This window comes from Dyella lutea (assembly GCF_024158035.1).
Classification (GTDB): domain Bacteria; phylum Pseudomonadota; class Gammaproteobacteria; order Xanthomonadales; family Rhodanobacteraceae; genus Dyella_A; species Dyella_A lutea.
The window spans coordinates 1,254,360-1,483,035 of record NZ_JAMZEK010000001.1; the positions used below are offsets into that span (position 1 = coordinate 1,254,360).

201 protein-coding genes (2 of these 201 only partly in view) are annotated in these 228,676 nt (G+C 69.0%); 106 read left to right on the top strand and 95 right to left on the bottom strand.

The features are described from left to right. The 4 genes in view from purL to NC595_RS05515 are tightly spaced (at most 47 nt apart) and all read left to right on the top strand, a layout consistent with a single transcriptional unit that may run on beyond the window. Positions 1–1,934, top strand: partial view of a phosphoribosylformylglycinamidine synthase gene (gene purL / locus NC595_RS05500; RefSeq protein WP_253565704.1) — the 3' portion only. 1,933 nt of this gene lie to the left of the window's left edge; only the last 1,934 of its 3,867 coding nucleotides appear in the window; the start codon falls outside the window, past its left edge; its stop codon occupies positions 1,932–1,934. Positions 1,935–1,981: 47 nt separating this feature from the next. Next, entirely contained in the window at positions 1,982–2,731 is a 750-nt protein-coding gene (locus NC595_RS05505; protein ID WP_253565275.1) for a hypothetical protein, read from the top strand. Positions 2,732–2,771: 40 nt separating this feature from the next. Next, positions 2,772–3,677, top strand: coding sequence for a glycosyltransferase family 2 protein (locus NC595_RS05510; protein ID WP_253565276.1), 906 nt, complete (start codon positions 2,772–2,774; stop codon positions 3,675–3,677). After that, complete coding sequence (locus NC595_RS05515; RefSeq protein WP_253565277.1) at positions 3,674–4,588, top strand: DMT family transporter; 915 nt, start codon at positions 3,674–3,676, stop codon at positions 4,586–4,588. Before NC595_RS05510 ends, NC595_RS05515 begins: the two co-directional genes overlap by 4 nt. A 262-nt stretch (positions 4,589–4,850) precedes the next feature. Here NC595_RS05515 and aroB read toward each other — a convergent pair whose 3' ends face one another. Beyond that, positions 4,851–5,942, bottom strand: a complete 1,092-nt coding sequence (aroB, locus tag NC595_RS05520) for a 3-dehydroquinate synthase (protein WP_253565278.1) — start codon at positions 5,940–5,942, stop codon at positions 4,851–4,853. Then, positions 5,939–6,478, bottom strand: a complete 540-nt coding sequence (locus NC595_RS05525) for a shikimate kinase (protein WP_253565279.1) — start codon at positions 6,476–6,478, stop codon at positions 5,939–5,941. Before NC595_RS05525 ends, aroB begins: the two co-directional genes overlap by 4 nt. 50 nt (positions 6,479–6,528) lie before the next feature. Between NC595_RS05525 and NC595_RS05530 the strand changes: the two genes are divergently transcribed. Both NC595_RS05530 and NC595_RS05535 read left to right on the top strand, forming a co-directional pair. After that, a complete protein-coding gene (locus NC595_RS05530) occupies positions 6,529–7,377 on the top strand; it encodes an NAD-dependent epimerase/dehydratase family protein (protein ID WP_253565280.1) in 849 nt (282 codons plus the stop codon). Positions 7,378–7,419: 42 nt separating this feature from the next. Beyond that, complete coding sequence (locus tag NC595_RS05535) at positions 7,420–7,764, top strand: YbjQ family protein (RefSeq protein WP_017464048.1); 345 nt, start codon at positions 7,420–7,422, stop codon at positions 7,762–7,764. Between the two features lie 17 nt (positions 7,765–7,781). On the opposite strand, the gene NC595_RS05540 is transcribed toward NC595_RS05535, so the two are convergent. Continuing rightward, positions 7,782–8,612 (bottom strand): kinase, encoded by an 831-nt coding sequence (locus NC595_RS05540; protein WP_253565281.1) that lies wholly within the window; start codon positions 8,610–8,612, stop codon positions 7,782–7,784. A 40-nt stretch (positions 8,613–8,652) separates the two neighbouring features. On the opposite strand from NC595_RS05540, the gene pdxH reads away from it, so the two are divergent. The 31 genes from pdxH to NC595_RS05695 all read left to right on the top strand — a co-directional run bounded on the left by pdxH (position 8,653) and on the right by NC595_RS05695 (position 43,472). Next, the gene (gene pdxH / locus NC595_RS05545; RefSeq protein WP_253565282.1) at positions 8,653–9,240 is read left to right on the top strand and encodes a pyridoxamine 5'-phosphate oxidase; all 588 of its coding nucleotides are present in this window, start codon (positions 8,653–8,655) and stop codon (positions 9,238–9,240) included. A gap of 13 nt (positions 9,241–9,253) precedes the next feature. Beyond that, positions 9,254–9,694: a secondary thiamine-phosphate synthase enzyme YjbQ gene (locus NC595_RS05550; RefSeq protein ID WP_253565283.1), complete on the top strand. Its 441-nt coding sequence runs from the start codon at positions 9,254–9,256 to the stop codon at positions 9,692–9,694. Between the two features lie 44 nt (positions 9,695–9,738). Continuing rightward, positions 9,739–10,536: an ABC transporter substrate-binding protein gene (locus tag NC595_RS05555; protein WP_253565284.1), complete on the top strand. Its 798-nt coding sequence runs from the start codon at positions 9,739–9,741 to the stop codon at positions 10,534–10,536. An 81-nt stretch (positions 10,537–10,617) separates the two neighbouring features. After that, positions 10,618–10,821 carry a hemin uptake protein HemP gene (hemP, locus tag NC595_RS05560; RefSeq protein ID WP_425493070.1) on the top strand — a complete coding sequence of 68 codons (204 nt, stop codon included), beginning with the start codon at positions 10,618–10,620 and terminating at the stop codon, positions 10,819–10,821. 103 nt (positions 10,822–10,924) lie between these two features. Next, positions 10,925–11,470, top strand: a complete 546-nt coding sequence (locus NC595_RS05565; protein ID WP_253565285.1) for a hypothetical protein — start codon at positions 10,925–10,927, stop codon at positions 11,468–11,470. 182 nt (positions 11,471–11,652) lie between these two features. Next, on the top strand, positions 11,653–12,924 hold the full coding sequence (locus tag NC595_RS05570; protein ID WP_253565286.1) for an efflux RND transporter periplasmic adaptor subunit: 1,272 nt from the start codon (positions 11,653–11,655) through the stop codon (positions 12,922–12,924). Between the two features lie 182 nt (positions 12,925–13,106). Next, entirely contained in the window at positions 13,107–13,832 is a 726-nt protein-coding gene (locus NC595_RS05575; RefSeq protein WP_253565287.1) for an ABC transporter ATP-binding protein, read from the top strand. A gap of 100 nt (positions 13,833–13,932) precedes the next feature. Then, positions 13,933–15,249, top strand: coding sequence for an ABC transporter permease (locus NC595_RS05580; protein ID WP_253565288.1), 1,317 nt, complete (start codon positions 13,933–13,935; stop codon positions 15,247–15,249). Between the two features lie 10 nt (positions 15,250–15,259). Beyond that, positions 15,260–16,513, top strand: a complete 1,254-nt coding sequence (locus NC595_RS05585; RefSeq protein ID WP_253565289.1) for an ABC transporter permease — start codon at positions 15,260–15,262, stop codon at positions 16,511–16,513. Between the two features lie 50 nt (positions 16,514–16,563). Continuing rightward, positions 16,564–17,877: an ABC transporter permease gene (locus NC595_RS05590; protein ID WP_253565290.1), complete on the top strand. Its 1,314-nt coding sequence runs from the start codon at positions 16,564–16,566 to the stop codon at positions 17,875–17,877. A gap of 10 nt (positions 17,878–17,887) precedes the next feature. Then, complete coding sequence (locus NC595_RS05595; protein WP_253565291.1) at positions 17,888–19,129, top strand: ABC transporter permease; 1,242 nt, start codon at positions 17,888–17,890, stop codon at positions 19,127–19,129. A 44-nt stretch (positions 19,130–19,173) separates the two neighbouring features. Then, complete coding sequence (locus NC595_RS05600; RefSeq protein ID WP_253565292.1) at positions 19,174–20,478, top strand: ABC transporter permease; 1,305 nt, start codon at positions 19,174–19,176, stop codon at positions 20,476–20,478. Between the two features lie 8 nt (positions 20,479–20,486). Beyond that, positions 20,487–21,716 carry an ABC transporter permease gene (locus tag NC595_RS05605; RefSeq protein ID WP_253565293.1) on the top strand — a complete coding sequence of 410 codons (1,230 nt, stop codon included), beginning with the start codon at positions 20,487–20,489 and terminating at the stop codon, positions 21,714–21,716. A gap of 135 nt (positions 21,717–21,851) precedes the next feature. Beyond that, positions 21,852–23,159 carry an ABC transporter permease gene (locus NC595_RS05610; RefSeq protein ID WP_253565294.1) on the top strand — a complete coding sequence of 436 codons (1,308 nt, stop codon included), beginning with the start codon at positions 21,852–21,854 and terminating at the stop codon, positions 23,157–23,159. 7 nt (positions 23,160–23,166) lie between these two features. Next, positions 23,167–24,399, top strand: coding sequence for an ABC transporter permease (locus tag NC595_RS05615; RefSeq protein WP_253565295.1), 1,233 nt, complete (start codon positions 23,167–23,169; stop codon positions 24,397–24,399). Positions 24,400–24,454: 55 nt separating this feature from the next. Beyond that, positions 24,455–25,747 (top strand): ABC transporter permease, encoded by a 1,293-nt coding sequence (locus tag NC595_RS05620; protein WP_253565706.1) that lies wholly within the window; start codon positions 24,455–24,457, stop codon positions 25,745–25,747. 10 nt (positions 25,748–25,757) lie between these two features. Beyond that, positions 25,758–26,981, top strand: a complete 1,224-nt coding sequence (locus NC595_RS05625) for an ABC transporter permease (RefSeq protein WP_253565296.1) — start codon at positions 25,758–25,760, stop codon at positions 26,979–26,981. Between the two features lie 21 nt (positions 26,982–27,002). Continuing rightward, positions 27,003–28,322, top strand: coding sequence for an ABC transporter permease (locus NC595_RS05630; protein WP_253565297.1), 1,320 nt, complete (start codon positions 27,003–27,005; stop codon positions 28,320–28,322). Positions 28,323–28,332: 10 nt separating this feature from the next. Then, the gene (locus NC595_RS05635) at positions 28,333–29,547 is read left to right on the top strand and encodes an ABC transporter permease (protein ID WP_253565298.1); all 1,215 of its coding nucleotides are present in this window, start codon (positions 28,333–28,335) and stop codon (positions 29,545–29,547) included. 47 nt (positions 29,548–29,594) lie between these two features. Next, entirely contained in the window at positions 29,595–30,905 is a 1,311-nt protein-coding gene (locus NC595_RS05640) for an ABC transporter permease (protein WP_253565299.1), read from the top strand. 3 nt (positions 30,906–30,908) lie between these two features. Further along, positions 30,909–32,141 (top strand): ABC transporter permease, encoded by a 1,233-nt coding sequence (locus NC595_RS05645; RefSeq protein ID WP_253565300.1) that lies wholly within the window; start codon positions 30,909–30,911, stop codon positions 32,139–32,141. 60 nt (positions 32,142–32,201) lie between these two features. Then, entirely contained in the window at positions 32,202–33,527 is a 1,326-nt protein-coding gene (locus tag NC595_RS05650) for an ABC transporter permease (RefSeq protein ID WP_253565301.1), read from the top strand. 22 nt (positions 33,528–33,549) lie between these two features. Beyond that, positions 33,550–34,758, top strand: a complete 1,209-nt coding sequence (locus NC595_RS05655) for an ABC transporter permease (protein ID WP_253565302.1) — start codon at positions 33,550–33,552, stop codon at positions 34,756–34,758. Positions 34,759–34,795: 37 nt separating this feature from the next. After that, positions 34,796–35,464, top strand: a complete 669-nt coding sequence (locus NC595_RS05660) for a hypothetical protein (protein ID WP_253565303.1) — start codon at positions 34,796–34,798, stop codon at positions 35,462–35,464. A gap of 114 nt (positions 35,465–35,578) precedes the next feature. Continuing rightward, positions 35,579–37,372, top strand: coding sequence for a DUF885 domain-containing protein (locus NC595_RS05665; protein ID WP_253565707.1), 1,794 nt, complete (start codon positions 35,579–35,581; stop codon positions 37,370–37,372). 156 nt (positions 37,373–37,528) lie between these two features. Continuing rightward, entirely contained in the window at positions 37,529–38,869 is a 1,341-nt protein-coding gene (locus NC595_RS05670) for a sigma-54-dependent transcriptional regulator (RefSeq protein WP_253565304.1), read from the top strand. 85 nt (positions 38,870–38,954) lie between these two features. Then, positions 38,955–39,278, top strand: a complete 324-nt coding sequence (locus tag NC595_RS05675; protein ID WP_253565305.1) for a hypothetical protein — start codon at positions 38,955–38,957, stop codon at positions 39,276–39,278. A gap of 22 nt (positions 39,279–39,300) precedes the next feature. Beyond that, entirely contained in the window at positions 39,301–40,692 is a 1,392-nt protein-coding gene (locus NC595_RS05680) for a sensor histidine kinase (protein ID WP_253565306.1), read from the top strand. Positions 40,693–40,744: 52 nt separating this feature from the next. Next, positions 40,745–41,686 (top strand): SPFH domain-containing protein, encoded by a 942-nt coding sequence (locus NC595_RS05685; RefSeq protein WP_253565307.1) that lies wholly within the window; start codon positions 40,745–40,747, stop codon positions 41,684–41,686. Between the two features lie 18 nt (positions 41,687–41,704). Beyond that, a complete protein-coding gene (locus NC595_RS05690; RefSeq protein ID WP_253565308.1) occupies positions 41,705–42,151 on the top strand; it encodes an NfeD family protein in 447 nt (148 codons plus the stop codon). A 37-nt stretch (positions 42,152–42,188) separates the two neighbouring features. After that, positions 42,189–43,472 carry a threonine/serine exporter family protein gene (locus tag NC595_RS05695; protein ID WP_253565309.1) on the top strand — a complete coding sequence of 428 codons (1,284 nt, stop codon included), beginning with the start codon at positions 42,189–42,191 and terminating at the stop codon, positions 43,470–43,472. A gap of 74 nt (positions 43,473–43,546) precedes the next feature. Here NC595_RS05695 and NC595_RS05700 read toward each other — a convergent pair whose 3' ends face one another. From NC595_RS05700 to NC595_RS05710, 3 genes are all read right to left on the bottom strand, one after another. After that, on the bottom strand, positions 43,547–43,873 hold the full coding sequence (locus tag NC595_RS05700; RefSeq protein WP_253565310.1) for an H-NS histone family protein: 327 nt from the start codon (positions 43,871–43,873) through the stop codon (positions 43,547–43,549). Positions 43,874–44,165: 292 nt separating this feature from the next. Then, entirely contained in the window at positions 44,166–45,863 is a 1,698-nt protein-coding gene (locus NC595_RS05705; RefSeq protein WP_253565311.1) for a proline--tRNA ligase, read from the bottom strand. Positions 45,864–45,939: 76 nt separating this feature from the next. Next, positions 45,940–46,374 (bottom strand): DUF4124 domain-containing protein, encoded by a 435-nt coding sequence (locus NC595_RS05710; RefSeq protein WP_253565312.1) that lies wholly within the window; start codon positions 46,372–46,374, stop codon positions 45,940–45,942. Between the two features lie 106 nt (positions 46,375–46,480). Here NC595_RS05710 and pssA point away from each other — a divergent pair, with 106 nt between their 5' ends. From pssA to rimI, 3 genes are read left to right on the top strand one after another with little or no spacing between them, the layout of a single operon-like run. Next, positions 46,481–47,257, top strand: a complete 777-nt coding sequence (pssA, locus tag NC595_RS05715) for a CDP-diacylglycerol--serine O-phosphatidyltransferase (protein ID WP_253565313.1) — start codon at positions 46,481–46,483, stop codon at positions 47,255–47,257. Positions 47,258–47,269: 12 nt separating this feature from the next. Further along, positions 47,270–47,743, top strand: a complete 474-nt coding sequence (locus NC595_RS05720; RefSeq protein ID WP_253565314.1) for a hypothetical protein — start codon at positions 47,270–47,272, stop codon at positions 47,741–47,743. A gap of 1 nt (position 47,744) precedes the next feature. Next, the gene (rimI, locus tag NC595_RS05725) at positions 47,745–48,224 is read left to right on the top strand and encodes a ribosomal protein S18-alanine N-acetyltransferase (protein WP_253565315.1); all 480 of its coding nucleotides are present in this window, start codon (positions 47,745–47,747) and stop codon (positions 48,222–48,224) included. A gap of 25 nt (positions 48,225–48,249) precedes the next feature. On the opposite strand, the gene NC595_RS05730 is transcribed toward rimI, so the two are convergent. Beyond that, entirely contained in the window at positions 48,250–51,078 is a 2,829-nt protein-coding gene (locus NC595_RS05730; protein ID WP_253565316.1) for a valine--tRNA ligase, read from the bottom strand. 159 nt (positions 51,079–51,237) lie between these two features. On the opposite strand from NC595_RS05730, the gene NC595_RS05735 reads away from it, so the two are divergent. Further along, positions 51,238–52,221 carry a glycoside hydrolase family 16 protein gene (locus tag NC595_RS05735; RefSeq protein WP_253565317.1) on the top strand — a complete coding sequence of 328 codons (984 nt, stop codon included), beginning with the start codon at positions 51,238–51,240 and terminating at the stop codon, positions 52,219–52,221. On the opposite strand, the gene NC595_RS05740 is transcribed toward NC595_RS05735, so the two are convergent. The 9 genes from NC595_RS05740 to NC595_RS05780 all read right to left on the bottom strand — a co-directional run bounded on the left by NC595_RS05740 (position 52,185) and on the right by NC595_RS05780 (position 61,474). Continuing rightward, positions 52,185–53,729, bottom strand: coding sequence for a chemotaxis protein CheW (locus NC595_RS05740; protein WP_253565318.1), 1,545 nt, complete (start codon positions 53,727–53,729; stop codon positions 52,185–52,187). The two genes, NC595_RS05735 and NC595_RS05740, sit on opposite strands and share 37 nt — an antisense overlap. Positions 53,730–53,741: 12 nt before the next feature. Further along, complete coding sequence (locus tag NC595_RS05745) at positions 53,742–54,215, bottom strand: chemotaxis protein CheD (protein ID WP_253565319.1); 474 nt, start codon at positions 54,213–54,215, stop codon at positions 53,742–53,744. Further along, positions 54,212–55,048, bottom strand: coding sequence for a CheR family methyltransferase (locus NC595_RS05750; protein ID WP_253565320.1), 837 nt, complete (start codon positions 55,046–55,048; stop codon positions 54,212–54,214). The genes NC595_RS05745 and NC595_RS05750 overlap by 4 nt, the downstream gene beginning before the upstream one ends. Positions 55,049–55,060: 12 nt before the next feature. Beyond that, entirely contained in the window at positions 55,061–56,758 is a 1,698-nt protein-coding gene (locus NC595_RS05755; RefSeq protein ID WP_253565321.1) for a methyl-accepting chemotaxis protein, read from the bottom strand. A gap of 265 nt (positions 56,759–57,023) precedes the next feature. Then, on the bottom strand, positions 57,024–58,094 hold the full coding sequence (hemE, locus tag NC595_RS05760; protein ID WP_253565322.1) for a uroporphyrinogen decarboxylase: 1,071 nt from the start codon (positions 58,092–58,094) through the stop codon (positions 57,024–57,026). Positions 58,095–58,099: 5 nt separating this feature from the next. Next, a complete protein-coding gene (locus NC595_RS05765; protein WP_063674154.1) occupies positions 58,100–58,360 on the bottom strand; it encodes a WGR domain-containing protein in 261 nt (86 codons plus the stop codon). Between the two features lie 80 nt (positions 58,361–58,440). Continuing rightward, positions 58,441–59,154: a TVP38/TMEM64 family protein gene (locus NC595_RS05770; protein WP_253565323.1), complete on the bottom strand. Its 714-nt coding sequence runs from the start codon at positions 59,152–59,154 to the stop codon at positions 58,441–58,443. Further along, complete coding sequence (locus NC595_RS05775) at positions 59,151–59,708, bottom strand: nucleoside deaminase (RefSeq protein WP_253565708.1); 558 nt, start codon at positions 59,706–59,708, stop codon at positions 59,151–59,153. The genes NC595_RS05770 and NC595_RS05775 overlap by 4 nt, the downstream gene beginning before the upstream one ends. Positions 59,709–59,719: 11 nt before the next feature. Continuing rightward, positions 59,720–61,474: a glutamine--tRNA ligase/YqeY domain fusion protein gene (locus NC595_RS05780; RefSeq protein WP_253565324.1), complete on the bottom strand. Its 1,755-nt coding sequence runs from the start codon at positions 61,472–61,474 to the stop codon at positions 59,720–59,722. Between the two features lie 141 nt (positions 61,475–61,615). On the opposite strand from NC595_RS05780, the gene NC595_RS05785 reads away from it, so the two are divergent. The 4 genes from NC595_RS05785 (at position 61,616) to NC595_RS05800 (ending at position 63,684) form a co-directional block, all read left to right on the top strand. Next, entirely contained in the window at positions 61,616–61,894 is a 279-nt protein-coding gene (locus NC595_RS05785) for a putative signal transducing protein (RefSeq protein ID WP_253565325.1), read from the top strand. 8 nt (positions 61,895–61,902) lie between these two features. Further along, entirely contained in the window at positions 61,903–62,847 is a 945-nt protein-coding gene (locus tag NC595_RS05790; RefSeq protein WP_253565326.1) for a DMT family transporter, read from the top strand. A 5-nt stretch (positions 62,848–62,852) separates the two neighbouring features. Continuing rightward, a complete protein-coding gene (locus NC595_RS05795) occupies positions 62,853–63,371 on the top strand; it encodes an adenine phosphoribosyltransferase (RefSeq protein ID WP_253565327.1) in 519 nt (172 codons plus the stop codon). 157 nt (positions 63,372–63,528) lie between these two features. Further along, on the top strand, positions 63,529–63,684 hold the full coding sequence (locus NC595_RS05800) for a DUF3309 family protein (protein WP_253565328.1): 156 nt from the start codon (positions 63,529–63,531) through the stop codon (positions 63,682–63,684). A gap of 16 nt (positions 63,685–63,700) precedes the next feature. Here the strand turns inward: NC595_RS05800 and NC595_RS05805 are convergent, their stop codons facing one another. Both NC595_RS05805 and oxyR read right to left on the bottom strand, forming a co-directional pair. Then, positions 63,701–64,306 (bottom strand): hypothetical protein, encoded by a 606-nt coding sequence (locus tag NC595_RS05805; protein WP_253565329.1) that lies wholly within the window; start codon positions 64,304–64,306, stop codon positions 63,701–63,703. A 28-nt stretch (positions 64,307–64,334) separates the two neighbouring features. Continuing rightward, positions 64,335–65,303, bottom strand: a complete 969-nt coding sequence (oxyR, locus tag NC595_RS05810) for a DNA-binding transcriptional regulator OxyR (protein WP_253565330.1) — start codon at positions 65,301–65,303, stop codon at positions 64,335–64,337. 334 nt (positions 65,304–65,637) lie between these two features. On the opposite strand from oxyR, the gene NC595_RS05815 reads away from it, so the two are divergent. Further along, positions 65,638–68,316, top strand: a complete 2,679-nt coding sequence (locus NC595_RS05815) for a M1 family metallopeptidase (protein ID WP_253565331.1) — start codon at positions 65,638–65,640, stop codon at positions 68,314–68,316. 62 nt (positions 68,317–68,378) lie between these two features. On the opposite strand, the gene NC595_RS05820 is transcribed toward NC595_RS05815, so the two are convergent. Continuing rightward, entirely contained in the window at positions 68,379–69,338 is a 960-nt protein-coding gene (locus NC595_RS05820; protein ID WP_253565332.1) for an alpha/beta hydrolase, read from the bottom strand. Positions 69,339–69,502: 164 nt separating this feature from the next. Here NC595_RS05820 and NC595_RS05825 point away from each other — a divergent pair, with 164 nt between their 5' ends. Continuing rightward, positions 69,503–73,615 carry a hypothetical protein gene (locus NC595_RS05825; RefSeq protein WP_253565333.1) on the top strand — a complete coding sequence of 1,371 codons (4,113 nt, stop codon included), beginning with the start codon at positions 69,503–69,505 and terminating at the stop codon, positions 73,613–73,615. Further along, positions 73,608–74,429 carry a peptide chain release factor N(5)-glutamine methyltransferase gene (gene prmC / locus NC595_RS05830; RefSeq protein ID WP_253565334.1) on the top strand — a complete coding sequence of 274 codons (822 nt, stop codon included), beginning with the start codon at positions 73,608–73,610 and terminating at the stop codon, positions 74,427–74,429. The genes NC595_RS05825 and prmC overlap by 8 nt, the downstream gene beginning before the upstream one ends. A gap of 15 nt (positions 74,430–74,444) precedes the next feature. Here the strand turns inward: prmC and dxs are convergent, their stop codons facing one another. Beyond that, entirely contained in the window at positions 74,445–76,334 is a 1,890-nt protein-coding gene (gene dxs, locus NC595_RS05835) for a 1-deoxy-D-xylulose-5-phosphate synthase (protein WP_253565335.1), read from the bottom strand. Positions 76,335–76,476: 142 nt separating this feature from the next. Here dxs and NC595_RS05840 point away from each other — a divergent pair, with 142 nt between their 5' ends. Beyond that, positions 76,477–76,890, top strand: a complete 414-nt coding sequence (locus NC595_RS05840) for a low affinity iron permease family protein (RefSeq protein ID WP_253565336.1) — start codon at positions 76,477–76,479, stop codon at positions 76,888–76,890. On the opposite strand, the gene NC595_RS05845 is transcribed toward NC595_RS05840, so the two are convergent. After that, positions 76,891–77,490, bottom strand: coding sequence for an HNH endonuclease (locus NC595_RS05845; RefSeq protein ID WP_017463987.1), 600 nt, complete (start codon positions 77,488–77,490; stop codon positions 76,891–76,893). A gap of 247 nt (positions 77,491–77,737) precedes the next feature. Between NC595_RS05845 and NC595_RS05850 the strand changes: the two genes are divergently transcribed. Further along, positions 77,738–78,505, top strand: coding sequence for a SapC family protein (locus tag NC595_RS05850; RefSeq protein WP_253565337.1), 768 nt, complete (start codon positions 77,738–77,740; stop codon positions 78,503–78,505). Between the two features lie 61 nt (positions 78,506–78,566). Here the strand turns inward: NC595_RS05850 and NC595_RS05855 are convergent, their stop codons facing one another. From NC595_RS05855 to NC595_RS05885, 7 genes are all read right to left on the bottom strand, one after another. Continuing rightward, positions 78,567–79,040, bottom strand: a complete 474-nt coding sequence (locus NC595_RS05855) for a GNAT family N-acetyltransferase (protein ID WP_253565338.1) — start codon at positions 79,038–79,040, stop codon at positions 78,567–78,569. An 80-nt stretch (positions 79,041–79,120) separates the two neighbouring features. Beyond that, the gene (locus NC595_RS05860) at positions 79,121–80,083 is read right to left on the bottom strand and encodes a hypothetical protein (protein ID WP_253565339.1); all 963 of its coding nucleotides are present in this window, start codon (positions 80,081–80,083) and stop codon (positions 79,121–79,123) included. Between the two features lie 64 nt (positions 80,084–80,147). Further along, entirely contained in the window at positions 80,148–82,280 is a 2,133-nt protein-coding gene (locus NC595_RS05865) for a TonB-dependent copper receptor (protein ID WP_253565340.1), read from the bottom strand. Between the two features lie 127 nt (positions 82,281–82,407). Continuing rightward, positions 82,408–82,776, bottom strand: coding sequence for a DUF2946 family protein (locus NC595_RS05870; RefSeq protein ID WP_253565341.1), 369 nt, complete (start codon positions 82,774–82,776; stop codon positions 82,408–82,410). 86 nt (positions 82,777–82,862) lie between these two features. Beyond that, positions 82,863–83,405 carry a TlpA family protein disulfide reductase gene (locus NC595_RS05875; RefSeq protein WP_253565342.1) on the bottom strand — a complete coding sequence of 181 codons (543 nt, stop codon included), beginning with the start codon at positions 83,403–83,405 and terminating at the stop codon, positions 82,863–82,865. 131 nt (positions 83,406–83,536) lie between these two features. Next, positions 83,537–85,327 carry an acyl-CoA dehydrogenase C-terminal domain-containing protein gene (locus tag NC595_RS05880; RefSeq protein WP_253565343.1) on the bottom strand — a complete coding sequence of 597 codons (1,791 nt, stop codon included), beginning with the start codon at positions 85,325–85,327 and terminating at the stop codon, positions 83,537–83,539. A gap of 40 nt (positions 85,328–85,367) precedes the next feature. Next, entirely contained in the window at positions 85,368–85,847 is a 480-nt protein-coding gene (locus NC595_RS05885) for a hypothetical protein (RefSeq protein ID WP_253565344.1), read from the bottom strand. Between the two features lie 178 nt (positions 85,848–86,025). Here NC595_RS05885 and NC595_RS05890 point away from each other — a divergent pair, with 178 nt between their 5' ends. Beyond that, entirely contained in the window at positions 86,026–86,493 is a 468-nt protein-coding gene (locus NC595_RS05890) for an SET domain-containing protein (protein ID WP_253565345.1), read from the top strand. Positions 86,494–86,514: 21 nt separating this feature from the next. Here the strand turns inward: NC595_RS05890 and NC595_RS05895 are convergent, their stop codons facing one another. The 5 genes from NC595_RS05895 to NC595_RS05915 form a co-directional block, all read right to left on the bottom strand. Next, positions 86,515–87,804: a carbohydrate porin gene (locus NC595_RS05895; protein ID WP_253565346.1), complete on the bottom strand. Its 1,290-nt coding sequence runs from the start codon at positions 87,802–87,804 to the stop codon at positions 86,515–86,517. Positions 87,805–87,947: 143 nt separating this feature from the next. Further along, positions 87,948–89,444 (bottom strand): glycerol kinase GlpK, encoded by a 1,497-nt coding sequence (gene glpK / locus NC595_RS05900; RefSeq protein ID WP_253565347.1) that lies wholly within the window; start codon positions 89,442–89,444, stop codon positions 87,948–87,950. A 116-nt stretch (positions 89,445–89,560) separates the two neighbouring features. Continuing rightward, entirely contained in the window at positions 89,561–90,415 is an 855-nt protein-coding gene (locus tag NC595_RS05905; RefSeq protein WP_253565348.1) for an MIP/aquaporin family protein, read from the bottom strand. 195 nt (positions 90,416–90,610) lie between these two features. Beyond that, positions 90,611–92,137 carry a glycerol-3-phosphate dehydrogenase gene (gene glpD / locus NC595_RS05910; protein ID WP_253565349.1) on the bottom strand — a complete coding sequence of 509 codons (1,527 nt, stop codon included), beginning with the start codon at positions 92,135–92,137 and terminating at the stop codon, positions 90,611–90,613. A gap of 232 nt (positions 92,138–92,369) precedes the next feature. Next, entirely contained in the window at positions 92,370–93,146 is a 777-nt protein-coding gene (locus NC595_RS05915; RefSeq protein ID WP_253565350.1) for a DeoR/GlpR family DNA-binding transcription regulator, read from the bottom strand. A gap of 147 nt (positions 93,147–93,293) precedes the next feature. Between NC595_RS05915 and NC595_RS05920 the strand changes: the two genes are divergently transcribed. Beyond that, positions 93,294–93,839, top strand: a complete 546-nt coding sequence (locus NC595_RS05920) for a type 1 glutamine amidotransferase domain-containing protein (protein WP_253565351.1) — start codon at positions 93,294–93,296, stop codon at positions 93,837–93,839. A 34-nt stretch (positions 93,840–93,873) separates the two neighbouring features. On the opposite strand, the gene fusA is transcribed toward NC595_RS05920, so the two are convergent. Further along, positions 93,874–95,925, bottom strand: a complete 2,052-nt coding sequence (gene fusA, locus NC595_RS05925) for an elongation factor G (protein WP_253565352.1) — start codon at positions 95,923–95,925, stop codon at positions 93,874–93,876. A 438-nt stretch (positions 95,926–96,363) separates the two neighbouring features. On the opposite strand from fusA, the gene NC595_RS05930 reads away from it, so the two are divergent. Continuing rightward, complete coding sequence (locus NC595_RS05930) at positions 96,364–97,407, top strand: hypothetical protein (protein ID WP_253565353.1); 1,044 nt, start codon at positions 96,364–96,366, stop codon at positions 97,405–97,407. Between the two features lie 32 nt (positions 97,408–97,439). Next, on the top strand, positions 97,440–99,440 hold the full coding sequence (locus tag NC595_RS05935; RefSeq protein WP_253565354.1) for a hypothetical protein: 2,001 nt from the start codon (positions 97,440–97,442) through the stop codon (positions 99,438–99,440). Positions 99,441–99,444: 4 nt separating this feature from the next. Here the strand turns inward: NC595_RS05935 and NC595_RS05940 are convergent, their stop codons facing one another. The 8 genes from NC595_RS05940 to NC595_RS05975 form a co-directional block, all read right to left on the bottom strand. Further along, positions 99,445–100,011, bottom strand: coding sequence for a gamma-glutamylcyclotransferase (locus tag NC595_RS05940; protein ID WP_253565355.1), 567 nt, complete (start codon positions 100,009–100,011; stop codon positions 99,445–99,447). Positions 100,012–100,030: 19 nt separating this feature from the next. Then, positions 100,031–100,480, bottom strand: a complete 450-nt coding sequence (locus NC595_RS05945; RefSeq protein ID WP_253565356.1) for a MarR family winged helix-turn-helix transcriptional regulator — start codon at positions 100,478–100,480, stop codon at positions 100,031–100,033. Positions 100,481–100,570: 90 nt separating this feature from the next. After that, a complete protein-coding gene (locus tag NC595_RS05950; protein ID WP_253565357.1) occupies positions 100,571–101,665 on the bottom strand; it encodes an alkene reductase in 1,095 nt (364 codons plus the stop codon). A 124-nt stretch (positions 101,666–101,789) separates the two neighbouring features. Next, positions 101,790–102,959 (bottom strand): FAD-binding domain-containing protein, encoded by a 1,170-nt coding sequence (locus NC595_RS05955; RefSeq protein WP_253565358.1) that lies wholly within the window; start codon positions 102,957–102,959, stop codon positions 101,790–101,792. Next, positions 102,956–104,485, bottom strand: a complete 1,530-nt coding sequence (locus NC595_RS05960) for a cryptochrome/deoxyribodipyrimidine photo-lyase family protein (protein ID WP_253565359.1) — start codon at positions 104,483–104,485, stop codon at positions 102,956–102,958. Before NC595_RS05960 ends, NC595_RS05955 begins: the two co-directional genes overlap by 4 nt. Before the next feature lie 51 nt (positions 104,486–104,536). Next, positions 104,537–106,783 carry a xanthine dehydrogenase family protein molybdopterin-binding subunit gene (locus NC595_RS05965; protein ID WP_253565360.1) on the bottom strand — a complete coding sequence of 749 codons (2,247 nt, stop codon included), beginning with the start codon at positions 106,781–106,783 and terminating at the stop codon, positions 104,537–104,539. Then, entirely contained in the window at positions 106,780–107,310 is a 531-nt protein-coding gene (locus NC595_RS05970) for a (2Fe-2S)-binding protein (protein WP_253565361.1), read from the bottom strand. The genes NC595_RS05965 and NC595_RS05970 overlap by 4 nt, the downstream gene beginning before the upstream one ends. A 49-nt stretch (positions 107,311–107,359) precedes the next feature. After that, a complete protein-coding gene (locus tag NC595_RS05975) occupies positions 107,360–108,685 on the bottom strand; it encodes an APC family permease (RefSeq protein WP_253565362.1) in 1,326 nt (441 codons plus the stop codon). Between the two features lie 194 nt (positions 108,686–108,879). On the opposite strand from NC595_RS05975, the gene NC595_RS05980 reads away from it, so the two are divergent. Then, positions 108,880–109,464, top strand: a complete 585-nt coding sequence (locus NC595_RS05980; protein WP_253565363.1) for an outer membrane beta-barrel protein — start codon at positions 108,880–108,882, stop codon at positions 109,462–109,464. Between the two features lie 71 nt (positions 109,465–109,535). Here the strand turns inward: NC595_RS05980 and NC595_RS05985 are convergent, their stop codons facing one another. Both NC595_RS05985 and NC595_RS05990 read right to left on the bottom strand, forming a co-directional pair. Beyond that, on the bottom strand, positions 109,536–111,464 hold the full coding sequence (locus NC595_RS05985) for a S53 family peptidase (RefSeq protein ID WP_253565364.1): 1,929 nt from the start codon (positions 111,462–111,464) through the stop codon (positions 109,536–109,538). Positions 111,465–111,680: 216 nt separating this feature from the next. Next, positions 111,681–112,565 carry a PhzF family phenazine biosynthesis protein gene (locus NC595_RS05990; RefSeq protein WP_253565365.1) on the bottom strand — a complete coding sequence of 295 codons (885 nt, stop codon included), beginning with the start codon at positions 112,563–112,565 and terminating at the stop codon, positions 111,681–111,683. 192 nt (positions 112,566–112,757) lie between these two features. On the opposite strand from NC595_RS05990, the gene NC595_RS05995 reads away from it, so the two are divergent. The 7 genes from NC595_RS05995 (at position 112,758) to NC595_RS06025 (ending at position 122,484) form a co-directional block, all read left to right on the top strand. After that, positions 112,758–113,366 (top strand): outer membrane protein, encoded by a 609-nt coding sequence (locus tag NC595_RS05995; RefSeq protein WP_253565366.1) that lies wholly within the window; start codon positions 112,758–112,760, stop codon positions 113,364–113,366. A 188-nt stretch (positions 113,367–113,554) separates the two neighbouring features. Next, positions 113,555–114,163 (top strand): outer membrane protein, encoded by a 609-nt coding sequence (locus tag NC595_RS06000; RefSeq protein ID WP_253565367.1) that lies wholly within the window; start codon positions 113,555–113,557, stop codon positions 114,161–114,163. Between the two features lie 120 nt (positions 114,164–114,283). After that, on the top strand, positions 114,284–115,801 hold the full coding sequence (locus NC595_RS06005) for a fumarate hydratase (protein ID WP_253565368.1): 1,518 nt from the start codon (positions 114,284–114,286) through the stop codon (positions 115,799–115,801). Positions 115,802–116,206: 405 nt separating this feature from the next. After that, entirely contained in the window at positions 116,207–118,834 is a 2,628-nt protein-coding gene (locus NC595_RS06010) for a bifunctional aspartate kinase/diaminopimelate decarboxylase (RefSeq protein WP_343214890.1), read from the top strand. A gap of 103 nt (positions 118,835–118,937) precedes the next feature. Continuing rightward, a complete protein-coding gene (gene murL, locus NC595_RS06015; RefSeq protein ID WP_253565370.1) occupies positions 118,938–120,293 on the top strand; it encodes a UDP-N-acetyl-alpha-D-muramoyl-L-alanyl-L-glutamate epimerase in 1,356 nt (451 codons plus the stop codon). An 87-nt stretch (positions 120,294–120,380) separates the two neighbouring features. Continuing rightward, positions 120,381–121,736 carry a UDP-N-acetylmuramoyl-L-alanine--D-glutamate ligase gene (murD, locus tag NC595_RS06020; RefSeq protein WP_253565371.1) on the top strand — a complete coding sequence of 452 codons (1,356 nt, stop codon included), beginning with the start codon at positions 120,381–120,383 and terminating at the stop codon, positions 121,734–121,736. Continuing rightward, the gene (locus tag NC595_RS06025) at positions 121,717–122,484 is read left to right on the top strand and encodes a class I SAM-dependent methyltransferase (RefSeq protein ID WP_253565372.1); all 768 of its coding nucleotides are present in this window, start codon (positions 121,717–121,719) and stop codon (positions 122,482–122,484) included. Before murD ends, NC595_RS06025 begins: the two co-directional genes overlap by 20 nt. Before the next feature lie 284 nt (positions 122,485–122,768). On the opposite strand, the gene NC595_RS06030 is transcribed toward NC595_RS06025, so the two are convergent. From NC595_RS06030 to NC595_RS06045, 4 genes are all read right to left on the bottom strand, one after another. Then, a complete protein-coding gene (locus tag NC595_RS06030) occupies positions 122,769–124,880 on the bottom strand; it encodes a M13 family metallopeptidase (protein ID WP_253565373.1) in 2,112 nt (703 codons plus the stop codon). A gap of 87 nt (positions 124,881–124,967) precedes the next feature. Continuing rightward, on the bottom strand, positions 124,968–128,744 hold the full coding sequence (locus NC595_RS06035; RefSeq protein ID WP_253565374.1) for a translocation/assembly module TamB domain-containing protein: 3,777 nt from the start codon (positions 128,742–128,744) through the stop codon (positions 124,968–124,970). A 10-nt stretch (positions 128,745–128,754) separates the two neighbouring features. Continuing rightward, on the bottom strand, positions 128,755–130,509 hold the full coding sequence (locus NC595_RS06040; RefSeq protein ID WP_425493079.1) for an autotransporter assembly complex protein TamA: 1,755 nt from the start codon (positions 130,507–130,509) through the stop codon (positions 128,755–128,757). A 208-nt stretch (positions 130,510–130,717) separates the two neighbouring features. Beyond that, on the bottom strand, positions 130,718–133,336 hold the full coding sequence (locus NC595_RS06045; protein ID WP_253565376.1) for a glycosyltransferase: 2,619 nt from the start codon (positions 133,334–133,336) through the stop codon (positions 130,718–130,720). A 203-nt stretch (positions 133,337–133,539) separates the two neighbouring features. On the opposite strand from NC595_RS06045, the gene NC595_RS06050 reads away from it, so the two are divergent. From NC595_RS06050 to NC595_RS06060, 3 genes are all read left to right on the top strand, one after another. Further along, on the top strand, positions 133,540–138,285 hold the full coding sequence (locus NC595_RS06050; RefSeq protein WP_253565377.1) for an EAL domain-containing protein: 4,746 nt from the start codon (positions 133,540–133,542) through the stop codon (positions 138,283–138,285). Between the two features lie 223 nt (positions 138,286–138,508). Next, the gene (locus tag NC595_RS06055) at positions 138,509–141,178 is read left to right on the top strand and encodes a M16 family metallopeptidase (RefSeq protein ID WP_253565378.1); all 2,670 of its coding nucleotides are present in this window, start codon (positions 138,509–138,511) and stop codon (positions 141,176–141,178) included. 52 nt (positions 141,179–141,230) lie between these two features. Beyond that, positions 141,231–141,653, top strand: coding sequence for a hypothetical protein (locus NC595_RS06060; RefSeq protein WP_253565379.1), 423 nt, complete (start codon positions 141,231–141,233; stop codon positions 141,651–141,653). Between the two features lie 66 nt (positions 141,654–141,719). Here NC595_RS06060 and NC595_RS06065 read toward each other — a convergent pair whose 3' ends face one another. Then, the gene (locus NC595_RS06065) at positions 141,720–142,187 is read right to left on the bottom strand and encodes a Dps family protein (protein ID WP_253565380.1); all 468 of its coding nucleotides are present in this window, start codon (positions 142,185–142,187) and stop codon (positions 141,720–141,722) included. A 491-nt stretch (positions 142,188–142,678) separates the two neighbouring features. On the opposite strand from NC595_RS06065, the gene NC595_RS06070 reads away from it, so the two are divergent. The 3 genes from NC595_RS06070 (at position 142,679) to hrpA (ending at position 148,859) form a co-directional block, all read left to right on the top strand. After that, complete coding sequence (locus NC595_RS06070) at positions 142,679–144,235, top strand: asparagine synthase-related protein (protein WP_253565381.1); 1,557 nt, start codon at positions 142,679–142,681, stop codon at positions 144,233–144,235. 115 nt (positions 144,236–144,350) lie between these two features. Further along, on the top strand, positions 144,351–144,518 hold the full coding sequence (locus NC595_RS06075; protein ID WP_017463129.1) for a hypothetical protein: 168 nt from the start codon (positions 144,351–144,353) through the stop codon (positions 144,516–144,518). 114 nt (positions 144,519–144,632) lie between these two features. Next, complete coding sequence (gene hrpA, locus NC595_RS06080; protein ID WP_253565382.1) at positions 144,633–148,859, top strand: ATP-dependent RNA helicase HrpA; 4,227 nt, start codon at positions 144,633–144,635, stop codon at positions 148,857–148,859. 7 nt (positions 148,860–148,866) lie between these two features. Here hrpA and NC595_RS06085 read toward each other — a convergent pair whose 3' ends face one another. Continuing rightward, on the bottom strand, positions 148,867–149,337 hold the full coding sequence (locus tag NC595_RS06085) for a hypothetical protein (RefSeq protein ID WP_253565383.1): 471 nt from the start codon (positions 149,335–149,337) through the stop codon (positions 148,867–148,869). 83 nt (positions 149,338–149,420) lie between these two features. Here NC595_RS06085 and NC595_RS06090 point away from each other — a divergent pair, with 83 nt between their 5' ends. From NC595_RS06090 to NC595_RS20435, 11 genes are all read left to right on the top strand, one after another. Continuing rightward, the gene (locus NC595_RS06090) at positions 149,421–151,559 is read left to right on the top strand and encodes a RelA/SpoT family protein (RefSeq protein WP_253565384.1); all 2,139 of its coding nucleotides are present in this window, start codon (positions 149,421–149,423) and stop codon (positions 151,557–151,559) included. A 91-nt stretch (positions 151,560–151,650) separates the two neighbouring features. Further along, on the top strand, positions 151,651–153,456 hold the full coding sequence (locus tag NC595_RS06095; RefSeq protein WP_253565385.1) for a tetratricopeptide repeat protein: 1,806 nt from the start codon (positions 151,651–151,653) through the stop codon (positions 153,454–153,456). Between the two features lie 4 nt (positions 153,457–153,460). Beyond that, a complete protein-coding gene (locus NC595_RS06100) occupies positions 153,461–154,303 on the top strand; it encodes an SDR family oxidoreductase (RefSeq protein ID WP_253565386.1) in 843 nt (280 codons plus the stop codon). Positions 154,304–154,423: 120 nt separating this feature from the next. Continuing rightward, a complete protein-coding gene (gene mrcB, locus NC595_RS06105) occupies positions 154,424–156,754 on the top strand; it encodes a penicillin-binding protein 1B (RefSeq protein ID WP_253565387.1) in 2,331 nt (776 codons plus the stop codon). A gap of 9 nt (positions 156,755–156,763) precedes the next feature. Beyond that, positions 156,764–157,288 carry a tetratricopeptide repeat protein gene (locus NC595_RS06110; protein WP_253565388.1) on the top strand — a complete coding sequence of 175 codons (525 nt, stop codon included), beginning with the start codon at positions 156,764–156,766 and terminating at the stop codon, positions 157,286–157,288. Between the two features lie 301 nt (positions 157,289–157,589). Further along, complete coding sequence (gene yoaA / locus NC595_RS06115) at positions 157,590–159,548, top strand: DNA repair helicase YoaA (RefSeq protein WP_253565389.1); 1,959 nt, start codon at positions 157,590–157,592, stop codon at positions 159,546–159,548. A gap of 287 nt (positions 159,549–159,835) precedes the next feature. After that, entirely contained in the window at positions 159,836–160,207 is a 372-nt protein-coding gene (locus tag NC595_RS06120) for a VOC family protein (RefSeq protein ID WP_253565390.1), read from the top strand. A gap of 141 nt (positions 160,208–160,348) precedes the next feature. Further along, the gene (locus NC595_RS06125; RefSeq protein ID WP_253565391.1) at positions 160,349–161,770 is read left to right on the top strand and encodes a sugar porter family MFS transporter; all 1,422 of its coding nucleotides are present in this window, start codon (positions 160,349–160,351) and stop codon (positions 161,768–161,770) included. 159 nt (positions 161,771–161,929) lie between these two features. Next, positions 161,930–163,258, top strand: a complete 1,329-nt coding sequence (gene creD / locus NC595_RS06130) for a cell envelope integrity protein CreD (protein ID WP_253565392.1) — start codon at positions 161,930–161,932, stop codon at positions 163,256–163,258. After that, complete coding sequence (gene tsaB / locus NC595_RS06135) at positions 163,255–163,953, top strand: tRNA (adenosine(37)-N6)-threonylcarbamoyltransferase complex dimerization subunit type 1 TsaB (protein ID WP_253565393.1); 699 nt, start codon at positions 163,255–163,257, stop codon at positions 163,951–163,953. Before creD ends, tsaB begins: the two co-directional genes overlap by 4 nt. Positions 163,954–163,987: 34 nt before the next feature. Continuing rightward, the gene (locus tag NC595_RS20435; RefSeq protein WP_253565394.1) at positions 163,988–164,854 is read left to right on the top strand and encodes a hypothetical protein; all 867 of its coding nucleotides are present in this window, start codon (positions 163,988–163,990) and stop codon (positions 164,852–164,854) included. A gap of 7 nt (positions 164,855–164,861) precedes the next feature. Here the strand turns inward: NC595_RS20435 and NC595_RS06145 are convergent, their stop codons facing one another. Beyond that, entirely contained in the window at positions 164,862–165,905 is a 1,044-nt protein-coding gene (locus NC595_RS06145) for a YeiH family protein (protein WP_253565395.1), read from the bottom strand. A gap of 90 nt (positions 165,906–165,995) precedes the next feature. Here NC595_RS06145 and NC595_RS06150 point away from each other — a divergent pair, with 90 nt between their 5' ends. After that, the gene (locus tag NC595_RS06150) at positions 165,996–166,868 is read left to right on the top strand and encodes a LysR family transcriptional regulator (protein ID WP_253565396.1); all 873 of its coding nucleotides are present in this window, start codon (positions 165,996–165,998) and stop codon (positions 166,866–166,868) included. A 12-nt stretch (positions 166,869–166,880) separates the two neighbouring features. Here the strand turns inward: NC595_RS06150 and ptsP are convergent, their stop codons facing one another. The 12 genes from ptsP to NC595_RS06210 all read right to left on the bottom strand — a co-directional run bounded on the left by ptsP (position 166,881) and on the right by NC595_RS06210 (position 177,005). After that, on the bottom strand, positions 166,881–168,632 hold the full coding sequence (ptsP, locus tag NC595_RS06155; RefSeq protein WP_253565397.1) for a phosphoenolpyruvate--protein phosphotransferase: 1,752 nt from the start codon (positions 168,630–168,632) through the stop codon (positions 166,881–166,883). A 123-nt stretch (positions 168,633–168,755) separates the two neighbouring features. Further along, complete coding sequence (locus NC595_RS06160; protein WP_063674216.1) at positions 168,756–169,025, bottom strand: HPr family phosphocarrier protein; 270 nt, start codon at positions 169,023–169,025, stop codon at positions 168,756–168,758. After that, positions 169,018–169,410, bottom strand: a complete 393-nt coding sequence (locus NC595_RS06165; protein WP_253565398.1) for a PTS sugar transporter subunit IIA — start codon at positions 169,408–169,410, stop codon at positions 169,018–169,020. Before NC595_RS06165 ends, NC595_RS06160 begins: the two co-directional genes overlap by 8 nt. 5 nt (positions 169,411–169,415) lie before the next feature. Continuing rightward, complete coding sequence (gene rapZ / locus NC595_RS06170; RefSeq protein WP_256488891.1) at positions 169,416–170,321, bottom strand: RNase adapter RapZ; 906 nt, start codon at positions 170,319–170,321, stop codon at positions 169,416–169,418. 3 nt (positions 170,322–170,324) lie between these two features. Then, the gene (gene hprK, locus NC595_RS06175) at positions 170,325–171,275 is read right to left on the bottom strand and encodes an HPr(Ser) kinase/phosphatase (RefSeq protein WP_343214891.1); all 951 of its coding nucleotides are present in this window, start codon (positions 171,273–171,275) and stop codon (positions 170,325–170,327) included. Positions 171,276–171,433: 158 nt separating this feature from the next. Continuing rightward, on the bottom strand, positions 171,434–171,763 hold the full coding sequence (gene hpf / locus NC595_RS06180) for a ribosome hibernation-promoting factor, HPF/YfiA family (protein ID WP_253565400.1): 330 nt from the start codon (positions 171,761–171,763) through the stop codon (positions 171,434–171,436). A gap of 147 nt (positions 171,764–171,910) precedes the next feature. Next, positions 171,911–173,386: an RNA polymerase factor sigma-54 gene (locus NC595_RS06185; RefSeq protein ID WP_253565403.1), complete on the bottom strand. Its 1,476-nt coding sequence runs from the start codon at positions 173,384–173,386 to the stop codon at positions 171,911–171,913. 123 nt (positions 173,387–173,509) lie between these two features. After that, complete coding sequence (gene lptB / locus NC595_RS06190; RefSeq protein ID WP_017462147.1) at positions 173,510–174,229, bottom strand: LPS export ABC transporter ATP-binding protein; 720 nt, start codon at positions 174,227–174,229, stop codon at positions 173,510–173,512. 3 nt (positions 174,230–174,232) lie between these two features. Further along, a complete protein-coding gene (gene lptA / locus NC595_RS06195) occupies positions 174,233–174,790 on the bottom strand; it encodes a lipopolysaccharide transport periplasmic protein LptA (RefSeq protein ID WP_253565405.1) in 558 nt (185 codons plus the stop codon). A 37-nt stretch (positions 174,791–174,827) separates the two neighbouring features. Beyond that, positions 174,828–175,427 carry an LPS export ABC transporter periplasmic protein LptC gene (gene lptC, locus NC595_RS06200; protein ID WP_253565407.1) on the bottom strand — a complete coding sequence of 200 codons (600 nt, stop codon included), beginning with the start codon at positions 175,425–175,427 and terminating at the stop codon, positions 174,828–174,830. Further along, on the bottom strand, positions 175,424–175,969 hold the full coding sequence (locus tag NC595_RS06205) for a KdsC family phosphatase (RefSeq protein ID WP_253565409.1): 546 nt from the start codon (positions 175,967–175,969) through the stop codon (positions 175,424–175,426). The genes lptC and NC595_RS06205 overlap by 4 nt, the downstream gene beginning before the upstream one ends. Before the next feature lie 25 nt (positions 175,970–175,994). Next, positions 175,995–177,005 carry a KpsF/GutQ family sugar-phosphate isomerase gene (locus NC595_RS06210; RefSeq protein WP_253565410.1) on the bottom strand — a complete coding sequence of 337 codons (1,011 nt, stop codon included), beginning with the start codon at positions 177,003–177,005 and terminating at the stop codon, positions 175,995–175,997. A gap of 214 nt (positions 177,006–177,219) precedes the next feature. Here NC595_RS06210 and NC595_RS06215 point away from each other — a divergent pair, with 214 nt between their 5' ends. After that, complete coding sequence (locus tag NC595_RS06215) at positions 177,220–177,459, top strand: BolA family protein (protein ID WP_017462142.1); 240 nt, start codon at positions 177,220–177,222, stop codon at positions 177,457–177,459. A 46-nt stretch (positions 177,460–177,505) separates the two neighbouring features. After that, positions 177,506–178,765 carry a UDP-N-acetylglucosamine 1-carboxyvinyltransferase gene (gene murA / locus NC595_RS06220; RefSeq protein ID WP_253565412.1) on the top strand — a complete coding sequence of 420 codons (1,260 nt, stop codon included), beginning with the start codon at positions 177,506–177,508 and terminating at the stop codon, positions 178,763–178,765. Between the two features lie 64 nt (positions 178,766–178,829). Here the strand turns inward: murA and NC595_RS06225 are convergent, their stop codons facing one another. The 3 genes from NC595_RS06225 to purM form a co-directional block, all read right to left on the bottom strand. After that, positions 178,830–179,555, bottom strand: a complete 726-nt coding sequence (locus NC595_RS06225; protein WP_253565414.1) for a DUF3108 domain-containing protein — start codon at positions 179,553–179,555, stop codon at positions 178,830–178,832. Between the two features lie 65 nt (positions 179,556–179,620). After that, positions 179,621–180,283, bottom strand: a complete 663-nt coding sequence (gene purN / locus NC595_RS06230) for a phosphoribosylglycinamide formyltransferase (protein WP_253565415.1) — start codon at positions 180,281–180,283, stop codon at positions 179,621–179,623. A gap of 46 nt (positions 180,284–180,329) precedes the next feature. Then, on the bottom strand, positions 180,330–181,358 hold the full coding sequence (gene purM / locus NC595_RS06235; protein WP_253565416.1) for a phosphoribosylformylglycinamidine cyclo-ligase: 1,029 nt from the start codon (positions 181,356–181,358) through the stop codon (positions 180,330–180,332). Between the two features lie 96 nt (positions 181,359–181,454). Between purM and NC595_RS06240 the strand changes: the two genes are divergently transcribed. From NC595_RS06240 to NC595_RS06255, 4 genes are all read left to right on the top strand, one after another. Continuing rightward, positions 181,455–182,444 carry a DUF2066 domain-containing protein gene (locus tag NC595_RS06240; protein WP_253565418.1) on the top strand — a complete coding sequence of 330 codons (990 nt, stop codon included), beginning with the start codon at positions 181,455–181,457 and terminating at the stop codon, positions 182,442–182,444. Positions 182,445–182,487: 43 nt separating this feature from the next. Further along, positions 182,488–183,654: an AI-2E family transporter gene (locus tag NC595_RS06245; RefSeq protein WP_253565420.1), complete on the top strand. Its 1,167-nt coding sequence runs from the start codon at positions 182,488–182,490 to the stop codon at positions 183,652–183,654. Continuing rightward, the gene (hda, locus tag NC595_RS06250) at positions 183,651–184,355 is read left to right on the top strand and encodes a DnaA regulatory inactivator Hda (RefSeq protein WP_253565422.1); all 705 of its coding nucleotides are present in this window, start codon (positions 183,651–183,653) and stop codon (positions 184,353–184,355) included. The genes NC595_RS06245 and hda overlap by 4 nt, the downstream gene beginning before the upstream one ends. 76 nt (positions 184,356–184,431) lie before the next feature. After that, on the top strand, positions 184,432–184,956 hold the full coding sequence (locus NC595_RS06255) for a hypothetical protein (protein ID WP_253565423.1): 525 nt from the start codon (positions 184,432–184,434) through the stop codon (positions 184,954–184,956). Here the strand turns inward: NC595_RS06255 and NC595_RS06260 are convergent. Then, positions 184,946–185,749, bottom strand: a complete 804-nt coding sequence (locus tag NC595_RS06260; RefSeq protein ID WP_253565424.1) for an inositol monophosphatase family protein — start codon at positions 185,747–185,749, stop codon at positions 184,946–184,948. The genes NC595_RS06255 and NC595_RS06260 overlap by 11 nt on opposite strands. 125 nt (positions 185,750–185,874) lie before the next feature. Between NC595_RS06260 and NC595_RS06265 the strand changes: the two genes are divergently transcribed. Continuing rightward, positions 185,875–186,639 carry an RNA methyltransferase gene (locus tag NC595_RS06265; protein ID WP_253565425.1) on the top strand — a complete coding sequence of 255 codons (765 nt, stop codon included), beginning with the start codon at positions 185,875–185,877 and terminating at the stop codon, positions 186,637–186,639. A 1-nt stretch (position 186,640) separates the two neighbouring features. Here NC595_RS06265 and NC595_RS06270 read toward each other — a convergent pair whose 3' ends face one another. Beyond that, entirely contained in the window at positions 186,641–187,258 is a 618-nt protein-coding gene (locus NC595_RS06270) for an exopolysaccharide biosynthesis protein (protein WP_253565426.1), read from the bottom strand. 17 nt (positions 187,259–187,275) lie between these two features. Further along, complete coding sequence (locus NC595_RS06275; RefSeq protein WP_253565427.1) at positions 187,276–188,613, bottom strand: hemolysin family protein; 1,338 nt, start codon at positions 188,611–188,613, stop codon at positions 187,276–187,278. A gap of 138 nt (positions 188,614–188,751) precedes the next feature. Here NC595_RS06275 and NC595_RS06280 point away from each other — a divergent pair, with 138 nt between their 5' ends. Beyond that, a complete protein-coding gene (locus NC595_RS06280) occupies positions 188,752–189,381 on the top strand; it encodes a DUF47 domain-containing protein (protein ID WP_063669862.1) in 630 nt (209 codons plus the stop codon). Positions 189,382–189,429: 48 nt separating this feature from the next. Continuing rightward, positions 189,430–190,554: an inorganic phosphate transporter gene (locus NC595_RS06285; RefSeq protein WP_253565429.1), complete on the top strand. Its 1,125-nt coding sequence runs from the start codon at positions 189,430–189,432 to the stop codon at positions 190,552–190,554. A gap of 73 nt (positions 190,555–190,627) precedes the next feature. On the opposite strand, the gene NC595_RS06290 is transcribed toward NC595_RS06285, so the two are convergent. Further along, complete coding sequence (locus tag NC595_RS06290; protein WP_063669863.1) at positions 190,628–191,032, bottom strand: hypothetical protein; 405 nt, start codon at positions 191,030–191,032, stop codon at positions 190,628–190,630. Between the two features lie 52 nt (positions 191,033–191,084). Here NC595_RS06290 and NC595_RS06295 point away from each other — a divergent pair, with 52 nt between their 5' ends. Both NC595_RS06295 and recQ read left to right on the top strand, forming a co-directional pair. Continuing rightward, entirely contained in the window at positions 191,085–191,447 is a 363-nt protein-coding gene (locus NC595_RS06295) for an MGMT family protein (protein ID WP_425493072.1), read from the top strand. 74 nt (positions 191,448–191,521) lie between these two features. After that, positions 191,522–193,336, top strand: a complete 1,815-nt coding sequence (recQ, locus tag NC595_RS06300; RefSeq protein ID WP_253565431.1) for a DNA helicase RecQ — start codon at positions 191,522–191,524, stop codon at positions 193,334–193,336. Positions 193,337–193,342: 6 nt separating this feature from the next. Here recQ and NC595_RS06305 read toward each other — a convergent pair whose 3' ends face one another. After that, positions 193,343–193,603: a hypothetical protein gene (locus NC595_RS06305; protein WP_017462123.1), complete on the bottom strand. Its 261-nt coding sequence runs from the start codon at positions 193,601–193,603 to the stop codon at positions 193,343–193,345. A gap of 225 nt (positions 193,604–193,828) precedes the next feature. Between NC595_RS06305 and NC595_RS06310 the strand changes: the two genes are divergently transcribed. Beyond that, positions 193,829–194,866 (top strand): LacI family DNA-binding transcriptional regulator, encoded by a 1,038-nt coding sequence (locus NC595_RS06310; protein WP_253565432.1) that lies wholly within the window; start codon positions 193,829–193,831, stop codon positions 194,864–194,866. A gap of 12 nt (positions 194,867–194,878) precedes the next feature. On the opposite strand, the gene NC595_RS06315 is transcribed toward NC595_RS06310, so the two are convergent. The 3 genes from NC595_RS06315 to NC595_RS06325 form a co-directional block, all read right to left on the bottom strand. Further along, a complete protein-coding gene (locus NC595_RS06315; protein ID WP_253565434.1) occupies positions 194,879–196,405 on the bottom strand; it encodes a cryptochrome/photolyase family protein in 1,527 nt (508 codons plus the stop codon). Beyond that, entirely contained in the window at positions 196,402–196,566 is a 165-nt protein-coding gene (locus NC595_RS06320) for a DUF2256 domain-containing protein (RefSeq protein WP_253565436.1), read from the bottom strand. Before NC595_RS06320 ends, NC595_RS06315 begins: the two co-directional genes overlap by 4 nt. A 235-nt stretch (positions 196,567–196,801) precedes the next feature. After that, entirely contained in the window at positions 196,802–197,146 is a 345-nt protein-coding gene (locus NC595_RS06325; protein ID WP_253565438.1) for a hypothetical protein, read from the bottom strand. Between the two features lie 229 nt (positions 197,147–197,375). Between NC595_RS06325 and NC595_RS06330 the strand changes: the two genes are divergently transcribed. Further along, complete coding sequence (locus NC595_RS06330) at positions 197,376–198,212, top strand: transporter (RefSeq protein ID WP_253565439.1); 837 nt, start codon at positions 197,376–197,378, stop codon at positions 198,210–198,212. A 128-nt stretch (positions 198,213–198,340) separates the two neighbouring features. Here NC595_RS06330 and NC595_RS06335 read toward each other — a convergent pair whose 3' ends face one another. After that, on the bottom strand, positions 198,341–198,796 hold the full coding sequence (locus tag NC595_RS06335) for a ferritin-like domain-containing protein (RefSeq protein ID WP_253565441.1): 456 nt from the start codon (positions 198,794–198,796) through the stop codon (positions 198,341–198,343). A 218-nt stretch (positions 198,797–199,014) separates the two neighbouring features. Here NC595_RS06335 and NC595_RS06340 point away from each other — a divergent pair, with 218 nt between their 5' ends. Further along, positions 199,015–199,386: a hypothetical protein gene (locus NC595_RS06340; protein WP_253565442.1), complete on the top strand. Its 372-nt coding sequence runs from the start codon at positions 199,015–199,017 to the stop codon at positions 199,384–199,386. A gap of 49 nt (positions 199,387–199,435) precedes the next feature. Here NC595_RS06340 and NC595_RS06345 read toward each other — a convergent pair whose 3' ends face one another. The 5 genes from NC595_RS06345 to NC595_RS06365 form a co-directional block, all read right to left on the bottom strand. Next, entirely contained in the window at positions 199,436–200,377 is a 942-nt protein-coding gene (locus NC595_RS06345) for an alpha/beta hydrolase (protein ID WP_253565443.1), read from the bottom strand. A 50-nt stretch (positions 200,378–200,427) separates the two neighbouring features. Beyond that, positions 200,428–201,402, bottom strand: coding sequence for an alpha/beta hydrolase (locus NC595_RS06350; protein WP_253565444.1), 975 nt, complete (start codon positions 201,400–201,402; stop codon positions 200,428–200,430). Positions 201,403–201,461: 59 nt separating this feature from the next. Further along, entirely contained in the window at positions 201,462–202,175 is a 714-nt protein-coding gene (locus NC595_RS06355; protein WP_253565445.1) for a DUF4386 domain-containing protein, read from the bottom strand. Between the two features lie 36 nt (positions 202,176–202,211). After that, positions 202,212–202,646, bottom strand: a complete 435-nt coding sequence (locus tag NC595_RS06360) for a DUF6326 family protein (RefSeq protein ID WP_253565446.1) — start codon at positions 202,644–202,646, stop codon at positions 202,212–202,214. A gap of 126 nt (positions 202,647–202,772) precedes the next feature. Next, entirely contained in the window at positions 202,773–203,618 is an 846-nt protein-coding gene (locus NC595_RS06365; RefSeq protein WP_253565447.1) for an oxidoreductase, read from the bottom strand. 113 nt (positions 203,619–203,731) lie between these two features. Between NC595_RS06365 and NC595_RS06370 the strand changes: the two genes are divergently transcribed. Next, the gene (locus NC595_RS06370) at positions 203,732–204,628 is read left to right on the top strand and encodes a LysR substrate-binding domain-containing protein (protein WP_253565449.1); all 897 of its coding nucleotides are present in this window, start codon (positions 203,732–203,734) and stop codon (positions 204,626–204,628) included. A gap of 51 nt (positions 204,629–204,679) precedes the next feature. On the opposite strand, the gene NC595_RS06375 is transcribed toward NC595_RS06370, so the two are convergent. Further along, the gene (locus tag NC595_RS06375; RefSeq protein ID WP_253565450.1) at positions 204,680–206,245 is read right to left on the bottom strand and encodes an ankyrin repeat domain-containing protein; all 1,566 of its coding nucleotides are present in this window, start codon (positions 206,243–206,245) and stop codon (positions 204,680–204,682) included. A gap of 267 nt (positions 206,246–206,512) precedes the next feature. Here NC595_RS06375 and NC595_RS06380 point away from each other — a divergent pair, with 267 nt between their 5' ends. Continuing rightward, the gene (locus NC595_RS06380) at positions 206,513–207,307 is read left to right on the top strand and encodes an SDR family NAD(P)-dependent oxidoreductase (RefSeq protein ID WP_253565451.1); all 795 of its coding nucleotides are present in this window, start codon (positions 206,513–206,515) and stop codon (positions 207,305–207,307) included. Positions 207,308–207,662: 355 nt separating this feature from the next. Here the strand turns inward: NC595_RS06380 and NC595_RS06385 are convergent, their stop codons facing one another. Then, the gene (locus tag NC595_RS06385) at positions 207,663–208,577 is read right to left on the bottom strand and encodes a LysR family transcriptional regulator (RefSeq protein WP_253565452.1); all 915 of its coding nucleotides are present in this window, start codon (positions 208,575–208,577) and stop codon (positions 207,663–207,665) included. A gap of 118 nt (positions 208,578–208,695) precedes the next feature. Here NC595_RS06385 and NC595_RS06390 point away from each other — a divergent pair, with 118 nt between their 5' ends. After that, positions 208,696–209,445: an SDR family oxidoreductase gene (locus NC595_RS06390; protein WP_253565453.1), complete on the top strand. Its 750-nt coding sequence runs from the start codon at positions 208,696–208,698 to the stop codon at positions 209,443–209,445. 69 nt (positions 209,446–209,514) lie between these two features. Here the strand turns inward: NC595_RS06390 and NC595_RS06395 are convergent, their stop codons facing one another. Next, positions 209,515–210,051: a carboxymuconolactone decarboxylase family protein gene (locus tag NC595_RS06395; protein WP_253565455.1), complete on the bottom strand. Its 537-nt coding sequence runs from the start codon at positions 210,049–210,051 to the stop codon at positions 209,515–209,517. Between the two features lie 130 nt (positions 210,052–210,181). Here NC595_RS06395 and NC595_RS06400 point away from each other — a divergent pair, with 130 nt between their 5' ends. From NC595_RS06400 to NC595_RS06415, 4 genes are all read left to right on the top strand, one after another. Continuing rightward, a complete protein-coding gene (locus NC595_RS06400; protein ID WP_253565456.1) occupies positions 210,182–211,102 on the top strand; it encodes an AraC family transcriptional regulator in 921 nt (306 codons plus the stop codon). A gap of 69 nt (positions 211,103–211,171) precedes the next feature. Next, complete coding sequence (locus tag NC595_RS06405) at positions 211,172–211,636, top strand: nuclear transport factor 2 family protein (protein WP_253565458.1); 465 nt, start codon at positions 211,172–211,174, stop codon at positions 211,634–211,636. Between the two features lie 11 nt (positions 211,637–211,647). Next, complete coding sequence (locus NC595_RS06410; RefSeq protein WP_253565459.1) at positions 211,648–211,983, top strand: hypothetical protein; 336 nt, start codon at positions 211,648–211,650, stop codon at positions 211,981–211,983. After that, positions 211,980–212,693 carry a phytanoyl-CoA dioxygenase family protein gene (locus NC595_RS06415; protein WP_343214892.1) on the top strand — a complete coding sequence of 238 codons (714 nt, stop codon included), beginning with the start codon at positions 211,980–211,982 and terminating at the stop codon, positions 212,691–212,693. Before NC595_RS06410 ends, NC595_RS06415 begins: the two co-directional genes overlap by 4 nt. Positions 212,694–212,734: 41 nt before the next feature. Here the strand turns inward: NC595_RS06415 and NC595_RS06420 are convergent, their stop codons facing one another. The 5 genes from NC595_RS06420 to NC595_RS06440 form a co-directional block, all read right to left on the bottom strand. Continuing rightward, complete coding sequence (locus tag NC595_RS06420; RefSeq protein WP_253565462.1) at positions 212,735–213,259, bottom strand: SRPBCC family protein; 525 nt, start codon at positions 213,257–213,259, stop codon at positions 212,735–212,737. 200 nt (positions 213,260–213,459) lie between these two features. Next, the gene (locus NC595_RS06425) at positions 213,460–213,972 is read right to left on the bottom strand and encodes an OsmC family protein (protein ID WP_253565466.1); all 513 of its coding nucleotides are present in this window, start codon (positions 213,970–213,972) and stop codon (positions 213,460–213,462) included. A gap of 143 nt (positions 213,973–214,115) precedes the next feature. After that, positions 214,116–214,412: a hypothetical protein gene (locus NC595_RS06430; protein ID WP_253565467.1), complete on the bottom strand. Its 297-nt coding sequence runs from the start codon at positions 214,410–214,412 to the stop codon at positions 214,116–214,118. A 47-nt stretch (positions 214,413–214,459) separates the two neighbouring features. Then, complete coding sequence (locus NC595_RS06435; protein WP_253565468.1) at positions 214,460–215,059, bottom strand: cytochrome b; 600 nt, start codon at positions 215,057–215,059, stop codon at positions 214,460–214,462. After that, a complete protein-coding gene (locus tag NC595_RS06440; RefSeq protein ID WP_253565469.1) occupies positions 215,056–216,141 on the bottom strand; it encodes a catalase family peroxidase in 1,086 nt (361 codons plus the stop codon). Before NC595_RS06440 ends, NC595_RS06435 begins: the two co-directional genes overlap by 4 nt. 133 nt (positions 216,142–216,274) lie before the next feature. On the opposite strand from NC595_RS06440, the gene NC595_RS06445 reads away from it, so the two are divergent. Continuing rightward, positions 216,275–216,790: an RNA polymerase sigma factor gene (locus NC595_RS06445; RefSeq protein WP_253565470.1), complete on the top strand. Its 516-nt coding sequence runs from the start codon at positions 216,275–216,277 to the stop codon at positions 216,788–216,790. Further along, entirely contained in the window at positions 216,787–217,542 is a 756-nt protein-coding gene (locus tag NC595_RS06450; protein ID WP_253565471.1) for an anti-sigma factor family protein, read from the top strand. Before NC595_RS06445 ends, NC595_RS06450 begins: the two co-directional genes overlap by 4 nt. Here the strand turns inward: NC595_RS06450 and NC595_RS06455 are convergent. Continuing rightward, positions 217,539–218,432 (bottom strand): LysR family transcriptional regulator, encoded by an 894-nt coding sequence (locus NC595_RS06455; RefSeq protein ID WP_253565473.1) that lies wholly within the window; start codon positions 218,430–218,432, stop codon positions 217,539–217,541. The genes NC595_RS06450 and NC595_RS06455 overlap by 4 nt on opposite strands. Positions 218,433–218,521: 89 nt before the next feature. On the opposite strand from NC595_RS06455, the gene NC595_RS06460 reads away from it, so the two are divergent. The 3 genes from NC595_RS06460 (at position 218,522) to NC595_RS06470 (ending at position 221,671) form a co-directional block, all read left to right on the top strand. Next, positions 218,522–219,529 (top strand): zinc-dependent alcohol dehydrogenase family protein, encoded by a 1,008-nt coding sequence (locus tag NC595_RS06460; protein WP_253565474.1) that lies wholly within the window; start codon positions 218,522–218,524, stop codon positions 219,527–219,529. Between the two features lie 194 nt (positions 219,530–219,723). Next, positions 219,724–220,383, top strand: coding sequence for an alpha/beta hydrolase (locus tag NC595_RS06465; protein ID WP_253565475.1), 660 nt, complete (start codon positions 219,724–219,726; stop codon positions 220,381–220,383). Between the two features lie 133 nt (positions 220,384–220,516). Beyond that, the gene (locus NC595_RS06470; protein WP_253565476.1) at positions 220,517–221,671 is read left to right on the top strand and encodes a GGDEF domain-containing protein; all 1,155 of its coding nucleotides are present in this window, start codon (positions 220,517–220,519) and stop codon (positions 221,669–221,671) included. A 21-nt stretch (positions 221,672–221,692) separates the two neighbouring features. On the opposite strand, the gene NC595_RS06475 is transcribed toward NC595_RS06470, so the two are convergent. The 6 genes from NC595_RS06475 to NC595_RS06500 all read right to left on the bottom strand — a co-directional run. Further along, on the bottom strand, positions 221,693–222,055 hold the full coding sequence (locus NC595_RS06475) for a hypothetical protein (protein ID WP_253565478.1): 363 nt from the start codon (positions 222,053–222,055) through the stop codon (positions 221,693–221,695). Positions 222,056–222,242: 187 nt separating this feature from the next. Further along, positions 222,243–222,581, bottom strand: coding sequence for a zinc ribbon domain-containing protein YjdM (locus NC595_RS06480; protein WP_253565482.1), 339 nt, complete (start codon positions 222,579–222,581; stop codon positions 222,243–222,245). 351 nt (positions 222,582–222,932) lie between these two features. Beyond that, positions 222,933–223,496 carry a tetratricopeptide repeat protein gene (locus NC595_RS06485; RefSeq protein WP_253565484.1) on the bottom strand — a complete coding sequence of 188 codons (564 nt, stop codon included), beginning with the start codon at positions 223,494–223,496 and terminating at the stop codon, positions 222,933–222,935. A 154-nt stretch (positions 223,497–223,650) separates the two neighbouring features. Continuing rightward, positions 223,651–225,342 carry an alpha-amylase family glycosyl hydrolase gene (locus NC595_RS06490; protein WP_253565485.1) on the bottom strand — a complete coding sequence of 564 codons (1,692 nt, stop codon included), beginning with the start codon at positions 225,340–225,342 and terminating at the stop codon, positions 223,651–223,653. A gap of 133 nt (positions 225,343–225,475) precedes the next feature. After that, the gene (locus tag NC595_RS06495) at positions 225,476–226,945 is read right to left on the bottom strand and encodes an MFS transporter (protein WP_253565488.1); all 1,470 of its coding nucleotides are present in this window, start codon (positions 226,943–226,945) and stop codon (positions 225,476–225,478) included. Continuing rightward, positions 226,942–228,676: the 3' portion of an alpha-L-rhamnosidase-related protein gene (locus tag NC595_RS06500; protein ID WP_253565490.1), read on the bottom strand. Its footprint extends 473 nt past the window's final position; the window shows 1,735 of its 2,208 coding nt (coding positions 474–2,208); its start codon lies beyond the right edge, outside the window — the gene reads right to left on this strand; the stop codon is at positions 226,942–226,944. Before NC595_RS06500 ends, NC595_RS06495 begins: the two co-directional genes overlap by 4 nt.

The following is a 228,676-nucleotide window of genomic DNA, read 5'->3' on the forward strand; positions in this document are numbered from 1 at the left end:
TCCTCATCACCATTGGCGACCGCACCGTCGGTGGCCTCAACCATCGCGATCCGATGGTCGGTCCGTGGCAGGTGCCGGTGGCCGACTGTGCGGTGACCATCGCCGACTTCGACGGCTATGCCGGCGAGGCGATGGCGATGGCCGAGCGCGCCCCGGTGGCGCTGCTCAACAGCGCAGACGCCGCGCGGCTGGCGGTGGGCGAGGCGATCACCAACCTGGCCGCCGCGGCGATCGATTCGCTGGGCGAAGTGCGCCTGTCGGCGAACTGGATGGCCGCGGTGAACACGCCGGGCGAGGACGCTGCGCTGTTCGACGCGGTCAAGGCGGTGGGCATGGAGCTGTGCCCGACGCTGGACATCTCGATCCCGGTCGGCAAGGACTCGCTGTCGATGCAGACGGTGTGGATGGACGGCGAGCAGCGCCAGTCCACCGTGTCGCCGGTGTCGCTGGTGATCACCGGCTTCGCCCGCGTCAGCGACGTGCGCCGCACGCTCACCCCGCAGCTCAAGCTCGACCGCGGTCCATCCGACCTGTGGCTGGTCGACCTCGGTGGCGGCCGCGACCGCCTCGGCGGTTCGGCGCTGACCCAGGTGTTCAACCGCGCCGGTGGCGTGCCGCCGGACCTGGAAGACCCCAAGCGCCTGAAGGGCCTGTTCGAGCTGGTGCAGGAAGCGAACCGCGCCGGCCTGCTGCTGGCCTATCATGACCGTTCCGACGGCGGCGTCATCACCACGCTGCTGGAGATGGCCTTCGCCGGTCACTGCGGCCTGGAGATCCACCTGGACGGCTGGGCCGAGGCCACGCTGCGCGCGCTCTTCAACGAGGAACTCGGCGCCGTGCTGCAGGTGGCCGAGGCCAACCGCGAGGCGTTCGAGGCGCTGCTGGTCAAGCACGGGCTGGCCGGGCTGAGCCATCGCATCGGCCGGCCCAAGGAAAAGCTCGGCATCAAGCTCTACCTCGGCAACGAGGCCACCTTCAAATGGCACTGGAGCACGCTGTTCAAGGCGTGGAACGAGACCAGCCACGCCATGCAGCGGTTGCGCGACAACCCGCTCAGCGCCGACGCCGAGCTGGAGTGGCGGCTGGACGACGCCGACCCGGGCATCACGCCGAAGCTCACCTTCGACATCACCAAGGACGTCGCCTCGCCGTACCTCGCCAGCGGCGCACCACGCCCGCGCGTGGCGATCCTGCGCGAGCAGGGCGTCAATGGCCAGGTGGAGATGGCCGCCGCGTTCACCCGCGCCGGCTTCGACGCGGTGGACGTGCACATGTCCGACCTGGCCTCGGGCCGGGTGAAGCTGGCCGACTTCCGCGGCTTTGCCGCCTGCGGCGGCTTCTCCTACGGCGACGTGCTCGGCGCGGGCCGCGGCTGGGCCACGTCGATCCTCTACAACGAAGACCTGCGCGCGCAGTTCGAGGCGTTCTTTGGCGATCCGTCGAAGTTCGCCCTCGGCGTGTGCAACGGCTGCCAGATGCTCAGCCAGCTCAAGGACATCATCCCCGGCGCGCAGCACTGGCCGAAGTTCCTGCGCAACGCCTCCGAGCAGTACGAGGCGCGCGTGGCGACGCTGGAGATCCTCGACTCGCCCAGCCTGTTCTTCAAGGGCATGACCGGATCGCGGATCCCGGTGGCGGTGGCGCACGGCGAAGGCCGCGTGCACTTCCCCAGCGTGTGCAGCCCGTCCAAGGCGCAGGCGGCGGTGCGTTTCGTCGACAACCGCGGCAAGCCGACCGAGAACTATCCGCTGAATCCGAATGGCTCGCCCGGCGGCCTGGCCGGCTTCACCGCCGCCGACGGCCGCGTGACCATCCTGATGCCGCATCCCGAGCGGGTGTTCCGCAGCGCCCAGCTGAGCTGGTGCCCGGACAGCTGGGGCGAGGATTCGCCGTGGATGCGCATGTTCCGCAACGCGCGGGCATGGTGCGGCTGAGCGGCAGCGGATCTCCCCGCGCCGCCGCGATCCGCGGCGGCTGAGTCATGCGCGGCCTCGCCCTGCGCCGCAGCTGGCCATACGCGCTCTGGCTGATCGCGCTGGCGCTGGTGCCGTGGTGGCTGGGTCTGCCGCTGTTGCTCGGTACCGCCGCGGCACTCCTGGTGCCGGTCGAACGCCTGCATGCCTGGCAAGGACGTCTGCGGCTGTCGCTGCGCTGGGGCTTGCCCGGCGTATCGCTCGCGCTCGGTCACCGCTTCGCCGAGGCGGCGCTCGGCTGGACCGTGGCGGCGGTGGCCGCACTGGCAGGATTCACCCTGCTGGCCGGACTCGAGGCCTGGCTGGACCGCCATCGTCGTGCGGATCGGGAGCTCGCCGTGACACCATCCGCAGGCGAAGAATGGCCGGAGCGTGTGTTGGCGCCGCCGCCGGTGGGCCACGGCATCATCGAGTTGGCGCCGCCCGACTGGCATGTCTGCGCGGCAGGATCGCCTGCGGGCCCGCCCGGCGGGCAAGTGCGTTACGTGCAGGAGGCGGGCTTTGCCGGCTTCCGTTTCGATGACGGCAGCCGCGTCGAGGCACCGCCCGGACGTTGCGCGATCGATCCCGGCGGCGGCTGGCTGGCGGTGGAGATTCGGCCGGGCGTCCTGCTCTGGGATCGCCGGAGCGGACGCGTGCACCGGCTGCGTCGGCGCGGCCTGTGCGGCTGGTATGCGGGCCATCCCTGGCTGCAGTCGAGCCCGGGCGAGATGCCGGTGCCGCTGGACGAGGCGCTGCGTCGCGAGCCGGCCGACTGAGTCGTTTTCCAATCGCCGCCGCGCGCGCATACTTGTGCCGGTGAGCACCCCTTCTTCCCCTCCTGCGCTTGCCGCGGGCGTGCCCGACGTCAGTGTCATCGTGGTCTCGGCCGACAGTGGCCCGGGGCTGCACGAATGCGTGCGGCGCGCGCTGGCCTGCCCCGGCGTGCGCGAGGTGCTGCTGATCGACAACGGCTCGCGCGACGGGATGCCCGAGGCCATTGCCCGTGCGCACGAGCAGGACCTGCGGCTCACCCTCATCTACAACCACGCCAACCTCGGCTTCGGGCCGGCGGTGAACCGCGCGGCGAAACGTTCGAGTGGACAGCGGCTGCTGATACTCAACCCGGATTGCCTGCTCGATCCGGACACGGTGCCGCGGCTGGTCGCCGCCTTCGACGCACAGTCGCGCACCGGCCTGGTCGGTGCGGTGGTCTGCGACGCGCAGGGCCATCCCGACCCGGCCTCGTACCGCCGCGACCCGCTGCTCGCGCGCTCGCTCAACACGTTGCTGGATCGTCCCGGCGAGGGCGTGAACATCGAAGGGCCGATCCCCGACCACGCGGTCGAGGCGGAGGCCGTGTCCGGTGCGCTGATGCTGGTTTCGCGCCGCGTGTTCGAGTATCTCGGCGGTTTCGACGAAGGCTACTTCCTGCACTGCGAAGACCTCGACCTGTGCCGCCGGGTGCGCGATGCGGGCTACCGCGTGATGCTCGCCGGCGACGTGCGCGTGCTGCACGGCAAGGGCGGCTCCAGCCGCCACCGACCGGTTTTCGTCAGCCGGCACAAGCATCGTGGCATGTGGCGCTGGTTCCGCAAGTTCGATCCGGCGGCGCGCAAGCCGCACGTGGCCGCGCTGGTCTGGCTGGGCATCTGGGCGCATTTCGCGCTGCAGGTGCCCGGGCAGCTGCTGCGGCGGCGCACCTCCCTCACGGACCCCGCATGAGTACTTCCCCCGCGCGCACCGGCGCGCTCGCCACCTTCGCGCTGGTCGTGGTGACCGCGGTGTGGGGGTCCACCTTTTTTCTCATCAAGGACGTCGTGCAGCGCGTGGCGGTGGCCGACTTCCTGGCCGTGCGCTTCGTGATCGCTGCGCTGGCGATGGCGCTGATGTTCGCCCGTCCGCTGATGCGCCTGCCGCGCCGGCAGTGGCTGCAGGGCCTGGCGCTGGGTGCGCTGTACGGCATCGCCCAGCTGCTGCAGACCACCGGGCAGATCTACGCCTCGGCCAGCGTCAGCGGCTTCGTCACCGGCATGTATGTGGTGTTCACCCCGCTGCTCGGCACGGTGCTGCTGCGCCAGCGCATGCCACCGGTCACCTGGATCGCGGTGCTGCTGGCCACCGGCGGGCTGGCGCTGCTGTCGCTGCAGGGCTTCAGCGTGAACAAGGGTGTGGTGCTGGTGCTGATTTCCGCGGCGTTGTACGGACTGCACATCGTCGGGCTCGGCCAGTGGTCGCGGCCAGGCGACGCGTTCGCGCTGTCCACCGTACAGATGCTGGCGATCGCCGTCGTCTGCCTGCTGGCCACGTTGCCGCACGGGCCGAAGCTGCCGCCGGACCGCGGCGTGTGGATCGCGCTGATCTACATGGCGCTGGCTGCCGGCGCCGGCGCCATGCTGGTGCAGACTTGGGCGCAGGCGCACATGCCGGCGACCCGCGCGGCGATCGTGATGACGCTGGAGCCGGTGTTCGCCGCCGGCTTCGCGGTGGCCTTCGGCGGCGAATCGCTGACCTGGCGCATGCTCGGCGGCGGCGCGCTGGTGCTGGCGGCGATGTACCTGGTGGAACTGGCGCCGCGGCGCAGCACACGCAAGGCCGAGGCGATGCCGGCCGAGGCGATCCACCACGAGGTGTGACGGACAACCGGCGTAGGAGCCCGCATGAGGCATGGTGAGCAAGTCTCCACGCCGCCGCTGGCGGCCGATGTTCGCGGTGGCCTCTCGGTGAGGCCGTGAGCATGCTCGCCGGCGGCGGTGCATCTGACGGAACTTGCAACGCGCGTCCTGCGTTCGACGCGATCCATCAGCAACCGTGACCGGAACCTGAGAGCCCGCTCGCGGGCGATGCTCCTCGCCCTGAATCGGGATCGAAGCGAAAGGCATCGCCCGCGAGCGGTATCTACACGGCCGCTTGCAGCACGGCGAGCACGTCGGCCTCGTTCACTCCTGCGACGATCTCCGCCCGGCCGATGCCGCGCCACAGGATCAACCGCAACGTGCCGGCGGTGTTCTTCTTGTCCAGCCGCATCAGGGCGAGCAACTGCTGCGGGTCCATGCCCTCGGGAATGTCGGTGGGCAGGCCGAGGGTGTCGAGCAGGCGTTGCAGGCGCAGGGTGTCGTCCAGCGCGGCCATGCCGAGCTGCTGCGAGAGCTGTGCCGCCAGCACCATGCCGACCGCCACCGCCTCGCCGTGCAGCAGGCTGGTGTAGCGGCCGGCGGTCTCCAGCGCGTGGCCGAAAGTGTGGCCGAGGTTGAGCAGGGCGCGCTCGCCCTGTTCGGTCTCGTCGCGGGCGACCACGCCGGCCTTGTAGGCGACCTTGCGCGCGATCGCCTCGGTGACCACCGCCGGCTCGCGCGCCGCCAGTGCATCGGCGTGCGCCTCCAGCCAGGCGAAGAAGTCCGCATCGCCGATCGCCGCGCCCTTCACCACCTCGGCCAGGCCGGCGCGAAACTCGCGTTCGGGCAGGGTGGCCAGGGTGCCGATGTCGGCGAACACGCCGCGCGGCTGGTGGAACGCACCGACCAGGTTCTTGCCGGCCGGCAGGTTCACGCCGGTCTTGCCGCCGACCGAGGAGTCGACCATCGCCAGCAGCGTGGTCGGCAGCTGGATGAAGTCGATGCCGCGCATCCAGCAGGCCGCGGTGAAACCGGCCAGATCGCCGACGACGCCGCCGCCCAGCGCGATGATGCAGGCGTCACGGGTGGCGCCGAGCTTCGCCAGCGCGGCCAGCGCGCGGCCGACGTTGTCGAAGGTCTTGTGGGCCTCGCCGTCGTCGATCAGGAAACTCGCCCAGTGGAGGCCCTCCAGCCCCTTCGCCACCGTGTCCAGATACAGCGGCGCCACCGTGGTGTTGCTGATCACCAGCACGTGGCGACCGCGGATCGCGGCGCGCCAGGCGGTGCTGTCGGAGAGCAGGCCCGGGCCGATGCGCACCGCGTAGCTGCGGAGGCCGAGGGCGACGTCGATGGAGCGTGGGGCAGGGGCGTTCATGCGGCTCGGGTGCGGTTCCAGTGGGTGTCGATCAGGGCGATGGCGCGCTGGGTGGCGGCGTGCACGCTCTCGTGCTCGTCCGGCAGCACCAGGTCGGCCAGTTCGCGGTACAGCGGTTCGCGCGCCTCGCGCATCGCAGCGAGCTTCGCGCGCCGATCCTCGCCGGCCAGCAGCGGCCGCTTGGTGTCGCGGGCGAGCCGCTCGAGCTGCTGCTCGATGCCGGCCTGCAGCCACAGCACGTAGCCGCGCGCGGCCAGCCGCTGGCGATTGACCGGATCGAGCACCGCACCGGCGCCGGTGGCCAGCACGATGCCTTGCGGCTGCGTGCAGAGGTCGAGCATGTCGCTCTCGCGCCGGCGGAAGCCGGCCTCGCCTTCCAGCTCGAACACCGTACCCACCGGCACGCCGCAGTGAAGCTCGATCTCGTAGTCGAGGTCGACGAAGGCGAGCTGGTAATGTTCGGCGAGGCGCCGGCCGATCGAGGTCTTGCCGGCTCCGGTCGGTCCGACGATGAACAGGTTGCACGACGGATTCATGCGCGCATGCTAGCAGGGCCGATCCGGCGTCAGAGGGGAATTCCAGGGCCATGAGCGAGCGTGTGCTGCTGTCCGGATGCGGCGATCTGGGCATGCGTGTGGCCCGATGCCTGCAGGCCCGCGGCGACTCGGTTTTCGCGCTGCGCCGGCATCCGCCGGAAGGCGAGGCGGAGGGCATCGCCTGGATGGCCGGCGACCTGACGCGCGACGACGGGCTGCCGCCGCTGCCGCCCGGTATCACGCAGCTGGTGCATCTGCCGACGCCCGGCGCGCGCGAAGAGGCGGCGTACCGCGCCGTGTTCGTCGACGGCCTGCGCCGGGTGCTGGCGGCACTGGACCGGGCGAGCCTGCGTCGCGTGCTGTTCGTCTCCTCCAGCGCCGTCCATGGCGACCACGACGGCGGTTGGGTCGATGAGCACACGCCGCCGGATCCGCCGGGTTTCAATGGCGCCGTGCTGCTCGAGGCCGAGCGCTGGCTGGCTGAGCATCCGGTGACGTCGATCGCATTGCGCCTGGCCGGACTCTACGGGCCGGGGCGCCTGCAGCTGCTCGATCGCCTGCGCGCCGGGGCGGCCCGCGTACCGCGCGGACACCCGCACTGGGCCAACCGCATCCATGTCGACGACGCAGCCGGGGCGATCGCGCACCTGCTCGCCGTGAACGATCCGCAACCGGTGTACCTCGGCGCCGACGACACGCCGCTGCCGCTGGACGTGCTGTACGACCATCTCGCCACGCTGGTCGGCGCGCCGCCGCCGGCAGACGGCCCGGCACCGGCCGGCGTCGGCAGCAAGCGCCTGTCCAATGCGCGCCTGCGTGCCAGCGGCTGGGTGCCGCGCTGGCCGGATGCCCGCACCGGCTACGCAGCGTTGTGGGACGATGCCGAACCGCGGTCTTGAACCGGTTGCCGTCGCGCAGCCACTTACCTCCAGGAGCCCGTCATGCCCACCCCGGTTTCCCGCCACATGGTCAGCACCACCAACGACGTTCCCGGTTATCGCGTGGTGCGCCCGCTCGGCATCGTGCGCGGCATCACGGTGCGCTCGCGCAGCATCGTCGGCAACGTCGGCGCGGCGCTGCAGACCCTGGTCGGCGGCAACATCACGCTCTACACCGAACTGTGCGAAAAGGCGCGTGTCGAGGCGTTCGAACTGATGCTCGACCACGCCGCGGCGCTCGGTGCGAACGCCGTGATCGGCATGCGCTACGACGCCAACGAAGTGGCGCAGGGAGTTACCGAGGTGCTCGCCTATGGCACCGCCGTGCAGGTCGAACCGGGCGGCTGAGCTCGGGTGATCGGACGTCAGTTGTGGTTGAGTCCGGTCACGTGGCGCTCGGTGTCGTACTCGACCCAGCTGTCGGCGAGGTTCGGCAGGGTGGCCAGGGCGTGGCGGCTGAGCCGCTCGAAGTGCGCCAGGAAACGTTCCATGGCTTCACCGTCCATCGCCAGTGGGGCATGGCGGGCGATCAGCAATTGCTCCTGTTCGCTGCGCCAGCGGCGCACCACGTCCCAGTGCGGGGCCTGCAGCACGATCAGGGCGTCGAGCTTGCGCCACAGCGGCTGGTAGCCGCGCAGCTGCTTGTTGACCCAGCGACGCCAGGCGCCGTCGGGATCTTCCTTGCGCTCCAGTTCGTTCACCGGCGCGTTCAACGCGGCGGCCGACTGCGGGCGGATGCCCAGCGCCCAGCCCTCCAGGATGATCAGCTTCGGCGGCCGGGTGACCTTGGGCCAGCGCGACGGCGGCAGCCGCGTATCGCGACCCTTGTCGAAGCGCGGGTAGGGCACCGGCAATTTGTCCGACGCCCTGGGCAGGCCGGCAAGCACCGACATCAGCAGCTCGATCTCGTGCGTGCCGGGCACGCCGCGGGTGCGCAGCAGCGGGTGGATCTCGCGCGCCATCAGCTCGCGGTCCGAACGCGAATAGTAGAAGTCGTCCAGCGACAGCACTTCGGTGGGGATGCCTCGTGATTGGGCCTGCGTCCGGATGACGCGGGCGAGCGTGCTCTTGCCGCTGCCCTGCAGGCCGGACAGGCCCATCAGGTAGGTGCGCCGTGCCCGTGCGATGCGACCGGCGTAATGGTCGAGCAGGAGCACGGCCAGCGCCTGATTCTGCGTGCTAGGATCATTGTTCATCCGCGCCATGATGACGCGCCCCGGCCACGATTCAAGACCTATGCTCAATCGCGAGATTCTGGACACCTTCACGCAGCTGCTGGAGGAGGCCAAGGCCAGCGGCGACCGCGAACCCACGGCCATGAACCTGGCCACCGTGGACGCAGCCGGGCGGGTGAGCTCCCGCGTGGTGCTGCTGAAGGATGTGGAGGAGCGCGGTTTCCGCTTCTTCACCAACTACCAGAGCGATAAGGGCAGCCAGATCGAGGCGCATCCGCAGGTGGCGCTCAATTTCCACTGGAAAGGGGTGCGCGAGGGCGTGCAGGTGCGCATCGAGGGCGTGGCGCGCAAGCTGATGCCGGAGGAATCCGACGCCTATTTCGCCACCCGGCCGCGCGGCAGCCAGGTCGGTGCCTGGGCCTCGCTGCAGTCGCAGACGCTGCCGGACCGCGAGACCTTCGAGCAGCGCGTGGCGCGCTACGAGCAGGAGTTCGAAGGGCGCGACGTGCCGCGCCCGCCGCACTGGGGCGGCTACGTGGTCGAGCCGGACATGGTGGAGTTCTGGTACGGCGCGCAGTTCCGGCTGCACGAGCGTGTGCGCTGGAGCCGCCACGGCCAGACCTGGACCCGTCGCCTGCTGTATCCCTGAGGAGAGCGCCGAGGTGCGTCGCCAGGCCGTCGACCATGTTGCCCAGGGCGGGTTCACCGTGCACACGCGCGGTCGCGGCTTCAGCGAGATCACCGACGAGGTGGCCAACGCCATCGCAGCCAGCGGCGTGCAGACCGGGCTGGCGCACGTGTTCACCGCACACACCAGCTGCTCGCTGCTGATCGGCGAGAACGCCGATCCGACCGTGCGCGAGGATCTGGAGCGATGGTTCGCCCGTGCGGTTCCCGATGGCGACCCGTTGTTCCGCCACAACGATGAAGGACCGGACGACATGCCGGCCCACGTGCGCTCCACCCTCACCGGTGTCAGCCTCACCGTGCCGGTGCACGGCGGTCGCCTGGCGCTCGGCACGTGGCAAGGGCTGTACCTGTGGGAGCACCGTACCGATGCGCACCAGCGCAAGGTGCAGGTGACGGTGATCGGCGCCGGCTGAGCGCGCCGCTACCATGGGCGATTCCGTTCCAGTGATCGCCCACCGTGACCGACGCCTTCCCCCAGCGCATCGTCTGCCTCACCGAAGAACCGACCGAAGTGCTCTACGCGCTGGGCGAGGAGCACCGCATCGTCGGCATCTCCGGATTCACCGTGCGCCCGTCTCGCGCGCGCAGGGAAAAACCCAAGGTGTCGGCCTTCACCAGCGCGAAGATCGGCGAGATCCTCGCGCTCAAGCCCGATCTGGCGATCGGCTTCTCCGACATCCAGGCGGACATCGCGCGCGAGCTGATCAAGGCGGGCGTGGAGGTGTGGATCTCCAACCATCGCAGCGTCGAGGGCATCGTCGCCTACATCCGCCGGCTCGGTGCAATGGTCGGCGCGCACGATGAGGCCGAGGCCTACGCGCAACGCGCCGAGGCGCACATCGCCGCCGTGCGTGAGGCCGCCGCCGCGCTGCCGCGCCGGCCCAGGGTGTATTTCGAGGAATGGGACGAACCGCTGATCACCGGCATCCGCTGGGTCGCCGAGCTGATCAACATTGCCGGCGGCGACGATATTTTTCCCGAACTGGCGCGCGAGCCGCTGGCGAAACAGCGCATTCTCACCGACGGTGCGCCGGTGATCGCGCGGGCACCGGACATCATCCTGGGCTCCTGGTGCGGCAAGCGCTTCCGGCCGGAGAAGGTCGCGGCGCGGCCGGGATGGGCGTCGATTCCCGCGGTCCGTGACGGCGAGCTGCACGAGGTGAAGTCGCCGATCATCCTGCAGCCGGGACCGGCCGCGCTGTTCGATGGCCTCGACGCGCTGCACCGGGTCATCGCCGCCTGGGCCGCACGGTGACTTGGGGGAGAGGCAGGGGCGTTGACTTGGAAATGAGAATGCTTATCATCTGAGTCGTAACCCTTTGTGGAGAAAGCCGTGATGAATCGACCCCTGCACATGACTTCGGCCGAGGCGACGGCCCGACCCGTCGGCAGCCTGAGCCTGCCGCTGGCTGCGCGAGAGGTCCCCAGCGTGAGCAGCGACGCCCTGTTGCGGGGCGCCCGCGAGCTGGTGATCCGCCATCAGGGAGGCGAGTACCGCCTGCGCCTGACGCGCAACGACAAGCTGATCCTCACCAAGTGATTCCCGGGGCGCTGCTGCCGTCGCCGCGCTCTTCCCCCCACCGGCCCACCGCCAGCACCGTCCCGCACGGTCAGTCAGGCCCCACCGCAATGGAGGCATGGTCATGCCGTTGCCGAGTGCGCGTTTTCTGGTCGCCGCAAACCCTGTCGAAACACCGCCCCGCTGGCTCTCCCCCGATCCGCGATGCTTCGCCCGCGACCTGGCTGCCCTGGGGCCGGTGTTCTGTGCCTGGACGGGACCGGCCGCCGGCCTGTCCGAAGGAGCGTCGGACATCGCCCCGGGTAGCCCGGACGGGCTGGTGCTGGCGCATCCCGGGCCGCTCGCTCATGCCTGCGCCGTCACGATCGACGGACCACGCGAATGGATCACCGTGCACGATGGCGCAGGCGTGCCCCGCTGTCGCCTTTACCTGCTGCCGGATACCGACTATCTCGCCTGGGACGCCTTGCTGGCCCACGCCGCTGCGACAGCGGCACCCGCGGCGCGGCCGAACTGGCGGGCCCGCCGCGGGCGTCGTCTGCGCTTCGAGGTGGCGTCGATCGGGCCATGGTCGCTGGTGTGCACCAGCTCGGCGCTGCCGGACTGCGTGCTGAGCTGGCGGACGGTGCGCGAGCTGGTACGCACCGAGGGCGTGGCGCTGGTCGCCTGACCGCCGTGTCCGGGGTCTTGTCCGGCTGTCCGTCCGGGTGTCCGCGGACACCGTCCGGCAACAGACAGGGTTTCTGTACATCATTGTTATAAATGCATTTTTGAGCGATATCCGGCATTGGCACGGCCATTGCTGAAAGGTCTACGTGGCTGCACCTGTCCGCAGCCGTTGGGGACCGATCGATGATCCGTGACACCTCCGCCCAAGACCGACTGGTCGAGGTCAAATCCAACCGCAAGCGCCGGGTGCTGCTGATCGGCGCGGGCGTTGCCGTGGTCGCCGTGCTGGCGCTGGCGATGCCCGGGGTGATGCGGATGTTCTCCGCCGACGCCTCGGTCAGCGCCTCGCGTCTGGCCTTCGCCACGGTGACCCGCGGTCCGTTCGTGCGCGACATCGCCGCCGAGGGCAAGGTGGTGGCGGCGAACAGCCCCACGCTCTACGCCACGTCCGGCGGCGCGGTCACGCTGAAGGTGCATGCCGGCGACACGGTGAAGCAGGGCCAGGTGCTGGCGACCATCGTGAGCCCGGAGCTGACCAACAAGCTGGCGCAGGAGCAGTCCAACGCCGATGCGATGGAGGTCGACTACAAACGCGCCCAGATCGACGCCAAGAAACAGCGCGCGGCGCTGCAACAGGCCTACGACAATGCGCAGATCGACGCCCAGGCGGCCAAGCGCACGGTCGAACGCAACGAGGCCGCCTACGCCAAGGGCGCCGTGTCCAAGACCGATGTCGATACCGCCCACGATACCCTGGAGAAGGCGCAGATCGCCGAGCGCCATGCCAAGGCCAACCTCGGCCTGGACAACGACAGCCTGAACTTCAACATCGAATCGAAGAAGCTCGCCTATGAGCGGCAGAGCCTGCTGGTGCAGGACCTGCAGCGCCAGGTGGACGACCTCAACGTGAAGTCGCCGGTAGACGGCCAGGTCGGCCAGTTGTTCATCGCCGAACGCGCCACCGTGGCCAAGGACGCCCAACTGCTCAGCGTGATCGACCTGACCGCGCTGCAGGTGGAGATGCAGGTGCCGGAGAGCTTCGCCCGCGACTTGGGCATCGGCATGCCCGGCGAAATCACCGGCAACGGCCAGACCTGGCATGGCAAGGTCAGCGCGATCTCGCCGGAAGTGGTCAATGGCGAGGTCGCCGCGCGGCTGGCCTTCGACGGCGCCACGCCCAAGCAGTTGCGCCAGAGCCAGCGCCTGTCGGTGCGCGTGCTGCTGGACAAGCGGGACAACGTGTTGACCGTGCAGCGCGGCTCGTTCGTCGACGAGTCCGGCGGCAACTATGCCTACGTGGTGCGCGACGGTATCGCGGTGAAGACGCCGATCCGCGTGGGCGCCAGCAGCATCGACAAGGTGGAGATCCTCGACGGCCTGAAGGAAGGCGACAAGATCGTGATCTCCGGTACCGACAGCTTCAAGGGCGCCCAGCGCGTCGCCATCAGCAGTTGAAGGCGCGCGGGGAACGGGGAATGGAGGGTCGGGAGATCAGAACCGCCGCCGCAGTTTGCCGTGACTGCCGGACGACGGGACCGCAAGGTGCTCTCCCCAGATCAGCGAATGCGGTGCTCCCGACTCTCCATTCCCCGTTCTCCGCCGCCACCCTCCAGACCACCACCGAGTAAGGAAAAACCATGCTCAAGATGACCCACCTGTCCAAGGTCTACCGCACCGAAGTGGTGGAGACCTACGCGCTGCGCGATTTCAACATCGACGTGAAGGAAGGCGAGTTCGTGGCCGTCACCGGCCCGTCCGGCTCGGGCAAGACCACCTTCCTCACCATCGCCGGCCTGCTGGAAACCTTCACCGGCGGCACCTATCACCTGGACAACATCGAGGTGAGCCAGCTCGACGACAACGCCCGCTCGAAGATCCGCAACGAGAAGATCGGCTTCATCTTCCAGGCGTTCAACCTGATTCCCGACCTCAACGTGTTCGACAACGTCGAAGTGCCGCTGCGCTACCGCGGGATGAAGGCGCCCGAGCGCAAGGAGCGGATCATGGGCGCGCTCGAGCGCGTCGGCCTGGCCTCGCGCGCCAAGCACTATCCGGCGGAACTGTCCGGCGGCCAGCAGCAGCGCGTGGCGATCGCCCGCGCGCTGGCCGGCTCGCCGCGCCTGCTGCTGGCGGACGAACCGACCGGCAACCTGGACACCCAGATGGCCCGCGGCGTGATGGAGCTGCTGGAGGAGATCCACCGCGAGGGCGCCACCATCGTGATGGTGACGCACGATCCGGAGCTGGCCGCACGCGCCCAGCGCAACGTGCACATCATCGACGGCCAGGTGGTCGACCTCGCCGAAGACCCGCGTTTCCACGCGCACGTCGTCGAGGCCCGCCAGGGGCAGGGACGCAGCTGAGCGTCTGCGGCGGCCACGGCCGCCGCGTCATGCAGGGGGAAGGTCCGCGGCAGCGATGCCGCGCGCCCCCGGTCGTGCAAGTCACCCCGAGGATCGGCTCATGTTTGCCTACTATTTCGAACTGGCGTTGCGAAGCCTCAAGCGCAGCCGCGGCCTGACCCTGCTGATGGTGCTGGCGATCGGCTTCGGCGTTGCCGCGTCGATGACCACCTATTCCGTATTCCGCGCGGTGTCGGGTGATCCGATCCCGTGGAAGTCGTCCAAGCTGTTCGTGCCGCAGATCGACATGTGGGGCCCGAAGGCGCGCGATCCGAACGGCGACCCACCGGACGCGATGGACTACGCCGACGCCATGGCACTGATGCGCGCGCACCGCGCCAGGTACCAGTCGGCGATGTACCAGATCTCGCCGTCGGTGGTTCCGGCCGATGCCAGCAAGCATCCGATCAACGTCAGCGGGCATGCAGTGTTCAGCGAGTTTTTCCCGATGGTCGACGTGCCGTTCAAGTACGGCGCCGGCTGGACGGCGGACGACGATACCCAGCGCTCCGCCGTGGTGGTGATCAGCAGCAAGCTCAACGACAAGCTGTTCGGTGGGCAAAACAGCGTCGGCCGCACGCTGGACATCGAAGGCAAGGACTACCGCGTGGTCGGCGTGACCGATCACTGGAACCCGCAGCCGCGCTTCTTCGACGTCGTCAATACCGGCGGCTTCACCGACGGCGCCGAGGACGTGCTCCTGCCATTCAACCGCGCCATCGACGTGGGCATGCCGAACAACGGCAACACCAACTGCAATGAAGTGCCGAAGGAGTCCGGCTTCGTCGGCCTGCAGCATTCCAGCTGCGTGTGGATGGCCTACATGGTGCAGCTGGACGATGCCGCGGCGGTGCAGGCCTATCGCGAGTACCTGGACGGCTACGCGCGGGACCAGCAGAAGGCCGGGCGTTTCGGCTGGGCACCCAACAATCGCCTGCGCGACGTGCCGGCCTGGCTCGACGCCGAGCACGTGGTGCCCAGCGACACCAAGGTCTCGCTGCTGGTCGCCCTGGGGCTGCTGGTGGTCTGCCTGGTCAACACCGCCGGCCTGCTGCTGGCCAAGTTCCTGCGTCGCAGCAGCGAGATCGGCGTGCGCCGCGCCCTGGGCGCCCAGCGCAGCGCGATCTACGCGCAGTTCCTCACCGAGGCCGGCATCGTGGGCCTGGCCGGCGGCGTGCTGGGACTGCTGCTGACGGGTGTCGGCGTGGCCAGCGTGGGCTGGGTGATGCCCAAGGACATCGCCTCGCTGGCGCGGCTGGACGTCTCGCTGCTGGCCATCACCCTGCTGGTCGCCGTGGTCGCCACGATGCTGGCCGGCCTCTATCCCACCTTCCGGGCCTCGCGCGTGCAGCCCGCCTGGCAGCTGAAGTCGAACTGAGGATCACGCCATGAAGCTCCATCCCATGATCGCGGCCCTGCGCCGGCACAAGGCAGGCGTGGTGCTGATCGCCCTGCAGATCGCGCTGACCCTGGCCATCGTCTGCAACGCGGTGTTCATCATCGGTCAGCGCATCGAGCGCGTGAACCGGCCCACCGGCCTGGTGGAAGACAACCTGATGCTGGTTTCCCAGGGCTGGGTCGGCGCACCCAGCGGCGATCAGCCCGGAGACGTGGAGAAGCTCGACAGCCTGCTGCAGGCCGACCTCGCCGCGCTGCGCGCGATGCCGGACGTGGAATCGGTGGTGCCGATCAACTCGCTGCCGCTGCTCAACTCGTCGTGGACCGGGTCGGTGGCGCTCAAGCCCGGCAGCGACCTGCGCGCGGGCAACGCGCGCAGCGTCTATTACTTCGGCGACGAGCACCTGCTCAAGACGCTGGGCCTGAAGCTGGTGGCCGGGCGCGGCTTCACCGCGGCCGACGTGCAGAATCGCGGATTCCGCGACAGCGGCACGCCGGCGGTGATCATCGTGACCAAGGCACTGGCCGACAAGCTGTATCCGAAAGGCGACGCGCTGGGCAAGGCGATCTACCTGGACGGCGGCAGCTCGCCCAGCACCATCATCGGCGAGGTGGAGCGCCTGCAGGCTCCGGCCACCGGCAGCTGGGTCAACGGTTTCCTCTGGAACGCGACGATCGAGCCGTTCCGCCTGAACGCCAACTTCTCGCGCTACGCGATCCGCACCAGGCCGGGGCGGCTGCAGGCGGTGATGCACGCGGTGCCCAACGTGCTGTACGGGGTGAGCCGCATGCGCGTGCTCGACGACGACAGCGTCAAGTCGTTCGCGCAGATCCGCCAGGAGGCCTACCGCTCCGACGTCGGCATGGCGGTCCTGATGGGCGTGGTCTGCCTGATCCTGCTGGGCGTGACCGCCGCTGGCATCGTCGGCCTGACCAGCTTCTGGGTCGGCCAGCGCCACCGCCAGATCGGCGTGCGCCGCGCCCTGGGTGCGCGAAAGATCGACATCCTGCACTACTTCCAGATGGAGAACCTGCTGATCTCCGGTGCCGGCGCGGTGATCGGGTTGGGCCTGGCCATCGGTCTGAACATGCTGCTGATGAAGCGTTTCGAGATGGACCGCTTGCCGGTGCTGTACGTGCTGGCCGGCATCGTGGCGGTGATGGCGCTGGGCCAGGGGGCGGTATTCGCACCGGCGCGGCGCGCTTCCAACGTGCCGCCGGTGGTGGCGACGCGCAGCGTGTGATCTCGCCCCCTCGCCTTCCAGGGGCGAGGGGGCAGCTCTGGGAGCTATGAATGTTCGGCTACTACTTTCAGCTCGGCCTGCGGAGCCTGCGCCGCAACCCGGCGCTTACCGCATTGATGGTCATGGCGATCGGCTTCGGCGTGGCCGCTTCGATGACCACCTACGCGGTGTTCCGTGCGGTATCGGGCAACCCCATCCCGGACCGGTCGGCGCGGCTGTTCACGCCGCAGATCGATGCCTGGGGACCGCAGCAGAACCTGAAGGGCGGCGAGCCGGCGGAAGCGCTCGGCTATGTCGACGCCATGGCGCTGATGCGCGCAAACGAGGCGAAGCGCCAGACACTGCTGTATCCCGTGCAACTCTCGGTGATCCCGCAGGGCAATCGCGACCTGCCTCTGAACGCCAACGGTTACGCGGTTACCAGCGATTTCTTCGCCATGTTCGAGGTGCCGTTCCGGTACGGCAGCGGCTGGAGCGGGCAGGACGACGCTGCGCGCACCGCCGATGTCGTGATCAGTGACGAGCTCGACCAGAAGCTGTTCGGCGGAGCCGACAGCGTGGGGCAAACGCTCAACCTCGGCGGCCACGATTACCGCATCGTGGGAGTGGCCAGCCACTGGAACCCGCGTCCGCGCTTCTACGATCTGTTCAGCACCGGCGGCTTTGCCGACGAACCGGACATCTACATGGTGTTCAACCGCGCCCTAGATCTGCAGATGCGCACCGGTGGTCGCAACAGCTGCCGCGGCTCGCTCAGCTTCACCACCTGGCAGGAGTATCTGCAGAGCAACTGCGTGTGGATCACTCCGTGGGTGGAGCTGGACAGTTCCGTCGACGTCGCTGGTTATCGTCGGTTCCTTACCAACTACGCCGCCGAGCAGCAGCATGCCGGCCGCTTCAACTGGGCGCCGAACGTACGGCTGCGTGACGTGATGCAGTGGATGGACCAGGAACAGGTGGTGCCGCCGGAGAGCCGCATTTCGCTGGCGGTGGCGCTGGGCTTTTTCGTGATCTGCCTGGTCAACACCATCGGCCTGCTGTTGGCGAAGTTCATGCGGCGCGCCGGAGAGATCGGCGTGCGCCGCGCCCTGGGGGCGACGCGCGGCGAGATCTATGCGCAATACCTGATCGAGGCCGGCACGGTGGGCCTGACCGGTGGTCTGGTGGGCCTGCTGCTCACCGCAGTGGGCGTCGGGGGCGTGAGCGTGCTGTTCCGGCCGGAGATCGCGAAGCTGGCCCGGCTCGATCCGTCGCTGGTGGCGCTCACGCTTGCCGTCGCCATCGTCGCCACCGTGATGGCCGCGTTCTACCCGGCGTGGCGCGCGGCGCACGTGCAGCCGGCCTGGCAACTGAAATCGAGCTGAGGAGAAAGCCATGGATATCCAGATCAGGCCCATCCTCGTCGCGCTGCGCCGGCACAAGGCGGGCACCTTGCTGATCGCGCTGCAGATCGCGCTGACACTCGCCATCGTCTGCAACGCGTTTTTCATCATCCACCAGCGACTGGCCAATTTGTCGCAGGCCAGCGGCGTGGACGAGGGGGACGTGTTCGTCATCGCCAACTATTGGGCCGACGTGAATCGCTCGACAGAGCAGGTCGATGCGCAAGTGCGCGCCGATCTGATTGCCTTGCGGCAATTGCCCGCCGTGCTCGATACCACGCCTGCCAGCGGTTATCCGCTGCGGGGCGGAGGGTGGGACAATTTCGTCACCATGACGCCCGACCAGGTCAAGCCGACCACGGATGCGGCGGTATACACCGGCGACGAACATTTCATCGACACGCTGGGCCTGAATCTCGTCGCGGGGCGCAACTTCCGCCCCGACGAAGTGACGGCCATGGGCACGCAGCAGGCGATCACTCCGTCGACCGCGATCGTGAGCAAGGCGCTGGCCGAGCGTCTCTTCCCCGGTGGCAACGCCCTCGGCAAGAGCTTCTACGCGATGGGTACTACGCCAAGCACCATCATCGGCATCGTCGATCCGCTGCATCGGCAGGGTGTGGATTCGTGGAGCAACAGCTACGCCGGCCAGGCGCTGATCTGGCCGTTGCGGGCGGATGACTCGAAAGGCATCTACTACATCGTGCGTGCCAGACCCGGACAGCTTGCTGCCGCGATGCGCGACGCACCCAAGGCTCTGTATGCACAAAACCGCATGCGCATCATCGATCCGAAGGACGGCATCCAGAGCTATGCCGAGATCCGCCACCGTGTCTACGACAGCGACCGCGGCATGGTCATCCTGATGAGTGTGATCAGCGTGGTGCTGCTGGCCATCACCGCCGCCGGCATCGTGGGCCTGACCAGTTTCTGGGTGGGGCAGCGGCGCAAGCAGATCGGGGTGCGCCGGGCGCTGGGTGCGCGTCAGCGCGACATCCTGAGCTACTTCCTCACCGAAAACCTGCTGATCACCGGCGGCGGCGTGCTGCTCGGGTTGCTGCTGGCCATCGGCACGAACCTGTGGCTGATGCTGCGCTTCGCTTCCCAGCCGATGCCGATGGTCTATCTGGTCGTCGGTGTCCTGCTGCTGTTGCTGCTGGGGCAGGGCGCGGTTTTCGCGCCGGCGCTGAGGGCGTCGCGCGTGCCGCCAGTCGAGGCCACGCGTTCGGTGTAAGTGCACGGTGGCGAAGCCGGGGCGTTCTTTCAAGGGGCAATCGGATGTTGGTCTACTACCTCGATCTGGCAGTGCGCAGCCTGAAGCGCAACCGGGTGCTCACCATGCTGATGGTGCTGGCGCTGGCGCTGGGCATCGGTGCGTCGATCACCACGCTCACCGTGCTGCGGCTGCTCTCGGGCGACCCACTGCCGCAGAAGAGCGCGCGATTGTTCTATCCGCAGCTCGATCCCAGTCCGAAGAACAGCGCCATCGACTCGAACGGCAGGCTGCCGCGGACGATGGGCTACGTGGATGCGATGAACCTGCTGCACGCCCATCGCGCGACGCGCCAGGCGGTGATGGCGCTGACCCAGGCCAAGATCATGCCGCCGCAGGCCCATGCGCATCCGTTCTTCAGTGACGGCGTGATGACCACCGCCGACTTCTTCGCGATGTTCGATGCCGGTTTCCAGTACGGCAGCGGCTGGAGCGCCACGGACGACGAGGGCGGCGCGCAGGTGGTGGTGATCGCCAGCTTCCTCAACGACAAGCTGTTCGATGGCGCCGACAGCGTGGGGCGGATGGTGCGCCTGAACGACCACGACTTCCGGGTGGTCGGCGTGCTCAAGCCGTGGGCGCCGCAGCCGCGCTTCTACACGCTGGGACTGGGTGGCGACCACTACGGCGACGGCGACGCGGTATTCCTGCCGCTCAAAGCCGCGCGTGCGCTGAAGATGGGTCCGCAGGACACCGAGTGCTACCAGGCCGTCGACGATTTCACCCATCTGGAATCGGCTCCCTGCGAGTGGCTCGGCCTGTGGGTCGAACTGGACGACTCCTCCGCCGTGGCTGGCTACCGCCGCTTCCTCGACGGCTATGTGAAGGAGCAGGTCGCCCTCGGCCGCTTTCAGCGCACCGATAGTTCCCTGCTCGACCTGATGGGCTGGCTGCGCGACCAGCACGTGGTGCCGGACGACGTGCGCCTGCAGGTCTATCTCGCCTTCGGCTTCCTGCTGATCTGCGTGGTGAACACCGTGGGTCTGCTGTTGGCCAAGTGCCTGCGACGCTCGCAGGAAATCGGCGTGCGGCGCGCGCTCGGCGCCACGCGGCGCGAGATCTTCGTGCAGTTCATGGTGGAGGCATCGATCATCGGCCTGGCCGGCGGGGTGCTCGGCTTGGCGTTAGCCGAGCTGGGGCTGTTTGGCATCCGCCACCAGCCGGCGCAGTACGCGCACCTGGCGCACCTGGATCCGGCGATGTTCGCATTCACGTTCGTGGTGGCATTGGTGGCCAGCCTGATCGCCGGTCTGCTGCCGGCCTGGCGCGCCTGCCTGCTGGCGCCCGCTCCCCAGCTCAAGGCGATGTGAGACCGATCATGGATATCCGCCCCATTCTTGCCAGCCTTCGCCGGCATCGCATTCCGGCCCTGCTGATCGTGCTGGAGATCGCGCTCGCCTGCGCGGTGCTGTGCAACGCCGTGTTCATGATCAGTCAGCGCGTGGCCTCGATCCACCTGCCCAACGCCATCGACGAGGCCGGCATTGCCGAGGTCACGCTCAATGGCACCGACCCCGAACTGGCCGGCAGCGACATCCCGCGCAATCTGGCGGCCCTGCGCGGCCTGCCGGGCGTGCAGGCCGCCGCCGTGGTAAGCACGCTGCCGCTCAGCCAGAACAACTGGGGCTGGGGTTTCGGCACCAAGCCGGGCGACACGCTTACTGACCGCGGCAGCCGGAACGTGTCGATGTACTTCCTGGGCAGCGGTGGGGATGCGGCGCTCGGCTTGCAGGTGCTCGAGGGCCGCTCGTTCAACGACGGCGACTACGCCGACAGCCGTTTCGACAAGTCGCCGCTGCCGGAAACCCATGTGGTGCTGGTCACCCGCAGCCTGGCCGCGAAAATGTGGCCGGGGCAGCCGGCCGTGGGCAAGACGCTGTATGCCACGCCTCACTACTACACCGTGATCGGCGTGGTGGCGGACGTGCTGCGCCCGTACATCGGCGACGTGAACTCCCCTGCCAACTACGACGCGGCGTTCTTCCCGATGAGCGCGGCCGGCTCCAAGGGGGCGCTGTCCCACTACGTGGTGCGCAGCGCGCCACGCGACCGCGACCGGCTGGTGCGCGAAGCCGAGCAGAAGCTGGCCGACCTCAATCCCGGCGGCGTGGCGCACGGACGCGGCTACCCGGAGATCCGCCGCGGCTACTTCGCCGACATGAGCTCGATGGCCTGGATGCTGGTGCTGGTGTGCGTGGTGATGCTGGCGGTCACCGCCTTCGGCATCGTCGGCCTGACCAGCTTCTGGGTGAACCAGCGGCGCCGGCAGATCGGCATCCGCCGGGCGGTCGGCGCCACCCGCGGCCACATCCTGCAGTACTTCCAGACCGAGAACTTTGTGCTCAGCACCGGCGGCGTGGCGCTGGGCATGGCGCTCGCCTTCGGCATCAACGTGTACCTGATGCAACGCTACGAGATGGCCCGCATGCCCTGGTTCTATCTGCCCGCCGGCGCCATCGCACTGTGGCTGATCGGCCAGGCCTCGGTGCTCGGCCCGGCGCTTCGCGCCGCCGCGGTACCGCCGGTGGTGGCGACGAGGTCGGCATGACAGTCCCGATGACGAGCCTGCCCGTAAGAGCCCGCTCGCGGGCGATGCCTTTGCCCTGGTTTTGCATCGAACCCAAGCGCATCGCCCGCGAGCGGGCTCCTACCGGAAATTCGACGATGAGCGCGGAGTAACTCCATGTTCCAGTACTACCTCGATCTCGCCGCGCGCAGCCTCAGGCGCAACAAGGCGCTGACCGCGCTGATGGTGCTGGCGATCGCGCTGGGCATCGGCGCCAGCATCACCACGCTGACCGTACTGCATGTGTTGTCAGGTGACCCGTTGCCGGGACGCAGCGGCGTGATCTACTACCCGCAGATCGATCCGCAGGACCTGCGTGGCATGTCGCCAAGCAAGGAGCCGCCCTCCCAGTTGACGCTGATCGATGGGATGAACCTGCTGCACGCAGCCCGGGCCGATCGCCAGGCCCTGATGAAGGGCGGTGAGGTGCCGATCCAGCCGGAGCAATCGGCGCTGGATCCCTTCTACGTGGATGCGCGCTACACCACCGCGGACTTCTTTGCGATGTTCGGCACGCCGTTCCGCTTCGGGCATGCCTGGAGCGCGGCGGACGACGAGGCCAAGGCCCGCCAGGTGGTGATCAGCCGCGATCTCGACGAGAAGCTGTTCGGCGGCGCCAACAGCGTGGGGCGGACCCTGCGCATTTCCGGCACCGCGTTCCAGATTGTCGGCGTGCTCGATCACTGGCAGCCCAATCCGCACTTCTACGATCTCAATACGGGCTCCTATGCCGCCGGCGAACAGGTGTTCCTGCCGCTGCAGACGATGATCGACCTGCACCTGAGCCGCGACGGCTCGAACGACTGCTGGGGCAATGGCGGCGGTGGCACCGATACGCTGCTGCCGGCGGATACCTGTGTCTGGTTGCAGTTCTGGGTGCAGCTCGATTCCCCCGCGAAGGTCGAGGCGTACCGCCAGTTCCTCGTCCACTACTCGCAGGAGCAGAAGGCGCTGGGCCGCTTCCAGCGACCGCCGAACGTGCGCCTGCGCAGCCTGATGCAGTGGCTGGACTACAACGGCGTGGTGCCGGACGACGTGCGCCTGCAGACCTGGCTGGCGTTCGGCTTCCTCGCGGTGTGCCTGGTCAACACGGTGGGCCTGATGCTCGCCAAGTTCATGCGCCGGGCCGGCGAGCTGGGGGTGCGTCGGGCGCTCGGTGCCTCGCGCCGCTCGCTGTTCGCGCAGCTGCTGGTGGAAGCCGGCGTGGTCGGGCTCGTCGGCGGCGTCGGAGGCGCGGTGCTGGCCCTCGGCGGCCTCTGGCTGGTGCGCCAACGATCCTCGGACTACGCGTCGCTGGCGCACCTGGACCCAAGCATGCTGCTCACGACGTTCGTGCTGGCCCTGGGCGCCACGCTGCTGGCCGGCCTGTTGCCGGCCTGGCGCGCCTGCCAGGTCGCACCCGCCCTCCAGCTGAAGAGCCACTGAGGCGACCATGGACATTCTTCCGATTCTCTCCACGCTGCGTCGCCACAAGCTCACGGCCGGCCTGCTGGTCATGCAGATCGCGCTGACCTGCGCGATCGTCTGCAACGCGGTGTTCCTGATCGGCCAGCGGCTGCAGCGCATGGACTTGCCCAGCGGCGTCGCGGAGCACGAGCTGCTGCAGATCCAGGTGGCCGACGTGGTCAAGTCCGGCAATCCCTATGCGCGCGTGCAGGAAGATCTGGCGCTGCTGCGCCAGGTGCCTGGCGTGCAGTCGGTGGCGTTCTCCAACCAGGTGCCGTTCGGTGGGTCGTCCTCCAATGGCAACGTGCTGCTCGACCCGAACCAGCCCCAGCGCACGCTCAACGCGACCACCTATTTTGGCCAGAACCTGGTGCCGACGATGGGCGTGCAAATGGTCGCCGGGCGCGACCTGCAGGACGACGATTTCGTCGACGTGGACACCGCGCTGAAGGGGCTGAAGACCGGCGACACCAAGAGCCTGCCGCATGTCACGCTGATCACCCGCGACATGGCCGAACGCCTCTGGCCCGGACAGAACCCGCTGGGTCGACTGATCTACCTGACGCCGACGGTGGGGCTGCGGGTGGTCGGTGTCATGGCCAGCCTGGTGCGCCCCAATGCCTACGATGCGAACACGGCGCAATACACCATGGTGATCCCGCTGCGCATGGGGGCGGACCGGGGCATGAGCTACGTGATCCGCGCCCGGCCGCAGGATCGGGCCAGTGTGCTGGCGGCGGCGCTGGCCGCCCTGAGGAAGGCCGACCCCCAGCGTATCGTCACGACCCAACGCAGCTTCGACGAGGTGCGTCGTCACTTCTTCCGCGACGATCGAGCCATGGCCGGCATCCTGGTCGGGGTGATCGCGGCGCTGCTGGTGGTGACCGCCCTGGGCATCGTCGGGCTGGCCAGCTTCTGGGTGGCACAGCGTCGACGCACGATCGGCGTGCGCCGTGCGCTGGGGGCGACCCGCAGCGACGTGCTGCATTACTTCCAGACCGAAAACTTCCTGCTCGCCACCATCGGCATCGGTCTCGGCATGGTGCTGGCCTACGGCATCAACCTGTTCCTGATGCAGCACTACGAGCTGCCCCGCCTGCCGGCGATCTACTTCCCGGTCGGTGCGGTCGCGCTGTGGCTGATCGGCCAGGTCGCCGTGCTGGGCCCGGCGCTGCGCGCCGCGGCGGTGCCGCCGGTGGTGGCGACGAGAGCAGGGTGAGGCGGCCCATGGTGATACGGGGGTTCGGCGAGTGCGTGGGACGGGGCAGCCCGTGATGATCGGCTACTACCTCGATCTGGCCATGCGCAGCCTGAAGCGCAACAAGGTGCTCACCGTGCTGATGGTGCTGGCCATCGCGGTGGGTATCGGCACCAGCATGACCACGTTGACCGTCATGCATGTGCTGTCGGGTGATCCGATCCCGCAGAAGAGTGCGGACCTGTTCCGTGTGGGCCTGAATGTGTTTCCGGACGACAATTTCAGGCCCGGCGAGGAAGTGCCGGACAACCTGACCCGTCGGGATGCCGAGGCGCTGCTGCGTGACGCCCGTGCCGATCGCCAGGCGATGATGTCGGCCGGCACCATGGTGGTGACGCCGGCACAGGGTGATCCGTTGAGCCTGGAGTCGCGCTACACCACCGCGGACTTCTTCACGATGTTCGCCGTGCCGTTCCGTTTCGGTCGCGCCTGGGACCGCGGCGACGACGGCAGTCATGCCCGTGTGGCGGTGATCTCGGCTGCGTTGAACGATCAGCTGTTCGGCGGTCGTGACAGCACCGGCTCGATGCTGCAGGTGGGAAGCCAGTCGCTGCGGATCGTCGGCGTGCTCGGCGACTGGAGCATGAATCCCCGCTTCTACGATCTCAGCAACGGCCGCTTCGGCGACAGCGAACAGGTATTCGTCCCGCTCGCCACGGCGCTGGATCTGCATCTGGCGACCAGCGGCACGATGAACTGCTGGGGCAACAACTCCGATGAGCACGCCGCGGATGCGCCCTGCCTGTGGTTGCAGTACTGGGCCGAGCTCGACGCCCCATCGACACGAGTGGCTTACCGGCAATACCTGCACAACTACATGGCCCAGCAGCAACAGGCCGGGCGCTTCACCCATCCCGGACAGATCCGCCTGCTGGATGTGATGCAGTGGCTGGACGCCAAGGGTGTGGTGCCCTCGGACGTGCGGCTGCAGGTGTGGCTGGCCCTCGGCTTCCTCGGCATCTGTCTGCTCAACACCGTGGGTCTTTTGCTGGCCAAGTTCCTGCGTCGCAGCGGCGAGATCAGTGTGCGACGTGCCCTGGGTGCGTCGCGTCGCGCGATCTTCATGCAGTGCCTGGTCGAGGCCGGGGTGGTCGGTCTGGCTGGCGGCGTCTGCGGGCTGGCGCTGGCCGGCCTGGGCCTGGTGCTGGTGCGCCATCAGCCGACCGACTACGCCGGCTTGATCCGCATGGATCCGAGCATGCTGCTGGCGACCTTCGTGCTGGCTCTGCTGAGCAGCCTGCTGGCCGGACTCCTGCCCGCCTGGAGGGCGATGCACGTTGCCCCGGCCGTGGCCCTGAAGTCGAACTAGGACGCCCACGATGCATCTACGCCACATTCTTCGTGCCCTGGGACGCCACCGGATCGCGGTGGGGCTGCTGGTGCTGGAGATTGCCTTCTCCTGTGCGGTGGTCTGCAACGCGCTGTTTCTCATCGGCACCCGGCTGGAGCGCATGCAGCGACCCACCGGCGTCGACGAGATGCACGTGGTCGAGGTGGGCGTGCGCAGCGTCACACCGGGTACGCCGGAGGCGACGATGGCGCAGACCCGCACCGATCTGGCACGCCTGCGCGCGCTGCCCGGCGTGAGCGACGCGGTGGTCGCCAACCCGACCCTGTTCGGTGATTCGGTGAGCTTCAGCAGCGTACGCCTGCGTGACGACGCGAAGGCACCGAGCCTGCCGGTGGCCCAGTATTTCGGCGGTGCTCCGCTGGCGCGCACGCTCGGCCTGAAGCTGGCGAGCGGCCGCTGGTTTCGACCCGACGAATTCGTCGGCTACGACGCGCTGCAGAACGACACGTCCGCCGTACCGGTGATCATCAGTCGCGCGCTGGCTCGGCATCTGTTTCCCGGGCAGGACGCCGCAGGCCAGACTATCTATGCCTTCGGTACCAACCGGGTGGTCGGCGTAGTCGACCGGCTGGTGCAGCCCATGGACTACGGCGCGGCCGGAGGCTACGACTACGCGATGATGTTCCCGGTCGATCTGCCGTATTCGCGCGGCACCTACCTGATGCGGGTCGATGATCCGGCCCGTCGGCAGGCCGTGATCGGCCAGGCGTTGCAGGCACTGAAAGCCAATGGTCCGCTGCGGCTGATCGCGCCCCGGTACGCCACCACCCTGGAGGCGGCGCGCGCGAAGTACTACCGCAACGACCGCGCCATGGCCTGGCTGCTGGTCGGCGTGAGCCTGTTGCTGCTGCTGGTCACCGCGCTGGGCATTGTGGGGCTGAGCAGCTTCTGGGTGGGGCAGCGGCGCCGGCAGATCGGCATTCGCCGTGCCATCGGCGCCTCGCGCGCCGATATCCGGCGCTACTTCCAGGCCGAGAACTTCCTGATCGCCACCGGCGGCATCGCGCTTGGCATGGCGCTCGCCTACGGCATCAACCTGGTACTGATGCGGCATTACGAGCTCGGCCGCCTGCCCGGCTACTACCTGCCGATCGGCTCGGTGGCGCTTTGGGTGCTGGGGCAACTGGCGGTGCTGGGACCGGCGCTGCGCGCAGCGGCGGTGCCGCCGGTGGTGGCGACGCGGGCGGCATGAGGCAGACGAGGAGCTAAGGACATGTTCACCTACTACTTCGACCTGGCCCTGCGCAGCCTCAAGCGCAACAAGGTTCTGACAGCGCTGATGGTGCTGGCCATCGCCGTAGGCATCGGCGCCAGCATGACCACGCTGACGGTGATGCATCTGCTTTCGGGCGATCCGCTGCCCGGGCGCAGCGGTCATATCTACTACCCGCAGGTGGACGCCACGCCGGCCGGTTACACGAAGGGCGGGCCGTTGGACATGCTCGACTACCGATCGGCAGTCGACCTGTGGAGCGCGCGTCGCGCCGACCGCCAGGCGTTGATCGCCGGCAGCGACGTCAAGGTGAGTGCGCCAGGATCCAACCAGCCGCCCGTGATGCGTCCGATGCTGGCGACTACGGCCGATTTCTTCCCGATGTTCGACGTGCCGTTCCGCTACGGAAGCAGCTGGACCACGGCAGACGATGCGGCCCGGGCGCGGGTGGCGGTGATCTCCGCCAGTCTCAACGACCGGCTTTTCGGCGGCCGCAACAGCGTTGGCAGGACGCTGCACCTGAAGGACAGCGACGTGCGCATCGTCGGCGTGCTGGATGCATGGCGGCCCTCCCCGCTGTTCTACGACGTGCGCGGCGGCCGCTTCGCCCAGGGTCAGACGGCCGGCTTCTACGGCAAGCCGGAAGATGTCTTCATGCCATTCTTCGGGGCCCTGGAGGTCAACGCCGGCAACTTCTGGCAGTTCACCTGCTGGGGAAAGGTGACCACGCCGGGTCGTCTGCAGAACCAGCCATGCGTCTGGGTCGGCCTGTGGGTGCAGCTGGAGAGCGCCTCCAGAGCTGCAGATTACCGAGCCTTCATCGCGAGCTATGCGAGGGAGCAGAAGGCGCTCGGCCGCTTTGCCGAAACCCGGGTAAGGATGATGCATCTGATGCAGTGGCTGGACTTCAACCACGTGGTCCCCAGCGACGTGAAGCTGCAGACCTGGCTGGCGTTCGCGTTCCTCGCCATCTGCCTGTTCAACACCATCGGACTGCTGCTGGCGAAGTTCCTGCGTCGCGGCGGCGAGATCGGCGTGCGGCGGGCGCTGGGCGCCAGCCGGCGGGCGGTGTTCGCGCAATGCCTGGTGGAGGCCGGTGTGGTTGGCCTGGTCGGCGGTATCGGTGGTTGGTTGCTGACCCTGGCTGGCCTGTGGCTGGTGCGCCGGCAGCCCGTCGAGTACGCCGACATGGCGCATCTGGACCTGGGCATGTTCGGGGTGACGTTTGCGCTGGCCATCGCCGCCAGCCTGCTCGCCGGCGTATTGCCGGCGCTGCGTGCCAGTCGGGTCACCCCGGCACTGCAACTGAAGACGCTGTGAGGAGCCGGACATGCAGATAGCGCCCATTCTCGCCGCGTTGCGCAAACATCGCCTGGCCACCGTGCTGATCGCGCTGGAGATCGCGCTGGCCTGCGCGGTGCTGTGCAACGCCTGTTTCATTATTGCCAGCCGCCTCTCCGCGATGCATGTGGAGAGCGGCATCGACGAGCCTGCGCTGGCGACGGTGCAGCTGACCGGCTACGACCCCTCCCAATCCGTCGATGTCGACGCGCGCGCGCTGGCGGCGCTGCGTGCGGTACCCGGTGTGCAGTCGGTCACGTTGCTCAACTCCATCCCGTTCGGTGCCCGCCGCGGCACCGCGGGCATCACCACCGATGCGGAGAGGCAGCATTTCGGTGGCGTGATCGAGTTCTACGTCGGTGCGCCGGGTAGCTTGGACGCGCTCGGGTCCCGGATCGTCGCCGGCCGGGGACCGCGGCCGGAGGATTTCCAGCCGTTCACCGGCTTCATGCCCAACGAGGCCAACGTGCAGATCACCCAGGCCCTGGCCGACCACCTCTGGCCGGGTGTCGATCCGCTGGGCAAGGAGTTCTGGATGCTCAAGTCGCACTACCGCGTCGTCGGAGTGCTGAAAACCCTGGTCCGGCCGGATCCGCCCGGCTGGACGCCGCAGGAGCGGCTGTGGTCGGTATTCGTGCCGGCGCAGCCGGGGCCTTACCTTACCGGCAGTTACCTGCTGCGCGCTGATCCGAAGGAGATGCCGCGGGTGATGCGCGACGCGCTGGCGGCCGTCGCCAGGGCCCTGCCCGAGGTGGTGATCGACCGGGACGCCAGCCAGACCCTAACCGACCTGCGGCACGAGACCTTCAGGAACGACCGCATCATGGCCGGACTGATGCTCGGCGTGATCGCCGCCCTGCTGCTGGTGACCGCGCTGGGCATCGTCGGCCTGGCCAGCTTCTGGGTCGCCCAGCGCCGCAAGCAGATCGGCGTACGCCGTGCGCTGGGCGCCACCCGCGGCGACATCCTGCGTTACTTCCAGACCGAGAACTTCCTGATCGTCAGCCTCGGCATCGCGCTGGGCATGCTGCTGGCTTATGCGCTGAACGTGGCGCTGATGCAGGTCTACGAGCTGCCGCGCCTGCCGCTGGCCTACCTGCCGGTCGGTGCGCTGGCGCTGTGGGTGCTGGGCCAGCTCTCGGTGCTGGCGCCGGCGCTGCGTGCCGCGGCGGTGCCGCCGGTGGTGGCGACACGGAGTGTCTAGCTGGCCACGTGTGAGCGATCGCTTCATCTGGGAAAAGGAGATTCGCGATGTTGATGTATTACCTCGGTCTGGCGCGGCGCAGCCTGCGCCGCAGTCCCGTGCTGACCGGCCTGATGGTACTGGCGATCAGTCTCGGCATCGGTGCCAGCATGACCATGATCACGGTGCTGCACGTGATGACCGACGACCCGTTGCCCGGGCGCAGCGCGCAGCTGTACACCCCGCATCTGGACCCCTTGCCGCTGGACTACAAACGGCACGAAGGCAGCCCCGACCCGGCCGACGACCTGACCTGGCCCGATGCGATGGCGTTGCTCAAGGCCCATCGGGCCGTGCGACAGGCGGCGATGTCGGGCGGCTCGCTACTGCTGCGCCCTGCGCGGGCGGATCTGCATCCGATCTACGTGAGCGGTCGTTACGCCACGGCGGAGTTCTTCCCGATGTTCGGCGTGCCATTCGAGCGTGGCGGCGGCTGGAGCGCAGCAGACGACGCGACCGGTTCGCCGGTGCTGGTGCTGGCCGACGCACTGGCGCGCAAGCTGTTCGGCACGAGCGATGCGGTGGGGCAGACGGTGCGCCTGGGCGAACATGATTTCCGGGTGATCGGCGTGACCGCGGACTGGGCGCCCAAGCCGCTTTTCTACGCTGACCAGACCGGTACCCAATACAGCGATGCCGACTTGTTCTTCCTGCCGCTCTCGGTGGCGATGGATCAGAAGTTCCCGGTCAGCGGCAACCAGTCCGCCTGGGGCAAGGGCAGATCGCCATCGCTGACCAGCGCGAACATGAGCTGGCTGCAGTTCTGGGCGCAGCTGGACACGCCGGCACAGGTGGCGGCCTACCGGCAATACCTGGTCGACTACTCGGCGCAGCAGAAGGCGCTCGGCCGCTTCCAGCGTCCGCCGAGGAACGCGAAGTTGTACGGCTTGATGGGCTGGCTGGCACACGAAAACCTGGTGCCCGGGGATGTCGACCTGCAGCTGTGGCTGGCACTGGGCTTCCTGTTCGTATGCATGCTCAACATCGTGGCGTTGCTGCTGGCGAAGTTCCTGCGCCGCGGTGGCGAGATCAGCGTGCGCCGCGCGCTGGGGGCGAGGCGACGCGACATCTTCGTGCAGTTCGGCATCGAGTCGGCGTTGATCGGCGTAGCCGGTGGCGTGCTGGGCCTGGGTATCGCGCAACTCGGCCTGTGGAGCATCCGCCAGCGTCCGGACGACTACGCCAGGCTGGCGCAGATGGACCTGTCGATGCTGCTCGGAACCGTGGTACTCGCGGTGCTCGCCAGCGTGCTGGCCGGCCTGCTTCCGGCATGGCGGGCCTGTCGCGTACAGCCCGCGCTGCAACTCAAGGGAGGGTGACCCATGCAGATCCGGCCGATCCTCTCCACCCTGCGCCACCACAAGCTCACCGCCCTCCTGCTGACCCTGCAGGTGGCCTTCACCTGCGCCATCGTCTGCAACGTGGTGTTCATGGTGGCCCAGCGCGTGCAGCGCATCAGTGTGCCCACCGGCATCGCCGAAGACGAGGTGTCGGCGATCCACAGCACGGGGATAGAAAAAGGCGAAAACGCGCAGGCGCGGCAAACCGCCGACCTGGCCGCCTTGCGCGCGGTCCCCGGGGTGCGCTCCGCCGCGGCGGTCAGCTATTCGCTGCCGCTGGACCGGAGCGAATCGTCCAGTGGCATCTGCCCCAGCAAGCAGGCGCTGGACCGGGCGATGCAGCTCAATACGATCGAAGGCAGCGGATGCGTGGAGCCGGCCGGATACGACGGTACGCCGGGCCTGCTAGCCACCCTGGGCCTGCATCTCGTCGCCGGACGCGATTTCCTGCCGGACGACTACGTGAGCGAGGGCAAGCCGGCGGTGGCGATCGTCACGCGCGCGTTGGCGCAGAAGATGTATCCGGGGCAGCCCGCGTTGGGGCAGAGCATGTACGACGGCGACCACTTCATCCGCATCGTCGGTATCGTGGACACCCTGCTGCGGCCGGCACCGCGCAAGCCGGGGCTCGACGGCGACAGCATCATCTGGCCGCAGCGCCCCGAGGGTCCTGGCGTGCTCTACGTGCTGCGCAGCGCGCCTCGGGATCGCCAGCGGGTGCTGGGGGCTGCCGTGGCCGCGCTGCTCAAGGCCAACCCCAATCGCATCATCAATCCCGGGCAAGTGCAGACCTACACCGAGATCCGCCGCGCCTACTTCCAGCGGGACACCACCATGATCGGCCTGCTCATCGCCTCGGCACTGGGCCTGCTGTTCGTGACCGCACTCGGCATTGCGGGGCTGGCGAACTTCTGGGTGCAGCAGCGCAGGCGGAGCATCGGCATCCGCCGGGCGATCGGGGCCACGCGCAGCGACATCCTGCGCTATTTCCAGGCCGAGAATTTCCTGATCGTCAGCGCCGGCGTGCTGCTGGGCACGCTGTTGGCGGTGGCGCTCAACCTGCTGCTGATGAGCCACTACGAGTTGCTGCGTCTGCCGCTGTGGTACCTCCCGGTCGGTGCGCTGGCGCTGTGGGTGCTGGGCCAGCTCTCGGTGCTGGCGCCGGCGCTGCGTGCCGCGGCGGTGCCGCCGGTGGTGGCGACGCGCAGCGTGTGATGTCGGAGGAAAGGACATTGACGATGAAGGGAGCGGGTTGTGCTTGGTTATGAGCTTTCGTTGGCACTGCGTGGTCTGCGGCGCTTTCCGCGCAGCACGGTGCTGGTGGTGGTCACGGTCGCCCTGGGGATTGCCTCGTGCATGACCAGCCTGCTGCTGTTGCATGTCCTGTCCGGTGACCCGTTGCCGGGTCGCAGCCAGCATCTGTACCTCGCCTGGATGGATACTCTCCATCGGCCGCCGCGGGTGGACACTTCGGGCATGGCGCTCAACGGTGTCTCCGCCAACACGTTCGGCTATCGCCGCCTGAAACGGGAGGATGCCGAGGCGCTCATGCGCGGACGCGCCGGCGTACGGCAGGCCATCGTCGCGGATGTGCTTGCCGACGAGTCCACCGAGGATGGAACACGCCACCTGGCCTCGCAGGCCGTGTTGGCGACCAGTTCGGATTTCGTTGCCCTGTTCGGCGTCCCGCTGCTGCATGGGCGCAGCTGGACGGTCGCAGAGGAGACCGCGCGCGCCCCCGTGGTGCTGATCGACAGCGATACGGCGCAGCGCTTCTACGGCACCGTGGATGCGATCGGGCGGGAGATCCGGCTGGGCAAGCGGAACTACCGGATCATCGGCGTCTTCGCGCCGTATGCGCCGCAGCCGCACTTCTTCGGGCTCGACGTCGGTTCGTTCACCGGCAACGGTGGCGAGAATCTGCTGGTGCCCTACACCAGCGCGTTGGCCAATGGCCTGATGCCGATGACCGGCGACGGCTGCGATGCCGGTGTGGACGTATCGCAGACGGGAGCGTCGGACCCCGCCCATTGCGCCTCGTTGAGCCTGTGGGTGCAGCTCGGGACACCAGGCCAGGTGGCGAGCTACCGGACCTACCTCCGGGCCTATGCGGACGACCACCCCGGCGACCGCGGCAAGACGACTGCGGCACGGTACGGCCTCTACGGCGTGCGGCAGTGGCTCGACATGAACGGCGTGGTGCCGGCCAGTGCGCGCCTGAACGTGCTGATGGCCTCGTCGTTCCTGCTGCTGTGCATGTTCAACGTGATCGGACTGCTTACCGCGCGCTTCCTGCGGCGGAGCACCGAGATCGGCATTCGCCGCGCACTCGGGGCGTCGCGGCTGGCGGTCTTCGCGCAGCACATCGGCGAAGCCACCCTGGTCTGCCTGGCCGGAGGCCTGCTCGCCCTGCCGATGACCGAGCTGGGGGCGTGGATCCTGCGTCGACAGGGGGACGACTTCTCGCCCCTGGTGCGGTCCGATCCGTGGATGTTCGGTGCGCTGTTCGCGATCGCGATCGTGGTGGGCATGGCCGTGGGTATCGTGCCGGCCTGGCGTGCCTCCACAGTCGAGCCGGGCCTGCAGGTCAAGTCGGAGTAGGGACACGATGTCACTCAGAGTCATGCTTTCCACCCTTCGTCGCCAGCGCCTGTTGCCGGCCCTGGTCCTGCTGCAGGTCGCGGTGGCCTGCGCGATTCTCTGCAACGTGCTGTTCCTGCTCTGGCACCAGTTGCAGCCGATGGTGGCGCCCAGCGGGGTCGACGAAAGAGGGTTGATCCTGATCGATCAGCTCTCGGGCGACCGTGTCTGGACCGCTCCAGAGGTGCGCGCGACCGAAGCCATGCTGCGCGCGGTGCCAGGAGTCCGTGCCGCGACGGCGGCCGATGGCTTGCCGATGGTGACGGCGGAGATCTACGTGCTGGGGCTGCAAGGGCCTTCGGGCGCCAAGGCGGGAGTCAACGCCTACGTGGGCGAGGGTCTTGGGCAGCTGCTGGGCGTGAAGCTGGTGGCAGGGCGCCTTTTTTCGCCGGCGGACTATCGCGACGAGGGGGCGAAGTGGGGCGTGCCCGAACCCATCGTCATCACCCGCGCGCTGGCGCGCAGGCTGTTTGGGGCTGCGTCGGCCCTGGGGCAGCTGCTGCACCGGCCGGACGCCCTGCAGGGGCCCGGCTACCAGGTGGTCGGCGTCGTCGATCACCTGTTGCGCAACCAGCTCGGCTGGGCCGTCGACGGCAAGGCGGACAATACGGTGCTGCTGCCCGAACGGGTCGGCGCGACGCCCTCCATGAGTTTCGCCGTGCGGGTCGATCCTGACCACCAGGCGCTGGCGATGCGGGAGATCGGCAAGGCGATCGCCGCGCACTTCGCCGACGCCATGCAGGCCGGCATGACACCGCAGGTAGGTTCCTTCGCCGATCGGCGCGATGCGGCTTTCCGCTCGCGGCGTGCGGCGGCCTGGCTGTTCTTCGCCGTGGCCACGACCGTGCTGGCGGTGACTGTCATCGGCATCATGGGGCTGACCGGGTTCTGGGTGCAGCGCCGCACGCGACAGATCGGCATCCGCCGCGCGCTGGGGGCGAGGCGATCGCAGGTGCTGCGCGAGTTCATGCTGGAGAACGCGCTGATCGTGGGCGCCGGCGCACTGCTGGGCATGGCGCTGGGGTATGCGGGAAACCTCTGGCTGATGCGCTTCTACGAACTGCAGCGATTGCCCTGGGAATGGCTGCCTGTCGGCGCCGTCGCGATGCTGCTGGTCGGGCAGTTGTCGGCGATCGTGCCGGCACGGGAGGCCGCGCGTGTGCCGCCGGTGGTGGCGACGCGCAGTGTGTGACGGCTGGATGGCCATAAGAAAGCCCAAGGAGAACGGATTGAGGCAGATCACCTGGGCGCCGGCATGCCTTGCCGCGCTCGTATGCAGCGGCTGCGTGATGCATCTGGACCGGCCGACCGAGATCGCGGCGGGACACCTGCCGCGACCTGTCTATTCGGTCGATGGCGGCGTGCACCTGGCGGCCAGGGCGGAGGCGGGCAAGATCCGCATCGTGGACGGTGGCGTCACGCTGGGCGAAGGGGCAACGGCGAAGACCATCGACACCGTCGACGGTCCGGTCGTGCTGGAGCGCGGTGCGACCTGCCGGCACGACCTGTCCGCGGTGGACGGCCGGGTCTCGCTGGCCCCGGGGGGCCATGTCGGTGGAAATGTACGGACCCTGGTCGCCGGCCTCGACGGCCATGACGCCGAGATCGCCGGCGCGATCCGCACGGTGTCGGGAAAGATCCTGCTGCATGGCACCACACATGTCGGCAAGGGGATCTGTCTGGACAAGCCGCGCCCTTCCACCGATGCGCAGGACGAGGTGTGGAAGCGCCTGCCGCGGGTGGTGATCGGTCCGGGCGTGGTGGTGGACGGCCCGATTGTTGCGGCGCGCGGCGGCACGCTCTGGGTCAGCCGGCAGGCACGCATCGGTGCCGTCGAGGGCATCCGGACGCAATGGTTCGACGGAGCGACCCCGCCGGGCCCTGCCGGCATGAAGTGACCTGCCGGGAGGGGGACGGTAGTCGCGCGGCCATCCGTGGGGTGTGAGTAACGGCCCATCCCCGACCGCCCGGGTTCGGGCAGAATCGGGCTTCTTTCCAGGGAGATGTCGATGATGAAGCTGTTGCCGTTGGTGGTGGCCGTGGGCCTGGTGGTGGGTGGCGGCATGGTGCCGCAAGAAGTCTCGGCGGCATCCGCCCCGGCGACCGATCTGGCCACTCGCGTGGCCGCGCAGAACAAGCTGCTCGACGAGCAGTGGCAGCACACGCTGGAGAACGCGCCGGAGTTCGCGACCATCCTCGGCGACCTGCGCTACAACGACCGACTGAGCGACCTGTCGCTGGCCCATGCGCAGGCGGAGTACCGCTGGACCGGCGATTTCCTGCGCCGCTTCCAGGCGATCGACACTCGCGGCTTCAGCGAAAACGACACGCTCAACCACGAGCTGATGGTGCGCCAGTTGAAGGACGCGATGCGCGCGCACGAGCTGAAGCTGGACGAGATGCCGCTGGACCAGATGAACGGCATCCACCTGCAGCTGGCCGGCTTCATCAGCTCGATCCCGTTCGACAACACGAAGGAATACGAGGACTACCTGGCACGCCTGAAGGCGGTGCCGGCGGCGTTTGATCAGCTCACGGGCGTGGCGCGACAGGGCCTGCGCGACCGCATGATGCCGCCGAAGTACCTGCTCGAGGCGGTGGTCAAGCAGATCGACGCGATCGGCAAGCCGGCGGGCATGGACAGCGTGTTCGCCGAGCCGCTGAAGCATTTCCCCGCCTCGGTGTCCGCGGCCGACCAGGCCCGGCTGAAGCAGGCGATCCTGGCGGCGATCGACCAGGACGTGCGGCCGGCTTACGCGAAGCTGGGCACGTTCGTGGCCAAGGACTACGCCCCGCACGGCCGCCTGCAGCCGGGCGTGTGGGACCTGCCCAACGGCGATGCCATCTACCGCTTCGACGTGCGCCAGATGACCACCACCGACCAGACTCCCGAGCAGATCCACGAGCTCGGCCTGAAGGAGGTGGCGCGCATCGAGGGCGAGATGACCAGGATCGCCCATGCCCAGGGCTACAAGGACCTGGCCAGCTTCCGGGCGGCGCTGAAGACCAACCCGAAGGTGCATGCCACCTCGCGCGAAGACATCCTCAACCGCTACCGCGGCTACCTGGCGCAGATGCAGCCGGAACTGCCCAAGCTGTTCGGCCTGCTGCCCAAGACCAAGGTGGTGGTGGTGCCGGTCGAGCCGTTCCGCGAGAAGGAGGCGGCGGCGGCCGAATACCATCAGGGCACGCCGGACGGCTCGCGGCCGGGACAGATCTTCGTCAACACCGGCGATTTCGCCCATCGCAGCGTGCTGACCATCGAGTCGACCGCGTATCACGAGGGCATTCCCGGCCATCACATGCAGATCTCGATCGCGCAGACCTTGCCCAAGCTGCCGCCGTTCCGGCAGCAGGGCGGCTACACCGCCTACGTCGAGGGCTGGGCGCTGTACGCCGAGCAGCTGGGCAAGGACATCGGCTTCTACAAGGATCCGCTGTCGGACTACGGCCGCCTGTCCGACGAGCTGCTGCGCGCCGACCGGCTGGTGCTGGACACCGGCGTCCACTACAAGCACTGGACGCGGCAGCAGATGGTGGACTTCTTCCACGCCCATTCCAGCGAGGACGAGCCGGACGTGCAGGCGGAAACCGATCGCTACATCACCTGGCCCGGCCAGGCGCTGGCGTACAAGATGGGCGAGCTGAAGATCCTCGAGTTGCGTGCCCGGGCGAAGCGCGAGCTGGGCAAGCGCTTCGACATCCGCGCCTTCCACGACGAGATTCTCGATGGCGGCGCGCTGCCGCTGGACGTGCTGGAGCAGCGCGTGGACGGATGGATCGCAGCGCAGAAGGCCAAGGCGTGAGGCTCCCGGCTCCCGTTTTCCCTACCGGCGCCAACGGTGGAGAAAGCGCCGGGGCCGATGCTTCGGCCTGGATCCGGTCGGGGGGGCGTTGACGCCCCCCGGCCATGCAACCTTTTCGCATGGAGCGGCATCCATGCCCGCATGTGTAGACGAAAGATGCGCACCGTACTGATCATCGACGACAACCCGTCCGTGGGCGAGGCGCTCTCGCTGGCGTTGTCGCTGCACGAGATCCGCCCGCTGGTGGCGCTCACGCCGGAAGAGGGGCTGGCGGTGCTGGCCCGCGAGAACGTCTGCGTGGTGATCCAGGACATGAACTTCACCGCGGACACCACCTCGGGCGAGGAGGGCGTGGCGCTGTTCCGGGCGATCCGCGAGCAGCACCCGGACCTGCCGGTGATCCTGCTCACCGCGTGGACGCATCTGGAAACGGCGGTGGAGCTGGTCAAGGCGGGTGCCGCCGACTATCTCGCCAAGCCGTGGGACGACGCCAAGCTGCTGGCCACGGTGGAGAACCTGCTGGAACTGTCCGAATCTACCCGCGAGGTGGCGCGTTCGCGCAACGAGCGCCGCCGCCGCCGCGAGAACCTGCGCAGCCGCTACGAGCTGGACGGCCTGGTATTCGCCTCCGAGGCGATGGCGCAGACGCTGGAACTGGCCTGCCAGGTGGCGCGCTCGGAGGTGCCGGTGCTGATCACCGGGCCGAACGGGGCGGGCAAGGAGCGCATCGCGGCGATCATCCACGCCAACTCGGCGGTGAAGCGCGGGCCGTTCGTGGCGGTGAACTGCGGTGCGCTGCCGGGCGAGCTGATCGAGGCCGAGCTGTTCGGCGCGGAGGCCGGCGCCTACACCGGCGCGAACAAGGCGCGCGAGGGCCGCTTCGAGCTGGCCGACGGCGGCACGCTGTTCCTGGACGAGATCGGCAACCTGCCGCTGCCGGGCCAGATGAAGCTGCTGCGCGTGCTGGAGACCGGCCAGTTCGAGCGGCTGGGTTCCGGCCGCACGCGCCATGCGAAGGTGCGCGTGCTCAGCGCCACCAATGCCGATCTCAAGGCGATGATCAAGGCCGGGACGTTCCGCGAGGACCTGTACTACCGGCTCAACGTAATCGACGTGAACCTGCCGCCGCTGTCCGATCGCATCGACGACATCCTGCCGCTGGCCGAGCACTTCCTCGACGGCCGCGCCGAACTGGGCGACGCCGCGCGCGAGGCGCTGCTGGCGTATCCGTGGCCGGGCAACGTGCGCGAACTGAAAAACGCGATCGAGCGTGCGGCACTGCTCTCGGGCGGTCGCCCGATCACGCCAGAGCTGCTCAATCTTCCGACGGTAGCGGCCAGCCCTTCGCGCAACCTGGACGAGCCCAGCCGCGAATCGGTGGAGGCGGCATTGGCCAGGGCCGATGGCGTGGTCAGCCGGGCGGCGCAGGCGCTGGGCCTGTCGCGCCAGGCGCTGTATCGCCGCATCGAGCGTTACGGGCTGGCCGTCAGCGGTTGATGACGTGTCCACAGGTCGGCTGGCAGTGGCCTCCGGCCGCGCGGATGGCGTAAAAGGGGCACTCATGCCGACAAGGAGAGATGCCATGACCCTTCGACTGCTGTTCGCCGGCGCCCTGCTGGCTGCGGGCGCCATCCACGCGCAGACCACCCCCACGGCCGCCAGCGACCACTGGAACCAGCCAGCGCCGGCGTCGACGGTGAAGTACGAGGACGCCAATCCACTGAAGCCGGCGTCGGATTCGGACGGCCATTTCAAGTTCAAGGAGCGGCGCGGCGCCACGCCGATACGCAACGATGCCATGGAGGCTGCCGGCAAGGCGCCGGTGATGGGCGGCAACCAGCTCGGGCGCGACGGCCGTCCCACCGTGAACTGCGCTGCCACGCCGATGGATCCTGCATGTCGTTGACCCGCACCGGCCAGCGCACCGCATGATCCGCCGCCTGCGTTCGCTCGAGGGGCGGCTGAGCCTGCTGCTGATGCTGGCCGGCCTGGCTGGCGTGCTGGTGTACGTCGGCATCACCGCCTGGCCGCTGCCGCAGTTGCTTGCCCTGCTGCATACCGATGCGAAGGGCGTGGCACCCGGCCCGGTGCACCTGGGCTTCGGGGCGGGTCTTGCGGTCAGTCTGGCCGTGCTGGTGCCACTGGCGTTGTGGATGGCCAGCCTGGCGATGTCGCCAGTCAGCCGTCTACTGCGCGCGCTGGAGGGTTCGGTGGCCAGCTATCGCGACGGCGACTTCAGCATTTCGCTGGCAGTCAACCGGCGCGACGAACTGGGCGAGCTGATCGCCATGCACAACGCGCTGGGCCAGACCCTGCGCGACCAGCGCCAGCACCTGGTACAGCGCGAGCTGCTGCTCGACACGGTGGTGCAGAACACGCCGGTGGCGCTGGTACTCACCGATGCCGGCGAGCGCGTCGCTTACGCCAACATTGCCGCGCGGCACCTGTTCAATGACGGCCGCAGCCTGCATGGGCTGGTCTTCGCCGACGTCACCGCCGACGCACCGAAGGCGATGCGCGAGGCAGTGGAGCGGGGCGAGGACGCGCTGCTGACGGTGGAGATGGACAACAGCGAGGAGACCTTCCACATCTCCCAGCGCGCGTTTCGCCTGCAGGGGCGACCGCACCGACTGCTGCTGTTTCGCCGCATGACGCGCGAGCTGTCGCGGCAGGAGGTGGCGAGCTGGAAACGGGTGATCCGGGTGATCAGCCACGAGCTCAACAACTCGTTGGCGCCGATCTCCTCGCTGGCCCATTCCGGCGCCGAACTGGCGCGCCGTGGCGAGGTGGAACGACTGCCGGGCGTGTTCGCCACCATCGGCGAGCGTGCGCGGCACCTGCACGGCTTCATCGCCGGCTATGCCAGCTTCGCCAAGCTGCCGGCGCCGCGCAAGGCAGAGGTGTCCTGGGGGCCGTTCCTGGAGGGATTGGCGCTGCATTGCCGGTTCCGCCTGCTCGGCGGGGCGCCTGCGCAGCCGGGTTGGTTCGATGCCGCCCAGGTCGAGCAGGTGCTGATCAACCTGGTCAAGAACGCCCACGAGGCCGGCGGCCCCGACGACGAGGTCACCCTCGCGCTGCAGGTGCTGGGGCCCGATCTGCGCATCGAAGTGGCCGACCGCGGTCCGGGCATGAGCGAGACCGTGCTGGCGCAGGCGCTGCTGCCGTTCTACTCGACCAAGCGTTCGGGCACCGGCCTGGGCCTGGCGCTGGCCCGCGAGATCGCCGAAGCCCACGGTGGCCGCATTGCACTGACCAACCGCGAGGGCGGTGGCCTCCAGGTGAGCCTGTTGCTGCCGCTGGCCACGCCGCGGGAGGTTTGACCGCCGCGCCGCTCGCCTATACTCCGGACTTCACCGGAGGAAGGGGGTTGTGATGGGACAGATACTCGCGCTGGTCGTCGTCATCGTGGTGGTCATCGTGATCACCAAGCTCGTGCGCATCGTGCCGCAGGGCTTCGAATGGACGGTCGAGACCTTCGGAAAATACACCCGGACGCTGTCGCCCGGCCTGCACCTGCTGGTGCCGGTCTACCAGAGCGTCGGCCGCAAGATCAACATGATGGAACAGGTGCTGGACGTGCCCAGCCAGGACGTCATCACCAAGGACAACGCGGTGGTCCGCGTGGACGGCGTGGTGTTCTACCAGGTGCTGGACGCGGCCAAGGCGGCCTACGAGGTGTCCAACCTCGAGCAGGCCTCGCTGGCGCTGGTGATGACCAACATCCGTACCGTGCTCGGCTCGATGGACCTGGACGAGTCGCTGAGCAAGCGCGACGAGATCAATGCGCGCCTGCTCAGCGTGGTCGACGAGGCCACCCACCCGTGGGGCGTGAAGGTCAACCGCATCGAGATCAAGGACATCGCGCCGCCACGTGACCTGGTCGACTCGATGGCCCGGCAGATGAAGGCCGAGCGCGAGAAGCGCGCCAACATCCTGGAGGCCGAAGGCTTCAAGCAGGCGGCGATCCTCAAGGCCGACGGCGAAAAGCAGAGCGCGATCCTGGCGGCCGAGGGCAAGCGGGAGGCGGCGTTCCGCGAGGCCGAGGCGCGCGAGCGCCTGGCCGCGGCGGAAGCCAAGGCGACCACCCTGGTCTCCGACGCGATCGCCGGCGGCAACGTCAACGCGCTGAACTACTTCGTCGCCAACAAGTACGTCGAGGCGCTGAAGGAAATGGCCAACTCGCCTAACCAGAAGATGCTGCTGCTGCCGATGGAGGCCACCGGCATCCTCGGCTCGCTGGCCGGCATCGCCGAGCTGGCGAAGGAATCGCTGGGCCAGCAGCAGGCCAGGTCCACCATGCCGCCGCCGCGCTGAGCGGGCCGGAGAGCAACCATGTGGAATCTTTCCGCGCATTATTTGTGGTGGATCCTGGCCCTGCTGCTGATCGGCGGCGAAGTGCTGATCCCCGGTTATTTCCTGCTGTGGATCGGCATCGCGGCCGCGGCGATGGGCGTGCTGCTGTGGCTGGTGCCTGGCATGGGCCTGCTGCTGCAGGCGGTGCTGTTCGCGATGCTGGCGCTGGCTGCCTGTGTGTTCTATGCCCGCAAGCTGCGTCCGCGCATCGAACGCAGCGCACCGGGCAGCGAGCGCCTCAACCGCCGTGCCGAGCAGATGATCGGTCAGCGCTACGGGCTCAGCGAAGCGATCGTCAACGGCCGCGGCAAGGCACGCGTGGGTGACGGCCAGTGGCTGGTGGCTGGCCCGGAGTTGCCGGTCGGTGCCACGGTGGAGGTGGTGGCCGTGGACGGCACCACCCTGCAGGTGCGTTCCGCGGCATGAGCGGGTGGAGTCCGGCCAGGACCGGAGCGCGCGCGGCATGAGCGCCGTCGTCCCCGTCGCTGCATCGGCCGATTTCTCCACGGCCGCGCTGAATACCCGCATCAGCTTCCTGGTGGAGCTGGCGCGCCGGCTGCACCAGTACGGCACCACCGCGCCCCGGCTGGAGATGGCGATCGCCCGCTCGGCGCAGCAGTTGGGGCTGGCCGCCGACGTTTGGTCCAGTCCCACGGCGATCATCATTTCGTTCTCCGACCTGGCTCAGGGTGACGAGGGGCTGGCCCAGGTCACCCAGGTGATGCGGCTGTCGCCGGGCGACGTGAACCTGGCGCGGTTGTGCGAGGCGGATGAAATCGCCGATCGCGTGATGTCCGGGGAGATCGAGCTGCGCGAGGGTTTCCGCCTGCTCCGGCTGCTCGGCCTGCCTGACACGCGACGGGCGCAGGCTGGCGTGGTGGCCAGCTACGGACTGTCTGCCGCCTGCGTGGTCGGCCTGCTGCTGCACAGCTCGTGGGCGGACCTGCTGGCCTCGGGGCTGATCGGGCTGGTGATCGGTGCAATCACCATCCTCGCTGCCAGCCGGCCGCGGCTGGCAGCGGCCAGCGATGCGATCTGCGCGCTGGTGGCGACCACCATCGCGATCCTGGTCAGTGCCTACGTGGTACCGCTGGCGGTGAAGTCGGTGGTGCTGGCGGGGCTGATCGTGCTGGTGCCGGGGATGTCGCTGACCACTGCCGTGCGCGAGATCTCCAGCCAGCACCTGGTGTCAGGGGTGGCGCGCATGGGTGGGGCGATCTCCACGTTGCTCAAGCTCACCTTCGGCACCGTGGCAGCGACCCAACTGTGCGGGGCGTTGGGCATCGATCCGGGGACCTATGCATTGCCGCCACTTCCGGGCTGGGTCGATTATCCGTCGCTGCTGCTGGGCGCATTCGGCTTCGCGATCCTGTTTCGCGCCGCGCGCCGCGACTGGCCGGTGGTGATCGGTGCGGTGCTGGTCGGTTATCTGGCCACGCGTTGGGGAGGATTGATTTCCGGCTCCATTCCGGGGGCGCCGTTCGGCGTATTCCTGGGCGGGTTCCTGCTGGGCTCGATCGCCAATCTCTACGCCCGCTGGATGCATCGTCCCGGCGCGGTGATCCGCGAGCCGGGGATTATCCTGTTGGTGCCCGGAAGCGTGGGATTCCGCAGCGTGTCGTATCTGTTCGAGCGGGATACCGTACTGGGACTGGATACCGGCGTACTGCTGCTGACCTTGCTCGTTTCACTGGTGGCGGGGCTGCTTTTCGGCGACCTGCTGGTGTCGTCGCGACGCTCGCTCTAGCGCCTGTCTCCCGCGAGAAACAAAACGCCGGCGCAAAGGCCGGCGTTCCGCGGTTTCAATCGGCCGTGTGTCGATCAGATCGCCAGATCCTTTTCCTTCTTGCCGGCCTTCAGCGCGTCGTTGAACCAGCGCGGGCGCTTGCCGCGGCCGGACCAGGTCTGCTCGGGGTTGGCAGGGTTGCGGTACTTCGGCGCCACCGTGGTCTTGGCGCGGCGCAGCTTGCCGCCACGGGCCGAACCGAAGATGTCGTCGAAGGTGTAGCCCTCGGCCTTGATCAGCGCGTGGACCTTCTCGCGCAGCTTGCCGACCTTTTCCTTGCGCAGTTCTTCCTGGCGGGTCTGCGCTTTGGCGATCAGGTCGTTGAGCTGGTTGTGGTTGAGATTCTTGATATCGACGGCCATGGACAACTCCGCGTTGGAATATTCAAATGACTGGTTTTGGTATCGCCATTAAGGCGATGGCGCCATCCTGATGCGGAAAGCATTCTCCCGTAATGGATGGTGATTTGCAAAATATTCGTGCCAGCGTGATGGAATCGTCTTTGCGGGTGTTACCTGCCGCGTTTGCCAATAAAGTCGATACGGTCGGATTTCCAGGCGCTGGTGGCTGTGCGCGGGGGGATTATCAGGCGGTATCCGGCACGCAATAAAAAAGCCGCCCGAGGGCGGCTTTTCATTTGCAGTGTGGCGGCAATCAGCCAAATAGCCGAAGCAGCTCGTCCACCGTGACCTGGCGGCTCTCGGCCGCGTCGCGCGCGCGGTATTCCAGCGTGCCGGCAGCCACGCCGCGTTCGCTCACCACCACGCGATGCGGAATGCCGATCAGCTCCATGTCCGCGAACATCGCGCCCGGGCGCAGCCCGCGATCGTCCAGCACCACCTCGACACCGCGGGCGGCCAGCTCCGAATAGAGCGATTCGGCGGCCGCGGTGACCTCGGCCTGGCCCTTGGGGTTGATCATGCACACCGCCACGCGCCAGGGCGCCATCGGCTCCGGCCAGAGGATGCCTGCGTCGTCGTGGCGCTGTTCGATCGCGGCGGCCACGATGCGGCTCACGCCGATGCCGTAGCAGCCCATCAGCATCACCTGCGCCTTGCCCTGGTCGTCGAGCACGGTGGCGTCCATCGCCTCGGCGTATTTGGAGCCGAGCTGGAACACGTGGCCGACCTCGATGCCGCGGGCGATCCGCAGCGTGCCCAGGCCATCCGGCGAGGGGTCGCCGGCGACCACCTGGCGGATGTCTTCCACCCGGGTGATGCGTGCGTCGCGCTCCCAGTTGGCACCGGTGTAGTGGGTGTCGTCGGTATTACCGCCGCAGACGAAGTCGGCCAGCACGGCTGCGCTGCGGTCGACGATCAGCGGGATCGACTCCGGCAGGCCGACCGGACCGATCGAGCCGGGCTTCGCGCCGATGGCGGCCACGATCTCCTCCTCGGACGCCATCACGATGTCGTCCGGCAGCTCGGGCAGCTTGTTGGCCTTCACCTCGTTGAACGCGTGGTCGCCGCGCAGGCACAGCGCGACCAGGCCCTCGCGGCCCTTGACGATCAGCGTCTTCACGCACTGCGTCGCCGGCACCTTCAGGAAGGCGGAGACCTCGTCGATGGTCTTCTGCTTCGGCGTGTCGATGCGGGACAGGGAAGCGGACGGTGTCGGGCGCGCGACGGCGGGCGCCAGCGCCTCGGCCTTCTCCACGTTGGCGGCATAGTCCGAGCCGTCGGAGAAGGCGATCACGTCCTCGCCGGATTCGGCGATCACCTGGAACTCGTGGCTGGCGTTGCCGCCGATCGCGCCAGTGTCCGCCTGTACGGCGCGGAAGGTCAGGCCCAGCCGGGTGAAGATACGGCCATAGGCGTCGTACATCGCCTGGTAGGTCTGTGCCAGCGAATCCTGGCCAAGGTGGAAGGAGTAGGCGTCCTTCATCAGGAATTCGCGTGCGCGCATCACGCCGAAGCGCGGGCGGATCTCGTCGCGGAACTTGGTCTGGATCTGGTAGAAGTTGACCGGCAGCTGCTTGTAGCTCTTCAGCTCCTGGCGAGCGAAGTCGGTGATCACTTCTTCGGCGGTGGGCGCGTAGCAGAACTCCTGCGCCTTGCGGTCGGCGATCTTCAGCAGCTGGCCGCCGAACTTCTCCCAGCGGCCGGTTTCCTCCCACAGCTCTCTCGGCTGCACCGTGGGCATCAACATCTCGATCGCGCCGGCGCGGTCCATTTCCTCGCGCACGACCGCCTCGACCTTGCGCAGCACGCGCAGGCCAAGTGGGGTCCAGGTATACAGGCCGGCCGCCAGCTTGCGGATCATGCCGGCGCGCAACATCAGCTTGTGGCTGACCAGTTCGGCTTCGGCGGGGACTTCTTTGACGGTGGCCAGGTGGAATTGGCTGAGGCGCATGCGGGCGATCCGGCGTTCGGGGTAAAGGCCCCGATTATGCCAGCCGGAGGACCATCGGGGCTGTCCCCGACCGGGGCTATTGCTGCTCGAGGCAATACTGCGAGTACTGTGCCTGGGCCGAGTCGATCTGTGTCTTCCGCTGGCCGGCGTCGAGCAGTACCTGCTTTCCGTTCTGCTGCATGACGACGGGGCCGTTGCCGTGCAGGGCGGCGAGGTTGGTTTTCAGGGAAGCGCAGAGCTTGGCCCGGTTGGCAGGGGTGTCCTGCATGGGCAGGTTCGAGGAAACGGCCTCCGGCCCCGTGTCGGCCGGCTGGCTATCGGTCGGAGCGGCGGCCGGCTTGGCCAGGGGTTCGGCATCGCCGGTCAGGGTGATGCGCTTGTATTTCGTCCCCGGAGGAGGGGCGGACTCGGTGTAATGCACCACGCCATGAGTATCGACCCATTTGTAAGCCTGGGCCGATACGCTGCAACTGGCGGCCAGCAGCAGGACGAACAGGGGGCGACGGAACATGGTGCTCTCCAGGGGCGCGGGTTCAGGCGCTCTTCGTATCACCGGCGCGGGCCGGACTCAAGCGCCGGTGTTCTACAATGCGCGCCAGCTTCCACTGGACCGGTCGATGAACCCCGACACGCCCGTACGACGGCCGCGCCACCGCGGCATCTACCTGCTGCCGAACCTGTTCACCACCGCGGCCATGTTCTCGGGGTTCTACGCCATCGTGGCCAGCATCGGTGGCCGTTACACCGAGGCGGCGATCGCGGTGTTCGTGGCGGCGCTGCTGGACGGCCTGGATGGCCGCGTGGCGCGCATGACCCACACGCAGAGCGAGTTCGGCGTGCAGTACGACTCGCTGTCGGACCTGGTCAGTTTCGGTCTGGCGCCGGCGCTGGTGATGTACACCTGGTCGCTCTCGGCCCTGCGCGAGTACGGGCCGATGTGGGGCAAGGTGGGCTGGGCGGCGGCGTTCATCTACGCCGCCTGCGGCGCGCTGCGACTGGCCCGCTTCAACACCCAGGTGGCAGTGGTCGACAAGCGCTATTTCCAGGGGCTGGCCAGCCCGTCGGCCGCGGCCGTGTGCATGTCGTTCGTCTGGACCATGGAAAAGACCGGCATTGCCGGCGGCACGCTCTGCTTCGTCACGCCGGTACTGGCGGTGGTGACGGGCCTGCTGATGGTCAGCCGGTTCCGTTATTTCAGTTTCAAATCGTTGCCGTGGACCGCCGGCGAGGGCGTGTCGTTCGTCTGGATGGTCGTGGCCGTGCTGGTGCTGGTGCTGCTGGCGATCGATCCGCCGCGGCTGCTGCTGGCGGTGTTTTCCGCCTACCTGTTGTCCGGTCCGGTGCTGACCCTGTGGGGGCTCGCCACCCATCGCCGCGTCCGGCGGGGCGCCTGAGGAGGGCTGCCGATGCTCGATGCGCGCCGCCAGCAGGTCCTGCAGGCCATGGGCATCACGCCGTGGGTGCGGCGGGTGCGCGAGTCGGGCGCCCCGGCCGAGGAGCCGATGCTGGATGCGCCGGCGGTCGAACCACCGGTGGCGCGCTGCATCGTGGTGCTGCCGGCGCAGCTGCCGCCGCGGACCATGGACGTGCTGGGGCGGGCGTTGCAGGCGGCCGGTGCCGGGATCGCCCGGGCCGGGCGAGTGTTGGTGGCCGATGGCCAGACGCAGGCGTCCGTGCCGCATGCGCCGGCATATCTCGTGTTCGGGCAGGCCCAGGCGCATGCGCTTGGGCGGGAGCTGCCGGCAGCGGTAATGAGCCAGGCGCACATCGCCCTGGTCGATGCTCCGGAGGCGCTGTTTGCCGGTGCGGAGGGCAAGCGGCGATTGTGGGCGGCGCTCAGACAGTTGCGTCGCGCACTGGCGGTGGCCGGAGCGGGCTAGCGTGGCCGTGGTGAGTCCCCCGACGAGCGAAATCCGCGCCCTGCAGCCGCAGGACCTCGATGCCGTGGCCGCGCTGGAAGCGGAGTCCTACGAATTCCCCTGGAGCCGCGGGATCTTTTCCGACTGCCTGCGCGCGGGTCATCCATGCTGGGTGCTGTGGGTGGGCGGACAGATCGCCGGCTACGGCATCCTGTCGATCGCCGCCGGCGAGGCGCACGTGCTGAATCTTTGCATCGGGCGTCAGTGGCAGGGGCGCGGCCTGGGGCGGCGCCTGCTGATGCGCCTGCTCGACGTGATCCGCTGGAGCCGCGCCGAGCGCGTATTCCTGGAAGTGCGTCCGTCCAATCCGGTGGCGCAGAGCCTCTACCGCTCGGTGGGATTCACCGAGATCGGCCGGCGCCCGCGCTATTACCCGGCGCGCGAAGGGCGCGAGGACGCGATCGTGATGGAACTGGTGCTGCGCGAGTCCACCTCGTCCTGACCTGCCCCGGTAGAGGTTGTGAGGATCAGCCGAGCTTGGCCGCCTGATCGCGCAGCGCCGTCAGCGTCGTGTTCCAGTCGACGATGCGCTGGCGCTCCTGCGCCACCACCTCGGCCGGGGCGTTGGCGACGAAGTTGGCGTTGCCGAGCTTGCCTTCGCATTTTTTGATCTCGCCCTCGATGCGGCCGATCTCCTTGGCCAGGCGCGCCTTCTCGGCGGTGAGGTCGATCAGGCCGGCCAGCGGGATCAGCACGCGCAGGGTGCCGACCACCGCGGCGGCGGCGGCCGGTTCGTCGGCGCCGGTCTCGATCCACTGCGGCGCCTCGACACGGGCGAGGAAGGCGATCTGCGTGGCGAACTTGGCCGCGCGGGCGCGATCGGTGGCGTCGCCGTCGGCGAGCAGCAGTGGGATGGTCTTGCCCGGCGAGATGTTCATCTCCGCGCGGATCCTGCGCACGCCGGAGAGCACCGCCTTGAACCACTCGATCTCCGCCGTGGCGGCCTCGTCAGCGGCGATGGCGTCGGCCTGCGGCCAGGGGCGCAGGATCAGCTCGGCCTCGGTGAGGCCCAGCTTCGGCCCGACCGACTGCCAGATCTCCTCGGTGATGAACGGGATGATCGGGTGCAGCGCACGCAGCACCGTTTCCAGCACCACCAGCAGGGTGTGGCGGGTGGAAGCCGCGGCGGTGGCGTCGTCGCTGTTGAGCGCCGGCTTGGACAGCTCCAGGAACCAGTCGCAGTACTCGTTCCAGACGAACTCGTACAGCGCCTGCGCCAGCAGGTCTAAGCGGTAGGTGGCGAAATGCTGCTCCACCTCGGCCAGGGTCTGCTTCAGGCGGGTGAGGATCCAGCGCTCGGCCTCGGTGGCCGGGCCGCCGGCCGGGGCCTCGATGCGGCCCTCCGGAAGGTTCATCAGCACGAAGCGGGCGGCGTTCCACAGCTTGTTGCAGAACGCCTTGTAGCCCTCGGCGCGCTTGATGTCGAAGTTGATCGTGCGGCTGTAGCTGGCCAGTGCGGCGAAGGTGAAGCGCAGCGCGTCGGTGCCGATCGCGGTGATGCCCTCGGGGTAGTCGCGGCGCACGCGCTTCTCGACCTTCTCGCGCTCCTGCGGCAGCAGCAGGCTCTTGGTCGACTTGGCCACCAGCGGGTCCAGCGCGATGCCGTCGATCAGGTCCAGCGGGTCCAGCGTGTTGCCCTTGGACTTGGACATCTTCTGGCCTTCGGCGTCGCGCACGATGGCGTTGATGTACACCTCGCGGAACGGCACGCGGCCGGTGAAGTACCTGGTCGCCATCACCATGCGGGCGACCCAGAAGAAGATGATGTCGAAGCCGGTGACCAGCACCGCGCTGGGCAGGAACTGCTGGTCCTGCGCCCAGTTCGCGACCACCTCGCCGCGCTCGTTCGCCACCGGGCCGTCCAGCGGCCAGCCCAGGGTGGAGAACGGCCACAGCGCCGAGCTGAACCAGGTGTCGAGCACGTCCTCGTCGCGGCGCAGCGCGCCGACCGGTGCGGTGGCGGCATGCGCGCGTGCATCCGCCTCGTCCTCGCCGACGAAGATGTTGCCGGCCTCGTCGTACCACGCCGGGATCTGGTGGCCCCACCACAGCTGGCGGCTGACGCACCAGTCCTGGATGTTCTCCAGCCACTGCGTGTAGGTGGTGCTCCAGTTCTCCGGCACGAACTTAATGTCGCCACCGCGCACGGCCTCAAGCGCCGGCTCGGTGATCGCCTTGCGACCGCCGGGACGGCCGTCGGGCAGGGTGTCGCGGGTCAGGTCGAGGAACCACTGGTCGGTGAGCAGCGGCTCGATCACCGCGCCCGAGCGCTGGCTCACCGGCACCTTAAGCTTGTGCGGCTTGGTCTCGACCAGCAGGCCTTCGGACTCCAGGTCGGCCAGCACGGCCTTGCGCGCCTCGTAGCGGTCCAGCCCGCGGTACTTGTCCGGGCCGTTCTCGTTGACTCTGGCGTCCAGCGTGAACACGGTGATCGGCGTGAGCTGATGACGCTGGCCGATCGCGTAGTCGTTGAAGTCGTGCGCCGGGGTGATCTTCACGCAGCCGGTGCCGAACTCGCGGTCGACGTAGTCGTCGGCGATCACCGGGATCTGCCGGCCGGTCAGCGGCAAGGTCAGCGTCTGGCCGACCAGGTGCGCGTAGCGCTCATCCTCCGGGTGCACCGCCACGGCGACGTCGCCGAGCATGGTTTCCGGACGGGTGGTGGCCACCACCAGGCTCTCGTCGCTGCCGGTGACGGGATAGCGGATCGACCACAGGTGGCCGTCGCGCTCGACGTTGTCCACTTCCAGGTCCGACACCGCGGTGCCCAGCGCCGGGTCCCAGTTCACCAGCCGGTTGCCGCGGTAGATCAGGCCGGCGCGGTACCAGTCGACGAACACCTTGCGCACGGCGGCGGACAGGCCCTCGTCCATGGTGAAGCGCTCGCGCGACCAGTCGGCGGCGACGCCGAGGCGGCGCATCTGCCGGGTGATGGTGGAGCCGGATTCCTCCTTCCATTCCCACACGCGCTCGATGAAGGCCTCGCGGCCCAGGTCATGGCGGCTCTTGCCCTCGGCGGCGAGCTGGTTCTCGACGATCTTCTGGGTGGCGATGCCGGCGTGGTCGGTGCCGACCTGCCACAGCGTGTTCATCCCGCGCATGCGCTGGTAGCGCACCAGCATGTCCATCACCGTCTGCTGGAACGCATGGCCCATGTGCAGGGTGCCGGTGACGTTCGGCGGCGGCAGCAGGATGCAGTACGGGTCGCCCTGGCCGGACGGCTTGAACACGCCGCTGGCCTCCCAGCGGGCATACCAGGTGGACTCGATCTGGGCGGGTTCGAAGCTCTTTTCCATGGGGACTCGCTTGCGGCGCACGGCGAAGGCCGCGCGCAGGTTGGACGCAAAGGCAGCCATTGTACGGGGCTGGCCGGGGGCTGCCAAAACGGGGCCGTTCGCGCCGAAGCGTGCGCTGGGTGCGCTCCCCGACGGGGGCGGAGTGACAGAATCGACCCCGTGCGGACGGTCCGCCGGGAACAGGGTGTGGTGGTGAAGTCAGTGGAACAGGGGCAGCGCATGCCGCGGTCGCGGGTCTGGCAGGTGGTGTTGCTGGGCTTGCTTATGGCTCTGCCCGTGCTGCGGGCGAGGGCCGCCGTGCCGGCCATGCCCGGCTGGCAGACGGTTTTCAGCGACGACTTCGACGGCGCGGCCGGGCGGCGGCCCGATCCGGCGCGCTGGAAATTCGACCTCGGCCACAACTATCCGGGCGGTCCGGCGCACTGGGGCACCCACGAGGTGCAGCGCTACACCGACGACCCGGCCAACGTCAGCCTGGACGGTCGCGGTCATCTGCGGATCACCCCGCTGCGCGAGCCCGATGGCGAATGGACCTCGGCGCGCATCGAGACCTGGCGCGACGATTTCCGCCCGCCGGAAGGCGGCGTGCTGCGCATGGAGGCCCGTCTGCGTATGCCGCAGGTGAGCGGCGAGGCGGCGCTGGGCTACTGGCCGGCCTTCTGGGCACTGGGGGAAAGTTTCCGTCGCCTCGGCGTCTGGCCGCAGTCCGGCGAGTTCGACATCATGGAGAACGTCAACGGCCTGAACCTGGTGTGGGGCACCCTGCATTGCGGGGTGATTCCGGACGGCCCCTGTGACGAGCCCAACGGCATCGGCCAGCACGCCTCCTGCGAGGGCGGCAGTTGCCAGGACGGCTTCCACACCTACACCTTCGAATGGGACCGCAGCGTCGCGCCGGAGGCGCTGCGCTGGTACCTCGACGGCAAGTTGTACGGCGTGATCACCCGCGACCGGCTGCCGCCGGTCACCTGGCAGGAGATCACCGGCCAGCGCGGCTATTTCCTGCTGCTGGACGTGGCGATGGGCGGTGACTTCGCCTATGCCGTGTCCGGCGGGCGTGATACCCCGACGTCGGCCACCGAGCCCGGTCACCCGATGGTGGTGGACTACGTGGCGGTGTGGACCCGCGCCGGCTCGCCCTGAGCGTCCGCGGTGCCGGCGATCCGCTGCAGCAGCGGTGCGGCGTCCAGCAGCAGCACGGTGCCGTGCTGGGGGGTTTCGGCCACTTCGTGCAGGTCGCGCTGCAGCTCCGGATGCAGGTGGTGCGACATCAGCGCAGGTACCCGCAGCTTCTCGCTGCGATCGATCCCGAGAATGCTCTGCACCGAGTCGGCCACCAAGCCATATCTGGCACCGGCGTGGTCGACGATGAGGATCCTGCACGCCGCCGGATCGGCGGCGACCTCCATGCCGTAGAGCGTACGCAGGTCGATCACCGTGATCAGCTTCTGTCGCAGGTTCAGCACGCCGCGCACGAATGCCGGTGCGCCGGGCGGACGCATCAGTGACGGGTCGTAGTCGATCACTTCGCACAGCTGCTCGATGCGCAGGCCCATCAGGCGGTCGAGCCGGAAGGTCACCCAGGTCTCGCGCACGCGGCGCTGGGCGCTCTGCGCCACCGCTGCCTCGTCCGCCGCCACCAAGTAGAGATCGCGATGTCCGGTGGCCAGGTGGGCCAGGAACGGATCGGCATGCAGCGCCGGTGCGTCGACCAGGGCCAGGTCGTCCTGGTCGCTGTCCTTGCGGCTGATGCAGCCGGCGATCAGTCCGGTCTGCCCCTCGATCGGCGGCATCGGCAGTACCTGGGCATCGAGGTAGCCGACAATGCTGTCGACCTCGTCGACCCGCAGGCCGAGATAGGACTCGCCCTGGCGCAGCACGAGCACTCGCCGCAAGTCCTCGCCATCGTCCGCGGCCGCCCCGGTCGCACTGCTCGCCAGCCCGAGGAAGCGGGCGAAGTCGATCACCGGGACCGGGCGGCCACGTAGGTGGACGCGGCCCAGGCAGCGATCGTCCGCCAGCACCGAATGCTCCAGTGCGGGCAGTCGGATGATTTCGTGGATCGCCGCCATCGGCAGGGCCATGTGGCGCCCGCCGGCGCGGAACGACACCGCCTGGCGGCGACGTCCCTGGGCCAGGCGGCGCTGGCGCGCCTGCTCGGCCAGGTCCGGGTTCAACACCTGTGGCAGGCCGGGGAGCCGGGTCAGCGCATCGGCCGAGAGCACCTGCAGGATACGTTCGCCGAGATGGAACGCGCTCTCGATCAATCCCAGCGACTCGCTGCCGTGCCGGAACGGCACCACCTGGCCGGCCGGCAGTCGCAGCATTTCCCCGGTGCGGTCGAACAGTACGCCCAGCCTCGCCTCGCCGCTGGCCACCACGGCGATACGTGCATCGCTGCGGTCGGCCGTCTCGGCCAGCCCCATGAACCGGCCGAGGTCGGCCAGCGGTATCAGCATGCCGCGCAGGTTGAACAGGCCGAGCAGGTGCGGCGGTGCCAGCGGCACGCGGGTGATCGCGGCGGGAAAGGGCACGACTTCCTGCAGCGCGCCGATCGGCAGCGCCAGTTCGAATTCACCCAGATGGAACGAGCCGAACAGCTGCATCGCGTCCTGCGGGGCGGGGGAGAGCGGAGCGGCCGGACTGTCCATGGGCGGGCTTCCTCAGTCGATGCGTTCGAAGGTACGCACCGAGTACTGCCGGGTGCGGCAGTCGATGCTCAGCTGGCGGCCGTGGGTGCCGCCGGTGTCGGTGTGCACGACGTGGATGCCGGCCTGGGCCAGCAGGCGTTGCGCCATCTGCGTGTTCTGCTCGCCGATCAGGCCGTAAGGCGCCGGCCGGTCGTGCCGGACCATGCAGGCGCCGCCGGCGACGACGGCTTCGAGCTGGCCGTAGTCGGCCGGTTCGGCGCCGATCAGGCGCAACAGGGCGGGCAGGGTATCGGTGACGTACTTGGCCGAGGGCTGCCCCTGGCTGTTGGGCGGTTCGGGCAGCAGGCAGTGCGCCAGCGCGCAGCGGTCGCGCCGGTGCCACAGCAGGCCAATGCCGACGCAGGAGCCCAGCGTGGTGCGCAGGATCTCGTCGCCGTGGCCGGTGCGCATCTCGCACATCTTCACGTGGACATCGCGCCCGTTCATGCCGGTGGTCGATCGTTGCGATAGATCAGCGGCTGCTGGTAGGCGAAGCCGGTGCGCAGGCGGTTGAGCGATTCGGACTCGCCCACCAGCAGCACGGCTCGAGGCGACATCGACTGACGCACGTTCTCCAGCACCGTCTCCTGGCCCGGTTCGTCGAAGTAGATCAGCACATTGCGCAGCAGCACCAGGTCGAAGCGGGTGGGCTCCTCCAGTCGCTGGTACAGGTTGTGCGTGCGGAAATTCACCGCCGCGCGAAGCGTGGGCGAGGCGGTATAGACCTCGTCGACGCCGAGGAAATACTTCTCCAGCATCGCCGGGCGCGCCTTTCGCAGGCCGTCGACGTTGCGGCCCAGGTAATGACCGGCGCGGCCGGTCTCGAGTACACCGCCGGCGATATCGGTGCCCAGGATGCGGTAGCGGAACTCCGGGTGTTTCTCGCGGAATTCCTCGCACAGCATGGCGATGGAGTAGGCCTCCTCGCCGGTGGAGGCGGCCGCCGACCAGACCTGCAGCACATTGTCCGGATGGGCCGCGTACCAGGCCGGCAGGAAGCCGTGCCACAGGTAGTCCCAGATCCGCGGTGTCCGAAAGAACGAGGTCTCGTTGGTGGTGACCAGATCGATGAACCGGCCGACCTCGTCGTTGGAGCTGTCCAGGACGGCGAGGTAATCGCCGTAGCTGGACAGCGACAGTGCCTGCAGGCGCCGGCGCAGGCGGCCCTGCAGCAGGGTCCACTTGCGCTCGGCCATGGCGATGCCGGTGTGCCGGCGCACCCGGGCGAACAGCGCCGCCTGGATGGCCGGATCGACGGTGACCTCGGTCTCGAGCATCATCGGCTTGCTCCGTTACACCGCGAAATGGTTCACGGTGGTGTTGAGTCCGCCGGCTTCCTGCATCAGCTCGCCACAGGCGCGGGCGATGTTGTCGCAGGTGGCTGCGGTTTTCTCGGTCTCCTCGGCGATGTGCTGCACGGCGTTGGCCACTTCACGGGCGGCCACGGCCTGCTCCTCGGCACCGCAGGAGATCTCCGACATCGCCTGGGTGGTGCGGGCCACGCCGAACACGATCTTGTCGAAGGCTTCAGCGGCCTCCTTGGAGATTTCGCTGCCCTGGGCGACGCGTCGGGTCGACTCGGTGATCAGCTTGGAGATCTCCTTGGCGGCCTGCGAGGAACGTTCGGCCAGCTTGCGCACCTCGTCGGCGACCACCGAGAAGCCCAGTCCGTGTTCGCCGGCGCGTGCCGCCTCGATCGCGGCGTTGAAGGCCAGCAGGTTGGTCTGGCTGGCGATCTCCCCGATCACCTTGATGATCTCGCCGATATCCTCGGACGACTTGTTGATCAGTCCCATCGCCTCGATCGACTTGTCGATCGCCTTGGCCCCGCGCTCGGCTTCGAGCTGGGTGTCCTTGGCCAGCGCGTCGGCGTTGCGCGCATTGCCGGCAATCGAATTGATCGACGCGGTGAGTTCCTCGATGGTGGCGTTCATCTCCTCCACCGTGGCGCCCAGCAGCTGTGCGCCGCTGGCCATGGAGTTGGACTCCCCGGCGATCTCGGTCGAGGCCTGCGAGAAATGGCTGGCACCACCGATCACCTTGGCGATCACGTGGCGCAGGTCGCCCATCATCTGGCGGATGCCCGCGGCGAGCTGGTCGATCGGCTCGTCGCCCTCGAGGGTGATCTCGCCGGTGAGATCGCCGGCGGCCGCCTTGCGGACGGTGTCGAGCAACAGGTCGACCTTGCGCTGGTCCTCGGCGGCGCGGCGCTTGACCGATTCCTCCAGTTCCACCTGGGCGGTGATGTCGGTGGCGAACTTGACCACCTTCTGCAGGCGTCCGGCGGAGTCGTGCACCGGGTTGTAGCTGGCCTGCAGCCAGATCGGGCGACCGCCCTTGCCGACGCGGTGATAACGCCCCGAGTCGAACTCGCCGCTGCGCAGCTTTTCCCAGAAGGCGGTGTATTCGGGGCTGGCCGCATGCGCCTCGTCGCAGAACATGCGGTGGTGCTTGCCGGCGATGTCCTCCAGCGCGTAGCCCACGGTGGCGAGGAAGTTGGCGTTGGCGGCCAGCACGTGGCCGGTGGGATCGAACTCGATCACCGCCTGCGACTTGTCCAGCGCAGCCATCTTGCCCTGCACCTCGGCAGCCTGGTTGCGCGAGGCGGTGATGTCGGTGGCGAACTTGATCACCTTGAAGGGCTTGCCTTCGCTGTTCAGCACCGGGTTGTAGGAGGCGTTGATCCATACCTCGCGTCCGTCCGCGGCAATGCGCTTGTATTCGCCCTTGTCGAACTTGCCGCTGGCCAGGCGCTCCCAGAATTTCCGGTACTCGGGACTGGCGGCGTGGTCCGGGTCGCAGAACATGCGATGGTGCTTGCCCTGCACGTCGCCCAGCGTGTACCCCATCAGCGCGAGGAAGTTGTCGTTCGCGTCGAGAATCTTTCCCTTGAGGTCGAACTCGATGACGGCCTGCACGCGGTTCAGCGCGTCGCTGAGCGCGCGCATTTCCTGCAGTTCCAACTGCGGGTCGGGTATTTCCTTGCCCATGGTGGTTTCCTCTCGCTTCTGGTCGGTACACCTGAAGGGAAACGGGCTGGATGCCGGCGACGGCCAGTGGCGAGGTGCCCGGGTCGGCGCACGGGGCACACCGGCCGGTCGCTGATGCAGTCGGTCCCTCACGATTGAACATCGCAGGAGGCGAGCGGGAGCCCTATCGCGCTCGCCCGTCCTTCTGACGAGGGGTTATCGACGTGAGCGGCACCGGACTTGAGGTGGTCCGGAGTGCTGGGTCAACGGCGTTCTGTGACGCAGATCACCTTGTGCGCAGGGTGCGACCGTAGGCGTGCACCTCGTCGACCAGGGCGGCGACGTGGTCCGGATCCACTTCCGGGGTGATGCCGTGGCCGAGGTTGAACACGTGGCCGGGGTGGTTGCCGTAGCTGTCCAGCACGGCGCGCGCCTCGCGGCGGACCACGTCCGGGCCGGCGCGAAGGATCGCCGGATCCAGGTTGCCCTGGAGTGCGACCCGGCCGGCCACCGCGCGGCGGGCATCGGCGAGGTCGACGGTCCAGTCCACGCCGAGCGCGGTGCAGCCGGTGTCGGCCATCGCCGCCAGGTGCTGGCCGGCCCCCTTGGAGAACAGGGTCGTGGGCAGCTCGCGGGCTACCGGGTCGGCCTTCAGTGTCTCGACCACCTGCTGCATGTATCGCAGCGAGAACTCGCGGAACGGTGCCGGACCGAGCAGGCCGCCCCAGGTGTCGAACACCATCAGCGCCTGCGCACCGGCATGCGCCTGGGCAATCAGGTAGGCCGCGACGGCGCGGGCCAGCGTGTCGAGCAGGCGATGGGCAACCGCCGGCTCGCTCCAGCACATCGCCTTGAGCGTGGCGAAGTCGCGCGAACCGGAGCCTTCCACCATGTAGCAGGCCAGCGTCCACGGGCTGCCGGAGAAGCCGATCAGCGGCACGCGGCCGTCCAGTTCCTTGCGGATCAGACGCACCGCATCCATCACGTAGCGCAGCTCGCCGTCCATGTCGGGCACGGCGAGCCGGTCGATCGCGGCGGCGTCGCGCACCGGGTGGGCGAACTGCGGGCCCTCGCCGGCGGCGAAAGACAGGCCCAGCCCCATCGCATCGGGAATGGTCAGGATGTCGGAGAACAGGATCGCCGCGTCCAGGTCGAACCGCGCCAGCGGCTGCAGCGTCACCTCGCAGGCGAACTCCGGGTGCTGCGCCAGCCCCATGAAACTGCCGGCGCGCGCGCGGGTGGCGCGGTACTCGGGCAGGTAGCGGCCGGCCTGGCGCATCACCCAGATCGGCGTGGTGTCGGTGGGTTCGCGCCGCAGCGCACGCAGGAAGCGGTCGTTCTTCAGGGAGGCGGTCATGGCGGTCACCGGCCGTAGGGGCCGTCGAGGCCCTGGCTGAACATCACGCGGTAGCCGCGCTTGAGTTGTGCATCGCGGGCCTTCTCGAACGCGGCGATGGCTGCCTCGCGTTCGAGAAACTGCTCGCGCTTGAGCGTGGCCTTGCCGCCCTGCGTGCCGGTTTCGCGGTACAGCGTCCAGCCGCCGAGCAGATCCTGCTCGAGCACGATCTGGACGTAGCGCGGCGCTTCGGCCGCGGCAGGCGGAGTTTGCAGATAGAGGCGCATGGCGTAAGAGGATGGACGTGGCAGCGAAGGGCTGCAAACCGGTCATTCTAGGGGGCGTGGGCGTCGGTAGCGAGCTTGGGTCACACGCCCGGTGGCGGCACGCGGCGGTGGCGTGTCAGCCGCTCGACCAGCAGCGGCAGCAGCGAGATCAGCGCGATGCCGCCGAGCGGCAGCAGCACGTTGCGGTGGAGCAGCATGCCCAGGCCGATGTGGTCGGCCTGGCTGAGCGCGTCGCCGAGCCCGGCACCGACCAGGGTCTCGAACACCAGCGTGATCGTGCCACCCAGCCAGGTTGCGCCGAGGAACAGCCACAGCCGGCAGCGCAGCCAGGCTAGGCACACGGTCACCGCGCCGAACGGAAGCACCGGCACGAAGCGCAGGAACAGCGTATAGCTCACCGGGTGATGGGCGAAGCCGTGGCGCAACCGCTCGACCAGTGCAGGCGGATGCTTGCGTCCGGCACCGAACGCGTAGCGGCTGGCGAGGAACAGGATCAGCGAGCCGAGAGTGAGTGCGATCGAGGAGTAGATCGTGCCCTCCACCACGCCGAAGGCGAAGCCGCCGGCGAGGATGATCACGATGGTGCCGGGGATACCGGTGGCCATGCCGAGGGTGAGCAGGCCGATGTAGCTCAGCCGGGCCAGCCACGGGTTCGCCGCGATTTCCTCGCGCATGCGCACCTGATGGGCGACCAGGTATTCCGGACTGAGCTGCGACAGCGCACCGGACGCATACAGCACCACGCCGGCCAGGACCAGCAGGATCAATGGCAGCGCGGCGCGCAGCCGGCTCAATAGTGCGGTCCGGTGGCGCCGTAGGCGGCCAGCACCGCCCGGGCGTCGTGGCGCAGGATGTCGCGGCGCACGGCGATGCCGCGGCGGGCCAGTTCGCCGGTCCAGTCGGCCGGCAGCGGGCCCTCGTCGAACTCGGTGAGCTCCTCCACGTCCTCGGCGCGGGCGCCGATCAGCAGCTCGTCGACGCCTGCCCATACGGTGGCGCCGTAGCACTGGCAGCAGGGTTGTGCGCTGGTGGCGAGCACATAGCGCACGCCGTCCTCGTTGATGCGGAAGCGCTGCAGCCGCTGCTGCGCGGCCATGTAGGCCATCATTTCGGCGTGTGCCGCCGAGCAGCTCTGCGGAATCACGCGATTGACCCCGGCCGCGATCAACCGCCCTTCGTCGTCGAACACCGCGGCACCGAACGGACCGCCCCCACCCAGCGCCACGTTCTGGCGGGCCAGCTCGATGGCCAGGCCCACGCGCTCCTCGTCGGTGACGTACAGGCGCGATGCGTCGGCGACGTCGGCGATCCACGGCGGCAGGGTCAGGTGGATCTGCTGCGGAAGCAAGCCCATCGTGCTCAGCCCTTCGCCGCCCAGATGTCGCGCAGCGTCACCACGCGGTTGAACACCGGATGGTGCGCGTGGTGGTCGAGGCGGTCGGCGACGAAGTAGCCCAGGCGCTCGAACTGGAAGTGCTGCTCCGGCTCGGCCAGCGAGGCGGCACGCTCCACCCAGCCGGTGATGACGCGCTTGGCCTCGGGGTTGATGTGCTCGATCCAGCTCTTGCCGTCACTCTCGTCGTCCGGTGCAGGCACGGCGAACAGCCGGTCGTACAGGCGCACCTCGGCGGCCACGCCGTGCACGGCGCTGACCCAGTGGATGGTGCCTTTCACCTTGCGGTCGGCGCCCGGCAGGCCGTGGCGCGATTCCGGATCGAGCGTGCAGCGCACCTCGATCACCTGGCCGTCGGCGTCCTTGACGATCTCCTCGCACTTCACGATGCCGACGCCGCGCAGGCGCACCTCGCCCTCGGGCTTGAGCCGGTGGAAACCCTTCGGCGGCACCTCGGCGAAGTCGTCGCGCTCGATCCACACCCCGCGCGCGAACGGCACGGTGCGGCTGCCGAAGCTCTCGTCCTTGGGGTGGTTGGCGAAGGTGAGGATTTCCTCGTGGTCTTCGGGCAGGTTGGTGATCACCAGCTTCAGCGGATCGAGTACGGCCATGCGGCGCGGCGCGGTGGCGTCGAGATCCTCGCGCACGCAGCCTTCGAACACGGCATAGTCGATCACGCTGTTCTGCTTGCTCACGCCCAGGCGCTCGATCAGCAGGCGGATACTGGCCGCGGTGAAGCCGCGCCGACGCAGGCCGCGCAGGGTGTTCATGCGCGGGTCGTCCCAGCCGTCCACGTGGCCTTCGTTCACCAGCTGGGCGAGCTTGCGCTTGGAGGTGATCGAGTAGCTGAGGTTCAGGCGCGAGAATTCGATCTGGCGCGGCTTGCTGGGCCTGGTCTCCAGCCCGGCATCGACCAGCGGCTGCCACAGCTCGGGGTGGTTGGGCAGGTCGACCGCGTCGACGAACCAGTCGTACAGCGGACGGTGATCCTCGAACTCCAGCGTGCACAGCGAGTGGGTGATCGACTCCAGCGCGTCGGACAGGCAGTGCGCGTAGTCGTACATCGGGTAGATCGGCCAGGCGTCGCCGGTGTTCTGGTGGGCGATCTTGCGCACGCGGTAGATCGCCGGGTCGCGCAGGTTGATGTTCCCGGCGGCCATGTCGATCTTCGCGCGCAGCGTCTTGCTGCCGTCTTCGAACTCGCCGGCGCGCATGCGGCGGAACAGGTCCAGGTTTTCCTCGACCGAACGATCGCGGAACGGCGAGTTGCGGCCCGGTTCGGTCAGCGTGCCGCGGTAGGCGCGCACTTCGTCGGCGTTGAGGTCGTCGACGTAGGCCTTGCCGTCCTCGATCAGCTTGATCGCGGCGCGGTAGAACACCTCGAAGTAGTCCGAGGCGTGGCGCAGCTCGTGCCACTCGTAGCCGAGCCAGCGCACGTCGTCCTTGATGCCCTCGACGAACTCGGGGTCTTCCTTGCCGGGGTTGGTGTCGTCCAGACGCAGGTTGCACCAGCCGCCGGCGAACTCCTGGGCGATGCCGAAGTTCAGGCAGATCGCCTTGGCGTGGCCGATGTGCAGGTAGCCGTTGGGCTCGGGCGGAAAGCGCGTGCGGGTGCTGGCGTGCTTGCCGCTGGCCAGGTCGTCGCGAATGATCTGGCGGATGAAATCGCGCGGGGCATCGGCGGCGGGACTGGACGGAGCGCTGGGGGTTTCGTTGGACATCGGGCGGATGGCTCGCGGCGCGTGATGGGGAAAATCCTTGCAGTTTACCCCGTAGCCGCCGCCCGGCCACCCCGTGCGGCGGCTTGCCCGGGATGGCTGCGGTGCTTGCCGGAGTGCCGGTTCCGCACTAGCGTGCGGGTCATGCACATTGCCTATCGCGCCGAATCGCTGATCGATGCCCATTTGGTGAAAGACGCGCTGGAGCGCGCCGGCATCCCCGCGTTCGTCACCGGGGAATACCTCACCGGCGGCGTCGGCCAGTTGCCGGCGATCGACTACGTGGCGGTGATGGTGCCCGAGGTGGCGCGCGAGGCGGCCGCCCCGGTAGTGGCCGAAGTCGAGCGTGCGCTGGCCGTCTCGCGTGCCGAGGCGGCCGCCTGGGAAATCGGCCCGGACCTGGACGGCCCGCTGCCCGCCTGAACCCCACGATGAGTGCCACTGCCCCTGTCGCGCCGGCGCGTCCGGCCGATCACCCGCTGCCGCATCGTGCCGACGTGCTGACCATGGCGCTGGGCGCCGCGCTGCTTTCGTGCACCAGCATCTTCGTGGTGCTGGCGCAGGTGGCGCCGGGCGTATCGGCGTTCTACCGCATGCTGTTCGGTGGCACTGCGCTGTTCGGCTGGGTGGCGCTCAGCGGTCGTTGGCGGGTGATCCGCGGCCGTGACGTGGTCCTGGCGCTGCTGCCGGCGATCGGTCTGGCGGCCGACCTGATCCTTTGGCACCGCTCGATCCTGTGGGTCGGGCCGGGCGTGGCCACCCTGCTCACCAACTTCCAGGTGTTCCTGCTCGCCGTGGCCGGCGTGCTGGCCTATCGCGAGCGACTCGCACCGGCGTTCTGGCCGGGCATGGCGCTGGCACTAGCCGGGTTGTGGTTGCTGGTGGGCGCGCACTGGTCGCTGTTCGATGCGCAGCATCGGCTCGGCGTGTGGTTCGGCCTGGCCAGCTGCCTGGCCTACACCGTGTACCTGCTGAGTTTCCGCCGCGCGCTGGTCGGGCGCACGGCGCTGCCGCCGGCGCAGTTCCTCGGCCTGATGAGCCTGCTGTGCGCCGGCATGCTGGCCCTGTGGTGCCTGGTCGACGGTGAGGCGATGGCACTGACCACCGTGCGCGGCTGGCTGTCGCTGCTGGCGCTCGGTCTGCTCGGCCAGGTGGTGGCGTGGCTGCTGATCGGGCGCGCGATGCCGCGGCTGCCGGCCTCGCTGGTCGGCCTGCTGCTGTTGCTGCAGCCGGCGCTGGCCTTCGTGGTGGACGTGCTGCTGTTAGGTCGTCCGACCCGTGCGACGGACTGGTGCGGACTGCTGCTGGCACTGGCCGGTATCCTGCTCGGCGCGTTGCGCCGCCGCCCGCCGCTGCCGCCCCCTGTTTCCGGATGATTCCGATGACCGACTTCGCTTCCCTGGTTCACGCCGTACCGGACTTTCCCAAGCCCGGCATCGTGTTCCGCGACATCACCCCCTTGCTCGCCAACGCCGGTGCGTTCGCCCGTTGCATCGACGCGCTGGCCGACCCGTGGCTGGGGCAGGGCGTGCAGGCGGTGTGCGGGATCGAGTCGCGCGGCTTCATCTTCGGCGCGGCGCTGGCGCAGAAGCTCAAGGCCGGCTTCGTGCCGCTGCGCAAGCCGGGCAAGCTGCCGCCGCCGGTCACCGGCGTGGACTACGAACTCGAATACGGCAGCGACCGGCTGGAGGCGCGCGCCGGCGCACTGCGTCCGGGCGAGCGCACGTTGATCGTCGACGACGTGCTGGCCACCGGCGGCACGCTGGCCGCGGCGCGGGCGCTGGTGGTCGAACTCGGCGCCGAGCTGGCCGGTGCCGCGGTGGTGATCGAACTGGATGCGCTGGACGGGCGCGCACGCTGGGATCGCGTCACGCCGCTGCATAGCCTGCTGCATTACTGACACCCGGTGCCCGTCGCTGATGACGGCATGTTCACCACGCTTAACGCCCATGTCCGTGCATGGATGGCCTTCGCCAGCGCTTGACGAACTCCATACCCGGCGACCCGGACCCTGCGGGACGACCGCGGCGACTGGAGTCGCGGAACGGGAGAAGCCCATGCTCATCACCATCCTCGTCGTGCTGCTCATCCTGGCCCTGATCGGCGGCTTGCCGACCTGGGGCTATTCACGGAGCTGGGGTTATGGTCCGTCCGGTGTCGTCGGCGTTATTCTGGCGATTCTGCTGGTGCTCTGGCTGTTGGGGCGGATCTGACCGCGGCGCGCCTGCATCAGCGGTCGATCACCAGCGACTCCACGAACACCAGTTCGCAGGCGCCGTTGCCGGTGTCGTCGCGGGTGAGCGAGGTATCCCAGTGCCAGCCGTCGGGCCGCCGCGCATCGACCAGGAACCCTTCGATGTGCACCACTTCGCCGGGGCGCACCCGCGCGAGCATGCCGCGTACGCCGGCGTCGGCCGGGATGATGTGCATGTTGGCGCTGGAGCGCTCGATCTCGCGCCGCGGGATCGGGAAATCGTCCACGTGCCAGTAGTAGAACCGGTTGCCCTGGGTGATGCGGATGCGTGCGAGCACCGCGCTGTCGGACATGCGGCCCCAGCCCATCGCCAGATCGGTCGGCGCCAGCGAAGCGCCCTCGTCGAAGCGATAGTCGTCGCGCGAGAGGACGCGCGCGGTGAGTTCGAAACGAGCCCGAGTGGTCAGCGTGAGGTCGCCGCGCCGCAGTTGCGAGGGTGTGTTCAGGTCGACCTGTTCGGGCGGATCGGGCGCGAGCACGCCAGGGTCGTCGTGCACCGGACGGTCGTGCCGCCACCAGTGCATGCCGCCCCACACGACGAGCAGGGTGGCGAAGGCGAGCCCAAGCTGGCGTCCGTTCATCGCGCGCCCGTTGTCGGATGTCGTCCGGTCATGCCGCGGATCGTGGTGCCGGTGCCCTCGTCGTCGCGACCGCGGACGGCGTCACGACTGAGCGCGTATCGAGCAGATCCACCGGCAACCGCTTGAACACCTCGGCCAGGCGGGTGAGGAAGCCATCCATCGCCGAACTCTTGCGCCACACCATGGCGAGGCGTCGGCTGGGCGGCGGCGCCTTGAACTCGATCAGCCGCAGGTTCCCCGACTGGGCCACCGGCGGCTTCACCGCGAGCACGGGCAACAGGGTGATGCCGACCTCGGCCGAGACCATCTGGCGCAGCGTCTCCAGGCTGGTGGCGCGGAAGCCATTGCGCTCGCCGGCGCCGGCCAGGTGGCAAACCTCCAGCGCCTGGTCGCGCAGGCAGTGGCCATCTTCCAGCAGCAGCAGGCTCTCATTGGACAGGTCGGCCAGCTTGAGCTGCCCCTGCCGGCGCGCCAGCGCGTGCGACTGCGGCACCGCCAGCACGAACGGTTCCTCGAACAGGAACTCGACGTGCAGGCTGTCCTCGTGCAGCGGCAGGGCGAGGATGCCGACGTCGAGCTTGCCCTCGCGCAGCAGGCGCAGGATCACTTCGGTCTTCTCCTCCACCAGCAGCAGCTCGAGCTTGGGAAAGGCTTCGCGCACCATCGGCACCGCGTGCGGCAGCAGGTAGGGGCCAAGGGTGGGGAAGATGCCCAACCGCACCGTGCCGGACTCGGGATCGCGGGTGCGTCGGGCGACCGCGCGGATCTGATCGACTTCGTTGAGCACTTCACGGGCGCGGGTGGCGATCTCGCTGCCGACCTCGGTCAGCAGCACCTTGCGGGGGGTGCGCTCGACCAGCGATACGCCCAATTCATCCTCGAGCTTTCTGATCTGCGTGGACAGCGTGGGCTGGCTGACGAAACACGCCTCCGCGGCGCGACCAAAGTGGCGATGCTCGGCCAGCGCCACGAGATATTGCAGGTCGCGCAGGTTCATGGCCCATCTCCTGTTGAATAGCTTCAAGCTATGATATCGATGGTAACAATCAATTTGTTCGATGCAATGGGGCGGCGTATCTTGCTCGCCGTGGCCCCGCGGCGGACCTCCCCGGTCCGTATTCCCCCCGCAAACCGCGCGGTCACGCGAGCACTCCCCGCGGCGCCCTTCCCCCTCCCGACCGGCGCCACGGTCGCTCACCGCCGGTGACCGGGTCCGCTCCCGCTCACCGGCATTTTTTTGCGCCGCGCCATGCCGGGGGTGCCTTCTGGCACTGGGTCATAGGTCATGGGCTGCCTAGCGTGCGGGGTTCACTTGCCACCGGACACGCCCCATGCGCCTCCTGCGACCGCTCCTGTTCACCGCCCTCGCGGCCAGTTGTGGCGTCGCGTTCGCTGCCGGCGGCGATGCCGTGCCGCACGGCCTGCTGCCCACCTGGGCGGTGCCGCAGTCGTACCGGCTCGCCTTCAAGGTCGATCCGCACCAGAAGGACTTCTCCGGCCACACCGTGATCAAGGTGAAGCTGACCCAGGCCTCCGACCACGTCTGGCTGCACGGCGCCGACCTCACGGTGACGAAGGTCCGCCTGACCGACGCCGCCGGCAAGACCACGATGGCGAAGTACGTGGCGGCCGTGCCGCACGAGGGTGTGGCCCGCGTCGACTTCGGCCACACCGTGAAGCCGCAGGAGATCACCCTCGCGTTCGACTACACCGCGCCGCTGAACCTGCAGCTGCAGGGCCTGTACAAGGTCAGCCACGAGGGCGAACCGTACGCGATGACGCAGATGGAGCCGATCAGCGCGCGCTACGCCTTCCCCGGTTTCGACCAGCCCGACTACAAGACCCCGTTCGACCTCACCCTGACGATTCCTGACAGCGAGAAGGCGGTGGCCAACACTGGCGAAGTGAGCGAGAAGCCGGCCGGCAAGGGCTGGAAGACGATCACCTTCGCGAAGACCCGCCCGCTGCCGACCTACCTGGTCGCCTTCGGCGTCGGTCCGTGGGACATCGTGGCCGGCCCGGACATCTCCCCCGACGCGTACCGCAGCGAGCCGCTGAAGCTGCGCGGCGTGGCCGCCAAGGGCGAGGGCCACCGCATGCAGCACGTGCTCAGCGAGACGCCGAGCATCATCCACACGCTGGAGAACTACTACGGTTTCGGCTACCCGTTCGGCAAGCTCGACCTGCTCGCCGCGCCGGACTTCGCTGCCGGCGCGATGGAGAACCCGGGCCTGGTCACCTTCCGCGACTGGCTGCTGCTGCTCGATCCCGATTCCCCGGCGCGGTACGTGCGCGGCTCGTTCAACGTCACCGCGCACGAGCTGGCCCATCAGTGGACCGGCGACACCGTCACCACCAAATGGTGGAACGACATCTGGCTCAACGAGGCCTTCGCCACCTGGATGCAGCAGAAGGTCACCATGGCGGTGCATCCGGAATACCGCGCCGACCTGGACCGCATCCGCGGTGCGCAGGGCGCCATGAACAACGACAGCCTGGTCAGCGCGCGCAAGATCCGCCAGCCGATCACCGGCAACGGCGACATCATGACCGCGTTCGACGGCATCACCTACCAGAAGGGGGCGGCGGTGCTCGGCATGTTCGAGCACTACGTGACGCCGGCGGTGTTCCAGAAGGGCATGCGCGCCTACATCCAGGACCACAAGTTCGGCAACGCCACCGCCGACGACCTGGTCGACTCGATCGCGCACGCCGCCGACAAGGGCGAGGCGTTCAAGGAAGCGTTCAAGAGCTTCCTCAACCAGTCCGGCGTGCCGTATGTCCAGACGAAGCTGGAGCAGAAGGACGGCCAGACCATCCTGCAGCTGAGCCAGAGCCGCTATCTGCCGGTTGGTTCCACCGGCGACAGCCAGCGCGTGTGGGGCGTGCCGGTGTGCGTGCGCTACGGCGTGCCGGGCGGCAGCAAGGTGAGCTGCGAGATGCTCGACAAGGCCGAGGGCTCGATGGTGCTGGCTGGCGCCAGCAACCCGACCTGGGTGATGCCCAATGCCGACGCGCAGGGCTACTACCGCTTCGGCATGACCCGCGCGGGCCTCGCCGCGCTCGGCCAGCAGATCGGTTCGCTGGCCGACACCGAGCAACTGGCCTACGCCGACGCGGTGGGCGCCAGCTTCCGTCACGGCGACATCGACGCGGCCGATGCACTGGCCGCGCTCAAGCCGCTGGCAGCCTCCAAGACCGACGACGTGGCCACTGCGCCGCTGAACACCTTCGGCTGGATCTGGCGCAACCTCGCCAGCACCGAGGCCGAGCGCGCCAAGCTGGTGGCCTGGGCGAAGGACGCCTACCTGCCGCGGCTGCAGGCGCTGGGCTACCACCGCAAGCCCGGCGAGGCCGACGGCGACTCGCTGATGCGCAGCACCCTGGCCGACTTCCTCGGCATGGACGTGAAGCTGCCCGCGGTGCGCGCCGAACTGCTCAAGCAGGGTGACGCGGTGATGCGGCGCAAGCCGGATGGCAGCCTCGACTACGCTGCAGCCGATCCGGACCTGCTCGGCGCGGCGCTGGGCGTGGCCGCGCAGGAGCACGGCAAGCCGGTGGTCGACGCGCTGATCGACACCCTTCCCAAGACCAGCGATCCGGCCACTCGCAACGCGATCCTCGCCGGCCTGGCCAGCGTCGAAGATCCGGCCCTGGTCGAGCGGATCCGCGACTTCGCCCTGAGCAAGGCGGTCAAGGTCGGCGAGATGGCGGCGCTGCTGCGCAGCGATCGCGACACCGCGGCGCAGCGTGATGCGATGTGGACCTGGTCGGTCGCCCACTACGACCAGATCCTCGCCCGCACCGGCAGCTTCGCCGGTGGACGCTTGCCCAGCCTGATGGGCGGTGGCGGGTGTTCGCAGGCCGAGGCCGAGCGCCTGCAGGCATTCTTCAAGGATCGTCTCGACCAGGCGCCGGGCGCGGCCCGCGGCCTGGCGCAGACCTCCGAGTCCACGCTGCTGTGCGCTGCGTTGAAGCAGAAGCAGGACGCTTCGGCGATCATGCGCTGACCGGCATTCCCCTCGCAGGGCAGACCGGAGCGCCGGGCGGGCAACCGCCCGGCGTTTTCCTTTCAGCGCACCGCGGCGCAGGCGGTCATCGCCGCGATGGCCGCCGGTACGGCCTGCTCGCGGACGAAGCCGGCCACGTCGTCCAGCACCGGCGCCCTGGCTCGCAGCGGTCGCGACATCGCGAACAGGATCGCGAAGTGGCCGATGTCCGGGTACAGCTTCAGCTCCGCCGTCTCGCCGGCGCGGGCCATTGCCGCGCTCAGCGAGCGCGCGTTGCGCGGCTGCACGATGCGGTCGGCGGCTCCCTGCAGCAGGAGCATCGGCGGCTCGTCGCCGTCGACGTAGTGCACCGGTTGCGAGGTGAGTTGCGCCGCATGGGTGGTGCCGAACATGTCGATGAAATCCGGGTCGGTGAGCGGCAGGAAGTCGTAGGGGCCGGCCAGGCCGATGAAGCCCTGCAACTGCGCCGGCTGCATGCCGACCGCGCGCAGCCAGCGACCGTCGGTGGCCAGCAGGGCGCCGATGTGTGCGCCGGCCGAGTGGCCCATCACGAACAGCGCTGCCGGATCGCCACCGTAGTCGGCCGCGTGCGCCTGCGCCCACGCCGTGGCGTGCGCCGCGTCCTGCATGAACCCGCCCAGCCGCACCCGCGGCCACAGCCGGTAGTCCGGGATCACCACCACCAGGCCGCGACGGGCCAGCGCCTCGCCGACCCAGCGATACCACTGGCGCTTGCCGGATTTCCAGCTGCCGCCGTGGAAGAACACCACCACCGGGGCACCGCGGGCGTCGACCGGGCGGTACACGTCCAGCGCGAGCCGGTGGCGTGCGTCGTAGACGATGTCTCGCGTGGCGACCACGCCGCTACTCCGCGCGGTGGCATTGAGCCCGGCGAACAGCGTGGCCTGGCAACCGGCCAGCAGGCCGGTCGCCAGCACGGCGAGCAGGGTACGGCCGGCCGGGCGCGCGGCTGCGCGCAGCGGCCCGGCTGGGGCGCGGGAAGAAGCGGGGGAACGGGGCATCGGCCATCCTGTCGGGAAGAATCAACCCCGGATGCGGCGCGTGTGCGTTTCACCGGGGAGCTGCTGTCCTGTACGAGGCAGCGGTCGTCTGGGATGCAGGGCCGGGCGACCGCGGGTCGGCGCCTATACACTGCCTGCGCCCACGAACCGGGAAGGGGAACATCATGGACCGTCGTTCACGCGTGGTCGGCCTGCTGCTCGGCCTGCTGCTGGTCGCGCTGCCGCTGTGCGCGCAGGACATCCCGCCGGTGCTGCGGGATTGGCAGGGCTGGGTGTTGCATGGCGTGCAGCAGCAGACCTGTCCGCTGTTCAACAGCCCCGCTGCCGGACAGGGCGCCCGGCAATGCGCATGGTCCGGCGAGCTCGCTTTGGCCGCCGACGCCCACGGCGCACATTTCGTCCTGCCGGTACAGCTCGATGCACCCGCCTGGGTCGCCCTGCCGGGTAGCGCGGCGGCCTGGCCGCAAGAGGTGAAGGTCGACGGCCAGGAGCAACCGGTGCTCGCGCATGGCGGTACGCCGGCGGTCTGGCTCGCCGCAGGGACGCACCACATCGAGGGTGACCTGGCGTGGACCTCGCGGCCACCGTCGCTGGAGGTTCCCGCCTCGATCGCCCTGCTGTCGCTGACCGTCGACGGCAAGCCGGTCAGCCGGATCGAGCGTCACGGCAATCGCCTCACTCTGGGCGAGGCCACGGCCAGCGCGCGCGCCGCCGATGCGCTGTCGATCCGCGTCTACCGCCGCCTGCAGGATGGACTGCCGGCGATGCTGGAGACCCAGCTGCAGCTCAACGTGGCCGGCTCGCCGCGCGAGCTGTTGCTCGGCCCCGCCTTGCCGGCGGGCTTCGTCGCCACCGCGCTGGCCGGCGAACTGCCGGCGCGGCTGGAGGCCGACGGGCGCCTGCGCGTTCAACTGCGCCCGGGCGAGTGGACGCTGACCCTGCAGGCGCGAGATACCGCAGCACTGGATGCCGTGCACTGGACGCCGCCCGCCGCGCCCTGGCCGGCGCAGGAAACCTGGAGCTACGACGATGCCCCGCGTCTGCGCAGCACCCGCGTGCATGGCTTGGCGGTCGACGCCGGTCGCGCCGGGGTGCCGGACGACTGGTCCGACCTGCCGGCCTTCCAGGTCGATGCGAGCCATGGGCTGACGGTGACCGAGGGCACCCGCGGCGACGCGAACGGTCGCGGTGACCAGTTGCGCCTGCGGCGCGAACTGTGGCTGGATTTCGATGGCGGCGGTCTGTCCGTGCTCGACCGGCTGGGCGGCACCCTGCGTCATCCCGGACGTCTCGACGTGGCCGCACCCTGGCAACTGCTGCAGGCCAGCCAGGACGGCGAGCCGCTGCTGGTGACCACCGGCGCGCACGGTCTGCGCGGGGTCGAGCTGCGCGAGCGCCAGGCCGATATCGAAGCCGGCCTGCGCCTGCCGTCGCACGTCGGTAGCCTGCCGGTGAACGGCTGGCAGGTGCCGCTGGATGCGATCGACGCGACGTTGCAGTTGCCGGCGGGCTACCGCCTGCTCGGCGCGCCCGGGGCGGATCGCTCGCCGGATTCCTGGATCGCCCAGTGGAGCCTGCTCGACCTGTTCGTGGTCGCGCTGATCGCGCTGCTGGCCGGTCGCGCGCTGGGCTGGCCGTGGGCGGCGGTGGCCGCCGTGTTCCTGGTGCTGGCCCAGCAGGAGAGCGGCGTGCCGCGTTGGACCCTGGCGGTCGCGCTGGCGCTTGCCCTGCTGCTGCGCGCACTGCCGGAGGGGCGGTTGCGGCTGGTGGCGCGGGCCGGTGCGCTGGCAGCCTTCGTGCTGGCGTTGCTCTGGACCCTGCCGTTCGCTGCCACGCAGCTGCAGTACGCGCTGCACCCTCAACTGGAGCGGAGTTCCCGCGTCGCCGTGGACTACGCGCCCGAGACGGCCGGGCTGGCGGCAAGGGTGGAGAAGAAAGTGCAGACGCCGATGCTCGAGGTTGCCGATGAGCAGCGCCAGCGCGCGCTGCCGGCACCGCCTCTACCACCACCGCCGCGCGAGCCGGCGGCCCCCCCGGCGTTGGCTCTCAGTGCCATCAGCGTCAGCGGTTCATCCCTCGTGCCTCCGCTCGACGCCGCCAACCAGCAACTGGACAGCCGCAGCGTGGTGCAGGCCGGCGACGGTACGCCGTCCTGGCGGATGGGCAACGCCTACCGGCTGGGCTGGTCCGGCCCGGTGGCGGTGGGGCAGACCGCGCGCCTGCTGATCGCGCCGTCCTGGCTGGTGCGGCTGCTGCGCGTGCTGCTGGTGGGGCTGCTGGCCGTGCTGCTGTCGCGGCTGGTGCCGCTGCTGGTCGTTCCCATGCGTGCGCACTGGAAGCAATGGGCGCGTGGCGTGGCCGGCACGGCGCTGCTGCTGCTGGCGGTACTGCCACCGGCGTCGCACGCCCAGGCGGCGGATTCCGCGCTGCCGGACCCGCAGCTGCTGGAGCAGCTGCGCCAGCGACTCACCGAGGCGCCGCGCTGCGCACCGTCGTGCATGGCCGTGGCCGGTGCCCAGGTGCAGGCACAGGGCGACAGCCTGCTGGTGGTATTGCAGGCCGATGCCGGTGCGGTCGGCGGTATCGCGCTGCCGCGCACCGACGCGGCCGGCGGCCTGCTCGACGTGTCGGTCGACGGCCATCCGGCGACGCTGGTGCAGCAGGGCGACGCGGTCGTCGCGCGGATCGATCGCGGCGTGCACCGGATCGCGTTGAGCTACCGGCTGGACGGGCTGGACAGCAGCACGGTGTTCTTCCCGCTGCGCCCGGGTCGCGTGGTGTTCGCCGGCCAGGGCTGGACCGCCAGCGGCCTCGACGGCGACCGCCTGCTCGGCGACAGCCTCGGCCTGAGCCAGGTCCGCGCCGCCTCCGACGGCAGCGTGCAGACCGTGGCCCAGCGCTTCCCGCCGTACGTGACGGTGACCCGGCAGCTGGTGTTCGGCATCGACTGGATGGTGCAGACCACGGTCGAGCGCGTCGCGCCGGAATCGGGTGGCTTCAGCGTCGACATCCCGCTGCTCCCCGGCGAACACCCGCTGGGCGAGAACCTGCCGATCCACGACGGCAAGCTGCAGGTCGGCTTCACCGCCGATGCGCCCCGGATGACCTGGCGCAGCCGGCTCGATCATGCCGGCACGCTGACGCTCGCCGCGCCGCCACTGGCCGACCGCGCCGAGACCTGGCAGGTCGACAGTGCGCCGATGTGGCACGTCGAGGCGAAGGGCGTGCCGACCAGTGCCAGCGACTCGGGCCTCACCTTCGACCCGCTGCCGGGCGAGCAGCTGACCCTGACGTTGTCCGAGCCGGACGCGGTGGCCGGCGACAGCCTGGCCTTCGACCAGGCGCGGGCAGCGATGCAGGTGGGTGAGCGCTCCAGCGAGCTGACCCTGCAGCTGACTGCACGCAGCACCCGCGGCGGCGAACACGCCATCACCCTGCCGACCGGCGCGGAGCTGCTGCAGTCCAGTCGCGACGGCCAGGCGCTGGACCTGGCGATCCGCGACGGCAAGCTGAGCCTGCCGCTGCTGCCCGGCAGTCATGCCTACGCGCTGCAGCTGCGCATCCCCGTCGGGGTCGGTTTCCGCACGCTGATGAGCCGTGTCGACCTGCGCGCGCCGGTCGCCAACCTGTCGCTGGAGCTGGCTCCGCCGCAGGACCGCTGGGTGCTGTGGACCTGGGGGCCGCAGGACGGACCGGCAGTGCTGTACTGGTCGCAGCTGGCCGTGCTGCTGCTGGCCGCCTGGCTGCTGGCGCGGTTCGCGCCGACACCGCTGCGCTTCCACCAGTGGCTGCTGCTGGGGCTGGGTTTCTCGGCGTTCGCCTGGGGTGCCTACGCGCTGGTGGTGGCCTGGCTGATCGCGCTGGGACTGCGGGCGCGCGGCGTTCGCCTGGGCAACACCGCCTTCAACCTGGCGCAGATCGGCTTGGCCGCGCTCACCGCCGTGGCGCTGCTTGCGCTGGTCGGTGCGGTGCCGAACGGCCTGCTCGGCCTGCCCGACATGCATGTGGCCGGCAACGGTTCCAGCGCGTTCGACTTGCGCTGGTTCGCCGACCGCAGCGCCGGGCAACTGCCCGGGGCGGGCGTCGCCAGCGTGCCGCTGTGGGTCTACAAGCTGGCGATGCTGGCCTGGGCGCTGTGGTTGGCCAACGCGCTGATCGGCTGGCTGCGCTGGGCATTCGCGGCATGGAGCGAGGGCGGCTACTGGCGCGCCCGCGAGCGCCGGGCCAGCCCGCCGGACCTGCCGCCGGCCACGGGGGATCAAGCGACACATGACTGAAATCCGCCATGCCCTGGGCGATGCCGCGCGTCGTCTCGGCGATCGCGTCGATGCCGAGGTGCTGTTGCAGCACGTGTTGCGACGTCCGCCGAGCTGGCTGATCGCACATGCCGACGACGTGCTGTCGCTGGGAGACGAGCAGGTGTTCGTCGAACTCGTGCGCCGGCGTCTCGCCGGCGAGCCGGTGGCCTATATCACCGGCCGGCGCGGGTTCTGGTCGCTGGAGCTGGAGGTCACTCCGGCCACGCTGATCCCGCGGCCGGAAACCGAACTGCTGGTCGAGCTGGCGCTGGCGCGACTGCCGGACGATGGTGCCGCCGGCGTTGCCGATCTGGGCACCGGCAGCGGTGCGATCGCCCTGGCGATCGGCACGGAGCGGCCGCATGCGCGCGTCCTCGCGGTGGATGCGAGCGCTGCCGCACTCGAGGTGGCGCAGCGCAACGCGCGAAGGCTGTGCATCCCCAACGTTCGCTTTGTCGAGGGCGACTGGCTGGCACCGCTGGCCGGGCTGCGTTTCGACCTGGTCGTGTCCAACCCGCCGTACATCGAGGCGGATGATCCGCATCTGTCCCGGGGCGACCTGCGCTTCGAGCCGGCCAGCGCCCTGGCCTCGGGTACCGACGGCCTGGACGACATCCGGCGCATCGTGGCCGACGCCCGCGACGTGCTGGAACCCGGCGGCTGGCTGTTGTTCGAGCACGGCTGGAACCAGGGCGAAGCCTGCCGCGCGCTGCTGCAGGCGGCCGGCTACCGCGAGATGTTCACGGCGCAGGACCTGGAGCAGCGCGACCGCGTCAGCGGTGGCCGGCGCTGAGTCGCGTGCCCGTACTCAGCCGGTGCTGACGCTGGTGGCTACCAGATTTGGAAAGCGTGCGCGGATGGCGTTGCGGATCGAGGGCAGATCCAGTCCGGCCATGCTGAGCACCTCCTCGCGGCTGCCGTGCTCCAGATACACGTCGGGCAAGCCCAGATGGAGGATCGGCAGAGTGATGCCATGCGCGGCCAGGCACTCGGCGACCGCCGAGCCGGCACCGCCGGCCACCGCGTTGTCTTCCAGCGTGACGAAGGCGGCGTGGGTCTTCGCCAGCTCCACCAGCATCGCCTCGTCGAGCGGCTTGACGAAGCGCATGTTGACCAGGGTGGCGTCCAGTTCGGCGGCGACCACGGCGGCCGGCGCCAGCATCGCGCCGAACGAGAGCAGGGCGAGACCGCGGCCGCGGCGGCGCAGCTCGGCCTTGCCGATCGGCAGCGTGTCCAGCTCGGCTCGCAGCGTCGCGCCGGGACCGCTGCCGCGCGGGTAACGCACGGCGGCCGGGCCTTCGTAGGCGAAGCCGGTGGAGAGCATCGTGCGGCACTCGTTCTCGTCGGCCGGGGCCATGATCACCATGTTCGGCAGGCAGCGCAGGAACGACAGGTCGAAGCTGCCGGCGTGGGTGGCGCCATCCGGGCCGACCACGCCGGCGCGGTCGATCGCGAAGGTGACGTCCAGGTTCTGCAGCGCCACGTCGTGGATCGCCTGGTCGTAGGCGCGCTGCAGGAAGGTGGAGTAGATCGCCACCACCGGCTTGGCGCCCTCGCAGGCCATGCCGGCGGCGAGCGTCACCGCGTGCTGCTCGGCGATCGCCACGTCGAAGTAGCGCTCCGGGTATTCCTTCGAGAACCGCACCAGCCCCGAGCCTTCGCGCATCGCCGGGGTGATGCCCATCAGGCGGTCGTCGGTCGCGGCCTGGTCGCACAGCCAGTCGCTGAACACGTCGGTGTAGGTGGGCTTGGCCGGGGCGGACCTCTTCACCAGGCCGGCCTGCGGGTCGAACGGGCCCACCGCGTGGTACTCGATCTGCGCCTGTTCGGCCGGGGCGTAGCCCTTGCCCTTGGTGGTGATCACGTGCAGCAGCTGCGGGCCGGGCAGGTCCTTCACCGTGCGCAGCGCGGCGAGCAGCTGCGGCAGGTTGTGGCCGTCGATCGGGCCGGTGTAGTGGAAGCCCAGCTCCTCGAACAGCGTGGAGGGGACGAACATGCCCTTGGCGTGCTCTTCCCAGCGTTTGAAGAAACGCCCCATCAGCGACTGTTTCGGAATTGCCCGCTTGGCCCGCTCGCGCCAGGCGTTGAGGGTGTGGCTGGCCATCGCCCGGGCCATCATCTTGGTCAGCGCGCCGACGTTCTCGCTGATCGACATGCCGTTGTCGTTGAACACCACCAGCATGTTCGGTTCCACGTCGCCGCCGTGGTTGAGCGCCTCGAAGGCCATGCCGGCGGTCATCGCGCCGTCGCCGATCACGGCCACGAACTTGCGGTCGTCGCCGCGGCGCTGCGCGGCGATCGCCATGCCCAGCGCGGCCGAGATCGAGGTGGAGGAATGGCCGACACCGAAGGTGTCGTACTCGCTCTCCTCGCGGCGCGGGAACGGCGCCAGGCCGTCCTTCTTCTTGATCGTGGTGATGCGGTCGCGGCGGCCGGTGAGGATCTTGTGGGGGTAGCACTGGTGGCCGACGTCCCAGACCAGCCGGTCGCGCGGCGTGTCGAACACGTGGTGTAGGGCCACGGTCAGCTCGACCACGCCCAGTCCCGCGCCGAAATGCCCGCCGGAGCTGGCCACGGCTTCGATGAGGTACTGGCGCAGCTCGTCGGCGACGGCCGGCAGTTCCTCCTCGGGAACGCGGCGCAGGTCGGCGGGCGTGGCGATGGGCGCCAGATGGGGATAGCGGGACAGGTCGATCATCCGCATATTGTTGGCCTGCCGGAGGGGCGGGGCAAGGGCGGAAGGCGGCCCGTGACGGGCGCCTTCACATTCACCGTCCCGTCCACGACCGCCCGGCATGCTGTGCAGCTGTCGACACCCAAGTCCCTGCAGGAGTCCGTACATGGCCGATTCCAAGCTGTTCCGCCGGTTCGCCGCGGCCACTTCGCGGGCCGCCGGCAGGCCCGCTGCTTTCATCACGGCCACGCTGATCATCGTGGTCTGGGCCCTGACCGGGCCGCTGTTCGGCTTCGGCGACACCTGGCAGCTGGTGATCAACACCGGCACCACCATCATCACCTTCCTGATGGTGTTCCTGATCCAGAACACCCAGAACCGGGATTCGGCGGCGCTGCAGATCAAGCTGGACGAGCTGATCCGCTCCAGCCGCGCGCACAACGCCCTGCTGGCGCTGGAGGAACTGGACGATGCGACACTCGACCGCATCCGCAAGCATTACAGCCGGCTGGCCGATCGCGGTCGCAGCGAGCTGGACAACGTGGAGGAGGCCCTCGGCGACGAGGACGACGAGATCTGATCAGGCGTGCGCGGCGCGGCGGTCGCGCGGCAGGTGGTTGACCAGGAACTCCATCTGGTCGGCCAGGATGTTGCGGTTGGACAGGATCAGGTGTTCCACCCAGCTCGGCCGGTACGGCACGGCCAGCAGCGGCATGTGCGCCTGCTGCGGCGTGCGGTTGGCCTTGCGCAGGTTGCAGGCCAGGCAGGCGCTGACCACGTTTTCCCACTCGTCGCGGCCGCCCTTGGAGACCGGCTGCACATGGTCGCGTGTCAGCTCGCCGCGGCTGTAGTGGTTGCCGCAATACAGGCAGAGGTGGCGGTCGCGGGCGAACAGCGCGGTGTTGGTCAGCGCCGGGGCCGGGTCGATGGCGTGGTCGCGGCAGTGTCCGGTGCTGGCGATGATCGGGTGCAGGTCCAGCGTGCTCTGCGTGCCCAGCGCACGGTTGATGCCGCCGTGGACGGTCAGGCAGGGTTCGCCGAGGGTCCACGCCACGGCCTCGCGTACATAGAGGCAAGCCGCGTCCTGCCAGCTGATCCAGTCGAGGATCCGGCCGGAGGCGTCCAGCGACAGTACCCGGGTCGAATGCAGATCGGCCCGAAGCGGCACTTCCATCAGCATGCAGTCCTTCCTTCGATCAGGGGAAAACGCGCAGCGATGCAACCGTGAACTCCCGCCGAGCATAGCCCATCTTTGTTGCCGTTCGCATGCAAATCCTTGATGCGTCAGGGACAAGGGGGCGCCGCCCGGGCGTTCGCGGGCGGCGGTGGGCGCTGTTATAGTGGTCGTTCGTCTTGAGACCCGGGCCGGGTTTGGGAGGGGGAGCCGACGGTGGCAACCCCGGCGCGGCTGGGCAGAGGTAAACAACGTGGCAGAAGTCTTTTTCTACGAGCGCCCCGTGCCGCTCAACCGCACCGCCCACAAGGACCTGCGCCTGAAGGGCGTGCCGAGCCTGAAGTTCGCGGCCAACGTGCATTCGGTGCCGCTGACCGGCGTCGAGTTTCCCGCCGCGGCCCGCGACATGCCGATCCTGTTCGCCGGCACCGACGTCAAGGAAGCCGGTCCAATGGCCCTGCTTGGCCTGCGCCAGAACGAGAACCTGTTCGTCGACGCGAACGGACAGTGGATCCCGGGCGCCTACGTGCCTGCCTTCATCCGCCGCTATCCGTTCATCCTGGCGGAGAAGCCGAAAGACCAGGAAGGCGACGACTTCACCGTGTTCCTGGACGAGGCCTATGAAGGCTTCAGCAGCGACGAGGGTGAGCGCCTGTTCAAGGAAGACGGCACCGATGCGGAGATGCTGACCAACGCCGTGAACTTCCTCGGCGAGTTCCAGCAGCATGTCGCCCGCACGCACTGGTTCATGGACCAGCTGCGCAAGCACGACCTGCTCGAGCCGCGCAACATCCGGCTGGAGAAGGACGGCAAGACGATCAACCTCAATGGCCTGTTCGTGGTCAACGAGGAAAAGCTGCGCCAGCTCGACGAAAAGACCGCGCACGAGTTCCTGAAGGACGGCACGATGGGCTGGATCTACGCCCACCTGCTGTCGCTGGCCAACATCGATCGCGTGTCGGCCCGCCTGAACGAACGTGAGCAGGTCGAAGCGGCGACCGGCAGCACCACGGTCAACTGATCGTCACGGTGATCGATCCCGGACCCGCGGCCGCCCAGCGGCCGCGGGTCTTCTTTTGCGCTCAGCGCACCGGCTTGGCCATGCGCAGCAGGTCGGTGCCGTAGCCCGCCGCTTCGTACAGCGCGCGGGCCCGGTCGTTGCCGGGGAACACGGCCAGCGTGACCAGCGCGCAGCGGTGCTCGCGGGCCCAATCCTCGGCATGCTGCAGCAGGGCGCGTCCCACCCCCTTTCGCTCGTGGCCCGGCGCTACCGCCAGGTCGGAGATGTGGCAGTTGGTGCGGCCGGTGAAGAAATCCTGGGCCTTCTGCAGGTGCAGGAAGCCGACCCGCTCGCCGTCGGCGTCCTCGGCGACGAACAGGAAGCTGTTCGGCGGTTGGTCGTCCAGGTGATGTGCGATGTCGCGGCGGATGCCTTCGATGCATTCGTGTCGTCGCCGCCAGGTTGGCAGGTCGAACTGGACGAAGCGCGGGACCAGGCCGAGGATGAAGTCGTCGTCGTCCTCGGCCAGGCGGATCAGGAGGGAGGGCTCGTTCATGCGTTCGGGTCGCAGCCGGATGTGCCTCCGGTTCTACACCGACGCGCGGGTGCGACGGAAGCCCCGGCTGCGGTCCGTGGCTAGAGGCGGAGCTGCACGCCGGCCGACCACAGCCGTCCCGGTTCGATCTGCAGCCCGTTGACGTGCTCGTGCACCGGCACCTGCAGGAACACGAAGGCGTCCACGCGACGGCCCAGCTTCACGCCCAGCCCGGGGCTGAGATAGGCCAGCGTGGCGCCGCTGTTGGTGCGGTCGGCGAAGGCGCCGCTCTCGCGCTGCTCGCCATGCAGGTTGAGCTGTACCTGCGGCACGAACAAGCCGGCGTCGAGATAGCGCAGGCCCAGGTTCACGTTGAGCGAATTGCCCGGACGGAAGCCGTCGCGGGCGTTCATCGCCACCTCGCCCATGGCCTGACCGAAATAGCCGACCGAGTCGCTGAGGTAGCCGAACTTGTAGACGCCGAACAGTGCGTCGGTGGTGCCGGTGCCGCGCTGCAGGCCGCGATCCAGCAGCTCGCCGGCGGCGCTGCCGGCGTCGAAGGTCTGCTTGAACGTGCCGGTGGCCAGCTTCACGCCGAACTGCACGCCCAGGCCCGCATCCGGGCTGAAGCCCTGATAGCGGGCGACCACGCGGATGTCGCCGATGCCCTGTCCGTGGGAGGACGACAGCGTGCTCTCGCCTTCCGGCCAGGTCTGGTGGTCGCGGCTGAACCACGGCAGTTGCACGGATATCCCCCAGGCCCGGTTGAAGCTGTAGTCGGCTCCGAGCAGCGTGTTGCGGTTGATGGTCCTGCGCTGCAGTTCGTTGTCGCTGGGTAGGCGGATGCTGCCGAAGGCGACGCGGTCGGAGCCGGACACGAGGCGCGATTGGTCGAAATAGTCCTGGCGCAGGCTCAGGTGCAGGCCGCGTGAGGTGGCATAACCCTGGCTGGCCCAGTCGGAGTTGAGCGAGCAGCCGCAGGTCGAGCAGGCCGTAGCGATGCCGGGCAGGACGGCGAGCACGAGGGCGGCGGTCGGGACGAGGGAGCGTGACAGGCGATTCATGGCGGATTCCTTGGAATGCGGGGCCAAGGTACGCCTCGTGGCGCACCCCGGAGTCTGATCTGGGTCAGAGGCGGATGGCGAGCTTCATCCAGGCGGTGCGCCCGGGTTCGTTCACGCGTGCGGTATTGACGTAGCCGACCAGCCCCGCCGGGGCGGCGTTTAGGTGTTCGGCGTAGGCCTTGTCCAGCAGGTTGTCGATGCCGGCGCTGAGCGTCAGGTGCCGGTCGAGACGGTAGCTGCCGTTGAGCGAGAGCACGCCGAAGCCGCCGCTGGTTCCCAGGTCCTGGCCGACGATGTTGCCCTCGTCGACCGCGACCCGATGCTGGGCCGTGGCGATACGCCAGAGCGTGCCCAGCGACCACGCGTCGCGTGCGTAGGTGAGTCCGAAGCGGGCTTCCAGTGGCGGCATCTGCGGCAGCGGGCGATGTTCGGTGCGGTTTTCGCCCCAGGCATAGCTGAGCGAGGCGTCCCCGCTCCAGTGCGGATCGAACGCATAGCTCACGCCGGCTTCGCCGCCGGCGATGCGCGCCTGCACGTTGCTGGCCCTCCCCGTGCCCATCGCGGGGGCCGGGTAGTGCATCAGGATGAAGTCCTGCACCACGCCGGCGTAGCCGGAGACCCAGGCCTTCATGCGGGCGTCGCGGTACTGCAGGCCGATGTCCAGCTGGGTGGTGCGTTCCGGCTGCAGGTTGCGGAAGCTGGTGACGGATTTATCCACATGCCCGCCGAACAGCTCCCAGTAGTCGGGGAAGCGTTCGACGTGGCCAATGCCGGCGTAGAACGTGGCCGGTGCGGAGGCGAGGTCCTGCTCGTAGCGCACGAAGCCCGACGGCAGGGTGTCGGAGCGATCCGCCGTGACCGTGGTGGTCATGCTGCTGCCCATGCCGCCGCTCATCCCGCCGCTCATTCCACCCCCCATGCCTCCCGTGCCGGAGGAAGGCAGGGTGAGCTGGTAGCCGCGGGCCTGCGCGCGATCCAGCCGGACGCCGCCGATCACGCGCTGGCGGGGCGCGAGAGTCCAGTGCAGTTCGCCGAACGCGCCGACGTCGCGCATGCGGGCGTCGCGCAGGCGCGGCAGCCGGCGGTAGTCGTTCATGCTGTCCGGCGGGCCGCCATTGCGCACGGTGTGCGCATTGGTCGAGCCGTCCACGCCGGCGACCAGCTCCAGCACCTCGTCCCAGCGCCAGGTGCCGGCGATGCGCCCGCCGCTGGTGCGCCGGGCCACGTTGGAGGCCATCGCCATCGGCATCATGCTGGCCGGATCGGGCTGGCGCAGCGTGTAGTTGTCCATCACGTGGTCGGCGTAATTGGTATACGCCTGCACTTCCAGCGTGTCCCAATGACGCGTGAGGTGCTGCTGTACCAGGGTCAGGCCGACGCTTTCGCGCAGAAACTGCGAGCCATCCATGCCGCTGAAGGCATAGGCGGCCTGGCCGTTGCCCTCGCCGACGGCCAGTTCCAGCCGGGTGTCGTCGCTGGGGGTCCAGCCCACGGTGGTGTCGACGTTCCAGCGGTCGTAGCGCGAGTGCACGCGGTGGCCGGCGCCGTCGGCGTAGTCCTGCGAATGGGTGTGGTTGGCGGCAATCCCCAGGTAGCCGGTCGGGGCGCCGGCGCGCAGGTCGAGGTTCTGGTCGTTGCGGCCCCAGGAGCCGCCGAGCACGCTGGCGTCGACGCGGTAACCCGGTTCGGCGTAGCGGCTGAAGTCGCGGTCGAAGCGCACCACACCGGCCGAGTTGCCGGGCCCGTAGATCACCGTTTCCGGGCCCTTGATCACGGTGACGCGATCGTAGTTTTCCGGCGCGATGTAAGCGGTCGGCGGATCCATCCGCGAGGGGCAGCCGCCGGCGATCTGGCCGCCGTCCATCTGGATGCCCAGACGCGAGCCGCTCATGCCGCGCAGCACCGGATCGCCATTGCTGCCGCCTTTGCGGATCACCGAGAAGCCGGGAATGCTCCTGAGCAGGTCGGCGCCGTCGCTGGCCGGCACCGGCTGGCGCGGGGCCTTCGGATCGGTCACCACGGTGAGCGGACTGTCCTGCATCGGTGCGGTCACCACCACTGGAGCCAGCTCGGTGGCCGGGTTCGCATCGGTGGCGAGCGCAGGGCCGGCAAGTGCCAGCGTGATGGCGCCGCCAAGAGCGCGAGGCAGGAAACGGGCGTGCACAGGCGCACGCCGATGAAGCGTCGGATGAGTCATGGAAATCCCTGGAATCGGCAACGACGCGCGGCATGCGGACCGCGCGCGATCACGGGGCGGATGTGCTGGCCGACCGGCGGTCCGGAGGGGCCGGCGACGGGCGGTCAGCTATCCGCGTGGCGTGGGTTCAGGCGTGCGCGACGACAGGAGGGCCGCGGGGCGCGGCAGCGAGCAGCACGATCGTGCTGCGTTCGGGCGGCCGGACGGCAGTGGGCGACGGACTGGCCAGCACCCGCCCGGGGACCTGTACCGGCGATGCGTCGGGCAGCATCGAGTGCCCGGCCATCATGCCGCAGTAGCCGCACTTCTCCAGCAAGTGGCCGGCCGGCGGGGTCTGCGTGCCGTCCGGATGGTGCACGCCGCAGGCACCGATACTGACCAGCGAATCCAGCGGGTTCGCCAGCGTCTGCGACACCACGGGCGCGACGATCGTCAGCCACAGGGCGACGATGGCGAGCCAGGCGACGAAGCCTTGTTGGCGGCGTGGGATGGGCACGGAAAGACGGTCTGGCGATCTCGGCGATCCTGCATCTTGTCACGGTCGCCGGGGCGACCGTAAGCCGCTGCGGCAGGGTGCCGCTGTCAGTGCGGGGCGACGGCCTGCTGCTTCGTTGCGTCGGCCAGCAGGCCGTTGATCTCGGCGAGGATCCCCTCGAGATCGCTCTCGTCGTAACCCACGTGCAGGTCGGCCAGCGTGCCGTCCGGATGGAAGATCGCCATCACCGGGATGCCGTCGTCGCTGCCGTAGGGGCGTCCGACGCTGCCGTCGCCGTCACGGCTCATCAGCAGGCTCGGCAGGATGCGATGCATGTTGCGCGACACCGCGGCGAACGTCCGCACACTCTCGCGGTGATTCACGGCCACGATCTGCAGCGGCAGGTGCTTCTGGATCGCCACCTGCTGGATGCTGCCCAGGGTGGGCATCTCCTTCATGCAGTAGCCGCACCAAGTGGCCCAGAAACTCACCACTACCACCTTGCCGCGCAGGGACGAAAGCGTGAGATGGGTGCCGTCGCGCGTGACGCCCAGCGTGTCCGGCGGCGTGTCGCCGGGTTTCAGCATCGCCCCGGCGAAGGCGTGGGTGCAGGCAAGCAGGCAGGCGAACAGCATGGCGGTCCGACGCATGGATTTCCCCCGGTGAAGGTCCGCAGCGTAGCAATCGCTTCGGCCCGGCGACAGTGGTCGTGAGATCGGCTGTCGCGCAAGAAAAAAGCGCCCGGCAGGACCGGGCGCTTCGGGGGGGGGCGTCGACAGTGTCAGGCGATCTGGGGCAGCGTCGCCACGCCGGCCTCGATGCCGGCCTGGTGCATCAGGCAGCGCGGCAGGATGCGGGCGAAGTAGAACGCCGCGGTGTCGCGCTTGGCCTGCTTGAACGTCTCCGCCTGGCCGCTCTTGTCCGCCGCGGCGACGCTCTTCGCCCACAGATAGGCGAGGGTGATGTAGCCGGAGTAGTACAGGTAGTCGTTGGCCGCTGCGCCCAGCTCTTCCGGGTTGGCTTGGATGCGGCCGGCCAGCTTCATGGTCAGCTCACCCCACTGCTTGGTGTAGACGGCGAGCGGACCGATCATTGCGCGCAGCGACTCGTCGGCGCTGTGCTGCTGGCAGAACGCGCTGATCTCCTCCAGGAAATGCCGGAAGCCCACGCCCTGGAGCTGGAGGATCTTGCGGCCGAGCAGGTCGGCCGCCTGGATGCCGGTGGTGCCTTCGTACAGCGTGGTGATGCGGGCGTCGCGGGCGAACTGCTCCATGCCGTTTTCGCCGATGTAGCCGTGGCCGCCGTAGATCTGCAGCGCTTCCTTGGTGCACTCGATCGACAGCTCGGTGACCAGTGCCTTGGAGATCGGGATCAGGAAAGCGACCAGCTCGCTCGCCTTCTGACGCGTGGCTTCGTCCTTGGCACGCGCCTCGACGTCTACCTGCAGCGCGTTGTACAGCACCAGCAGGCGCGAGCCTTCGACGAAGGCGCGCTGGGTCAGCAGCATGCGGCGCACGTCCGGCTGCACCAGCAGGTTGTCGGCCGGCTTGTCGGGGAACTTCGCACCCGACAGCGCACGCGACTGCAAGCGCTCGCGGGCGTAGTTGAGGCTGTTCTGCAACGCGCGCTCGGACAGCGCCAGACCTTGCACGCCGACCGACAGGCGGGCGGCATTCATCATGGTGAACATCGCCATCAGGCCTTTGTGCGGCTGGCCGATCAGGTAGCCCTCGGCTTCGTCGAAGTTCATCACGCAGGTGGCCGAGCCCTTGATGCCCATCTTGTGTTCGATGGCGCCGGCGTAGGCGCTGTTGCGCTCGCCCAGCGAACCGTCGGCATTCACCTTGAACTTCGGCACGATGAACATCGAGATGCCGCGGCTGCCGGTCGGGGCGTCGGGCAGGCGGGCCAGCACCAGGTGCACGATGTTTTCGGCCAGGTCGTGCTCGCCGGCGCTGATGAAGATCTTGGTGCCGGTGATCTTGTAGGTGGTGGCGTCGTGGAGGCCCTTGCCGGCGGGCTCGGCGCGGGTCTTCAGCAGACCGAGGTCGGAACCGGCCTGCGGTTCGGTCAGGCACATCGTGCCGGTCCAGTCGCCAGAGACGATGCGGCTCATGAACAGCTGGCGCTGCCACTCCTCGCCGTGCAGTTCCATCGCGTGGCAGGCGCCCTCGGAGAGCAGCGGATAGAGGCTCCACGACAGGTTGCCGGACTGGAACAGCTCGGTGGTGGCGGTGCCCAGCACCGCCGGCAGCGCCTGGCCGCCGTAGGCTTCCGGCATGGTCAGGCCGGCCCAGCCGCCTTCGGCGAACGTCTTGAAGGCTTCCTTGAAACCCTTCGGCGTGGTCACCGTATGGGTGGCCTTGTCGTAGTGGCAGCCTTCCTGGTCGCCCGGCCAGTTGGTCGGTGCGAGCACCTGCTCGGCCAGCTTGCCGGCTTCCTCCAGCACGGCGTCGAGCAGGTCGCGGGTGTGGCCGTCGCCACCTTCCAGCCCGGTCAGCACCGCTTCGGCGCCGAGGACGTCGAAGAGGGCGAAGCGCTGGTCGTCGAGAGGGGCCTTGTAGAGCGTCATGGCGGTGTCCTTCGGTGGAATGCGTGGATCGGAAGACGGATCAGCGGAACGTGCCGGGAATGCCCGGCACCGGCGACAGCCAGTCGTTGCCGCTGAAGTCGAAGTCGCGCGGCTGTTTTTCCTGCTCGGGCTTTGCGCGTGCGGTGCCGTTCACCCGATAGGGCAGCGAGCCGGCGCTGCCCTTGGCCGCGACGGCGGCCAGCGCCGCGGTCATCTGCGGGGTGGGCAGAACGTCGATGTCGACCACGTCGCCGGAAAGGGCGGGGATGTCGCGCTTGAAGCTGCCGTGCAGGCGCACCGGCTCGAGCTGCGCCACCTGCAGCGTGCCCTCCAGCGAGGTGAAGTCCATCTCGCCGTAGCTGTTGTTCTGGATCCGCACGGTGAGGTGCCATCCGCCATCGGGCTGGACCTGCAGCTGCTGGATGCTGACCGCCGGCGGGAACACGCTCTTGCGCGGCGGCCCGCAGGCGACCAGGCCCAGGGCGAGCACGGTGGGGGCGATCCAGCGGGGCAGGCGCATCACGGCTTCTCCAAACGATCGTTTGAATGGCCGATTCTACCCATCTTTGCATGGCGGCCGAAACCGTACCTGCCTCGGAGCCGGAACGGTTGCGGCCAGTTCATCGCCGCGGCGCGCGGTTTCAACGTTCATGCCGAACGGGCATCATCGGGGTTTCGTCTCCCAACGGATTGTCCGCATGCCCGCACGTTTCGTCGCCCGCCGTTCGCCCATCCATGGCAATGGCGTGTTCGCCACCGAGGTGATCCGCAAGGGCGAGGAAGTCGTCCAGTACAAGGGCACGTTGATGACCCACGCCGAGGCGGACGAGCTGTACGGCGATGGCGGCGAGACCGGGCACACCTTCCTGTTCACGCTCAACGACCACTACATCATCGACGCCAACCGCAACGGCAACACGGCGCGCTGGATCAACCACAGCTGCGATCCGAACTGTCGCGCGGTGGTGGAGGAGAGCCCTGGCGGCGATCCGCGCAGGGACAAGGTGGTGATCGAGGCGATCCGCACGATCAAGCCCGGCGAGGAGCTCACCTACAACTACGGCATCGTGCTGGAAGTGCCGCACACGGCACGGCTGAAGAAGCTGTGGAAGTGCCTGTGCGGCTCGCCCAAGTGCACCGGCACGCTGCTGCAGCCCAAGCGCTGAAGCCGCGCGCCGGCGCGCGCATCAGAACGTCGCCGCCAGGCGCAGCCCGAGCACGGTGGCGGTGCCGGCGTCCGGGTTGCCGCCCGGATGTCGCACGCGCTGCACGCTGGGCATCAGCGACAGGCCGGGCACCACTTCGGCGCTGTAGTTGAGCTCCAGTACCGACTCGCTGCCGGGCACCGCCAGCGGTCCCATGCCGTGGGCATTGGCCAGCCGGGCCGCTTCCACCGCGCGGCCACTGACGCGGTTCTGCCCCCAGGCCAGGCCAATGCGGTCATGCGGCCGCGCCGCGAACGGCGCCTGGTACAGCAAGCCCACCGACACCATGCGGTCGACGCGGTCGGTGTCGCTGTCCGCGCGTATCAGGTTGCCGAACGCGGTGAGCCCGCCGCCGGCGACGTTGCGGGTGAGCTGCTGCTTCACCAGCGCATAGCTGCCCTGCGTGCTGCTCCTCTGCAGGGCGTCTGCGCCGGTGAGCACACGGGGCGCGCCGTCGACGTCGAGCAGCAGGTCCGGCGCGCTGGCGCTGTTGCGCCAGGCGCCGATCCGCCAGCTGCCCGGCAACGCGTGGCTGCCGGCATCCAGCGCGGTGTCCCAGCCCGCCTCGCCGACCACCAGGGTGCCGGTGCTGCGGCCCGGCGTGCCCAGCTTCAGCCCTTGCGAGGGATCGGCGTTGCGCGGGTTGACGTCGAACGCGCCGACGCGGATGTACCACGCCGACGCCGGGTTGAGCCGGATCACCCCGCCGAGCTGGCTCACCGGCCACGAGTACCAGCCCGGGGTGATGTAGCCGGGCAGGCTGCCGCAGAAGCTCAGGTTCTCGAAGTCGCACGACAGCGGATAGAAGTCTGCGTTGAGGTCCATGCGGCCGGCCTTGATGTCCAGTCGGCCCTGCCAGAGCTGCTGTTCGAGGTAGAAGCGGGTGAGCCGGGTGACGTTGCCGGCGCCGTAGATCTCGTGGGTTTCTAGCAGGGTGCCGAGGCCGGCGCGCGCATCGAGCTGGTGGCCGTTGCGGTTGGTGATGTCCACATGCAGCGAGCCGCCGCGCCAGCCGAACAGCGTGTCGAAGTCGAACGCGGCGCCGAGGTGGATCTGGTCGGCATAGGCGGTGGCGTCGTGCGTGCCGCCGGTGGTGTTGCGCAGCCACTCGCCCACGTAGTCGGCGGAGAGGTCGATGCCCTGATCGTGCAGGCGCGTGCGCGCGCCGTGCCAGTCGCCGGTGAGGGTGTTCTCGCCGCTGGCGTGGACACAAGCGGTGGCGCCGAGCGCGAGGCAGGCGGCCAGCGCGGCGCTGATGGATGAAGGACGCATGGTGGTGACTCCATGGCAGATGGGCCACGCGCCGGCGACGGACCGCACGGGCCCGCGGGCCGCCGGGCGGCCCGGTATCGACAAGTCGGGGAGACGCGCCCGCGTTGGCGGACGCGCCGGTGCGGATCGCTAGGTGCGGATCGCTAGGTGCGGAAGCCCATCGTGGCCTCGACCGCGCGCTGCCAACCCTCGTACAGCGACGCGCGGCGCTCGTCGGCCATCGCCGGTTCGAAGCGCCGGTCGACCGCCCACTGACGGGCGATCTCCTCGCGGCTGCCCCAGAACCCGGTGGCCAGCCCGGCCAGGTAGGCCGCGCCCAGCGCGGTGGTTTCGGCCACCTCCGGCCGCAGCACCGGCACGCCCAGGATGTCGCTCTGGAACTGGGCGAGGAACTCGTTGGCGATGGCGCCGCCGTCGGCGCGCAGTTCCTTCAGGTCGATGCCGGCGTCCACCTGCATCGCCGCGAGCACGTCGCGGGTCTGGTAGGCCATCGATTCCAGCGCGGCGCGGATGAAGTGCTCCTTGGTGGTGCCGCGCGAAAGGCCAAACACCGCCCCGCGCACGTCGCTGCGCCAGTACGGCGCGCCCAGGCCGACGAACGCCGGCACGATGTACACGCCATCGCTGTCCAGCGCGCGCTCGGCGTAGGCCTGCGAGTCGCTGGCCTTGCCCAGCATGCGCAGGCCGTCGCGCAGCCACTGCACCACCGAGCCGGCGACGAAGATGCTGCCCTCCAGCGCGTACTCCACCTTGCCGTCCACGCCCCAGGCCACGGTGGTGACCAGGCCGTTCTTCGACGCCACCGCCTTCTCGCCGGTGTTCATCAGCAGGAAGCAGCCGGTGCCGTAGGTGTTCTTGGCCATGCCCGGCGCGAAGCAGGCCTGGCCGAACAGCGCGGCCTGCTGGTCGCCGGCGACGCCGGCGATCGGCACCGTGTGGCCGTAGAAATACTGCCCCTCGGTGTGCCCGTAGACCTCGCTGGAGGAGCGCACCTCCGGCAGCATGGCGCGCGGCACGTCGAGCATGGCCAGCAGCTCGTCGTCCCAGTCCAGCGTGTGGATGTTGTACATCAGTGTGCGCGAGGCGTTGGTCACGTCGGTGACGTGCACCTTGCCGCCGGTGAGGTTCCAGATCACCCAGCTGTCGATGGTGCCGAACAGCAGCTCGCCGCGTCTGGCCCGTTCGCGTGCGCCCTCGACGTGGTCGAGGATCCACTTCACCTTGGTGCCGGAGAAATACGCGTCGATCAGCAGGCCGGTCTTGGCGCGCACCATGTCGTCGTGGCCGGCGGCCTTGAGCTCGTCGCAGATGGCGCGGGTCTGGCGCGACTGCCACACGATCGCGTTGTGGATCGGCTGGCCGGTGGCCTTGTCCCACACCACGGTGGTCTCGCGCTGGTTGGTGATGCCGATGCCGGCGATCGCGGTGGCCTTCACCTGCAGGTTGTTCAACAGCTCGGTGATGGTGGTGTAGACGCTGGTCATGATCTCGCGCGGGTTGTGCTCGACCCAGCCCGGCTGCGGGAAGATCTGGCTGAATTCGCGCTGCGCGGTGCCGACGATCTTGCCGGCGCGGTCGAACAGGATGGCGCGCGAGCTGGTGGTGCCCTGGTCGATCGCGAGGATGTACTGCTTGTCCATGGATGGCTCCTGGTCAGGCGGGTGACGGCGCGAAGAGCGGGCCGGCTGCGCCTGCGGGTTGTTCGTCTAAGAATGCCGGTACCAGACGGGGCCGGCAGGGTCGGGTGGGAAGCGGCTCAGGCGATCACGTCGGACGTCGACGCCGGTCGGACGCGCCCGCCCGCCGCTTGCGTCGCCTCGGCCAGCGCGCGCCGCCGCGCCGGCAGGAACGGGTAGATCAGCCAGCGATACGCGCCGCCCCCGATCACGCCGCCGATCAGAGGGCCGACGATGGGGATCCACCAGTAGTTGTCCGGCGACGGCAGCGCCGACTCGCCCCAGCCGGCGAAGAACGCGAACAGCCGCGGGCCGAAGTCGCGCGCCGGGTTGATCGCCCACGCTTCCAGATAGCCCATCGAGGCGCCGATGGTCGCCACCAGCAGGCCGATGATCAGCGCACCGGAGTTCGCGCCCGGCGCCATCTCGTTGTACTGCTCGGTGATCGCGAAGATGCCGAACAGCAGGAACGCGGTGAGCACGATCTGGTCCATCAGCGCGTGCATCGGGGTGATCGCCAGCCCCGGATGGGTGAAGAACACGCCCGCCGCGCCGCCGGTGACGCGGGTCAGCTGGTGGGTGGCGTTGAAGTGGTCGATCACCGGCTGGAACAGCAGGTACACGATCGCCGCGCCGAGGAACGCACCGATCACCTGCGCCACCCAGTACGGCAGCACCTTCTTCCACGGGAAGCCGCGGAAGACCGCCAGCGCCAGCGTCACCGCCGGGTTGGCGTGGGTGCCGGAGACCGAGCCGGTGACGTAGATCGCCAGCGTCACCGCCAGGCCCCAGGCCATGCACACGCCCCAGTAGGCGTTGACGTAGGGGCTGGGGTCGTACAGCACGTACATGCAGGCGACCGAATCGCCCAGCGCAATGATGATGAAGATGGCGACGGCCTCGGAGATCAGCTCGCCCAGCAGTTCGCGGCTCATGCGCTGGCCTCCCGGTGCGGATCGGGACGGTGGCCCGGGCGGCGGGTGGATGGCAGGCGTCGGGTGGCTTCGCGTTTGGACATGGTGATCTCCCTCTGGTGGCGGGTAGATGGCGCCGGTCCCCACCGGACGCCATCTACCCTGGTTCGGGGGCCGGTTGTTCCGGCCCGGTCCGATGACGGCGTGACCGTCCGGTCACGCCGGGTGTCTGTGGTCTCCCGGTGGATCGGTGGCCGCACTGCGGGCGGCCAGGTAGGCGTCCAGGCGCTCCGCGCCGGCGCGGTCGATGCGCAGGCCGAGCTTGCTGCGTCGCCAGAGCACGTCCTCGACGTCGTGCGCCCACTCGTGGTCGCGCAGGTAGTCCACTTCGGCCTGGTACAGGTCTGCGCCGAAGTGCCTGCCGAGGTCGGCGATGGAGCTGGCCTGGCCAAGCAGCGTGGCGCTGCGGGTGCCGTAGTTGTGCACCAGCCGCCATGCCATGGCGTCGGGCAGCCATGGATGGCGCTGCTGCAGTTCGCGCTGCAGCGCCTCGACGTCGCGGCGCTCGCCGCCGGGCAGCGGGCGGTCGGCGCGGCTGGTCCAGGCACCGCGGGTGGGCAGGATCGCGGCGAGCTGGTCGACCGCCTCCTCGCCCAGGCGGCGGTAGGTAGTCAGCTTGCCGCCGAACACGTTGAGCAGCGGAGCGCCGTCGGTGTCCAGCTCGAGCTGGTAGTCGCGGGTGATCTCCGAGGCGTTGTCTTCCTCGTCGTCGAGCAGCGGGCGCACCCCGCTGTAGCTCCACACCACGTCCTCGGGCGTGATCTGGCGGCGGAAGTACCGGTTGGCGGCGTCGCACAGGTAGCGGGTTTCCTGCGGATCGATGCGGGGCGCCGCCGGGTCGCCGGTGTACTCCAGGTCGGTGGTGCCGATCAGCGTGTAGTCGTGCTCGTAGGGAATGGCGAACACGATGCGCCGGTCCGGCTGCTGGAAGATGTAAGCGTGGTCGTGCTCGAATATCTGCGGCACCACGATGTGGCTGCCTTTCACCAGCCGCAGCGCGTGCGAGTGGCCGACGCCGGCTACCTGGTCGAGGAAATCGACCGCCCACGGCCCGGCTGCGTTGACCAGCACCTTCGCCCTGACCGTACGGCGCTGGCCGTCCCGGGCGACCAGCTCCGCCTCCCAGCTGGTCGCGGTGCGGCGGGCGTGGCTGCAGCGGGTGCGCGGCAGGATGGTGGCGCCCAGCGCCTGCGCATCCATCGCGTTGAGCACCACCAGGCGGGCGTCCTGTACCCAGGCGTCGGAGTAGACGAAGCCGGTGTGGAAGCTGTCGCGCAGCGGCGGTCCGGCCGGGTGATCGGCCAGCCGCACCCGCCGCGATCCGGCGAGGCTGCGCTTGCCGCGCCCCAGGTGGTCGTACAGGAACAGGCCAAGCCGGATCATCCAGGCCGGGCGCAGGTGGGATTGGTGTGGCAGCACGAAGCGCAGCGGCCAGATGATGTGCGGCGCGGCGCGCAGCAGCACCTCGCGTTCGGCCAGGGCCTTGCCGACCAGTGCGAATTCGAACTGCTCCAGATAGCGCAGGCCGCCGTGGATCAGCTTGGTGCTGGCGCTGGAGGTATGCGCGGCCAGGTCGTCGCGTTCGCACAGGCAGACCGACAGGCCGCGGCCAGCGGCGTCGCGGGCGATGCCGGCGCCGTTGATGCCACCGCCGACCACCAGAACGTCGAACTGTTCGAGCATGTTCACCCTCGTTCGTTCATGCCGCTATTTTGGGATATTTGCGCGACCTGAACCAAAAGCGGCGCTTCACGTGCGAAATATCCGAGATGAATGTTCGTATTAATTCGAAAACGAACTTAAGCAAACATCTTTGCCGGTTGCACGCTGCACCGCAGCGCGAACGAACGCAGCCGCGCGAAGCGGACCGCACGCATGGCGGCGGAGCGAGGCGTGGGGGCGGTGGGCGGAAGAGTCAGGCGGTGTCGGCTACGTGCAGCTGCACCCCGGCCTCGGCCGCCATGGCGGCGAATTCCTCCGGCGGCGGCCGGTCGGTGAACCAGGCGCCGACCGCGGAGAGGTGGCCGAGCTTGACCAGCGCGTTGCGGCCCAGCTTGCTCTGGTCCGCGGCCAGGTAGACCTGGCGCGAGTGCCGGATGATCGCCTGCGCCACGCGCACTTCCTGCAGGTCGAAGTCCAGCAGGGTGCCGTCCGCTTCGATGCCGGAAATGCCGATCACGCCGAAGTCGACCTTGAACTGGCTCACCAGGTCGATCGCCGGCTGGCCGGTCACGCCGTGGTCGCGGCCGCGCACGACGCCGCCGGCGACGATCACCTCGAAGCTGGGGTTGTCGCTGAGCATGATCGCCACGTTCAGGTTGTTGGTGATCACGCGCAGGCCGCTGTGGCCCATCAGTGCGCGGGCGACTTCCTCGTTGGTGGTGCCGAGGTTGATGAACAGCGAGGCGTCGTCGGGAATGTGCGAGGCCACCAGCGCAGCGATCCGCCGCTTCTCGTCCTGCTGCAGGTTCTGGCGCGTGGCGTAGGCGACGTTCTCGACACTGGAAGGCAGGCTGACGCCACCGTGGTAGCGCCGGAGCAGGCCGGCATCGCACAGCATCCCCAGGTCGCGGCGGATGGTCTGGGGAGTCACCTCGAAGCGGCTGGCCAGCGCTTCGACGGTGGCGAAGCCCTCTTTGCGGACCTGCGCCATCAGCTGCTGCTGCCTCGGGTTGAGTTCCAGTTCGCTCATCTGTTTGACCGTGGGAGCCTGCGCGAAATGGTAGCGCACGCTGCCACGACCCCGTTGGCGCGGATCACGCCGCGACCACGGGAAGCGGACGCGTGCGTCACCCGCAGTCGGGCACGATCAATGATCGAACCCGCGAAGGAGTACGCCATGAATGAGTCTTCCCTGGTGGGCCGTCGCATCGCTGTCCTGGCGACCGACGGCTTCGAGCACAGCGAATTGACCGAACCTAAGCGCTTGCTGGAGGCTGCCGGCGCGCGCGTGGACGTGATCGCACCGGATGGATCGAAGCAGATCCGCGGCTGGAAGGGCGGCGACTGGGCCGGTTCGGTGAAGGTTGATATGCCGCTGGCCAAGGCGCAGGTCGGGGATTTCGACGCGCTGGTTCTGCCCGGCGGAGTGATCAATCCGGACCAGCTGCGGCTGCGCGAGGAGGCGATCGCCTTCATCCGCGACTTCGGCACCTCCGGCAAGCCGGTCGCCGCGATCTGCCATGGGCCGTGGACGCTGATCGACGCCGGGCTGGTGATGGGGCGCAAGGTCACCTCGTGGCCGTCGCTGCGCAACGATCTGGAGAATGCCGGCGCGCAATGGCGGGACGAGGCGGTGGTGGCCGACGGCACGCTGATCACCAGCCGCAAGCCGGACGACATCCCGGCTTTCACCGAGGCGCTGATCGAACGGCTGGCCGCCTGAGGCCGGCGCCAGGACGGGCGCCGGCGGTCCCGGCTCAGTCCTCGTCCGGGTGCGGGCGCCACGTTTCGCGCAGTTGCTTCTGCATCGCCGGCGGCGCCGGTTCGTAATGACTCAGTTCCATGCCGTAGCGGCCGCGCCCGGCGGTGACCGCACGCAGTTCGGTGGCGTAGTCGGCCAGCTCGGCCAGCGGCGCGAGGGCGCGGATCAGCAGTTCGCCGCCGCGCTGCAGGTCGGTGCCGAGGATGCGCGCGCGCTTGCCGGCAAGGCTGCCGGTGATGTCGCCCACGTGCGCCTCCGGAATCGCCACCTCCAGCGACACGATCGGCTCAAGCACCACCGGCTGCGCCTTGCCCACCGCGTCGAGGAAGGCCTTGCGCCCGGCGGTGATGAAGGCGACTTCCTTGGAGTCGACCGAGTGGTGCTTGCCGTCCAGCACGGTCACGCGGACGTCCTGCAGCGGAAAGCCGGCGACCGCACCGTGGTCCATCGCCTGGCGCACGCCTTTCTCGATCGCCGGCAGGAACTGGCCGGGGATCGCGCCGCCCTTCACCGCGTCGACGAAGGCGAAGCCGGTGCCGCGCTCCAGCGGCTCGACCCGCAGCAGCACCTCGCCGAACTGGCCGGCGCCGCCGGTCTGCTTCTTGTGCCGGTGGTGGCCGTCGGCGCTGGTGGTGATGGTTTCGCGATAGGCGATCCGCGGAGGGTGGGTGATCACCTCCACGCCGTAACGTTCGCGCATGCGCTCCAGCGCGATCGACAGGTGCAGCTCGGAGAGTCCGCGCAGCACGGTCTCGTTGAGTTCGCGCCGATGCTCCACGCGCAGGCAGGGATCCTCCTCGGCCAGTCGCGCCAGTGCCAGCGCCAGCTTCTGCTCCTGGCCCTTGTGCCTCGGCTCCAGCGCCAGGCCGGCCATCGGCTGCGGATAGGCCATAGGTACGAGGTGGATGCGGTCCTCGTCGTGCGAATCGTGCAGCACGGCGTCGAAGTGGATCTCCTCGACCTTGGCCACCGCCGCCATGTCGCCGGGCACCGCCTGCTCGATCTCCACGTGCCGGTTGCCCTCGAGCCGCAGCAGGTGGGCGACGCGGAACGGCTTGCGGCCATCGTCGACGAACAGCTGCGTGTCGCGGCGCACCGTGCCCTGCCACACGCGGAACACGCCAAGCTTGCCGACGAACGGGTCGTTGACGATCTTGAACACGTCGGCGATCACGTGCTGCGCCGGGTCGGCGGCGACCGGCACCGGCTTGTCCTGCGCATCGAGGAAGGGTGGCGGGTTGGCTTCGCCCGGGTGCGGCAGCAGCCGCACGGCCAGATCCAGGAATTCGCGCACGCCGGCGCCCGAGCGCGCGCTCACGAAACAGATCGGCACCAGGTGCCGTTCGCGCAGGCACTGCTCGAAGGCATCGTGCAACTGCTGCGGCGTGATCGCGTCCTCGCCGGTGTCCAGGTAGGCCCCCATCACCGTCTCGTTGATCTCCACCACCTGGTCGATCAGCTGCTGGTGCGCCTCGGCCAGCGAGGAGAAGTCGGTGTCGCCCTCGCGCTGGAAGAACGCGTCGCGCACCTCGGTGCCGCCCGCGGCGGGCAGGTTCACCGGCAGGCATTCGCGGCCGAACGCCTCGCGCAGGGCCTCCACCAGCGCGGGCAGCGCGGCGGCGTCGCTGTCGATGCGGTTGACCACCAGCACGCAGGCCAGGCCGCGCTGGCGCGCGTGCTCGATCATGCGTCGCGCGCCGTGCTCGATGCCGTTGGCGGCGTTGACCACCACCGCGACCGTGTCCACCGCGGCCAGCGCGGCGAGGGCCGGGCCGCGGAAATCGGCGTAGCCGGGGGTGTCGATCAGCTGGATGCGGCAGTCGCCGTGCATCAGCGAAGCCAGGCAGGTGTCGATGGAGTGGCCGCGTGCCTTCTCCTGCACGTCGGTATCGGAGAAGGTGTTGCCGCGCTCGATCGTGCCCTGGGCCTGGATCACGCCGGCGGCGTACAGCAGGGCTTCGAACAGGCTGGTCTTGCCGCTGCCGGCGTGGCCGGCCAGGGCGATGTTGCGGATGTTTTCGGTAGGAACCACGGGCGGCGCGTTCATGACGCTCTCCCGTGCCGTTCGATCCCGGTTGGTCGGCGGCCGGTCCACCGCGCTGGACGCGGCGACCGGCGTGCTTGGCTGGCGGGAAGCTTGCTCCTCGATACGGACATGACAGGACCCTCCTGCGCGCGAACGCGGGTCCCGAGCCGGCGTCGACGGCGCCGCACGAGGCCGCATGGCGCGGCGAACGTTGACGGGCCGTCATGGTCGTCCGCGGCGCGCGTGCGTCCGGGCGGTCATGGCGGAGAGAAGCGGCGGAAGCCGCCCGGCGAGGGTTCTCCCATCGGGCGCCGCGGTCAAGGGGCCAGGGCGTCGCAGGGAACCCGGCGCGCTGCCGAGGGTCCGTAAGACCTCGCGGTTCGACCGGGGCGGAGTCCGATCCGCGCGTTGCCGGAAACCGCCTCATCGCCCCCGAGGTCGCCCATCGAACCCACGCCTTTGCCCGACCCGCACCGCTGGACGCCGCCGCCCGGGTTGGCTCCGCTGGACGATGACACGCGTGCCCTGCTGCAGCGCCTGCGCCGTCGTCCCTGGCCGCGCGGGCGTCGGCGGCGGCTGTTCGCCTGGGCCGCGGTGGCGCTGCTGCACGGGTTCTTCGCGCTGGTGCTCTGGCAGGTCATGCAACCGCCGCCGGCGGCGCCGTTCGACGGCGGCGAGGTGGCTACGGATGCATCGGTGCTGCAGGTTCGGTTCATTCCCCGGGCGAGCCAGCCGGCCCCGCCCCCGCCCCCGCCCCCGGCCCTGCAGGCACCGCGGCGAGCCCCGCAGGTGCACGAGGCACCCAGGCACGATGCCATGCAGGTGGAGCCGACCGGGGCCGCACCGGCACCGGCCACGAGCGTGGCGCCGCGCCTGCCCTCGTTGTTCGACCGCGACGGTGTGGCGCGCCTGCCCGCGGCTTCGGCCAGCGCGTCCGCCCCCGTGCCGGAATACATCCAGCGCAAGCCCACCGGCGACATGCAGGTGATGCAGCACACCTCGCCGGTGCCCTACCGTTCGACCCGCTTCGAGCAGTATTTCCCGCCGCCGGGCGAGAATGCCGCGCAGGCGGGGCTGCGCAAACTGGTCGGAGCCCTGCAGGGCAAGGGGCCGAGCAGCAAGACGGTGAATCTCCCGCGCGGCGTGCACCTGAAGTGCAAGACCCTGCTGGGAGTTCCCACGCCGTTCTGCGGCCTGCCGCCGGCCCCGCCGCCGCCCAACGATGGCGACGAGCGCCTGAACATGCCGCCGCCACCGCTGGCGAAGGATCCGCATGCGCCGGCCCCGCCGTCGCTGGCCACTTGCATCGCAGCCTATCGTGCGCAGGGGCCGCTGCCCTACGGCTGTCCGGTCGACACGCCGGCACGTGCGGTGGACGAGGAGGTGCGCGATTGCGTCGCGCGCTATCGCGCCGGCAAGCGGCTGCCGACCTGGTGCCCGACCGATACCGCGCAACGCGCCAAGGGCCCGCCGGGCAGGGGGGGCAACGGCACGCCGCCCTGAGCGCGTCGCCCGTCGCCCGCTACACTTTCGGCATGCCGCCCCCGTCCCCGGATCGCGACGTCCCTCGCGCCATCGTCCTGTTGCAGTCGCCACGCGAAGCGGCCGAACAGGCGCGCGTGTATCGGCGGCGCACCCGGCAGAAACCGCGCGACCGCTGGCTGCGCATCGTTGCGCTGGTGGGCAGTCTGTGCGTGCACTTCGGCTTCCTGCTCGGCGTGATACTCGGGCCGGTCTACGTGCCCGACATACCCCCCGAGCAGCCCGGCGATGCGCTGCAGGTGCGGCTCATCGAGAAGAAGAAGGACGAGCCCCCGCCGCCTCCGCCGCCGCTCGGCGCGCTGCCGAAGAAGGTCGGGCCGGTGCACCGCGGCACCGCCCGTCGCGGCGCGGTGCGCGTCGCCCGTACCGCATCGCCCGCCTTGCCGGCGGTACCCGCGCCGAGCCCGCTGCCCGTGCCGTCGATCGAACCACCGGTGATCGACGCCGTAAAGCACACCGTGGTCCCCCGGCCGGACAAGGCCGTCGCCGCCAAGGCGCCGCCGGTTGCCGTGCCGAGGCCGGCGCCGACGCCGGACCTGCAGCCCGTGCCGCTGGCCGGTGAGCCGCCCACGGTCACCCTCGACACGCCGCCGATGGCCAAGCCGGTGCCGCCGAAGTTCCAGCCCGAGCCGCCGCGCAAGCCGCAGTTGGAGGGCAATCGGCCGATCCCGCCGCCCGCTTCCCTGGCGATGCCGGAGTTGCCACCGCAGTCGCCGCCGAAGCTGGCGCCGCCCATGCTGGCGCTGGATACCCGCGTGCCGGTGAGCCCCGCGCCGGCCAGCCTCGTCGTGGCACGCCCCGAGGTGACCGCCGCGCCGCCGGTACCGGATCTGGCGCCGGTGCCGCTGCCGGCCCAAGCGGCACCGACGGTGAACCTCGCGCCGCAGTTGACTCCGCCAAGTCCGGTGGTGACCGTGCAGCGTCCGTCGATCCGGGCCCCCGCGGTCGCCGTCGCCCCGGCCGAGCAGCCCGAGCTGGCCGCGGTGCCGGTGGCACCGCGGGCGCCGACCCTGAGCGACCAGCCGACGCCACTGGCGTTCACCGCGCCGCAGGTGGCGCCGCCGGCGGCGAAAGTCGCGGTGACCGTGGCCCGACCGGAGCTGTCGCCGGAGCCCGCCGAGGCGACGCCGAAGCCCGCCAGCGTTCCTGCCGCACCGGCGGTAGCTGCGAAGGCGGCAGTTGCGAGCGCACCCGCCGCCGAGGCGTCGTCACCCGCCAGTGCTGCGCACGCGGGCCAGACCGACGTGAGTTCCGCACCCGATGCCACGCCGCAGGGCAGCGATACCGCCACGCCCGGGTCGCCGCAGGGCGTGAAGCAGCCGTCGTCGCTGCTGATCGGCAAGGATGGCAGCATCATGCTGCCGACGCCCGGGCGGGGTGCGGGCAAGGCCCCCGGCGCGGTGGCGCAGGGCACTTCGGCGCAGGGGGCCGACCAGGGCATCGAGGGCAATCCGGCGCTGGGCCAGTACATCCAGCTGAGGCCGCATGGCGACACGCAGATCATGCGGCACCGCGCACCCGACATCGGCTATCGGCCGACCCGCTTCGACCAGGACTGGGCGCCGGAAGGCGAGAGTTCGATCGACAGCGCCTTGCGCCACGCGGTGGAGAAGACCACGGTCAAGCACACCTTCCATTTGCCGAGGGGCGTGCGCATCCAGTGCGTGGCCATGCCCTTGCTGCCGGTGGCGCTGCTGGGTTGTCGCAACCCCGATCCGCCCGCGAAGCCGCTAGAGCAGGCGATCTACAACCGGCTCAACCTGCCCGCCACCCCGCTCGCGCCACCCCCGCCTGCGCCTGCCACCGCGCCCGCGCCGGTGACACCGATCCGGCTGGACAACACGGTGCAGTGCGCCAGCGCCCGGGTCGCCGGAGCGCCGTTGCCGCCGGGCTGCGAGGATCCACTGGCTGCACCCCGAGCCGTGCCATCGCCTGCGCCAGCCAGTTCCTCCAACTGGGTGCCGGCCAGCGACCAGTTCCAGCCCGTGCACTGACGCCTCAGCGCGTGCTCAGTGCAAGCATGGCGCTCTCCAGCGCGAACACGTGGGGATCGTCGGCGCCGAGCGCGCGCAGCGACGCGGCCAGCCCGAGCAGGTAGTCGCGGTTGGGGCCACTGGGGCCTTCGGCGTTGGCGATCTGCCGGGCAATCACCGGCTCGGGTGCCGGTCCCAGCCATGCGCCATTGCCGGGAGGAGCGATGTAGGTAACGGCCCTGACACGGCTGCCGCCGCCCATTTCGAGCTCGACGGTCTCGCGCAGATAGCCGTTCTTCTCCCGCACGTCGAGGGCCGCAAGCGTGGCCGGGCGGATGCGGAAAGCCAGGCCCAGGCAGCGCGCGCCGGCCTCGCGGACAAGGGTGACCACCCGGCCCGGCGCCTCGGGCGTTCCGCGGTGGTCGTGCGAACCCTGCCAGAAGCGGCGCGCCCAGCCATGCAGTGCTGCCGGTCGCCGCTCCAGGCAGTCGAAGCCGGTCTTGTAGAGGATCGAGCCATAGCCGAACAGCCAGACGCTGTCGCGGTCGAGCAGGTCGGCCCGGTGTCGGTTGGCCAGGGTGGTGTCCAGCATGGGCGGCGGGTGCGGAGGATCAGTCGGCGGCGCGCGGGTGCACGGCCTCCACCAGCGCCAGCAACTGGTCGCGAAGCTGATCCATGCGGGCTGGCGGCAACTCGACCTGGCACTGCATGTACGAAGGCAGGCCGGCCGCCCGCTGTTTCAGCGCGCGGCCGCGCGGCGACAGTGTGATGCGCACGCGGCGCTCGTCCTCGGGGTCGCGCCGGCGGGCAAGCAGGCCGTTCGCCTCCATCCGCTTGAGCAGCGGGGTGAGCGTGCCCGAATCCAGCAGCAGCGCCTCGCCGATCTCGCCGACGGTGCGCGTGCGGTGTTCCCACAGCACCAGCATCACCAGGTACTGCGGATAGGTCAGTCCCAGTTCGTCGAGCATGGGACGGGCCAACCGGGTCATCCGGTTGCTCGCTGCGTAGAGTGCGAAGCACAGCTGCTGCTTGAGGCACAGCGAGGGCTGAGGATACGGCATGGGCGGGGCGGGACGGCGTGGCATGGGCGGCAGGGTGGCCCAGACCGGCGGCGCGGACAAGTCGTGGCGACCGGTCCGCGCCGCTGGCGGTCAGGTCAGTGCCGGATAGTCGGTGTAGCCCTTCGAGCCGCCGCCGTAGAGCGTGTCGCCGTCCAGCGGGTTCAGCGGCGCGCCCTCGCGCAACCGGCGCGGCAGGTCCGGATTGGCGATGAAGGCGCGGCCGAACGCCACCAGGTCGGCCTTGCCGCTGGCCACCGCGTCGATCGCCATGGCGCGGTCGTAGCCGTTGTTGACGATCCACGCGCCCGCGAACGGCTTGCGCATCGCGGCGTAGTCGAACGGCTGCGGTGCGCGGTTGCCGCCGGTCTCGCCCTCAATGACGTGGATGAAGGCCAGGTCCAGCGTGGCCAGCCGCTCCACCGCGCGGTTGAACAGCGCCTGCGGGTCGCTGTCGGCGATGTCGCCGAACGGGGTCAGCGGCGACAGGCGCACGCCGGTACGGCCGGCGCCGATCTCCTTCGCCACTGCTTCGCACACCTCGAACAGCAGGCGCGTGCGGTTCTCGATGCTGCCGCCGTAGGCGTCGGTGCGCCGGTTGGTCTTGTCGCGCAGGAACTGGTCGATCAGGTAGCCGTTGGCGCCATGCACCTCGACGCCGTCGAAGCCTGCCTCGATCGCGCGGCGCGCGGCGACGCGGTAGCTGTCGACCAGCGCGGGGATCTCCGCCAGCTCCATCGCGCGCGGTTCGGAGACGTCGCTGAAGCCCTCGGCGGTGAACACCTTGGCGTCGGCGCGGATCGCCGACGGCGCCACCGGCGCGTGGTCGCCGGGCTGCAACGACGTGTGCGAAATGCGCCCCACGTGCCACAGCTGCAGCACGATGCGGCCGCCGGCCGCGTGCACCGCATCGGTCACTTCCTTCCAGCTGGCCACCTGGGCGTCCGAATGGATTCCGGGGGTGGCGATGTAGCCCTGGCCCTCGGGCACCACCTGGGTGGCCTCGGCGATGATCAGGCCGGCGCTGGCGCGCTGGCTGTAGTAGGTCGCCTGCAGCGCGCCCACGGTGTTGCCATCGCCCGCGCGGTTGCGGGTGAGCGGGGCCATCACGATGCGGTTGGGCAGCTTCAGGTCGCCGACGGTGATCGGCTGGAACAACACGGAAACGTCGGCCGGACGGTCGGTCATGGGGACTCCTCGGGATGGGGGGAAAGACGGGCTCGAATGCGCTGCACGGGAGCTGGGGAGCGCCATTCATATTTCAAGCAATTGGATTGTACGCAATGGAAACGTGGTCGGATCGTGAGTACGCTCAGTCGGCGAGCCGGGTGCGTCGCCACCACTGCGAAAAGCTGCCGCAGGTGCCTGCCACTGACGTGAACAGCCGCGGGACGGGGTGCCATTGGATCCTCGTCCCGGCCGCGCCGAGCGCCTGGCGCAGGTGCGGATCGTCGATGGCATGCACGCCTCGTGCGTCGGCCAGCGCTGCGACCAGTGCCGGAGCACGAGCCAGCCAGAGCAGCGGCGCCAGCGCGCGCTGCCGTTCGGCGACGAACGACCAGCGCCGCGCCGACCACGGCCACCGCCGATGCCAGTCGGCGATCGCCACGGCCACGGGGAGGGTGTCGCCGGGCAGGTCCGCCGGCGCCGCACCCAGCGACCATGGGTGCACCAGCCATACGTCGCGTCCGTGCGCCGCGGCGGGATCGGGCGCGACGTAGCCGTGTGCGGCGGGCGGGCCGTCGAGAAGCGGTGGTTCGCTCTCGCCCAGGGCATCGCCGCGGGCTCCCGCGGCCACGGCTACGGGATCGCGGGCGATCCGGTCGAGCGCCTCGTAGCTGCAGTCGATCGGAGTGCCGCTGCTGTGCCAGTTGCGCGGGGCGTATTTCGCCACGTTGGCCGCGTTGAACAGGTACGGCTTGTGGCTGCCGGTGCCGGCCACCCACTGCCAGCTCAGGTGATTGCTGGCCAGGTCGCCATCGAGCAGGTGCCCGTAGAGCCAGTCCGCGCCGGTGCGCCAGTGCACCTTGCGCAGGTGCACTACGTAGCTGGCCAGCCACATGCGGGCGTGGTTGTGCAGGTAGCCGGTGGCATACAGCGTGGCCACCGCGCGGTCGATCGCCGGCACGCCGGTGTGGCCCTGGCGGATGTCCGCGGGAAGGGCATCCGCATAGCTGGAGTCCGGCAACGGGCCGGCGTGCAGCGAGTCGAGGATCGCCTCGCCGCGGCGTTCCCACACGTGATGGAAGTACTCGCGCCAGCCGAATTCGTAGACCAGCTTGTGCTGCGGATCCAGCAGATGGCGGGCGACGATCCCGGCATGGGCTTCCGGCAACGTGAGCACACCGTGGGTGAGGTAGGGCGAAAGCCGGGTGACCGCGCCGTCGAGGGCGTTGCGGCTGCGCGCGTAGTCGGCCGGACGCACCGCGGCGAGCCGGGCGAGGGCGGCTTCGCGGGTGGGCGGGAAGTCGTCCGAGGTCATTCGAACAGGTCGGCCTGCGGCGACGGCGCCGTGGCGCGCCGCCGCCGCCGGGTGCTGGTGGGCAGGCCGCTGCGGCGCGAACCGTGGCGGCCCTGGATCGCGTCGGCCTCGGCGCGGGCGCACGGGTCGCGTCGTACGGCGTAAAGCCGCTCGCGCGCGCGGGCCAGGGCGGCCTTCTCCTCGACCAGCGGGGCTGGATAGTCGCGGCCGATCACGCAACCGGCGGCGCGCTGCTGCGCCGGCTCCATCCGCCACGGCTCGGCCAGCAACGGCAGCGGCACGTGCGCCAGTTCCGGCACCCAGCGGCGGATGAAGTGACCGCCCGGATCGTGGTCGCGCGCCTGCTTGGCCGGGGAGTACATGCGCAACGTGTTGATGCCGGTGGTACCGCTCTGCATCTGCATCTGGCTCCAGTGGATACCGGCCTCGTAATCGAGGAACTGGCGCGCCAGGAACAGCCCCGGTTCGCGCCAGTGCAGCCACAGGTGGTAGGCGGAGAAACTCGCCAGCATCGCCCGCATGCGGAAGTTGAGCCAGCCGGTGGCGCGCAGCGAGCGCATGCAGGCGTCGACCATCGGATAGCCGGTGGCGCCGGCGCACCACGCCTCGAAGCGCTCGTGGTCGAACTCGCCCTCGCGCAGGCCGTCGGTCGCCCGGGCCAGGTTGCGGAACTCCAGCGAGGGCTGGCTCTCCAGCTTCTGCATGAAGTGGCAGTGCCAGCGCAGCCGCCCGGCGAAACCGCGCAGGGCGCGGCGCACATCGGTGTCATCCCGGGTTGCCATGGCCGCCACGGTGGCTTGGTGCACCTGGCGCATCGACAGCATGCCGAAGGCGAGGTAGGGGCTGAGCCGGCTGCCGCCGCGCTCGGCGCGCAGCGGACTGGAGATCGACGCCAAGTAGTCGTGGCCGCGGTGCGCGAGGAAGCTCGCGAGCGTCGCTTCGGCCGTGGCCTCGCCGGCCATCTGCAACTGCTTGCCGTGCGGTTCGAGACCCAGCCGGGCGAGGTCGGGAAGATCCTGCGGCTCGAGACACGCTTCGCCGCGGAAGCCCGTGGGCGTGGGCACCTGCGGGGCGTCCATTCGTGCCTGCCAGCACCGGGCCCAGCCATCGCGCGAGCGCAGGCTGCGCACCGCGCCGGTCTGGGTGAACTCCATCCAGGCCACGCTATGGCGACGGCACCAGGCGGCCACGGCCTGGTCGCGACGGTAGCTCCAGCCGGAGCCGGTTTCCTCGTGGCTGAGCAGCTCATCGAAGGGGAACCGCGTGCGCAGCCGCTCGAACACGCTGCACGCCTCGCCCACCTCGACCAGCAGCGGTAGGCCGCGCGCAGCGAGCGCCCGTCGCAGTTGTGCCAGGCCCTCCAGTGCGAACGCGACGTGGGCGGACGAACCCTCCGGGCTGGCCAGCCAGTCCGGTTCGATCAGGTAGATCGCCGCGGCTGCGTCGGCCTGTGCGGCCTTGGCCAGCGGCGCGTGGTCGCGCAGGCGCAGGTCGCGCTTGAACCAGACAAGGGAGCGATGAGGCATGTGCCTCAATACGCGCGTGACGGTCCTTCCGATGCCTGCGGCCACCTGCGCTCAGAGCAGCCGCAGCAGCTCCTTCATCAGGGGCAGCCGGCGCACGCGCACGGCGGTGGCGCGGAACACGGCGTTGGCGAGCGCGGGTGCGGCGGTCGGCATGGCCAGGAAGCTGGCGCCGGCGGGCGGCCGGTCATTGTCCGCGATCACCACGACTTCCACCGCATTCGGCAATTGCGCCATGCCGGCCAGGCCGTAGGCGCTCCAGTCGCGTTGCTGCACCTGGCCATCCCTGACGGTGATCGCCTGGTTTAGCGCCTGGCCGAGCGCGTCCAGCGTGGCGCCGGCGAGCTGGCCTTCCAGCCCGATGGGGTTGATCGCGCGGCCGATGTCGGCCACGCAGACTGCGCGCTCGATGGTGAGCTGCTCGCCCTGCATCGAGGCTTCCATCGCGTGGGCGACGTAGGCGCCGTCCATGTACCAGGCGGCAATGCCCAGGCCGTTGACGGTATGCAGCCAGGTCGGCCAGTCGATGCGTTCGGCGGCCAGTTTCAGCACGTTGGCCAGTCGGCCGGTGTCCAGCGCACCGCCGCCGGGCAGCGGCAGCTGGCGCGGCTCGCCGATCACCCGCAGGCGGGTGTCCAGCGGGTTTTCGCGCATCACGTGGGCGATCTCGTCGATGAAGCTTTCCACGGCGAAGGCCTGCGCCGTATCGGGCATGCCGCGCATGGGGCCGCGCGGCGTGGTGGCCTTTAGTGCATACCAGTCCAGCCGGAAGTTCGGCACCAGGCCGGCCGGGAGATGGCCCGGGTTGGCTTCGGCGATCCCCAGCCGGTCGTCCGGCACGCCACGGCCGGCCAGTGCCGGTGCGGTGGCGAAGCGATGGTTCCAGGCCAGCAGCTGGCGTCTGCGGCCGATGATCGCCTGCATCGCATGCACGCTGCCGGAGCGGTAGAAGTCGTGCGCAAGATCGTCCTCGCGCGTCCACAGCAGCCGTACCGGCTTGTCCAGCATCTTGCCCAGCATCACCGCCTCGGCCACGTAATCGTGGTCGAGGCGGCGGCCGTAGCCGCCGCCGACACGCGGCACGCGGATGGTGATCTGCGCAGGCGACAGGCCGGTGAGCCGCTGCACCACGGCCAGCGCCTGCTGCGGTGCCTGGGTCGGGACGACCAGCTCGGCGCGATCCTTGTCGATCCGCGCGAAACAGTTCATCGGCTCGGCCGTGGCATGCGCCAGCCACGGCTGAACGTAGGTGGCCTCGATGCGGCGGGCGGCCTTCTTGCTGGCGGCGTCGACGTCGCCGTCGTTGCGCATGCGCAGAGCCGGCACGCCGTCACCGGCGAGCTGGGTCTGCGCCTGCTGCTCGATGGCGGCGGTGGACTCGCCCGCGGATGCGCCGGGCTTCCATTTAAGTTCGAGTGCGGCGCGGCCACGCAGTGCTGCCCAGGTGCTTTCCGCCACCACCGCGACGGCGACGCAGCGCGGCGTGGTCCCAAGGGGCTGATCTTTTTCCGGGGCCAGACGCAGGATCTTCTGCACGCCCTTGATCGCCAGCGCCTTGGCCGTATCGATCCGGTCGAGGCTGCCATCCGGCCAGGGGCAGTGCGCCAGCACGGCCACCAGGGCGTCGTCGCTGACATGGTCGATGCCGAAGCGGGCCTGTCCGGTGACTACCGCACGGGCATCGGCGTCGCCGGCGCCCTTGCCGATCAGGGTGAAGCGGTCCGGCGTCTTCAGCGGCACGGGCGCCTTGGGCGGGTCGATCCTGGCGGCTGCCGCGGCGAGCTGGCCGTAGCCGAGGCGACGGCCGTCGCCGCTGATCACGTGGCCGGCTTCGCAGCGAAGCTGGTCGGCCGGCACGCCGAGCTGGCGCGCTGCCGCCTGCAGCAGCAGCCAGCGGGCCAGCGCACCGGCCGGGCGCAGATCGTTCCATGCCGACGGTACCGAGGTGCCGGTGCCGCCAAGCTGGTGGCCGTAGACGAAGCGGGTCTTGCCGTCGACCTGGGTCGTGTCCGGTCCCAGCGCGATCACCTTCACGCTCGACCAGTCGGCATCCATCTCGTCGGCGATGATGCGGGCCAGCGCGGTCGCCGCACCGGTGCCGGTTTCCGGGTCGCGCGCGCCGATCAGCACGCTGCCGTCGGCGTCCACGCGGACGTAAGCGCCCAGGCCATAAAGCTGGTCGCCGAGCCAGCCGGCGGGTATCGGTGCATCGGCGGCGTCGAGCCGCGGAATGCCGACCACCAGGGCGCCGGTGGCGCCGGCCAGCACCCGCAGGAAGCGGCGTCGCGACAGCCGGATCATGCCTGGCCTCCCTTGGCGGCGCGCTGGATCGCCTTGCGCACCCGGGTCTGGCAGCCGCAGCGGCAGAGGTTGGGCAGGCTGTCGATGTCGGCATCGCTCGGGTGCGGTTTGCGGCGGAGCAGGTCGACGCCGGCGATCAGCCAGCCCGGCGTGCAGTAGCCGCAGCCGATCGCGTCCTCGTCGATGAAGGCCTGCTGCAGCGGGTGCAGCTGGCCGTCGGGGCCGGCCAGTCCCTCCACGGTGACCACGGATTTCCCGGCCAGCCGGGCCATCGGCAGCGTGATTGCCGAAATCGCCTTGCCGTCCACCAGCACCAGATCGGCGCCGCCGGTGCCTTTGGCATCGGCGTACTTGGTGCCGGTCAGGCGCAGCACGTCCCGCAGATACCAGAGCAGCGGAAGTTCGGGGTCGCCGGTGTGGCGGAAGTCCTCGCCGTTGATGCGCAAGCCGATGCCGTCACGGACCTTCTCCGGCGTGACGGAGGCGTCCGGATTCGCCAGCAAACCCTGGTCCTGCAACTGCGCCATCAAACCGCTCCCGAGGATGATCCGGACATTCTCGCATCCCCTGCGATGCTTAGGGATGGGCGGGCCTGAACAGGTGTCGCCAGACGAAATACACCGGTGCCCCGGTCAGCATGATCAGCACACCGATGCCGGCATTGCGCGGATTGCTGCGCATGGTCTCGACCACCACCCAGCCGATCACGCCGACAAACAGCAGCGGCAGCAGCGGATAGCCGGGCACGCGGAAGCTGGTGGCGGCACCGTCGTGGCGGCGGTACCAGAACAGGGTCAGCACGCCGATCGCGCAGGCCAGCCAGTCGGCGAAGGTGGCATAGTCCAGCAGCTGGCCGTAGCTGCCCGAAGCCACCAGCACGATCGACCAGCCGGCGAGCAGCACGATCGCCAGGTTCGGCGTGCGATGCACCGGGTGCAGCCTTGCCACCGAGCGGAAGAACAGCCCGTCCTCACCCATCACCTGCAACACACGGGCGCCTGCCACCACGGTGATGTTGCAGAAGCCCAGGGTGGAGATGGCCACGCCCAGCGAGATCGCCTTGGCGCCGACAGTGCCGAACACCCGCTGCATCACGTCGGCCGCGGGGGCATGGCTGATGGCCAGACCCTCGTGGCCGAGCGCGGCCAGGTAGGCCACGTTGACCAGCGCGTAGGCGACGATCACCCCGAGCATGCCGAGGAACAGCGCGCGGGGCAGGGTGCGCTGAGGCTGATCGACTTCGCCGGCGAGGTTGTTGAGGTAGGTAAAGCCGGAATAGGCGAACAGCACCGGTAGCGCCGCGCCCATGAAGCCGACGCCGCGCCGCGCTTCGTCCACGCCCAGCACCGCATGCGCGCCCTGGCCCACGCCGGCCAGGTACAGACCGCAGCCGACCAGCACGGCGACCGCCGCCAGCTTGAGCACGGAGAAGGTGTTCTGGATCGTCGCGCCGAGGCGGATCCCGAACAGGTTGATGCCGGCGACGAAGGCCAGCGCGGCGACCGCCATTGGCGTCGAGGCCCGTGGCGGCAGGTCGAACAGGGCCGAGGCATAGCTGGCGAAGATGGTGGCCACCGCCGCGGTAGAGCCGGAGTAGATCACCAGCAGCATGGTCCAGCCGAACAGGAAGCCGGCCAGCGGACCGAAGGCTTCGCGCAGGTAGACGTAGATGCCGCCGGCGTTCGGCCGCCGCGCGCCGAGCTCGGCATAGCACAGCGCGCCGACCAGGGTCAGCAGTCCTGCCCCGACCCAGATCGCCAGCAGCGCGATGCCCGATTCGGTACGCGCCGCGGCCACGCCCGGATTGAGGAAGATGCCGCCACCGATGATGCCGCCGATGACGACCATTGCCGCGTCGCCCAGGCGCATGTTGCGCAGGTATCCGTTCGGGGTATTGGGCATGCGCGGGCGATCCATTCGCGGGAGGCGGGAGAGGAGGCCGCATCATGTCGGTCCGCGGCAAGGGCAGCAAGCGCCTACGCCCCCTGTAGGCTCATGCTGACGGGCTCGCTGCCCGTGGCTGTCCATACTCCCGCGACTGTTGCCACGGCCATGGAGCCGGGGTGCAGAGATCGCCAACCACAGGGGAGTCACCGATGAGCAAGCGTTTCACCATCGCCGTTGCGGCGATGGCCCTTTCCTGCATCTCCACCGGCTCGCTGGCCGCGACCACCTCGGGCCAGTTCTTTCTCAATGGCACAGTGGGACAGTCGACCTGGCACGACGACGGCTTCGACACGAGCAAGACGGACACCGCCACGGCCTGGCGCTTCGGCTACGCGTGGAACATCGATCAGGTGAGCTACGGCTTCGAGGCCGGCTATGCCGACCTGGACAAGGGCAAGGGCACCCTTTATTCCGGTTACGGCAGCACGGATCTGTCGGGCGGCGCCACCGGTCCGCTGGCGGGCGTCAATATGACCTACCGCTTCCGCAACCGCATGTTCATCGACGCCCGCCTCGGCTGGATGCACGACAACGTCCGTTTCAACATCGGCGGATCCAGCTCGAGCTATTCCGGTGATGGCGGCTACGCGGGTGTCGGTGTCGGCTACAACGTCAACGAGCACTTCGGTATTGGCGTGGCGTACGACCGCTACAGCGTGCGCGCCCAGATCAACGGCTCCCGGTCGCAGGACGGCGTGGACGTGTTCTCGGGGTTCGCCGAAGTGCGGTTCTGAGCACTCTTCGCAGGCAGTGAACGACAACGGCCGCCCATCGGGCGGCCGTTGCTTTTCCACTTGCCGGTGGCTTACCAGCGGAAGCGCATGAACGCATCCAGGTTGCTCACGTCCAGCGTGCCGATGCCGGCACCCGGGGTGTAGTGCGGTGCACCCTGGTAGAACCAGTTGTCGCCGCCGTTGACGCTGTTGAACGGCGAGTAGCGGCCATAGCCGAACACCGCCTGCAGGAAGTACACCTGCGGATTCCACAGGCCGATGCGATGGCCCGAGCTCTGCCGCAGCAGGGCGGTGATGCCGTTGAGCTGCGGCGCTACGAAGCTGGTGCCACCCTGGCCGGCGGTCGCGCCGCCATCGGTGCTGGAGTACACCAGATAGCCCGTTTCCGGATCGGCATTGAGGGAAATGTCCGGCAGGTTGCGGCCGGCGAAGTGCGAGGGCAGCTTCAGCAGCGTGGTCGGACCGGCCGTCGGGTCGTTGTAGTCCAGCGACTGGTGACCTTCGGTGCGGCGGATGCCGCGGGTGAAGTACTGGTAGAACGGCTTGCGCCAGTAGCTGCTGACGCCGCCGCCACCACCTACCGAGAACAGGTCCACCACGCCCTGGCCGAAGTTGGTGTCGAAGTACGTCTGCAGGTAGTCCCAGCCCCACACGCTCTCCTGCGAGACCGATGCCACCGGGCCGTTGCCGAAGGCGAAGCTGAAGGGCGTGGTGGTGCCGCCGGCCGCGGTGATGTAAGGATCCGAAGCCGGCGAGTCCACCGTCAGCGGCGCGCTGAATTCACCTGGGCCGGTGCCATGGCCAAGCCCGCGTACGGTGTCGTAGGCCCCGGAGTCGCCCGCGGCGGCGAACACCGACTGTCCCTGTGCCGCTGCTTCCATCAGCAGCGTGTGGAACGCACGCAGCGTGCCGACGTCGCGGGTGTCGTTGACGCGTGCGCCGTCCACGTTGAGTGCCGCGAAGTTGTAGATCTCCGGGGCGCCCCAGCTGGTGGAGATGGCGTCGGCGCGGTTGTCCACCACCGCCTGCGCCAGGGCATTGACGAAGCTCGCATTGGTGTTCGGCGCGTCGTAGACGAGGATGTCCGCGTCCGGCGCCAGGCCGCCGGCCTGTTCCACGTCCAGCGCGGTCTCGCCGCTGCCGCCGTTGATCGGGCCACCGCCATCGACGTGGATCTGCTCGATGCGGTGCGGCTTGGTGGTCAGGCCGATGGCGCTCCAGTAGGCCTCGGCGTCGGCGGGGTCGAAATTGGCCAGCGTAACGATGGCGACGGTGGAACCCTTGCCGGTGATGCCACGCTGGTACAGCGGGTTGATGTTGTAGAAGTTGGCCACGTCGCCGACGGTGTACTCGCCGGGCTGCCCCGAGGCGGTCGGGTTGCTGTCGGCGGTTTTCGCGCGATTGGCACCGATCGCGTTGAGACTGGCCAGCTTGGGCGCGGCCTGCGGCAGGTGCGGCGAGCTCAGCCGGTGCGACAGGAAGCTCGATTCGTTGTCCAGGCCGACGATCGCGTCCACCTGTCCGACCAGCCCGGCCGGCATCACCACGTCACCGGTCGGACGGTGGTAGAGGCGGCCATTGGCGCGCAGCCGGTAGCTGTGGATGGGCGTGCCGAACGCGGCGCTGAACTGGGCCAGCGTACCGCTGACCTGCAGCGTGACGCGGTTGGCCATCACGTTGCCGCGCAGTCCCTGTGAGGCCAGGTAATGCTGGACACGGGCGATCTCGGCGTCGGAGGCGCCGTAGCGACGGGCGAATTCCGCGGTGCTGAGGAAGCGCTGGAAGTTCGGATTGCCGGGGGTGACGGTCTGCTGGATGTAGTTGGCCAGTCCGTGCTCATCGCGCAGGTGCAGCATCAGCGTGACGTTGACGGTCTGCGAAGCGTCGGCGGCACTCGTGGTGGTTGCCTGTGGCGCATCCGCGGCGCTGGCAAGCGATGCGCCGGCGAAGAACAGTGCGAGGGTGGCGGCGAGGGTGGTGCGGTGAAGCGTGGATCGCATGAGACTCTCCTTAGAACACGACCGGGATCGGAGACCACGACAGCCCGCGCAAGACGCGACCTGTCGCGCTTCAACCCGATGGGCGAGCGCGTCATCCGCAGCGATGACTTCGTTGTTTCCCTGTACGCCGCTGCGTCCCCCGCAGACCGCGATGGCGTTCTGTGAGCTTGCACCCAAAAACACTTCAAGTGAAGTGCTAGGTGCTCGGTATTTTTCCTAGCAGGTCGATGCCAGGCTCAGTTCGCCTCGTACGGTGAGGGCGCAGGCTCCGCCGATGGTGATCGCTCCGGAGCGCGCATCGCGCGCGACGTCGACGACGCCATCGCGTCCGACCTCACGCCCCTGGCTGGCTCGATAGTGCAAGCCGTATCCGGTGTCGCCGCGCTCGGCCAGCCAGGCCATGATCGCCGCGTTGGCGCTGCCGGTGACCGGATCTTCGGGAATGCCGTCGGCCGGACAGAAGGCCCGCACCGCCATCGCCGCGGTGCCGTCGGTCTCGCGGCCGAAGACGCTGACGCCCACGGCTGCGTTGTGCCCGCACAGCGCAGCCACCGCGGCGAGATCCGGTTGCAGCGTGCGCACGGTGCTCCCTTTGCGCAGATCGCAGAGCAGCCAGTGCGGACCGTTGTCGACCAGCCGGACGTCGTCCGGGCCGAGTTCCGCCGGCAGCGCCTCCATCAATTGCCGACGCAGGTAATCGCCCACGGGTTCGATCCGTGCCGGCGGCGCCTGTATGTGGATACGCCGCGTGCGGCCATGCCCATCCACGCGAACAGGCAGCAGCCCCGCCGCGCATTCCTGCACGAGTGAGCTTTTGCCGGCGTCGACCAGGCCTGCTTCGATCGCCGCATACGCGCTGCCGACGCTGGGGTGGCCGGCGAACGGCAGCTCCTGGCGCGGGGTAAAGATACGCACGCGGTAGTCCGCTTCCGACGTGGTCGGCGGCAGCAGGAAGGTGGTTTCCGAGAGGTTGGTCCAGCGGGCGAAGGCCTGCATCGACGCGTCGTCGATGTCCTGTGCATCGATCACCACGGCGAGCGGGTTTCCGAGCATGGGTCGGTCGGCGAAGACATCCAGTTGCATGAAGCGGCGGTTGCGCATCGGGCGGACTCGGGGTTGGGAAATGAGCCTCCCACGATGCCAGCGCCCCGATGAGGCGGCAACGATCGCGATGGCGTGACGCAGGGCGACGTTTGCGGACAGACGCGACCGGTTCTTTGCTGCTAGGGTGCCCCGCGCCCGGCCGCCAGGTGGCGCGGTCGGTGCCGGTACCCAATCACACAAGGAAGCAGGATGAGCAGGAAGCTACTGGCGGCGAGCATCGTCGTCCTCGGTCTGTCGACGGCGGTTCACGCGCAGGGTCAGCGGTATTTCGTCAGTGGTGTGGTGGGCGTCGCCGGTGGCCGGCTGGATGGACCGTACAGCGAGGTCTACCGTGATGGTGGCCACGACGCCACCGGGGCGGTGCGCGTGGGTGCGATGTGGCAGGACCAGCTCGGCTGGGGCATCGAGGCCGGCTACGTGGACCTCGGCACGGCCTCGGAGCAGTACGTCGTCTATCCGGCCAACGTGAACTCCGATGTGCGCACCCGCGGCCTGCTGGTGGGCGGCAACGTCAGCTACCGCTTCGACGCGCCGTGGTACCTGTCGGCGCGCGGCGGCTGGCTGCATGCCTGGACCCAGCTGCGGACCCGCGTCGATGGCCCCTACGTCGTGGGAAGCCCCTCGATCGACGCCAGCGGCAACGGCTGGTATCTCGGTGTGGGTGGTGGCTACGACATCAACGAGCAGCTCAGCATCGGCCTGCACGATGACCTCTACCGGGTCAGGACCTCGGGCGGTGGCGCGCGGTTCAGTGGATACCGGGAAACGGTGACGCTGCAGGTCGAATACCGCTACTGAGCCTCGCTCCGGGCGACCTGGCGATCCGGGGCTGGGCCGTTCGATTACCCGGAATCTCCTGCGCCGCATCGACTTTTTTCCGGAACCGGGAACTGTCCAACAGACCCGCGGCGCCGCCCCGTCTACCTTGTGCCTGCGTCATGACTGCGTTCATGCGTGGATCGTGATCCAGCTCACAGGGGTGTTCAATGTTCCGGAAACTGGCGGTGGCGTTCCTCGCCGCTACGACCTTCGTGTCCGCGGCACGCGCGACCGAACCTCAGTACTTCGTCGATATCGGCGCGGGCAGTGCGCGTGCGCAGCTCGGCCATCCGACCGGTACCGGTTATCGCCGCAACGGCAGCGACGTGGCCAGCGCGCTCCGCGTGGGCGTGCAGTGGCGCGGTCCGGTGAGATGGGGTGTGGAGACCGGGCTGATCTACCTGGGCAAGTTCTCGGACAGCTACAACCTGCCCGGTGCAACCGTGCAGGACCAGGTGCAGGTGTCGGCCGGCCTGCTCGGCGCGACGGCGACCTGGCGCGCCGATGCACCGTGGTATGTCACCGCCCATGCCGGTCTGCTGCATGGCTGGCTGGATGTCAGTTCGCAGGTCAGGCCGCCGATCTACGTGGCCAGCAGCAACGGGATGACGGCGGGTAACGGCTGGTACGCCGGTGTGGGCGGCGGTTACGACCTCAGCGACCGGTTCAGTGTCGGCCTGCATTACGACTTCCATCACCTGAACGCCTCGCGGAACGGCGTCCGCATGGACGGCCACGTCGGCACGCTGATGCTTCAGCTCGAATACCGCTACTGAGGGCGTGCCGCGGCGCGCCCCCGCGTGGGGCGGTTTGGCCGGGCTCCGGCCACTGGGGCAAAATAGCGGGCTGGCGCCGCCGAGATCCCCCCGGCGGGCCCTGATCCCCGCGAGCTGCCCATGACCGCCATCAAGCAGGACGACCTGATCCAGTCCGTCGCCGACGCACTGCAGTACATCAGCTACTACCACCCGGTCGACTACATCACCAACCTCGCCGCCGCCTACGAGCGCGAGGAGTCGCCCGCGGCCAAGGACGCGATGGCGCAGATCCTGCTCAACTCGCGCATGGCCGCCGAAGGCCACCGGCCGCTGTGCCAGGACACTGGCATCGTCACGGTCTTCCTCAAGGTCGGCATGGACGTGCGCTGGGAGGGCTTCACCGGCTCGCTGGAGGACGCCGTCAACGAGGGTGTGCGCCGCGCCTACAACGATCCGGACAACAAGCTGCGCGCCAGCGTGCTGGCCGACCCGGCCGGCAAGCGCAGTAACACGAAGGACAACACCCCGGCGGTGATCAACGTCTCGATCGTGCCGGGCGACACCCTCGACGTGATCGTCGCGGCCAAGGGCGGCGGTTCGGAGGCGAAGAGCAAATTCGCCATGCTCAACCCGTCCGACTCGATCGTCGACTGGGTGCTGAAGACCGTGCCGACCATGGGCGCCGGCTGGTGCCCGCCAGGCATGCTCGGCATCGGCATCGGCGGCACCGCCGAGAAGGCGATGCTGCTGGCGAAGGAATCGCTGATGGAGCACATCGACATCCAGGAGCTGATCGCGCGCGGGCCGACCAACCGCATCGAGGAGCTGCGCATCGAGCTCTACGAGAAGGTCAACGCGCTGGGCATCGGCGCGCAGGGCCTGGGCGGCCTGACCACCGTGCTCGACGTGAAGATCAAGGATTACCCGACCCACGCCGCCAACCTGCCGGTGGCGCTGATCCCCAATTGCGCGGCGACCCGCCACGCGCACTTCACCCTGGACGGGTCCGGTCCGGTGGCGCTCGATCCGCCCTCGCTGGAGCACTGGCCCAAGCTCACCTACAACCCGACCAACGCGCGCCGGGTGAACCTGGACACGATCACCGCGGATGAGGTGGCCAGCTTCAAGCCGGGCGAGGTGCTGCTGCTCAACGGCAAGCTGCTGACCGGCCGCGACGCCGCGCACAAGCGCATGGTCGACATGCTCAACAAGGGCGAGAAGCTGCCGGTCGACTTCAAGGGCCGCTTCATCTACTACGTCGGCCCGGTCGATCCGGTGCGAGACGAGGTGGTGGGACCTGCCGGCCCCACCACCGCCACCCGCATGGACAAGTTCACCGAGCAGGTGCTGGCGCAGACGGGTTTGCTCGGCATGGTCGGCAAGGCCGAGCGCGGACCGGCGGCGATCGAGGCGATCAAGAAGCACCAGTCGGTGTACCTGATGGCCGTGGGTGGCGCGGCCTACCTGGTGTCCAAGGCGATCAAGGCGTCGAAGGTGGTGGGGTTTGCCGACCTCGGCATGGAGGCGATCTACGAGTTCGAGGTCAAGGACATGCCGGTGACGGTGGCGGTCGACTCGGCGGGGACTTCGGTGCACAAGACGGGGCCGCGGGAGTGGCAGGCGCGGATCGGGAAGATTCCGGTCGTGGTCGAGTAAGCCCCGCACCGGCTTCTGCCTTCTTTCCTCACCTGGGGAGGAGTGCCACGTTTTCCCGCAGCCCTCATCGCCGTCATTCCCGCGTAAGCGGGAATCCATTTTGCTTTTTGCGCTTAAGAGCCAAGAGCGTTTCGTCCTCCTACGGAGGGCGAGTTACTTCTCTTTGGCCACACAAAGAGAAGTGACTCGGGTGCCGAAGGCGCACGAAACGCTTTTGCTCTGCAACCTTCGGGCGATGTCCCGAAATCGCCGCTGATTCGCCCTTTTGTCTCTACGGGCAATCCAGACAAATCCACGAATTCGGTGTATTCGGAAGTTTAGCCGTCCAAACGCACCTCCCAGTTGCAATTGAATTGCCGCAGCGCAACACTGGCAAACCTTCCACGCCACCTGGCCCAACCACCCGTGACCCCGCCCACCCAAGCACCGCTTCCCGCGGATGCCCCCTGGATCGTGATGAAGTTCGGCGGCACCTCCGTCGCCACGCTTCCCCGTTGGCAGAACATCCGTGAGCTGGTTGCCAGCCGCCGCGCTGAAGGCGCCCGCGTGCTGGTGGTCGTCTCCGCGCTGACCGGTATCACGGACGCGCTGAAACAGCTGTGCGGCGAGGGCGATCGGGCGAAACGGGTGGCGGCGGCCGACGCGATCGCGCAGCGCCACTACGACCTGCTGGCGCACATGCAACTGGAGACGCCGCCGACGCTGGCCGAGCGGCTGCGGACTTTGGCTGAGCTTGCGGACAAGGGCTCGGCCGAATTGGGCGAGCTGGCCTGGTCGGCGCAGGTGCAGGCGCACGGCGAGCTGATGTCCAGCGCGCTGGGCGCGGCCTTCCTCAGCCACAGCGGCGTGCCGACCGAGTGGGTCGACGCGCGCGAGTGCCTGAGCGCGATCGCACTGCCCAACCAGAACGAGCGCACCCGGCTGCTGTCGGCGATGGTTGATGCCCGGCCGGACCCGGCGCTCAGCGCGCGCCTGGCCGAGCGTGGCGAGGTGTTCATCACCCAGGGCTTCATCGCCCGCGAGGCCGACGTCGAGGGCAGCCGCCGACGCACGGTACTGCTCGGCCGCGGCGGCTCGGACACCTCGGCCTCGTACTTCGGCGCGCTGCTGAAGGCGGCGCGGGTGGAGATCTGGACCGACGTGGCCGGCATGTTCACGGCCAACCCGCGCCAGGTGCCGGGCGCGCGCCTGCTGCAGAAGCTGGACTACGAGGAGGCGCAGGAAATCGCCTCCACCGGTGCCAAGGTGCTGCACCCGCGCTGCCTGTCCCCGCTGCGCGAACCGCGCGTGCCACTGCTGATCAAGGACACCAACCGGCCCGAGCTGGACGGCACGGTGATCGGCCCGGAGGTGCGCGAACACGCGCCCAGCGTGAAGGCGATCAGCGCGCGCAAGGGCATCACCCTGGTGTCGATGGAGTCGGTCGGCATGTGGCAGCAGGTCGGCTTCCTCGCCGACGTGTTCGCGCAGTTCAAGCAGCATGGCCTGTCGGTGGACCTGATCGGCTCGGCGGAGACCAACGTCACCGTGTCGCTGGACCCGACCGAGAACCTGCTCGATTCCGACGCGGTCGCTGCGCTGGCGGCCGACCTGGCCAAGGTGTGCCGGGTGAAGGTGATCGCGCCGTGCGCGGCGATCACCCTGGTCGGCCGCGGCATGCGTTCGATGCTGCACACGCTGTCCGGCGTGCTGGCCGAGTTCGGCCAGTTGCGCGTGCACCTGATCTCTCAGTCGTCGAACAACCTCAACCTGACCTTCGTGGTCGACGAGAGCGTGGTCGACGAACTGCTGCCGCACCTGCACGAGCTGCTGATCGCCGCCGGCGCGCTGCGCACCGACGACAGCGCGCTGTTCGGGCCGAGCTGGCAGGCACTGTACGGCAGCGGCGAGGCGCCGGTGGCCGCCTCGGCCTGGTGGCGCGAGGCCGAACGCGAGCGCCTGCTGGCGATCGCCGCCGAGGCCACGCCACGCTACGTCTACCACCTGCCCACGGTGCGCGCGCAGGCGCGCGAGCTGAGGACGCTGGCCGCGGTGGACCGCCTGCACTACGCGGTGAAGGCCAACACGCACCCGGCCATCCTCAAGGCCATCGCCGAAGAAGGCTTCGGCTTCGAGTGCGTCTCGCCGGGCGAGCTGAAGGCGGTGATGGCGGCGGTGCCGGAGAGCGCGCCGCTGCTGTTCACGCCGAACTTCGCCCCGCGCGAGGACTATGCCTGGGCACTGACCACGCGGGCCACCGTGTCGCTGGATTCGCTGTATCCGCTGGAGCACTGGGGCGACACCTTCCGCGGCCGCGAGATCGTGCTGCGGCTGGACCTGGGCCGCGGCCTGGGCCATCACGAAAAGGTGCGCACCGGCGGCAGCGGCAGCAAGTTCGGCCTGCCGGTGGAGCAGCTCGATGCCTTCCTGCGCCTGGCCGACCGCCACGGCGTCACGGTGCGCGGCCTGCACGCGCACCTGGGCTCGGGCATCCTAGACGCCGGCCATTGGGGCGAGGTCTACGCCCAGCTGGCCAGCCTGGCCGAGCGCATCGGCAGCGTGGCGTTCCTGGACATCGGCGGCGGCCTCGGCGTGCCCTCGCATCCGGGCGAGGCGCGGCTGGACATCGCCGCGCTGGACAAGGTGCTGCGCGAGGTGAAGGCGGCCTATCCGCACTACCAGCTGTGGATGGAGCCGGGTCGCTACCTGGTGGCCGACGCCGGCGTGCTGCTGGCGAAGGTCACCCAGCAGAAGGGCAAGGGTGCGCTGCGCTACCTCGGTATCGATACCGGCATGAACAGCCTGATCCGCCCCGCGCTGTACGATGCCTGGCACGAGATCGTGAACCTGACTCGCCTCGACGAGCCGGCCACCGCGCTGGTCCAGGTGGTCGGCCCGATCTGCGAAAGCGGCGACGTGCTCGGCACCGACCGCCGCCTGCCCGAGGCCAGCGAGGGCGACGTGGTGCTGATCGCCCAGGCCGGTGCCTACGGCAAGGTGATGTCCTCGCCCTACAACCTGCGCGAGGATGCCGGGGAAGTGATCCTCGACTGACCGCGTTCCGCTTCCGCCCGACCCGCCGACGGACGGGCGGAGCGGGGGCGGCGCCGTTAGAATCTGCGCTTGCGCCGAGCCGCGGCCGGCGAGGGAGACCTACGTGACCCAACCGATCCAACCGCGCCTGACCCAGGTGTTTCGTTTTCTGCACGCCCGCTACGCCGATGGCGTGGCCGAGCTGGCCTACGCCTTCGACGAGGGCGAGCCGCTGGTCGAGCGCATCCGCTTTCCCGCCGCCCCGGCGCTGCCGCCGGCGCGGCAGCCGGCGTTCGACGCCGCGTTGAAGCTGCTGCACCTGATCGCCGGCGTGAGCTACTACAAGGCCGGCGTGCCGCCGACGATCGCCGTCGACGACGGTCCGCTGGACGACGCCACCGCCGACCTGCTCGACGCGCTGTACCTGCACGGACTGGCCGAGTTCGCCTACCGCAACGGACTGGATCTGCGCGGCCGCATCCGTTTTCCGCGTGGCGGCCAGGCCTTGTCGGTGGCGCCGGTGGTGGGCCTGCCGAAGCGCACCCTGGTGCCGATCGGCGGCGGCAAGGATTCGCTGGTTGCAGTCGAGGCGATCAAGTCGATCGGCGGTGACGCCACCGCGGTGTGGGTCGGCAACTCGCCGCTGATCGCTGCCTGCGCCGAGCGCACCGGCCTGCCCACGCTGAACATCCAGCGCGAGCTGGCGCCGGGCCTGTTCGAGCTGAACCGGCTGGGCGCGTGGAACGGCCACATCCCGGTCACCGCGGTGAACTCGGCGATCCTCGCCGTGGCGGCGATCCTCTACGGGCACGATTCCATCGCCTTCGCCAACGAGCGATCGGCCTCGGCGGCGACGCTGGAATACGACGGCCAGCAGGTGAACCACCAGTGGAGCAAGGGCTACGCCTTCGAGACGCTGCTGTCGGACTGGCTGCACAGCCATGTGGCAGCGGATCTCGATTACTGCTCGCTGCTGCGTCCGTATTCGGAGCTGGCGATCACCCGCGCCTTCGCGAAACTCACGCCGTACTTCGACAGCTTCTCCAGCTGCAACCGCAATTTCCGCATCCTTGGCCCCAAGCCGGCCGACCGCTGGTGCGGGCAGTGCCCGAAATGCCATTTCGTGTTCCTCGCGCTGGCGCCGTTCCTGCCCAAGCCGCGGCTGCTCACCATCTTCGGCCGCAACCTGCTGGACGACGAGTCGCAGGCGGCCGGCTTCGACGCGCTGCTCGAGTACCAGGACCACAAACCGTTCGAATGCGTGGGCGAGGGCGCCGAGGCGCGGGCGGCGATGTACGCGCTGAGCCAGCGGCCGGAGTGGGCGGAGGATGCGCTGGTCGCACGCTTCCGCAGCGAGATCCTGCCGCAGCTGGATGCCTCGCAGCTGGCGCTGGAACCGTGGCTGGCACCGTCCGGCGAGCATCGCGTGCCGGCGCGGCTGCAGGCCGCCCTGGCGGCGATCGGCGGACCCAACCCATGATCTGTAGGAGCGCACCCTGTGCGCGACTGCATTTCCCGGGATCCACGTCCGGTCGCGCACAGGGTGCGCTCCTACAGGGGCTGGGCCGTGCGTATCGCTGACCTGGTGGGACAGCGCGTCGCGATCTGGGGCTTTGGCCGCGAGGGGCGGGCGGCGATCACCGCGATCCGCGCGCAGCTGCCGGCGTTGCCGTTGGCGCTGTACTGCAGCGAGGCCGAGGTGGATGCGGCACGGGCCTTCGATCCGGCGCTGACCGTGCACGGCATCGAGCCGGACGCGTTGGCGCTGTCCGCCTGCGACGTGGTGGTGAAGTCGCCCGGCATCTCGATCTACAAGCCGGCAGTGACCACGGCGCAGGCGCAGGGCACGGTATTCACCTCCGGCACCGCGCTGTGGTTCGGCGGGCATCCGGACGCCCGCGTGGTCGCGGTCACCGGCACCAAGGGCAAAAGCACCACCACCGCGTTGCTGGCTCACCTTGCGCGAAGTCTTGATGTTCGCACCGCGCTGGCCGGCAACATCGGCTTGCCGTTGCTGGAGCTGGATGGCCAGTCGGCTGATCTGTGGGCGATCGAGCTTTCCAGCTTCCAGACCGGTGAGGCCGGCCCGCTGGAGCTGGCCGTGGTGACCAGCCTGTACGAGGAGCACCTGGACTGGCACGGCTCGCGCGAGCGCTACGTGGCTGACAAGCTCAGGCTCGGCGACCGGGCACGCACCCTGCTGGTGAACGGCCAGCAGGCCAACCTGCTGGCGCAGACCGCCGGCCATCCGGATCGTCGCGTGTTCGGCGACGCCCAAGGCTGGCACGTCGCCGACGGTTTCATCCGCCGGGGCGCGCGCGACGTGTTCCCGGTGGCGCAGCTCGGCGTGCCCGGCCTGCACAACGCGCTCAACGCCAGCGCCGCGCTGGCGGCGCTGGAGCTGCTCGGTTACGACGCGCTGGCCGCGGCGCCGGCGCTGGCCACGTTCCGTCCGTTGCCGCACCGGCTGCAGCCGCTGGGACGGCGGGATGGGCTGGACTGGATCAACGACTCCATCGCCACCACGCCGCCGGCGGTGGTGGCGGCGCTGGAGAGCCTGCCGGGGCGCGAGATCAGCGTGCTGGTGGGCGGCTACGACCGGGGCGTGGACTGGGCGCCGTTCGTCACGCACGTGCAGGCGCATCCGCCGCGGGCGATCGTCTGCATGGGGGCGAACGGTCCGCGCATCGAAGCGGCGCTCGTCGCCGGCAACGTCGCCTGCCCGGTGTCGCGCGTGGCTGACCTGGCCGCGGCGGTGGAGGCGGGGCGTGCCGCCACGCCCGCGGGCGGCGTGGTGCTGATGTCGCCCGGCGCGCCGAGCTTCGACCAGTTCAAGGACTACGCCGAGCGCGGCCGCCGCTTCGCCACGCTGGCCGGCTTCGAGGCCGACGTCACCGGCATCGATGGCCTCGGCATCCGCTGAGGCGCCGGTCGCCTGCCCGCTGTGCGGGGCGGCGACGGGGGCGCCGTGGCGTGAAACCACCGGCGTCTACCGGTACTGCCCGGTTTGCGATCTGGTCAGCCGCGACCCTACGACCTGGCTCGATGCCGACGCCGAGCGCGCGTACTACGGCACCCACGACAACCGCATGGACGATCCGGGCTACCGGCGCTTTCTTGCCCAGCTTGGCGAGCCGCTCGTGGCGCGCCTGTCGCCGGGCGCGCGTGGACTGGACTACGGCTGCGGCGCCGCGCCGGCGCTGGCGGCGATGCTCACCGAGGCGGGTTTTCCTACCGTCGGCTACGACCCGTTCTTCGCGACGGACGCCTCGCGGCTCGATGCCCGCTACGACTTCGTCACCTGCACCGAAGTGCTCGAGCACATGCACGATCCGCGGCGCGACCTCGCCCGCATCGATGCGCTGCTCGTGCCGGGTGGCTGGCTCGGCCTGATGACCGAACTGCGCCCGCCGATGGCCGACTTCCCGCGTTGGCACTATCACCGCGATCCGACCCACGTGGGCTTCCACTCGGAGGCCTCGCTGCGCTGGATCGCTGCGCGCTTCGCGTGGCGGGTTGAGGGCGTGGGGCGGAGGGTGGTCCTGGTGCAGAAGCCGGGGCGAGGGAATGACGTGTGCAATGCAAATCGGGCACGCCATTCGGAGCGACCGGACCTGCCACCGCAAGATGCCCGGCCTTCCGGCCGGAGCATGTCGGGCCGTCGGGGCTGAAGCCCCTCCCACAGAGGCCCGGACATGCATGTGCTTTTGGTGGGAGCGGCTCCAGTCGCGACTGCCGGTAGGTCCTCACGCGCTTGGTCGGACCGGATGGAAATGACATGTGCGAGGCAGATCGGGCAGGCCATCCGGAGTGACCGGACCTGCCACCGCAAGATGCCCGGCCTTCCGGCCGGAGCATGTCGGGCCGTCGCGGCTGAAGCCCCTCCCACGGAGGCCCGGACATGCATGTGCTTTTGGTGGGAGCGACTTCAGTCGCGACTGCCGGTGGCTGCGGCTTACCAGATCTTCACGCGCTGGGCCGGATCCAGGTACATCGTCTGGCCCGGCTTCACGTCGAACGCCTTGTACCAGTCGTCCATGTTGCGCACGGTCTCGGCGCGGAACTGCGCCGGGGCGTGCACGTCGGTGGCCGCGCGCACGCGGGCCGCGGCGTCGCGGATCTTCGAGCGCCAGGTCTCGCCGAAGGCGATGAAGAAGCGCTGGTCGCCGGTCAGGCCGTCGATCACCGGCGCCGGCTTGCCGCCGAGCGAGGCGTGGTAGGCGGCGAGTGCGGCGGTGAGGCCGGACACGTCGGCGATGTTCTCGCCCAGCGTCTGCTGCCCGTTGACGTGCAGGCCCGGCAGGATCTCGTAGCCGTCGTACTGCTTGACCAGCTTCTGGCCCGCGGCCTCGAAGTGCTTGAGGTCGTCCGGCGTCCACCAGTTGGCCAGCTTGCCCTGCGCGTCGAAGTCGGCGCCGGTGTTGTCGAAGCTGTGGCTGATCTCGTGGCCGATCACCGCGCCGATCGAGCCGTAGTTGGCGGCGGGGTCGGCCTTCGGGTCGAAGAACGGTGCCTCGAGGATCGCCGCCGGGAAGTTCAGCGCGTTCTGCAGCGGCAGGTTCACCGCGTTGACCGTCTGCGGGGTCATCCACCACTCGCCGCGGTCGACCGGCTGGCCGATCTTGGCGCGCTGGTGCTGGTACTCCAGCTCGACGGCGCGCAGGTGGTTGCCCAGTGCGTCGTCCGGCTTGACCGTCAGCGAGCTGTAGTCGCGCCAGGTATCCGGGTAGCCCACGCTGACGCGCAGCGTCTTGATCTTCTCCTTGGCCTTTTCCTTGGTGGCGGGAGTCATCCAGGTCAGCGTGTCGATGCGCTGGTCGAAGGCGTTGACGATGTTCTTCACCATCGTTTCGACTTCGGCCTTGGACGAGGCCGGGAAGTAGTTCTTCACGTAGATCTGGCCTACCGCGTCACCCAGGTCGGTGCTGGTGGCGTCGATCGCATCCTTGGCGCGCGGGCGCTGCTGCGGGATGCCCTGCAGGTCGTGGCCGTAGAAGCCGAAGGCCAGGTCGGCGTAGCCCTTGGGCAGCAGGCTCGCGCTGCTGTTGATGGTGTGGAAGCGCAGCAGGGTCTTCCAGGCGGACAGCGGCTCGCTGCCGACCAGCTTGGCCAGGCCGGTGACGGCATCCGGCTGCCACACGTCAATGGTCTTCACGCCGTCCAGGCCGGCGGCCTTGAAGTAGGCGGACCAGTCCAGCCCCGGCGCCTTCTTGGCGAAGTCGGCTGTCGGCCACAGGTTGTTCGCCTTGTGCACGTCCTGGCTGTCGACCAGGCTGGTCTGCGCCTTGGCGATCTTGGTTTCCAGCGCGAGGATGGTGTTCGCTTCGGCCTCGGCGTTCTTGTCGCCGGCCTGCTTGAGCAGGGCCACGACATACGCGTGGTACTGGTCGCGGGTGGTCTTGGTCGCGGCATCATCGGACAGGTAATAGTCACGGCTGGGCAGGGCCAGGCCGCCCTGCAGCAGGTAAGCAATGTTCTGCGACGGGTCTTCCAGGCCCTGGGTGACGAACAGGCCGAACAGGTGGCTGGTGTGGAAGTTGGTGGCGTTGATCGGGTCGACGTCGGCGCGCAGGCGGCTGCCGAGCACCTTGGCCAGGTCGGCGCGGGACTTGATGCCTTCGATCGCCGACAACTCCGGCTTCAGGGGCGTCAGCCCGGCCTTCTCGATCGCGTCGGTGTTCATGTATGCGGCGTAGTAGTCGGCGATCTTGCGCTCGTTCGAGCCTTCGGCCGGCTTGCTGTCGCCGGCCTTCTGGATCAGTTCGGCGGTGCGCTTCTGGGCCAGCTCGTAGAGCTTGAGGAACGAGCCGGTGCTGGAGCGGTCCGCCGGGATCTGCGTGTCCTTGAACCAAGTGCCGTTGGTGTACTGGAAGAAGCCGTCGCCGGCGGGCCTGGACTTGTCCATGCCGGCCAGGTCGATGCCGACAGGCGTCGGCGCGGGCGCGGCGGCGGTCTTCGGCGCGGTGCTTGCCGGGGCGGGGGCCTTCGACGAAGGGGCTTCGGAATGACCGCACGCGGCGAGCGCGGCGCAGACGGCGGTGGCAAGCATCCAGCGGGTGGGCTTCATCGGAGAACTCCGGGTGGGAAAATCCCCACACCATACGCTCCCTTTCCGAGCCCCGCAGCATGACCGACGACGCATGCGCCGACGCCGTCAGCGTTCCAGCCGGTAGTTGAAGCTGGCGCGGCTGAAGGTCGTGGCATCCTGCGCCTCGAAGCTCCAGCGCTTGCTGAGGCGGTAGCGCAGGGTGACCACCTGGCCCGGTTCGAACAGGCCCACGCCGTAGCTCAGGTACAGCCGCGGGCTGAGGTACTTGCCGACGGTGAAGGCGGAACTGCCGCCCAGCGCCTCGTTGCTGGAGACGCCAATCTCGTCCACGCCCAGCTGCGATCCGATGCGCTTGGCCAGCAGGTCGCCACCGGCCGAGCCCAGCGCCTGCGCGGCCGAGTTCACCATCGAGCCTTCGCCGCCCTTGACCTCCGACAGCGGTTTGCCGGTGATCAGGTAGGACAGTGCGTCGGACTGCTCCATCACCGGTTGCGAGAACACGTTGAGCACCGGCCGCTGCGCCGTGCCGGAGACGTACAGGCCGACTTTCTGGCCCTCGTCGATGGTGGCGTTCGGGTTGAGCCGGCGCACCGCGCGGATGTCCAGCCGCGGGTTGTCGACCGGCGTGGTGGCGAACAGCAACTGGCCGCGCTCGATGGTGAGGTTCTGGCCGTAGGCGCGGTAGGTGCCGGATACGTCCACCTGACCCTGGCCGGTGGTGGCGCGGCCGGGCCGCTCGCGCACCACCAGCTGGCCGCGCAGGTTGCCGTCCAGTCCCATGCCGACCAGGTGGGTGTGTTCGCCCAGGTCTACCGCCACGGTGGCACTGATCGGCATGGCCTTCGCTTTCGCTTCCTGCTGCTGCTCGTCCATCACCACCACGTCGGGCGACGCCTTCGTGGCGCCCGCACCGGGCAGGCGCGAGACGTCGATGTCGGCGCTGTCCAGCGCGACGCGACCGGTGACGTCCATGCCCTGTGCGTCCTGCTTGAGCACCAGCGTGGGCGATACCACCACCCGCGCCGCGGGGATGTCGGCGGCGGTGACCTGCTGGCCCTGGAACACCAGCTCGGTGGATGCGTCGGTGCCGAACCCGACCGTGCCGCGCACGCCCAGCGTGCCCTTGCCCGAACGCAGCGTCCCGTCCAGATGCAGCTGCCGGGCGTCGTCGGCCGCCAGCGTCAGGTGGCCGTCGGCGAGCTTGAGGCCGGCGGCGGGAATCTCCGCGGCGAGACCATCGACGTTCGCGTTGCCGGCCAGCGTGGGCGAGCCGAGTGTGCCGCCGACCTGGAAGCGCCCGGCCAGCGAGCCCTTCACGTTGGCCAGCTCGGTGGTGAGCAGTTCGACGAAGCCGAGCTGGCCGAGCTGCACGTCCACGCTGCCGGCCAGCGTCTGCCCGGGACCGGACATCGCCAGCTGGCCGTCGACATGGCCGCCGCCGTCGAGCAGTGCGTGCACAGTGGCGTGCTGGCTGCCGGGGGCAAGACGGGCATCCAGAGAGAGGTCGCGGTAGGCGAGCAGCGGATGATCGCCGTGGTCGCTGTAGGTGACGGCGCCGCCGGCGGAGCGGATCGTTGCGTGGCCATCGAGCGTGCCGTCGGCCTTGCGCCTGATCGCGCCGTCGCCCTCGAGGGTGCCGTCGGCGCGCATCGGCAGGTCGGCCAGTCCGGCGGCGTTGAGGATCAGCGCCAGCGGCAGCGCGTGCAGGCGGTAGCTGGCGTCGAGCGTGCCGGCCCGGTCCTGGCTGGCCGAGGCGCACAGCAGCGGCTCGCCGGCGGACAGGCACAGTTCGCCTGTCCGCCAGCCGCCATCGCGGTAGGCCAGCGCTGTGGCCTGCTGCAGCTGCCAGCGAGGCAGGCCCTCTGGCGCCAGGTCGAGCGTGTGAAGGGTGCCGTTCCAGACGCCGTTGCGCAGCGAGCCGTCGAGCGCCAGCCGGCCGCTCAGCTGGCGTCCGGTGGCATCGACGGCAAGCCGGTGGGTCGCCTCGCTGCCCTCGGCGAGCAGGTGCAGGCGGTCGAACGCCAGTCCACTTGCGAGCAGGCCCTGGCCCTGCAGGTCGAGCTTGCCGGCGAGCCGGCTCAGGTCGGGCAGGCCGACGACCAGTTGCAGATGGTCCAGGCGATCCTGGCGCCAGCCGAGCCGGTCGCCCTGCAGCGTGCCGTTGACGCTCAGCCGCGGCGTCAGCCCGCGCACGACCAGGTGCCCCTGCAGGCGGCCGCTGGCGTCGGGCAGCCAGTCGGACAGCGAGGCGATCGCCAGCCGCAGCTCGGCGTCGTTCTGCGCCCCCGGTTTGCCCTCCACGTGCAGGCGGCTGTCGCCGGAGGAGAGATCCAGCGTGCCGTCCAGCACCCCGGCTGGTGACAGGTGCAGTTCGCCGTGGCCGCCGAGCGCGCGCTGACGGAGCTTGCCTCCCAGCCGCCCGAGCACCAGCGTGGCCTCCCAGCCGTTCGCCTGGCGATGGCCGCGCGTGTGCAGGTCGGCGTTGATGGCGCCAGGCCAGCCGGCAACCAGTTCGCCGGGATCGAAATTCTGCGCCTGCATGTCCAGCTGCCAACCCAGCGATGGCTGCAGGTCGACGGTGCCGCTGGTGACCAGCTGTCCGTTTTTCTGCTTCAGGGCGAGCGTGTGCAGCGCGATCGAGGCCGGTGTGCCGGTCAGGTCGACGGCCAGGTGGGCCGGTTGCCCGGGCGGTCCGAGCGAGACGTCGCCATGGGCCTGGAAGTGCTCCGTGCTGCCCTTGGCAGTCAGCGAGCCATCCGTGGCCAGCGCCTGGCCGACCAGTTCCTTCGGCAGCGTGACGCCCTTCCACTGCACCTTCAGATCGGCGCTGAGCGGCGTTGCCGACAGTTGCACCAGACCACTGGCCTGCAGCGAGCCCGGGATCTGCGGCGAGGCAAGGGCGAGTTGCTCGAGCTGCAGCGTGTCGAGGCTGTCGCTCAGGCGCGCGCGCAGCGGCTGCAGCTGCAAGGTGGTGTCGTTCAGCTGCACGGTGCCGTCGATGCGGCCGCCGCGATGGTCGCCGCTGGCCTTGAGCGACAGCGCCAGTGCATGCAGCGGTCCCTGGCCGAGGATGGGCGAGGGATCGAAGCGCGGCGCCTGCAGCGTGGCGGTCCATGGATAGTCGCCGTGCTGTTCCAGCGACACCTCGAGGGTGGCCGAGGCCGGGCTGGCCAGCGCCAGTTCGAGCTGCGAGTGGCTGCCATCGCCGTGGGCCTGCAGCTGGCCGCTCCAGGTGGTGTCGCCGAGCTTCCAGCGGAAGCGGCCCTGGCCCTGGCCGCGATAGTCGGCCGAGGCCAGTTCGCCGGACAGGTGCACCTCGCCATCCGGGCCGGCCAGATCGAACTGCCGCAGCGCGATACCGCGCCCGGTCCAGCGGCCGGCGAGGTCGATGCGGTCGGCGGCGAATACGGATTGCCCCTGCCGCGTGATGCGCAACTGGCCGGTATGCAGGCGGTCGACCTGCACATCCAGCGGCGGCTGCAGGTCGAAGCCGCTGCCCGTCGCAGGTTGCGGCGAGGGTGGCGGCAGCGCCACCGCGATGCCGTCCGCGTCCAGCTCCAGCACGTGCAGGCGCTTGCGCAGCAGGGCAGCGAGGGACAGATCCAGGCGTGCCCGCGCAACCTGCATGTCCAGCCCCTGCGTGTCGCGGTAGCGCAGGCGCTGCACCGTCAGCGGTCCGAGCAGGCGACCTTCGGCGCGGCCGACGCTCAGTGCGCCGCCCGTCGCGGCACTGGCGCGGGCGATGGCGAAGCGCAGGCCGCTCCCGGTACCGAGCAGCCAGCCCAGCGCCAGCGCGATCGCCAGCACGACGGCGAGCAGGCCGAACGCCAGCGCGCGCAGCCAGCGGCGGCGGGGACGGGCGGGGCGTGCTGCGTCGGTCATGCGCGCCTCCTCACAGGTCCGGTCCGATCACGATGTGCAGCTCGATGCCGTGCCTCTCGCGACTGTGCACCGGCGTGCCGAAGTCGACGCGGATCATCCCCACCGGCGACAGCCAGCGCACGCCGAGGCCGGCACCGATTTTCGGCCGATAGTCGGTGCCGGTGAAGGCGTTGCCGGCGTCGACGAAGGCGGCAATACCCCACTTTCTCGTGAAGTAGTGCTCGACCTCGGTGCTGGCCACCAGCAGGTTGCGACCGCCGATCACGCGACCATAGCTGTTGGTCGGGCCGATCGACTGGAAGCCGTAGCCGCGCACCGAGCGGTCGCCGCCGGCGAAGAAGCGCAGTTGTGGCGGCAGCGCGTCGAAGTTGCCGGTGGTGGTCATGCCGGCGCTGCCGCGCAGGATCAACCGGTTGCGGCCGAGGAAGGCGCGGATCCACTTCGCATCGACGGTGAACTGGGCGAAGCGGGTGTCCGAAAGCAGCGTGCCGGCGGTGCTGCGCACGGCCAGGTTGATCGACCAGCCCTTGCGCACGAAGGTCGGGTTGTCGCCGCGCTTGCGGCCCAGCGAGGCTTCGGCGAATACCAGCGTGCTGCGGCCGTGGTCGACGCCCGGTGCGTTGTCCGGCTCGCCGCTGCGCTTGCCCACGGTGAAGGTGCCGGACAGCGCGTGCACGCCGAGCGTGCGGGTCCAGCCGTGCCACAGGCGGGTGTCGTTGCCGACCAGCTCCAGCGTGCGCGACTGCGAGGTGTCGGTGTTGGCGTCGCGGTAGTTGGCGCCGAAGTTCAGGCTGTGCTGGTTCTTGCCGGGTCGCGGGATGGTGTACAGGGTGGATAGGGTCTTCAGCCGCTGCGCCACCACCAGTTCGTTCTTCCAGGTGTGGCCAAGGCGGTTGACCCAGCGCTTTTCCACCCCGCCACGCAGCCCGAAGCCAGTGTCGGTGCCGATGAACGGGCCGCCGGTGTAGACCGTGCGCCTGGCGGGTACCAGTTGCACGCGCACGTTTACCGTGTCGTCCCTGGCATCGTCGACGTCCGGCTGCACGTTGACCACCGAGAAATAGTCGGCGCCGTTCAGCGCCTGCTGCAGGTCGAGCAGCTTGTCCTGCGAGAAATAGTCGCCGGGCCTGAACGGCACGTAGCGGTCGAGGAAGCCGTCGCGAAACTGCGAGCCCTCGAACTGCACCGGACCGAAGCGGTAGCGCGGGCCGGCCTCCCAGGCGAGGCGGATCACCGCGCTGCGGTCCGCGCGCGTCACCTCGACGCGATGGGTGAGCAGCTTGGCGGCGAGGAATCCGTGGGCGGTGAGCTGGCCGCTGAGCGTGTCGCGGGCGGCGTCGTAGGTGCCGTCGTTGAGGGTCTGCCCCTTCAGCTGTTCGATCGCCCGTTCCGCGCGCCGGATCGGGGCGATCGCCAGCGCCGCCTGATCGAGGTCGACGTGCACGGCGGTGATCTTCACCGGTTCGCCCGGCTTGATGTGCAGGGTGACGCGCCAGTCGTTGCCCTGCTGTGCGAGGTCGGCATCGACGGTGGCTTCGTAATAGCCGTAAGGGCGCAGCGCCGCCTGCACCTGGTCGGATGCGCGGGCGTACAGCCGGCGCACCTGGGCGGCGCTGACCTCGCGCGTGGCGTACTGCGACAGCTCCACCCCGGAGACCACCGCCGACTTCAGCGGATCATCCACGCCGTCGACCACCAGTTTCACGCCGGCATGCGCCGCCGTGGCGCCGGCAAGAAGCAGGAGCGCGATGGCCAGGCGGCGGATGCGGTGCCACGGGGTCAGGGCGGGGACTCCTGTCGGTCGCGGAGAGGGTCCGCGCAGCTTAGCCAGCGCCGGGTTCCGGCGGGGTGAACGGCCGGTGGCGGCGCCGCCGCGTCTGGACTCCGGCGGGGGCCGTCGGCAGATACCGTCGGCGGGCGCCTTGAAGGCGACGTGCCACTCCATGGCCGATGTCCGTGTGTCCCGGGCGGGCTCAGCCCGCCTTGTCGCCGGCCTTGTGCGCGATCCAGGCACCGATCACCGCGGAGAAATACGGGATCGACTGCGCGCCCAGGATGAACATCCACAGCGTGCCCTCGATGTAGCGCGTGCCGTAGCTCAGCGCCATGCCGACGATACATCCGACCAGCGCGATCGCCATCAGCAGTTCCTCGCGTACCGGGGCGAAAGCGGCGAAGCCCGACTCGCCGAGCCGACGGCTCTTGGCGGTGACCACGAACGAGGTCTTTTCGCGGGTCAGACCATGCAGGATGCCGCGGGCGATGGCGTGGCTCAGGCTCATGCTGGCCAGCGAGGCCATCAACGTGTCGTACCAGCTACAGGGGACGCGGGCACGGTACAGCACGATGCCGAAGATCGCCTTGGCGAAGAAGAAGCCGATCACCGGGATCAGGAACAGCTGCATCGGCAGGCTGAAGTACTGCGGGAAGGCCACCATGCCGGCGGTCCAGAACAGCGCCATCAGGGTGAAGATCAGGTGCAGCGCGTCGGCGAACCAGCTGAACCAGCCGGTGAGGAAGTGGAAGCGCTGGCCGGCCGAGAGCGGGCCCTTCTTCACCATCCAGCTCCAGCGGCCCTTGAGGATCTGCATCGCGCCGAATGCCCAGCGGTAGCGCTGGCTCTTGTACGCCTTGAAGTCGGCGGGGGTGAGGCCCTTGCCCATCAGCTCGTCGACGTAGACCAGCTCGTAGCCGGCGTGCATCAGGCGCAGGCCCAGCTCGGCGTCCTCGCAGATGGTCCACTCCGACCAGCCGCCGGTGCCTTCCAGCGCCGAGCGCCGGACCATGGTCATGGTGCCGTGCTGGATGATCGCGTTTCGCTCGTTGCGGTGGTGCATGCCGATGCGGAAGAAGCCGTCGAACTCCCAGGCGGTCATGCGGCGGAAGCGGTTGTGCTCGAAGTCGCGGTGCGCCTGCGGGCACTGCACCACGGCCACCTTCGGGTCGTGGAAGTAGCCGGTGAGGGTGGACAGCCAGTCGTGGCGCACCTCGTAGTCGGCGTCGATCACCGCCACCACGTCGGCACGAGGGTCGGTCTCCTTCAGGCCGAAGTTCAGCGCGCCGGCCTTGAAGCCGGGCCACGGCTCGAGATGGAAGAAGCGGAAGCGCGGCCCGAGCTGCTCGCAGTAGGCCTGCACCGGCTTCCAGATGTCCGGGTTCTTGGTGTTGTTGTCGATCACCAGCACTTCGAAGTTGTCGTAGTCGAGCGCGGCGAGCGAATCGAGCGTGACCTGCACCATCTCCGGCGGCTCGTTGTAGCAGGCCAGGTGGATCGACACGAACGGCTGCTTTTCCGGCGGATCGGGTCGCAGCATGCCGGCGTGGCGGACCCAGCCCCGGCGCCACAGCACCTCGGTGAACTCGAAGCCGTTGATCAGCAGGATCGCCAGGATCGCGATCTGTGCCGGGAACAGCAGGGTGAGCATGGTCCAGTCGACCCAGCTCAGGTAGAAGTTGAACGGCAGCGTGGCCGACCAGACCACCAGACCGCAGGCCAGCTGGATCAGCGCGGCGAAGAAGAACCGGCCCATCAGCCTGAAGCGGCTGAAGCGGCGGCCGAACCAGATCATCGGCAGCAGCGCCAGCAGGCTGGCGGCCAGCGCCTTGGCCGGCCACGAGGTGTCCTCCACCACCGGTCCGGTGAACGGGAACTTCGGCTGCCGGTCGGCGTTGAAGATGCCCCAGTAGGCGCCGGTGCGTCCCTCGCCGAGGGCCTCCTTCCACGGCTGGTCGAACGCTTCCAGAAGGTAGTAGTCGATGTGGCGCGCCTTGGCCGCGTTGAGCCAGTGGCGGATGAAGATCGCCTCGTTGGACACCGACGGGCGGGCGTATTTCTGGCGGTCACCGTTGGATGGCCAGCCGATCTCTCCCACCACGATGTGCTTGGTCGGGTACATCCGCTGGATGTTGTCGTAGGCGCCCAGCGCGGCATTGAGCGCGTCGTCGCGCTGCGGATCGATGCTGGTGCCGATGCCGTTCCAGAACGGGAACAGGTGGATGGTGATGAAATCCACGTGCTGGGCCAGCTCGGGGTACTTGATCCAGATGTAGTCCGGTTCGGCGATCGACACCGGCTGGCGCACGTGGGCGCGCACGCGGTCGAGGTAGCGGATCATCTGGTCCAGCGTCTGGTCGCCGCGGAACAGCACCTCGTTGCCCACGATCACCTTGTCGATCGTGTCGGGATAGCGGTTGGCCAACGCGATCAGCTGGTCGATCTCGCGCTCGTTGTTGCCGCGGCGCGTGTCGATGTTGGCGCCGGCCATCACCTTCAGGCCGTCCTGGTGCGCCAGCCGGTAGACCTGCGGGTTCTCCTGCGTGGAGTAGGTGCGGATGTGCCCGGTGTACTTGCGCAGCAGCTTCAGGTCGCTGTCGATCTGCTGGTCGGACGGGAAGTCCTGCTTGAGCGGGTTCTGGTAGCGTTGGAAGAACGACACCGAGAAGCCGTTGATCGACCCGCGCCAGTCGTCCGGGCCATGCGGCCGGTTGCCCCACCACCAGAGGCCGAGGTTCATGGCGGCCACGAGAACCGCAAGCAGGAGGGCTACCAGCAGGGGATGGCGACTGTCGTTCGTGGCTTGCGTGGCGCTCAAGAAAGATCCCCGTGAAAGCCTCCACGACGAAGGCCGGAAAGCCCGCGGAGCTTACCGAAACCCGGGCGACGGGCCAATAAAACCGCGGCCGCATGGTCAGCCGCGCCTCAGGCCCGGCGGCCGCTTCCGGGGGGCGGCTACCTGTCGCGGGCGTTGCGTCGCGCGCCCACTGGGCCGATCCTCTGTCCCATCGTCGAAAAGGCATGCAAACGATGCAGGAGCCGCCGCACGAACCGGTGCGCCTGTCCGGGGAACAACTGGTCCGCCTGATGGAGCTGCAGCGCCGGCTGCTCGACCTGGTGGCGCGCGGGGGACCGTTGCCGGAGCGGCTGGACGAAGCTTGCCGCCTGTTCGAGTCCTTCGTGCCCGGCGCCATGGCCACGGTGATGCGGTTGGGGCCTTCCGGGCGGCTGCACTTCGCCAGCGCCCCCAGCGTACCCGCCGCCGTCCAGACGCTGCTGGACGGCGTCGTTCCGGGCCCGGACTCCGGCTCCTGCGCGTGCGCAGCCTGGACCGGCGAACCCGCCTTCGTCAGCGATGCCCGCGAAGACCCGCGCTGGGCCTCCCTGCGCGACGTGGCGGCGGAGCACGGGATCGGCGCCTGCTGGTCGGCCCCGGTGCGACTGCGTTCGCGGGAAATGGCCGGCACGTTTGCGTTGACCTCCTTTGAACGTCGCCTGCCCGACGTGCTCCATCGCCAGCTGATGGAGCTGGGTGCCGGCGTGGTCGGTCTCCTGTTCGACCAGGCGGCGGAGCATGAGCGCCAGGAGGCCGAGGGCGCGGAACTGCGGCGCATGGCGTTGGTGGCCTCCCGGGTGCCGGTCGGGGTGGCGATCACCGATCTCGACGGGCGCATCCAGTGGGTGAATGAGGGCTTCCGCGAGCTGGGTGGCCGTGGCGACGAGGCGTTGCTCGGCCATCTGCGCAGCGAGGTGATGCTGGGCGAGCGCACCGACCGGGCGGCCTTGCAGGCCCTGCATGAAGCGATCGCCGCATGCCGGGCGTTCGCCGGGATGCTGGTGAACTACCGGCAGGACGGTGGTTTCGCCATCGTGCAGGTGGCCAGCACGCCGCGGCGCGACGCCGCGGGCCGCTGCGAGGGGGCGCTGCTGGTGGAGACCGACGTTACCGCCAGTCGGCGCCTGGCCGAATTCAATGCCCTGCTGGCCGAGGTCACCGAGTGCGCCTCCGCCTATGACGATGCCGTGCCGCTGCTGCAGCGTGTCTGCGAGCTCGCAGTAGGGCACGCCGGGCTCTGCCTGGCCTGGGTCGGCCAGCCGGGGCCGGACGGCTGGTTCGAGTTCCTCGCCAGCGCCGGCCCGGCGATCGGCTACATGGAAGATCTGCGGATCAGCGCGGATCCGGCGCTGCCGGAAGGGGGCGGATCCAGTGGGCGCACCTGGCGCGAAGGGGTCGGCTACTACAACCGCTCGTTCGCCCACGCCGGCTTCCTGGCCCCGTGGCGGGAGCGCGCCGCGCGCTTCGCGATCGGCGCCAGCGCCACGCTGCCGATCCGCCGGGGTGGCCGCATGTGGGCGGTGCTCACCGTCTACCATCTGAGCGAGGACATGTTCGATGCCGAGCTGCGGACGGTGCTCGAGGCCATCGCCGGCAGCATCTCGCGGGGCCTCGACCGGCTCGACCTGGTCCACCGCGAGCGCGAGATCCAGGCACTCAACCAGTCCATGCTCGACAGCACCACGGTGGGGGTAGTGCTGCTGCGCGACCGGGTCGTGGCGCGGGCCAACGAGCGCGCCGCCCAACTGCTCGGGGCCGCCAGCGCGCAGGCGCTGCTCGGCATGCGCGCGATCGATCTGTACGCCGACCGCGCGCAGGGCGAGGCCATGCCCGGGCGCATCCAGGAGGCGTTCGCGAAGGACGGGCGCGCGGTGATGGAGGTGGCGGCCCGCCGCCTCGACGGTGACCAGGTCTGGCTGCGCATCGAGGGGGCTCCATTCCCGCGGGCCGGCTTCGACCAGATCTGGACGCTGGTCGACATCAGCGGGCAGCGCGAGGCGCTGGCCTCCCAGACGCTGCTGGCGCGCGCACTCGCCTCGGTCAAGGAGGGTGTGATCATCACCGATGCCGAGCAGCGTACGGTCTACGTGAACCGCGCCTTCGAAACGATCACCGGATACGGCCCGGAAGACATCCTCGGCCGCAACTGCCGCCTGCTGCAGGGCGAGCTGACCGATCCGGCCATGCGTGCCCGGATCACCAGCCGGCTGGCTGCCAGGGACAGTTTCGAGGGCGAGATCCTCAACTACCGCAAGGACGGCCGCAGCTTCTGGAACCTGCTGGCGATCACGCCGTTGCGCGACGAGGCGGGGCAGCTGACCCATTTCGTGGGCGTGCAGCGGAACATCGACGAGATCCGCGCCTTGCGCGACCGGCTCGAGTACCTGGCGTTCCACGACGACCTCACCAGCTTGCCGAACCGGCGCGAGCTGGACCGGCACCTGCCGGGGGCGATCGCTGCCGCCCAGGCCGCGCGACGGGCGCTGGCGGTCGGCAAGATCGACCTGGACGACTTCAAGATGGTCAACGAGACCTTCGGTCCGAGTCGCGGCGACCAGTTGCTGCAACAGCTGTCTCAGCGCATCCGCCAGCGGCTTGCGCCAGGCGAGTTCCTGGCACGCGTGGGCGGCGACGAGTTCGTGGTGGTCCTGTCGGGCCGCGGCTCCGCCTTCGCCGACGACGAGCTGGATGCCTGCGCCCGTCGCTTGGGCGAGGCGTTCGCCGATCCGGTGTCACTCGCGCCGGGCTTGCAGGTGGAGGTCTCCCAGAGCATGGGTGTCGCGCTGTTTCCCGACGATGGCGCCGAAGGCGGCCTGCTGCTGCGCAATGCCGAGGAGGCGCTCTACCAGTGCAAGCAGAGCCGGCGCAGTCGCCGACGCTGGTGGCTTCGCCACGGAACGACACCGGCAGCGGATGCCCACGTCGAGCAGTCCATCGCGGCCTATGGCGAGGAGGCCTCCCGCCTGCTGCGCAAGCTGGTATCGCAGACGGAGGCCGTGCAGCAGACCTTCATCGAGGAGTTCTACCGGCGCCTTGGCGACGAGCCGCATTCGCGCGAGATCCTCGAAGGGCTGGCGCCTGCCGACCTCGCCCTCCTGCGCGAACGCCAGGGTGAACACCTGCGCCGACTGGCCGGTGGTGACCTGTCGTGGGAACGGCTGCAGGAAGAGAGCCGGCGGCTCGGACGCATCCACGCCCTGGTCGGCGTGGACGGTGCCCAGCTGATGTACTGGATGGCGCTGTATCGCGACATGCTCAGTGCCCACTTCAACGCCCAGCCGATGCTCGCCCGCGAGCGCTACCAGGTGGTGCAACTGCTGGACCAGCGCATCCGCGACGACATGCAGATCCAGCTGCAGGCGCAGGCGGAGACGAACGAGCAGTTCGTCGAGATGGTGATGCAGGCGCTGCCTGCCTCCTGGGGTTCGTGGACGGACGCGATGGGCAGCGAGCTCGCCCAGCTTGCCCGGATGCCCGGTATCGCCTGTGCGCTAGTGCTGCGGCAGAGTTCCGAGGGCGTGTTCAGCGTGGAGGCCAGCGACGGGCCGCTGGCGCCGCAGGTGACTTCACTGTTTGCCGCCGAAGGCGGCGAGATCGGGCCGCTGCGCCCGCCTGCCGATTCGCTGTTGATGCGGGCCTGGCAGTCCGGTCGGGTGCATGCGTCCGCCTCGCTCGTGCGATCGACCCGCCTCGACAGCTGGGGCGAGTTGGACGAGCACATGCTGCGCCTGGGGATCCGTGCCGGAGCCCACCTGCCGGTGCTGGACGCACAGGGGCAGCCGGTGGCGCTGCTGGTGGTGCTCGGGCGCTTCCCGCGCCAGTTCGGCGGCACGGTGATGCAGCAGTTCACCCGCAACCTGCAGCAGCGCTGGAGTGAGATCTGGCAGCGCGGCACGCGCCCGCCGCTGCCGGTCTCGCAGGAGCAGGCGGTCGCCTATCGCCGCCGGCTGTTCGAGGGCGGGTTGCAGATGGCGATGCAGCCCATCGTGGATCTGCGCGATGGCAGGCTGGCCAAGGTGGAGGCACTGGCGCGGCTGGTGCTGGAGGACGGGACCATGGTCGGCCCCGACGTGTTCATCCCGTTGCTGCGCCAGGCCGAGCTGGACCGCCTGTTCGTGCGCGGGCTGGACCTCGCGCTCGCCGCGCTGTGCGCCTGGCAGGCCGAAGGCCTGGTGGTGGACGTGTCGATCAACCTGCCGCCGCTGACCCTGGCCGAGCCGGCTTGCGCATCCTGGGTGGCGCAGGCGCTGGCCACCCACCGGGTGGCGCCGCACCGACTGGTGCTGGAGGTGCTGGAGACGCAGCAGTTCGACGAGCTGGTGCGCGACGAGAATGTGCAGCGCCTGCTCGATCTCGGCGTGCAGCTGGCGATGGACGATCTGGGCTCCGGCTACAGCAGCCTGCGCCGGCTGGCGAGCCTGCCGTTCAGTGCGATCAAGGTCGACCAGGATCTGCTCAAACGCCTGCGCAGCGAGCCGGCGCAGACCATCAGCCTGGTCAGCGCGGTGATCCAGATGGGCCGCGACTTCGGCTGCGAGGTGGTGGTGGAGGGGCTGGAGGATGCGGGCATGATCGAGGTCGCCCGCCTGCTTGGCGCCCGTTACGGGCAGGGCTATGGCCTCGCCCGGCCGATGCCGGTCGAGGCGCTGCCGTGCTGGCATCGCCAGACGCGCATGCCCGACCTGTCCGCGCCGCTGTCCACGCGCATCGGCGCGGTCGCGTTCCAGTGGTGGTCGATCAGGCATCGCTCGCTGCACGCCGCCACACTCGAAGCCTGCCCCATGAGTGTCCTGCTGGCGCAGCTCGGCGACTCCGGGCAGGCAGCACGCGTGCTCCACGATCGGCAGCACGCCGAGCCGCACAACAGCGCAGTCGCCCGCGACCTGCTCGATGCACTGGAAGCGCTGGTGCGATCGCGCCCGGCCGACTAGCCCCTTTCGCTGGAGACGGAGGATCTTTTGCCTGCGGATGCGGTCTGCGCCTGCATTGCCGGACGCCACCTGCGCGTAAGTTGTTGCAGGTGTTCCGCGCGGGTGGGGTTGGCGTGGCGCGGCCGCGTTGAATACCAGGGCGAAGCCGTTTCGCCTTGTGCCCTGCACGCGCCGCGTTCCGGCGACGAGTGCGGACGTGTTCCGGAAACAAGGAAAGGAATTGATGAAGAAGAGTTCAATGAGTGCCGTGATCGGCATGCTTCTGGCGGCCGGTGCGATCGGTCATGCGCATGCCGCGACGGCACCCTCCGACGTTACCCGCGTCACGCTGGACAACGGCCTGCGCGTGGTGATCGTGCGCGACACGCTGGCGCCGGTGGTGACCACCGAGCTGAACTACCTGGCCGGATCCGACGAGGTGCCCGCGGCGTTCCCGGGCACGGCGCACGCGATGGAGCACATGATGTTCCGCGGCAGTCCGGGGCTTTCGAAGGATCAGCTCGCCGCGATCGCCGCGAACATGGGCGGTGCGTTCAACGCCGACACCACCCAGGGCGTGACCCAGTACTACTTCGTCACGCCGTCGCAGGACCTGGACGTGGCGCTGCACGTCGAGTCGCTGCGCATGCGCGGCGTGGACGTGACCGACAAGGACTGGGCGAAGGAGCGCGGCGCGATCGAGCAGGAGGTTTCGCGCGACCTGTCCAACCCGTCCTACAAGGCCTACGAGCAACTGCAGGCGCAGCTGTTCGCCGGCACGCCCTACGGCCACACTCCGCTGGGCACGCGTGCCTCGTTCGACAAGACCACCGCGGCGATGCTCAAGCGGTTCCACGACACCTGGTACGCGCCGAACAACGCGATCCTGGTGATCGCCGGCGACGTCGATCCGGTCGCCACGCTGGCCAGGGTGAAGCGGGAGTTCGGCGACATCCCGCGCAGCCAGCTGCCGGCGCGACCGGAATTTGCCTTCAAGCCCGTGCAGGCCAAGGCGGTCGCCCTGCCGACCGACAGTCCCTACGGTTCGGTGTACCTGGCCTATCGCCTGCCCGGCATGAAGGCGAAGGATTACGCCACGGCCGCGGTGCTTGGTCAGGCGTTGGCGTCCAAGCGTGCCGAGCTGTTCGGCATGGGCATGGACGGCACCGCGCTCTACGGCGGCTTCGCCGCGCAGTTCATGCCGCAGGCCGGCTTCGGCATGGCGGTGGGCATCTTCCCGCGTGGTGGCAACCCGCAGCCGGTGCTGGCGCGGATGCGTTCGATCCTGGCGCAGGCGGCCGGCAAGGGGGTGGACCCGGCGCTGGTCGAGGCGGCCAAGCGCCAGGCGATCGCGGCGCTGGAATTCAAGAAGAACTCGGTGGACGGGCTGGCCAATGCCTGGTCGCAGGCGCTGGCATTCGAGGGGCTCGACTCGCCGGATGCGATCAGGCACGCGATCGAGGCGGTGACCCCGGCGCAGGTCGATGCGCTGGCCAGGGCCACCTTCGTTCCGGCCCATGCGGTGACCGCCGTGCTGACCCCGGTGAGCTCGGGCAAGCCGGTGGCCGGCAAGGGCTTCGGTGGTGCCGAAAGCTTTGCCTCCAGCCCGGACAAGCCGGTGCAGTTGCCCGAGTGGGCGGCCAAGGCCTTCGCCAAGCTCAGCGTGCCGAAATCCTCGCTGCATCCGGTCGATTACCACCTCGCCAACGGCATGCGGCTGATCGTGCAGCCGGAGACGATCAGCAACACCGTGGTGGCCTTCGGCCGCGTGCAGACCAACCAGGACCTGCAGGCACCCAAGGGTGAGGAAGGCGTCGCCGACGTGCTGGGCCAGCTGTTCCAGTTCGGCACCACCCATCTCGACCGCCTGCAGTACCAGGCCGCGCTCGACGCGATCAGCGCCCGTGCGTCCGCCGGGAGCAGTTTCTCGCTGGCGGTGCCGTCGGCCCACTTCGCCGAGGGCGTGAAGCTGCTGGCCGACGCCGAGTTGCATCCGGCATTGCCGGCGCAGGCCTTCCCGATCGTGCAGCGGCAGACGGCCGGCTTCGTGGCCGGACAGGTGCAATCGCCGGATTTCCTGACCCAGATCGGCCTGGACCGGGCCCTGCTGCCCGCCAGCGATCCGGAGCTGCGCCACGCCACGCCGCAGAGCGTGATGGGCCTGACCCTGGACAAGGTGAGGCAGTACTACGCACAGGTGTTCCGTCCCGACATGACGACCCTGGTAGTGGTCGGCAAGGTCGATCCGGCGCAGGTGAAGCAGGTGGTCGAGCAGACCTTCGGGGCGTGGAAGGCCAGCGGCCCGAAACCCGTCGTGGACTACGCCGCCGTGCCGCCGAACCATGCCGGCCAGCTGCACGTGCCGGATGCCAGTGCCAGCCAGGACAGCGTCACGATGGCGCAGACCATCGACGTGACCCGCGACGATCCGGATCGCTACGCGCTGAACCTCGGCAACGAGGTGCTGGGCGGCGGCTTCTACGCCTCGAGGCTGTACCACGACCTGCGCGATACCCGCGGCCTGGTCTACAGCGTTGGCACCAGCTTCGACTACGGCAGGAACCGCAGCACCTACTCGGTGGACTACGGCGCCGATCCTGACAAGGTGAAGGCGGCCAGCGCGCTGGTGGTGCAGGACCTGAAGCAGATGCAGACGACGCCGGTATCGCCGGCCGACCTGGATCGTGCCAAGGGCATCCTGCTGCGCCAGATGCCGCTGGGCGAATCCAGCTTCGGCGGCATCGGCGGGCAGCTGCTCGGCCTGGCCATCGAGGGCAAGCCGCTGGACGCGACCACGGTCGCGGCCAAGCACTACCTGGAGATGACCGCGCCGCAGGTGCAGCAGGCGTTCGCCAAGCACGTGCGGCCGGACGCCTTCGTCACGGCGGTGAAGGGGCCGGCGCCGAAGGGCTGATCAGGGACCGGCGGTGGGCAATCGGCCCACCGCCTTGCTGAAGGCAGGCGATATGTCGAAGGAAGGTCGCTACCCCATTGCGATTGCTTCGCTGCGGGAGCAGGCGCGGGATCGCTACCGGCTCTGGTTCTTCAGTGGCTTGGTCCTGTTGTGCATCGCGGTGTCGGCGCTGATTCACCGAATCACGGGGTCCGGGTTGCCCCTTGCGATCGCGCAAGGTGCGGTGATCGGCATGTTGCCCTCGGCTGTCCTCGGTCAGCCCGGATGCATGCCTCTCGGGTCCGGCGATGCGGTGAAGGTCGAGCAATGGTTCGAAGGAAAGCGCTATCTGCGGGGTAGCCGTGGCTGGGTTCCGGCTGTGCCGCGCGCCCTTTACTTCGACAGCCAGATCGTCTCCATCGGCGATGGCTTCGTCATCGGGCCGATCGCTACGCTTCGGGCCTTGCGCCGTTATCTGCAATCCGGCCGGACCTGATCGCAATGAGTCCAAACGAAAAGCCCGCCGTTGGGCGGGCTTTTCCGTGTCACCGATGCATCCGGCTCACTTCAGCAGCGAGCGCAGCATCCATGCGGTCTTCTCGTGCTCCTTCAGGCGGCCGGTGACCATGTCGGCGGTGCCTTCGTCGCCGGCCTTGTCGGCCACCTTGATCGTCTCGCGTGCGGTGTGCGCCACGATCTCGTGGCCTTCCACCAGCTGGGCGACCATGTCCTTCCAGTCCGGCACGCCGGCTTCTTCCTTGATCGCGCTCAGCTTGCCGAACTGGCTGTAGGAGCCCGGGGCGAACACGTCCAGCGTGCGGATGCGCTCGGCCACTTCGTCGGCGGCCAGCCAAAGCTCGTTGTACTGGGTCTCGAACATGGCGTGCAGGCTGTTGAACTGCGGACCGGTCACGTTCCAGTGGAAGCTGTGGGTCTTCAGGTACAGCGAATAGGTGTCAGCCAACAGCTTGGAGAGCTGCTTGGCGATCGCCTCGCGGTCCTTCTTGGCAATACCGATGTTCATGGCCATGTGCTGCTCCTACGTTCTTGTCTCAAATAGAGAGTGGACTGAATTTATCGTCTTATCCCTTGCTCGGGAAATGAATCCTGATGATGTGATTGATAGCTTGCAACTATCGTCGTTTTCCTTTGTTGTGCTCTCGTTCAACGGTACCCTTGCCGGCCTAACGATCGCTGCTTGGTGCGCGTTCGCAGACGCCCGGCAGCTTCCGTGTCCATCAAGGATGAGGCGTTCCGCACATGAGTCGAAGCAGTTCAATCGAGCCAGCGAGAGCCGGCATGGCGCTTGAGGCTTGCACGCCAACTCGGCGCTGTTGACATCTTTTCTTCCGGCATCTTGTCGGGAGCCAAGCTCCTGATGTCGTTCGGAGTGCATGAAGAAGCGGCCAGTCGCGACATCAAGTGCCTCGTCGGCAGATTGCGATGCCCGGTTTGTGGTTGCCCTTTTGGAAGGCTGGCCCGTGCGGCTGGACAGGATTCTCAATAGGAGGAGAAATTTTCATGCTCAAGGCTGACATCGCGTGGGGCGATCTCTCACAGAATCCGGAATGGAAGCATGGCGTCATCGCCCTGGGGCGCAGCCAGATTGCTCCGTTTCGGCATGCCGCGCTCGAAACACTCGTGGTGCAAACGCAGGAACGGTGGTTCGCTGTTGTGCGAGAGCGGGTTGCCGGAGGAGCGGTCAGCGAAAACGCCAGCTTCCAGAACGTCGACAGCGAGCGGTTCGATGAGCTGTATCGGGCATGCCTGCTGTGGCCGCTCGACTATGTAATGGTCGAGGTCGCCAAGCAGGGGCGCAGGGTCAAGCTCCGCGCCGGCATGCTCGGCGCGGCCCCCGTCTACTGCCGTGCGACGGACGAGCAGGTGAGAGTGTCGTGGGACTTTGCCGATTTTCTCTCTGACAGGTTGCCGATCGATTTCGAGGTTGCCAGCTGCAGCCTGGGCCTGGAGCAGGTCTATTCTTCCCGGCAGATATGCATCGGCGTGTACCTGCTTACCGAGCGGGCCACCCTCTATCTGGAACCAGGTCGCGCGCACTACCGCTATCCGTCTCCATTTGAGGTGCCTGCGGCACCCGCAATGGAGTGCGCCGACGCGGTGAGCATGTTTGACCAACTGTTGCGGAGGGTCATCGCGAAGCGGCCCGCAGCTCCCGGCCGCATTGCTGTTGAGTTGAGCGGGGGGATGGATTCAGCGGCAGTCGCTTGCGCCTTGGCCGGCCTTCATGGCCCGGTGGCAAGCAGGGGAATTATTGTCGGGGGCGAATGCCGAGTGCCGCAGGTCGAACGTCGCCGACAGATCGCGGACCGGCTCCGATTGTCCGACGAAACGGTGGACATCGATGCGATCCCGCCCTCACTCGATCTGAGTCCCGATGGGCACAAGGCGTACGTCAACACGGAGTACTACCTTGAAGCCTTCGAGACACTGTGGAGCACGGCACGCGCTCAAGGTCGTGACCTCATGTACACCGGTCTCGGTGGAGACGAGTTGTTCATGGGTACGGGCGTTGTCGCGGAGGACAACGTCGCAGGCGGCAGGTCGATCGGAGATCCGCAGCGCTTTGCCAGGCAACTGCTGACCCCGCGTGCATTGAGCGCACTGCGTTCGTTGCATGCCTTCGACGCTCCGGCCGGTCCGGTGCCATCCGTGATGGCCAGTGTCAGCAAGGCGCACCATCTGATGCAGCACGGCATCTGGCCAATCAATCCGCTGAGCGATCCCGACCTGATGGTTTTCTGCTATCAGCTGCCGCTGGAGCTTCGCCGCAGACGCACCACGATGCAGCTGTATCTTGATGCTCGTCTGGGCGAGGATGTTTTTCCGCGCAACTACGCCAAGGAGACCTTTGCACAGGTCTTTCCGGAGTTGATCGCTCGGCATAGGACCGCCCTCGCGGGGCAATTGCGGGAATGCGCGCTTGCAGACCTCGGGCTGGTCGACCAGCGAGCCGCGCTTGCGTTGCTTGATACGGTGGCGACTACCAAGGCGGTGGCGCCCACGTCGCCATTGATCAATTTCTTATGGACGGAGAGATTCGCAAGGCAACTGGCGTGATCCTTCGGACAGGAACGGGGCGGCGCCTTGCCATGCCGTGTTGCCTGGCAATGGAATTAGTTCGGGTGTTAGATTCGGCAGGCCGCCAGGAAGCGGCATATGAGATGGAGCTGATATGAACCAGTTGCAGATTGTGACGGAAGGTGCCTCGGATGAGGCCAACACCTTCGGCATCCAGCTTGAGCAGCCGATGTCGAGCAACGTAGGCAAGTCGCTTTACCACAAGCCCTACGGCATGGTGATCGATGCGGCCAAGCAGGACGCCAGGGTGCTAGAGGGCTAAACCAGCCCGGCCCGGTATTCGGGCGGTTGATTACGCCGTCCCGCTTGCGGGACGGCGTTTCTATATGCGGTTGGTCGGCAACACCGCGAGGGCGGGGCGCTATCATTCCGCGCCATGTCTTCCTCTTCCCCTCCTGCCAGCTTGGAACCTCGTCTACGTGAAGCGCGCCGGGCGCTCGATAATGTTTCTACCCGGGATTTCGGTCGCCTGCTGGGGCGCTGGCGTGGATTGTTGCGAGAGCCAAGTGCCGCGAAATTCGACGCGCTGATGGTGGATATCGAGGCGTCGGCAGCCAGGCGCCAGGTACGCGCAACAGCCAAGCCCGCGGTGATGCTGGACGAATCGCTGCCGATCACCGCGCGCGCCGACGAAATCGTCGAACTGATCCGCAAGCACCAGGTGGTGGTGATCGCCGGCGAGACCGGTTCGGGCAAGACCACCCAGCTGCCCAAGCTGTGCCTGGCGGCCGGGCGCGGCGAGGCCGGCATGATCGGCTGCACCCAGCCGCGCCGGCTGGCCGCGCGCTCGGTCGCCAACCGTGTGGCCGAGGAACTGGGCACCGGTATCGGCGACCAGGTCGGCTTCCAGGTGCGCTTCAGCGACAAGGTCTCCGAGCGCACGCTGGTGAAGTTCATGACCGACGGCATCCTGCTGGCCGAGACGCAGGGCGATCCGTGGCTGTCGAACTACGACACGCTGATCATCGACGAGGCGCACGAGCGCAGCCTCAACATCGACTTCCTGCTCGGCTACCTCAAGCGGCTGGCGATCAAGCGGCCGGAGCTGAAGATCATCGTCACCTCGGCGACGATCGACACGGCACGTTTCGCCGAGCATTTCGACGGTGCGCCGGTGGTCTCGGTGGAGGGGCGCGCGTATCCAGTGGAGGTGCGCTGGCGCCCGGTCGATGGTGATGCTGTGGGAGTGGTTTCAGCCGCGACAGGTGGCCGTGCTGATGGAAGCGAATCGCGACTGAAGTCGCTCCCACAGCGAAGCGGGCGCGGCGATATCCAGCAGGGCAGCGCCGAGCACATCGCCCACGTCATCGACGAAATCATCGCCGACCGCAGCCTCGGCGGCGGCCCGGGCGACGTGCTGGTGTTCCTGCCGGGCGAGCGCGAGATCCGCGATGCGCATCTGCTGCTGTCGCGCCGGCAATACCGCGAGACCGAGATCCTGCCGCTGTACGCGCGGCTGTCGGCCATCGACCAGGACCGGGTGTTCAAGCCCGGTCCGAAGCGCCGCGTGGTGCTGGCCACCAACGTGGCCGAGACCTCGCTCACCGTGCCGCGCATCCGCTACGTGGTGGACACCGGCACGGCGCGGGTGAAGCGCTACAGTCAGCGCAGCCAGCTCGAGCGGCTGCACGTGGAGCCGATCTCGCAGGCCGCCGCCGACCAGCGCAAGGGCCGTTGCGGACGCATCGGTCCGGGCATCTGCTACCGCCTGTACGACGAGACGGAGTTCGCCGCGCGCGCCGCCTATACCGATCCGGAACTGCTGCGCTCCTCGCTGGCCAACGTGATCCTGCGCATGCTGGCGCTGAAGCTGGGCGAGGTGGACGAGTTCCCGTTCCTTGAGGCGCCCGATCCGCGCGTGATCGCCGACGGCTATCGCCGGCTGGCGGAGATCTCGGCGATCGACGACAAACGCACGCTCACCGCGATCGGCCGTGACCTCGCGCGCCTGCCGATCGACGTGCAACTGGCACGCATGCTGGTGGAGGCGCGCCGGCTCGGCTGCCTGCGCGAGCTGCTGACGGTAGTGTCCTTCCTCAGCATCCAGGATCCGCGCGAGCGCCCGGCCGACGCGCGCGGGCAGGCCGACGCGGCGCACGCGGTGTTCGCCGATCCGAAGTCCGATTTTCTCGGCGTGCTCAACCTGTGGCGCGCCTATCACGCGGCCAGCGAGGAGCTGACCCAGTCCAAGCTGCGCGACTGGTGTTCGCGGCATTTCCTCTCCTTCCTGCGCATGCGCGAGTGCCGCGAGCTGCACCGGCAGTTGCTGCTGGTGGTGGATGAGCTGGGCTGGAAGCTCGATGCCGGCGATCCCGCTCCTGCGACGCCGTCGGTGGCGACAACTGCGGTGAAAGGATCAACCTCACCTAAGACCCGTGTCGAAGCCGGAAAGACTCCCTCTCCCCTGGCGCAGCCGGGGGAGAGGGCCGGGGTGAGGGGGCGCGCTTCGCGCAGCGAAGCGCCGGGTTCCCGACGCGTGAGGAGCGATCGTCCCGAGCCCAAGTCCTCTATTTCACTCATCTCCTCGGCGGGGAGCGAAGGAGAAGGCGAAGGCTTGAATGAAAAAGCCGCTATCCGCCTCTTCGAGTCCATCCACCGCAGCCTGCTGGCCGGCCTGCCGACCCAAGTCGGCCGCAAGGACGAGAAGGGCGTGTTCCGCTCCACGCGCGAGCGCAAGTTCCAGGTCTTCCCCGGCTCGGCGCTGGCCAAGCTGCCGCCGAACTGGGTGTTCGCCGCGCAGATCCTCGATGTCGGCGGCAAGGTGTGGGGCATGATGTGCGCCCGCGTCGAGCCGCAGTGGATCGAGGAGCAGGCCGCGCATCTGGTGAAGTCCAGTTGCCGCGAACCGCACTGGTCGAAAAAGCGTGGCTGCGTGGTGGCCTACGAGCAGGTGAGCCTGTTCGGGCTGAACCTGGTGGAGCGGCGCGCGGTGACGTTCCAGCAGCAGGATCCCGCGCTGGCGCACCAGATCTTCCTGCGCGAAGCACTGGCGCGCGGCGACATCGAGGCGAAGGTGGATTTTCTGCGCGCCAACCAGCGCGTGCTGGAGGACGCGCGCGGCATCGAAGCCAAGCAGCGCCGCGAAGGCCTGATCCGCCACGAGGATGAACTGGTCGCTTTCTTCGAGGGCAAGCTGCCGGAGGACATCGCCAGCAGCCGCGCGCTGGAGGCGTGGTATCGCAAGGCCCGCCCGGCCGAGCAGGCGGCGCTGCGCTGGTCGATCGACGACGTGATGGTCGGCGGTGCGGGACTCGACCCGAAGGCGTTCCCGGCAGCCATGGACATCGGCCCGCAGCGCTACCGGCTGGAATACCGCTTCGTACCCGGCGACGAGGCCGACGGCGTCACCCTGCACCTGCCGCTGGCGATGCTCAACGCGCTGCCCACCGCGCGCTGCGAATGGCTGGTGCCTGGACTTCTCGGCGAGAAGGTGGCCGAGCTGATCCGCGGCCTGCCCAAGGCGCTGCGCCGCAACTTCGTGCCGGCACCGGATTTCGCGCGCGCCTTCGTCGAGGCCGAGGCACCGCGCGACGAGCCGCTGGCCAGGGCGCTGGCCGCCTTCCTCAAGCGTGCGACGGGCGTCGAGGTAACCGCCGCGGAGTTTGCCGCCGTGGAGCTGCCTGCGCACTTCTCCATGCGCTATCGCCTGCATGACGACAGCGGCCGCACGCTGGCCGCCTCGCGCGATCTCGCCGCGCTGCGCGGCCAGTGGGAGGGCCAGGCGCGCGAGGCGTTCTCGCGCAAGACCGACGTCGAGCTGATGCGCGAGGACGTCGCCACGTGGGATTTCGACGAGATCCCGCCCGAGGTGCGCTCGGCAGGCGGCCTGCTGGCCTTCCCGGCGTTGGTAGACCTGGGTGAGACGGTGGCGCTGCGCGTGTTCGAGCGTCGCGACGAGGCCGCCGACGCGCATCGCGACGGCGTGGTGCGGCTGCTGCGCAACGCGCTGGCCAGCGACATGAAGCAGGCGCGCCGGCGCCTGCCGATCGCCAACGCGCTGTCGCTGAAGTACGCGCCGCTGGGCAGCATCGACGGCCTGCGCGAGGATCTGGTCGAGGGCGGCTTCGCCGACCTGCTCGAGCGTCACCCGCTCGACGTGCGCACCGCCGGCACCTTCGAGGCGCTGCGCACGCAGGCGGCGCGCGAGCTGTTCGGTGCGGCGATCGAGCGGCTCAAGCGGGTCGAGCCGGTCATCGAGGCGCAGGCCGACCTGAAGCCGTGGCTGGAGCCGCCGCTGATCGGCTTCGCCCGCGCCAGCTACGACGACCTGCACGAACAACTCGACGCGCTGCTGGCCCCCGGCTTCGCCCGCACGTTCACGGTGGAACGGCTCGGCCACCTGCCGCGGTACCTGAAGGCCATGCGCCTGCGCGCCGAGCGCCTGCGCCAGGACCCGGCCAAGGATCAGCAGCGCATGTTGCAGGTGCTGCCGTACTGGCGCGGCTTCCTAAACCACCGCGCCGAAGGGCGCGATGGGCTGGAGGAACTGCGTTGGCTGATCGAGGAGTGGCGCGTGTCGCTGTTCGCGCAGGAGCTGAAGACCGCCGAGCCGGTGTCGGCCAAGCGGCTGGCGCGGGCGCTGGAAGCGGTGGAGTCCGTCTGAGCGGGGCCTACTTCACCCGCTCGACGTGCACGCTGCCGTTGCACCCGTCCACGTACATCAGCCAGCCGCCAAACAGGCTGGGCTTGACCTTCACCGCCGGAGCCGAGGCGCTGCCGCAGGCCGGCTGGTCCGAGCCGACCTGCTTCCACTGCTGGCCGTTGTCCAGGGTCATCAGGTTGTGGCCGCTCCAGCCGTCGAAGTGGCCGACCAGGTGCGTCTCGATGGCCGCGCGCTTTTCCTTGTCCGTGTAGAACACCGGCTGGCCGTTGCTGGTCACCATCTTGGTGCGCGTCGTCGGGTGGGCCGCAAGCCACGCATCGAGGTGGGCCAGTTCGTCGGCGGAGAGCTTGTCGAGACCCGCTGTGTGGAAGTCGGCCGCGCTCATACGGTCGCGCAGCGGGGTGGTCTGGTCGGGCGACGCGGCCAATGCAGCGACCGGCAGGGCGAGCAGGGCGGAGAACAAGGGGGCAAGGCGCATGACGGGCTCCAGCGGAACAGGGGGGGAAGGCCTTCGGTAAAGGCAAGGATGCATAGAATGGGACAAGTTCCCGAGGCGAGTCGATGATTCCTGCAGCCACTCCCGCTCCCGGCGGGCTGACGCGTTGGCGCGTTGCCCATCCGGATGCCGGCCCCGTCATCGGCGCGGCGATCGATGCCTGCGCCTCCGCGCCGGTCGACCAGGCCGAGTGCGCCGACGTGCTGGACTTGCTGGTGATGCTCGACTGCGACGCCGCCACCCGGGCCGCGGCGCTGTGGTTCGCGCTGGCGCAGGCGGCGCCGGAGGTTTACGAGGCAGACCAGGCTGCACTGCCGGCTGACGTGCGGCGGCTGGTCGACGGCCAGCAGGCCGCAGAGAAAGTGTGGACGTTGCATGCGCAGCCGGGTGGTACCGCCAGTTCGGAAGGGTTGCGCCGGCTGTTGCTGGCGATCATCCGCGACGTGCGCGTGGTGTTCGTGCTGCTGGCGCGCCAGCTCGCCCGCATGCGCGCGGCGATGGCGCTGGATGAAGAGATGCGCGTCCGGCTGGCCCGGCTCACCCGTGACATCCATGCGCCGCTGGCCAATCGCCTGGGTATCTGGCAGCTGAAGTGGGAGCTGGAGGACCTGGCCTTCCGCTACCTCGAGCCCGACACCTACCGTCGCATCGCCACGCTGCTGGACGAGCGGCGTGAGGACCGCGAGCAGTTCATCCGCGAGTCGCTGGCCGAGCTGCGCCGCTCGCTGGAGGCGGCCGGCATCCGCGCCGACCTGGCCGGGCGGCCGAAGCACATCTACTCGATCTGGAAGAAGATGCAGCGCAAGTCGCTGGCCTTCTCCGACCTCTACGACATCCGCGCCGTGCGCATCCTGGTCGGCAGCGTGGCCGACTGCTACGCCGCGCTGGGCGTGGTGCACGCGCTGTGGCCTTATCTGCCCGGCGAGTTCGACGACTACGTGGCGCGGCCCAAGGCCAACGGCTACCGCTCGCTGCACACCGCGGTGATCGGCCCGCATGGCAAGACGCTGGAGGTGCAGATCCGTACCCACGAGATGCATCGTGCCAACGAACTGGGTGTGGCAGCGCACTGGCGCTACAAGGAAGGTGGCGGCGCCGACGCCGAATTCGAGGCGAAGATCGCCTGGATGCGCAAGCTGCTGGAGCCGCGCGCCGATGGCGAGGGCGGCGAGCTGGCTGCCGGGCTGCAGACCGAACTGGTCGAGGACCGCGTCTACCTGCTCACGCCCAAGGGCGAGGTGTTCGACCTGCCGCACGGCGCCACCGTGCTGGATTTCGCCTACCACGTGCACACCGAGGTCGGGCACCGCTGCCGCGGGGCCAAGGTCAACGGGCGCATCGTGCCGCTGACCTACCAGCCGCGCAGCGGCGACCGGGTGGAGATCCTCACCACCAAGGTCGGCGAGCCCAGCCGCGACTGGCTGTCGCCGCACCACGGCTACCTCAATACCGCGCGGGCGCGCGAGAAGGTGCGTGCCTGGTTCCGCCGCATCGCACACGACGCCAACCTCGCCGCCGGTCGCGCCATGCTCGAGCGCGAGCTCAAGCGCCTGGCGCTGCCGAGTGCCGATCTCGCTGCGCTGCCGGCGCAGTTCCACCTCAAGACCCACGACGAACTGCTGATCGCGCTCGCGCTGGGCGAAGTGGCGCCGGGACAGATCGCCCGCCTGCTGCAGGAGGCGGCGCATCCGCCGGAGCCGGTGTCGGCTTCGCCCGCGCCTACGCCACCGAAGGTGCCGACGATCGACCATGGCGCGCTGACCATCGAAGGTATCGGCAACCTGCTCACCGTGCTGGCGCGCTGCTGCCAGCCGCTGCCGGGCGATCCGGTGCGCGGCTTCGTCACCCGCGGTCGCGGGGTGTCGGTGCATCGCGCCGATTGTCCGGCACTGGCGCGGCTGGCCCGGCGCGATCCGGAGCGGGTGATCGAGGTGAGCTGGGGGCGGGTGCCGGCGCAGGCCTATCAGGTCGACATCGAACTGCACGGCTACGACCGCAAGGGCCTGCAGAAGGACGTCACCGCAGTGATCAGCAACGCCAACATCCCGATCATCGCCTCGTCCAGCCGCATGTTCGTGCGCACCGGCGAGGTGGAGATGCGCTTCACCCTGCGGGTGCGCGACTACGAGCAGCTCTCGCACCTGCTGGCGAAGCTGGTGGCGTTGTCCAATGTGGTGGATGCGCGTCGGGTCGGCGCCCGCTGAGCCGGCTGGCAGTTGAATGGCCGTCCGAACCCGGGCGGCCCGGCCGGGGTCGGATGCTAAGCTTCGGCGGTTATCGACCTGGCGACTCACGATGAGCGGACGCAACGACCCGCGCGGCCCGCAAGGGCGCACCGAACCTACCCTGGGCAATCTCGACGATCTGGATCGTCCGGCACCCGCACCGCCGGCTCCGGACGATGGCCTGCCCCGGGTGGACGTGGAAGCGCCGCCGCATCGCGCCGCGTCGGCTTCGTCGCGTGCGCGACGCCAGCCCGAAGCGGAACCGGAGCAATCGCCCGCCCGCAAGCGCGGCTGGCTGGTTCCGCTGGCCCTGCTCGTGGTGGTGGGGCTGGCGACGGTGGCCTGGCTCAACCAGGACACGCTGCGCGGCATGGTGCCGCGCACCAGCTTCAACGACGTGCTCTCGCGCGCCAATGCCGCGCTGCAGGCCGGGCATCTTGACGGTACCGACGGCACCAGCGCACGCGAACTGTTCCAGGCCGCGCGCGCGCTCGAGCCGGACAACGACCGCGCGCTCGATGGCCTGCGTGCCGTCGGCCAGGCCGAGCTGGCCCAGGGCCAGAAGCAGCTCGGTGCCGGCGACCTCGATGCCGCCACGCAGTCCGCTTCGGCCGCGCGCGAACTGCTCGGCGGTGGCACCGATGTCGACCAGCTCGACCGCGCGATCGCCCTGGCGCGCCTCACCCACATGCATGCCTCGGACCTGGTCGAACGGGCGCGCGAGGCCCTGGCGCAGGGCAAATTGGACGGCCCCGACGGCGCCGCCGCGCTGTTCACGCAGGTGCTCGCCGCCGACCCCGGCAACGCGGTGGCCTCGCACGGCCTGGACCAGGTCGGTAGCGCCTACGCCGATCTTGCACGCAAGGCGCTGGATGCCGGCGACGCGGCCACCGCCGGAACGGCGATCGACAAGCTCGCCTCGCTGCTGCCGCGCTACGGCGACCTGCCGTCGCTGCGCGCACAGCAGGCCCAGGTGCAGCGTGCCCACGACGATGCGGTGAACCAGGCGGTGACCCAGGGCATGGAAGCGTTGCGCGCCGGTCGCATCAGCGGCTCCGGCGACGACACCGCGCTGGCGTATTTCCAGAAGGCACTGACGCTCGACCCGAACAACCCTGCTGCCCAGTCGGGACTGGGCAAGGTGGTGCAGGCGCTCACCGTGCAGGCCAACGCGGCGATCGACAGCGGCGACGACGCCCAGGCCAGGGCTCTCCTCGACCAGGCCCAGGTACTGGCGCCGAAGTCCGCCGACCTGGCTGCCGCCCGGGCACGATTGGGTCAGGCAGCCCCGGCCGCGGCCGGATCGTCGGCCCCGGCTACGCAAACCGGTGCTGCGCCGACCGGCGCCGCCGGTGGAACAGCCAGCGCCTCTCCGGCGGCGCCGGCGAAAGACGACGCGTCCGGCGCACTGCTGCAGCCCAGCCTGACCCCGGCACAACAGGCCCAGGTCAGCTCGCTGGTGCAGCAGGCGAAAGAGGCCGCGCAGCGGGGCGACATCATGCTGCCGCCGGGCCAGAGCGCCTACGACCTGTACCGCAGCGCGCTGGCCATCGACGGCAACGACAAGGCCGCGCGCGATGGCCTGCAGAACTTGCCGGCGACGGTGATCCAGCTGTTCAACCAGGCGCTGCAGGGCGGGCGTCTGGCCACGGCCGGCGACATGCTCGGCAATCTCTCCGACCTGTCGCCGGGCGATCCGAACCAGGGCCAGCTGCGCAATCGCCTCGCCGAAGCCTGGCTGGATCGCGCCGAGCAGCAGCTGGACAGCGGCGACCGTCCCGGTGCCTCGCAATCGCTGGATCGCGTGCGCAAGCTGGCGCCACAGCATCCCCGGTTGGCCGAGCTGACCGCGCGCCTGAACAACGCCGGGCAGTGATCGCATGACCCTCCTGGTGCTGGGCGCCAGCAGCCAGATCGGCCGTTTCCTGCTGCCGCGGCTGCGTGAGGCCGGGCATGCCGTGCTTGCGCTGAGCCGTCGGCCACAACCGGCGATGCTCGGCGTGCGCTGGATCGAAGGTGGCTTGCCCGAAGCGATGCCACGCGACCTGCCGCCGCTGTCCGGCATTGTCAGTTACGGGCCGCTGCTGCCGTTCGCGCAGTGGCTGGCACAGGCGCCGCTGCGTGGGTTGCCGCGCATCGTTGCCACCAGTTCGATGAGTGCGCAGACCAAGCGCGACTCCGTCGTGGCCGCCGAACGGGAGATCGCGCGACTGCTGCACGAGGGCGAGCAGACGCTGGCGGATGCATGCGCGGCGCGGGGACTGGCGTGGATGGTGCTGCGCCCGACCATCGTCTACGGCGCCGGGCTCGACCGCAGCCTGACCCCGATCGCCCGGCGCGCTGCGCGGCTGCGTCTGTTTCCGTTGCCGGCGGGGCGGGGACTCCGTCAGCCCGTGCACGCCGACGACATCGCCCTGGCGAGCATCGCTGCGCTGGACCCGTCCGCGGCCGGTGGCGTGGTCGTGCCGATCGGCGGCGGTGAACGGCTGACCGCCGCGCAGATGTTTGCCCGCGTGCGCGACAGCCTGCCAGTCGCCACCGTGCCGTTGCCGGTACCGAGCGTCGCCTTGCACTTGGCCGCGCGTCTGGCACCGAAGCTGCGCGGTCCGTTGGGACGCCTAGACGAGGACCTGGTGGCCGACAACACGGCGCTGCTGCGTCTGCTCGGCGTGCAGCCGCGGCCGTTCCGGCCGGACGCCGGCTGCTGGGGACCAGCGCGCTGATCCGCCCGCGGATCGCCTGCGTCGTGCCCGCATCCTGCCCCGCCCGCGCGGCGGGCATTCATATTTGCGCCGGGGGTGAGGGCCTATCATCGACCCCGTTTTCCCCGGGAATTCCTCGCGTTGGCCTTTGTGACCCGACTGCAATCCTTCGTCCGCACCGCCTGGCCGTGGGTGCGTATTCCGTTCTGGATCGGGGTGGGCCTGTTCTTCGGCTTCCTGCTGCCTTACACGCTGGTGCTCAACAAGCGTGTGCAGGACCGTTTCAACGATCTGGTGTTCGCGGTGCCCACGCGGGTGTTCGCGCGCCCGTTGCAACTCGAGGCCGGCGAGCCGATGACGCCGGCGGCGCTGGAGCTGGAGCTGACCTTCGCCGGCTACAGCGATGACGGCAAGGGCGAGTTGCCCGGACGGTGGGGCAAACACGGCGTGCGCTACACGATCTCCTCGCGCGGCTATGCCGGCCCGGACGGGGGCGAGTTGCCCAAGCGTATCGTGGTCACGATGGGGCGGGGCGTGGTCGCCTCGGTGCTCGACGCGGGTAGCGGCAAGCCGCTGAAGGAAGCTCACCTCGACCCGGCACGCATCGCCACCGTGTACGGCGCACAGCAGGAGGAACGCCGCATCGTGCACCTGGCCGACGTGCCGCCGCTGCTGGTGTCCGGCCTGCAGGCGGTCGAGGACCGCGACTTCAAGCACCACATCGGTATCGACTTCACCGCGATCCTGCGTGCGGCTTTCGCCAACCTGCGCGCCGGCCACACCGTGCAGGGCGGTTCGACGCTGACCCAGCAGCTGGTGCGCAACCTGTTCCTGGACCGCAACCAGAACTTCACCCGCAAGTTCAACGAGGCGATCCTCTCGCTGCTGATCGAGGCGCACTATCCGAAGTCGCGCATCCTCGAGGCCTACATCAACGAGGTGTTCCTCGGCCAGCAGGGCAGCCAGGCCGTGCACGGTTTCGCGGCGGCGGCGGAGTTCTACTTCGGCCGGCGGCTGGAGGAGCTTCGGCCGCAGGAGATCGCCTTGCTGGTCGGCATGGTCAAGGGGCCGAGCTACTACGATCCGCGGCGCTATCCCGAGCATGCGCTGGCACGCCGCAACTTGGTGCTGGAGCAGTTCGCCAAGACCGGCCTGATGACCGCCGCGCAGGCCAAGGCGGCCGAGGCCGCGCCATTGGGCATCGCCGACAACGCGCAGCTGCCGCACAACCGCTTCCCGGCCTTCATGGACCTGGTGCGCCGGCAGATCCGGGCCGACTTCGACGATGACACCCTTCGTGCGGGCAACCTGTCGATTTTCACTACGCTCGATCCGGCCGCGCAGCTGTACGCGGAGAAGGCGGTGACGGACGCGGTGAAGTCGCTGGGCAAGCGCGGCAATGCGGTGCAGGCTGCCGGAGTGGTGACCGATGCGCACACCGGCAGCGTGCTGGCGGTGATCGGCAGCAAGACGCCTGGCGATCCCGGCTTCAATCGGGCGATGGACGCGCAGCGCCCGGTCGGCTCTACCATCAAGCCGTTCGTCTATCTGGTCGCGCTGACCGATCCGGCGCACTGGAACCTCGGCACGCTGCTGGACGACAGCCCGGTCAGCATGCGCCAGCCGGACGGTTCGATGTGGGAGCCGCACAACGATGACAACCAGAGCCACGGCATGTTGCCGATGGTCGACGCGCTGGCGCATTCCTGGAACCTGGCGACGATCCACCTCGGGCTCGAGGTCGGCCTGCCGCGGATCCAGGCGTTCCTGGAGTCGTTCGGCTTCAAGGACATCAACCCCAGTCCCTCGCTGCTGATCGGTGCGCAGGACATGGCGCCGCTGCAACTGGCGCAGCTCTATGAATACCTCGCCTCCGACGGTCACGCGCTGCCGCTGCTGGCGGTGCGCGGCGTGGTCGACGGTAACGGCCGCACCATCAAGCGCTACGAGGTGCAGGAAGGCCCCGGCGAGTACCAGCCGGCGGTGCGCCTGATCACCTGGGCGATGCAGCAGGTGGCGGTGTTCGGCACGGCGCACTCGATCGGCGACTCCGGGCTGGCCTGGCTGAATGCCGCCGGCAAGACCGGCACCAGCAACGATACCCGCGACAGCTGGTTCGCCGGCTTCACCGGCGACCGTCTGGCCGTGTTCTGGATGGGCCGCGACGACAACAAGCCGACCGGGCTGTTCGGCGCCACCGGCGGCCTGCGCATCTGGCGCAACCTGTTCGCGCGGCTGCCGACCCGGCCGCTGTCGGCCGAGCCCGGTCCCGGCCTGGAGATGACCTGGATCAATCCCGCCGACGGCAAGCGCACCGATCCGCAATGCAATGGCGCGCGCCAGCTGCCGGTGGTCGCCGGCAGCCTGCCACCGGATACCGACAGCTGCTTCTGGCAGCGAGTCGGCAATTTCTTCGGCGTCGGCGACAACAACAATTCGCCGGCGCGGCCCGCGCCGACTCCCACCCACTAAGCCCCAGCCATGTCCGCGTATCGCATTCACCGTATCCTCCCCGTCGCCGCCGCCGTGTTGCTGGCCGGCTGCTTCGCCGACAACCCGCCCGCACCGCCGTCGCCGCCACCGCCCTCGCCGCAGGCGATGGTCGATGCGATCCACGCCGCCGGTGAGCGCGAGCAGTCGGTGATCGACGTCAGTCCGCTGCGCGATCCGGGCGTAGCTTCGCTGCAGGACGCCGCACAGGCCGACGAACGTGCCGGCGATTTCAAGAATGCTGCCGGCAAGCTCGACCAGGCCCTGCGGCTCAGCCCCGAGTCGCCGGACCTGCTGCAGGATCGCGCTGAGCTGGCGGTGCGTCTGCAGGATTTCCCGGTGGCCGAAAAGCTGGCGCAGAAATCGTGGTCGCTGGGTCCGAAGCTGGGTCCGCTGTGCGCGCGCAACTGGCAGACCGTGGTGGAGGTCCGCCTGCATGCCCGCGACAACGCCGGTGCTGCCCATGCGCAGCAGCAGGTGCAGGCGTGCCACAAGCCCGGCATCAACCGCTTCTGAACCGGATCAGGCGTGGTGGGGGTTCCACGCGGCCAATGCCGGCCAGCCGAGCATCAGCACGATCACCCCGGCGAAGCTGATCCGGTCGGCACGGCGGGCGCCCGCCGGGAAAGCGTCCCAGCGTGATCGCCAGCAGGGCTGCGCGGCCAAGCTGGAAAAGCACGCTTTCCCACAGCGCGTCGCGGACCAGGAACCACACGACCCCAGCCGTCCATCCCAGATCGGCATCGCTCCTTCGGGCCGATGGAATCGTAGCGTTCGCGTGCTCGCCGTGCCGCAACCCCTCCGCCATACTTGGCGGATGATCGATCCCGATGACGCCGCGCCCGACGACGTCGGTGCGCTGCTCGGCGCCGACGGTCCATTCGCCCGCGAGCTGCCCAACTTTGCTCCCCGTGCTGCGCAGCAGGACATGGCGCGGACCATCGCGCATGCCATCGCCGAGCGCGAGACGCTGATCGCCGAGGCCGGCACCGGCACCGGCAAGACCTACGCCTATCTCGTGCCGGCGCTGCTGTCCGGCGCACGGGTAATCGTCTCCACCGGCACCAAGGCGCTGCAGGACCAGCTGTTCTTCCGCGACCTGCCGCGGGTGCGCTCGGTGCTCGGCAGCCGTCTGAAGACGGCCCTGCTGAAAGGCCGCGCCAACTACCTGTGCCTGTACCGGCTGGACCAGACCGTGCGCGACGGCGGCAGCCTCGCCCCGGCGCAGGCGCACCAGCTGGCGGCGATCCGCACCTGGTCGGCGCGCACCCGTCACGGCGACCGCATGGAGCTGGCCGAAGTGCCGGAAGAGTCGCCGCTGTGGCCGCGCGTCACCTCCACGCCGGAGAACTGCCTGGGCGTGGAGTGCGCGTTCTACGACGACTGCCACGTGGTGAAGGCACGGCGCGAGGCGCAGGAGGCGGACGTGGTGGTGGTCAATCACCATCTGTTGTTCGCCGACCTCGCGCTCAAGCAGGAAGGCTTCGGCGAGATCCTGCCCGGCGCGCAGGCCTTCATCCTCGACGAGGCGCACCAGGTGCCGGAGCTGGCCGGCCAGTTCTTTTCGCAGAGCGTGAGCGCGCGCCAGCTGTCGGAGTTGGCGCAGGACGCGCTGGCCGAATGCAGCGGCATCACCGGTGCCATCGGCCTGCTGCTGGAGCCGGTCGAAGCGCTGCAGGACGCGCTGAAGCAGCTGCGCGCGGCGATGGAATCACTGCCGATGCGCGGCCCGTTCGCCGAGCTGGACAGCCGCGCCGCCGTGCGCGATGGGTTGCATGACGTGGCCGAGCTGGTCGCCGCGCTGTCCGATCAACTCGCCTCGCAGGCCGAGCGATCGCGCGGCTTCGCCAACGTGTACGAGCGCTCGCTGACCTTGAGCGAGCGGCTGGAGCGCATCGTCGAAGGCCAGGCCGGCGAGGCGCGCGGTATCGACGTGCGCTGGTACGAACTGTTCCCGCGTGGCTTCGCCATCCACGCCACACCGCTGGATCTGGCCGCGCCTCTGCGCGCGATGCGCGAGCGCACCCAGGCGGCGTGGATCTACACCTCGGCCACGCTGTCGGTCGGCGGCGAGTTCGGTCACTTCGCGCGCCAGCTCGGGCTGGAGGATCCGCAGACGCTGAGCCTGGAGAGTCCGTTCGACTATGCGCGCCAGGCGCTGTGCTATCTGCCGCCGGGGCTGCCCGATCCGGCCGCGCGCGACTACACCGACAAGGTGATCGAAGCGGTGCTGCCGGTGCTCGAGGCCTCCAACGGCCGCGCCTTCGTGCTGTTCACCTCGCATCGCGCGCTGCGCCGCGCCGCCGAGCTGCTGCGTACGCGCGTGCCCTGGCCGCTGTTCGTGCAGGGCGAGGCGCCACGGCACCGGCTGCTGGAGGAGTTCCGCGCCAGCGGCCACGGCGTGCTGCTGGGCGCGGCGAGTTTCTGGGAAGGCGTGGATGTGGCCGGCGAGGCGCTGAGCGTGGTGGTGATCGACAAGCTGCCGTTCGCCGCGCCCGACGATCCCGTGCTGCAAGCCCGGCTGGAAGCGCTGGAGCAGGCCGGCATCAATCCGTTCATGGCATGGCAGGTGCCCAGCGCGGCGATTGCGCTGAAGCAGGGTGCGGGCCGGCTGATCCGCGACGTGTACGATCGCGGCGTGCTGGTGCTGTGCGATCCGCGATTGATGAGCAAGGGCTACGGCAAGCTGTTCCTGGCCAGCCTGCCGCCGATGCCACGCACGCGCGAGCTGGGCGACGTGCGGGCGTTCTTCGCGGTGCCGGGCGAGGACGGCTAGGCGCCGTCATTGTCGCGAACGCGGAAGGCGCTTATTCACGACGACACCGGTCCTCCGCCATGCCTTTTGCGAAAAGGCCAAATGGATTCCCGCGTTCGCGGGAATGACGGCGAGGAAGTGGCGACTGTCCTGGGTGCCGCGGCAGAGACCGGGCGCGAATGACATCGGCGCCTGAGGCGCCATCGCGACGTGCTGCTGCCAGCGACCGCCCGAGCAACCTTCTCGTGCTCCTGCGCGCTCGCGCGCCGCTTGGCTATCATCCGGGCTTCCAACGGGGAGGGAGGCCTATGGCCAAGGTCACTGGTTTGGGTGGGGTGTTTTTCCGGGCGCGCGACCCTAAGGCGCTAGCGCAGTGGTACGCCACGCATCTCGGGCTGGTGGTGGACCCTTCATACGGCGGGGTGCGCTTCGAGGAGGATGCGGCGCGGCCGGGCTTTACCTTGTGGACGCCGTTCGCGCAGGACACGGGTTATTTCGGCGATCCGGCACAGCCGTTCATGCTGAACTTCCGCGTGGACGATCTCGATGCGCTGCTGGCCCAGCTGCGCGCGGCCGGCGTCTGGGTAGACGAGCAGCGCGAGGGCGGCGAGTACGGCCGCTTCGGCTGGATTCGCGATCCGGAAGGCCATCGCGTCGAGTTGTGGCAGCCGCCGGGGTAAGCTCGGGCGTCGCATGCGGCTGCCTTGCGGGCGGTCGCGTCGGCACTTGGTGCGGTGCAAGGTACATACGTATTCAGGTCGAGCCGGCGCCGGTGGCGTCGCAGAATCGGCGGGACTTCAACATCAGGGGTGGAACACACGATGGCAATCACTGAGACCTCGGCGGACGCCGAACAACACGCCACCTTGCGCGTGGTGGTGATCGCGGCGGCGGCCGCGCTGGGCGGCTTCCTGTTCGGTTTCGACACGGCGGTGATCAACGGCGCGGTGGATGCGATCCGCGGCGCGTTCGGCCTGAACGCGGGGGAGATCGGCATCACCGTCTCGTGCGCGCTGCTCGGTTCGGCCGCCGGTGCCTGGTACGCCGGTTCGCTGGCCGACCGCTTCGGTCGCGTGCGCACGATGCAGGTGGCGGCGCTGCTGCTGGCGATCAGCGCGCTCGGCTCGGGCCTCGCCTTCGGCGTGTGGGACCTGATCCTGTGGCGCGTGGTGGGCGGCCTCGGCGTCGGTGTGGCCTCGGTGATCGCGCCGACCTACATCGCCGAGGTCTCGCCGGCGGCCGTGCGCGGCCGACTCGGCTCGATGCAGCAGCTGGCGATCGTGCTGGGCATCTTCGTGGCATTGCTCAGCGATGCGTGGCTGGCCGGCACGGCCGGCGGCGCGGCCAACACGCTGGCGTTCGGGCTGGCGGCGTGGCGCTGGATGTTCCTGATCGCGGTGATCCCCGCGCTGATCTACGGCGGCCTGGTGCTCGGCGTGCCCGAATCGCCGCGCCACCTGGTGGCCAAGGGCAAGCTGGCCGATGCCAAGAACGTGCTGCGCCAGGTGCTCGGCATGAGCAGCGACAGCGCGCTGGACAAGAAGGTGGGCGACATCGCGCACAGCCTGAAGATGGAATACCGTCCGCGCCTGCGCGACCTGCGTGGTCCGGCCGCCGGGCTGTTGCCGGTGGTGTGGGTGGGCATTCTGCTGTCGGTGTTCCAGCAGTTCGTGGGCATCAACGTGATCTTCTACTACTCGTCCACGCTGTGGCATTCGGTGGGCTTCAGCGAGGCCGACTCGTTCACCATCACCGTGGCCACCTCGGTGGTGAACGTGCTGGTGACCCTGGTGGCTATCGCGCTGGTCGACAAGATCGGCCGCAAGCCGCTGCTGGTGGTCGGCTCGGCCGGCATGGCGCTGACCCTGGGCGTGATGGCCTGGTGCTTCTCGCAGGCCACCGGCACCGGGGCCGACCTGGTGCTGCCGCACTCGGTGGGCCCGGTGGCGCTGGTGGCAGCCAACGCCTATGTGGTGTTCTTCGGCCTGAGTTGGGGCCCGATGGTGTGGGTGCTCCTGGGCGAGATGTTCCCCAACCGCATTCGCGCGATTGCGCTGGCGGTGGCGGCCTCGGCGCAGTGGCTGGCCAACTTCGTGATCAGCTCGACCTTCCCGGCGCTGGCGCAGATCGGCCTGACCTTCGCCTACGGCCTGTACGCGGCGTTCGCGCTGATCTCGCTGTTCTTCGTGCTCTCGGCCGTGCGCGAGACCAAGGGCATGGAGCTGGAAGACATGCGGGGCTGAGCTTCTGCACGGTTTGCTTCGCAAGGGCCGCCTTCGGGCGGCCCTTTGTTTTGGATAGCGCACGCGAGCTGCCCGCAGACAGTCTCCTCCCCGCCACGGACTGCCCCGGTCGCGCCCGGTCGGGCTGCTGCCATGCAGGCTTTCCGGGAGGGACGGATCATGCGTGGATGGACACAGACGGTCACCGCCAGGGTGGCCGGGATCGGCTTGCTGGCGCTGGTGATGCTGATTCCGCTGGCGCAGGTGCGCGGACTGGTCGCCGAGCGCGAGCAGATGCGCGACCAGGCGGCGGCACAGGTGGCGCAGGGTTGGGGCGGACGGCAGGTGCTGGGCGGACTGGTGCTGGCCGTGCCGTTGCGGATCCCGGCGGAACAGGACAGCAGCGGCCAACCGCGCTGGCGCGGCGGCACCGATATCGTGCTGCCCGACGAGGCGCAAATCGTTTCCACCCTGCGGGTCGACGTGCGCCAGTACGGCATCTACCGGGTGCCGGCATTCGCCTCCACGGTGAAGCTGGCCGGGCGCTTCACGGCGGAGGATCTGGCGCAGTTCCGCCGCGAGGCCGGCGGTACCTGGCAGGGGCAGCAGGCCGAGCTGCAGCTGCCGCTCGGCGATCTGCGCGGCCTGCAGGGCGTAGACGACCTGAAGATCAACGGCCTGCCGGCACGCTTCCGTTCCTCCGCCCGGCATCTGGGTGGGCTGGCCAGTGTGGTGATCCCGCTCGATCTCGATGCGCTGGGCGACCAGCCGATCACCTTCTCGATGACCCTGCACCTGGCCGGCACCGGCTCGATGGCCTGGCTGCCGCTGGCGCGCACCACCGACGTGCACATCAAGGCACCTTGGCCGGATCCGAGTTTCACCGGCGCGGCGCTGCCGATGGAGCGTGCGGTCACGGCCGATGGCTTCGACGCGCACTGGCGGGTGCTCGATCTCAACCGCAGCTTCGGCCAGCACTGGCGCGAGGGCGACGCCCGTGTCGATGCCGCCCTGCGCGATGCCGCGTTCGGCGTGCAGCTGTATCAGCCGGTGGACGTCTATCAGCGCAACCTGCGTGCCGGGAAGTACGGCGTGCTGTTCATCGGGGCCACCTTCCTGGCGTTCTTCCTGGTCGAGGTGTTGCGGCGGCTGCGCGTGCACCCGGTGCAGTACCTGATGGTCGGTGCCGCGCTGGCGACGTTCTACGTGGTGCTGCTGGCGCTGTCCGAGCAGATCGCTTTCGCCGCGGCTTATGCGGTGGCTGCGCTCAGCGTGGTGGGCATCGTCGGTGGCTACGCCGCGGCGGTGCTGCGCGCACGGCGGGCGGGCTTGATCCTCGGCGCGGCGCTGGCGCTGGTCTACGCGATCCTCTACGGCCTGATCGCGGCCGAACAGTACGCGCTGCTGATCGGCTCGTTCGTACTGCTGGCGGCGGTGGCGCTGACCATGTACCTGACCCGCCGGATCGACTGGTACGCCGCCACCCCCGCTATCATGGAGCGCTCATGAACCTGCTCGCCCTCGAAACCTCCACCGAATCCTGTTCCGTCGCGCTGGTGCACGGCGACAGCCTGATCGCACGCAGCGAGCTGGCACCGCGTCGGCATGCCGAACTGGTGCTGCCGATGGCCGACGCCCTGCTGGCCGAGGCCGGCCTCGGCCGCCACGCGCTCGATGCCATCGCGGTTGGTCGCGGGCCGGGCGCATTCACCGGCGTGCGGCTGGGCATCTCGCTGGCGCAGGGCATGGCGTTGGCGCTGGACCGGCCGGTGATCACCGTGTCCTCGCTGGCGGCACTCGCGCTGGAAGCCCCGGAAGACGACGGCGATGCGGCGATTCTTGCCGTGATCGATGCGCGCATGGGCGAGGTCTACGCCGCCTGCTACCGCCGCGATGGTCGTGGCGGCCTCGAGCCGCTGGATGAAGAGCGTGTCACCACGGCCGACGCGCTGGTCTTGCCGGATGCCGATGCGTGGCAACTGGTCGGCAGCGGCTGGACCACGTATCACGCGGCGATCGCCGATCGTCTGGCCGGCAAGCGGCTGGTATCCGCGGGAGGTGCGCATTATCCCCAGGCGGTCCACGTGGCGCGGTTGGCCGTGCGGGAGGCCGTGCTCGGTCATCTGCTGCCGCCCGAGCAGGCCCTGCCGGTCTACCTGCGCGACAAGGTCGCGCTGACCCTGGTAGAGCAGGGGCGGGCGTAGGGCCCGCCGCGTGCCGCACATGGCGGATGACGCCGTGCCGCGAGATGACGAGCCGCTCGCCGGCTGGCTGGACCGGATCGAACGGGACGCCCGGCTGACCGAGCCCGCCCGCTGGCGCGAGCGCGACGAGGTGCTCGACCAGCTCGACGGGTGGCGGACCGTGGTCGACGCATCGGGCGATCGCACGCTGCCGCAACGGTTCGATGTGCTGGAGGCACGGCTGCAGGCGGTCGACCATGCGCTGCACGGGGCGCTGCGCGAGTCGATACGGAGCGGTGGCGGACATGACACGCTGCTCGGCCTGGTTCGCGCCGGTGCGGTGTCGGGTGCCGGCCAGGCGCCATCCAGCGACCGCTACGACGCCCTCGACGCGTTCATCGGCGGGGTGCTCGACCTCGCCCCCGGCGAAACGGACCTGCAGCCGCTGGGGACGGACATGGTGTTCTACCAGCCGACGCCCGCACGGCACATCTTCGACGCGCTCGACCAGCTGCGACTCGGCCCCGGCGACGTATTGATGGATCTGGGGGCCGGCCTGGGGCATGTGCCCCTGCTGGCGGCGATCTGCACGTCGGCGCGCTGCATCGGTATCGAATGGCAGGCGGCCTATGTGGTGGCCGCCCGGGCCCGGGCCGCCGATCTCGGGCTGGTCCGTGCCGCCTTCGTGCAGGGCGATCTCTGCGAGGCGGACCTTGGCGAAGGTACCGTGTTCTACCTCTACACCCCGGTCTCGGGTACGTTGCTGCGCCGGGTACTCGATCGCCTGCGCGGGGAAGCGGAGCGTCGCCCGATCCGCCTTTGCACGCTCGGACCCTGCACGGAGGTGGTGGCGGGCGAAGCCTGGCTGCGCGCCGACGGGCCGTGCGATCGGCACCGGCCCGTCGTATTCCGCAGCCGCTAGCCGGGGATCAGAGCTGGCCCATCACCAGCTGCACGGCGAGGCTGCTCACCGCCACGGCCGCCCACACGCCGAGGCCGAGCAGGATCGGGCGCACGCCGGTCGACGCCATGCGGCGCAGGTTGGCCGACAGGCCCACGGCGGTCAGCGCGACCACGATCAGGAACTCGGCGGCCTCGTGCAGCGGGGCCTGCAGCGCTGCCGGTACGAAGCCGGCCGAGCGCACGGCCGAGGCGACCAGGAACCACAGGATGAACCAGGGGAAGATACGCGACAGCTTGAAATCGCTGCCGCCGCGGCGCTTCTCGCGCACCGCCACGGCGATCGCCAGCGCGATGCACACCGGGATGATCAGGGTGGCGCGGGTCAGCTTGACGATGGTGGCGAAGTCGCCAGCCGTGCGGCTGTAGCTGTAGCCGGCGGCGACCACCGACGAGGTGTCGTTGATCGCCGTGCCAGCCCACATGCCGAAGCCGAGGTCGGACAGGTGCAGCAGATGGCCGAGCAACGGGAACAGCAGCACCGCGACCAGGTTGAACAGGAAGATGGTGGAGATCGCGAACGCGGTGTCGTGCTCGTCCGGGCGCAGGATCGGCGTCACCGCGGCGATCGCCGAGCCGCCGCAGATCGCGGTACCCACGCCGATCAGGATCTTCAGGTCGTCGTGCACGCGCAGCCAGCGGCCGAGCGCCCAGGCGGCGACGAACGCCACGCTCATCGTCACCAGGGTCACCGACAGCGACTGCAGTCCGGTCTTGGCCACCTGGTCCAGGCTGAGGCCGAAGCCGAGGGCGATGATCGACCACTGCAGCACCTGCTTGGAGGCGAACAGGATGCCCGGCCGCACCCGCGTCGGCAGACTGATGACATTGGCGACGACGATGCCCAGCACGATGCCGATCACCGGCCCGCCGACGAGGCGGAAATGCTGGCCGAGCAGGTAGGCCGCGATGGCGATCACCAGCGTGAGCACGAGGCCCGGCAGGCGTTCGAGCAGGGAGGGGGAGGCGGCGTTGGCCGGCGCGGTGGCGGCGGGCGAGTGGGAGGTGGTCACGGTGAGGCTCCAATGTCGATGGCGCCATGATCCTCCGGCATCGTATTCAGAAAAACTTCGAATAACTTACTTGGTGTATAAGGTTTCCTGATGATTAACATCAGCCCGCGCCAGTTGCAGGTGTTCGTCCATGTCGCCACGCTCGGCAGCGTGCGTGCGGCGGCCGGATACCTGCACCTGACCCAGCCGGCCGCGAGCATGGCCCTGCGCGACATGGAGCATCAGCTCGGCGCACCGGTGTTCGATCGCGAGCGGGGGCGCCTGCATCTCAACCCTCGTGGCCGGGAGCTGCTGCCGCTGGCGCAGGAACTGCTCGAACGCTACGCCGAGTTCGGGCGCCACGGTGCCGGCGATGCGGTGCTGGGGGGGGAGCTGCGCGTGGGCACCAGCAACACGGTCGGCAACTACCGGGTGGGCGAGTTGCTGGGGCGCTTCGTCGAAGCGCACCCGCAGGTGACGATCCGCCTGCGCGTGGCCAACACCGAAGCGATCGCTGCGGCGATGCTCGATCACGCGCTCGATGTGGGATGCGTGGAAGGGCCGGTGACGCATCCGCAACTGGAGGTGCGCCCCTGGCGCACCGATACCCTGGTGGTCTGCGCCCGTCCGGATCATCCACTGGCAGGGCGCCGGCGGCTGGCCGCTGCGCATTTCGCCGGTGCGCGTTGGGTGCTCCGCGAGCCCGGTTCGGCCACGCGCGCGCTCAGCGAAAGGGCGCTGGGCCAGTTGCCGGGCGGACTGACCGTGCTGGAGCTCGATCAGATCGAGGCGATCAAGCAGGCGGTGGTCGCCGGGCTGGGCATCGCCTGCCTGCCGGCAATGGCAGTGACCGATGCGGTGGCCGCCGGGCGCCTGAAGGTGCTGCACACGCCGTTCCTCGACCTGACCCGGCAGCTGTCGATCCTGCTGCACCGACAGAAATATCGTGGTGCAGCGATGGAGGCGTTCCTGCGGACGCTCTGAACGCCGGGTCGTTCAGGCCGGCACGGTCGCTAGTGATGCGTCGATCGAGGCCAGCAGGGCTTCCACCTGCTCGTGGGTGTGCGCGCGGATCAGCTTCGGCGCCATGCGCCGCAGCGTGCCGTGGTCCAGTTCGCCGAGGCGGTCGCGGACCAGCAGCAACTGGCTGGGATGCATGCTGAACTCGCACAGGCCCAGCGCCAGCAGCAATGCGGTGAAGTTCACGTCGCCACCGATCTCGCCGCACAGGCTGACCGGCTTGCGCACGCGGCGGCCGGCGCTGATGACATGGCAGATCAGCCGCAGCAGGGCCGGATTGAGCGGGTTGTAGACGTTCTCCAGCGCGTCGTTGCCGCGATCGGCGGCGAGCACGTACTGGGCCAGGTCGTTGGTGCCGATGGCGAGGAAGTCGGCGTGCTCGAGCAGCGCGCGCACGTTGATCGCCGCGGCGGGCACTTCGATCATCGCTCCCAGCGGCAATTTCTCCGGCAGGTCGACGCCTTCCTGCTTGAGCTCCTGGCGGGCCAGCTTGAACAGCGTGCGCACGGCGATGATCTCGTCCGGCTGGGTGATCATCGGCACCAACACGCGCATCGGCCCGTAGCAGGCGGCGCGCAGGATCGCGCGGATCTGCGTGGTGAACACTGCCGGATGGCGCAGCGACAGCCGCACGCCGCGCACGCCGAGCGCCGGGTTGTCCTCGCCGCGCAGCGCGATGCCGGCGGCGTCGGCCTTGTCCGCGCCCAGGTCCAGCGTGCGGATCGTCACCGGCAGGCCGCCCATGCCGATGACCAGGTCGCGGTAGGCGACGAACTGTTCCTCCTCGCTGGGCAGGCCCTTGTGACGCAGGAACAGGAATTCGGTGCGGTACAGGCCCACGCCGTCGGCGCCACGAGCGCGCGCCATGGCCACATCGGCGGCGGATTCCGCGTTGGCCAGCAGCCGGACGTCGATACCGTCGCGCGTGCGCGAGGGTGCGTTGGCCAGCTTGGCCAGGCGCCGGCCCTCCTGCGCCGCCTCGCGCTGCCAGGCGCGGTAACGGGCCAGGTCCTGCGCGGTGGGATGGACGATCGCCTCGCCCTGCTCGGCGTCGAGCAGGATCAGGTCGTCGTCGTGGATGCTCGACAGCGCGTCGCGCGTGCCCACCAGCATCGGCAGGTCGAGGCTGCGGGCGAGAATCGCGCTGTGCGAATAGGGGCTGCCGGAACTCGCCACCACACCGAGCAGGCCATGGCCGGCCAGGTGCGCCATGTCGCCCGGGGCGATGGTGTCGGCCACCAGGATTTCGCCGACGCGGGCGGCCAGCTTGCGCTCCTCGGCGCTGGTCTGGCGTTGCAGCGCGGAGATCACCCGGTTGATGACCTGGTCGACGTCTTCCCGCCGGCTGCGCAGGTAGGGGTCGTCCATCGCCTCGAACACCGCGGCGATGCGGTCGCGCTGCTTCTTCAGCGCGGCGCCCGCACGGTAGTGGCCGATCCGGATCATGTCGTCCAGCCCGCGCAGCAGTTCGGGGTCGTCCAGCAGCAGGGTGTGCGCATCGATGAATTCGTTCACCTCGCGCGCCAATGCTCCATGCAGCTTGGTGCGCAGGTCGCGCAGCTCCTGGCGGGCGGTCTCCAGCGCCAGATGCAGGCGGTCGAGCTCCGCCTCCACCTCGTCCTCGCCCAGCGGGCGGTTGTCCACCGCATAGCGGCTGGGTTGCACCAGTCGCGCACGCCCCAGGCACATGCCCCGGGCGGCGATGGTGCCCGGCAGACTCTGCCTCATGCCTGGTTCCCTCCCTGGGTGGGCTGGTCCATGACAGCTTCGATCCGTGACACGCGCGTGGCAGCCCGGCCAACGATATGTTGACGGGCTTGCACTGTGCATGTGGTACGGGGTCGAGGCATATCAGCCGCCTTCGTCGAATTTGCGGTCGAACAGGTCGATGACGGCATCGAGGGCCTGCTGCTCGTCCGGCCCCTCGGTGCGCACGGTGAGCGTCGTGCCGATACCGGCGGCGAGCATCATCACGCCCATGATGCTCTGCGCGTTGATCTCGCGTCCCTTGCTGATCAGCCAGACAGTCGACTTGAAGCCCTGCACCAGCTGAACCAGCTTCGCCGAGGCGCGGGCGTGCAGGCCCAGCCGGTTGGATACCACGATTTCTTTCTCAAGCATGGTCGATGAATATTCCTCCGCGGCCACCGCTGGCGGCGATTTCCACCAGTTCGTCCAGCGGCCTGTCCGCATAGTTGAGCACGCGCAGCAGCATCGGCAGGTTCAGCCCCGATACGCAGCGAAGATGGACCCCGAGCGAGGCCAGCGAAAGTCCGATGTTGCAGGGCGTGGCACCGTAAAGGTCGGCAAGCACGAGCACGCCGTCGCCCTCGTCGAGTGCGCGGGCATGACGGGCGGTGAGCGAGCGCATGACGTCCGTATCGGCATCCGCAGGGATTTCCACGGCGTCCACCTTGAGCGGCAACCTGGGCATGACGTGCCGGGCCGCGGAAATCAGCGCATGGCCGACCGCCTCGTGCGTCATCAGCAGGATGCCCACGCTCATCGCCGTCACTCCAGTTCGCGATGGAAGGTGAGCACGCCCTGTCGGCGGGCCCGGAAATGCTCGGCCAGCCGCTCGACCAGATAGACCGAGCGGTGGCGGCCGCCGGTGCAGCCGATCGAGATGGTCACGTAACTGCGGTCGTCCGCCTCGAAGCGCGGCAGCCAGGCCTCCAGCCAGCGTACGGTGTCGTCCACATACTCGGCAACCAGCGGGTCGGCCTCGAGGAACTCGCGTACCGGCGCGTCCTTGCCGGAAAGCGGACGCAGCTTTGGTTGCCAGTGCGGGTTCGGCAGGCAGCGGGCGTCGAACACGAAGTCCGCATCCAGCGGCAGCCCCCGCTTGAACGCGAACGACTGGAACATCACCGTCAGCCCTTCGGTAGCCCGCGCGTAGTCGGTGGCGACCAGTCGTCGCAGCTGGTGCACGTTGAGCTGGCTGGAGTCGATCACCTTCTCGGCAATGCCCATCAGCGGTCGCAGCAGCTTCCGCTCGGCAGCGATGGCGTCGGCCAGCGACACGTTGCGCATGGCCAGCGGATGCCTCCGGCGGGTCTCCGAGTAGCGCTTGATCAGCACCTCGTCGCGGCAGTCGAGGAACAGCAGGTGCACCTGCACGCCGGCCTCCGCCAGCTCGGAGAGCACGCTCGGCATGATCTCGATGTCGTGCTCGCGGTTGCGCGCGTCCACGCCTACCGCAATGCGCATCATGCGGCGCCCGCCTCGATCCTCCAGCACGGCATTGACCAGTCGCGGCAGCAGGCTCGCCGGGAGATTGTCCACGCAGTAGAACTCGAGGTCCTCCAGCGCGCGCAGCGCCACGGTCTTGCCGCCGCCGGACATGCCGGTGAGCACGACCAGATGCACGGCATTCGGTCCGGCCTCGGCGATGGCAGTGGTTTCGTTCGTGTCCAAGGGTCACCAGGGGGGCAGGCGGCGCATCTGGTGCGCCTGGCGGTCGATGAAGGTCTGCGCGGGGTCCAGTCCCTTGGTTTTCAGCGCGTGGTTGCGCACAGCCGCCTCCACCAGCACGCCCAGGTTGCGGCCGGGCGCCACCGGGATGGTGATCATCGGCACCTGTACCTCGAAGATCTCGCGGTGGCCGATGTCGCCGGTGAGGCGGGTCAGCGCGTCGGTGTCCTCGCCCTCGCGCAGCGGCTTGAGGTGGATCACCAGCCGAAGGTACTTCGATGCCTTGACCGCGGTGTGTCCGAACATCTCCCGGATGTTGAGCACGCCCAGGCCGCGCACTTCCAGCAGGTCCTGCAGCAACTCCGGGCAGGTGCCGTCGATCACGTCCGGTGCGATCAGGGTGAATTCCGTGGCGTCGTCGGCCACCAGCCGGTGGCCGCGGCTGATCAGCTCAAGCGCGAGTTCGCTCTTGCCGGAACCGGATTCGCCGGTGATCAGCACGCCGATCGAAAACACCTCCAGGAACACGCCGTGCAGGGTGATGCGCGGGGCCAGCATGCGAGCCATGTGGTACTGCATCCATGTCAGCAGCTCGTGGCCGCGCTTGGAGCTGATCCACAACGGTGTATTGGTCTCCTCGGCGACCTCGCGCAGGTCGGAGGGGATCGCCTGATCCTTGGTGACGATCAGCGCGACCGGCTGGTAGGCCGCGATCTTGTTGATCGCCTCCCAGCGCTGGCGCGAATCCAGTTCGTCGAGGTACTTCAGCTCCTCGGTGCCGATGATCTGGATCTTGTTCGGATAGATCACGTTGAGGTAGCCGACCAGCGACGGGCGGCGCGTCTGCGTGACGCCGCGCTCGAGCACGCGGCCTTCGCCGCGCATGCCGGACACCCAGCGCAGCCCCATGCGCTCGTGCACGCCATCGTAGAGTTGTCGGGCGGTGAGCCGGTCCACGTCGTCGTATCCTCTGCCCCGGCAGGAAGGCCTCAGGTGGCCGGCCAGGTGCGTGGCCTATTGTGCCAGCTTGACCGCCAGCGCAGGCGGGCCGGATGCCACCCAGCAAAAGGCCCGCCCTGGTGGGGCGGGCCTGGTAGGGACTGCGGAGCCGCGGATCAGCCGACCATGCGGTCGTCGCGACGGGCCTCGGCCTTGTGCTTGTCGCAGACCTTGTCGCGGTGCTTGCGCAGCTGGGTCACCAGCTTGTCGAACATCTTGTCGATGGAGACGTACATGTCCTGCTCATAGGCCTCGGCGTGGAGCAGAGCGCCGGAAGAGGTGTGCAGCGTGCCTTCGGCCTTCTGCTGCAGCTTGTCCAGCGAGAGCACCACGGAAATACTCGTCAATCGGTCGTCGAGGCGATTGAGGCGGTCCAGCTGGCCGGTGACATGCGTGCGCATGGCCTCGGTGATTTCGACGTGCTGACCGCTGAGTTGGAATTGCATGTTGCGCCTCCTTTGGTACGGCCGCTTGCGCGGCGTGGATCGATGCGGCTCCCGGTCATCCGGGGTGCATCCACAGTCATCTCGTTATCGTCCAGTGGCTCAGACGCCTTGAGGTCCTCGAGGTTCCGCGCCGCGCGCGGCGAGGATTCAGCTGGCGCGCTGACGCTCGCTGGAGCTGGGTATGCGCATGGCCTCCCGGTATTTGGCAACCGTGCGGCGCGCCACCTGGATGCCCTTGCGGTGCAGTTCCTCGGCGAGCGCCTGGTCGGAAAGGGGTTTGCGGGGATCCTCCGATTCGACCAGCTTGCGCAGCATCGCCTGGATGGCGGTGGACGATGCGCTGCCGCCGTCCTCGGTGGAGACCCCGCTGGAGAAGAAGTGCTTGAGTTCGAAGGTACCGCGTGGCGTGTGGATGTACTTGCGCGTGGTCACGCGGGAGATGGTCGATTCGTGCATGCCCACCTCCTCGGCCACCTCGCGCAGCACCAGCGGATGCATGGCCTCCGGACCGTAGTCGAGGAAGGCGCTCTGCCTGCGCACGATCGCCTCGGTGACCTTGAGCAGCGTCTCGGCCCGCGACTCCAGGCTCTTGATCAGCCACCGCGCCTCCTGCAGCTGGCCGCGCATCCAGCTCGCATCCTCGCCGCGCGCCTTGGCGATCAGGCTGCAGTAATGCTGGTTCAGGCCCAACCGCGGCTGGCATTCCGGATTGAGGCTCACTCTCCAGCGGGCACCTTCCTTGAAGGTGTAGACGTCGGGAGCGACATACTCGACCGGCGTGGTGTCCAGTGCGGCGCCCGGGCGAGGATCCAGGCTGCGGATCAGTGCGGCGGCGGCGGCGACTTCGTCCTCGCCGGCGCGCAGCTTGCGGGCGAGTCGACCGGTATCGTTGCGGGCGAGCAGTTCGAGTTCCGAGTCGACGATGCGCAGCGCGAGTTCGCGCTGCGCGGTGCCATCGTCGAACTGTTCCAGCTGCACCCTGAGACAATCGCGCAGGTCGCGGCTGGCCACGCCGACCGGGTCGAAATCCTGCACCCGGCGCCGCACGGCCTCGACTTCCTCGGCGCTAGCCTGCAGGTCGGCGGGAAGGGCCGCCAGCAGGGCCTCGGGTGTTTCCGCGACGTATCCGTCCGGGTTCAGCGCGTCGATGATGACCGTGGCGATGGCGCGCTCGCGTGGAGTGAATCCGGACAGGTTGAGCTGCCAGAGCAGGTGTTCCTGCATCGTTTCGGCGGCGGCGTTCTGCGGCTCGAAATCCTCGTCCCGGTTGCCGCTGCCACTGCCGCTGGCCGAACCGACGGAGGAGAAGTCCATCGGCGATTCCCCGGCGCCATCGCCATCGGCCCAGTCGGGCGGTTCGCCGGAGTCATGCTCCTCGCTGGAGGTGCTGCTTGCGCTGGTGGAGCCCAGCCCGGTGTCAGTGCGGAAAGCATCCTCATCGGCCGACTCGATGGACCCCTCCGTCGACTCTTCCTCGAATTCCAGCAGCGGGTTGCCCTCGGCGATCTGGCGCAGCTCGGCTTCCAGCTCCAACTGCGAGAGCTGCAGCAACCGGATCGCCTGCTGCAGTTGCGGCGTCAGGGTCAGCTGCTGATGGAGTCGGAACTGGAGTCCGGGTTTCATACCGACCGGTGGCCTTGGAACTGGCTTTCATCCTAACCCCACCCCGGGGAGTCGAACAGCCTTGAGGTGCCGCCGGGGCGCCCCGATCTGCCTCGGGTCAATTCCCTGCAACCCGGCCGCCGGTCAAAGCCGGAATTCGCGACCCAGGTAGACGTCCCGGACCTTTTCGTCGGCGAGGATATGCGCCGGGGTACCGCGGGACATCACCTCGCCCTCGTTCAGGATGTAGGCCCGGTCGCAGATGCCGAGCGTCTCGCGCACGTTGTGGTCGGTGATCAGCACGCCGATGCCGCGCTCCTTCAGGTGGCGCACGATGCGCTGGATCTCGCCCACCGAGATCGGATCGACGCCGGCGAAGGGTTCGTCCAGCAGCATGTAGCGGGGCTCCGCCGCCAATGCCCGGGCGATTTCCACCCGGCGCCGCTCGCCGCCGGACAGGCTGATGCCCTTCTGGTCGGCGATGTGGCTGATCTTGAGCTCTTCCAGCAGGCCTTCCTGTTGGGCAGCGCGTTCGCGCGCGGTCAGTCCCTCGCGCAGCTCCAGCACGGCCATGATGTTGTCGGCCACGCTCAGGCGTCGGAACACGGAGGGTTCCTGCGGCAGGTAGCCGATGCCCAGCCGGGCACGCGAGTGCATCGGCAGGCCGGTGATGTCCTTGCCGTCGAGCTTGATCGAGCCACCGTCGGCCTCGATCAGGCCGACCACCATGTAGAAGCAGGTGGTCTTGCCGGCACCGTTGGGGCCGAGCAGGCCCACCACCTCGCCCTGGCGGATGGAGAACCCGAAGTCGCGCACCACCTGGCGCGCGCGGAATCGCTTCTGTAGGCCTTCTGCGGACAGCATCGGTCAGGGCTGCTTGCTGCTGGCGGCCGCCGCCGGCATGGGGGCGGAGGTGCCCGGAGCGGGCGCGGCGGGTGTCGTGGCAGCGGGCGCGGCAGCCGGTCTGAGCGGGTGCGGCTTGGGCAGGAAGGTGCCGTGCACCAGGCCCTGGCCGTTCGATTCGCCGGTGATCTGGCTGGTCTGCGTGTCGTAGGTCAGCTTGTCGCCAGAGAACTGCCCGCGCCCCTGCTGCTTGACCACCGCATCGGTGGTCAGCACGGCGATGCCGTGCACGTTGTCGTAATCCAGTGTCGCCGCTTCGCCGGTCATGAGGTTGCCGCTGTCGTCCAACTGCTGGATGTGCGCCGGACGGCCGGTCACCACCACCCGCGAGATCTGCGAGTCTCCGTCCAGGTAGATCTTGGCCAGGTCGCCGCTGAGGTGCATGGTGCCCTGGGTGATCTGGACCTTGCCCTTGAGCGTGCTGACGGAGTTGGGCTTCTGGAAGGCCTCGGTGTAGACGGCCGTGTAGTTCATCGGCTGGTCGCGATCGCTCTGCTTGGCCAGGCCGATTCCCGGCAGCATGAGCGATACCGCTAGCACGGCCGGCAGGCGCCACCGGCTAGCGGCGCTTGCGTGGCGGGAATGACCCTTGGCTGTCATTGAGCAACTCCAGATGCTTGTCGTTGAGGTCGGCGCGCATGCCTACCCCGCTCATTGTAAGGTCGCCCTGCGCCATGTGCGCCGGGGCGGCGGTTTCCATCCGGTTCTGCTTGGGCCAGATGGTGGCGTCCTCGGTGTCCAGTCGGGCGGCAGGGGTGCCGTCGAAGGCTTCGCGATGCATGTGCACCGGCCCTTGCAGCTTGAGCAGGTCGCCGCCCTTGTCCACCCATCCATACAGCGACTCGCCGCGCCAGTCGGGTACGCCGGCCTGGTTGGAGGGCAGGTCGAATACCGGCGAATTGATGTACAGCGATTCGTCACCCTCCCGCCGCTCCAGCCGGGGGGCCTTCACGTTGAAGGCGGGGCGGCCATCACGGCCATAGCTGGACAGCTGGAATTCGGTGAGCGTGTAGCCGGACCGCGGCGGTCCCACGAACTGGTCCGGGGCTGGCTCGGGCGCCATCCACCAGCGCAGCAGGCCGGTCGTGCCGACGAGCAGGCCGACGACGACGATGGCCGTCGCCAGGCGACGGTCGCGGAACCAGCGTCCCGGGCTCATCGCCAGCGTTCCCGCTCGGCGTCCGCCTTGTCCTGGGCCAGCAGCAGCAGGTCGCTGACCTCTCGCGCGGCCCCTTCGCCTCCGCGGCGGGTGGTTTGCCAGTGCGCGCGTTCGACGACCCATGGGTGCGCGTTGGCGGTCGCAACGGCAAGGCCTGCCAGCCCCATCGCCGGCAGGTCGGGCAGGTCGTCGCCGACGAAGGCGGCCTGTTCCGGCTGAAGGTTCAGGGCATCCAGCAGGTCGCCCAGACAGGTCCGCTTGTCGCCCTGCCCCTGGTAGACATGGGCAATCCCCAGCTCCTCAGCACGAAGCGTGACCGCATGGCTGATGCGGGCGGTCACGATCGCCACCTCGATGCCGTTGGCCTGCAGGCGCTTCAGGCCGAGACCGTCATGCACATGGAAGACCTTGGTTTCCCGGCCATCCTCGGCGTAGTGCAGGCGGCCATCGGTGAGGGTGCCGTCCACGTCGAAGGCGGCCAGTCGAATGCGGGTGGCCCGGGCAAGCAGGTCGGCGGGCAGGTCGGCAAGGTATCCGGTCACGTGCGGGTCGCTTGGCTGGCAGGGATCAGACCACGCGGGCGCGCAGCAGGTCGTGGATGTTGAGGGCACCGACCACGTGCTGCTGCTCGTCGACCACCAGCAGGGCGTGGATCTGGTGCTTCTCCATGAGTTGGGCCGCTTCCACCGCCAGCTTGTCCGCCGTGATGGTCTTCGGCGAGCGACTCATCAGGCTGGCCACGGTGGCTCCCCGCAAGTCCACGCCGTCGTCGTCCAGGGCGCGGCGCAGGTCGCCGTCGGTGAACACGCCGAGCAGGTGGTCGTCGGCGTCCACCACGGCGGTCATGCCCAGGTGCTTGCGGGTCATTTCCATCAGCGCCAGGGTGAGGTTGGCGTCCGGGCCGACCCGCGGGATGCCCTCGCCGGTGTGCATCACGTCGCTGATGTGCAGCAGCAACCGGCGCCCGAGGCTCCCGGCCGGATGCGAGCGGGCGAAGTCTTCCGAGGTGAAGCCCCGGGCCTCCAGCAAGGCGATCGCCAGCGCGTCGCCGATCACCAGCGCGGCGGTGGTGCTTGCGGTCGGCGCCAAGCCCAGCGGGCAGGCTTCGGTGGAGACGCTGGCGTCCAGGTGCACATCGGCCTGGCCGGCCAGCGAGGACTTCGGGTTGCCGGTGATCGCGATCAGCGGGATGTTCTGCCGCTTGATCACCGGCAGGATGAACAGCAGTTCGTCGGTCTCGCCGGAGTTGGACAGCACCAGCACCACGTCCTGGGGGGTGATCATGCCCAGGTCGCCGTGGCTCGCCTCGCCCGGGTGGACGAAGAAAGCCGGGGTGCCGGTGGAGGCCAGGGTGGCGGCGATCTTCCGCCCGATGTGGCCAGACTTGCCCATGCCGCTGACGACGAGGCGGCCCTGGCAACCCAGGATCAGCCGGCAGGCCCGGACGAAATCGCCGTTCACGCGCGGCTCCAGCGCCCGGATCGCGGCCGCCTCGGTGGCGATCACCGTGCGGGCGCTGCGCGCGATGGCGTCCGGATCGACGGAGATCTCGGCAGATGGTGCGATGCGTGCGTTCATGGGTCCTTCGGCGGCGGCGCCAGGGTGCGGGGTCGGGGCAAAGTCCACGGTGTAGCTTCGCAGCCGCACGCTGAATGACATGCCGTCATTTCTGCGCCAGCGACTTTCCATTACCATGGCCGTCTTGCAGTTTACCTTCTTGTGACAGCGCGTTGGACGCCGCCGGGATCCGGCGCCCCCGTCCAGACGACGCCCTCCGGACAGTGGAATCCAGATGGACGCAGAGCGGATCCAGGCTTTGATCGAGAGCGGCTTGCCCGGTGCCCGGGCAGACGTGCGTGGCGACGACGGCGTGCACTTCGAGGCCACGGTGGTGGCCGAGCAGTTCGCCGGCAAGCTGCCGTTGGCCCGGCACCGGCTGGTCTACGCCACGCTGGGCGACCTGATGGGCGGTGCGATCCACGCGCTGGCCCTGAAAACCCTCACGCCGCAGGAGGCCGCGGCGCGATCCTAGGAGATCGGCGCGCGACTCCCGCATCACCATTTTCGCAAGGAACCTCATGGCCAAGATCCTCATCAGCGGCGGGCAGCCGCTCCAGGGCGAGGTCGGTATCTCCGGCGCCAAGAACGCCGTACTGCCGATCCTCGCCTCCTGCCTGCTCGCCGACGAGCCGGTGACCATATCAAACGTGCCGCATCTGCACGACGTCACCACCACGATGGAGCTGCTCGGCCAGATGGGGGTGCAACTGGTGCTGGACGACCGCATGAAGATCCACGTGGACCCGCGTCCGGCCGACCGCTATTTCGCGCCGTACGACCTGGTGAAGACCATGCGCGCGTCGATCCTGGTGCTGGGGCCGCTGGTGGCGCGCTTCGGCCAGGCCGAGGTGTCGCTGCCGGGTGGCTGCCAGATCGGCTCGCGGCCGGTCGACCAGCATATCCGTGGGCTGCAGGCGCTGGGGGCGGACATCGTCGTCGAGAACGGCTACATCAAGGCGCGCGCCAAGCGGCTGAAGGGCGCCCGCATCGCGATGGACATGGTTACCGTCACCGGTACCGAGAACGTGATGATGGCCGCGGCGCTGGCCAGCGGCACCACCATCATCGAGAACGCGGCGCAGGAGCCGGAAGTGGTGGACCTGGCCCACTGCCTCAACGCCATGGGGGCGCAGATCGAGGGCGCCGGCACCGCCACCATGACGATCCACGGCGTCGAGCGCCTGCACGGCGCCGAGTACGAAGTGCTGCCCGACCGCATCGAGACCGGCACCTTTCTGGTCGGTGCGGCGATGACCGGCGGCAAGGTGCGCGCCCGCGGTGCCCGCGCCGGCACGATGGAGTCGGTGTTGTCGAAACTGGAAGAAGCCGGCGCGCACATCAGCACCGGTGAGGACTGGATCGAGCTGGACATGGGCGGTCGCCGCCCGAAGGCGGTGAACATCGTGACGGCGCCGTACCCGGCCTTCCCGACCGACATGCAGGCCCAGTTCACTGCGCTGAACTGCGTCGCCGAGGGCGTCGGCGTGATTACCGAGACGGTGTTCGAGAACCGCTTCATGCACGCGCATGAGCTGCAGCGGCTGGGCGCCGACATCCGCCTGGAAGGCAACGCGGCAATCATCCAGGGCGTGCCGAAGATGAGCGGCGCGCCGATCATGGCCACCGACCTGCGTGCCTCGGCCTGCCTGGTACTGGCCGGCCTGGTCGCCGAGGGTGACACCACGGTCGACCGCGTTTACCACATCGATCGCGGCTACGAGAACATCGAGGAAAAGCTCGGTGTGCTGGGTGCGCGGATCCGTCGCTTGCCCAACTGACGAAACAGGTTGTGCAGGAAAAAGGCCGGGGCATGCCCCGGCCTTTTTCTTGTCTCGCCACGCCTCAGGGCGAGTGGAAGCTTTCCAGCAGCAGGGTCAGGTTGCCGCCATCGGCCTGGGCCAGCTTCACCGGCACCGGGAATTTCGCCGGCACGTACCAGGCGTCGAACGGCTTGTCGGTGTCGGTGCGGGTGACCCGTTCGGCGGAAAACTCTCCGGCCGGCACGGCCAGCCGCTCGGTGGCCTGCACGGCATACTGCTGTTTTTCCACACGCTGCTTCACACCGACCGGCAGCACCACCTGCTTGTCACCATCGCGCAGCGCCAGCCCCAGGGCCAGCGGCAGGGTGTTGCGGTCGACCATGCCCGCGGTGCCGGCGTAATGGATCGGCCCCTTGCCTTCGTCCACCGTGACCTGGTTGCTGGCCCGGTCGACCTGCAGATGACGGTGCTTGCGCTTGAACGAGGAGTCCATCGCGTAGTCGTAGGTCATCGTCTCGGGAGCATCGTCGTGCCAGCGGAACCGGGTGGTCTCGTCGGTGTTGGCGCCGATCAGCGCGGCCAGCCCTCCCGTTCCCCGGGAGCGATTGCGGTACGTGTATTCGTCCTTGCCCACGGCTGTCAGGGTCACGGTAGCCTTGCCGATGGTCTGGCCGTCCTGCTGGACCTGGTAGGTGGCGGTGAAGGGCCTCGGTGCGGTGGCTGCGGCGGCGGTGCCAGCGGCGAGCGCGAGAGCGGCGAGGGCGGTACGCGCGAAGCGCGTTGCGACAGGGAGGCGGGCAGGAGTCATGCGCCAGAGTCTAAGCGGCGCACCTGAACGCTCGGTTGCGACGGTGAGTGCCCTGGCGCTGGCGTTCAGCGCGCGAGCGTGCCGTCACGCCAGTTGAGCGGCGCTGCAAGCGCCTGGCCGTCGAAGCAGGCGCGCCCGTCGCGCAGCGCGATGCGTCCGGCGGCGATGTCCGCCACGACGGCGGGCAGCAGCCGGTGTTCCAGCGCCAGCAGCCGCTCGGCCAGCCGCTGCTCGTCGTCGCCCGGTTCGATCGGCATGCGCGCCTGTGCGATCACTGGACCGCCGTCGAGTTCGGCGGTGACGAAATGCACGCTGGCGCCGTGCTCCGTGTCGCCGGCGGCCAGCGCACGGCGATGGGTATGCAGGCCCCGGTACTTCGGCAGCAGCGACGGGTGGATGTTGATCATCCGTCCGGCCCAGGGCGTCAGTGCGGCGCCGTCGATGATCCGCATGAAGCCCGCCAGCACCAGCAGGTCCGGCTTCGTCCCGGCGATCCGTTCGAACAGGGCGTGGTCGAAGCTGGCGCGGTCGGCGTAGTCGCGGGGCGAGAGCGCGAGGGTCGGCACCCCGGCTTCCCTCGCCAGGGCCAGTGCCCCGGCATCGGCCTTGTCGCTGGCAACCAGCACGAACTCCACCGGCAGTTCGCCACGGTCGCGGGCGGCCAGCAGGGCAGCAAGATTGCTGCCGCGCCCGGAGGCGAGCACGGCAATACGGAAGGGCGTCGTCATGTTGGTGAAGTTGCTCCGCGGGCCGGAAGTTGGCCGGCTCGTGGGATCAGCCGATGTGCACGCGCTCGTCGCCCTGCGCCGGCACGATTTCGCCGATCGCGCGCGAGGCCAGCCCGTGCCTGTCGAGCAGGGCGGTGGCGGCGGACACGGCGTGGCTCGGCAGGATCACGGTGAAACCCACGCCGCAGTTGAAGGTGCGCCACATCTCCTCGCGGGCCACGTTGCCCTCGCGCATCAGCCAGTCGAATACCGTCGGCAGCGCGATCGTCGAGGCGTCCAGCGCCAGGCCGAGGCCGTCCGGCACCACGCGGATGATGTTTTCCTTCAGCCCGCCGCCGGTGATGTGCGCCATGCCGTGTACCGGCGCGGCGCGCAGCAGCTCCAGCATCGGCTTGACGTAGATCGTGGTGGGCGCCATCAGCGCGTCGGCCAGCGAGGTGCCCCCCAGGTCGAGCTCCAGCGGGTTGCCCGCGCGCTCGAGGATCTTGCGGACCAGCGAATAGCCGTTCGAATGCGGCCCGGACGAAGCCACGCCCAGCACCACGTCGCCGGCGACGATGGCGCTGCCGTCCATCAGCTCGGCCTTCTCGACCGCACCGACGGTGAAGCCGGCCAGGTCGTATTCGCCCGGCGGATACATGTCGGGCATTTCGGCCGTCTCGCCGCCGATCAGCGCACAGCCGGCCAGCTCGCAGCCCCTCGCAATGCCGCCGACCACGGCCGCAGCGGTGTCCACGTCCAGCTTGCCGGTGGCGAAGTAGTCGAGGAAGAACAGCGGCTCGGCGCCCTGCACCAGCACGTCGTTCACGCACATGCCGACCAGGTCGATGCCGATGGTGTCGTGGCGGCCCAAGGTCTGCGCCAGCTTCAGCTTGGTACCGACGCCATCGGTACCGGACACCAGCACCGGCTCCTTGTAGCGGGTGCCCAGGTTGAACAGGCCGCCGAAGCCGCCCAGTCCGCCCATCACTTCCGGGCGGGCGGTGCGCTTGACCAGCGGCTTGATGCGTTCGACCAGCGCATTGCCGGCGTCGATATCCACGCCGGCGGCGCGGTAGGTGAGGGCGTCGGACATGGCAGGGACCCGCGTCGATAAACGCCCAATGATAGACGCTGGGGGCCGGATTGGGCAGACTTCCCGGACGATTCGAACGGATTTCAAACCCTCCCCATGCGCCTGTCCCGCCTGCTCTGCATCCTGTTCCTGTTCGGTCTGGCCGGGTTGCGGCCGGCGCTCGCCCAGCAGCAGGCGCCATCGTCCCCGTATACGGTCGTCATGCCGGTGACCGACACCAGCGAGGCCCAGCGGGACGCCACGTTCTCCAGTGCGATGGCCCAGGTGCTGGCCCGCGTGGCCGGCGGGCAGGACCTGCGCGGCAAATCCGGCTACGACGATGCGCTGAAGTCGGCCAGCGGGCTGGTCAGCCAGTACCAGTACCAGCGCTCCGGCGACGGCATCGCGTTGCAGATCACTTTCGACCGCGGTGCGATCAACCACCTGGTCGGTCAGCTGGGCGCACCCGCCGCCGGGGTGAAGCCACCCGTGCTGCTGCTGGTGCAGGGGACCGACGGCAGCCTGCTGGGCGGTGATTCGCTCGACGCGCTGGCCAGATCAGCCGCCGCACAGGGCTACGGCGTGGTCTATCCGGACCCGACCCAGCCGCCAGACCTGTCCCGGGTTGCTGCGGTGGACCCGGCCGAAATGGCCCAGCTGACTTCCCGCTACAAGACCGGGCTGGTACTGGTCGGCAAATTGCATTCGGGCGGTGTCGACTGGACTTTGGTGTCCGGGGGTACCGCGCAGAGCTGGCAGGACCAGGGCCCGACCGAGGACGGCCTGTTTGCCGATGCCGGAGCGGCGATGGCCGCGCGGGTCGGCAAGCAGCTCAACGTGATCGGTTCCGGTACCAGCGACGGCAAGCTGTGGATCGACGGCGTGGCCTCGGCCATGGATTACGCCCAACTGCTCAACGTGCTGCGCGGCGATCCGTCGGTGCGTACCGTGACCACGCTCGGGGCCAAGGATGATGGTGTGCTGCTGGAGGTATCGTCATCACTGCCGCTGAGCGCGCTGGCGTCCAATCTCGCCGCCGGTGGCCGCCTGCTGCAGGCCTCGTCGAACCACGCCGGCGCGGACGCCAGCCTGCGCTGGCTGCATTGAGGCCGGTCTTGCGCCGCCTCGCCACCCCCGCGGGAGTACATCCATGACGGCCCAGGACTCCCGTCGCTGGCAGTTGCTGGCGATCGTCGCGGTCATCATCTACCTGGTCTACCTGCTGGCCCCGGTGCTGATGCCGTTCGCCATCGCTGCGATGCTCGCCTACCTGGGCGACCCGCTGGCCGACCGCCTGGAGAAGTTCGGCATGGGTCGCACGCTGGCGGTGACCATCGTGTTCGTGGTGCTGCTGCTGCTCACGGTGGGGGCGCTGCTGGTACTGATCCCGCTGATCTCCCGCCAGGTCGACAACCTCATCCAGAACCTGCCCCGTTACGGCGAGTGGGTGCGCAACACCGCCCTGCCGTGGCTGCAGGCGAAGCTGCGGCTGGATCCGCACATGTTCGACACCGGTCGCCTGGTGGATGCGGTGAAGGAGCACATCGGCTCGATCGGCACCGTGCTGGGCAAGCTCTCGCGTTCGGGCGTGGGCGTGCTCATGTGGATGACCAACCTGGTGCTGATCCCGGTGGTCGCGTTCTACCTGCTGCGCGACTGGGATCGCCTGGTGGCCTGGGTCGACGCCATGCTGCCGCGTTCGATCGAGCCGACGGTCGCCCGCCTGGCACACGAGTCGGACAAGGTGCTCGGTGCCTTCGTGCGCGGCCAGCTGCTGGTGATGATGGCGCTGGGCTTGTTCTACGGCGCCGGGTTGTCGGTGGTCGGCCTGTCGGTGGGGCCACTGATCGGCATGGTCGCCGGGTTGCTGAGTTTCGTGCCGTACCTCGGTTTCATCATCGGTTTCGGTGCCGCGGTGATCGCGGTGCTGGTGCAGTACGGCGACTGGACCCACCTGCTGCTGGTCTGCGGCGTGTTCACGATCGGCCAGTTGCTGGAAGGATACGTGCTGGTGCCCAAGCTGGTCGGCGACAAGATCGGCCTGCATCCGGTGGCGGTGATTTTCGCGGTGCTGGCCGGCGGTTATCTCGCCGGATTCCTCGGCGTGCTGCTGGCGCTGCCGGCGGCCTCGGTGATCCTGGTGCTGCTGCGCTACCTCACCGAGCGCTACCGCGCGAGCGAGCTGTACATGAATACCGGCCCGGCTGCCGCGGTGGAGGTTCCGGCGGATGTGACCGAGGCCAGTGCCGACCGTGAAGTGGCCGCGACGCCGCAGGCGCCGGTCGGCGACGGCAAGAGCGCGCCCCCCGCGCCATGACCGCGCAGTTGCCGCTTGCCCTGCGCTGGCCGCGTCGCCAGCGCTTCGAGCACTTCCATGCCGGCCCGCACAACGCCGCCGCGCTCGCGGCCATCGAGGCGCTGTCCACCCAGCCGGGCGCTCCCTGGGTCTATCTGCACGGTCCGCTGGGTAGCGGGCGCAGCCATCTGCTGCTGGCCGCCGCCCAGGCGGCCGCCGAGGCCGGGCGTCGCGTGCAGTACCTGCCGCTGGCCACCCTGGCCGACCGCGCGGCGGCACTGCGCGGCGTGGCCGGCAGCGAATGGCTGGCGCTGGACGACCTGGAGGCGATCGCCGGCCAGCGCGAGGCCGAGCACGCCCTGTTCGACCTGTACAACCAGACCCGCGCCGAGGGTGGTGCGCTGCTGTTCGCGTCGGCGGCCGGGCCGGCCGACTCCGGCATCGCCTTGCCCGACCTGCGTTCGCGGCTGGGCGCCTGCACGCAGTTCGTGCTCCGGCCGCTGGACGACGACGAACGCCGTCGGGTGCTGAAGCGGAGCGCGGCTGACCGCGGGATCGGGCTGGACGAGCCGGTGCTGGACTGGTTGTTCAACCGTTACGCCCGGGACCTGGGCGCCCTGCTCGATCTGCTGGATCGGCTCGACCGCGCTTCGCTTGCTGCGCGACGGCGCATCACGGTACCGTTCCTGCGCGGTTTCCTGAGGGAAGGCAGCGACCGCTGAGGTCTCTCGACCAGGGAGTGGGTCGGTCATGTGGAAGTGGCTGGTGCCGGTTCTCGGCTTCTGGGTGTCCCAGGCCATGGCGAAGGAAGTCGATGCGACCATGCGTCCCCCGGTGTACGCCGGCACCTACGCGGTCCGCATTTGCCGTGGAGACTGCCCGGCGTCGACCTACCGCGCCGCCACGCTGGTGCTGTTCGACCGGCCGCTGCGCGATGCGCAAGGTCGCATGCATGGCAAGTGGCTGGAGCAGGGCAACATCAACGGCTGCCTGATACTCGATCCGGTTCAGGGTACTCCCGGAGGATGGGTGTTCTATCCCGGTCAGGCGACCCGACGCTTCATCGTCTGGACAGTCCCGGATGGTCATTCGATACGCTTCGAGCTCGACCGCACGGTCGACGCCGGCTACCAGGTCGAACTCCGGCATACCCCCTCCGGCCTTGCCGGCACCGGCATGATCTGGAGTGCGTCGGATCCGCCGGGGACACCGCAACGTGATGAAGTCCGTGCGCGCCGGCTCGGCGAGGCCGATCCGGCGCGCTGTCCCCGGCTGGGCGATGACAGCGAGGCCATGAAGGATGTCAGCTGGCCTAGGCCTTGAGCAGCGTCGGCGTGGCTTGCGCACCGATGGCGTCGACCATCGCCTTGGCTACATGCAGGTTGCCGGCGATCAGGTTGCCGCTCTCGGGGATGCCGTCGCGGCCGGCGAAGTCGCAGTAGCGGCCGCCCGCCTCGCGCACCAGCAGCACGCCGGCGGCCATGTCCCACGGCTTCAGGCCGATCTCGAAATAACCGTCGTAGCGGCCGGCGGCAGTGTAGGCCAGGTCCAGCGCGGCCGAGCCGGAGCGACGGATGTCCTCGGCCTGGCCGAGGATCGCGCGGGTCATGTCCAGCTGTGGTCCCAGATGGGCGCGCTGGCGATAGGGGAAGCCGGTGGCGATCATGGCGCCGCCGAGGTCGTCGCGCTTGCTGACGCGGATGCGGCGGTCGTTGAGGAAGGCGCCGTCACCCTTGCTGGCGGTATACAGCTCGTCGCGCAGCGGGTCGTACACCACCGCATAGGTCGGCACGCCCTTATCGAGCAGGCCGATCGACACGCAGAAGTGCGGGATGCCGCGCAGGTAGTTGTGGGTGCCGTCCAGCGGGTCGATCACCCACTGCATCGGGCCCTTGCCGATCGCACCGCTCTCCTCGCCGAGGATGGCGTGATCCGGGTACGCGCGGCGCAGCTCCTTGATGATCTCCGCCTCGGCCAGCTTGTCGACCTCGGAGACGAAGTCCATCTGCTGCTTCTCGACGACATTCAGCCCGTCGATGCGGTTCATATAGCGCAGGATGATGTTTCCGGCAGCGCGCGCGGCGCGCGCCGCGATCGTAACGGCGGGTCTTGGCATGGCGGGGACTTTGTAAAAAGAACGGGTTAGCGGCCGCGGATTCTAGCAGAGGCGCGGCCTCGCGGCAGGCGCGGGCCGGCCTGGACTATCCTAGGCGGCCGTTTCCGCTCCCGAAGACCCGCCGCATGTCCGCTCTCGACCTCGCCCCGCTGTTCCGCTTCGTGCTGGTGCGCACCTCGCATCCGGGCAACATCGGCAGCGCCGCGCGGGCGATCCGCACCATGGGCTTCACCCGGCTGAGCCTGGTGGTGCCGCACCGCTTTCCCGACGCCGAAGCCTCGGCGTTGGCCGCCGGCGCCGACGACGTGCTGGAAGCCGCGCCGGTGCACGACGACCTGGTCGGCGCGCTGGCCGGCAGCACCTTCGCGCTCGGGCTTTCCGCCCGCCGGCGCGGCGTCAACCTGCCCGAGCTCAGTCCGCGCGAAGGCGTGGCGCAGGCGCTGGCCGCCGCCGCCCGCGGCGAGCAGGTGGCGTGGGTGTTCGGCAACGAGCGCACCGGCCTGGAGAACGAGGAACTGGCGCGCTGCCACGCGATGGTGCGCATCCCCAGCGTGGAGGACTTCAGCTCGCTCAATCTCTCCCAGGCGGTGCAGGTGACGGCCTACGAGCTGCGCATGGCGATGCTCGGCGACGAGCTGCCCGAGGCGCCACCGCTGCACGAGGAGCCGCCGGCCGACGCGGAGAAGATGGAGCGCTTTTACGAACACCTCGCCCAGATGCTCGACGACATCGACTTCCACAAGGGCCGCACGCCGACCACGATCATGCTCAGGCTGCGCAAGCTGTTCCAGCGCGCGCAGATGAGTGAGCGCGAGCTGCGCGTACTGCACGGCATCTTCGCCGATGCCCAGCGCATGGCGATGCTGGCCGGTCAGCGCGGTCGCGATTGAGTCAGGCGTCGCCGCGAAGCAGCAGGATCAGTACCTCGCCCAGCCCGGCGACCACGCCGGCACTGGCCAGCGTCAACGCCCACGCGGCGATCAACACCGCGCCGTCGCGCTCGATCAGGGCGAACGCGAACGCCAGCAGCAGCGCTCCGAAGAAGTAGTTGGTGAAGGGCAGGGGCAGCGCCAGCATTAGGCCCAGCAGGATCAGCATCACCCCCGAGAGCAGGCTCGATGGCCGGCGCAGCAGGCCCGGCAGGCGTGGCCGGCAGACCCGCTCGAGCCGCGATGTCACCGGATCGAGCCGGTCGAGCAGGGCCAGTAGCCGGCTGCGTTCCAGCCGGCGCCGACCGATCCAGCGGGCCAGCCAGGGGCGCGTCGCACCCAGCGCCATCTGCGCGCCGATGCCCATGACTCCGGCACCCATCACGCCGCCGATCCCCACCGCCAGAGGCATGAAGTTCGGGATGGCCAACAGGATCAGCAGCACGCCGAAGGCTCGCTCGCGCAGCGGGTCGAGCAGGGTGTCGAGGGTGATCCGGGTGTCCGGCTGGCTGGCGATCGACTGGCGCAGCAGCCGGGTGGCGGTGGCGTGGCCGGTCGGTGCATCGTGCGACTCGCCCATGGCTCGGGTCCGCCGCGTCAGCCGCCGCGCGTGGCGTCGTCGTCGGGGCCGTCGGTAGGCGGAGGCGGCACCACCAGCAGCTTGTCGATGCGTGCGCCGTCCAGGTCCATCACCTCGAAGCGGATGCCGCGCCACTCGAACATCTCGCCCACTTGCGGGATGTGGCCCAGCGCCGTCATCACCATGCCGGCCACGGTGCGGAAATCGTGTTCGTCCTCGCCCGGCAGCGGGCCCACCCGCAGCAGCTCACGCAGGTCGTCGGTGGACAGCGTGCCGTCGACCAGCCAGCTGCCGTCCTCGCGCCTGACAATGGGCGAACGCTCTTCGCCGGGCGTGCCGTGGCCGAGCTGCGCCACGCCGACCACCGCCGAGAGCAGGTCGTTGATGGTGACCACCCCCTCGATATCGCCGTATTCGTCGACTACCAGCGCCATCGGCGTCTCGGCGTCGCGGAATTCCTCCAGCAGGTCCAGCGCGCGCGCCGTGGCCGGCACGTAAAGCGGCTTGGACAGGCGCCGGAACAGGTCCGGCTTGCCCTGGCCCAGGTCGGCCAGCAGGCTTTTCACCTCGACCACGCCGACGATGTCGCTCTCGTCGCCGCGGTAGACCGGATAGCGCGAGTACGGCGTCTCGCGCAGCACGGCCATGTTCTCGTGCAGCGGCGCGGCGATGTCCAGCCAGGCGATGCGCATGCGTGGGGTCATCACGCTGTCCACGGTGCGGTCGCCCAGCCGCAGCACGCGGTTGACCATGTTGTGCTCGTCGGCGTCGAGCACGCCCTGTTCGGCGCTCTCGGCGACCAGCAGGCGGATTTCCTCTTCGGTCACTGCCGCGCCGCCCTTGTCGGTGACGCGCAGCAGCCGCAGTACCAGCGTGCTGCAGGTATTGAGCAGCCACACGAACGGCGCGCAGATCCGGCTGAGCACCAGCATCGGCATGCCGACCACCATCGATGCCCTCTCCGGGCCGGCCAGCGCCAGGCGCTTGGGCACCAGCTCGCCGAACACGATCTGCACGAAGGAGATCAGGATGAAGCCGATCGCGAAGCCCAGTGCGTGGGCGTAGGGCTCCAGCCAGACCGCGCGGTCGCGGTGCAGGGCATCGGCAATGTGCTCGCCCAGCGCATCGCCGGCCAGCGCACCGGTGAGCAGCATCACCAGGGTGATGCCGACCTGCACGGTGGACAGGAACCGTTCGGGCGACTCGGCATGGCGCAGCGCCACCCGGGCGCGGCGGCTGCGATCGGCCATCTGCTTGAGGCGGCTCTTGCGCGAGGCGACCAGGGCCATCTCCGACAGCGCGAAGAAGCCATTGCACAGGGACAGGACGAAGACGAGCGCGAATTCGGTCAGCATCGCGCGTGCCGGGAGCAGGGAGCCATGAGCGCAGTGTATTGGCAGCGGGGTCCGGGATCACGTGGCCGCGGGCGGCTCCCCCGGCTTGCGCGCTCCTGTAACATAAACGTCATTTTACCCACCCCCAAGGTGCCACCGATGTTCTCCCTGCAAGCGATGTTCGGCAAAGGCGACCGCTTCTACGGCCTGCTCGAGCAAAGTGCCGAAGCGGCCTGCGACAGCGCCCGCGCCGTGCGCGAGCTGGTCAGCCAGGCCGACCATGCGCCGGTGATGGCGGCCTTCACATCCAGCCGTGCCCGCGAGAAGGCGCTGGCCCAGCAGATCAGCGAAGAGCTGGTGAACACCTTCGTCACCGCGCTGGACCGTGAGGACATCGAGGCGCTCAACGCGGCCCTATACAAGATTCCCAAGACGGTGGAGAAGTTCGCCGAGCGCTATGCCGTGGTCGCCGACCGGCTGGCCGGCGTCGACTTCGCCCAGCGCGCGCTCGTGCTCGAGCGCTCCGCCGAGGTGGTGGTGCAGATGATCGGCGAGCTGCGCCGCGGTCTGCGCATCGATCCGGTGAAGAAACTGCAGGACCGCCTGCAGGCGCTGGAGTCCGAGGGCGACAAGCTGCTGCTCGACCCCTATCGCACGCTCTACGTCGAGGGTGCGGACGTGATGCGCGCGGTGCTCGCGAAGGACCTGTTCGAGCTGATCGAGAAGGCGATCGACAAGTGCCGCGACGTCGGCAACGTCGTCTACTCCATCGTGCTGAAGAACTCCTGAGGGCGCCGCCGTGCTGACGTTCCATCCGGGTTCCGACGGGAGCCGCAAATGACGCTGGGCATCCTCGTCGCGGTCCTGCTGATCGCACTGGCCTTCACCTACATCAACGGCTTCCATGACACCGCCAACTCGATCGCCACCGTGGTGGCGACCAAGGTGCTGACGCCTGGCCAGGCCGTGCTGATGGCCGCCGTCACGAACATGGTCGGTGCGCTGTGGGGGACCGCGGTGGCGGTCACTATCGCCAAGGGCCTGATCGATATCCACGTGGTCGACGTCGGGCCGCAGCTGCTGGTCTGCGCGCTGCTCTCGGCGATCGTGTGGAACCTCATCACCTGGTGGCTGGGACTGCCGTCCAGCTCCAGCCACGCGCTGGTGGGCGGCCTGGTCGGCGCAGCGGTGGCGGCAGCCGGCGGCAAGTTCGATGCGGTGATCTGGTCGCATGGCGGCAGCCACTGGTGGAACGGTGCCGGCGTGATTCCCAAGGTGGTGGTACCGATGGTGGTCTCGCCGCTGATGGGCTTCGTGCTCGGCTTCGCGCTGATGGGCCTGCTCTACGCGCTGTTCGCCTGGCTGGCCAACCGCACCGGCGTCCTGCGGCGTTTCGGCCGCACGCCGTTCGTCAACGCGCTGTTCGGCAAGGCGCAGATCTTTTCCGCGGCCGCGATGGGCGTCTCGCACGGCATGAACGACGCGCAGAAGAGCATGGGCATCATCGCCCTGGCGCTGGCCGGCGCCACCAGCGCCGGGCAGTTCGATCGCCTGCCGGCCTGGCTCGGCTTCCTGCGCATCACCACCGATGCCAGCCATCCGTTCGCGGTGCCGGTGTGGGTGACGGTGGTGTGCGCGCTGACCATGGCGGCGGGTACCGCCGGTGGCGGCTGGCGCATCATCAAGACGCTGGGCCACAAGATGGTCAAGCTGCACCCGATCAACGGCTTCGCGGCGGAATTCAGCTCGGCGGCGGTGATCCTGTTCGCTTCCTCGCTGGGTATTCCGGTATCCACCACGCACAACGTGTCCGCCTCGATCATGGGCGTGGGCGCGGCCAAGCGTTTCAATGCGATCCGCTGGACGGTGGTCGAGCGCATGGTGTGGTCGTGGATCCTGACCTTGCCGGTCACCGGCCTGCTGGCCTATGCCCTGGTGCGGCTGGTGCAGGGCTGGGGCTGAAGTCCGCGGTCGAGCGCCTCGAGGGTCGGGCGCCGTGAGGCATCCCGGCCCTCTCCGTTTCAGGCCGCACAGATCAGAGGCTGTCGCCTTCGGCGGCAATGGCCCTTTCGAGCTGATCGCCTAGCGTACCCAGCTCCAGGATCACCCGCTCCAGTTCCGCGGCGTCGAGCAGGTCGTAGGGCCGGTTCTCGCACAGGTGCAGGTAGGGCGAACCATCCAGGTCGGCGACGGCGAGGAAGCCGGTGCGCTGCTCCCAGTTGAAGCGCAGTGCGCGCTGGGCGTCGATGCCGGACAGCGGGCCGATCGGCGTGGAAATGCGAAGGAAGCGCCGGTCCGCCTCGTCTTCAAGCTCGGCCAGGTAGATGCCCTGGTGGCGGCCAGGGGCGACCGACAGATCGAAGCTGATCAGGTAGGGGTCGTTGTTGCGCAGCGTGTGCCTTGCACCGAGGTGCGAGCGGACGGCTTCGAAGTGACGCATGGCGGAGGTTTCCGTGGCAGTCTGGATCTCCTTCTACTGTGACACGGCCGCCATGATCACGTCGCGTGAGCCCCTGACCGACGCCCAGCAACGCATCTACAGCGCGATCGCGGCGATCCCGCCCGGACGGGTGGCCAGCTATGGCGCCATCGCCGCCCGCGCGGGCCTGCCGGGACGGGCGCGGCTGGTCGGCCGGCTGCTCGGCGAGGTGCCGGACGACGTCGAGCTGCCCTGGTTCCGCGTGCTGCGCGCCAGCGGGCATATCGCCATGCCGCTGGGCAGTCGGGGCTTCCGCGAGCAGGCGCGGCGGCTGAAGGCCGAGGGCGTGGAGGTGGTCAACGGCCGCGTGCCGCTGTCGCGCTTCGGTCTGGACGCCGACATCGACCATGCGCTGTGGGGCATGCCCGTCGGCTGAATGCGCCGGATGCCGATGCGGCGGCGAGCCCGGATCCGGCAGCCGGGCTTGCCCTGTTTGCTACCATCGTGCGGATGCCCGCCTCCCCGCTTCACGTCCTCCAGTCCGTCTTCGGCTACGCCAGTTTCCGCGGCCACCAGCAGGCCATCGTCGAGCAGGTGATCGAGGGCGGCGATGCCCTGGTCCTCATGCCCACCGGCGGCGGCAAGTCGCTGTGCTACCAGATCCCCGCCATCGTGCGGAAGGGCACCGGCGTGGTGGTGTCGCCGCTGATCGCGCTGATGCAGGACCAGGTCGACGCCCTGCACGAGGCCGGCGTGGCCGCGGCCTACCTCAACTCCAGCCTCGACACCGAGGCTCAGCGCGAGGTCGAGCGCCAGCTGATGGCCGGTGAGCTGGACCTGCTCTACGTGGCGCCCGAGCGCCTGCTCACGCCGCGCCTGCTCGGCCTGCTGGAGCGCACCGAGGTCGCCCTGTTCGCCATCGACGAGGCGCACTGCGTGTCGCAGTGGGGCCACGATTTCCGCCCGGAATACCGCGAGCTGGCGGTGCTGCACGAGCGCTTCCCGCAGGTGCCGCGCATCGCGCTCACCGCGACCGCCGACCCGCGCACCCGCGAGGAGATCGTCGAGCGGCTGGCGCTGCAGGAGGCGCGCCCGTTCGTCTCCAGTTTCGACCGGCCGAACATCGGCTACCGGGTCAGCCTCAAGCACAACCCGCGCACGCAGCTGATGCAGTTCCTCGACGGCCACCGTGGCGAATCCGGCATCGTCTATGCGCTCAGTCGCCGGAAGGTGGGCGAGACTGCCGCCTGGCTGGCCGACGCCGGCTTCGAGGCGCTGCCGTACCACGCCGGCATGGAGGCGGCCGACCGCGCCCGCAACCAACAGCGGTTCCTGCGCGAGGAGGGCGTGGTGATGGTCGCCACGGTCGCCTTCGGCATGGGCATCGACAAGCCGGACGTGCGCTTCGTGGCGCACCTGGACCTGCCGCGCTCGATGGAGGGCTACTACCAGGAGACCGGCCGCGCCGGCCGCGACGGCCTGCCCGCCGAGGCGTGGATGATCTATGGCCTGGCCGACGTGGTGACGATGAGCCAGATGATCGCCCAGTCCGAATCGGCCGACGAGCGCAAGCGGATCGAACGGCAGAAACTGGAGTCGCTGCTGGCTTACGCCGAGGCCACCCGCTGCCGGCGCGAGCTGCTGCTCGGCGCGTTCGGAGAGCCCTACGAGGGGCCGTGCGGCCATTGCGACAACTGCGTGACGCCGCCGAAAACCTGGGACGCCACCGTGCCGGCGCAGAAGGCGCTCTCGGCGGTGTACCGCAGCGGTCAGCGCTACGGCTCCGGCCACGTCATCGACATCCTGCGCGGCATCGACAGCGAGCGCGTGGGCCAGCTCGGCCACGACAAGCTCACCACTTTCGGCGTCGGCGCCGATATGGACGAAAAAGCCTGGCGCTCGGTGTTCCGCCAGCTGCTCGCCGCCGGCCTGCTAGCCACCGATCCGGAAGGCTACGGCACGCTTCGCCTTACGGCAGCCAGCCGCGGTGTGCTCACCGGGGGCGAGCGGGTGCTGCTACGCGAGGACGCGCGTCCGGTGCGCAGCGCGCGGCGTCGCCGCGACAGCCAGCTGGTGACCGGGGCCAGCATCGGCATCGAGGCCTACGAGCAGCCGCTGTGGGACGCGCTGCGTGCCACCCGTTCGCAGCTGGCCAAACAACATGGCGTACCGCCGTACGTGGTGTTCCACGACGCCACGTTGCTGGCGATGCTGCGGGCAATGCCGAGCAATGAGGATGAGCTCGGTTCGATCAGCGGCGTCGGCGAGGCCAAGCTCAAGCGCTACGGGCGCGATTTCCTGGCGGTGATCAACGCGGTCGAATGAGCGGCCTCAGGCCTGCATCGGCCAGTGCACCTCGTCTTCGTCGGTGGCGCGCGCGTGCACCAGCGCCATTTGCGGCAGGAAGCGCCAGCGCTCCAGTCGCGCCGGGAGCCTGGCGTGCGGATAGGCCTCGCGCAGCGCGGCCAGCGCCCCCTGCTCGCACTCGAACCGCCCCACTTCCTCGCATTCGCGCAGCGCACGCCAGCGCCGCCCGTGGCGGATGATGCGGAACAGACCAAGCAGCGAGGGGTACACATACTGCGCGAGCACGACGGTCACTCCGTGGGGTGGGGCGACGCAATCTAAGCAGCGGTCTGTGACCACGGCGTTATCCGTTCGCTACCCTTTGAATGGGGCGTTCAGGGATGTGATCGGCGACACGTCCCGCAGCCCCGCAGTGCGGCGCGACCTTGCGCGGCAAACCCGCTAGGATTGCTCCGCGTCCGGCCCCGCCCCGAGTGGCCATTCCAAATCCAGAGCGAACGCGAATCCAACGTGGCGACGAAGGGAAAAATCACCTCGCTCGACATCGCCTACCTGGCCGGTGTCTCCCAGGCAACCGTCTCGCGCGCCTTGCGCGGCAGCCCGCTGGTCAACGAGGAAACCCGGCGGCGTGTCGAGGCGGCGGTCAAGCAGCTCAACTACAAGGTCGACAAGAACGCCTCGAACCTGCGCACGCAGCACTCGGGCACGTTGGCGCTGCTGATCTTCGAGGACCCGACGGCCGACGATTCGCACATCAATCCGTTTTTTCTTTCGATGCTCGGCTCGATCACCCGCGCCTGCGCGCAGCAGGGCTACGACCTGCTGATCTCGTTCCAGCAGTTCTCGCGCGACTGGCACGCCGACTACGCCGACAGCAAGAAGGCCGACGGCATCATCCTGCTCGGTTACGGTGATTACCTCGCTTACCGCGATCGGCTCGCCGCGCTGGCCGCGCAGGGCACCAAGTCGGTGCGTTGGGGCGCCGTGCTGCCGGACCAGCCGGACGTGTCGATCGGCTGCGACAACCACCACGGTGGCCGCGCGATCGGCGAGCATCTGCTCGCCCAGGGCTGCCGCAACATTGCGTTCATCGGCGACGCGTCGAATCACTTCCCGGAATTCCAGGATCGCTACCTCGGCTTCGCCGAGGCGCTGGACGAGGCCGGCCTCGAGGTCGATCCGGCCCTGCAGGTGGACGCGGAGACTACCGAGCTGTCCGGCTACGAGGCCGCCCGGCAGCTGATCGCAAGCGGTGTCCCGTTCGATGCCGTGTTCGCCGCCAGCGACCTGATCGCCTTCGGTGCCCTGCGTGCGCTGGACGAGCACGGCCTGAAGGTGCCCGAGGACGTCGCCGTGGCCGGTTACGACGACATCCCGATGGCGCGCTTCGTCACTCCGGCGCTCACCACCGTTCAGCAGGACACCCGCCAGGCCGGCGAGATGCTGGTGGCTGCGCTGCTGCGGATGATCCGGGGCGAAAAGGTGGAGAGCACCATCCTGCCGGTGAAGCTCACCGTGCGCCGCTCCAGCTTGCGCGCTGCGAAGTAGCCCCGCGTCAGCCTACAGCGCGTCGAGATCGGCCAGGTAGGTTTCGGCCTGCGCCAGCGTCGCCGCGCGCTCGTCGGTGTCCATCCGCTCCCAGCTGCGGTAGGCCATCGCCAGTCGCGGGTTGCGGCCGAAGCGCTCACGGTGGCGCACGTGGAAATGCCAGTACAGGCTGTTGAGCGGACAGGCGCGCTCGCCGTGGCGCAGCGTGTGGCGGTAGTGGCAGCCCTTGCAGTGGTCCGACTGCCGGTTCACGTAGGCGGCCGAGCCGCTGTACGGCTTGCTGCCCAGCACGCCGCCGTCGGCGAACTGGCTCATGCCGCGGGTGTTCGGCAGTTCCACCCATTCGAAGGCGTCGACGTAGATGCCCAGGTACCAGGCATCCACCTCGTCCGGATCGCAGCCGGCGAGCAGGGCGAAGTTGCCGGTGACCATCAGCCGCTGGATGTGGTGCGCGTAGCCCAGCGCGAGCGACTGGCCGATCGCCGTGCGCAGGCAGGCCATCTTCGTGTCGGCATCCCAGTACCAGCGCGGCAGCGGGCGTTCCGCGCCCAGCGCGTTGAGCGTGGCGTAGCCGGGCATGCGCGCCCAGTAGATCGCACGCACGAACTCGCGCCAGCCGAGGATCTGCCGCACGAAGCCCTCGGTCGCGGCCAGCGCCACCTCGCCGCGCTCGAACGCCTCCAGCGCCGCATCGATCACCTCGCGCGGATGCAGCATCTTCAGGTTCAGGGCGAAGGAGAGGCCCGCGTGGAACAGCGTCGGCGATGCCTCGCTGATCGCGTCCTGGAAACGGCCGAAATGCGGCAGGCGGTGCGCCACGAAATCACGCAGCCACGCCTGCGCCTCGCGCCGGCTCAGCGGCCAGCCGAAGGCCTTGGCCGACGGATCGCCCAGCGTCTGCACGCCGGCGTCGACGATCTCCTGCCACAGCGCGCGCAGGTCGTGCCGCTGCCAGGGCCATGCCGGCGCCGGCGGCTCGCCCGGCCACTTCTCGCGGTTCTCCGCGTCGTAGTTCCACTGGCCGCCGCGTGGGGAGCCGTCAGGCTCCAGCAGGATGCCGTCGCGTCGGCGCAGCTCGCGGTAGAAGAACTCCATCCGCGGCACCTTTTTCGCCATCCGCTTCGCCGCGTCGGCGCGCTCCAGCAGGAAGTGCTCGGCGCTCACCACGGCATGGGGCAGGCCGCTGGCGGTGAAGGCTTGGTTCAGCGCCTGCTCGACCCGCCATTCGTCCGCCTCCATCCGCTCCAGCCGCGTCGCGCCGCATCGCTCGATCAGCCAGGACAGGTTGGCAGCGAAGCTGTGCCGGTTGCGCGCATCGCCGATGCGCAGGTACTCGACCCGGTGCCCCGCCTTCGCCAGCGCGTCGCCGAACCGGCGCATCGCCGCGAAGATGCCCAGCACCTTCTGCGCGTGGTGGCGCACGTAGTCGGTCTCGCTGCGCACTTCCATCAACACGTAGACGACGTTCCCGTCCACCGCGCGGAACCACGTGTGGCGGGCGTTGAGCTGGTCGCCCAACACCAGCCGCAGGCAGGTCATCGGCCGGGCTCCGGCTCAGGAGCGGCACCCGCGCGGCGCCGCCGGCAGCGCTCGCTGCAGTAGCGCACCTCGTCCCAGACGGGCGCCCACTTCCTGCGCCATGCGAAGGGCCGCCCGCAGGTGCGACAGGTCTTGCTGGGGAGGTCGGGTTTGCGGCGCATGCGCGCATTACGCATCGCGCGCGAAAACGGATCTGTCCGGTCTTGTTCGTTTCCCGGGTCGGGCGGGCTTCACCGGTTCGATCGACCGACCCTCCGGGTTCGCGATCCGGCACGGCTCGGGCCACGATTCATCCCGCCGGATGCACTGGCCACAGCGCGGGGCCCGGAGGGAGTGAGGCATTCCGCCTTTCGGACGTACTGCGGAAGCCGCCACTCCGACCCGTGCGTCGATCGCTCAGATCGACTGGCCGTCCTGATCGTGCAGGCGATCCTGGTCCTTCAGCTTGTCCTGGTCGTGCAGCTTGTCCTGATCCTTCAGGCGATCCTGGTCCTTCAGCTTGTCCTGGTCGTGCAGCTTGTCCCGATCCTTCAGTCGATCCTGGTCTTTCAGCTTGTCCATGTCGTGGAGCTTGTCCTGGTCCTTCAGGCGATCCTGCGAGTGCAACTGGTCGCCCCTGGGGACGGTCGTCGGTTGCGATGTGCGCGGTGCATTGCCGCCCCTGTTCTGGGCCATGACGGCGGAAGAGGCCAGGGCCAGGGCGAGCGAGGCACCCAGAACGGACATGGTGGAGATACGCATGGTGACGATCCTCGGTAGGTCAAGTGGATGTCCGCGACATGTCGCGACAAGGGAAGTCTAGGAAGCCGACACCCGTGCATCTTGATATCGATCAAAGGCACGTGTTCGCCGCTCACTAACCTCTGGATGCGGGTTTCCCCATGCACGAGTTCGTCCTGCGCGAGCCGTGCCATGGAAGCACGCAGCTACATGCCCCGCTCCCCTATCCATAAGAAGAAGGACTTCCGTCATGAAATACGGCAAGGTAATCCATCTGGCTCTCATCGCCGGCCTGCTCGCCGGCGCGGCTCCGCTGGCGAGCGCGGCCGATGAAGGCAGCCCCTATGTCAGCATCGGTGCGGACTACAGCAGCGGCAAGTACGGGCTGGATACCCGCACGAACATCTGGGATGTCCCGCTGAGCGTCGGTTACAAGGGCAGCGCATGGTCGGCCAGCCTCACGGTGCCGTATCTGCACGTGTCGGGTCCCGCGAACGTCATCCCGGGCATCGGCGTCGTAAGCAACTCCAATCCGCAGGGGCGCGGTCGCGGCCGTGGCGGCACGGGGGGCGTCACGCCTTCCACGACGATCTCTGGCACGGCATCAGGCATCGGCGACGTGGTTGCACAGGCCACGTACCACGCCATCGAGAACCGGGACGCGGGTTTTGGCCTGGATCTCACCGGCAGGATCAAGTTCGGCACGGCCAGTGCCGACAAGGGACTGGGAACGGGCAAGAGCGACTACACCGGTGCCGTCGACATCTACAAGACACTGGGCGCGGCATGGACGGCCTTCGGCGGCGTGGCCTATACCGATTTCGGCAGCTCCAGCTACATCCGGTTGAACAATGTCTGGAGCGCCAATGCAGGGATCGACCATGCGTTTGGCCAGGGCGACAGCGCGGGGCTGTATCTGTTCTACCAGGAACGCGCCGCCGACACCGCCTACGCGCGCCGCGAAGCATCGCTCTACTTCAACCACAAGGTCAGCGAGCACTGGGGGCTGCGTGGGTACGTACTGGGCGGGTTTGCGGACGGCAGCCCCGACTATGGCGCGGGTATGTCGGCGCGGTTCTCGTTCTAGCGACGATCGCGTTCCTTGCCCCCGATCCGCTTCGCTTGCTGGCCGGGGGCACGACTCCCGTTTCCGCCGCGCAGCCCGGCGGCCCGATCGCCGACGCCGCGGACGCAGGGGCGACGGCGACGCGACCGTCAGCCGGTGAACTCGGCGATATCGCCGGGTTTGCGCAGCATCTTGTTGACCTCACCGGCGTGCAGTTCCTCGGCGGCGATCAGTTCGCGCGCGTATTCCTCCAGCAGCACCGACTTGCCAGCCACCAGTTCCAGCAGTTCGTAGTAGGCCGCCAGTGCCAGCTTCTCGTGCTCCAGCGACTCGCGCAGGATCGGCCCGATGTCGTGCTGGTGGGTCTCCAGCAGCGGCCCGATGCCCAGCGACGGATGGCCGCCGAACTGGGTGATCAGCTCGCCGGCACGCCGCGCATGCAGCAGACTCTCGTCGGCCTGGCCGGACAGCCAGCTGACGATCGGGATGCGGTTGTAGCCGTAGATCATCAGCGCGTAGTGCGTGTAGCGCACCACGCCGGCCAGTTCCAGCTCGAGAATGCGGTTGAGCAGCGCGATGGCGCGTTCCTTGTCCTGCAGTTGCATGGCAGGCTCCTCCTTGTCGACAGGATGGATGGCGGTCGCCGCCGGTCGCGGCAACGTCCTAGCCTACTCTTCCGGCAGGGCGGTCGTTCCGGTGGCGGTGATCCGACCGGGTCGATCGCTGCTTGCCCCGGCTATTCTTTGTGCGAATGGTGGAGCAGCGGCACTGCTTTTCGGCCCCGCCGGAGCCGCTGCGCGGCCCAATCGAGGTGATGCGAGCCATGAAACCGATCGTTGCCGTCCTGATGTTGTCGGTGGTGCTTGGCCCGGCGCATGCAGCCAAGGCTTGCCCCGCTGCGGAACAGGCGCTGACGGGTGCGTGGCAGCAGCGTGGCGCCGCCGGCTTCTTCGAAGAGTTTTCCCTGCAGGTCGAGGCGGGCAGACACGTGCTCGATTCATGGCTGCATCAGAGGCCCGACATCACCGGCGCGAGCTGGAAGTTGGTCGACTGCAGGCTGATCGTCGAATCAACGGATGATGGAGTTGGCACGTTACGGTTCCGCGTCCTCGGGCTGAAGCACGACACGCTGCGCCTCTACGACGAGTCGGACCGCGTCGAGTCCATCTATGTGCGGGTGCCGGAACAACCCTGACGAACCCGGCCTGGCCGGCACCGCGGCGTAGCTCCACACGGCGCCGTCTTCAGTGCGAAAGAACCCCGATCGCGCGCAGCCACCGCTCTGCCAGCGTCGGCCATCGCCCGACCGGCAGGTTGGGCTTGCGCAGGCCGAACGCGTGGCCGCCTTGCGCGTACAGGTGCATCTCGGTCGGTACGCCGGCCTTGTGCAGGGCGACGTAGTAGGCCAGCGCCTGTTCGACGCCATCCACATGGTCGTCCTCCGCCATCACGATGAAGGTCGGCGGCGTATCGGCGGTGGGGTGGATGTCCGGACGCAGGCTGAGATCGTTCCCGTTACGGGTGGCGCGGTCCTCGTCCTCGTGCGCCCACAGGTGGCCGGGATAGATCGCCATGGCGAAGTCGGGGCGGTTGGAAAGACGGTCGGCGGCATCCACCGGCGCGTAGGTGCGGTGCTGGAAGTGGGTGCTGACCGCCGCGACCAGATGGCCGCCGGCGGAAAAGCCGATGACGCCGACCTTGTGCGGGTCGATATGCCACTCGGCCGCGTGCTCGCGTACCAGTCCGATGGTGCGCTGCGCGTCCTGAAGTGCGGTCTGCACCTTAGGGTAGTAGCGGTGGTTGTCGACCCAGGTGGGGCCTGAATTCGGCACGCGGTATTTCAGCAGGATGCAGGTGATGCCGCGCGAGGTCAGCCAGTCGCAGATCTCGGTGCCTTCAAGGTCCATCGCCAGGATCTGGTAGCCGCCGCCGGGAAACACCACGACCGCCGCTCCGGTGTTGCGCCCCTTCGGCGGATAGCGCGTCATCGTCGGTACGCTGACGTTGCTTACCTTGGGCCAGTCGGTGCCGAGTGTTTCGGGCGGCGGGTGGGGCAGGGCATCGGGCACTTCGCCCGGCCAGATCGGTACTTGTTTCAGTTCGGGGCCTGGCTGCCAGGTGGTCGCGTGGAGGGCGGCGCCGACGAGGGCGAGCAGGGCGGACAGTAGCAGCGTCGGGGTTTTCATCCTGTCGACCTCGGTCGTGGCGGGTTCGGGTATCGGATGGCGGCAGATGATCAGGGCGACAGCACGCCCTCGGTCACCAGCCAGGTCTCCACCAGCGCCGGCCAGTGGGTGATCGGCAGCCGGGTCGGCCGCAGGCCGAAGGCGTGGCCGCCGTGGGCGTACAGGTGCATCTCCACCGGCACGTCGGCTTCCTTCAGTGCGTTGTAGTAGGCCTGCGCCTGATCGACGCCGTCGACGTGGTCGTCCTCGGCCATCACGATGAAGGTCGGTGGCGTGTACCTGGTAACGGGCACGTTCCGGTTGAAGCCATCTGGCGTGGCGAGGTGGCCCGGGTAGACCGCGACGGCGAAGTCCGGGCGGGCACTCAACGTGTCGGTGGCGTCGACCGGCTTGTAAATCGGCAGGTCGTAGTTCGTGCTGGCCTGCGCCACCAGGTAGCCGCCGGCGGAGAAGCCGAGCACGCCGATCCGGTGTGGATCGATATGCCACGCTGTTGCGTGCTGGCGCACCAGGCGGATCGTGCGCTGGGCGTCCTGCAGGGCAGGCACCGGGATCGCGAAGTTGTGCGCGCGGCAGTCGCAGTGCCAGTCGTACGGGATGCCCGGTACGCGGTACTTCAGCAGCACGCAGGTGATGCCGCGCGCGGTGAGCCAGTCGCAGACCTCGGAGCCTTCCAGGTCGATCGCCAGGATCTCGAAGCCGCCGCCGGGAAACACCACCACCGCGGCTCCGGTGTTCTTCCCCTTCGGCGGATACACGGTATAGGTCGGCCGGGACACGTTGCGGATCGATTGCCAGGGCTTGCCGGCCACCAGCTCGGTCGTCACCGGAGTTGCCGACTCGGGCCCGGGCAGCGCCTGCGCCCCCGGAGGCGTGCCGGGCCAGACCGGCTGCTGCTTCAGCCCGTGTCCCGGTTGCCAGACGGCGGCGTGGGCAGCCATCCCCCACAGGGCAAGCAAGGCGAACATGGCCAGGCGTGGCAGCTTCATCAGGCGTGTACCGGACAGAACGGAAAGGCGCAGCATGCGCCCGTTCCGTGGAGCCGGCCGGACCGGATGGTGGCTTTTTCCGGGAAGACGTGTCGTCAGGCCGATGGGCGTGGCGCCCTCGCACCCATCACCAGCAGCCACAGGCAGGTACCGATCTCGCCCAGCGCGGCCGGCAGCGTGACGTAGCCGGCGAAGTCCATGTCGTTGTAGCCGACGACGAGCACCTGCCCGGCGAAGTCCGCGACGTAGGACAGGCCGCCCAGCATCAGCAGGTAGCCCAGCACACGGGGGAGCTGTCCCGAGCGCACTACCAGCGAGCCGAACGGGATCAGCCACAACCCCCAGAAGATCTGTGCGATCAGCAGCGCGTTGTCGTGCGCCGACAGCTGCAGCATCACTTGGGTCTGCACCTGGCCGGCGTCCAGCGCATGCAGCCAGGGCGCCTGGCCGAGCAGGGTGAGTACGTCGAGCTTGTGCTGCAGCGAGGCGATCGACAGCGGTACGCTGACCAGCGCCAGCACCACCATCAGCACCGCGGCACAGCGGTCCGCCGCACCGAGCAACCGGTAGAGCAGCACGGGCAGCAACAGGAACTCGATGTAGCAGAACAGCCCCGCCGCGATGCCTGTGCGGAACAGCGCTTCGTGCGCCAGGATGTTGCGCACGGCCATGGCCGGATCGCCGTGGCTGCCGGTGATCGACGGCACGATCATCAGGCTGAAGATGCCGGTGATCACGTTGATCAGGTAGGCCGCACCCGCCGTGCGGGCCAGCCGGCGGGTGGATCGGTCACTGTCGTCCATGGCCATGCGAAGGCTCCCGGGGGTGGGTGCGAGACGTTGTGTTCAGGGTGTCGCGAGGGCGCGTCGCGGCCAGCGCCAGGCCACCCACACAATTCCCAGCGAGAGCAGCACTTCGATCACGCCGAGGAAGAGGTAGAACTGCCAGGCGCCCGCCATCGTCATCAGCATGATCGCGGTGTAGGCCAGTCCGAACAGCGCGCTGGTCCAACGCGCCAGCGCGGCAGGCAGCAGCAGGACGGCGCAGACCATCAGGGCCGGGATCGCCATCATCGCCGAGGTGCCCAGCAGCACGCCTTGGGTCACTGCGCCGAGCGGTTCCATCCTTCCCGCCAGCATCCCGCCGAGCTTGCCCGGCACGTACAGGCCGAAATAGTCGCCGTAGACGTAGCAGAACATCAGCGAGGCCCACAGGCCGGCCAGCTTGAGTCGCGGGCTCAGCGGCGGATCGTGCAGCGGAGCGCGTTGCGGGTCGGCCATGGCGTGATCCCTCGAGCGGAAAGGTCGTTCCGGGCGCCGCTGAGGGTAGATGGGCGCGATCGGCGGGCGGATGTGGCACAGGTCATGACTCATGGGGGGCGATGCGCCTCCCGCGAAGCGCCCGGTTCAGGCGGCGGCTTCGTCGAACGTCGTCGCCGTGCCGACCGGTGTCCATGCCGCCAGATCGCGCAACAACTGCTCTGCATGACCGCGCACCGCATCCAGCGCATCCTGGCCGAGCTGCAGGCGAAGTGGCGTGTGTGCGGCACCCAGGGCCTGGTCCACTGCGGCGGCAGCCTTCGCTGGATCGCCGGCCTGGGTGGCGTGCATGGCATGGGCGAACGCGCGGGTGGCACCGACGGTGTCGCGGTAGGCATCCAGTGCCGGCATGTGCTTCATCGCCGCCCCGGCGAGGTTGGTGCGGAAGGCGCCCGGCTCGACGATCAGCACCCTGATGCCGAACGGCGCGACCTCGGCGGCCAGTGCCTCGGACAGGCCTTCCAGCGCGAACTTGCTGGCCGAGTAGGCGCCGAAGCCGGCGAAGGACAGCTGCCCGCCCATGCTTGAGATATTGACGATAGCTCCCGCGCGCTGGCTGCGCAGCTGCGGCAGGGCGGCACGGATCACTGCGGCGGCGCCGAAGAAATTGGTCTCCATCTGCGCGCGCAGTGCCTGCGCGGAGGTTTCCTCCACCGCACCGACGATGCCGTAGCCGGCGTTGTTGATCAGCACGTCGATGCGGCCGAAACGCTCCACCGTCGCCGTCACGGCGGCTTCGGCCGCACCTTCGCGGGTGACGTCGAGCGGCTGCACCAGCACGCGTTCGGGTGCCAGCGCCGCGAGGGCGGCCAGCTTGCCGGTGTCGCGCGCGGTGGCGACCACGCGGTCGCCCTGCGCCAGCGCGTACCGGGCGAAGGCCTCGCCGAAGCCGCTGGATGCGCCGGTGATGAACCAGACCTGGGACGTTGTCATGGGGTATCTCCTCGTGCGGCACCGGAGCGGCGCCTCCGGGAATCAAGATGCCTCCGCGGATACTGTTTGATAATTCCGTTTTTTCCGCATGGGTTATTCGATATCGTGCAGCAATGGATCGCGATGTCCTGACCCATCTTCCGGTGGTCGCCGCCGTGGCGCGGCGGCGCAGCTTCGCCGCGGCGGCAGCCGAGCTGGGCATGAGTCCGTCGGCGGTGAGCCACGCCGTGCGGCTGGTCGAGGACCGGCTGAAGGCCCCGCTGTTCGCGCGCACCACGCGCAGCGTGGCGCTCACCGAAGCGGGCGAGCATTTCTTTGCCCGTGCCTTGCCGGCGCTCCAGCAACTGGCCGAAGCCACCGAGGCGACGCGTGCGCTCAAGGGTGTGGTCAGTGGCACGTTGCGCATCAACGCGCCGCGCGTGGCGTTGCCGATGGCGCTGACCGAGCTGGTCGCAACGCTGGCCACGCGCCACCCGGACCTGGCGGTCGACGTGACCTGCGACGACGCGCTCAGCGACATCGTCGCGCAGGGCTACGACGTCGGCGTGCGGCTGGGCGAGATGGTGGCCGAGGACATGGTGGCGGTGCGGCTCACCCCGCCGGTGCGGGCGGTCATGGTGGCGTCGCCCGCCTATCTCGCCGCACACGGCACGCCCACGCGCGTGACCGATCTGCAGGCGCACAACTGCATCAACTACCGCCAGGCCAGCACCGGCGGCACCTACGCGTGGGAACTGCGCGAGCGCGGCAAGGACGTCACGGTGGCGGTGCACGGCACGGCGCGTGTGTCCGATTCGCTGTTCGCCATCGACCTGGCACTGGCCGGGGTGGGCATCGCTTACCTGTTCGAGCCGCTGGTCGCCGGGCACCTGCGCGACGGTCGGCTGGTGCCGGTGTTGCCGAAGGCGGCGATGCCGGAGCCTGGGCTGTTCCTGTACTTTCCGCGGCGCGCTTCGGAAGCGCCTAAGCTGCGCGCGCTGATCGAGGCCGCGCGCGAGCGGCTGGACTGACGTTGCCCACGCACGGCCGGGCAATCCTGCTCGGCCGTGCGCGTTCGGAACTCAGGTTGAGGCCTGCCGCAACGCGTCGAAATACGCGGCGATCTCCTCGGGAAAGGAGTAGCGCTCCTCCGGCACGGGCGAGCCGGCCTCGACCAGCGCCTGGGCGCAGCCCAGCCAGTCGCCGCCGGGCGTGGTTTCGGCATTGGAGGCGAAGCTGAGCGTGCCGTAGACGTTGTCGTTGTAGCCGTGGCGTTCGTCGTAGTGGGCGCCGTGGGCGAGCAGGAAGCGGGCGAGCGATGCGTTGCCGCGGAACACCGCCCAGTTCAACGCGCTGCCGTCGATGTCGCCGCCGCGGGTGGCGATGGGCCAGCCCGCTTCCACCATCACTCGCACCGCTTCATCCTGGCCGGTGGCGGCCAGTTCCGGCAGCAGGCGCAGTTCGGCCGGGTGCAGCTGGGCGAGCATCCCGGGTGCCTCGTCCAGCAGGCGCCGGACCGTGGCGCGGTCGGCCCGGGCACAGGCGGCGAGCAGGGTGTCGGAGGGGCCCGGTGTCTCCGGTGCGGCACCGGCCTGCAGCAGTCGTTCGGCCACGCCGTCGAGCCCCAGGGAGCGGGCGAACCGCAGCGCGCTGACGCCGTGCGCGTTGCGCACCGAGGGATCGGCGCCGGCCTCGAGCAGGATGGTGATCACCTCGGGCGATCGGCGACGACGGATCGCGTGCAGCAGCAGGCAGCCGTTCGGTCCGGGTTCGTTCGGGTCACCGCCGTGGGCCAGCATCAGGCGCACCGTGTCGGGCAGTTCGCCATCGAGTGCGCGGAACAGCGCGTTGCTGCCGGTGACGCGCGCCCCGGCCTCCAGCAGCAGGCCTACCAGGCTGGTGTCGGCGACTTCGGCGGCGTGGTACAGCGACTCGTTGTCGTTGGGGTTGGCGCCCGCCTGCAACAGGCGCCGGGTGATCGCCACGTCGTGGTTGCGTCCCGCGGCACCGTACAGCGCGCTGAGCGGATCGTCGGGCAACTGCGGGTCATGCCAGCGCACGTCCGGATCGGCGCCGGCCGCAAGCAGGCGGTCGACGCAGGTGCGGATGCCTGCGGCGAAGGCCGGCAGCGAAACCAGCGCGGAGAATGTGGCGCAGACCAGCGGTGCCATGCCGTTGCCGGCGCGCGCGGTGTTAGCCCACGTCGGATCAGCCGCGATCGCTGCCTGCACCGTGGCGACGTCGCCGATCGCGCAGGCCAGTACCGAATCGCCCTCCAGCAACTGCGGATGCTCGCGCAACAGGCGTTCGGCCAGATGCGGCTTCGCCGGCTGGTAGCCGTGTCCGAAAGCCCAGCGTTGCCACTGCTGTCGACGTGCGGCGGTGTCGGCCGAAGTGGATTGCAGGGCGACGTAATCCTTCAGCTGCGTCCAGGATTCGAAGCCGTATTCGCGCGCCACGCACGATTGCGCGTCATGCAGTCGCCACTCCCTCGCGACGATGGCGGCGTGGTCGAGGCCAGACGCGGCGGGCAAGGCGCGGCGCATACGTTCAAGTGCGTCAGCAGCGCGATGGTGCACGCTGTCGAGCAGGGACTTGGCCTGCTTCTTCAGGTGATCCAGGTGCGGACGGGCGGGAAGCTCGTTCATGACAACCTCCATGCAATAGGTGCCGAAGGTCCGCAATCCCGGCTGCACAAAGGTTGGTGGTGGCGAGCGTTCGACAAGTGGGTTGAACCCTTTCCGCGGACCCGGTGGCGGCTTGCAACGCCGGGGCGGGAGCATAGCAAAGGCGGCCGCGGCGCAGGCGCGCTTGAAAGCGCCGTGGCGGTACCCAGTTCGTCGGTTTCGGACATGCCCGGTTCCCGGCGCCGCCCGGGCGCGGTGACCTCACTCACTTCCTGAAAGGATCTCCCCATGCATATCGATCTCTCCTCCCGCACCGCCATCGTCAGCGGTTCCACCGCCGGCATCGGGCTGGCCATCGCGCAAGGCCTGGCCGGCGCGGGCGCCCACGTCGTCGTCAACGGCCGCACACAGGCGCGGGTGGACGAGGCCCTCGCGACGATCCGCCAGGCCGTGCCGCAGGCCAAGCTCACCGGCGTGGCTGCCGACCTGGGTACGGCCACGGGCGCCGCGCAGCTGATCGCAGTGATGCCGGAGGCGGACATCCTGGTGAACAACCTGGGCATCTTCGAGCCGAAGCCGTTCTTCGAGATTCCGGACGAGGACTGGCAGCGCTTCTTCGAGGTGAACGTGCTGAGCGGCGTGCGCCTGTCGCGTCACTACGCGCAGGGCATGGCGCAGCGCGGCTGGGGGCGCATCCAGTTCATCTCGAGCGAATCGGGCGTGCAGATTCCGGTGGAGATGGTCCACTACGGCATGAGCAAGGCGGCACAGTTGGCCGTGTCGCGCGGCCTGGCCGAGACGCTGGCCGGCACCGGCGTGACGGTCAACGCGATCCTGCCCGGTCCTACCCGTTCCGAAGGCGTCAACGAGTTCATCGCCAAGATCGCCGCCGGCCGCGGCGTGCCCGCCGAACAGGTGGAGCGCGAGTTCATTGCCACCGAGCGCCCGAGCTCGCTGATCAAGCGCCTGGCGACGGTGGAGGAAGTGGCGAGCCTGTCGGTGTATCTCGCCTCCGAGCAGGCATCGGCGACGACGGGGGCGGCGGTGCGGGTGGATGGTGGGGTGGTGCGGTCGATTGTTTGAGCGCGTGCTCGAGCTTTCATTTTCGGACGCGCTCTGCCGTGACACGTAGACCCCACGCTTCTTGCCGCACGCGGCACGCCACTCGCTCTCCTGCCTTCTTTCCCTCCCGGGGAGGAGGGCCACGTCTCCCGTGTCCCTCACCGTCGTCATTCCCGCGTAAGCGGGAATCCATTTTGCTTTTTGCGCTTAAGAGCCAAGAGCGTTTCGTCCTCCTACGGAGGGCGAGTTACTTCTCTTTGCGTGGCGACCCAAGAGAAAGTGACTCGGGCGCCGAAGGCGCACGAAAGCCTTTGTTTTTCGTATCCCAACGTTGCGAACAACTGGCCACCGCTGACGAGGAGCGGCTGAAACGCCCTCAACCCGCCACCGGCACCCCATCGATCAACCGCCTAGCCAACCGCGGCTGACGAATCTGCTCCAACCACCAGGCCAGCGCGCGACCGTCATGGTCACCGCGCCACGCGGCATAGAGCACATTCGGTTCGCGCGGATCTGCCATTGCCTTTTCCAGCAGTGCGCCGCTTTTGAGCAGCGCCGAGACGCGATGACGCGGCAGCCAGCCCACGCCCAGGCCGTCGCGCTGGGCGAGGATCTTCGCGCGCATGCTGGGCACCGCCAGCGTCGCCTGGCCACCGACCACGCCATAGCCGCGGCTTGCGCTGCGCGCCGAGTCGGCCACCACGATCGAGCGGTGCGCGCCCACCGCATCCTGCGTCAGCGGCTCGGCGGCCTTGGCCAGCGGATGTCGCGGCGACACGGCGAATACCCAGTCCATGCGGCCGAGTTCGAACCAGCGCAGCTGCGCGATCGCCGGGGGCTCGTTGGTGGCGCCCACGATGAGGTCGGCGCGCCCTTCGCGCAGCGCTTCCCAGGTGCCGCCCAGCACCTCGTGGGTGATGCGCAGGCTCACGCCCGATTCGAGCTTGTCGAACGCGCGGATCACCGGCAGCAGCGTCTCGAACTCCAGTACTTCGTCGGTGACGATGTGCAGCCGGTCTTCCCAGCCGCCGGCCACCTGCTTCACGCGGCGGGTGAGGCGCGTCACGTCGTGCATCAGTCGCGCGGCTTCCTGCGCCAGCAGGTGGCCGGCCGGGGTGAGTTGCAGGCGATAGCGGCGGCGGTCGAACAGCAGGGCGTCGAAGCGCGCCTCCAGCTGGCGCGCGGCGTGCGACACGGTGGATGGCGCTCGCCCCAGTCGGGCGGCGGCGCGCGAGAGGCTGCCGGTCTCGCGGATGGCCTCCAGCAGGGCCAGTTCGTCCTCGGACAACATGTGCAACCTCTTCGAACGAGTTCGTCGACGCGATGGTACGGCATGGCGCAGGTGACGGCGCAGTATGGGCTCACGTTCAAAACCTCTTCCGAACGTCAACCCATCCAAGGAATTCGTCATGAACCGTTTTGCCAACAAATCCATCCTCGTCACCGGCGGCAGCAGTGGCATCGGCCTGGCCGCGGCCAAGGCCTTCGCCGCCGAAGGCGGCCGCGTGATCATCACCGGTCGCGACAGCGGCACGCTGGCCTCGGCGCTTTCCGAACTGGGTCCCAAGGCCATCGCCCTGCGCAACGATGCCGGCTCAGTGGTCCAGGCCCGGCAGCTGGCCAGCGATCTGGCCGCGCAATCGATCCGGCTCGACGGCGTGTTCATCAACGCCGGCAGCGCGAAGTTCGCCCCGTTCGAGGCGGTGGACGAGGCGCTGTGGGACCAGGTGTTCGACACCAACGTGAAGGGCGCCTACTTCCAGCTGCAGGCGCTGCTGCCGCTGCTCAACAGCGGCGCGTCGATCGTCATCAACGGCTCGATCAATGCCCACATCGGCATGCCCAACTCCTCGGTGTATGCGGCGAGCAAGGCGGCATTGATCACGCTGGCCAAGACGCTCTCGGCCGAGCTGCTGTCGCGCGGCGTGCGCGTGAACGTGGTGAGCCCGGGGCCGGTGTCCACGCCGCTGTACGGCAAGCTGGGCCTCGATCAGGCCACGCTGGAAGCCACTGCCGCGCAGATCCAGGCGCAGGTGCCGCTGGGCCGCTTCGGCACGCCGGAGGAGATCGCCTCCACCGTGCTGCACCTGGCCTCGCCCGAGTCGGCGTTCATTGTCGGCAGCGAGATCATCGTCGATGGCGGCATGAGCCAGCTGTAAGCGTCCGTGGCAGAAGAAATGAGCCCGGGCATCGCGTGATGCCCGGGCTCTTCGCGTACGGCAGATGTCTCAGGCGACCTTGGGGAAATCCAGCGTGGTGTCGTTGATGCGATTGACCATGTTGGTGAACAGGATCGCGCTGACCACCAGCGGGATCTCCACCAGCTGGCGATCGGTGAAGCCGACGGCCTTCAGCGCATCCACCGCGCTCGCGTCCAGCGTGCCGCGCTGGTTCACCAGGTCAAGCGCGAACTTCACCAGAGCATCAATGCGGGCGTCTCTGGCGAAGCCGCCGGCACGCAGTTCGCGGGTCTGCTCGGCGCTGTAGCCGGCGAGCTTGCCGGTCATCGTGTGGGCCGCGACACAGTAGTCACAGCCAGTGGCTTCGCTCACCGCCAGGTTGATCGCCTCCTGCTCGAGACGCGACAGCGTGCTGCGGCCCAGGGTGGCGCCGGTGTTCAGCACATGGGCCAGTACGTCCGGCGAGTTGCCGCCGAGAGTGGCGTAAAGGTTCGGTACCTTCCCGACCTTGCTCTTGACGCTAGCGAACAGCGCGGCGGCCTCGCCGGTGGCCTGGTCGACGGCGGGGGTGTTCAGACGGGTCATGACGGTTTCTCCTTGGGAAAGTGATGGCGTTTGCCGTGGGCGTCCGCCGGTGGAGAAAATGCTAGGCACCGAGGCCCGGCTGTCGTGTTCCGGGCGTCTCGATCCTTGTCGCGTTCGTCTCAGGTGGCCGATGGACAGTTTGAGTGCACTGGTGGCGTCAATGGGCCTGAAGGGCCGGGTCGACCTGTTGTGCCGGTTCGCCGGACAGTGGTCGGTGCCGCAGTCGGCCGCGCCACCGGGGCAGTTGCCATACCACGTGGTGCTGGCGGGCGAGGGCGTACTGGAAGTCGGGCGCGAGCGGCGTCCCTTCGTTGCTGGCGACCTGGTGCTGTTCCCGCGCGGCAGCGCGCACACGATGCGCCATGCCGACGGTGCCACCGCCGCCTTCAATGAGGTGCGCCGGCCGCTGGGGCGCATCGTCGAGGTGACCAGCGACGCACCACGCAGCGAATTCGACGTGCTTTGTGGCACGTTCGATCTGGGCCAGCACCACGCGCTGTTGCTGCGGGCGCTGCCCGAGGTGGTGCACCTTTCCACCCACGGCCGCGACGACTATGCCGGCCTGCACGCTCTGATGCGGATGATGCGCCACGAGAGTGTGCAGGCCTCGCCCGGCGGCGATGTGGTGATCACGCATCTGTCGGCATCGCTGTTCACCCTGGTGGTGCGCACCTTGATCGCCGAGGGCACGCTGCGCGAAGGCCTGCTGGCGCTATTGGCGGATGACCGCGTGGCACCGGCGCTGGCCGCGGTGATCGCTGCGCCGGCCGAGGCGTGGACGCTGGAGCGGCTCGCCGAGGCCAGCCGGATGTCGCGCGCCAGCTTCGCTCGGCACTTTGCCGGGCTGTCGTCGATGACGCCGATGGATGTGGTCACCGCACTGCGCATGGACCTGGCTGCGCGCCTGCTGCGCGAGACGCCGCGTCCGATCGAGCTGGTCGGCGAAGCCTGCGGCTACGCCTCGCGCGCCGCGTTCGGACAGGCTTTCAAGCGCGTACACGGGACCAGTCCGGCGGCGTGGCGGCGGGGTACCGACACCGCGAAAGCCTGACTGGCGCCGACCGCCCGCCGCGCGCAGACTCTGGCGATTACCGACCGATCCCGAGCAGGAGTTTCCGTCATGCAACGTCCACCGCTCCCGCCGTTTGACGCATCCACCGCGGTCCAGAAGGTCCGCATGGCCGAGGACGCCTGGAACGGCCGCGATCCGGCCAGGGTGGCGCTGGCCTATTCGGCCGACAGCCGCTGGCGCAACCGTGCCGAATTCCTCGAGGGGCGCGAGGCGATCGAGGCCTTCCTCATCCGCAAGTGGCAGCGCGAGCTGGACTATCGGCTGATCAAGGAGTTGTGGGCCTTCCGCGACAACCGCATCGCGGTGCGCTTCGCCTACGAGTTCCACGACGACAGCGGCCAGTGGTACCGCGCCTACGGCAACGAAAACTGGGAGTTCGACGAGCACGGTTTGATGCGCCTGCGCATCGCCAGCATCAACGACCTGCCGATCGCCGAGGCCGATCGCAAGTACCACTGGCCGCAAGGTCGTCGGCCCGACGATCATCCGGGCTTGAGCGAGCTCGGGCTGTAGCCGGAGGGCACATGGAGAACCAGTTGAACCGCGCCCTGAAGAAGCGGTTGATGTACCTGGAAAACAAGGATGGCGCTATCGACGGCGTGCCGGTCCGTATCGGCTGGGTGACGTTCCCCCGCAGCGGCCGGTCGGTGCGTTACCGCGGCCGCGTGCTGCTGCGGGTCGGTGGGCGCGGGCTGCGTGGCAACTACATCGACGAAGCCAGCGGCGAAGAGTTCTGGGTCTCTGGCGTGAAGCGCCGTGGCAGCAACGTCGACCCGCACCGGCCGGTCGCCGTTTGCGTGGGCGAGGATGCCCACGATGCCTGCGCGCGGTCGCGGCGCGATCCGCTGGCTGCCGTGTGATCGGTCCGGAGGCGGCATGGGAGGCGACGTTTCCGGAGGCGCGATCGTCAATCCGCGCCTTCGCTGACGATGGCTGCCTGAAGGTGCCGTCCGTGCTGGACCGCGAAACCTGTGGGTGTGCCGCGCAGTGGCTGGACGGTGCATCTTCCGGTGCGGGGACGCGTCAGGCACTGTCGTTTCCCTGGATGACGCCCATCGTGCAGGCGGTGCGCCGTCACCCTTCGATAGCTGGCTTGTTGCCGCCAGGTGCGGTTGCGGTGCAGTGCACCCTGTTCCGCAAGTCGATCGGGCACAACTGGCTGGTCGCGATGCACCAGGATCTGTCGATCCCGGTACGCGAGCATGTCGCTGCCGGCGGTCTGCGCGGCTGGTCGAAAAAGGAAGGCGCCTGGTTCGTGCAGGCGCCGCAGGATGTCCTGGAGGCGATGGTCGCGGTGCGCCTGCATCTCGACGACTGCGGGCCGGCGGACGGGCCGCTGCGGGTGATCGCCGGCTCGCATCGCCAGGGCATCATCCCCCGGGCGGTGCCGCTGGGCGATTACGGTGCGATGCGCGAGTGCATCGCGGTGACTGGTGATGCCTGGGTGATGCGGCCGCTGCTGCTGCACGCCTCGTCCAGGGCGGGTGGCTCCAGTGCGCGACGGGTGTTGCACCTCCTGTTCGGTCCGCCTGAACTGCCGCTGGGGCTGCGCTGGCGCGAAACGGTCTGACGCCGACGGTGAGCGGTTCCCGCCGCCGGCGTCCGGTGGCGCTACCTGGCCTCGAGGATCTTCTTCAGGTTGTCGAGGCCTGACTGGTAGACGCCGGCGATGGCGGTGGTGGCGGTCTCGTCGTCCGCGTCGGCGGCGGGGTGGTCGCCGGTGTCCTTGCGCTTGAAGGTGCCGGACCAGGTGACCTTGCTGGTGTCCTTGCCGATGGCGACCACGTGCAGGGTGGAGTGGTAGTCGCTCACCGGCAGCACGCCGCCGAGGATGGTATAGCCGAAACGGCGGTGCGCGTCGTCGAAGCTCAGCAGCTTCTCGTGCACCCAGCCGCCGTTGCCCAGGGTGAGCTTGCGTTCGGCGCCTGGATGATGGTCTGTGCCAGCGACGATGTCGTCCGTGGCGACGGCCGGGTGCCAGGTGTTCAGTCCACCGAAGTCCCTGACCTTGGCCCACACCGTGGCGGCGGGTGCGTGGATGGTGACGCTCTTGCTGACCTGGAGCGTGGGTGCGGCGGCGAGCGCCAGTCCGGACACCAGGACGAGCGCGGCGGCAAGCATGCGGATACGGTTCACGGTGTTCCTCCCTCGATGGATGGACGCCGGCATGGGCCATGCACTGCGGGTCGGCCATTCGCCGGGCCCGTGGAATCTGGCACAGGACGGCAAGGGTGGCGTGAAATCCGGCCCCCGACCTTGGTCGGATGTCGCAGATTGCGACATCGCAAGTGCTTGCGTCACATGCGATGTGTGGCCGTATGGACGTCCAGATGAATTCAGTCGCCCGATGGTGTCCGCGTGGTCGTCAGTCGTGGTCCCTTGGCCAGAGTCTGGTACACCACGCAGTAGCGCTCGGTGAGGCGGAGCAGGGTGTCGAGCTGTTCGTCATCGGCGTCGGTGTCGAGCAGGAAGTGCAGGCGGATCGCGGTGAGGCCGACCGGCGCGGCCTTGTCCACGCCCAGCGTGCCGCGGAAGTCGAGGTCGCCCTCCGCCTGCACGGTGGCGTCGCGCAGCACGATGCCCAGCGCCGTGGCCACCGCGTTGAGGGTGACGCCGGCACAGGCCACCAGGGCCTCCAGCAGCATGTCGCCGGAGCATGCCGACAGGCCGTTGCCGCCGGTGGCCGGGTGCAGGCCCGCCTCCACCAGGGCGCGGCCGGTATCCACCCGGCAGGTCACGCCTTCGCCCAGTCGTCCCTCGGCGCGCAAGGTGATCAGCGCCGCACGCGGCGATTCCCGGTAGTGCTGCTTCAGCGGGGCCTGCACGGCCTTCAGCTCGTCGGCATTCACGGGGCGGCTCCTCCGGATGGAGCCGGCAGCTTACGCCGGGGAGGCCTGTCGAAGGGACCGGTGGCTACTCCCAGCGGATATTCGCGACACCGAGGATGCCGGGTACGATCGCTTCGACGTGACGCCACACTGCATCCAGCGCTTCACGGTGGCGTTGCTTCCCGAACAGCCGGCCTGCCAGTGACGACTCGACTGCAGGGAAAAGGGCTCCACTCGGTCGTGGATCCATCGAGGTTGCCGCAGCCAAGCCAGCGCAGGAACGGCTTGCGGGTCACGATGACTAGCCAGCCGAAGTCCTCGGCAATCACGCCCTCGGTGATCACGCCGCGAGCCTCCAGGCGTTGCTGCATCCATCGCGCAAGAGCCTCGCCGTAGCGGCCGGGGTGGGTGGCCTCGTCCTCGTCGGCCCGGATCCCGAAGAACCCGGTATCGAAGGTCACTTGCGGTGTCGATCCGTTATTTCCCATCGTCGCTTTCCTGCCGTGGTTCAGTCGGTCGGTCTCCCGTTTACCACGCCGATGCCATCCGGCATCTGCGGAGACGGGTCTCGGGCCTGGCCATTCACCATGCTCCGCAGAACCCCGTCGCGCCGGATCAGCCCGTGGTACAGCGCCGCGCCCATGTGCGCGAGGAAGGTGAGGAACAGCAGATACGCGAACGCGCCGTGCGCGGTGCGCAGCCAGGCGAAGGCCAGCGCGTTCTCGGGCAGGATCGCCGGCAGACGCAGGCTGTGCGAGAGCATCACCGGGTAGCCGCCGGCCGAGAGCATCGCCCAGCCGATCAGCGGCATGGCGATCATCAGCGCGTACAGCAGCCAGTGCGAGAGATGCGCGGCGAGCTTCTGCAGCGCAGGCAGGTCGGCGGGCAAGGGCGGCGGCGGATTTCGTAGCCGTACGACGAGCCGCGCGATTGCCAGCAACAGGATCGCAATCCCCAGCGGCTTGTGGATCGCCAGCAGCCACTGATGCTTCTCGCTCACCGTGGCGACCATGCCGACGCCGATGAACAGCATCGCCAGGATCAGCGCGGCCATCGTCCAGTGCAGCACGCGCGCAGGCAGGCTGAAGGTGGTGCGGATCGTGCTCATCGGCTGGCCTCCGGCTGGGCGTGGGTGGGTACGGTGGTGCCCGGGACATGCGCTTCCTCGCTGGTGCGGCGCAGGTAGGAGTCGGAATAGGCGGCCGAGCGTGCGGGCAGCAGCGGGTCGTCGGAGAGGGCGATGCCGGCGGGCAGCACGGTGGGGTCGTAGTTGATGTCGCGGCACGGGCCGCTGTCCTGCGGCTGTTCGCTGGTGAGCACCAGGGTGCCGGCGTCGATCGTGGTGCGGTCGTTCGGCCACGCCTTGGTGGCGTCGTCGGTCGGATCGCCGGGGTTGGCCAGGGTCACCAGCAGGTGCCAGCGCTGCGGACCTGAGGCGAGCCGTTGCCTGAGATCGCCGATCAGGTAGTCGTCGCTGGCGGGGGCGGGTTGCGCATCAGTCGCTTCGGGAACCACGCGCCAGCGCACGGCCTGGCGCTGGCCCGTGGCATCGATGAAGTAGAACGCGTCGATGCCGAAATAGCTCTCGGTGACAAAGCTGGCCGACGGCTTGGCGGTCTTCGCCCAGGCGCGGAACGCGGCGGTCTCCGGATGCGCGGCGAAGAACGCGGCCAGCCTGGCCGGTTCCGGCTTTCCAGTGGCCGGGTCTTTCTCGCCGGCTACCTGCAGCGCGTAGAACGCCTGCGGCGTGGCCACCGGGAACACCGGCATGCTGTTCATGCCGGTGCGCCACTGCTGGCCGTCCGACAGGTTGAAGCGCAGCGCCAGGCTGCGGATCGGCACGCTGCCGTCCGGCGCATACGGGTTGCCGCCGGGAATCGCGAAGCGACCCACCACCGGGGTGCGGCCGACGGCGAACACCGAGGCGGTGGAATACGCGCTGGCCTTGCCGTCGCCCTCGAAGTAGCCGGCCACGCACACGCCCTTGGCGTGGTTGCGGCGGTAGCCGGGATGCACGCCACCGCCGTTGCGCTGCAGTTCGTCGACCAGGCGCTGCGCGGTGAGCCGGTGCGGCGTCAGCCAGCCGCCGACATAGGCGAAGGCACCGCCGGCCACGACGACGGCGGCGGCGATGAGCGCCCAGCGCAGGCTGTTGCGTGGCGGGCGGGAAAACGGTTGGGGATCGTGCATGGAAGGCGCTCCGGGCTGGGTCGGCGTTGGTGGGGACTCCAGCCAGACGCCGGTCGCGCGGATTTATTCCTTCGCCATGGAATAATTTCCTTTCTGCGGCGTCCTGCATGGCGAAACCACTGCGGCCCGATCCATGTCCGTCCACGCCTTCGACGACCAGCTCAGCGAACTGTTGCCGCGCCTGCGGCGCTTCGCACTGTGGCTGACCCGCGACCTGTCCAGCGCCGACGACCTGGTGCAGTCCACGATGGAGCGTGCGCTGTCCACGCGCGCCGCCAGGCGCGACGACGGCGACCTGCGCGCCTGGCTGTTCCGCATCCTCTATCGGCAGTTCCTCGACGCACGGCGCCGCGCACAGCGTTACGCCTGGCTGCTCGGCCGCCTGCGCGAGGACGATGAGCCGCAGTGGCCTTCGGCCGAGCGCGAAGTGCTGGCACAGTCGGCGCTGGCCGCCTTCGAACACCTCACCCCCGAACAGCGCAGCCTGCTGCTGTGGGTGACGGTGGAGGGCCTGAGCTACCAGCAGGTCGCGGACATCCTCGAGGTGCCGATCGGCACCGTGATGTCGCGCCTGTCGCGCGCGCGCCAGGCGATGCGCCGGCATGGCGAGGGCGAACAACCCACCCCTTCGTTGCGGTTACTCAGATGAACACACCTCCCAGCGAACACGACATCCATGCCTACGTCGACGGCCGCCTCGAGGGCACCCAACGCGAGGCCGTGGAACGTTATCTGGCGCGCCTCCCGGAGCGCGCCGCCGAGGTGCAGGGCTGGCTGCGCGATGCGCAGCGCCTGCGTGCGGCGATCGGCGGCACCCAGGGGCTGTCAGACAACGGCGCGCTGCACCCCGGCGTGGTGCGCGCACGTCGCCGCCAGCGCCGGATCGCGCGGCTGTCGCTGGCCGCCGCCGTCGTGCTGTGCCTCGGGCTGGGCGGCGTCGGCGGCTGGCAGGTACGCGGCATGCGCAGCGACATCGCCGTCGCGCCGATGGCCGACGCGATGGCGGCTTACCGACTGGTGGCCCTGGACCATGCCGCACGCCCCGACGTGGTGCCGCAGCGCGCCGGCGACATGCAGGCCTGGCTGGACGCGCACTTCGAACATGCCGCGCGCCTGCCTGACCTCAGCGGCGCCGGCTTCCATGCCGTCGGCGGTCGCCTGTTCGCCACCGACCAGGGGCCGGCCGCGATGGTGCTGTACGAGGATGCGGCCGGCCACGCGATCAGCTTCTACGTGCGCCCGCCGGGGCCGCGCAACCACCTGCTGCCCACCGGCCAGCGCAGCGACGGCGGACTGGTGGCGCAGTACTGGTCCGGCCAGGGCTACAACTACGCCATGGTCAGCCGCGACGACGGTGTGGATCGGCAAGTGGCGGCACAGGCGCGACAACGGTCGATCTAGCGCTTGTCCGCTGAACCCGGGAACCGCTCCGCCAGCAGCTCGAGCAGGCTGCGCAGCCGGGTCAGCCGTTTCAGGTCCTTGTGATAGCCGATCCAGGTGTCGCGCGAAGGCGGCGGTTCGCCGAGCGCGATGCGCCTCAGTTCGGCGAACGCGTCGCCCAGCGCGGTGGGTAGCACCGCGGCACCGGCGCCTTGCACGCACATGCGCGCCTGCACCTCGCGGCTGTTGCTGGTGAAGGCGACGCTGGCCTCCGGCATATGTTTCTTCAGCCACGCGACATCGGGCATGCCGCCGAACGCGGCGTTCATGGTGACCAGGCGCACACCGTGGCCGCCTTTGCGCGGGCGCGGCTGGTCACGGTGCATATAGAGTGCGTAGGGCATGCGCAGCAGGCGCCGCGCGATCACGTCCGGCTCGTCGAACGGCTTGATACGGAAGGCGAGGTCGGCCTCGCGTCGGGCCAGGCTGTACAGGCGGCTATCGGTCAGCAACTCCACCGTCACCACGGGATGCCGCCGCGTGAACTCGGCCAGCACCGGCGTCAGCACGTAACTGCCGAACCAGTCCGAGGCCGCCAGCCGCAGCTGGCCGCTCAGGGTGCTCTCGCGGCTGGCCAGTGCGCGCTCGAAGGCAAGGGCTTCTTCCTCCATGCGCTCGGCGCTGTCCATCACCGCCATGCCTTCGTCGGTGAGCACGAAGCCATCGGCGGTGCGCTGGAACAGCGTCTGTCCCACCGAGGCCTCCAGCGCGCGCAGACGCCGGCCCATGGTCGGCTGGGTCTGCCCGACCGCGCGCGCCGCAGCGCCCAGCGAACCCTCGCGTGCGATGGCGAGAAAGATGCGTACATCGCTCCAATCCATCGCCGACTCCAGCAGTGACAGTGCATGCATTTTTGCATGGATGGAAAACTAAAACGTCGATTTCCATGCATGTATATCGGGTCCACCATGGCTTCCACCTTCCTGATGGAGACCTCGCCATGAACCCGATTCCCGACACCATGCAAGCCGCCGTCGCCGAACAGATCGACACCCCGCTGCGCCTCGTGGACCTCGCCGTGCCGGTGCCCGGCCCGGGCCAGGTGCTGGTGCGCGTGGCCGCCGCCGGCCTCAATCCTTTGGACACCAAGATCCGCGCCGGCAAGGCCGCCCATGCACGCCATCCACTGCCGGCCGTGCTCGGCATCGACCTGGCCGGCACGGTGGTCGCCGTTGGTCCCGACGTCGATGGCTGGAGCGTCGGCGAAGAGGTCTACGGCATGACCGGCGGCGTCGGCGGCGTGCAGGGTTCGCTGGCCGAATACGCCGCAGTCGATGCCCGCTTGCTGGCGCGCAAGCCGGCATCGTTCTCGATGCGCCAGGCGGCGGCGCTGCCGCTGGGTTTCATCACCGCCTACGAGGGGCTGCTCGACCGCGCCCGCGTGCGTGCCGGCCAGCGCGTGCTGGTGCATGGCGGTGCGGGTGGCGTGGGGCATCTGGCGGTGCAGTTGGCGCAGGCCCACGGTGCGCAGGTGTTCGCCACCGGCGCTGCCGAAAGCCGGGAGGCGATCGAAGGCTACGGCGCCAGGGCGATCGACTACCGCACTACGGACGTGACCGACTACGTGCAGGCGCACACCGGCGGCGAGGGTTTCGACATCGTCTACGACACCGTCGGCAGCGCGACCCTGGATGCCTCGTTCGAGGCGGTAAAGCCGTACCACGGCCACGTGGTCAGCGCGCTGGGCTGGGGCACGCATGCGCTCGCGCCGCTGTCGTTCCGGGCCGCCACGTATTCGGGCGTGTTCACCCTGCGCCCGTTGCTCACCGGCGAGGGGCGCGCGCACCACGGCGAGATCCTGCGCGAGGCGACCCGGCTGGCCGACCGGGGCCAGCTGCGCACCCGCCTGGATCGGCGCGAGTTCTCGCTCGCGGCGGCGGAGCAGGCGTACCGCCTGATCGAGGAGGGCGCTGCGAACGGCAAGGTGGTGGTCACCGTGGCCGGCTGAGGCCGCGGATGGCTGGGGGCGGGCGAGCCGGTGCCACGCCAACTGGGGTAAGTTCGGCGCTGCCCACCGCCGCCGGCGGTAGCGGATCGATCCCGACGCATTACGGAGGCCCGTCCATGCACGCACGCACCGCCCGTCTCATCGGTGTCCTGCTTCTTCTTGTGAGGTGCTGTCCGGCTTTCGCCGGCGAGGCCGTGACCTTGCGCGCCGCCGATGGCGTGAGTGTCTTCGGCACGCTGAGCCCGGCCCGGCCGCACAACGACAAAGTGCTGCTGCTGTTCCACCAGGCCCGCGGCAGTCGCCACGAATACGACCCGCTGATCGCCCGGCTGAACCGACTCGGCTACGACACGCTGGCGATCGACCAGCGCTCCGGTGGCGACCTGTTCGGCGGCCACAACCAGACGGTGCAGGCACTGGGCCCGTCCGCCGGTTACCTGGATGCCGCACCCGACCTGGATGCCGCACTGGCCTGGGCGCGGGAGCGGCACTACGCCACCATCGTGGCGGTCGGCAGTTCCTATTCGTCGGCGCTGGTGATCCTGCTGGCCGCCCGCCATCCGCCGGGGCTCACGGCCATCGCCAGCTTCTCTCCGGGGGAGTACTTCGCCGACAAGGACCTGATCAAGGACGCGGCGGCCAAGGTGACGGTCCCGTTCTACATCACCACCGACCCGGCCGAGGCCGGCAACGTGGCCGAGGTATTGCGGAAGGCGCACGGCGACAACATCACGGACTACCGTCCCAGGGCCGGCGTCCACGGAGCATCGACCCTGGTCGAAGCGCGCGACCCGGCAGGCTACGCGGACAACCTCGAGAGCTTCGAGGCCTTTCTGCGCAGTCTGGGTCACTAGGTGCCACAGGCCGGCCAGGTCGCCGGTCGCGGCGAGGGAGTGGAGCTTGCCTACCGCACGAGGCGGCGCCTCCCGGCTCCCTTCGCCGCTAAACTGCAGGCATGATGCCGGTACCCGACCTGGGGGACATGGCTTGGGACCGCTCGATACCGACACACTGCTCAGCGTCTACCTGGCGTTGTCCGGGTTGACCGCATTGTTCACGCTGGCAGGCGGCTGGACCACCCGCAAGCCGGGTTTGTGGTTGTGGTCGGGCGCGTTCATGGCATCGCTGCTCAGCCAGGCGATCCGGCCGGAGATCACCGAGCTGTGGGGCGTGCAGGCATCGAAGCCGCCCGGACACCTCGGGGGCGTGTTGCAGGCGTTGCTGGTGCTCGCCGGCATGCGGGCTTTTCTGGGGCTGCGCATTTCATGGCTCGGCATCGCCGCGGTGTTTGCTGCAGTGGCAGTGTTTTCCTTCACCCTGCTCGCGACCGGGCAGACCCTGTGGTGGTCGCTGTCGGTCACCCAGGCCGTCGCTGGCCTTGCGATGGCACGGGCCGCGTGGCTCGCGTGGCAGGCGCGCCGGTCCGGCGGGAGTGGCGCGCTGGGGCTGATGGGTGCGGTGCTCGGTGCCGCGGCCCTGGTCGCGCTGGCCCGCGCTGTCTCGGTGTTGCCCATCGGCATGTCGACGGCGCGGCTCAACGTGGCCAACGAACACTGGCTGATGGCCACCCTGCTGCTGGTGGTGGCCGAGGGTTTCGCGATGCTGGTACTGGTAAACAGCTCGTTGCGCGACGAGCTGGCGAAGCTGGCCGATTTCGATCCGCTCACCGGTCTGCTCAACCGGCGCGGCCTGCGCTCCCGGCTGGAGCGGATCATGCAGGCACCGATACCCCAGCACGCCCGTCCCGACATGGCAGTGGCGGTGCTGGACCTGGACGAATTCAAGGGAATCAACGACCGCTTCGGCCATCAGGTGGGTGACGAGGTGCTGGCCGAAGTCGCACGTCGCCTGCACGCGGGGTCCGGTCCGGGCGACCTGGTGGCCCGCACCGGTGGCGAGGAGTTCATGCTGATATGGACCGCCGCCGGCAGTCAGGCCGGCACGGTCGGCGAGCAGATCCGCGCACTCGTGGCCGGCAGCCCGGTGCCCAGCCAGGTCGGCGACGTGGGCGTCACCACCAGCGTGGGCATCGCCACCGGACCATGGCAGGGCAACGAGAGTTTCGAGGGGCTGGTGCGACGGGCCGATCACGCCCTGTACGCGGCCAAGCGTGGCGGGCGCAACCGCGTGGTGCAGGGCTGAATCGCCCGTCCCGGGCGATCGTCAGACCACCAGCCGGGCCAGCTTGTAGCTTTCGCCATCCGCAGCCACCACACGCAGTGGCAGTTCCTTCGCCAGGGCCAGCAGGTCGGCTGCCGAGAGCTGACCGCGGGTGAGGTCGACGGTGGTGCGGGGCAGTCCGTCGATGGCGATCGCGCCGCGCTTGTGGGGTTCGGCGATGATCTGCTTGTTGGCGATGTCGACGCGGCCGGCCATCAGCAGGCGCATGTCCTGGATCAGGTATGCGGCCAGTGCATCGTCCGCGATGTCCCGGCCGGGGATGTCGAGCCGGAAATCCTGCGCGGACAGGCTGCCGCCGTTGGTGAAATGGACAACGAAGTCGAACTTGACGCGGTAGTCGGTCATGGCTTGCGGTTGCTCGATGCCAGGGCTTCGTGCGGGCACCTCGCCACGCACGGGATGCCCGATTCCAGGGGATGTTCGCGCGCGGATTCCCGATCCGGTGAGGTCACTGCTAGGACCGGCACGCCACCGAGTTCGCAGGAAACGGCGCGGGCGACGACATGGTGCACAGACGGCATCCGTGTCGCGACTAGGCCTTCCTTACGAACTCCGATTTGAGGCTCATCGGGCCGATGCCGTCGATCTTGCAGTCGATGTCGTGATCGCCCTCGACGAGGCGGATGTTCTTGACCTTGGTGCCGACCTTCACCACCAGCGAGGAGCCTTTCACTTTCAGGTCCTTGATCACGGTGATGGTGTCCCCGTCGTTGAGCACGTTGCCGTTCGCGTCGCGCACCACGCGCGTGTCGGCCCCCGCAGTGGGTTCGCCCGCGGTCCACTCATGGCCGCACTCGGGGCAGACCAGCAGGTTGCGGTCCTCGTAGGTATAGGCGGACTGGCATTGCGGACAGGGCGGGAGGGTACTCATCGGGCGGGGCTCGTCGGACGGGGCAGGGGCACGGCGCGGGGCTGGCCGGGGCATGGAGTATGGGCGGAGGCTCCGCATGCCCACAAGCCGGCGGCCGCCGGGACGCCCGGTGCTCCGGGCACCCTCCCGGAACACGGAAGGTGCGGCAGGGACCGCGCCTTGGGTCGACGCAGGATCGGAACAGTCGCACAGCGGCGCTGCTCGTCCGGTAGAACGGGGCGGGAACGATGGCTCGCCCGCGTGGATGGGAGGGGCCCCGGTAGACCGCGACAAGACCGATACCTGACTGAGCTGAAGTTCAGGAAAGTCCGGTTCTTGACGGACTGTGAGCTCCTCGGCGAGCCAGCCTGGTTATTGGACCGGTGAAGGCGCGGGGTGAGGGTTGGTCTCGACGAGCCCATAGCTTTTCAGGCGCTCGAACAGCAGATCGGTCCTCAGCCCCGCCTGGTACGCCGCAATGAAGTCAGCGCGCGCTTTGTCGAACGCCCGGATACGCTCATAGGAAATGCCGCGGTTGTAGTGGGCCTCGCCATTGGCCGGCGCGATAGCCAGTGCTTTGGAGTAGTCGGCCAAGGCGTGGGCTGTCTCGCCGAGATCGTCGTACGCATTGCCGCGGTTGATGTAATCCTCCTCCACATCCGCCGGATGCAGAGCGATCGACTGGTTGAACGCGGTGACGGCCTCAGCAGGCTGATGATTGCGCCGATAGGCAATGCCGATGTTTCGATAGGTCTGCGCCAGTGACGCCTGCTGCAGGTGGCCTTCCTTGATGCACGCGCGGAAAAGCTCAATGGCGCGCTGGTGTTGACCGGCTTCGGTGGCATCCCAGCCGCGGTAGCAAAGGCCAAGGTCCTCTGCAGATGCGATTGCTGGAACGAGCATGCAGCCGAGAAGGACAGGTACGACGAAACGCATAGCGACTCCTTTCGCTGGCAGAGGCCATCGCCGCGCCGGCGGCGATGGTTACGGGTCATCGGTTGCCCGGGTTCTACCGCATTCTGCGGCCGCCGCATGGCGTGATGAAGAGGGTTTGGCTGTCACTCCGGAAGGCGATTTCCGGCATGCCGTGTCACCGGGCCGGATGCCCACGCTCTTCCTGCAGCCGGGTCAGCTCGGCCAGCAGGTCGGCACGGCGGACGCGCGCATCGAGCAGGTAGACCTGCACGTCGTGCGGACCGACGGTGGCGTCGAGCATGCCGCCATCGCCGATGGCGACCGGCGGCCCGTCGCCGAGCAGCGGCTGCCACGTGCCCGACTGCAGCCACTGGCCGACCTTGAAGTCGGCCGGCTGGTCGCCCTTGTTCAGCAGCACCAGCGCGATCTGGTGGACCTTGCCCTGCTGGTAGACGCGGTAGAACGACGCCTGCTGGCCGGCGAAGCGGATCGGCAGCATCAGGCCGCGCTGCAGCGCCGGCATCTTCGCGCGCAGCATGGCGATGCGCTTGAGGTGCTGGTAGATCGGGCTCTTCGGCGCATTGTCGATGCGCTGTTGGCCGAAGTAGTTGCGGTTGCCCTCGTGCTCGGCCTTGCCGCGTTCGAAGCCGATCTCCGAGCCGTAGTAGATCGCCGGGATGCCGCGGGCGGTGAACAGGAAGTTGTTGGCGTCGATGAAGCCGTCGTCGCTGGCGTTGAGCCGCGCCATGTCGTGGTTGTCGTAGAAGGTCACCAGCTCGTACGGGTTCTGGTACGGGCCATTGGTGAGGTAGAGACGGTCCAGGATCTGCGCGTAGTCGCTGTGCGGGTGCTCGAACACCTCGCCCAGTCGTCCGCGTAGCGGGAAGTCGAGCACGCTGATGCCGCCGTTCTGTGGCCAGGTGAACTTGCCGATGTTGTCCGGGCTGTAGTCGAACGCCTCGCCGTACATGAAGAAGCCCGGGTGCTTGGCACGGATGCGCGCGCTGAATTGCTTCCAGAACGTGGTCGACATGTGGCTGATGGTGTCGATGCGGAACGCATCGCTGCCCTGGTCGATCCACTGCAGGTAGGCGCCGACGAAGTAGTCGAGCACGGCCGGATTCTGGTCGTCGTTGTTGGACAGCTGCACCAGGTCGTCGTACGCGTGGTAGAAGCGGTGCAGCGGGTTGCGCACCGGGTCCAGCTGGTACGGCGGCAGGTTCTGCTCGTCGGCGACGAGCTTTCCGTCCCGGTCGAAGATCTGCCCGAACTGCGGCTGCTTCACCGGCATGGTGAAGGCCGGCGAGCCGTGGTTGAGAACGATGTCCTGGACCACCTTCAGGCCGGCCTCGTGCATGCCTGCAGTGAACTGGCGATAGTCGAGATCCTTGCTTGGCAGGTGCTCGTCGACCTTGTAGAAGTTCACGCCCCAGTAGCCGTGGTAGCCGGTCTTGCCGCGGTCGGTGAACTTCGAGCCCCAGCTCACCGGGTCGCCGCCGGTGAAGGCCTCGTCCGGGTTGTCGACGATCGGGGTGATCCACACCGCGCCGAAGCCCATGCCCTTGATGTAGCCGGCGTTGTCCAGCACGCCCCTGAAGTCGCCGCCGAGGTAGCCGATGTTCGCGCTCTCGCCCTTCGGCGCACCGGGCACCGGGATGTCCCAGGTCGGATGCGCACCGCCCTGGTCGCGGTGGTCGTTGGCGGTGTCGCCGTCGACGAAGCGGTCGGTCAGCACGAAGTAGATCGCGTTGGACGCCATCGGCGCGTCCGTGCCGACGAAGACCGGCGCCTTGGCCGGCGCGGCCGCGTGGGCGAGCCCGCAGGCGAGGGTGGCGACGAGGGCGGGGAGCAGGCGTTTGGCGATCATGGTCCGGTTTCCGTGGTGCGGTGTTTTTTTGTAGGAGCCCGCTCGCGGGCGATGCTCTTGCTCCTGATCCACATCGAAGCAAAAAGCCAAGAGCATCGCCCGCGAGCGGGCTCCTACATGCGGTCAGGCGAAATCAGGCCGTTTCCGGGCGCGGCACGCGCAGCGTGCACAGGCCGGCGACCAGCAGGCTGGCGCCGCCCAGGCCCAGCGCCCAGATCGGCTGGTTGTGGAAGAACAGCTTCAGCAGCACGCCGAGCACGCTGGCGGCCATCAGCTGCGGGATCACGATGAAGAAATTGAAGATGCCCATGTAGATGCCCATCTTCGCGGCGGGCAGGTTGTCCGAGAGCATCGCGTAGGGCAGCGACAGGATCGATGCCCAGGCGAAGCCGACGCCGACCATCGATGCGACCAGCCAGTGCGGATCGCGGATCAGCAGGAATGAAAGCAGGCCGATGCCGCCCAGCCACAGGTTGACCAGGTGGCTCATGCGCAGGCCGATCGCACGCACCAGAAGCGGGATCACGATGGCGGCCAGCACGCCCACGCCGTTGTAGGTGCCCATCAGCACGCCGGCCCAGTTCGCGCCCTCGTTGTAGGCGGCCGAAGTGGTGTCGGTGCTGCCGTAGAAACGCTCGGCCACCGCGGGCGTGGTGTTGATCCACATCGCGAACATGGCGAACCAGGAGAAGAACTGCACCCAGTTCAGCCGCCGCATCGGACCGGGCATACCGTACAGGTCGCCCATGATCTGGCGCAGCGCCCCCTGGCTTGCGGTGCGGCTGAGCCATACGAACAGTGCGCCGAAACCGACCAGTCCACCGGCAAGCAGATACAGCTCCTTCTCCAGGTCGTAGTGCAGGATCAGCGCCAGCAGGATCGCGCCGAGCGCGAGGAACAGCGTGCCGATCTTCCACGCGCTGCCGACGACGACCGGCGCTTCGTTGACATGGGCATCGGCGAAGGATTCCAGTTGCTCCGGCGGGTACTCGCGGGTGCTGAGGATGGTCCACAGCATCGCGCCGAGTAGTACCGCGGCACCGGCATAGAACGAGTACATCACCGAGTGCGGCACTTCGCCTGCCGGTGCGGTGTTGGCGACGCCGAAGTGGGTCAGCACGTAGGGCAGGAACGAGGCCACCACCGCACCGATGCCGATGAACACGCTCTGCATCGCATAGCCCAGCGGCCGCTGCTTCGGCGGCAACTGGTCGCCGACGAAGGCGCGGAACGGCTCCATCGACACGTTGAACGAGGCGTCCATGATCCACAGCAGGCCGGCCGCCACCCACAGCGTGGGCGAGTTCGGCATCGCCATCAGCGCCAGCGTGGCCAGCACCGCGCCGGCGAAGAAGTACGGACGGCGCCGGCCGAAGCGGTTCCAGGTGCGATCCGACAGATAGCCGATGATCGGCTGCACGATCAGCCCGGTGAACGGCGCGGCGATCCACAGCACCGGGATCTGGTCCACGTTCGCGCCCAGCGTCTGGAAGATGCGGCTGACGTTGGCGTTCTGCAGCGCGAAGCCGAACTGGATGCCGAGGAAGCCGAAGCACATGTTCCAGATCTGCCAGAACGACAGTTCCGGTTTTGCCTTGCTCATCGTGCGTGGCCCTTGTCCGCGGAAGCGCCCAGCGGCGCGATCACCATCCCCTCCACGTCGGCCGCGTTGACCGGGCCGTCGCTGCCGCCCACGCCGCCGGTGTAGTGGGCGAAGTGGCTGAGGTAGCTCATGTTGAAGCCGTCATCCAGCGTGAACGTGCAGGCCGCGCCGGCCCTTGCCGAGAACTGGCCCCAGGTCGAGCGCTGCTCGCGCACGCTGTGCGGCATCACGATCGGCACGCGCTGCTCGGCGGCACCGTCGCAGCGGATCGCCAGTATCTTCACCGCGGCGGTGATGCCGGTGTTGATCGGGCCGTGGTCGTTCACGTAGTTCAGCGACACGCGGTAGTCGCCGCTGGCAGGCGCGGTCCAGTGGCGCGGCCAGGAGTCTTCCACCGGCTTGCCTTCGTCGCCGCAGACGGCCGGGCTGTGCAGTGATTCGAGCCCGTCCTTGCCGATGCGGGTGGTGCTGACGCAGGTGAGGTTTCCGGTACGCGGCAGCGTGCCGGAACCGTCGATCGCCTGCGCGCGATGGCCGTTGACGTAGAGCTGCACTTCGCCGTCGGCCTGCACCTTCCAGACCCTGCCGTCGGCAGTGAGCGTGGGTGCAGGCGGCGCTTCGGGGGCGTACAGCGGCGCGTCGGTGCGCAGCGGGGCGTCCTTCACGGTGATCGCTTTCAGCTGCACCGTGGTGGCCTCACCCGTCGTGGTGATGCGCTCGGCGACCAGCAGGTTGCCGGTGCGGGTCTTCGGCAGCGTCAGCGTGATATGGCGGCCGGGCAGGGCGAGCGAGATGCTGTCGCGTCCGCCGAACAGCATCGGCACCAGCGATGTCGGCAGCTTGGGTACCAGCTTGCCGTCCGGCTCCAGCCCGAACACACCCTCGGTGACGGCCGCCATGTACGCGGCTACTGACCACAGCTGGCGCGGCGAATTGACCACCGGCCCGCTGAGCCTGCCCTCGTCGACGTGCTGGCCCTGGGTCAGCAGCTCGTAGTTTTCCAGGTTGGAGCCGTACAGCGAGGCGCCGCGCATGATCGATTCGATCTCGTGGGCGATGCGCGAAGGCTGGTCGACGTCGCGCGCGGCGCGCATCGCGTAGGCGCTGACGAACGGCCAGATCGCACGGTTGTGGTAGATCGGCTGGTCACGCCGCTCGGGCCACATCACCGGGCTGCCGGCCGGCCAGGTCGGGTAGTTGGCCAGGGTCTGAGCGGCGCGCGCGGGGTCGGCCACGCCGCTGGTCACCGCCAGGGCGATGCCGAGCAGGTCGTAGGTATCGTTCGGCGTGCCGTCACCGCCGATGAAGCTCATGTACATGCGGCGGTCGGCACGCCAGAAGCGGGCGTTGATGGCGGCCTTCAGGGCGCGGGCCTCGTCGGCGTAGCGGCTGGCAGCCCTGGCATCACCGTGCTGGCGGGCCAGCGTCGCGGCCATCTGCAGCGCCTGGTAGTGCAGCACGTTGGTGGACAGCGCGAACGACTGGCCGATGAAGGTGACCTCGTCGAAGGTCCAGGCCGGATAGCTCTGCTCGCGCCAGTCCATGAAGGAGGTCTCGCCGCGGTACAGGCCCAGCTGTGGGTCGAAGGCGTACTGGCGGTCCTGCGCCAATGTGTCGTCCAGCGCTTTATAGACTTCGGCGGCGAACGCCGGGTCACCCAGCAGGTGCTGGGCGCCGAGGAACCACACCACGCGGTCGGTGCTGATCGGCCAGCTGCCGCCCGAGCCGGTG

Bases quoted from the DNA above. Each gene is read 5' to 3' on its own strand.
- NC595_RS05915 (WP_253565350.1), bottom strand. From the start codon at position 93,146: ATGAGCGAACTGGAACTCAACCCGAGGCAGCAGCAGCTGATGGCGCAG.
- NC595_RS05825 (WP_253565333.1), top strand. From the start codon at position 69,503: ATGGACCGTCGTTCACGCGTGGTCGGCCTGCTGCTCGGCCTGCTGCTG.
- NC595_RS06255 (WP_253565423.1), top strand. From the start codon at position 184,432: ATGGCGAAGGAAGTCGATGCGACCATGCGTCCCCCGGTGTACGCCGGC.
- fusA (WP_253565352.1), bottom strand. From the start codon at position 95,925: ATGAACGCGCCGCCCGTGGTTCCTACCGAAAACATCCGCAACATCGCC.
- NC595_RS06315 (WP_253565434.1), bottom strand. From the start codon at position 196,405: ATGACCTGCCTGCGGCTGGTGTTGGGCGACCAGCTCAACGCCCGCCAC.
- NC595_RS06210 (WP_253565410.1), bottom strand. From the start codon at position 177,005: ATGAACGCACGCATCGCACCATCTGCCGAGATCTCCGTCGATCCGGAC.
- NC595_RS06385 (WP_253565452.1), bottom strand. From the start codon at position 208,577: ATGTTGTCCGAGGACGAACTGGCCCTGCTGGAGGCCATCCGCGAGACC.
- NC595_RS06475 (WP_253565478.1), bottom strand. From the start codon at position 222,055: ATGACCGACTACCGCGTCAAGTTCGACTTCGTTGTCCATTTCACCAAC.
- NC595_RS05995 (WP_253565366.1), top strand. From the start codon at position 112,758: ATGAGCAGGAAGCTACTGGCGGCGAGCATCGTCGTCCTCGGTCTGTCG.
- NC595_RS05590 (WP_253565290.1), top strand. From the start codon at position 16,564: ATGTTCGGCTACTACTTTCAGCTCGGCCTGCGGAGCCTGCGCCGCAAC.
- NC595_RS05965 (WP_253565360.1), bottom strand. From the start codon at position 106,783: ATGATCCGGCTGTCGCGACGCCGCTTCCTGCGGGTGCTGGCCGGCGCC.
- NC595_RS05515 (WP_253565277.1), top strand. From the start codon at position 3,674: ATGAGTACTTCCCCCGCGCGCACCGGCGCGCTCGCCACCTTCGCGCTG.
- lptC (WP_253565407.1), bottom strand. From the start codon at position 175,427: ATGAGCCCGGGACGCTGGTTCCGCGACCGTCGCCTGGCGACGGCCATC.
- NC595_RS05970 (WP_253565361.1), bottom strand. From the start codon at position 107,310: ATGGCGCAGTTGCAGGACCAGGGTTTGCTGGCGAATCCGGACGCCTCC.
- NC595_RS06370 (WP_253565449.1), top strand. From the start codon at position 203,732: ATGGATCGCGATGTCCTGACCCATCTTCCGGTGGTCGCCGCCGTGGCG.
- NC595_RS05800 (WP_253565328.1), top strand. From the start codon at position 63,529: ATGCTCATCACCATCCTCGTCGTGCTGCTCATCCTGGCCCTGATCGGC.
- NC595_RS05855 (WP_253565338.1), bottom strand. From the start codon at position 79,040: ATGAACGAGCCCTCCCTCCTGATCCGCCTGGCCGAGGACGACGACGAC.
- NC595_RS05795 (WP_253565327.1), top strand. From the start codon at position 62,853: ATGACCGACTTCGCTTCCCTGGTTCACGCCGTACCGGACTTTCCCAAG.
- NC595_RS06005 (WP_253565368.1), top strand. From the start codon at position 114,284: ATGACCGCCATCAAGCAGGACGACCTGATCCAGTCCGTCGCCGACGCA.
- NC595_RS06280 (WP_063669862.1), top strand. From the start codon at position 188,752: ATGTTCTCCCTGCAAGCGATGTTCGGCAAAGGCGACCGCTTCTACGGC.
- NC595_RS05670 (WP_253565304.1), top strand. From the start codon at position 37,529: ATGCGCACCGTACTGATCATCGACGACAACCCGTCCGTGGGCGAGGCG.
- NC595_RS05875 (WP_253565342.1), bottom strand. From the start codon at position 83,405: ATGCGTCGGACCGCCATGCTGTTCGCCTGCCTGCTTGCCTGCACCCAC.
- NC595_RS06275 (WP_253565427.1), bottom strand. From the start codon at position 188,613: ATGCTGACCGAATTCGCGCTCGTCTTCGTCCTGTCCCTGTGCAATGGC.
- NC595_RS06330 (WP_253565439.1), top strand. From the start codon at position 197,376: ATGAAATACGGCAAGGTAATCCATCTGGCTCTCATCGCCGGCCTGCTC.
- NC595_RS05690 (WP_253565308.1), top strand. From the start codon at position 41,705: ATGTGGAATCTTTCCGCGCATTATTTGTGGTGGATCCTGGCCCTGCTG.
- NC595_RS06095 (WP_253565385.1), top strand. From the start codon at position 151,651: ATGAGCGGACGCAACGACCCGCGCGGCCCGCAAGGGCGCACCGAACCT.
- NC595_RS05530 (WP_253565280.1), top strand. From the start codon at position 6,529: ATGAGCGAGCGTGTGCTGCTGTCCGGATGCGGCGATCTGGGCATGCGT.
- NC595_RS06405 (WP_253565458.1), top strand. From the start codon at position 211,172: ATGCAACGTCCACCGCTCCCGCCGTTTGACGCATCCACCGCGGTCCAG.
- NC595_RS06375 (WP_253565450.1), bottom strand. From the start codon at position 206,245: ATGAACGAGCTTCCCGCCCGTCCGCACCTGGATCACCTGAAGAAGCAG.
- NC595_RS05635 (WP_253565298.1), top strand. From the start codon at position 28,333: ATGCAGATAGCGCCCATTCTCGCCGCGTTGCGCAAACATCGCCTGGCC.
- creD (WP_253565392.1), top strand. From the start codon at position 161,930: ATGCGTGGATGGACACAGACGGTCACCGCCAGGGTGGCCGGGATCGGC.
- NC595_RS05920 (WP_253565351.1), top strand. From the start codon at position 93,294: ATGAATGAGTCTTCCCTGGTGGGCCGTCGCATCGCTGTCCTGGCGACC.
- NC595_RS05865 (WP_253565340.1), bottom strand. From the start codon at position 82,280: ATGACTCATCCGACGCTTCATCGGCGTGCGCCTGTGCACGCCCGTTTC.
- NC595_RS05985 (WP_253565364.1), bottom strand. From the start codon at position 111,464: ATGCGATCCACGCTTCACCGCACCACCCTCGCCGCCACCCTCGCACTG.
- oxyR (WP_253565330.1), bottom strand. From the start codon at position 65,303: ATGAACCTGCGCGACCTGCAATATCTCGTGGCGCTGGCCGAGCATCGC.
- hpf (WP_253565400.1), bottom strand. From the start codon at position 171,763: ATGCAATTCCAACTCAGCGGTCAGCACGTCGAAATCACCGAGGCCATG.
- NC595_RS06260 (WP_253565424.1), bottom strand. From the start codon at position 185,749: ATGCCAAGACCCGCCGTTACGATCGCGGCGCGCGCCGCGCGCGCTGCC.
- NC595_RS05565 (WP_253565285.1), top strand. From the start codon at position 10,925: ATGCCGTTGCCGAGTGCGCGTTTTCTGGTCGCCGCAAACCCTGTCGAA.
- NC595_RS05630 (WP_253565297.1), top strand. From the start codon at position 27,003: ATGTTCACCTACTACTTCGACCTGGCCCTGCGCAGCCTCAAGCGCAAC.
- NC595_RS05535 (WP_017464048.1), top strand. From the start codon at position 7,420: ATGCCCACCCCGGTTTCCCGCCACATGGTCAGCACCACCAACGACGTT.
- NC595_RS05695 (WP_253565309.1), top strand. From the start codon at position 42,189: ATGAGCGCCGTCGTCCCCGTCGCTGCATCGGCCGATTTCTCCACGGCC.
- pssA (WP_253565313.1), top strand. From the start codon at position 46,481: ATGAACCCCGACACGCCCGTACGACGGCCGCGCCACCGCGGCATCTAC.
- NC595_RS06410 (WP_253565459.1), top strand. From the start codon at position 211,648: ATGGAGAACCAGTTGAACCGCGCCCTGAAGAAGCGGTTGATGTACCTG.
- NC595_RS05595 (WP_253565291.1), top strand. From the start codon at position 17,888: ATGGATATCCAGATCAGGCCCATCCTCGTCGCGCTGCGCCGGCACAAG.
- NC595_RS05755 (WP_253565321.1), bottom strand. From the start codon at position 56,758: ATGGGCAAGGAAATACCCGACCCGCAGTTGGAACTGCAGGAAATGCGC.
- NC595_RS06270 (WP_253565426.1), bottom strand. From the start codon at position 187,258: ATGGGCGAGTCGCACGATGCACCGACCGGCCACGCCACCGCCACCCGG.
- NC595_RS05610 (WP_253565294.1), top strand. From the start codon at position 21,852: ATGTTCCAGTACTACCTCGATCTCGCCGCGCGCAGCCTCAGGCGCAAC.
- NC595_RS06075 (WP_017463129.1), top strand. From the start codon at position 144,351: ATGAACCAGTTGCAGATTGTGACGGAAGGTGCCTCGGATGAGGCCAAC.
- NC595_RS05585 (WP_253565289.1), top strand. From the start codon at position 15,260: ATGAAGCTCCATCCCATGATCGCGGCCCTGCGCCGGCACAAGGCAGGC.
- NC595_RS05685 (WP_253565307.1), top strand. From the start codon at position 40,745: ATGGGACAGATACTCGCGCTGGTCGTCGTCATCGTGGTGGTCATCGTG.
- NC595_RS05980 (WP_253565363.1), top strand. From the start codon at position 108,880: ATGAGCAAGCGTTTCACCATCGCCGTTGCGGCGATGGCCCTTTCCTGC.
- NC595_RS05705 (WP_253565311.1), bottom strand. From the start codon at position 45,863: ATGCGCCTCAGCCAATTCCACCTGGCCACCGTCAAAGAAGTCCCCGCC.
- NC595_RS05935 (WP_253565354.1), top strand. From the start codon at position 97,440: ATGCCGCCCCCGTCCCCGGATCGCGACGTCCCTCGCGCCATCGTCCTG.
- NC595_RS05885 (WP_253565344.1), bottom strand. From the start codon at position 85,847: ATGCGCCTGCCCCGCTGGATCGCCCCCACCGTGCTCGCCCTGGGCCTG.
- NC595_RS06090 (WP_253565384.1), top strand. From the start codon at position 149,421: ATGATTCCTGCAGCCACTCCCGCTCCCGGCGGGCTGACGCGTTGGCGC.
- purM (WP_253565416.1), bottom strand. From the start codon at position 181,358: ATGTCCGACGCCCTCACCTACCGCGCCGCCGGCGTGGATATCGACGCC.
- NC595_RS05940 (WP_253565355.1), bottom strand. From the start codon at position 100,011: ATGCTGGACACCACCCTGGCCAACCGACACCGGGCCGACCTGCTCGAC.
- NC595_RS06100 (WP_253565386.1), top strand. From the start codon at position 153,461: ATGACCCTCCTGGTGCTGGGCGCCAGCAGCCAGATCGGCCGTTTCCTG.
- NC595_RS05625 (WP_253565296.1), top strand. From the start codon at position 25,758: ATGCATCTACGCCACATTCTTCGTGCCCTGGGACGCCACCGGATCGCG.
- NC595_RS05765 (WP_063674154.1), bottom strand. From the start codon at position 58,360: ATGCGCCTCTATCTGCAAACTCCGCCTGCCGCGGCCGAAGCGCCGCGC.
- NC595_RS05740 (WP_253565318.1), bottom strand. From the start codon at position 53,729: ATGGACAGTCCGGCCGCTCCGCTCTCCCCCGCCCCGCAGGACGCGATG.
- NC595_RS06295 (WP_425493072.1), top strand. From the start codon at position 191,085: ATGATCACGTCGCGTGAGCCCCTGACCGACGCCCAGCAACGCATCTAC.
- NC595_RS06035 (WP_253565374.1), bottom strand. From the start codon at position 128,744: ATGACCGACGCAGCACGCCCCGCCCGTCCCCGCCGCCGCTGGCTGCGC.
- NC595_RS05745 (WP_253565319.1), bottom strand. From the start codon at position 54,215: ATGAACGGGCGCGATGTCCACGTGAAGATGTGCGAGATGCGCACCGGC.
- NC595_RS06050 (WP_253565377.1), top strand. From the start codon at position 133,540: ATGCAAACGATGCAGGAGCCGCCGCACGAACCGGTGCGCCTGTCCGGG.
- prmC (WP_253565334.1), top strand. From the start codon at position 73,608: ATGACTGAAATCCGCCATGCCCTGGGCGATGCCGCGCGTCGTCTCGGC.
- NC595_RS06360 (WP_253565446.1), bottom strand. From the start codon at position 202,646: ATGGCCGACCCGCAACGCGCTCCGCTGCACGATCCGCCGCTGAGCCCG.
- NC595_RS05955 (WP_253565358.1), bottom strand. From the start codon at position 102,959: ATGACCTCGGACGACTTCCCGCCCACCCGCGAAGCCGCCCTCGCCCGG.
- NC595_RS05945 (WP_253565356.1), bottom strand. From the start codon at position 100,480: ATGCCGTATCCTCAGCCCTCGCTGTGCCTCAAGCAGCAGCTGTGCTTC.
- NC595_RS06160 (WP_063674216.1), bottom strand. From the start codon at position 169,025: ATGCTTGAGAAAGAAATCGTGGTATCCAACCGGCTGGGCCTGCACGCC.
- NC595_RS06265 (WP_253565425.1), top strand. From the start codon at position 185,875: ATGTCCGCTCTCGACCTCGCCCCGCTGTTCCGCTTCGTGCTGGTGCGC.
- NC595_RS05720 (WP_253565314.1), top strand. From the start codon at position 47,270: ATGCTCGATGCGCGCCGCCAGCAGGTCCTGCAGGCCATGGGCATCACG.
- NC595_RS05570 (WP_253565286.1), top strand. From the start codon at position 11,653: ATGATCCGTGACACCTCCGCCCAAGACCGACTGGTCGAGGTCAAATCC.
- NC595_RS06355 (WP_253565445.1), bottom strand. From the start codon at position 202,175: ATGGCCATGGACGACAGTGACCGATCCACCCGCCGGCTGGCCCGCACG.
- hemP (WP_425493070.1), top strand. From the start codon at position 10,618: ATGAATCGACCCCTGCACATGACTTCGGCCGAGGCGACGGCCCGACCC.
- hrpA (WP_253565382.1), top strand. From the start codon at position 144,633: ATGTCTTCCTCTTCCCCTCCTGCCAGCTTGGAACCTCGTCTACGTGAA.
- hda (WP_253565422.1), top strand. From the start codon at position 183,651: ATGACCGCGCAGTTGCCGCTTGCCCTGCGCTGGCCGCGTCGCCAGCGC.
- NC595_RS05580 (WP_253565288.1), top strand. From the start codon at position 13,933: ATGTTTGCCTACTATTTCGAACTGGCGTTGCGAAGCCTCAAGCGCAGC.
- NC595_RS05950 (WP_253565357.1), bottom strand. From the start codon at position 101,665: ATGACCGACCGTCCGGCCGACGTTTCCGTGTTGTTCCAGCCGATCACC.
- glpK (WP_253565347.1), bottom strand. From the start codon at position 89,444: ATGGACAAGCAGTACATCCTCGCGATCGACCAGGGCACCACCAGCTCG.
- NC595_RS06125 (WP_253565391.1), top strand. From the start codon at position 160,349: ATGGCAATCACTGAGACCTCGGCGGACGCCGAACAACACGCCACCTTG.
- tsaB (WP_253565393.1), top strand. From the start codon at position 163,255: ATGAACCTGCTCGCCCTCGAAACCTCCACCGAATCCTGTTCCGTCGCG.
- NC595_RS05665 (WP_253565707.1), top strand. From the start codon at position 35,579: ATGAAGCTGTTGCCGTTGGTGGTGGCCGTGGGCCTGGTGGTGGGTGGC.
- NC595_RS05860 (WP_253565339.1), bottom strand. From the start codon at position 80,083: ATGAATCGCCTGTCACGCTCCCTCGTCCCGACCGCCGCCCTCGTGCTC.
- NC595_RS05785 (WP_253565325.1), top strand. From the start codon at position 61,616: ATGCACATTGCCTATCGCGCCGAATCGCTGATCGATGCCCATTTGGTG.
- lptB (WP_017462147.1), bottom strand. From the start codon at position 174,229: ATGCTGTCCGCAGAAGGCCTACAGAAGCGATTCCGCGCGCGCCAGGTG.
- NC595_RS05975 (WP_253565362.1), bottom strand. From the start codon at position 108,685: ATGCCCAATACCCCGAACGGATACCTGCGCAACATGCGCCTGGGCGAC.
- NC595_RS06455 (WP_253565473.1), bottom strand. From the start codon at position 218,432: ATGCATGCACTGTCACTGCTGGAGTCGGCGATGGATTGGAGCGATGTA.
- NC595_RS05600 (WP_253565292.1), top strand. From the start codon at position 19,174: ATGTTGGTCTACTACCTCGATCTGGCAGTGCGCAGCCTGAAGCGCAAC.
- NC595_RS06030 (WP_253565373.1), bottom strand. From the start codon at position 124,880: ATGAAGCCCACCCGCTGGATGCTTGCCACCGCCGTCTGCGCCGCGCTC.
- murA (WP_253565412.1), top strand. From the start codon at position 177,506: ATGGCCAAGATCCTCATCAGCGGCGGGCAGCCGCTCCAGGGCGAGGTC.
- NC595_RS06060 (WP_253565379.1), top strand. From the start codon at position 141,231: ATGTCGAAGGAAGGTCGCTACCCCATTGCGATTGCTTCGCTGCGGGAG.
- NC595_RS06240 (WP_253565418.1), top strand. From the start codon at position 181,455: ATGCGCCTGTCCCGCCTGCTCTGCATCCTGTTCCTGTTCGGTCTGGCC.
- purN (WP_253565415.1), bottom strand. From the start codon at position 180,283: ATGACGACGCCCTTCCGTATTGCCGTGCTCGCCTCCGGGCGCGGCAGC.
- NC595_RS06110 (WP_253565388.1), top strand. From the start codon at position 156,764: ATGTCCGCGTATCGCATTCACCGTATCCTCCCCGTCGCCGCCGCCGTG.
- NC595_RS06350 (WP_253565444.1), bottom strand. From the start codon at position 201,402: ATGCTGCGCCTTTCCGTTCTGTCCGGTACACGCCTGATGAAGCTGCCA.
- NC595_RS05895 (WP_253565346.1), bottom strand. From the start codon at position 87,804: ATGCGTCCTTCATCCATCAGCGCCGCGCTGGCCGCCTGCCTCGCGCTC.
- NC595_RS06325 (WP_253565438.1), bottom strand. From the start codon at position 197,146: ATGCGTATCTCCACCATGTCCGTTCTGGGTGCCTCGCTCGCCCTGGCC.
- aroB (WP_253565278.1), bottom strand. From the start codon at position 5,942: ATGAACGCCCCTGCCCCACGCTCCATCGACGTCGCCCTCGGCCTCCGC.
- NC595_RS06400 (WP_253565456.1), top strand. From the start codon at position 210,182: ATGGACAGTTTGAGTGCACTGGTGGCGTCAATGGGCCTGAAGGGCCGG.
- hemE (WP_253565322.1), bottom strand. From the start codon at position 58,094: ATGACCGCCTCCCTGAAGAACGACCGCTTCCTGCGTGCGCTGCGGCGC.
- NC595_RS05680 (WP_253565306.1), top strand. From the start codon at position 39,301: ATGATCCGCCGCCTGCGTTCGCTCGAGGGGCGGCTGAGCCTGCTGCTG.
- dxs (WP_253565335.1), bottom strand. From the start codon at position 76,334: ATGATCGACCTGTCCCGCTATCCCCATCTGGCGCCCATCGCCACGCCC.
- NC595_RS05845 (WP_017463987.1), bottom strand. From the start codon at position 77,490: ATGCTGATGGAAGTGCCGCTTCGGGCCGATCTGCATTCGACCCGGGTA.
- NC595_RS05655 (WP_253565302.1), top strand. From the start codon at position 33,550: ATGCTTTCCACCCTTCGTCGCCAGCGCCTGTTGCCGGCCCTGGTCCTG.
- NC595_RS06065 (WP_253565380.1), bottom strand. From the start codon at position 142,187: ATGGCCATGAACATCGGTATTGCCAAGAAGGACCGCGAGGCGATCGCC.
- NC595_RS05790 (WP_253565326.1), top strand. From the start codon at position 61,903: ATGAGTGCCACTGCCCCTGTCGCGCCGGCGCGTCCGGCCGATCACCCG.
- NC595_RS06445 (WP_253565470.1), top strand. From the start codon at position 216,275: ATGTCCGTCCACGCCTTCGACGACCAGCTCAGCGAACTGTTGCCGCGC.
- NC595_RS06290 (WP_063669863.1), bottom strand. From the start codon at position 191,032: ATGCGTCACTTCGAAGCCGTCCGCTCGCACCTCGGTGCAAGGCACACG.
- NC595_RS06025 (WP_253565372.1), top strand. From the start codon at position 121,717: ATGGCCTCGGCATCCGCTGAGGCGCCGGTCGCCTGCCCGCTGTGCGGG.
- NC595_RS06225 (WP_253565414.1), bottom strand. From the start codon at position 179,555: ATGACTCCTGCCCGCCTCCCTGTCGCAACGCGCTTCGCGCGTACCGCC.
- NC595_RS05620 (WP_253565706.1), top strand. From the start codon at position 24,455: ATGATCGGCTACTACCTCGATCTGGCCATGCGCAGCCTGAAGCGCAAC.
- NC595_RS05750 (WP_253565320.1), bottom strand. From the start codon at position 55,048: ATGATGCTCGAGACCGAGGTCACCGTCGATCCGGCCATCCAGGCGGCG.
- NC595_RS05540 (WP_253565281.1), bottom strand. From the start codon at position 8,612: ATGAACAATGATCCTAGCACGCAGAATCAGGCGCTGGCCGTGCTCCTG.
- NC595_RS06440 (WP_253565469.1), bottom strand. From the start codon at position 216,141: ATGCACGATCCCCAACCGTTTTCCCGCCCGCCACGCAACAGCCTGCGC.
- glpD (WP_253565349.1), bottom strand. From the start codon at position 92,137: ATGCTCGAACAGTTCGACGTTCTGGTGGTCGGCGGTGGCATCAACGGC.
- NC595_RS05890 (WP_253565345.1), top strand. From the start codon at position 86,026: ATGCCCGCACGTTTCGTCGCCCGCCGTTCGCCCATCCATGGCAATGGC.
- NC595_RS06490 (WP_253565485.1), bottom strand. From the start codon at position 225,342: ATGATCGCCAAACGCCTGCTCCCCGCCCTCGTCGCCACCCTCGCCTGC.
- recQ (WP_253565431.1), top strand. From the start codon at position 191,522: ATGCCCGCCTCCCCGCTTCACGTCCTCCAGTCCGTCTTCGGCTACGCC.
- lptA (WP_253565405.1), bottom strand. From the start codon at position 174,790: ATGCTGCCGGGAATCGGCCTGGCCAAGCAGAGCGATCGCGACCAGCCG.
- NC595_RS05710 (WP_253565312.1), bottom strand. From the start codon at position 46,374: ATGTTCCGTCGCCCCCTGTTCGTCCTGCTGCTGGCCGCCAGTTGCAGC.
- NC595_RS05820 (WP_253565332.1), bottom strand. From the start codon at position 69,338: ATGCCCCGTTCCCCCGCTTCTTCCCGCGCCCCAGCCGGGCCGCTGCGC.
- pdxH (WP_253565282.1), top strand. From the start codon at position 8,653: ATGCTCAATCGCGAGATTCTGGACACCTTCACGCAGCTGCTGGAGGAG.
- NC595_RS06485 (WP_253565484.1), bottom strand. From the start codon at position 223,496: ATGCGTTTCGTCGTACCTGTCCTTCTCGGCTGCATGCTCGTTCCAGCA.
- NC595_RS05505 (WP_253565275.1), top strand. From the start codon at position 1,982: ATGCGCGGCCTCGCCCTGCGCCGCAGCTGGCCATACGCGCTCTGGCTG.
- NC595_RS06320 (WP_253565436.1), bottom strand. From the start codon at position 196,566: ATGCGCCGCAAACCCGACCTCCCCAGCAAGACCTGTCGCACCTGCGGG.
- ptsP (WP_253565397.1), bottom strand. From the start codon at position 168,632: ATGAGGCAGAGTCTGCCGGGCACCATCGCCGCCCGGGGCATGTGCCTG.
- NC595_RS05880 (WP_253565343.1), bottom strand. From the start codon at position 85,327: ATGACGCTCTACAAGGCCCCTCTCGACGACCAGCGCTTCGCCCTCTTC.
- NC595_RS05615 (WP_253565295.1), top strand. From the start codon at position 23,167: ATGGACATTCTTCCGATTCTCTCCACGCTGCGTCGCCACAAGCTCACG.
- NC595_RS06070 (WP_253565381.1), top strand. From the start codon at position 142,679: ATGCTCAAGGCTGACATCGCGTGGGGCGATCTCTCACAGAATCCGGAA.
- NC595_RS05805 (WP_253565329.1), bottom strand. From the start codon at position 64,306: ATGAACGGACGCCAGCTTGGGCTCGCCTTCGCCACCCTGCTCGTCGTG.
- NC595_RS05700 (WP_253565310.1), bottom strand. From the start codon at position 43,873: ATGGCCGTCGATATCAAGAATCTCAACCACAACCAGCTCAACGACCTG.
- NC595_RS06390 (WP_253565453.1), top strand. From the start codon at position 208,696: ATGAACCGTTTTGCCAACAAATCCATCCTCGTCACCGGCGGCAGCAGT.
- NC595_RS06340 (WP_253565442.1), top strand. From the start codon at position 199,015: ATGAAACCGATCGTTGCCGTCCTGATGTTGTCGGTGGTGCTTGGCCCG.
- NC595_RS06245 (WP_253565420.1), top strand. From the start codon at position 182,488: ATGACGGCCCAGGACTCCCGTCGCTGGCAGTTGCTGGCGATCGTCGCG.
- NC595_RS06450 (WP_253565471.1), top strand. From the start codon at position 216,787: ATGAACACACCTCCCAGCGAACACGACATCCATGCCTACGTCGACGGC.
- NC595_RS05525 (WP_253565279.1), bottom strand. From the start codon at position 6,478: ATGAATCCGTCGTGCAACCTGTTCATCGTCGGACCGACCGGAGCCGGC.
- NC595_RS06120 (WP_253565390.1), top strand. From the start codon at position 159,836: ATGGCCAAGGTCACTGGTTTGGGTGGGGTGTTTTTCCGGGCGCGCGAC.
- NC595_RS06215 (WP_017462142.1), top strand. From the start codon at position 177,220: ATGGACGCAGAGCGGATCCAGGCTTTGATCGAGAGCGGCTTGCCCGGT.
- NC595_RS05840 (WP_253565336.1), top strand. From the start codon at position 76,477: ATGGCCGATTCCAAGCTGTTCCGCCGGTTCGCCGCGGCCACTTCGCGG.
- NC595_RS06435 (WP_253565468.1), bottom strand. From the start codon at position 215,059: ATGAGCACGATCCGCACCACCTTCAGCCTGCCTGCGCGCGTGCTGCAC.
- NC595_RS06365 (WP_253565447.1), bottom strand. From the start codon at position 203,618: ATGACAACGTCCCAGGTCTGGTTCATCACCGGCGCATCCAGCGGCTTC.
- NC595_RS06285 (WP_253565429.1), top strand. From the start codon at position 189,430: ATGACGCTGGGCATCCTCGTCGCGGTCCTGCTGATCGCACTGGCCTTC.
- NC595_RS06085 (WP_253565383.1), bottom strand. From the start codon at position 149,337: ATGCGCCTTGCCCCCTTGTTCTCCGCCCTGCTCGCCCTGCCGGTCGCT.
- NC595_RS06055 (WP_253565378.1), top strand. From the start codon at position 138,509: ATGAAGAAGAGTTCAATGAGTGCCGTGATCGGCATGCTTCTGGCGGCC.
- NC595_RS05905 (WP_253565348.1), bottom strand. From the start codon at position 90,415: ATGAGCCGCGAACTGCTGGGCGAGCTGATCTCCGAGGCCGTCGCCATC.
- NC595_RS05575 (WP_253565287.1), top strand. From the start codon at position 13,107: ATGCTCAAGATGACCCACCTGTCCAAGGTCTACCGCACCGAAGTGGTG.
- NC595_RS06150 (WP_253565396.1), top strand. From the start codon at position 165,996: ATGATTAACATCAGCCCGCGCCAGTTGCAGGTGTTCGTCCATGTCGCC.
- NC595_RS05780 (WP_253565324.1), bottom strand. From the start codon at position 61,474: ATGTCCAACGAAACCCCCAGCGCTCCGTCCAGTCCCGCCGCCGATGCC.
- NC595_RS06380 (WP_253565451.1), top strand. From the start codon at position 206,513: ATGCATATCGATCTCTCCTCCCGCACCGCCATCGTCAGCGGTTCCACC.
- NC595_RS06495 (WP_253565488.1), bottom strand. From the start codon at position 226,945: ATGAGCAAGGCAAAACCGGAACTGTCGTTCTGGCAGATCTGGAACATG.
- NC595_RS05675 (WP_253565305.1), top strand. From the start codon at position 38,955: ATGACCCTTCGACTGCTGTTCGCCGGCGCCCTGCTGGCTGCGGGCGCC.
- yoaA (WP_253565389.1), top strand. From the start codon at position 157,590: ATGATCGATCCCGATGACGCCGCGCCCGACGACGTCGGTGCGCTGCTC.
- NC595_RS06335 (WP_253565441.1), bottom strand. From the start codon at position 198,796: ATGCAACTGCAGGACAAGGAACGCGCCATCGCGCTGCTCAACCGCATT.
- NC595_RS05960 (WP_253565359.1), bottom strand. From the start codon at position 104,485: ATGCCTCATCGCTCCCTTGTCTGGTTCAAGCGCGACCTGCGCCTGCGC.
- NC595_RS05990 (WP_253565365.1), bottom strand. From the start codon at position 112,565: ATGCGCAACCGCCGCTTCATGCAACTGGATGTCTTCGCCGACCGACCC.
- NC595_RS06460 (WP_253565474.1), top strand. From the start codon at position 218,522: ATGAACCCGATTCCCGACACCATGCAAGCCGCCGTCGCCGAACAGATC.
- NC595_RS05605 (WP_253565293.1), top strand. From the start codon at position 20,487: ATGGATATCCGCCCCATTCTTGCCAGCCTTCGCCGGCATCGCATTCCG.
- NC595_RS06165 (WP_253565398.1), bottom strand. From the start codon at position 169,410: ATGAGCGTGGGCATCCTGCTGATGACGCACGAGGCGGTCGGCCATGCG.
- NC595_RS06480 (WP_253565482.1), bottom strand. From the start codon at position 222,581: ATGAGTACCCTCCCGCCCTGTCCGCAATGCCAGTCCGCCTATACCTAC.
- NC595_RS05645 (WP_253565300.1), top strand. From the start codon at position 30,909: ATGCAGATCCGGCCGATCCTCTCCACCCTGCGCCACCACAAGCTCACC.
- NC595_RS06395 (WP_253565455.1), bottom strand. From the start codon at position 210,051: ATGACCCGTCTGAACACCCCCGCCGTCGACCAGGCCACCGGCGAGGCC.
- NC595_RS06345 (WP_253565443.1), bottom strand. From the start codon at position 200,377: ATGAAAACCCCGACGCTGCTACTGTCCGCCCTGCTCGCCCTCGTCGGC.
- NC595_RS05815 (WP_253565331.1), top strand. From the start codon at position 65,638: ATGCGCCTCCTGCGACCGCTCCTGTTCACCGCCCTCGCGGCCAGTTGT.
- NC595_RS06185 (WP_253565403.1), bottom strand. From the start codon at position 173,386: ATGAAACCCGGACTCCAGTTCCGACTCCATCAGCAGCTGACCCTGACG.
- NC595_RS06000 (WP_253565367.1), top strand. From the start codon at position 113,555: ATGTTCCGGAAACTGGCGGTGGCGTTCCTCGCCGCTACGACCTTCGTG.
- NC595_RS05730 (WP_253565316.1), bottom strand. From the start codon at position 51,078: ATGGAAAAGAGCTTCGAACCCGCCCAGATCGAGTCCACCTGGTATGCC.
- NC595_RS05640 (WP_253565299.1), top strand. From the start codon at position 29,595: ATGTTGATGTATTACCTCGGTCTGGCGCGGCGCAGCCTGCGCCGCAGT.